Source organism: Dyadobacter luticola (assembly GCF_005860805.1).
GTDB lineage: Bacteria > Bacteroidota > Bacteroidia > Cytophagales > Spirosomataceae > Dyadobacter > Dyadobacter luticola.
The window spans coordinates 807,401-1,038,086 of the sequence record NZ_VCEJ01000005.1 but is presented as its reverse complement, the minus strand read 5'-3'; the positions used below and the strand labels follow the sequence as shown (position 1 = coordinate 1,038,086).

The following is a 230,686-nucleotide window of genomic DNA, read 5'->3' as shown; positions in this document are numbered from 1 at the left end:
CGATGCCATAACCGGCATTGTTGACCACCACGTCGATCCGGCCGAAATGTTGATCCGTCTGCCCAATGGCTGTCGCGACGCTTTCGTCGCTATCCAGTTCCACTCGTAATCGTAAAAATGCATCTCCCTGAAAGCCGACTGCCTCAGCAAGGCTGGCCGTGTTGCGGGAAGTAGCCGCTACCCGGTGGCCTGCCTGCAATAACTGCTTCACTAATGTCAATCCCAGGCCCTTTGAAGCGCCTGTGACAAACCATGTTTTTCTGTTTTCCATATCCGGTATTTTGATATGGCAAAAGTAGGATGGCCATCCAGTCCGGGCATTACCGCGATCAAACGGATGCTATCGAAATTCAAACATCCCGCACGGCTGTCCCGATCTGCCCGCACGTTTGTCTTGTATCCCCTACCCTTGTCAATGAAGCAGACATTAGCTTTGTGAATCACAGATACTAAAAACCAATGAACAAGAAAAACCTGGCCATTAATACAGAGGTAACCCAGTTTCTGGATGAACTTGCTCATCCGCTCAGGAGCGAAATTGATGCGCTGCGCTCGATCATATTATCAGCGGACACCCGGCTTAACGAAAACATCAAATGGAATGGACCCAACTATTCGATTGGCGGCGGGGACAGGATCACGATGAAAATCTTGCCTCCGACAAAAATTCAACTCATCTTTCACCGGGGGGCAAAGGTCAAAGAACAACCAAATGCCAGGTTAATCGAAGATGAAAATCACCTTCTGCTTTGGAAGGAAAATGATCGGGCTATCGCAACCTTTAACACGCTCGAATCGATTGAGACTAGTAAGGATGCCTTAATCAAGATTATTCATGATTGGATTTTGAAGAGTGTTTCCTGAACCTCACTGTAATACGTGGGGCTTGTTTCCAACACGATCGCCCAGTTTCATACATTGCGATCCCTACGCGGGCCGCCCGTAAGATATTCAGGCACTTCCCGGGAGATTTATATAAATTGCCTTTTTTAACCAAACACCCTTTCCACATGGCACATACTACCTCCAATCCGAAGATCCACGAAGGCCGTAACTTAAAGAGGTTCAGGGAGTTATTTAGCCTCAAACAGGAAGCGCTTGCGTTTGAGCTTGGCGAAGACTGGAACCAGCAAAAAGTCTCACTTCTCGAACAGAGGGAAAAGATTGATAATGATATTTTGGAGCAAGTTGCGGCTATTTTGAGAATTCCGGCTGATGCAATTCGGAATTTCGATGAACAGCAGGCTATCAACATTATATCAAATAACACTTTCGACAATTGTGCTCAACCCGCCTCGGTTTTCAATAATTCCACAATCCATCCAATTGATAAAATGATTCAGCTCCATGAGGAGAAGATTGCTTTGTATGAGCGGATGTTGAAGGAGAAGGATGAGATGATGGAGCGGTTGGAGCGGTTGATTGGGGGGAATAAATAGTTGAAAAACAAAGCTCCGGGGGAGCTCCCTGTTTATAGAAATATCATCGAACATAAATTTTTTCGGCCCCAGCGGGGCCTCCTGTAAATCCGCCGTTAACTAGGAGACCCCTCTGGGGCCTTTGCTGTAAATTAAAACCCATTTTCTATAAACAGGAAGCCGCTCTGCGGCTGATAATGCGATATATTATACGTTGATTATAAAAGTTAACATTAGATAGAAGCAATAATATGGCTTTATTTGATCCAACTCATCCGGGCGAACTTATCCGAGAAACGCCTGACGGGATTTATGAGGAAACTGGACAAAAACTTAATGTTGAGCAGGTTGCTGCAGTATTGGAGACAACTCGCAAAACGCTGTCTGCGATTATCAATGGAAAATCTGCGATGTCACCTGAAATGGCAATCCGTTTAGGTGCTGCATTCCCTAACACAGATGCCGAGTTTTGGTTATCCGTACAGAAAAATTATGATCTTGCACAGGCCAGGAAGCGTGTGGATGCTTCTAAAATCCGGGCAATTTGGGAGCCGAGGGCTTTGCAGCCTGCCTGAACATCGCAAATTATGATACCTCAGAGATTAGCGAGATTGTCGAATTTTGATTATTTAAATGCAGGATGTTAAAGGATACGGATGAGATTATGAGACAGTTGGAGCGGTTGATTGGGTGAGCTGGTAGAAAAGTTTACTATTGATTGCCTCCGGCCCTAAAAGGATCCAATCGCAACTTAATTGTGGAAAAAACGCAGATTGTCATTGTAATCCAGGCAATTGATTCATTTTCCTTTTCATTAAAACTATCTCTCTGTTTCCGACTACTTTTAAAATAATAATGAGACAAATTCCCTCTAATACATATTATTGCTTTGATAATACCAAGATTGTCGTATTTCCAACCCTTTTCTTGTAGGAAATTCACCATCCAGGATTTGTGAGTATTTTTCTCCGTATCATTATCGAGGTATAGAACTGTTTCTGATATAGCGTGCATTAGAGTTGGTGCGTTTTCAAAGGCGTTTTCGACCTTGTGGTTTTTTGATTGTCCATTTCCAAATAAGCCTTCAAGCATTAGGTAAAAATTTAAAAATGCTTCGCTATACCCGAAATTATGAAAATGATTAGATCCTATTCGGAAAAATGACAGTGGAGATACGAGGTGCATAACTCTATCCCGATGAACTACTGTTTCCTGCAACCAAGTTAATGTAATTTCTGACTTAGGTAAATTGTACTGAAAGGATCGCTTATAGGTTGGCATTGTTATTTTGACTTTCTCATCCTCTGTCTCAGGAACCCAGGTTATTCTTGGGGTCTGCCAGTAAATTTTTCGTAAACCAAAGTCCAGAGCAGCAAAAGATTCTATGTGCTGCATCAACATTTCCTCTTCTGAAAAATTTTGCATTGGAATGTACATTTCTGGATTCCTGTCTTTCTTAAATATAATTTGAGGCAATAAATGGTCATAGTCTTTGATTTCCCTTTCAATAGAAACTTTTTCTAAACTATTTTCATCGTTTGGAACAAAGCGTATTACTCGCGGATATAATTTCATTTCAAGGGTTTTCTTTAGTGGAACTAGTCCCTCGGCTTCCGCCTCAAATATTATTTTCATACTTCTCTATTTAAGCTTCAAATGAAAAAGATAAGTAAAAAAGCGTCTTTCCTACTCACTGGCCTCGTTCACTAAAATGATGTTTAAATATGAGGTTCATAACTCTGTTTGTTGCTTTTCGTACTAAGATAAAGTCTCCCTATCTTCGTGTACACAAATTCGTAAAGACATGAGAATCATAACAGCTAGGGAATTTCGGGGAAAGTAGAAGGATTATCTGGATCTTGCCGAGAAGGAACGGGTGATCATTCACCGGGGAAAGAATAAGAAGTCAGTTTTACTCACGCCAATTGATGAAAGTACTGAAACTGATGTCTTTTTTTTGGCCTGCAAGTATTAAATGCAATTTAAGAAGGCATTAAGTACGTGAAGGCTGGAAGAGTGACTTCCATTCGCGACCTTAAAAATATATGGGGAGATATTCTGTAAACTCACAATGATCATCCCACCCTAACCCCAATCAACTCCACCCCCAACACCTCCTCAATCCGCACAATCGTCTCAATGGTAAAATTGCTATTTCCTTTCACCCAGGAATTCACAGTCTGAGGTGTTACCTGCAACTTCTCCGCCAAATCCTTTTGGCTCATTCCAAGTTTGCGCAACTGAGCCAGGATATTAATCGCAATAATCCTTGACTTTTCAAGCGCTTTCGGATTTTCGGCTTTGCGGGCTGCGCGCTCTTTCCATTTGCTGGATTCAGCGGCTGCGACTGACTCCAATTTTTGTAATATATCTTCTCTCGTTTGCATATTCATTTAAAATCAATGTATCCCCAATCTTCTACGGTTTCGGTATTTAGTTTTTTCAAAAATCTCACGAGCACATTCAGCTTTTCGAGTTCTTCTTTCAAATGCTCGCGCTCATTCATTGTCTTAGTTAATTTGATTGCGCTACCGAGATTATAAAAAGGTCGAGATTTAGTCTGACAGCATAAACCCTGAGCCATGATTTTGCGCCCATTCCATAAGCTTTACTCTTTTCATTTACGATTTTGATTCTTTCAGTTTTGTCCAGTGCTTTAAAAATATCTCCGAGCCTTTTTCCAAATCCTGCCCTTGTGCTACGCTCAATAACTGTTTTTCAAATGCATCCGCTTCTGACAATGTAATCGAAACAGCTTGGCTTACTGAGCAATAGCCGTAAAAATCTTTGACAAGATCCTGCTCATGCTCGGTGAAAAATGCATCCAAATATTCCGAATTTTCCCACCGATTGAATGTGCGGTCAAATTCGTTTTCATTATTTCCTTCAAATCGGGCCGCCCAAAGCGTCTCGGGCACAATGCGTGTAAGCTCAACAATCTTCATGGATACAACCGCACTTTTGCGGCTTGATAATGTGTGTAGATATGAAAAACTACTAGATTTCAAAGGTAGCAAAACTTCAACAAATCAGATTATAACCTTATTTTTCATGGCACTGGTCAAGCAAGTAGTGGACATCATCGATACAAGAAAGGCTGATTGTCATTGCATTGTCCTTTACCATTCATACATTGATATGTACTTGACGTTTGTTTTTTAATGAAAACTTTCAATCAGAAACTTAGCTATGTCTTCCTCCTCGCTGTTCCCGTCATCGTAACCGTGATGGCTTTTGTTTTGGGGCACCAATCCCATTGGGTTTACCTGCCGGGCTGGTTCCTGAACATGCTGCTCATGTTCCTGGCTGTGAAGACGCTGGGAGATGCAAAAAGTGAGACTGTTCGCGGCATCGCATGGCCCCTAATCATGTCCTGGGCGCCTGTTTCTGTTTTTGCCGGAATGGGCCCGCCGCCTGAAACTGCCGAGGGATGGGCAGCGCTAGCATGGGAGCAGCAATTGCGATACTGCATTCTAATCGTGAGCGGTACGTTCACCGCGATTGGTTTTTTTAGAATGTATGATATGCTTAAGAGCGGCCCGGGTGTGCGTTTCGCAAAGGTCGGCAAGATGATGTTTGTAATAGCGCTTCCACTTTTCATCGCAAACATGATCTACTGGGGATTTTTTCTGACGAATGTATTTGTGAAATATTCTCAACCCGGGGCGCCTGCCGAGCCCGACTGGCTTCAAACACTATCCACCGCCTTCACTGTTGTAAGAATGGCAGAAGTAACACTGATCTACTTAGGCACAGCTATGTTCGCTTATGCGCTAAGCAGATCTGGCCATCTCAGTCGGCTTGCCAGCTCTATCTACATTTTCTTCTGTTGCCTGGGCGCACTATTAAACCTGCTGCCCGCCAACCTCCCCGCGCCGCTTGTCATTGCCAACTATGTGTCCTATATCCCGGCTATCACCCTGCTAATGCCGTATGTGATTGGGGTGAATTTGCTAAGGAAAACAAAAAAGTCTGCAAATCAATGATTTGCAGACTTTTACGTGGAGATGGAGGGATTCGAACCCTCGTCCAGAACAGGGAAACCCTGCGCCTTCTACATGCTTATCCTCGATTAGGTTGTCGGGCCAGACAAGGTTCGCGGCGGACCCGCGTCTAAGCCTTAGATACTAGGGTCTCGTTGGTTTTACGCATCAATATACCAACCAGCGCTGCGGTTCGACACCTCGGGACCCACCCGGCAGCACGTGGGGTGGAGAGATGATGGCATTTGGTTAATCCTCCGGATTAAGCAGCCATGGCGTAGTTATATTCGCCAGTTATTGTTTGAGAACATTATTTACGGGAGGTATCCTCAACTCCCGACATGCTTACACACAGACTTCCAACCCGCTGTCAATTCCAGTCACCCCCGGGTTTTTGATCGTAATGTTAGTTACAATTTCGTGGAAAGAAAAGTTTCGTTGGGGGGAAATGAATTTTGAATGACTGAATGACTGAATGATTGAATGATTGAATGACTGAATGACTGAATGATAGAATGAGTGAATGAGTGAATGAGTGAATGAGTGAATGAAAAATATACTTATTCAATCATTCAATCATTCAATCATTCAATCATTCAAAATTAAAACTCCACCCGATAACTCAACACTGGTATCAACCCCAGCTGATTCTGTGTCACAATGCTTCTTTTTACCGAATCGTAATATCGGTACGCCTGGTTTTTGATGCCCGCTACGTTTTGGAGATCGAGGGCGAGGGTGGTGCTGTATTTTGCTTTGCTTTTTTTGCGGTAGATGCGCAGGTCGGGGCGGAAGTAGTCTTTTAGTTTGACGGTGTAGCTGCTTTGTGCTTCATATATCGTGTATCCCAATTTTTGCGAATATTCGGCGTCGATGGGTTTTTCGCGGAAACCTCCAATCCATAAAGCCTTCACATTCACGCCCCACATGGTTTGGTTGAAAGTTTTGAATTCCTTGCCGCTGGTCAGACTGAATGTATGTTTGCCATCAAACCGACTGGCGTGGCGCTGACCCAGATAGTCCACATAAGTAGCGTCATACAGCGAGCCGGAAACCAGCATGTAAAAATTGTTGGTCAAAAACTTTTGATAACTCACTTCTACCCCATAATTCCTTGCCGTGCCCTGGTTTTTCAGAAACTCGCCGACGGGCTCTTCAATGATGTTTACCGCCGAATAATTGTCCCGCAAACCTGCTCCTACCGGCACATCAAACAAATGCTGCCAGTACGCTTCGATTTTCAAACTGTTACTCTTGTTGAAAAATTTTTGAAATCCTACAACCACCTGACTCGATCGGGTGGGTGTCAGGCCTGAGTTGCTGTAAGGCTCAATGTCGTAAAGCCGGGTAGTATATAAGCTGCTGTTTTGCAATTGACTATGAAGACCGTATGACGCACTGATTTGTGTGGTCGGATTAAGTTGCCATTTAACAGAAGCACGCGGCTCAGGCAAAATATTCGTTTTCGCTGCCGGTGCCTGCAACTTACTGATCATGGCATGAAGACCCGCCTCCGCGATCACATTCGGCGCGATTTGGTATGTCCAGGCAACAAATGGCTGTACCACCCAGCTTTTTAAAGGATCACGCGCAGAATACGAAGGCGTTTCATATTTATTATAGGTCAAAAACGTACCGATTTTCAATTTGTGCCGCACATTAAAGCGATAGTTCAATGTGGTGTTAAAAGAGATTTTACCATTGATCAAATCGCTGTTACTGAGCAACTCTGACCTGTCAAATGTGGTTTTATCCACCAGGTAGGCAACCCTTGAAGCGTTTAATACAGAGCCTGCCACCACCGTCCTGATCGATGCTTTGCTGCTGAGCGGCTGCTCGTAAGTAAAGCCGCTGGCCATCATTTTGTTTTTATATAAAATATTCTGACGGTCCTTTTCAACCTCCCACGTAAGCGTATCTTTCTCAGGCTCAAAGGTGTTGCTGCTGACTCCCCCCATCCCGAAAACAGTGAACTTCCCTCCTTTCGCGGTTGGAAAATTGAGATTGAAAGAAAGATCCTGAAACCGGATATCCTCCCCGCCAAACTTCACGCCCAAAACACCCAGCAGTCCAGTGAAAGAGTAGCGATAATTGATGAGATATGATGCTTTTGATTTTTTGGAAAACGGCCCTTCCACCGCCAGATCGAGGCCGAGCAAGCTGGCCTGTGCGGTGTATTCGGTCTTTTCATCATTGCCTTTACGCAAATTCATATCCAGCACCGCGCCGGTCACATTGCCGTATTGTGCCGGGAACGGACCGGCCAGAAAATTGGAAGTAGCGAGCAACTGCGTGCTGAGAATGTTCACGCCGCCGCCGGTGGAAGTAGGCTGGTCGCTGAATGTTCCTGCATTGGATAAATGGTTTGGATTGACGATTTCCACACCTTCGAGCCGCCACTGCAAAGTGTTTGGCGAGTTTCCGCGCACGACGAGACTATTCGCCTGATCATTCGCCGCAGCCACGCCCGGAAAGGAAGTGGCAACACGTGCCGGGTCCATGTAAGTAGCTGCATACCTGTAAGTTTGCTCGATGGTGATCGGCTGCACGCTGTTTACCGCCACGGATTGAGCGCCCGAAACCGTTGCTTCCTGCAAGTCGGTGCCTGAAGGTGCGAGGCGAACCTGGTTGATACTTTCCTTGCCCGATTCGAGCAGGATTTCGGGGATATGCACCGTTTTGAAGCCGACGTAGGAAATCGTGAGCTGGTAGCGCCCCGGTTCCAGGCTTACAAACCGGAATGTGCCGTCAGGGCCGGTAATATTCCCTTCGTTCCCGGGCGTGATCCGCACTGTCGCACCGACGAGCGGAGAGCCGGTATCCGCATCCCGGACGGTACCACGGATGGTGGAGGAAAGGTTTTGGGCAAAACTGGAAGTAAAGAGTAGCAGCAGAAACGGTAATATTCTCAGCATTTCAAACAAGTCAGGTATAGGCTGCAAAAATAGTCGCCAGGCGGATACTAACTGTCCTGCAATGTTGATTTCCCTCGCCACAAGCACCTAATTATATTTTTTTAACAAAAAGTTGATTTATAAAATTATTGATCTACATTTGTAGAGTATAAATTACAAATGTAGATCAAATGAGCCTGAGCAAAGCGGAAGAACAAATTATGGAGCAGGTCTGGAAGCATGAGAAGGTGTTTCTGAAAGATCTGATCGACTCGCTGCCCGACCCAAAACCTGCGTCGACGACGGTGATTACCTTGCTGAAAAGAATGCAGGACAAAGGATTTATCGCCTATAACCTTTTTGGGAATTCGCGGCAGTACTACCCCCTCGTGCCCAAGACGGAATATTTCTCCAATCATGTAAACGGGTTGATCAAAAATTTCTTCAACAATTCCGCGGCGCAGTTCGGCTCCTTTTTTGCGAAAGACGCAAATCTCTCGACGGAGGAACTGGAACAGCTCAGGGAAATCATCAATGAAGAACTAAACCGCAAGAAAAATGACTAGCTATCTCATCAAATCCATCCTCTGTTCGGGCATCCTGATCGTGGTTTACCACCTTTTTCTGGAACGCGAGAAAATGCTGTGGTTTAACCGGTTCTATCTTTTGTCGGCGCTCGTTTTTTCGCTGGTCGTCCCGCTGATATCTTTTGAAATAAAACCTGAAAATGTACTTAAACCCGTCATTACCGCCGTGCCACAGATCATGGAGGAAATGCAAAAAACCGGGGTTATAAATTCGATGATAGCCACGGCAGAAAGTAACTCCCCGCCGGATACAATGCAGCTTTTGCTTTTCGTATTTGACGGTATTTGCCTGCTCCTGCTGATCCGGTTTTTGGTCAATGTAAGTTCCGTGCTGCGGCTGAAATCGCGGTGCAGAAATGTGAAAATAGCTAGCGCGAAATTGATCCTGGTACCCGAAAACATTGTCACCTATACATTCCTAAACAACATTTTTATTCCTGAAAAAACATTTGAAAACGCGCAGGTAAGAGACGAGATACTCGCGCATGAACTTGCCCACGCCCGACAAATGCATTCGCTGGATGTCATTTTCATCGAACTCATCCACGTGTTTCTCTGGGTCAATCCATTTTTATTCTGGTATAAAAAAGCGATCCGGCTCAACCACGAATTTCTTGCCGATGAGGCGGTTTTGAAAGAATATACCAATGTAAAAAGCTATCAGTTACTTCTGCTCGACACGGTTTTGCAGGGGAGGCAAATGGCGCTTACCAGCAGTTTCAATTATTCTATCACCAAAAAACGATTAGCCATGATGACGAAAATCAAAAACCTGAACAGACAGTATATCAAACAAGGCGCTATTGCCGTGCTGGCGTTTGTGCTGACATTGACATTCTCCGAGAAAATCTACGCGCAGATCGAATTCAAGAGTAAAGAAGTGGCGGCGACATTCCCGGAGATCAGCATCGTCAGGTTTGAAGCGGTAGCGGATAAACCAGCAAAAAAGCCCGATCAGAAAGGAAAATCCGGCCCCGGCATTTCCAAAGCTGAAATCGACGAGTTTTACAAGACCATCGAGCGGAATACGACTTATGTGAAAAATAAAAAAGGCCGCACAGACCCGATGGTGAGAATGGAGCCGAAAATGGAAGACCGGATGTATGAACTGTTCTCGCAAATGGATACCGACCAGCTGCAAATGGCGGCAGACTCCGGGATTATGGTTTTTCAAATGCCGATCCCGGTGAAAAAAGCACCTACGCCGGAAATGTTCGAAAACTGGAAGAAGCCTGAGATTTTCGGGATCTGGATCAACGAGAAACACGTACCGAACTCGGAACTAAATAAATATAAGTATAGCGACATCGCGGAATACAGCCTCAGCAAATTATACGGCGGCGCCTTAAAAGGCCGGATTTACAAATACCAGCTCGACATTCTGACTAATGAGGAATTTGACCGGACCTACGATCGCCGCGCGAATGATCGGGTTATCATCACACGGGTTGGCTGGGTTGGCGAAAACCGGCCGAAATCATTTGCTGGCAGAAGAATTTGAGTTGAACATTGAAAGTAAGTCATAGAAATTTAACGTAAAAAAGCGGAGCGGGGCCTTCGCTTTTTTGCTTTTGTAGTAGTTTTGCCCGCATTACAGCGCAAATATGACAGCCGAACAAATAGAAGATTTTTTCAAAAATTTACAGGATAACATTTGTCAGGCTATTGAAGCAGAGGATGGTAGCGGCAAATTTGTGGAAGATCCCTGGGAGCATCACTCGGGCGGCGGCGGCAGGACGCGGCTGATCCAGAATGGTAATGTGATCGAGAAAGGTGGCGTAAATTTTTCGCGGGTGACCGGGGAAGTGCACCCGCGGCTACGGGCGCAGATGAATTTGTCGGAAGGCGCAGATTACCGTTTTACGGCGATGGGGGTTTCGATCGTCATGCACCCGCAAAACCCGAATGTGCCGATCATCCACATGAATGTCCGCTATTTTGAGTTGAGCGACGGCACTTGCTGGTTTGGCGGCGGGATTGACTTGACGCCGCATTATGTGGTGGAGGAGGACGCCCGAAATTTTCACCAGACATTAAAAAGCGCCTGCGACGAGCATCACGCGGCTTTTTACCCGAAATTCAAGGAGTGGGCAGACGAGTATTTTTACATTCCGCATAGAAATGAAACACGTGGTGTGGGCGGGATTTTCTTCGATTATTTGAAACCAGATATGCCTGGAAATGGGCAAAATTTATCCAAAGAGCAGCTTTTTGAATTCGTCAAAGAGGTAGGTGAAAGCTTCGCGCCGATTTACACGAAACTGATGCATTTGCATAAGGATGAGCCTTTTACCGAAACCCAAAAACAATGGCAGTACCTCCGCCGGGGACGATATGTAGAGTTTAACCTGGTGTGGGACCGGGGTACGAAATTCGGGCTGGAAACCAACGGGCGTACCGAATCCATTTTGATGAGCTTGCCGCCCCAGGCTAATTGGGTTTACAATTTTATCCCGGAAGATGGCTCAAAAGAGGCGGAGACGCTGTTTTTTTTGAGAAAAGGCGTTGAGTGGGTTTAAAAATGGGGTAACTCCCAGTTTTTGTCAAAACGATAATGCAGCTCCCCTTTTTCCACTGTCAGCGGCGACTCGAAATTGTTGGTATATAGCTGCCCGGTGCCCAGACCTTGCGGCAGCGGGTTATTTTTCGAAGCGGTATATTGGGCGATCGCATTCAGGCCAATGTTGGATTCGAGGGCGGAGGTAATCCACCAGTCGATTTTCAGGCGATTGGCGATTTCGATCCACTCGTCGGTGTGCCGGAAGCCGCCTAACAAGGTGGGCTTTAGAATGATAAAAGGCGGGGCGAGTTTTTTGAGCAAAGCGAATTTTTCGCGGTAATCGAAATGTCCGATTAGTTCTTCGTCCAGCGCCACCGGGATCGGCGAAGTAGCGCAGATCTCCGACATTAATTCCGGCTGGCCGGCTTTAATTGGCTGCTCGATCGAATGCAGGTCGAATTTCGCCAGTTCTTCTAGCTTGTAGTTGACATTATCCTGCGTAAATGCACCATTTGCATCGACCCGCAAAGTAATTTCGGTTTTGTCGAACCTTTCTCGGATTTTGGAAAGAATGTGACATTCATTTTCAAAATCGATCGCGCCGACTTTCATTTTCAACGTTGTAAAACCCAGCGCCAGTTTATCCGAAACCTGTTCCAGCATGTTTTCATAAGAACCCATCCAGATCAATCCGTTCATCAGGATCCCGCGCTCGCCCTGCGAAAAGTCGTTTTTAAACAAAATCCGCTCGCCGCCATTTATCACATCCAGCAAGGCCATCTCAATCCCAAACCTGATCGAAGGCAAATGTTGCGGGACGAGCTGATCGAGAATGATGCCGAGGTTGAAAGGAAAAACTTCCAGATCGAGCTCATTGAACAAGTTGCAAACCGACGCCAGCTGCGCTTCAAAATCAGGAATATCATCGACACTGAGGCCAGGAAGCGGGCCGCATTCTCCGTAACCAGTAACGTCAGGATGCTCGCTATCAGTTACTTGAAGAATCCAGGATGTTTTTTGTGTAAGAACGCCACGCGATGTGCCAGCTTCTTTACGAAAGTGCAGCGTGTACGGCTGATACACAATTTTTAGGGGCATAACGAGGTGGCGTCAGTATTTTGGGGGGCACAATATTAGGCAAAAAATACGTAATTATGTACCCGGTATGCACGAACATCGCTTGATAAAAATACTCTTACTGCCGCTGTCCTGGCTTTACGGATCGATCACGGGCATCCGCAATTTTCTGTATGACCAGCGTATTTTTTCTTCCAGAAAAGTCCCGCAATTTGTCATTTCCGTCGGGAACCTCACCGTAGGCGGCACCGGAAAAACACCTGTCATTGAATACCTCGCTAACTTGCTGCTGCCTGTTTCGTCCGTCGCAATTTTGAGCAGAGGATATGGTCGAAAAACCGCAGGGTATGTGCTCGCAAATGACGCTTCCACTGCCGAAATGATCGGCGACGAGCCTTTGCAGTTTTATAGTAAATTCAGAAACAAAGCATTAGTCGCTGTTTGTGAAAAGCGCGTGACCGGTGCTTTGAACATTTACCAGTCAAATACCGGAATCAAAACACTCTTACTGGACGATGCTTACCAGCACCGGGCGATTGCCAGGAACGTTAATTTGCTGCTCAATGATTACAACCGGCCTTTTTACCAGGACATACCATTGCCCGCGGGCAGGCTCCGTGAATGGCGTTCAGGTGCGAAGCGGGCGGATGCGGTGATTGTTACCAAATGTCCTGAAAACCTTTCCGACAATGATCAGCAACAGATTAGGGCCAACATTGAAGAATATACCAAACCGGGCACGCCGGTTTTTTTCTGCTTTACGGATTACGCCGCGCCGGTAGGTTTTGACAACCGGCCTATCCAGTTAAAGAATGTTAAAATGGTGGCCGGAATCGCAAATCCGGGGCCATTCGCTGCATATCTTCGCAGCCACTTCAACGTTGTAGACGAGGTAGTTTTTCCGGACCACCATAATTACACCGGCGCCGACCTGGAAGAACTGATTAAGTACTTAAAAAGCGATACTTTTGCGGTAACAACCGAAAAGGATATGGTCAAATTGAAACCACTGGCGGAGCAGGCAGGATGTGCGGACAGGTTCGCCTATATCCCAGTGACCATCAACTTTGAAACTCAGACGGAGGCCTTTACAAAATGGCTGACCGGACAAATGACTGAGCCGTTTAATCCGGCAGAACGATAGTTTCCTCTATGAGATTTGTTTTCTATACCACACTGTGGGTGATATGTGTGCTTTTTCTGACGAACCAAACGGCTTTTGCCCAGGTAAGGATGCCTGGGGGCATGCAGATGCCGCGCGGCGGCGGTTCAGGCAGTGGCGGTAATCAGCAGGGCGGCGGGGCGATTCTCGACGATAGCACCAAAAGTATTTACGGCCCCACTACCACCCGGCATTTCTTCGAAGCCGACATTCTCAACAACCGCGATTCTGCGCGATATAATGTAGATACCAGCCTGACCAACTTTCACCGGTGGACGCCCATGGACCGCTCTTGGGGAAAACTGGTCGATCTAGGAAACACGGTTACTGCTACCCGCAGCCTGTTTTTTCAGCCGCGCGAAGACATCGGGGCGCAGCTCGGGATGCGTGCCTACGACGAATATGCGATCAAAGCGAACGAAGTGAAATACATGGATACCCGCTCGCAGCATACGGAGCTGGATTTCATTTCGGGGGGGCGGAAAACTTCGGTGGGCCGATTTGCTTACACGCAGAATGTGCATTCCCGCTTCAATTTCGGGCTCCGGGCGCAGCGGCTGACCTCCAACAAGCAGTACGGTTTTGTCAATAATTTAAATTCCGGCGCTTTTCTCGGGCAAAACTGGACGCTGCTGGCGCACGTCAGCTTTTTTTCCAAAAACAAAAAATATGCGCTCCTCACCCATTTCCGGCACATGAACCAGAAAGTGCGCGAGCAGGGCGGCGTGATACCCAATGATGTGAATGGTACGATCGAGGAATTTTCTTACGACGGTGCCGCCAAAATCAGCGACGACGCCAATTCCTGGGAGCGGCGCAACACGCTCCACATTTACCAGCAGTACCGGCTCGTCAACGGTTTTCAGGTTTTCCAGCAGGCTGATTATTCTACGACGATCGATCGCTACACCGATCTTGACATTACCCGCGGCCTGGAACGTGGCGCTTATCCCCGTTATCGGTTTGACTCGGTAAAAACGCGTCAGGACATTTATTACAAGCTTTTTGATAACAAAATCGGGATCAAAGGTTTCTATTCGGGCTTCAATTACCGGGTTTATCTGCGTCAAAGATTTTATGGTATGCGCGGCACAAGCCAGCTGGGAAATTCCGAAGGTGAAGCCTACACGACTTACCGCACGGGTTTGAAATTCGACAACATTGCGGGCGCCTGGCTGGGATATTATCTCAAAGATTCTGTGAACTACCTCACCGCGGAGGCGGATCTGAACCTGGCGGCGAATGTAGAATACCGCTTGAAAGGCGAGCTGAATACCAAATGGGGAAAGGCGGGTTTCCAAAGCATTCAAACCGCTCCTGACCTGCTTGCGCAACGTTACCTGAGTAATCATTTCTGGTGGAAAAACAATTTCGACCCAACCAAAGTACAGACCATTTACGCGTCGCTGCCGCTGAAAACCAAGCGAATCGATTTCGTCCCTGAGATTCAGATCCACCAGGTCAACGATTACATTTACTATGATACCGCCGCCATTCCGCGACAGCTTAATGGTGGTTTTCGTTTGCTGAGGATCGGCTTTACTTCCGAAATCAGACTCAATAAGTGGAACTTCGCGGCGATGGGTTACCTCACTGCGAATGATGGTAATGATGTGCTGCGGGTACCGACCTTGTTTGGCAGCGGGCAGGCTTCCTATGATTTCGTGTATGCCAAAGTTCTGTTTATTCAGATCGGTTTGGCGGCGCGCTACCGCTCTGGGTATCTGGCGGATGCTTATATGCCTGTTACCCAGCAATTTCATTTACAAAATGACACCCGTCTTCCCCAGAATATGGTCGTGGATGCATTTGCCAATGTGCGTTTGAAAAGGGTGAGATTCTTTTTCAAAATGTCTTACCTGAACCAGGGCGGCTCGCTGGGGCTTTTCCCGAAAGGTTATTACGTCACGCCCGGCTACCTGGGGCTGGCCCGCGCTTTTTCATTCGGGATCAACTGGCCCATGTTTGACTAAACCGTTCTTATGCAATCATTTCTGAATCTTGTCGCCAGGCACATTCTGGGCAACCACGCGTCGCTGGAACGGATTCAGATCATTGTTCCTACCCGCCGCGCAGCGTTTTTCCTGATGCAGGAACTAGCGAAGGAAACCACCCGCCCGATGATGAGCCCGCTGGTGATGGCGGTGGACGATTTTGTGGAAAGCCTCTGTACGCTCGAAATCGAAGACCCGGTACATCTCCTTTTTGACCTCTACGAAACCTTCCGCGAGATCGACCCGAACATTCAGTTTGACCGGTTTATGGGCTGGGCGTCGGTTTTGCTGAGTGATCTGGATAAAATCGACCAGTACCTTGTCAAGACCGATTATTTATTCGATTATTTGTCTGAGGCGCAGGCGATCAGCCGCTGGCAGGAAACATTGCCGGAAGGCCGCACGTTGCCGGGCGAAAACGGGCAGCGGCAATATTTCTCTCTTTTTGAAAACATTAAAAGGGTTTATAACACTTTTAGAAGCAGGCTGCAAGAAAAAGGTAATGCCTATCGCGGGATGGCGTACCGTGAGCTGGCAGAGAATGTAGAACATTTACTTGCGCGGCGGGGAGACTACGAATTTACTTATTTCGCTGGTTTTAATGCATTTACAGAGTCGGAGCGGGTGATTGTGACGGCTTTGATCAAAGTAAAAAAAGCGGAGGTATTGTGGGACAGCGACCGGTACTATATGTCGGAAAACGCGGCAGTGGAAGCTGGTATCAGTCTCAGAAATTACCAAAAGAGCCAGCAGTTCGGCAAGTGGAACTGGACTACCGATCATTTACTGACTTCCGCGAAGAATATTACGATTTACGGCGTGCCCAATGCTACACTGCAAACCAAGGTCGCCGGGCAGCTTTACCAGCTGATGAAAAGCGCCGAAGATGCCGAAAATCCGGTACAGACCGCCATTGTACTCGCGGATGAAAACCTGCTCCTTCCGATGCTGTACTCGCTGGACAATCAGGTGAAGGATTTGAATGTGACGATGGGGCTTTCGATGCGTAACTCACTGTTGTACACTTTGGTTGACGGCATCTTTGAATTGCAGCAGAATGTGGTGGAGTTTAAAAACAAGAGCGGCAAAACCATCCGCATCCCGAAATTCAGCCATAAATCCATCGACAAAATCCTGAACCACCCTTTCATCCGGCATTACGAATATGTGGCGCTGCCCACCATGCTCGACGGCCAGACGATCATCCAGCGAACATTATGGGCAATCACGAAGGATAACCAGGTTTTTCTGAGTTCCGAAGAATTGATGCGGCTGGGAGACAGCCACCCGCTTTTTCAGATCCTTTTTACACATTGGCAAAAAAACAATTCCCGCCAGGTTATCCAGACTTTTTACCGGCTGATCGAGCTGCTGCGGGAGGTTTATAAGGATTACAAAAATGCCCTTGAAACAGAATACCTATACCTGTTTTATACCCTTTTAAAACAATTCGAGCAGACGATCGATGAACGCGAGGAGCTGATCACGCACCGGACATTGCGCTCGTTTATGTTTGAGCTGATCAGGCAGACCAAAATCCCTTTCAGCGGCGAGCCGGTGAGTAACCTGCAAATCATGGGAATGCTGGAAACCAGGGCATTGGACTTCGAGCGGATCATTATTCTTTCCTTAAATGAAGGAATGTTGCCTACTGCGAAAAGGCAAAACTCGCTGATCCCTTTTGACGCTGCGCAGGCTGTGGGACTGCCTACGCACCAGCACCAGGAGGCGGTCATGTCGTATCATTTTTACCGGTTGTTGCAGCGCGCCAGGGAAGTGCACATTCTGTACACGAGTACCAATGATGCGCCGGGCGGAGGCGAGAAAAGCCGGTTCATCCGCCAGCTGGAATTTGAACTTTCCTTGTATAATCCGCAGATCAACATTCAGAATAAGACGGTGGTTTTCGAGGGGCGTCAGACGGAGGAACTGGAAGAAATTGTCCGGAAAGACGAGGCGATGATCAGTGTGATCCGGGGTTACCTGGCCAACAAAGGTATCTATCCCACGCATTTGAACGAGTTTATCCGCTGCTCGATGCAGTTTTATCTCAAACACATTGTGGGGGTGAAAGAGAAAGAAGAAGTGGAAGAAGAACTCGGGATGGACAAGATTGGGACGTGGCTGCATGCCTCGCTGGAAAGACTGGATATTGAATTTTTCCTGCAAAATATCGATCCCACGCAGGAGCAGATTGTGTTCATTTTACGTGCTGAATTTGACCGGCTTTTCAAAGGGTATGTAACAGACCTGGGCCTCAACCGGATCTACTACCAAATCGGCGAGCAGCAGATATTGGTTTTCCTGAAACATCAGATGGCGCAGCAGCCGAGACGTAAAATCCTGGCCGCCGAGCAGCCGCTCAATACCCACATTAATCTGGTTCTCCAAGGCGCGCATACGCCTGTGAAACTCGGTGGAAAAATTGACCGGATCGAGCAAGGCGAAGATCAGACGCTTTTTGTGATGGATTATAAAACCGGCAGCGTAGAACTTACCGGCAAACAAAAACTGGCCGACCCTACCCTGCGCGACGAAATCCTCCGCGTCGATGCCGACCGGAAAATGGGCTATGTCCGCCAGCTTTGGATGTATGAATACCTGATGTACCGGAAAATGCTGGACGAGCAGGGCCTTAAAATTGGCAGCCAGACATTTAATTTTGGAGATTATGCCGTAAAATCGGGTTTTTACTCTTTCCGCGACCCGAAGAATCTGATCGCCAATCCGCTGGAACTGACGGAGGGACTTGCGCCTTCGGAATTCATCAAAAAATCAGAGGAAATATTGACTGACATCCTCAATGTCATGCTTGACCCGGATATCCCTTTCCGCAAAACCGACGACCTGAATACCTGCACGTACTGTGATTTCAAAGGCATTTGCGGCCGGTAGCAAATAAAAAAAGGCGGCTGAATGTTCAGCCGCCTCACGATATTTCCGAAAAACTTATTTCTTCTTAAATTCCAGATACTCCTCGGTGGAGCTTCCTGTGCTGCTATCCGTCAGTTTTACAGTAATGTTGATCTGCGGCTTTCCATCAGAGTTGACCACTTTGGTACCGATCCCCTGTACTTTTTGCTGCAGTGGCAAGCCGTTACTTTGTTTTACAGAAACCGTTTCATTGATTTCCATAATATCCTTGCTGCTTGTTTTTACATCAACCAGGTCATATTCCTGAGTCAATGTCACTTTGGTACCAGCTACGGTCACTTCGGTATTTTTGATATACACGATCGCGAGCTTATTCTTTTCTGAAACCGTCGCCTCCCAGGATTGCTTGAACACCGTATTTGGCACTACCGTTGTGGTTTCATAATTGCCGGCAAATTCGGGGGCATAATCTTGTTCTGGCTCGACGGTCTTATCATCATCCTTGCAAGAACCCATCAAAACAACCAGACAACAAAAGATCAGTTTTTTCATATTTCAATTTAATAATAAAAATGTTAGGCAATAGAATTTAAGAAACGTTGAAATTTTTACTATAACGGCAATTTGCCCGAATGCGCGTATTTACTGTAATGAAAATTCGACAATGTGCCGTTTCTACTTGTGTTTAGGCTATTTCAAAAAGGCAGCTTCCCCAGGTCCACATTCCCGCCGGTGATAATAATCCCGATTTTCTGACCTTGAAACTGCTCCTTGTTTTTTAAAATCGCCGCCAGCGAAACGGCTCCTGAAGGTTCCACCACGAGCTTCATTCTTTCCCATAAATATCTCATCGCTGCGATAATCTCTTCATCGGAAACGGTCAGGATATCAGTCACATACGTTTTGATAATCGGAAAAGTCTTATCGCCCAGGTAAGTCAGCAGGCCATCGGCAATGGTGTTCACGTAGGGCGCTTTCTCTATTTTGTCGCTTCTAAACGACAACACCGCATCCGCCGCACCTTCCGGCTCGCCGGCATACACTTTGGTACCGGGTGAAAAATAGTGTGCCGACAATGCTGTCCCGCTCAGCAAGCCACCGCCTCCCACCGGAGCAATGATCGCGTCCAGTGGTTCGGCCACGTCTTCAATCAGTTCCTTGGCGGCCGTCGCCTGGCCGGTTATTACCTCATAATTATTGAATGGATGAATGAATGTTGCGCCGGTTTCCCGAATGATTTCCTGCACTGTCCTTTCGCGTTCCTCAGGCGTATTTTTGCAAAAAGTAATCTCCGCGCCATAACCTTTCACCGCATTGATTTTCACCAGCGGCGAGTTCTCCGGCATCACAATGTACGCTTTGGCCCCCACCATCGCCGCCGCGAAAGCCACCGCCTGCGCATGATTACCCGAAGAATGTGTCGTGATTCCGTTTTTCAGCTGCTCCTCCGAAAGTGAAAGTATCGCATTCAATCCGCCGCGGGCTTTGAATGCGCCGATCTTTTGCAAGTTCTCACATTTAAAAAAAAGCTTCGCGCTGCAGAGGTTATCCAGAAATTGGGAGGTCATCACCGGCGTGCGGTGAATGTAGGGCATCACCAATTTGTGGGCCGCTTCGATGGATTCTTTGGTCGGTATTCCTGCTGACATTGGCGGATATTTTGAGATGGTGCAAATATAATGTGTATCCTCTCCGGCGCAAAAAAACGGGTGCCCCGATTAGGAACACCCGTTTTTCACTTGATGTATCTAAACCTTATTTACCTGCGTTAGGCGTGTAAAGGTTGAAGAACTGATCCAATTTCGGCGTAATGATGATCTCGGTACGACGGTTCAGGCTGCGGTTAGGTGCCGAATCGTTTGCCACTTTGGGTAGATATTCGCCACGGCCACCAGCAATCATACGAACCGGCTCAACACCATATTTCTTTTGAAGGGTACGCGCAACAGATGTCGCACGCAATACGCTCAGGTCCCAGTTATCCGTAATTTTATCTGTCGCGATAGGTACATTATCCGTGTGACCTTCGATCAAAATTTCAATTTCTTTGTAATCATTCAGGATCTTAGCCACTTTGCTCAATACAGTTTCAGCAGCAGAGTTGATCATAGAACTACCTGATTTGAAGAGCATTTTGTCAGACAGGGATACATATACCACGCCTTTTTTCACTTCAATCTGAACATCTTCATCACTAACGTCAGCCAGCGAACGTTTCAGGTTGAGAACCAGCGCCATATTCAAAGAATCCTTTTTCTGGATACTGGAATTCAGGTCGCGGATCTGCGTACCCTGGGCGTCCATCATAGCCAATGATTTTTTAATGCTTTCAGAACCTTCCTTGCTGATCACCGAAAGGTCAGACATTCTGTCCAGCAGGTTGTTGTTGTTCTTTTTCAGAAACTCGATCTGATCTTCCAGCTCTTTCATTTTGCTGTTTTTGCTGGTCAGCTCGTCATTTTTTGCTTTCAGATCATTATTTAAACTAGCAGTTCTGCTATCACAATCGTTCAAATCGGCTCTTGCTTTATCCAACTGGATCTGGATTTCGTTCGCCTGTTTCTGAGCAGTCAGCAATTTCTTCTTGCTTGCGCAGGAACCCAACACAAAAAGCATTGCAACGGCTAAAATGGTATTTTTCATAATTACAAAAGGGTTATTTAAAATAGTTAAACACTGTTAAGTTAATAATGGAACAATTACATGAGTAGTAAAAATATCTTGCCAACTGACTAAAAATAGTCCAAAAGGCTGTTCAAGTCGCAAAGGTACAAAAAAAGGGAAACTGTCGATGACAATTTCCCTTTTTGCGGATAATAGAAGGATTCGCTTCTGCTTACCTTTAATTCTAATACGGCAGCGCCCAGAATGGGTTTCGGTGGGCTTTGATACTGTCCCGGATATGCGCCGTCACCAAAGTTGCATATTGCTTGTTATCGATTTTTTTACCTTTAACTTTTTTGGGAAGCTCCAATTCGGCGGCAGCTACCGGCCTCATTTTCACCTCCTGCGCAGTCACCGTGATCTCCCCATCATTCACTTCCAGTTCGAGGATCATCCCCGGCAAGCCTGAGTACAATTCCGGACCGGCAGACAGCGCAATGTCATTGGCAAACCAGGCCGTGATCTTCTGGCCTTTGATCGTGTCCTCGGTCACCGCCATCATGCACATATGCCCCGCCACTTCCTTGATTTTGTTCATCACCTTCCAGTTGGGCGCTTTCAGCGAATCTTCTACAATGTGTACCTTTCCGAGCATTTCCATAATGTCGGTTTTTGTTTCCTTTTCCAGGTTCCGGTAAATTTTATACTCCTCCCGGTTCCAGGAATATCCGCCTTCGTTCTCTTCCTTCTTTTTATAAGTGTAAAAAGTTTGCTTTTCGTTGAAGAGCAAGACCATTTTTTCCTTGTACTCATCATCATTGCCCCAGGTCTGCTTGATGCGGTCCTTTTCCTCGTTGCTCAGGTAGGTCAGCCGGGAATAAATTTTAGCCCAGTGAAAAACCCGCTCGTATGTCACCTCCCCTTCCAGCTGCTGCGCCATCGACGGCAGGCTGGCTATGCAGATCAATATGAATATCTTGATAATTCTCATTTGAATGTGATTTATAATTGATTAAAAACCGCCTGGACGTTTTACTGAGGCCGACATTCCCCGCATATTGTAAGTAAACGTCAGCATGAAATATCGCGCTAATGTGGCTACGCGCCGCTCGGTATAAAAGTTTTGGCTGACAAATTGAGAAACCCCCAGGTTTTTCTTGAATACATCGTAAGCCGTCACGCGGATTTCTCCTTTTTTGTTTTTCAGGATCAGCTTATAAAGCGACAGGTTCAAAATCGGCTGCTTCTGGTTAAAGCCAAACTGGTCGTTTTTATAACCGCGGTAATTCAGGCGTGCATTGAAAAACACCTCTTTCGGGCCTTTAATGTTCATATCCGCCGAATAGTTGGTGTTTATGATCTTCTGGTTTTGGCTCGTATTGATAGAGTATTTCGTATCGCTAATGTTCCAGTTGGCTGATGCGTAGAGGGTAAATACATCGCTAGGCGTAAAGTCGAGCCGCGGCCCGAAGTTGTAGCCTTTGGTATCCGTTTCGTTTTTGACCTCATTCACATAGGCAATGCTGTTGCTGAAATTCAGGCCCACATTACCGCCGACTGTCAGCTTCGTTTTCACAATCGGAAACCCGAAACCTATATAGGTACCATAACTGTTACTGCCCGAAACATTCATCGGCTTGGTGGTAGTAATCAGCGTTTCCGTGTTGATCGACCGGTTGTAAACGATCTGATTTACGTTGTAATTGTAATAAATATTACCGTAAATGCTTGTAAATGAAGCCGGATTGAACATTTGATAACCTGCATAGAAATTGTGCGTAGAGGCAGGCAGTAAATCCGGATTTCCTTCGGTAATGTAAAGCGGGTTACTGTTGTCCACAATCGGCTGCAAGTCGGTAATCGATGGCTCGCGCACCGACAGGCCATATTCTGCATACAGATAGCGGTTGTTTTTCAGGCTGTAATTCAAACTAACATTAGGCACCAGGCTGAAAAACGTGCGGTTGATATTCGTGAATTTACTATTGGTCGGATCTGTTGCAAACTTTCCTTTCAGGTCAAACTGCATTCCCGCCACCCCGACTGACAGGTTCAAACCGTTGGCTGAGTAGCGGACACTTGTCCCCAGACGGTTGTAGGTGAAATCATTGGAATAGTAGCGTGTCAGAAAAGTGTTTACTTTCTGCACATTATCTTCGAGGTCGAACACATCGCGGTCCACCTTGTCCTTGCGAAGACTGTAATTATAGAAAGTTTCCCAGGTGAATTTTTTCGCAATCGGTTCCACAAATGACAAGCTGCCCTTGAAGTTGCCGCGCGTACTTTCGGTTTGGTTGAGCTGGTTGATCACGCTGTTCCGGGCCGAATCCTGCGAAAACACGTTGATGGAATTCAAATGTTTGTCCTCGTCCGCATTGTTAATGTTGTAGCTCACACTCGCCGCGAAGTTCCGTCCCTTCTTTTTGCCTGATTTGTGCCGGTACATCAGCAGATTAGCCATTGCAAAGGAATTGTAATCGCTCACATTGTTCACCGTCGACTGGTTGGTAGGCTGGCTTTCATCCCGGAACGAGGCCTGCTGACTTTCATACTTGGTATCGCCCAGATTGATCCTTGTGTTACTGATAAGCACAATGCTGTTCAGCGAATCGATTTCCTTCTCAAAACGCAGTGCTGGGCGGTGGTTGCCGGTGAAGCCATGGGTATTATTGTTGTCGCGCGTCTGGTAAGATTCGTTGGAAAGGAAATTTTGCGTGCTCGACTTGACATCCAGCCGGGAGTCGGTCTGGCTGTAAAAATAGCTGGTGCTGAGTTTCGTTTTTTTCGTATCGTAGTTGTAATTGGCGCCGCCAGCCCAGTTTTTGGTAAACCCTTCTGCGCCCCCGCCGCCCCAGTTCGGCTGGATCGTAAGTTCATCGCCGCCATAGTACCGGCCGCTGTTAAACCCAAAATCGCCGTCGTCCCAGTTGAAAGACTGGCTGCCTTTGAAATCCTGATAATCATTTCTGGCAATCCCCGACTGGTTGGTATTGTTTCCAAAACCGAGTAACGCAAACTGCTGCTTGTCATTAAAACGGTTGTAGCTCACCTTTCCTTCCAGCCGCGAGTCGGTACCTACCCCTGCGACTGCTTTTCCAAAACCACCTTTTTTATGGCTGTCTTTCAATTCCAGGTTCAAGGTTTTTTCACGCTTGCCGTCGTCGATACCGGTGGCCTTGGCCTGCTCGGTTTTACCATTAAAAACCTGCACTTTATTGATTGCTTCGGCAGGAAGATTTTTGGTGGCCATTTTCGGATCGTCGCCAAAAAACCGCTTACCGTCGACGGTTACACGTTTGATCTCTTCGCCTTGCGCCCGAATGTTGCCGTCGCCATCCACCTGCACACCTGGCAGCTTGCGCAGCAAATCCTCCACGGTTGATCCTGGCGGTACTTTAAATGCTTTTGCATCAAACTCCACCGTATCGCCACGAATGCTCAGGGGCGCCCGCGCCGTTTTGATGACCACCTCATACAACTCCTTTTGAAGCACTTTCATCTGGATTTTCCCTAAATCCACCACGTCCTGGTCTTTCGAAGTCACGATTTCCTGGTAGGGAATAAATCCCACGTAAGAAATTTTGAAAATGTAGGTGCCTCTTTTCAAACTTTTTAGTTCAAATGCGCCGTCCTTCCCGGCCCTGCCAAAGTTTACGAGGGACGAATCTTTGGGCAACAGCAACATGACGGTCGCCTCGGGCAGAATCGTTCCGGACGAGTCGCCCACGATACCTTTTAACGTAAATCTCCCGCTGGTCTGCGCCTTGGCAGCCAAAACAGAAAGACATAAAAAGAACAGAAGTAAGATTTTTTTCAAGGCTAACAGAAGATTTAGGTGAGAGGTTTGTAACTGTTGAAATACTCTTTGCAATTATATCAAAACCAAAACAACTTTACAACTAAAATTTTAGTTAAAAGGCAGTTTTAGACGCTTGCCAGAAAAATTTAACTTTAATTAAGAGGACAACTGCAAAGATGAAAGTTTATTATATATAAGTTACTTTTAGTAGCATAAAATTTTTATTATTTATTTTGCGGTAAAATAATAGTTTAGTGAAGCCAAAAAGGCCCGAATAAAATTGCATTGATGAAGACAATTGGATTGATATCAGACACACACGGATATTTGGACGAGCGGACATTTAACCATTTCGCAAATTGTGACGAAGTGTGGCACGCGGGTGACTTGGGCTCCATTAAAATTGTTGAGCAGCTCGAAAGTTTTAAACCAACTCGGATCGTTTTCGGGAATATTGATAATGCCGAAATCCGGGCGCGAACGCAGGAAAATCTGCACTTCGAAATTGAAGGATTTCAGGTATGGATGACGCACATTGGTGGTGCGCCGCCGCGGTATAATCCGCAAGTAATGCCGGGCCTGCGTGCCGGTGCACCCGATTTATTTATCTGCGGACATTCTCATATCCTGAGGGTTATCCGCGATCCGGCACTGAATAATATGCTCTATATTAACCCCGGCGCGGCTGGCCGGGAAGGATTTCACAAATTCCGCACATTGCTGCGGTTCAATCTCCACGAAGGCATTATCAGCCAGATGGAAGTGATCGAGCTCGGTAAAAGAGGGGCGATCAGCTAAGATCAGAATGTGACTTTTACTTTTTTGACTTCTTTCCCGCGCAGCAGCACTGCCTCCACTTCCTGCCCTTTTTCGTGCTTGCTCAGAATGTCCATATAATCGTAAATCGTGCCGATTTCGGCGCCGCCCAGTTTGGTGATAATATCACCCACCAGGATACCAGCCTTATCTGCCGGCCGCGCTTTCGACACGCCGTCAATCCTCAATCCTTTTCCTGAATAGCTGTAATCGGGCATCACACCCAGGGTTACCTTGAAATTACTGGTCGTGGTGCCATCATGCGGGTTGCTGGTCGTGGCAATAAATTCGGGGTCGGATTTTTCTTTGTCCAGGTTTTGCAAAAGTCCCGCAATCACATTCAAAATCCGCGCTTCGCCATCCACATTGATCTTGTCGGCATCGTCGGAAATTTTATGATAATCGCTGTGGGTACCTGTAAAAAACTGCACGACCGGAATGTTCTTTAAATAAAACGAAGTATGGTCCGAAGCGCCGGTACCGGACGAATCGACGGTATATTTCAGGTTTTGCGACTTCGCCAGCGCGGGTATCAGCTTCCCCCAAGCCGGGCTTGTCCCCCACCCCGACACGATAATCCCCTTGTTATCATCCAGCCTGCCGATCATATCCATGTTGACCATCGCGGCAATGTTGGTCAGCGGTAATGTTGGTTTTTCGGTAAAATGTTTGGAGCCGATCAAACCCAGCTCTTCGCCTGAGAATGTGATAAAGAGGTAGTTATGCTTTTCCTTTACGTCATTTTCCACAAAATATTTCGCCAGTTCCAGTACGCCGGTGGTACCCGAAGCATTGTCGTCAGCACCGTTGTGGATTTTACCCTTACTATCCGGAGAAAGCGAGCTACCCTGAAAACCGCGGCCCAAATGGTCATAATGTGCGCCCACCACGATCGTCTTCGCCGCGCCATTATCCAGAAAACCAATCACATTCCTGCCTGTCAGCTCATGCGCCTTGCCCTCGATGGCGATGGACGTTTCAAAAGGCTGAAAATAGCTGCCGCCTGTGCCATAGGGCTTTAAACCCAGCTTCTGGAAAATATCGGCAATGTAGTTGGCCGCCCTGATCTCACCGAGACTTGCGGTACCGCGCCCCTCCAATTCATCAGAAGCCAGAAATTCAATGTGCTGGCGAATTAGCGGCGGCTGGAAATTCTGAGAAAAGGCAGACACAGAAGTTGCTACCAGGGTAGCGGCTAAAAATATTTTTTTCATGATTTGAAATTTGGAGGGATACTACAATTTTTCCTGGATCTCAACCAGAAATTTTCGGACGCGAAGTAGCCGCTGGATCAGCAGCTGCGCTTCTTCCTTCCGTCGGAGCTGCTCGCGCGTACCTTTGAGTGTACGCCCCTGTTTATCACGCTGGTGCATGATTTTCTTGACAATTTCAATGTCTCTTTCGGTATATCTTCTGCGGTTGCGCGCGTCCCGCTTCGGGCTTAGCTGCGGAAATTTCTTTTCCCAAAAACGCAGCGCGGATGGCTCACAGCCAACCAGTTCGGCAACTTCGTTGGTGTCGTAATAAAGTTTCGTTTTGGATTCCATATTATTCAGAAGCGTTCTTACAAAGATAGTCAGCACTTCCGTTAAAGTCCGTCCTCCGCCGAATTTTTGATTCCTTGCACCAAAACGGGCAGAATCGACATTCCGGTGGTTCAGGTGGTAAGACAAAAAATAACCCCGGACTCATTTTTTCGATGTCCGGGGCGGATACTTTTTTAGCTGATTCTTCGTGATTCCAGGTCGTCGATCAGCAGATTAAAAAACACAAAAACGGTGATACCAGTGATGACGCCTATTGCAATGATTTTTTTCATGATCCTTTGGATTGAAAGTGATTGCCCGAACGAAAACGGGTTTAATCCAAAATCACAAAAACGATACCAGCGGAGACGCAGCAACTTTACAAGTACTGAATCAGCACTTCTGGTACGATTTTATTAAAACCGGATGAACACACCAATATTTAATGTTATGGATGTCATCATTTTCTTAAAAGCCATTAGCAACCTGCTCTTCGCAGCGATACTGTTCCTGGCGGTCGCAATTACCTCGGCATTTTCAATTGTACTTTACCTGGTAAAAGGTGTTGCTCCCACAATTGGGCAGCGTACATTGATGCTTTTCAGACGGAGGTAACAACTTCTAAGACAGCAGGTTCTGTCTCAACAAAAATTCAAGCTGACCATTCACGTCCATCAGCTTTTCGATCAGCTCCCGGTTTTCCTCGCGGAGATGAAAAATCTCGTAAGCATTTTTAATAATGATCCGCAGCTGCGCCTCGTCCCATGGCTTGTTGAGGTAGTAGTAGATATGACCTTTGTTGACGGCGTCAATTACCGCAGTAATGTCGGTATAGCCGGTTAGCAGAATACGCACAGGGTCTGTGTATTCCTTCAAAACTTCAATCAGAAAATCAACGCCCGTCATTTCGGGCATTCTTTGATCTGTTATAATTACGTGCACCACATTGTGCTTCAGGAGTTCCAGTCCTTCCCGCCCGGAGGTGGCGATCAAAATGTTAAAATCTCTCCGGAAAGCGGCCTTGAATGAGTTAAGATTGTTGATTTCGTCATCCACATACAGCACGCTAATTTTCCCTTTACTTTCCATTTTCTAAAAAAATCTTATACCAGGAGGCGGTATCCAAGTTATGATATTATCCGAACTAATTGATAATATTATAATAATAATTCTATATTCACACCAACAACGAGTAACCTTTTTACAAATTGACAGAGGCTCAATCGCAACTGTCTGCTAATAAGTAAAATTTCCCCGGAATCGTCCAAATATTTTGTCCGCCAATTAACCAGTGGTTAGTTTTACAAAAATAAATTCAGCAATTTGTGTAATTATTCAGTGAAGTATCATCTGTGAATATACGACATTCAAAATATGCAATCGCCGGTCGGAGGTAAATTTATTCATTGATCCGGGGCGCAGGTTGAAAAGGCCTTATATTCCACTAAGAACCGGACCCACAATAATTTGAAAATGTATCAGGAGGCAAGCATTAGCAACAGTTACAAACCAGTTTTTATCCAAAAAGATCAGTACACGAACAAGCAAAACTTCGATTCATTTATTGAGAAATACCGGGATAAAATTGTCCTCGATCTGTTCGCTTCGCAGAAAAAAGAGCTGATCCGGATACGGAACCCTAAGAAACGTCTGAAAAACGACGAGATTGAAAATCGCTATCAACAATGGCTCGGCGACCGCTCTCCGGAGACCGAGGGCACCTGGATTTACTACCCCTGGTCGGGCCGGCTGATCCACATGATAGACGAAGAGGAGTTCATCGAGCTCCGGACCAGTCGCAATCAGTACAAGATCACGCCCACAGAACAAAAAACTTTACAACAAAGAAAAATAGGCATTATCGGCCTTTCGGTCGGCCATGCCGTAGCGGTCAGTCTGGCGACAGAAAGGACCTGCGGAAAGCTCAAACTGGCCGATTTCGATACCATTGAGCTCAGCAACCTGAACCGGATTAAAACCGGCATACATAATATTGGCGTCAATAAATGCATTGTCACTGCCCGGGAGATTGCCGAGATCGATCCTTTCATTGACATTGAATGCTATACCGACGGCATTACAAAGGAAAACATGTCCCAGTTCCTCCTTGAAGGCGGAAAGCTTGACATTCTGATTGACGAGTGTGATGAAATTGGGATCAAAATCGGCTGCCGGATTATGGCGGCGAGCTATCAGATACCGGTGGTGATGGAAACAAGCGACAGGGGCATGCTGGATGTGGAGCGGTTCGATATCGAGCACGAAAGACCGATTTTGCACGGGCTGCTGAAAGGCATCCCCGTAGAACAGTTTGAGGGGCTGAACGACCAACAGAAATTGTCGATGGTGATGAAAATCATTGATACCAAAAATGTTTCCCGGCGGGGAAAAGTATCGCTGGTGGAAATTGGGCAGACCATCAGTACCTGGCCGCAACTGGCGAGCGCGGTGACATTGGGTGGCGGCGTGGTCACGGATGTTTGCCGCAGGATGCTGCTGGGACAGTTTACAGGGTCGGGCCGGTATTATGTTGATCTTGAAACCATTGTAGGAAATAATGCTCCCCCGGCGGCTTCCAATGTACCCGAAAATCCCTACCTGCCTTTTGATTTTGAAGAAGCAAAACAAATCGCTGCCACGCTTCCTTCCAATCACGACTTCCACATTGACCCGGCAACATTACAGGATATTATCACTGCCGCCAACCTCGCCCCTTCCACCGGAAATGACCAACCCTGGAAGTGGCTTTATCAGAATAATACATTATATCTTTTTCACGACCGGTTCCGCTCCTACTCTTTCGGCGACTTTGACCAGATCGCCTCAAATCTTTCTTTCGGGGCGGCGTATGAAAACCTCGTGCTGAAAAGCCGCGAGGCAGGATTCTCGGTCAAAGCCGATTTCTTTCCGCTGGGCACCGATTCTATCCTCATTGCCAGCATTGCATTTTTCCCCCATGAATCAGGGATTGATACCGAAGAAGTACACGATCCGGGACTGGTAGCCCACATTGCAGAGCGCTGCACAAACCGCGAACCCTCACAGGCTGTACATATTCCTGCAGAGGAAATCGAAAGTCTGAGAATAGCGGCCGAAAGTGTCGAGGGTGCACAGTTTTATTTTTTTGAAAAAGAAAAAATGCTGGACATTGCCGAGATCATCGGGGAATGTGACCGCGTAAGGCTGCTGAACCCCATCGGCCACCACGACTTTGTATATCGGGAAATGAAATGGACGCCGGCTCAGGCGGAGCAGGATAAAGACGGGATCGACGTCCGCACGCTCGGCATGGACGGCTCGCAGATGGCGGCGCTATCTATCATTAAGGACGAAGAAATAATCAATGCACTGAGAAGTATTGACGGGGCCAGCGCGCTGGTGGAAGTTTCCCGGAAATCCATGGAAGCGGCATCTGGCATTGGAATGATCACCATGCCGAAATATTCTTACCTCGATTTTTTCAGGGGCGGTATGTCCATGGAACGTCTCTGGCTGAAAGCGGAAGCACTCGGGTACGCTGTTCATCCGCAAATCTCCCCGTTTTACCTTTTTCCAAGAATTACCCACGGCCATAATGCTGGCCTGGACGATACCGAAGTAACCAGGCTGGAAGCATTGCGGAAAAGATTTCTCGGGATTGTTCCTTTTGAAGATGATATGGCAGAAGTGTTCCTTTTTAAAATCGCCCGCGCGCCGAAGCCTGAAATTAAGAGCTACCGGTTGCCGCTGGAAGAAACACTTTGTATAGTAAACCCCAAAATATAAATGGTAGCTCGTATTAAAGGATACCGCGCGTCGGATGACATTGAGACTAGTCTGAGATATGCCGAAGGTCACCGGAAAGTGTTGGAAGCTTATGGGATCAAACAAGTTACCTCGACAAAACACAACTGGCTTGAAGACCCTAACACATACGTGCTGATCGTAGAGTCGGAGGATGGCAGTAAAATTTACGGAGGTACCCGCGTGCAAGTGCGCTCCCCGAACCTGAAAATGCCGATGGAAGACGCCATCGCCAAGATCGACAAGAAGATTTACAGTTACGTGGATGCGATCGGCGATTATAATGTGGCAGAATTTTGCGGACTCTTTAATTCAAAGGAAGTAGCCGGATACGGCATCGGAAGCCTGTACTTATGTCGGATCGCGATGGCTGTGTCGGGCTTGGTTGGGATCAAATACCTGATGGCACTCTGCTCCCCGATCACACTTTTGATGAGTGAGCGCATTGGTTTTGAGATTCTCCGCGACCTGGGCAACAACGGAACATTTTATTATCCAAAAGAAGGATTGATAGCTACTTCACTTATTGCCAGGGATTTGGTAAACCTGCCTGTCGCAACAGATGAAGAAAGGGCCAAAATATTCAGCCTGAGAGAGAATCCAAGTCAAACGGTGATTGAAAACGGGCGAAGGGGGGAGTTAACAATCATTTATGATATTGCCAGATGGTTATAAAATTCTACAGACTACTTTTTCTGCTTTTAACTTGCCTGATTTCGGGAATAACTGCCGAGGCGAGCGAAGTTGTTTTTCGGGGTGGCGACATTTCGATCGGGCAGTATGTGGAAATCCTGGAAGATTCGGCCAAAACGATGACTTATCAGCAAGTCAAAGCTTCACGCAGCTTTGTCCCCAACCATGAGCCAACACCCAATTTCGGTCTGAGCAATTCAGCATTCTGGATCAAATTTACCCTCAAAAATGAATTCCGCGATCCGATAATCTTCCTGGAACTCGCCAATGCACGCATCGATTCCTGCACCATTTACAGTGACGAAAACGGAAAGGTCTGGCAAAAATCCGTTTTTCTGACACAACCCTTTTCCGTCCGCGAAGTACAGCACCAGAACACGGTTTTCAAGCTGGAAATCGAGCCTGGCCAATCCAGAACTTTTTACCTGAAAATCCTGGGCAGCGAGCAAATGGTGCTGCCGCTGATCGTCCGCAGCGAAATGGCGTTTTTCCAGTTCGCTACCACCAACGAAGTCATCGCCGGGATCCAGATGGGCATTCTGACGGTGATGATGCTTTACAATTTCTTTCTGTACTTCTCGATCCGGGAAAAAAGTTATCTCTACTACGTTCTCTACATTTTATTTATCGGGCTGACCCAGACCACCATCATGGGTTACACATTTAAATACCTCTGGCCCGACGTGCCGGGATTCAATGTTTACGCGATCCGGATTTTCCCCTGCTTCGCAGGCAGCTTTGCCGTACTTTTTATGCAGAATTTCCTGCACAGCAAGGTCAATTCGCCAGCGATTCATAAAATTCTAAACCTGATTTTCATTTCATACGGATTTGCCATCCTTTTTACGGTACTGGGTATGCTCCGTCTCAGCTACCGCATCATCGACGTGACGGGCGTTTCGGCTTCCCTGCTTGTTCTGGTGGTCGCGATACAGCTTTCTTTGCAAGATTACCGCCCGGCCAAATTCTATCTCGTCGCCTGGACAATGTTCCTGATCGGGATCGTACTTTACACACTCCGCAACCTTAACATTCTGCCTTACAACACATTCACGAATTACACCCAGCAGGTAGGCGCCACCATCGAAGTGATCCTGCTGTCATTTGCACTGGCCGATAAGATTAATATTTTAAAGAAAGAAAAAGAAGTTTCCCAGGCGCAGGCACTGCGTGTATCGCTGGAAAACGAGAAAATGATCCTGGAACAAAATGCCTTCCTGGAAAAAAGTGTCAACGAAAGAACTGCCGAGCTCCAATTTGCCAATACCGAGCTCAATCAGGCAATGATACAGCTGAAAGATGCCCAAACCCAGCTGCTCGACTCGGAGAAAATGGCCTCGCTGGGTCAGCTGACGGCCGGTATCGCGCACGAAATCAATAACCCGATCAACTTTGTAAGCTCCAACATCAGGCCGCTGAGACGGGATATCGACGATGTGCTGGAAATCCTGGACAGCTATGGTGAGATCCAGGAAGTGACTTCGGTGGAAACGGTCCAGAAAAAAATCAGCGAGGTAGAAGCTTTAAAAGAAGAGCTCGACCTGGACTACATTAAAACCGAGCTCGATACTTTATTAAAAGGGATCGAAGACGGCGCCCAGCGTACTGTGGAGATTGTGAAGGGTCTCAAAATCTTCTCCCGCGTGGATGAAACCGACCTGAACCTGGTCAATATCAATGAGGGTATCGAGTCAACATTGATCATCCTCAACTACCAGATGGGGAATGCGATCAGGCTGGTGAAAGACCTTGGGAACATTCCGAGCATTGAATGTTACGCCGGAAAGCTCAATCAGGTATTCATGAACATTCTTACAAATGCAATTTATGCACTGTTAAAAGAAAAATTTGAAACAAAAGAACCTACGATTTGGGTGAAGACCTGGTTGAAAGATCCGGAGCATATCGCCATTTCCATGCGCGACAACGGTCCTGGGATGCCTCCGGAGGTCCGGGCTAAGATTTTCGAACCGTTTTTTACCACCAAGCAGGTTGGGGATGGTACCGGGCTGGGTCTTTCAATTGTCTTCAAAATTATCGAAGTTCACAGCGGAAATATTCAGGTAAATACGGAAGTTGGGCAGGGTACAGAATTTTTAATTACGCTGCCGGTCAAGAAAAAAGTACGCCCTATCCCTAATTTCAATGAGTGATAAAGCAATAACCATTCTATATATCGACGACGAGGAGCATAACCTACATTCGTTTAAGGCCTCTTTTCGGAAACAGTACGATATTACGATCACCTCTTCTGTCGTGGAAGCGGAGCTCATCATGGAAACGAAGGATTTCTGCATCATTCTGGCAGACCAGCGAATGCCTATCATGACAGGCGTGCAGTTTTTTGAAAAAATCAGGACCAAGCATCCCAAACCAATCCGTATACTCATTACAGGGCACACCGACATCGGCGCCGCCATCGATGCGATCAACAAAGGTGAAGTTTTCAGGTTCATTGACAAACCCTGGGATTACAAGTACGTCGAGACTGCCATCGCACATGCTTACGAGATTTACAAAACCCGCGAAGACCTGAAAATGCGGAACATTGAGCTGCAAAAGGCCAATGAAGAACTGGACAAATTTGTTTACAGCGCATCCCACGATTTGCGGGCGCCCTTGATGTCGGTGCTGGGCATTGTAAACCTGGCCTTGCTGGAAGAGGATGTAAAATCGCAGAATGAATACCTGGAACTGATCCGGCAGTCGGTGAAGAAGCTGGATACATTCATCATCAACATTATTGATTATTATAAAAATGCGCGGGGCGTACCGGTAGTGACGGAGATCAGTTTTGAAGAATTGGTCACCGAAGTTCAGGCTACGATCCAGTACCTACCGGAGTATGGTAACCTTAAAATGACGACGGATATCGACCAGGCAGGTGTTTTTCACTCCGACGTGATGAAGCTGCGCATTATCTTCAATAACCTGATCAATAATGCGATCAAATTCCAGGATAAATCCAAACCCGAACCGTTTGTGCACCTTACTGTGAAGTCTACACCTTCACACGCACGCATCACCATTGCCGATAACGGGTCGGGTATCAAGGAATCCGATCTGGATAAAATATTCAAGATGTTTTATCGTGCAGGCGCCACCAACAGCGGCTCTGGTATTGGCTTGTACATTGTTCATGAAGCTATCTCGAAGCTGGGCGGCGAAATCAGCGTCACTTCGAAGATTGGACAGGGAAGCACTTTCGAAATCAACATCCCTTCCATAGCTAAATAACGTCATGAAGCCTCTCCTCAACTTCTACCTGATTGACGATAGCACATTTGATCTTTTCATTTACGAAAAGCTCTTGATAAAGAGTGGTATTACAGAAAACGTAAAAACATTCAACTCCGCCAGAGAAGCCTTGAAGCACATTCTCAGCGCCGGTACCGACCTGCCTGAAGTCATTATTTTACTCGACCTGCAGATGCCGGATATGAATGGTTTTGATTTTATTGAAGAGTACGATCACCTGCCCGAATATCTGAGAGACAAGATCCGGATCTTCATGCTCTCCTCCACGATCGACACCCGCGACATTGAAAAGGCCAAGGCCAGCCCCCACATTATCGACCTCCTTCCCAAGCCTCTGGAAGTCAACTTTCTGCGTAAAAAGCTTTCTATTTAACTTCACTTCCCGGCGCATTTCAGGCGTCAGAGTCCCACTCCCACAGTTTGCCCTATTTTGTAACACTTGGATTAGTCCAAATCCGGTAACGTACCTCAGGGTATAGATATTTCCCCTATTTTGTATTAAATAAGCGTTTTTAAATATAATTTTTTTAATATATAAAAAACTAAACGGTGTTTGGGTACAGGTTTGTTTTGGTTTCGCGTACTAATCATTGTAAACCTTAACAATTAAAATTTAATGAAAACTGATAGCAAGACCCTGTCCGAGATTTTAAAATTGCACGCAGAGTACGTGAGAGAAGTGGAGTTCAGTGGAATTAAACCTTTATCTATGGAGATTTACAAAACTAACTCACACAACTTTGTTCGCTGGATCAAAGATGAATTCAATCCGGGAAGCAAGCTGCGCAAAGAAGTGCTGGGATAGCTAAAAGACATTTAATGCTCAACGTTTGACAAAATACAAAACTGCCGGAGTTAACCTTCCGGCAGTTTTTTTATAGCTCGTTCTTTGTTAAGTTTGGGTATCGCAGCGGAAGTTATCCGCGCCATTTCCAATTTGTTATGATCTTCACCCTTTTTAATCTTTTGAAAGGCCGGTTCTCGAAAGAATCCATCAACGAGGCCAAGTCCAACGAAAAAAAGATGTCCCGCCAGGAAGCACTGCAGCAAATGCGCAACATTGCCAGCAAAAGAGTTGACAAGAAAAGCTGATCAGCAGCCCTGCCCGTAATAGGCATCCTTACCGTGTTTGCGGTAATAATGTTTGTCACAAAGAGACTGCTTGATGGCGGTAGCGTTCGGATTGATCTGCAATGTCAGGAAAGCCATTTTCGCGATTTCCTCCAATACAATTGAATTATAAACTGCCTTCGCCGGATCTACTCCCCAGGTAAAAGGCCCGTGGCAGGCCACCAGCACCATTTCAATTTCCTCATAACTCAGTCCCTGCTTTGAAAAGAGGTCCAGTATCTGATTACCGGTTTCGTGCTCGTAGTCGCGCTGGATCATTTCGTCGCTCATCACTTCGGTCACCGGAATTGAAGGTATCAAATGATCGGCGTGGGTAGTACCCAGGTTCGGGATCGGCTTGATTGCCTGCGCCCAGGCCACCGCGTAGGTGGAATGCGTGTGGCAAACCCCTCCTACCGATGGAAAATTCCGGTAAAGTAAGGTATGCGTTTTGGTATCTGAAGACGGTCGCATATTGCCTTCTACCAGCACATTATCCAGATCCACAATTACAATGTCCTCGATTTTCAGCCGGTGATACGGTACGCCGCTGGGCTTGATGGCGATCACACCCTCGGCCCGGTCAACGCCGCTGACATTCCCGAATGTGACAATCGCCAGCTCTTCTTTCGGGATCTCCATATTGGCCTCGTAGACCTGTTCTTTCAGATATTGGTATTTCGACATAGTCTACTTGTAGGCGGCTTCACTCCACCGCAGTTCGTTTTTCAGTTGACGCAATGTTGTGTTTTTATCAATCACCACCAGCTCGACGCCCGCCATTTCCGCAAAACTTTCAATATGATGGGTTTTCAAATTCTGGCTGTAAGCGGTATGGTGCGCGCCTCCGGCATAGATCCAGGCCGCGCAGCCGGTTTGCATATCCGGAGCCGGTTTCCATAATGCTCTGGCTACCGGTAACTTAGGTAACTGTTCCGTCACTTCCACCGCCTCTACTTCATTGACCAGGATCCTGAAACGGTTTCCCAGATCAATCAAAGAAACATTAATGGCCGGACCTGCGGGCGCGTCAAAAACCAGACGTACCGGATCCTCTTTGCCGCCGATGCCCAGCGGGTGAATTTCACAGGAAGGCTTGTTTTTGGCAATGCTCGGGCAGATTTCCAGCATGTGCGAGCCAAGCACCAATTTATTGAAAGGATCGAAATGGTAGGTATAGTCTTCCATAAAGGAATTTCCGCCTTCCAGCCCCAACGCCATCACTTTCAATGCACGGACGATCGCCGAAGTTTTCCAGTCGCCCTCGCCGGCATAGCCGTAACCCGCCGCCATCATCCGCTGGGAGCCGATGCCGGGCAGTTGCTTCATGCCGTACAAGTCTTCGAATGTATTGGTATATCCTTTAAAATTGCCTGCTTCCAAAAAGTACTTCATACCCAACTCAATACGCGCCGCGTCTCTAAGCGACTGATGCCGCTCCGCTCCTTTTCTGAGTGCATCAGCGAGTGTATAAACCGAATCATATTCCTCGACCAGCTTGTCCACATCTTCATCCAAAACTTCATTGATCACCTCTACCAGATCACCGACTGCGTGGGTATTTACAGAAAAACCAAATGTCATTTCAGCGGAAACCTTGTCCCCGTCTGTCACAGCCACTTGCCGCATATTATCACCAAAACGCACGAATTTCGCGCCCTGCATGTCGTGCCGCGCGGCGGCTACTCTTGCCCACTGTCCGATATCTTCCAAAATTTCGTCCTGCTGCCAGTGACCTACAATCACCTTTCGGTTCAACCGCATCCGCGTCATCATAAACCCAAACTCCCGGTCGCCGTGCGCGGACTGGTTCAGGTTCATGAAATCCATGTCAATGTCGGCCCAGGGAATATCGCGATTGTATTGGGTATGTAAATGCAGCAGTGGTTTTTGCAAAATCTGCAAGCCCCTGATCCACATTTTGGCAGGCGAAAAAGTATGCATCCAGGCTATGATACCGATGCAATTTTGGGTACTGTTGGCTTCCTGGATAATGTGGTAAATCTCGTCGGGCGTTTTTACCACCGGCTTGAAAATCACTCTGACGGGGATTTTCGGTGCGTGGTTCAGGTGCCGTGCGATGATTTCGGAATGTTCATCAACTTGCCGGAGGGTTTCCTCCCCGTATAAATGCTGACTGCCTGTGACAAACCAAATTTCAAACTGTTTTAAATCTAACATTAGCTGCGGAGATGCTATTGTGGTGGTAAATGTGATTAAACCGGATCGGCAAATACCAGATCGGGATTTTGTAAAAACCGGTTTTCGATAAACGTACCGGCTTGCAGGTATTTCTGATAAAGTGTCTGGTAAATGGCAGCCTGCTCTTCACGGGGATAATACGTAGTGTCAAACCCGGAACTCATGGCCTCCTGCGCGTCCTGCAACGTTTCATGGATACCCGACGCAACCGCCGCAAACATACCCGCACCCAGCGCGCAAGCTTGTTCTGAGGAGGCAACTTTAATCGGCATATTGAGGACATCAGCCAGGGTTTGCATCACAAACGAAGACTTTTTAGCCACGCCGCCGATCGCAATCACCTGGTTGATCGGCACGCCTTCGCTCCTGAACCTTTCTACAATACTCTTCGAGCCAAATGAAGTCGCTTCGACCAGCGCCTTGAAAATCCGTGCATTATCGCTTGCGAGGTTCAGTCCCAGTAAGGCACCTTTTAAGGTATGTTTCGCGTCTGGTGTCCGGCGACCATTCAGCCAGTCTATCGCAATAATATCTTTTTCTGTAACAGGCAATTTGGCTGCTTCTTCTGCGAGATATGGAATCAGTTTGCGCGACATTTCGTCCGCAGCTTCCTTGCCCAGCAATGCACTCACAGGCGCGATGATCAGTTTTGCGAACCAGGCATAAATATCGCCAAATGCAGATTGCCCGGCTTCCATCCCCAGCATGCCAGGAATGATCGAACCGTCGACTTGTCCGCAAATTCCTTTAATTAATAAATGGCCGACTTCATCATTCGGCGCGACGAGCATATCGCAAGTCGAGGTACCGATTACTTTACAAAGCGAATATGGTTCGATCAACGCACCCACGGCACCCATGTGCGCGTCAAATGCACCCACGCCTATTACGACATCGGCTGGTATCCCCAGTTTCTCGGCCCATTTTGCCGAAATGATACCCATCGGTTTTTCGGAAGTTTCGGTTTTGCTGAAAAGCTGGTCGCGCAGACCATTCAACAGCGGATCGAGGGCATTGAAAAAATCATTGGCAGGCAGGCCGTCGAAATCCTGGTGCCACAATGCTTTGTGGCCCGCCGCACAGCGGGATCGTTTTAATGTCAGAGGATCGGTATTTCCGGTCAGCTCCGCAGAAATCCAGTCGCAATGTTCCACCCAGGAAAACGCTTTTTCACGGATTTGCGCGTCTGTGCGGAGCGTGTGAAGGATTTTAGCCCAAAACCATTCGGAGGAATAGATACCACCCACATATTTGGTGTAATCGATAGACCAGCTATGTGCCAACTGGTTGATTTCCTCGGCTTCGGCGTTTGCGGTATGGTCCTTCCAAAGAATGAACATTCCATTCGGATTCTCGGCAAATTCTTCCTGCAGCGCCAGCGGCGTGCCATTTTTATCCACCGCTACCGGTGTGGAACCCGTGGTATCTACTGAAATCCCGCGAACATGCTGGCGAACTTCTGCTGGCGCCTGGTCTAATGCGCTTGTCACCGCAGCTTCCAGACTTTCCAGATAGTCCAGCGGATGCTGACGAAACATCGAAACCGCTGCATTGCAATACTTACCTTGCTTCCATCGCGGATATTCTTGTACAGCAGTACCTACCTGCTCGCCCGTCTGCGCATTGACCACCAGTGCCCGCACAGAATCAGTCCCAAAATCAATTCCAATTACGTAATTCTCTGTCATGTGAAGGTCCAGGATAAAGCCCGCGGCTTTTATTTCATTTATCAATTAACAAATATAAATAAATTTGCTTCTAGTGTAGGATTGACACAATCTTTAATTAATGTTGAATGATTGAATGAGTGAATGAGTGAATAGAAAAATAGGATACTCAGTCATTCAATCATTCACTCATTCGAAACTCACTCATTCACTCATTACTCCTCATCGAGTCCGGCATGAAATTCCAAAACGAGTGGAATTTGGCTTTGTATTTGTCTTCGTCGAGGCGGTATAGGGTGGCTTTCTTGGTGGCGCTGTTGGTATTTTTGTGGCCGGTGTCGATGAGCAGCCCGGTGGAAAGCAGTTTCCGGCTGAAATTCCGGCGGTCGATTGGGATGCTGTAAATGGCTTCGTAGAGTTTTTGCAACTGCGGGATCGTGAAACGCTCGGGTAATAACTCGAAGCCGATCGGGTGCAGAGCGGCTTTATACCTTAAATGTTCACAGGCGCGGACGACCATTTGTTCGTGGTCAAAAATCAGCTGCGGCCTGGCTTCGAGTGTGATCCAGGAAGCATTATGGCTCCGCACCGCCTCCGAATCGTGGTCATCAATTTTGATCAAAGCAAAAAATACCACCGATACCGTCCGCTCTGCCGGGTCGCGGCTGGCCTTCCCGAAAGTTTCCAGCTGCTCAACATAGATGTTTTTCAGGCCGGTCAGATTATACAAGATGCGGGCGGCGCCGTCGGAAAGATCTTCGTCTTTATTCACGAAGCCACCCATCAGGGACCATTTCCCTTTTTCGGGTTCGAAGTTTCTTTTAACCAGCAGCAGCTTGATATCCTTCCCGTCAAATCCGAAGATAATGCAGTCTATCGCCACGAGAATTCGCGTGGCCTGGGGATAATTCGTCATTCAGGTCAAGTTATGGAGGTACACGCCGGTTACGTTCCCGGCATATGTTAATTTTTTATTAAGAAAGTAAAAAAAAGAAAGAGATTACTTAATCTGGTCAAATACCGGGCGATTAATTTAATTGCGAATTTTGGGAGCCTTCTCAATGCAGGCAAATCAGTTTTTTACTGGCCAACTTCATTATGAACTACATATATACTGAATGTTCCGATGAAAATCTCCTGGCACTGATCGGCGGGCAACAGGACGAGCAGGCTTTTGAGGCGCTTTACAACCGCTACTTCAAGGTACTTTTCAATTTCGCTTACAGCAAAGTCAATGACCGTTTTCCGGCCCAGGAAATTGTTCAGGAGGTGTTTGTAAGTCTCTGGCAGCAGCGTGACGGCCAGCAGATCGAATGTTGCAGGTCTTTCCTTTTCACCATTATCAAAAGAAAGATCATTTCCTTTTACCGCAAAGAATACACCCGCCAGCATCATTACGACCAGTGGGGAACCGAACAGCATGTTGTTTCCGACCCGGCCGACCAGGTAACATTGACTGCCGATCTGCAAAGCCGCTACGAGCAGGGACTCGACCTGCTGTCCCCGAAATGCCAGGAAGTTTTTGTGATGAGCCGCCAGGGTTTTTCCAATAAGCAAATCGGCGTGGAACTTGCTATTTCCGAAAAAACCGTCGAGCAGCACATTACCAAGGCGCTGCGCATTCTCCGCGCGCATTTGAAGGAACATTTGATCTCCGCAGTCCTTCTTTTTCCATTTTTATAAAAATTTTCTTTCGGGCTAAGGGTTACCCTTCCGGCGCGCGACTTCTGATTTGTCATCCCCCACAGATCCATGAAGCCTAAACCCATATCGCCGGTTCTTTTAGAAAAATATTTGTCAGGTCAATGCACCGACCAGGAAAAAGAGCTGGTTGAAAACTGGTATGCGTCGATCGAGGGTGAGACTGACTATCTGGACACATTGCCGGAAGACGAGCAGACTTCTATCCAAAATGAAACATTCGGGCAGATCCGGGGCGCATTAAATTTTGAACCGGAAAAAACAGGCCGGACTATTCCTTGGCGGATGCTTGTCGGGATTGCTGCCTCCTTGTTGCTGATTGTCGGTATCTATTTCAGTTATTCCAACAATTCTACCCCACCGACAATAGCGGAAAAGCTGAAAGCGATGGACGAATCGAGCCTCGCCAGCTTTGAAAATAAAGAATCCAGGATCATCATATTCCAGCTTCCGGATAGCAGTTCGGTGGCCCTGCGTCCGGGCGCGGTGATTACTTATCCGAAAGCATTTGAGGCGGATCAGCGGCTGGTGACTTTTTCGGGTGAAGGTTTTTTCAATGTTAAAAAAGATAAAACGCGGCCCTTTTTTATCCAGAGCGGTGAAATGGTGATCCGGGTTTTGGGTACGAGCTTCAATGTAAAAGCGCCGGTTGCCGAGAAACTTTTTCAGGTGGATGTGGTGACCGGCAGAGTGCAGGTGACAGCGCCTAACAAAGAGCGCAAGTCGCAGCAGGTGGTACTAAAACCGCAGGAACAGGCACTTTTTGAGCTGGATTCGCGGAAACTGATCTCGAAAACAAATGCGCCGCAGATGCGGAAAGCGATTTATGAACCGGTCACGATCGTGTTTGAAGAAACCCCGCTCGACCAGGTGACGAAGCAGCTTGAAAAGAAATTCAATGTAAAAATCAATCTCTCGGAGCCGCGCATGTCCACCTGTTCGGTCACCGCCAACTTCGAATCCCAACCTTTAGCCAGCATCCTTGAAATGCTTTGTACCACCCTGGACGCCAGCTACATTTTGAATGATAATACCATCACCGTAAACGGACTACCATGCGAATAAACCACTAAAAACAAATGATTAACCCGTCTATGCCCCCATGAAAAAACCGGGAGTGTACCACCACCCCCGGTTCAGAATGCCATCCTAAGAACGTCGTACCACCGACCAAAAAGGATGTTTTATCCAACAGTGCCTAACCATCAGACAATCAAAATTATGCAAAAATCAGTACGTAACAAGCCGGTAAACTGGCAGAAGATTATGCGCATTGGACTGCTTCAATGGATTATCGCCGCCGCACTTGCGGGCGCCAGCTATGCGAAGGAAACTTCTGCCCAATCTGTTTTGAGCAAAGACATGTCGCTCAACCTGCGGAATGTGACGCTTAAAGAAGCGCTGAATGAAATTCAGGCGAAGGTGAATACCCGTTTCGTGTACAGCAGCCGCGTGTCGGTGCGGGAGAATGTGAGCATTGAAGTTAAAAATCAAAAATTATCGCAGGTGCTGGATCAGCTCCTGGCGCCGCGGGGGATCAAATACCGGGTGATCAACAACCAGATCGTGCTCGCAAAAAGCAAGGTCGCCAAGGAAGAAACGATCATTCCCGAGCTGGAAGAAAAGTTGCAGAATTACCTTTTTCCGGTGGATATCAATGTAAAAGGCACGGTTACTTCATCCGACGGCCAGGGCACGCTACCGGGTGTCAGCGTGGTTTTGAAAGGAACATCGCAGGGTACCACCACCGATGCCAACGGTAAATATTCACTGGTGGTGCCCAACGGGGAAGCGGTGCTGGTTTTCAGTTTTGTGGGTTATACCTCGCAGGAAGTGATCGTAGGCAGCCGTACCAACATTGACCTGACCTTAGCGGCCGACAACAAGGCATTATCGGAAGTAGTTGTGGTGGGTTATGGTACTCAAAAAAGGGTAAACCTGACCGGCGCGGTAAGCCAGGTGCAGGCCAAAGATCTGGAAAACAGGCCTTTGAACAACATGTCGCAGATCTTGCAAGGCATGATCCCCAACCTGAACATTACATTCAGCACCGGCCAGCCCGGAAAAGGCGGTAACCTCAATGTCCGTGGGGAAACTTCCGTAAATGGCGGCGGCCCGCTGGTGCTGATCGACGGTATCCCCGGCGACATTAACCGGATCAACCCGAATGACGTGGAGTCGGTTTCGGTTTTGAAAGATGCGGCAGCTTCGGCGATATATGGTGCGCGTGGCGCATTCGGGGTGATTTTGGTGACTACCAAAACCGCGAAGAATGGCAAGACGACGGTTTCTTACAGCAACAATTTCGGCTGGGGAAAACCGACGGTGAGCACCGATTTCATGACCAATGGTTATGAGTATGTCAAGATCAACGACGAGGCATTTACCCGCGCGACCGGAAACAGCTATACCCGCTACTCGGAGGAAGATTACAAGGAAATAGAGGCGCGGAGATATGATAAAACGGAAAATCCAGCACGTCCATGGACGGTTGTTAAAAATGTAAATGGCAAAGACATTTACAATTACTACGGAAATTACGACTGGTGGAATACGGTTTTCAACATGAGCCAGCCGTCGAAGCAACATAATGTGAGCCTTTCGGGTGGTACCGATAAGGTTAACTATTTTCTTTCCGGCTCTGTCTTCGAAAAAGACGGGATCATGAAGCTCAATACCGATAAGTTCACGTCCTACACATTGCGCAGCAAGATCAACGCACAGCTGACGCCCTGGCTGAAAGTGAGCAACAATACCCAGTATTTCGATTCGAAATACAAATATCCGGGTCTGGAAGGTGGCGCGAATGCCAACTTTGTTGCGATCACGGTGCACGCTTTACCGATCTACGCTCCGCGCAATCCCGACGGCACGCCGACTTATAATACATTGAAAAACAACTACTCAATCGGTGACGGTTTGTTTGCCAATTTATTAAAAGGCGTCGCGGGTGGCGAGCAAAAAGTGCACGAGCTGACGACGATCAACACGGTGACGATGGATTTTACCAAAAACTGGAACCTGACCGCCAACCACTCCTACTCTTTCTACATTACCGACGACTGGTACCGCTCGGCCGTGGCGACTTATTCAGTACAGCCGGGTATCCTGACGACCGTACCGAACTACAATACCGACCAGCTGAAAAAGACTTTCTGGTTTGATCCTCAGAATGTTGTGAATGTGTTCTCGTCATTTAATCACACATTCGGCAAACATTATTTCAGTGCGACCGCCGGTATCAACTACGAAACCAGGAAACACCAGGTGTTGGCCGGCTCGCGTAAAAACCTGCTTTCGGAGAGCATTAACGACTTGAACCTGGGCACCGGTGAGCAGCTTTCCGGCGGCGGATCTTATCAATACGAGCTTTTCGGCGCATTTTTCCGCGCGAATTATGACTATATGGGCAAGTACCTGCTGGAAGTAAATGGTCGCTACGACGGTACTTCCCGCTTTGGTGAAAGCAAACGTTACGGTTTCTTCCCCTCAGTTTCGGCGGGTTGGCGGATTAGCGAAGAGGCATTTTTTGAACCGATCCGTAATTCATTTAATAACCTGAAAATCCGTGCGTCTTACGGAACATTGGGTAACCAGCTACCGCCGAATTTTAACAATAACCCAAGCTCGGCGAGCTTCTACCCGTACATTCCGATGATGCCGACGGCGCAGTCGAGCTGGATTACGAATGGACAGAAGTTGCAATATGTAAGCAGCCCTAACCCGATATCGGCGGGTCTAACCTGGGAATCGGCGACGACTTCTAACATTGGTCTGGACGCGACTTTGCTGAAAAATCGTTTGAACATCTCATTTGACGGATACATCCGGAATACTACGGATATGTTGATCCCGGGCCAGGTTTTGCCCTCGGTTTACGGCGCGACTGTTCCGACGCAGAACGCAGGTGATTTGCAGACCAAAGGTTTTGAGCTGTCGATCGGCTGGGCGGATAACTTCAAGGTAGCCGACAAGCCTTTCAATTACAATGTGTCCTTCATTGTTTCCGATTCCAAATCCAAAATCACGAAATACGATAACCCGAACAAGGTTTTGTCCGCGCCATACGTAGGCCAGACGATCGGGGAAATGTGGGGTTACTCGATTGAGGGAATGTTTAAAACCAACGAGGAAGCGCAGGCTTACAAAGTGGACCAGACGATCGTGAACAAGCAGCGCCTGAGCGCGCCGGGCGATTGGAGTAAATTGCAGGCGGGTGATCTGAAATTCATCGATACCAATAATGATGGCAAGATCGACCAGGGCGCCAACACGGTGGCGGATCATGGCGATATGAAAATCATTGGTAACAACCGCGCGAGATACCGCTATGGAATTAATCTGGGCGCTTCGTGGAATGGTTTCGATTTCTCGGCGCTGGCGCAGGGAATCCTCCGCAGGAACTGGTATCCGGGCAATAATGCCGACAAATTCTGGGGGCCGTACTCGCGGCCGTATTATTCTTTTATTCCTGAAAAATTCGGCGACGATATCTGGACGCCTGAAAATCAGAATGCTTACTTCCCGGTGCTGAGAGGTTATACGGCATTAAATGGCGGCGGGGACCTGAACTCGCCGAATGACCGGTACATTCAGAATGTGGGTTACCTGCGTCTGAAAAATGTCGTGATCGGGTATACGGTTCCTGAAAAAATCAGCAAGCTGGTACGCATTCCCCGGGCAAGAATTTATGTCAGCGGCGAGAACTTGCTCACCTACACGCCTTTGCGCTCCAAATACATCGACCCCGAGCAATTCGACGGCGACGCCACCAACGGACGGACTTATCCTTTGTCTAAAACCATTTCAGCAGGACTTAACATCACTTTCTAAAAGCGATATAAAGCATTCATCCCATGAAGAAATTACTGAGTATCATTGCCTTGTCGCTTGGGCTGGTAGCCTGCGACCTGGACCAGCTCCCGACGGACGCGATTTCGCCGGAGACGTTTTTCAATTCCGAAAATGACCTTTTGTTGTATACCAATTCATTTTACAATGCACTACCCTCGGCGGAAGATGTGTATAATGAAGACGTGGATAATGTAGTAAAAAACAGCTTGCGCGACGAGTTGCAGGGCACCCGCGTGGTACCGACGAGCGGCGGCGGATGGAGCTGGGGTAACTTGCGGAACATTAATTATTTTTTGGCAAATTCAGATAAATGTCCTGATAAAAAGGCAGTTGCGAAGTACAATGGTCTGGCCCGCTTCTTCCGCGCCTACTTTTATTTTGGTATGGTCAAAAGGTTCGGCGACGTGCCCTGGTACTCGACGACGATCGAGCTGGAAGACCAGGAATTGCTGACCAAAGCCCGCGATCCACGCACTCTGGTGATGGATTCCGTGATGGCCGACATTGATTACGCGATCGCCAACCTGGATGCGAGCCGCCAGGTTACTACCGTTACAAAATGGACTGCGCTGGCTTTAAAATCCCGCATTGGGTTGTATGAAGGCACATTCAGGAAATATCATACGGAATTCAATCTGCCCGAATCGGACAAATTTTTGGATGCGTGTATCTCCGCTTCGGAAGATCTGATGAAAAACAGCGGCTACACCATTTACAAAGCCACACCGGCGACGGCCTACATGAAACTGTTTTCGGCGGACAATGCAATCCCCGACGAAGTGATCCTGGCGCGTGATTTCAGCGATGAATTGCAGGTTTATCATAACCTGAATTATTACACGATGACGGCTTCTTACGGGAAACCGGGTTTGGAAAAGAAACTGGTAAACAGCTACTTAATGGCCGATGGGACCCGTTTCACCGACAAAAAGGGTTACGAAACATTGCAGTTTTACGACGAAGTTCAGAACCGTGACCCGCGTCTTTCGCAGACGATCCGCACCCCAGGCTATACCAGAATTGGCGAAAACGCGCCGCTGGTTCCGGAATTTGGCGCGACGGTGACGGGTTACCAGCTGATCAAATTTGTGTCTGCTCCAAAATGGGATACATTCAGCAAGGACATTACGGATATGCCGATCTTCCGGTTAGGTGAAGTGCTGGTCAACTATGCCGAAGCAAAAGCGGAAAAAGGCACATTGACGCAAGCCGATCTGGACATTTCGACAAAACTGACCCGTGATCGTGTAGGCATGCCGAACATTAATATGGCCGACGCAAATGCAAAACCGGATCCCTACCAGGCGGCGCAGTACACGCATATTTCGGGTAAAAATGTGGGTGTAATCCTTGAAATCCGTCGCGAGCGGCGCGTGGAACTGGTGATGGAAAATTTCCTTCGCTGGGATGACATCATCCGCTGGAAAGAGGGCCAGCTTTTGACCAAGACGTTTAAAGGCATGTATTTTCCTGGCCCGGGCGAATATGATCTGGACAAAAACGGCAAGGTGGATCTCGTGATTTATGAAGGCACCAAACCTACCGTGACCGGCGCGCAGCTTCTGAAACTCGGCAGCGAAATCCTGCTCGAAAACGGCAGTAAAGGCGGCAACATTGTTGTTAACGGACACATTACCAAGAAGTTCGACGAAAACAAGGATTATCTTTATCCAATCCCAAAACAAGAACGACTACTCAATACCAACCTGACTCAAAATCCAAACTGGGAATAATCCAGCGCAAACCTAAACCCTTAATTTTTTCTTATGCTTTCTGACAGGAGGTCTTTTTTGGAGAAAATGTCCCGGATCGGGGCGCTGAGTTTGATGCCCGCTACTGCCGCGCAAGCCGCTGAGAATGTGGCTCCCAGGGCGGAAGAAGCCAATCATTTCGTGGTCGGGCCGTATCTGCAAAACATGCAGCCCGATGAGGTGACGATTATGTGGATCACGAGTAAAAATTGTTTCAGCTGGGTCGAATATGGTCCGGGCACTTACACCAGCGAGCGTGCGGTTGGCTATGTCAATGGTCTGATCGAAGCCAATAACCGGATCAACAAGATCACATTGACGAACCTGAAACCGGGTACGGAGCATAAGTATAAGATCGTGTCGACGGAAATCACGGGTTATAAAGGTTCGAAAGTGGAATTTGGCGAGACGATTTCCAGTGCATTGTTAGGTTTCAAAACACCTGCTCAAAATGAAGATGAATTTAAAACTGTCATTTTCAACGACATTCACGACCGCCCGCAGATCATTCCGCAACTGCTGTACCGCCACGGCTACACCGGCAATGTCCGCGATTACGATTTCGTGATTTTCAATGGTGATTGTTTCGACTGGGTGACGGAAGAATCGCAGATGATTGACCATTTGATCAAGCCCTGCATTGACATTTTCGCGACGGAACTACCCTTTATTCTGACCCAGGGAAACCATGAATGCCGTGGCAGCTTTTCCCGCCATATTCCTTCGTACTATGCTTATCCGGATGACAAATTTTACTATGCCTTCACAAGAGGTCCGGTGCGATTTGTGGTTTTGGATTCGGGTGAAGATAAAGCCGACGAGGCAGTGGATTACGGCGGGCTGATTGCATTTGACCAATACCGGGAAAAGCAGGCGAAATGGCTGGCGAAGGAAGTGGAAACACCGGAGTTCAAGAATGCGGATTTCCGGATCGTGATCATCCACATTTCACCTTATCATTCAGGCGATTGGCATGGAACATTACATTGCCGCAAAGTTTTTGGACCGATTTTAAACAAGGCGAAAATCGACTTGCAAATTTCCGGTCACACCCATCGCTACATGACCCACGAGCCGGATGCCGACCATAACTACCCGATCGTGATCGGCGGCGGGCCGCTGGAAGGAAAGCGCACATTGACCAAGCTGCACGCAACCCGCAAGCAGCTAGATCTTAAAATGATCCGCGACGATGGCGAGGTGGTGGGTAAGTTTTTGATCCAGAAAAAGAAATAGAAAGTCCCTCCGGGGTCTTTTATATATTTCGACAGTTTTTTAATTAAGCTCAAAACCAATGAAAAAAATTACCTTCTGGCTGCTGTGCCTCGTCGCAGTCTCCAACATTTCGATTGCCCAGAAAAATACGATCAATGTTGCGACCTATAACCTGCGCTACAACACGAAAAACGACGGTATCAACGCCTGGCCAAACCGCAAGGAGAATGTAAAAGCCTTGATCCAGTTCCATGAATTCGACATTTTCGGCGTGCAGGAAGCATTGATCGACCAGATAAAAGATGTAGCCGAGCTGACGGAATTCGCCTACATCGGTAAAGGCCGCGATGATGGAAAAGAAGGAGGTGAACATTCGGCTATTTTTTACAAAAAAGACCGGTTTAAACTGCTCAAATCAGGTGATTTCTGGCTGAGCGAAACGCCCGACAAACCGGGTAAAGGCTGGGACGCGACCTGCTGCAACCGAATCAGTTCGTGGGGAGAGTTTCAGGACCTGGCTACCAGAAAGAAGTTCTTCTTTTTCAACGTACACTTTGATCATCAGGGTGTTGAAGCGCGCAGACAGTCGGGACATTTGATGGTAAAAAAGATCAAGGAAATTGCAGGAGACGCTACAACTATTCTCACTGGCGATTTCAATTCGACACCCGACACAGAACAGATCAAAACCATCAGCGGCGTTTTGAATGATAGCCATAACGTTACCAAACAAAAACCTTATGGCCCGGAAGGAACATTCAACAGCTTCAAATTCGACGCGCCGATGCAGAATCGGATCGATTATATTTTTGTGAGCAAGAACATTGATGTGCTGAAATATGGCGTGCTGACGGATGCGAAAGAGCAGAGATATCCGTCGGATCACCAGCCGGTGGTGGCGAAGGTGGAGATGAAGTAGGACACTTTTTGTTATATTCGACGACGAAAAATCCGAGCCGGTTCGTTAGCGATTTATGACAAAAGTCTTCTTGCCTTTCCTGCTGGTCCTGATTTTCGCAAGCAGCGTATTTTCCCAAAAAGTTACCATAAGCATTGCAGCCCCGAGATCACTCAATGATCGGAGGGCTATTTTATTGACCCGTGAAAAAGGTTTTGCGGCCGTCGTGCATTCGATCCAGCTCGGTTTTGATACCACGCATTTACAAATGGATAAAAACCTCCTGCCCGATTTGTACCAGTTTCAAATATCGCAGATGAAAGGCTCACTGACATTTTTCTTCGAGTCTGGGACGCAGATCAGGCTGGATACAGCCAACCTGTCCAGTTCGCTGGTAACACATTCAAAAAGCAACGTCGAGTGGCGCATGTTCCAGGACAACATTCAGCTGCCATCGGAAAAGCGCTCAAATAGTTACTTGCTCGCAGAAGGGCGGGCGCGCAAGAAAAACCAAATCGACAGCGCTGCATATTGGCTAAATCTGCAAAATATTGAAAATCAGGATTTAATAGAAAAAACAAGCGCATTCATCGCGGCTAACCCACGGTCTTATGTGAGTTTGTATCTGCTTAAAAACAACTGGTTTGCTTTGAAAAATCTGGGGTTATTTGAAAAGTTGGACCCGATGCTGGCGCATCATCGGAATTATAGGTTTTTGAAGGAGCGGAGCAAGGGGTTGGCTAGGAATTAGGCGAGCGTTATTTTTTGATATCTTTAATTTCTATACAAGAATTTATATTTGATAATCAAGTAATTGAGACTCTTAGGGGGGTCGAATTCGCCCCCCCTTTTACTTCAAAATCCAAACCTTTGCCATGAAAATCTCCGCCAACATTCATAGTGCCTACAACCAGCACGAAGTTCAAGTTGAAACAAATGGAGCGAGCAAGTCGGTAACCATAGCGCCCAAAGCTACCGGGTATGGGTCTTCTGTAAATGGGGGTGAAATGCTGTTGCTGGCGCTCGCGACTTGTTTTTGTAATGACATTTACCGGGAAGCGGCGAAACGTAATATGGCGGTGACAGGCGTGGAAGTTGAGTGTACGGCGGATTTTGGGGCGGATGGGGAGCCGGGAAAGAACTTTCAATACAAGGCGAAAATTACCTCCGATGCACCGGAAGCCGACATTGCAGCCCTGCTCCGGCATACCGATCAGATCGCTGAAATTCATACAACATTACGGCAGGGAGCCACGGTAACTTTGGTGTGACATTGGTTAAAAAAGGCTTTTTCGAGCTGCGGTAGAGTTAAATAGAGTGAAAAATAAGTCAGATTTTTACATCAACTCGTAGTCCGGCTATTCTCTGTTTAAAAGTATTTCCCTACCTTGCCGACGCTTAACGTTATGACATATCCTCTATCCTTCGTGATTGCCGCAATGCTCCTTGTGGCAAGGCTGCCCGCGCTAGCGCAGTCTGAATCTGAAAAGCTGGATCTCCCCGGCGATAATCTCAATCTTTACGCAGTAATGAAGCTTTTCCAGGAATCAAAAACGCTGGAAGGTTTGGAAAAAGCTTTGAATTCTGGCGGTTGCGAGATCAATAACCTCGACCTCGACGGCGACAAGCGTGTAGATTATATTCGGGTAGCGGACAATTTCAATAACAACATTCACACGATCACGCTGGATGTCCCGCTGAATGATTATGAGGAGCAGGATGTCGCGGTTTTCTTTGTTGAAAAAAGAACTAACGGGCAGATTCTCATCCAGTTGATGGGTGACGAAGATCTATATGGAAGGGATTATTTTCTCGAACCCACCGACCAAACCTTTCGCGAAACGCCGCACGCCGGGTATGGCCCCGAGAAAGTAGCTGCTGCCGCGAAATTTACTGGCCCGAATGAAGTCGCCTCCTGGCCGATCATTAAATATATTTTTGCGCCTGGCTACGTAACCTGGTCTTCTCCAATGCGTTGGGGAAATTACCCAGCTTACTGGAAACCCCAACCGCCGCAGTACTGGCATTTCTATTACGCCTATCATTATCATTGGCGCTCCTATTACAACAAACATTACCGGCGTTGGGCACATTTCCGGAATCCTGCTTGGTTTTCACAGTTTTATGGTGGCAATTTTCGCTCCCGGTCGGTGACGGTCAAGACCAGGGTGGCGCGGGGAGATTATAAGTCTTCTTATTCCAAACCTGCCTCTGCCGCCGAGGGATCGGCGCTTTTTGCTAAGAAATTCCCCACTTTACCTGCCTCCCACGAAAGCCCGCCATCCTTTGACAGCAGCGGAAAACCTCGTGCACCAAAAGCAGCACCTGCCGCGGCGACAGAGAGCAGGCCTGAGAAAAAGTCGGCTGCACCGACAAAGTCGTCAGCCAAAAAGAAAAGATCGACGGCTTCAAAAAGCTCGAAATCAAAGTCAAAACGCAAATCTACACCGACGAAAAAGTCGGCGCGCGGCGAAGGGAAGTCTTAGAAATAAGCTTCAAATCTGAATTTAACTACCTCTTAAACTCAGAGGTCGGCAATGTATTTTTGGCCGCCGAGGTAGCGCATTTGTCTCACAATCTGGCCGGTACGTTTGTTGACGTAGCCCGACGGATTTTTGATTGAGAAACGGATCGGGTTGGGAAGTACGGCTGCGATGCGCGCCGCTTCGTACCGGGAAAGTTTTTTCGCTGATTTGTTATAATACCGCAAAGACGCAGCCTCCACGCCAAAAGTCATATCCCCCATTTCGGCCACATTGAGGTACACTTCCAAAATCCGCTCTTTGTCCCAGATCACTTCGATCAAAATGGTAAAGTAAGCTTCCAGACCTTTCCGGATAAAACTCCTGCCGTGCCATAAAAAAACATTTTTGGCCACCTGCTGGGAAATGGTACTGGCGCCACGGGCACGTTTGCGCTTTTCAGTTACTGCATTATAGATCTGGTCAAAATCAAAACCCCAGTGCTTTGGGAAATTCTGGTCTTCGGAAGCTACGACGGCTAGGGCCACTTCTTTCGAGATATTTTCATAGGGCTCCCAGTCGTGAAAAATCTCGGTATCGTCGTCATTTCTAAATGCTTCAATTTTTCTGGAAATCATATAAGGCGTAACCCAAACTGGTAAAAACCTCAGAATGACCACCCAAACAATTGAAACAACCAAAAAAACGATGAGGACACGGAGCGCAATAAATTGCAGACGGCGGAGCATAAAAATTTTTTACTACAAAAAAGAGAAACCAAACCAGATAACCAGCGTACAAAGAACAGAAACTAATCAGGTTTAGACAAAGAAATCGAAGACCATATTTATCAATTTTCAACCCCCTTGTTTCTGTTTTCTATGAATGAAGATATCCTGAGTTTTATCTGGCGGTACCAGTATTTTGAAACCGCAAACCTGCAAACCGATGAAAATCTGCACATTTCGGTCATCCGCACGGGTTATAAGAATGTGAATTCCGGGCCGGATTTTTCGCAGGCTTCGGTGATTATTGACGAAGTACATTGGCACGGCAGCGTAGAAATCCATGTCAAATCGTCGGACTGGTTTGTGCATACGCATGAGAAAGACCGGGCGTACGAAAATGTGATCCTGCATGTGGTTTGGGAAAATGATAAACCGGTGGTCCGGAACGACGGCACATTGATACCCACATTAACATTGAAGGGTTTGGTAAAAATGGCAGTTTTGGAAAAGTATGCAGCTTTGCAGGACGTCAAGACAGGCATTCCCTGCGCCGGTAGCTTTGCTGAAATTGCTGAGATTCACAAATACGCCATGCTCGACCGCGTGCTGCTGGAAAGATTGGAGCGCAAAGCCGGCGAAGTACTGCATTTGCTGGAAATCAATCAAAATGACTGGGAGAAAACGACTTACCAGTGGCTTGGCCGGCATTATGGTTTTAAATTGAATGACCATGCTTTCGCAAGACTAACCCGCATCACGCCCTGGAAAATCATTCAGAAACACCGCGACCGGCTGGTTCAGGTGGAAGCATTGCTTTTTGGCATGGCAGGCATGATACCCGACGATTCAGATGAAAACTATGTGCGGCAGTTGCGGAAAGAATTTCAGTTTTTGAGCGCCAAATTTAGGTTAAGCGAAGAAACCATGCAGCCGCATGAGTGGAAATTTGCGAAACTCAGGCCGGCTGGTTTCCCGACTGTCCGCCTCGCCCAGCTTGCCAGGTTACTGAGCAAAACCGGCAATCTGTTTTTAATGCTGACTACCGCAGAACCCATCGCCGATTTGCAGGAAATCTTTCACGCACCGCAGTCCGAATATTGGACGGAACATTATGTTTTTGGTAAAAAATCAAAAAACAAAGTGCCGGCGATGGGCAAGGATGCCTCTGCCCTGCTCGTGATCAATGTGGTTGCGCCGCTGCTCGTGGCCTTTTCAAAACAAAAACAGCAGCCGGAAATGCTGGACAAGGCGATTTACTGGCTTTCGCAAGTGCCTGCCGAAAACAACCATATCCTGCGCGAGTGGGCGAATTTAGGCATGCGCGTCAAAACAGCCGCGGATTCGCAGGCTTTGATTGAATGGTATAATAACTTTTGTGTCCCGCGAAAGTGCCTGGAATGTACAGTAGGGGGAATTCTGGTGCGCTCGACTTAGCCTTTGACGAGGTTCACGCCTGTCAAAAGAAATACGGTGCCTACCAGAAAAGGCACGATCGATTCCCATTTAGAAACCGTTAGGCCAAGTACGGGTTTGTCGGAAAGGAATGCTACGCAAGCGAAAAGAAGGACTACGATGCCTAAAATGGTCAGGAGAGCGCCAAAGAAACGTTTAAACTGGGTATTGTTTTCCATGCTGAAATGGGAGGTCAAATGTTGGCTGCAAAAATAGAAATAAGTGGATGCGGTTTAAAAATTATATGCCAGTTTGCTGCGCTTTCAGCCCGAGTTTTTCGCCTTCCCTGAGCATGTAGGCAAATGCTGGCTCATATTCATTGGGTATGATGCCTTCCAGAATCGCCTCGCGGACGGTTTCTTTAATGATACCGACTTCTTTGGCAGGCTTCAATCCGAAGGCTTCCATGATCATCTCACCCGTAATTACCGGCTGGAAATTACGCAGCTTGTCGCGCTCTTCCAGGTCTTTCAATTTTTGCTCGACGAGATCGAAATTTTGCAGGTAGCGTTTTACTTTTTCGGGATTTTTGGAGGTAATGTCGGCGCGGCAGAGTTTCATTAAAGCTTCAATGTCCTCGCCAGCTTCCACGAGCAGCCTGCGCATCGCGGAGTCCGTAATCTGGTCCTTGGACAAAACTATTGGTCGTAAATGCAGCCTGACGAGTTTTTTCACAAACCGCATTTTTTCATTCAGAGGCAGTTTCATCCGCCTGAAAATGACCGGCACCATGCGCGCGCCTACTTCCTCGTGGTTATGAAAAGACCAACCTATTTTTTTGTCAAATTTCTTGGTAGCAGGTTTGGCAATGTCGTGCAAAATCGCAGCCCAGCGCAGCCAGAGGTCGTTGGTATGTTGGGAAACATTATCGAGGACCTGTAAGGTGTGATAAAAATTATCCTTGTGACCTTTGCCTTCAATGTTTTCAACGCCTTGCAGTTCAATCATTTCCGGGAAAATGATCGCGAGTAAACCGGCATGGAAAAGTAATTTGAAACCGTAAGAAGGGGTCGGGGAAAGAATGATTTTATTCAGCTCGTCAGAAATCCGTTCAGCGGAAACGATGGAAACGCGGTCTTTCATTTTGATGATCGCATCGAAAGTATCCGGCTCAATGTCAAAATTCAGCTGACTCGCAAACCGGATCGCACGCATCATTCTCAGTGGATCGTCTGAGAAGGTAATTTCAGGTTCCAGCGGGGTGCGGATGATCTTTTTGCGCAGGTCTTTCATCCCGTCAAAGGGATCGATCAGCTCGCCGAACATCTTATTATCCAGACTGATACCCATCGCATTAATGGTAAAATCGCGTCTGTTCTGGTCGTCGGCCAATGTACCATCTTCTACGGCCGGCTTACGGGAGTCACTTCTGTAAGATTCTTTTCTCGCGCCGACAAATTCAATTTCCAGGTCGCCTTGACGGATTTGGGCAGTACCAAAAGTCTTAAAAACACTCACAAAAACATCCGGCCCCAGCCTGCTGGCAACCAATTCTGCCAGTTCGATACCGCTGCCTATGGAAACAACATCAATATCCTTACTATTCCTTTTGAGTATCAGGTCCCTGACAAAACCTCCGATCACATACGCCTCCACACCAAGCTCCTTCGCCGCTCCCGCCACGATCTCCAAAACCGGATACCCCGCTAATTGCTCTTTAAAATTCATGAGGCAAAGGTATGGAATTCTTGTTCCAGGAAATCAGGACGCATATTTTACCTGCTTAATTGGTAATCTCCGATCAAACTATTTACTGATAAGTGAAGCCGCGAGGACAAATTTCTGATCATTTCAACTGTCAACTTTCGCTTCTTACTCAATATTTCCGAAACCCTACTTTTTCCGCCAATCTCATCAATAAGATCAGCCTGCCGGAGATTCAACTCTTCCATTCTGATCTTTATCGCCTCAATTGGGTCCGGCGCTTCGATAGGATAATGCTCATTTTCATAAGCGTCAATAATCAATGCCAGCACATCTGCTTCATCGCTCTCCGGAGTTCCTTCCTCAGCATCAAAAAGCAATTCCATTCGCTTTAATGCTGTCCTGTAATCTTGTTCTGTTTTTATTAATCTCATAGCTTAAATTAAATTAGCGTCAATACGATCATATTCCTGATGTGTACCAATAAACCTGATAAAAACCCATTGCTTCGAGAAATTGAATTTAGCTACAAGTCTGAATGCGTTACCTTTAACATTAAATACGATCCTGCCGTCTTTCAAAATACTCGCGTTCGCGTAGGTTTGTTTAACATCAGCTGGCGATCTCCACTCCGAATTTATTACGGTATCATACCAGATTTTTAAATACTGCTCGGTTTCCGGATACCTGTTCCAAAAATCGCGCAACGCGCTTTTAACAAAGATTCTCTTCATTGAGAAAAGTTTTATGGTGACAAAAATAGTAAAGTTCCCAAATATAGAACTACTATTTAGACGTCAACATTTTCATTTGGTAACGCGAAAATCTGAAATATTTTTTTTACTCACTCAATAAGCTATTGATCCTCAGCTATTCACCATAAAAAATGCCGTCCTCGGAAACCGATCAAACAATTCATCCTTCAACTCTCTGCTAATCGGCAACTGCCCGACGGCTTCGGACATGCATTGGAGCCAGGCAATGGCGTCGTCCTCGGTGATGGTATGGGGCATGTGGCGGGCGCGCATCATGGGGTGGCCGTAGACTTCGGAGTAGAGCTGCGGGCCGCCTAGGAATTGGGTCAGGAAGAGTCTTTGCTTTTCCTTGATGAGGTCTTTGTCGGTTTTGAAGAGTCTGGAAATCAGCTCGTGATTGAAAACCAGGTCGTAAAAAGTATTTGTCAATTGCCGCAGCGCCTCGTCACCGCCGATGCGCTCGTATAATGTTTCATTTTCCATTTCAATCAAATTTTTCGCAGAGAGCCTATACGCATAACCAGTAGAGCACAGTAGTCTTGACGGTTTCGCGCTTTTAAAAATATTAACCTACCCATTTCGAAACTCCGATTCAGATGAAACAGTTTCTTGCCCTGCTTTTCCTCCTGATTTCAACCTGCAACCTGCACGCGCAGAATAAATTACCTGAACTGAAAGTCAAAAAAGGCGACCGATACATTTCAGACCAAAATGGCAAACCGTTTTTCTGGCTGGGCGATACGGCTTGGGAGCTGCTGCACCGGCTGAGCTTTGAGGAAGCGAAAATGTACCTGAAAAACCGGGCAGATAAAGGATTCAATGTAGTGCTGGCCGTGATTGGCGCTGATTTTGAAGGATCGAATGTTCCTAACAAATACGGCGACATTGTTTTTGAAAACAATGATCCGACCAAACCTGTCGAAAAGTATTTCAAACATGTCGACCGGGTTGTGGAAGAGGCTAATAAGCTGGGTATTTACATGGGCCTGCTGCCAACCTGGGGTGATAAATTCAGTAAAAAGTGGGATTACGGGCCGGAAATCCTGACACCGGAAAACGCGAAAGTGTACGGAGACTTTTTGGCAAAAAGATATAAGAGCAAAGGCGTGATCTGGGTATTGGGCGGGGACCGCGACCCTGAAAACGAGAAACATACCGCGATTATTAATGCGATGGCGACGAGTATCCGGAAAGTGGCAGGCGGCTCGCAACTGATTACTTACCACCCGACCGGTGCGAGTTATTCTTCCAAACATTTTCATAATTCAGATTGGCTTGATCTGAACCTGGTACAGTCTGGTCACAATTTCCGGAACTTGAAAAATTACACGATGATCCGCAAGGATTACGCGAAGACGCCGCCGAAACCAACCATTGACGCGGAGCCCCGATACGAAGATCACGCCATCAACTGGAAGCCCGAAAATGGTTATTTCAATGATTTCGATGTGCGGCAGGCGGCGTGGTGGTCATTTTTATCCGGTGCGGCCGGGCATACTTACGGTTGTCACCCGGTTTGGCAAATGTTTAATAATGCGCTGCACAAGCCGATGTCGTTCGCGAAAACCAACTGGCAGCAAGCGATTGACCTACCCGGCGCTTTCGATATGGGGTACGTGAGAAAACTGGCGGATTCTCATCCCTGGGAAACGTTGGTACCCAACCAGGAAATCATTAAAAATGAAAATCCTGAAAACGGCGGATATCAGATCGGTGCGCTTTCAGCAGCAAAAGATTTCGCATTTATTTACTCCCCGCTCGGACTGCCGCTCAGCATTAACCTGACCAAATTCAGCGCTAAGACATTGCTGGTGTACTGGTTCAACCCGCGCGACGGGTCTAGCCTGAAAATCGGGGAATACGGAAATAATAAAACGGAAGAATTCAAACCTTACGCTGCCGGGCCGGATACCGACTGGGTTCTGGTGATCGACGATGCGACCAAACCTTGGGCAGGATACAATTTGAAAAAGCAATAAAAATCAGTTTTCAAAACGCAAATGTTTGACAGAAGCACCTGAGCGGGCCAGTTCTGTCAGAGCTTCGATGCCGATATCCAGGTGTTTTTTGACAAAATTGGTCGTCACTTTTTTATCACTTTCCTCTGTTTTCACACCTTCCGGCACCAGCGGATTGTCGGATACCAGCAGCAGCGCGCCATGGGGGATGGAGTTGGCAAAACCAACAATAAAAATCGTAGCGGTTTCCATATCGATCGCCATCGCACGGATTTCACGGAGGTATTCTTTGAACTCGTTATCATGCTCCCAGATGCGGCGGTTGGTGGTGTAAACCGTGCCGGTCCAGTAATCCATTTTATGTTTGGCAATGCTGGCCGAAACCGTGCTTTGAAGGCGGAATGAAGGTAATGCAGGAATCTCAGGCGGCATGTAATCGTCACCGGTACCTTCGCCGCGGATCGCTGCAATCGGCAGAATCAGGTCACCTACCTGCGTTTTTTTGAGGCCGCCGCATTTACCTAAAAACAAGACGGCTTTGGGGCTGATCGCTGATAAAAGGTCCATGACCGTGGCCGCCATCGGGCTGCCCATACCGAAGTTGATGATGGTAATGTCCTTGGCAGTAGCAGTTTGCATCGCCCGGTCCTTTCCTTTGACCGGCACATCGAATTTTTCCGCAAACATGGTCACATAATTGCCAAAATTGGTCAGTAAAATATAGCTCCCAAATTCCTCCACAGGCGTCCCGGTATAGCGCGGAAGCCAGTTTTCGACGATTTGTTCCTTGGTAGTCATGCGATGCGTATCTTCGTTTATGGAATCATTAAACCTCCCAGAGTTCGCTTATAAAGTTAAGCAGGTAAATGGGAAACCGTATATTTTCGACATCATCCGCAGAAAATTCGTGTCGCTGACGCCCGAAGAATGGGTGCGCCAGCATTTTATACATTTACTGATCACACATTATGGCTATCCAAAATCCTTGTTCGCCGTCGAAACCGGCATGGTTTACAACACCCTAGCGAAACGGACCGACATTATGATCCTCTCTTCCAGTTCGCTGCCATTTTTGCTGGTGGAATGTAAGGCTCCCTTCATTTCCGTAAACGACGCCACTTTCGCGCAGATCAGCCGGTATAATTTTACGCTCCAACCGCAATTTCTGGCGGTTACAAATGGCATGAGCCACTATTGTTTCCAGGCGGTAAATGGCCAGGTCAGGTTTATGGACGATTTTCCCAAATACCGCGAAAACAATCTCTAACCGACATTTTAGGGCAAAAAAATAAAGCCTGCCACATCCGGACAGGCTTTAATGCACTCTAAGTCATTCAGAATAAACATCTGAACCGGGCCAAACTGCCCGGCCAGAGGTTATCTTTATTTACTAGCAACCAGTTTCACGTCAATCGTGAAATCGTCATTGATCATTTTGTCACCAAGATTTTCGAAGAACGATTTCGAGTTGTATTTGATGTCATATTTCGAGCGGTCAACTACCAAAGTACCAGTCGCTTCCGCACCAGCAGGAGTTGTTTTTACGGTCACCGGGAATGTAACCGGTTTTGTTATGCCTTTGATCGTCAAATCACCGGTTACATCGTACACACCAGCAGATTTCGGCGTAGCTTTTGTTACCACGAAAGTTGCAGTAGGGTGTTTTTCAACAGAGAAAAAGTCGTCCGATTTCAAGTGGCCGATCAGTTTGCCGTTGTATTCTTTGTCAGTCAAATCGGTGTTGGTAATGCTGGTCAGGTCGGCAACGAATTTACCGCCAGTCAGTTTCGAGCCATCCATAATGATATTTCCTTCTTTCAGCGCGATTTTGCCGGTATGCTCGCCAGTCACTTTTTTACCTACCCAGGTAAGCTCACTTTTCGCAGGGTTCACTTTCAGCGTAGTTACTTTTTTGTCAGCCGAAACATTGGAAGAAACAAAAAGCGCCACAGCCAGAGATGCCACAAAAAGTTTAACAGATTTCATTGTAGTTTTCATTTTAAATTGAATTGATTGATTTACTGATTATTGTGATTGGTTTAATTCTTGAAAATTGGTGAAACTTGGATTACTGATCCGATTCCCTCAGCTTATCCAGCAGCCCACTGATCGTATCCGCTTCCTCCGGTGTAATAATGTTGAAACGCTCCTCCCAGGCATTCACAAAAGGATCGATTTCAGTAAGTAATTGCAGCCCCTCTTCCGTGATCACGACGTCCACCGCGCGGCGGTCATTCGGACAAGACGTCCTTTTCGCCAGGTTTTTTGCCAACAGCTTGTCTACCAGCCTCGAAGTGTTGGAATTTCTGTCCAGCATTCTCTCCGTGATATCGCTCACCTTGATCGGGTTCATCTGCTGACCACGCAAAATCCGCAGCACATTGTATTGCTGTGAGGTAATGTCGTAGTGCTTGAAAATTTCAAGCTGCTTGTATTCTAGCCAGTTGGACGTATAAACCAGATTTAACGCCAGCCGCTGATAAGCACTTCGAAATTTATTTTGCTTGATATCAGTTTCAATAGACATAGCTGATAGTTTTAAATGTAAATAATGTTACTACATTTAATGTCATAACATCTATTAATCTTCCGATAGTTCCGGCAATAAGATTTTATTTAAAAAAAACAGAAATGCCCCAACTTACCAGACCTCTCACCCTCGCCTCCAACTCCCCACGAAGAAAGCAGCTGCTCACTGACGCAGGATTTGAATTCAATGTCGAGGTGCTCCCAACCGACGAAACTTTTCCCGCTGATCTTTCTACCAAAGAAGTAGCAGGTTACATATCCAGGGAAAAAGCCGAAATGTTCCGTGGCGCACGTCCTGGAAATCTGATTTTAACGGCTGATACCGTGGTGGTTGCAAATGAAAAAATCCTGAATAAGCCTGCCGGACCGGAAGAAGCATTTGAAATGCTGAAAATGCTGTCAGGGACAAGTCATGAAGTGATCACAGCAGTGAGCTTGCTGGACGGTGATTCGCTGCTGACGATCTCGGACCAGGCAAAAGTTTACTTCCGGGAGTTAGAGGATTCAGAAATAACCTGGTATATTGAGAAGTACAAACCCTTCGACAAAGCGGGTTCCTATGGGATCCAGGAGTGGATCGGGATGGTGGGTATTGAGAAAATCGAGGGGTCGTTTTACACCATCATGGGGCTGCCCGTCCAGGTTGTTTATCAAATGTTAAAGCCTTATTTCAGGCAGGAATAGCTCGTAATGATTGCCGACAAGTCCAGATTCATCCCGCGCATTTGCTATGAAATTTTCGTCCGCTCGTTTTGTGATTCAAACGGGGACGGGATCGGCGATTTGCAGGGGATTATTTCAAAACTGGATTACCTGGCCGAGCTGGGTATCGAAGCGATCTGGCTAACCCCGATACATCCGTCGCCAAGCTATCACAAATACGACGTTACTGATTATTATTCCATTGAACCTGAGTACGGTACGCTGGAAGATTTTAAAACATTGCTGGCCGCGGCGCACGAGCGGAACATTCAGATCTACCTCGATCTGATCATTAACCACACCAGCACATTGCACCCCTGGTTTGCCGAAGCGCGCAAAAGTCACGATAATGTTTTCCGGAATTTTTACTGGTGGATGACGCCGCCGCAGATCGAAGCGTTGGGCATTTCCAAGCGCGAAACCTCGGACGATTCGCAGGTAGTATATCCCTGGCACGACAACCCGGAAGACCAGGAAAAATATTACGGGTTGTTTTTCAAAGGCATGCCTGACCTGAACTACCACTCAGAGGCGCTGCGTGCAGAATTGGAGAAGATCATCCGTTTCTGGCTGGTTGAAATCGGTGTGGACGGTTTCCGGCTGGATGCGGCGCGGCACATTTATCCCGATTGGGAGAAAGAGGAGAGTATCGGTTTCTGGGATTATTTTTCAAAACTCGTTAATAATGTCAAACCGGACGCATTTACGGTGGCCGAGGTTTGGGCTGAAACCGAGGAAGTAGCCCCTTATTTTCGCTATCTAAATGCGACTTTTCATTTTGACCTCAGCTTTGCCTTGCAGCGCATTGTAGTGCAGGAGCACGACGAAGAGATTGTAGAAAAGTTACGGGAGAGTTATAGTCTTTTTGAAAAATATAATCCGCTTTTCATCGACGCCATCATGCTCACCAACCACGACCAAGACCGGATCGGTAGCGTCGTGAGCAATCATAAAGCGAAGATCAAGCTGGCAGCCAGCATTTTACTGACATTGCCCGGCCAGCCTTACTTATATTATGGGGAAGAAATCGGGATGCTGGGCACGAAGCCGGATCCTTACATCCGCGAGCCTTTTTTGTGGTCGGAAAATGAAAGTGAGGTTTCTGAAAATACGCATTGGATCCACGCACAATTTTCTACAAACCAGACGATTACGCCGCTCTTCGAGCAAAAAAGTGACCCTAATTCCATCTACCATCATTATCGCGCACTGATTTCTTTGAGGAAAACGGAGCCTGCATTAAGCCAGATTTTCGCGCCGAATTTGCATCGGGTATGTTTGCATGATGATCAGCTGCTGGCCTACTTCCGGCCGCACGTTGATAAGTCGCTGGTGATTATTCATAATCTGAGTGGGGATATTAAAAATGTGTATCTGCCTGAGGACAAGGCTGATTTTAAAAATATTCTTTACTCTACGGATTCTTCACATTCTGGCGCATTCTCGCACGCTGAGCTAGCCCCTTATTGTAGTTTGATTCTTTCTGTCCAGTAGTTGAGCTACTCTCACTCCTTTTTGTTATTGCCACGAATACACGAATAATTCGTGCTCGATTCGTGTATTCGTGTATTCGTGGCAACAAAAACAAACCGAGAAAAAATGAAATCCACTCTACTTTTCCTCTCCCTAACATTATTCGCCGTCCAGTTCGCAGCTGCGCAAAAAGTCTATCCAACATTAGGAAAAGTAATCTACGAAGATCCTGCATTTGAAAAATTGCTTCCGAAAACTTCCCAGGTAGAAGTCTTGGCCTCAGGCTTTGACTGGTCGGAAGGGCCGGTTTGGAATAAGGATGGCGGGTATCTGCTATTTTCAGATGTGCCGAAAAACAAGGTTTATAAATGGGAAGAAAAAAGCGGTTTATCCGTATTTCTCGAACCATCGGGTTATACCGGCCTCGGCATGTATAGTGATGAAGAAGGCAGCAACGGATTGATCATCGACAGCAAAGGCCGCCTCGTTTCCTGCGAACATGGCGATCGGCGGATTTCGGCCATGCCATTAAAAGGCGGTGGAAAAATCACACTAGCCGACAAATTTGAAGGCAAACGTTTCAACAGCCCGAATGATGTGACCGAACATTCAAATGGCAGCTACTACTTCACCGACCCACCCTACGGTTTGAGCAAAAAACATGAAGATAACAGCCGTGAAATCCAACAATTTGGCGTGTACCGCATCGCCAAAGACGGCAAGGTAACCATGGAAATCACCGACCTGACCCGGCCCAACGGACTCGCATTTTCGCCCGACGGCAAAACATTATACATCGCCCAATCCGATCCTGAAAAAGCAGTGCTCATGTCCTACCCTGTCGATGCAAATGGGAAAATCGGCACCGGAAAATTGCTCTACGACGCTACTCCGATGGTAAAAGCCGAAAAAGCAGGCCTGCCTGACGGCTTGAAAATTGACAAAGATGGTAACATCTGGACTTCCGGCCCAGGCGGATTATTGGTCTTGACGCCCGCAGGAAAACTGCTCGGCCGCATCGAAATGGGCGAGCTGACCTCCAACTGCGCCTGGGGAGACGATGGCAGTACCTTATACCTGACCGTCGACAGCTACATTTGCCGTATCAAAACCGGTACAAAAGGTGCCGGCTGGTAATTATTTTTCCGAAACCCTCCTGACCGACCGCAATGTGTTTTCCACCTCCGGCTTCACCACGAGCCAGTTGGTTTTTCCGTTTTTGTAAATATTGGTGTAGGCTTTATAAAGCACCAGCCGGTCGTCGGTAATCCGGTCTAGCTGGCTTGCAATAGACTCTTTTTCAGAAGAATTTGCGTTTTTATAATCGTCCGTCAGCGCATTCCAGCGGTTTTCGAGAATGTCCAATTCATACAAAACCAACTCCCCCATTTTGTCCATTTCCTCGTATTGCGTCACGAGTTTCTGGTTGTAGTCTGCTTTGGGATAGTTGCTTTTTACATCCTCCTCCATCATTTTATCATAGTCGCGGCGGTAGGCATCTTTGCCGGTTGTGGTAGGCGAAGTCCGGGAGCGGTCGCGGTCGTCATTGCCGTAGCGGTCGCTGGACGAAGTGGTGCCGTGGCGCTGATCGTACCGGCGCTGTAAGGTTTCGGAGCAGGAAAACTGAATGAGCGCCAGAAAAATCAAGCAGTAAGATATAATGTTCGTTTTCAAAATGTTATAGGTTAAAAGTTATGCCTTATCCCGATGCTGAGATTGGGATTGAAATAAAAGAATTTCGGAATCAGTTCGAGGTAGCCGCCACCTTCCACAAAAAACGAGGCCGGGCGCTCGGCGAAGAAAAATTCCAAACCCGCCGTAGCCGATGGCCCCGTGGAAATGTTGGTCGTATGCACCGATTTCACATCCCGGTCGGGGTAATAACGTCTCGAATTCACCTGCACGCCCGGCCCGATGTAGGCCGTCATCCGGTCATTAAAGAAGGTCACATACCACAAATAAGTTGCGTTGAACATCACGCCGACGCCTCCCAGATCATCATTGCTCACTTTGTAATTATCCTTGCTTTTAAAGAGGCCAATATAAGACCCGACGCTGATATCCAGCGCATTGCGGTCGCCATACTTCCTGATACTGACGGCAATAGGCTCGCCTACTTCAAAACCCACAGCCCATTTTTCGGGCTGACCAAATGCGGAGAAAACAGAGATTAATAAGGTGGCTAATAAAAATGCTTTTTTCATAGGAACGTAATTGCGGTTACAACTGACTTTTCTTTCGACCGATGAACGGTAACCGCTATACAGTCAACAAAAACAATGCCACCTCGGCTACCCCGCCAGGGCAGCGATCCATTCGCTCAAATTACGGATACCGCTTTTGTTTCGAGACCATTTTCTTTCTAATATTGGGCCTCAATTGCAATTCACGCCGTTCTTTAACCAACTTTTCACGCACGTGGCCGAATCAAAAAACAGTAAAATTTTTAATGCCAAAGATCTCATTGCTTATTTCATTGTTGCAGGCACCGGCGCAGTTATTCAGTTAGTTTCCAGCAGTTTAATCCAGGATTGGTTCGGCATTTCGTGGAGTGCTTCTATTTTTCCTTCTTACCTCGTCGGTTTCGTCGTAGGTTTTACACTTACCAAATTATTCGCTTTTGACGCCCGTCGCACCAACCAGACGCGCCGCGAAATGGTGAAATTTTTGATGGTTGCCGTGGTGTCTTATCTGGTCACCCAGCTCTTTACAGTAGGTTCTTACTGGCTGGCAGTCGATTTTTTCGGCATGGACATTTATAAGGCAAAGCTGCCTTTTGGAAAAAAGGAAGTGAACATTACTGAAATGGGCTCATACATCTGTGGGATGGGTTTCAGCTTTGTCAGCAACTACATTTTGCATAAAACATTTACTTTCAAAAGCACCGGTTTTTACGACCGCTTGAAAGTGCTGATCAAAGAATCTTAAAGTTTCTCCAAAATAATTGCCGACGCACCGCCACCACCATTACAAATCGCGGCGAGTCCATACCTGCCATTGTTTTTTTCCAAAACAGAAAGTAATGTCGTGATAATGCGTGCGCCCGACGCCCCCAGCGGATGTCCCAGCGAAACTGCCCCGCCGAAAACATTTACTTTATTAATATCCAAGTTCAATTCTTTGATGTAAGCCAGGGCAACAACTGCAAATGCCTCGTTTACTTCAAAATAGTCGATATTAGAAATCGATAGGCCGGCTTTTTTCAAAACTTTTTGCGTGGCAATGATCGGTGTGGTGGTAAACCAGGCTGGCTCCTGCTCGGCGTCTGCATAAGCTACAATGCGCGCTACGGGTTTTAATCCGGAAATGTTGACGACCGATTTTCCTGCGAGTACCAAAGCCGCCGCGCCATCATTGATCGTGGAAGCATTGGCAGCAGTGACTGTTCCGTCTTTGGAAAAAACCGGTTTTAATGTGGGTATCTTTTCGAATTTTACCTTTTTAAACTCTTCGTCTTCTTTTACAAAAACAGATTCCCCGCCTTTGGGCGACGGCACTTCTACCGGCACAATTTCATTGGAGAAAAACCCATTTTCAGTCGCCTCCGCACTTCTTTTATAGGATGAAATCGCAAATGCATCCTGCTCCTCGCGTGAAATGTTGTACTTCGAAGCTGTGCGATCTCCGCACAAGCCCATCGCGCTTTGATCGTAAACGTCTGTCAATCCGTCTTTTACAAGCCCATCGATAATTTCTCCATGACCGTATCCGTAACCATTTCTTGCTTTGGGAAGATAATAAGGGATCTGCGACATATTCTCCATCCCGCCAGCCACTACAATGTCCGCATCGCCGAGTTGGATGGATTGCGCCGCGAAAACCGTCGCTTTCATACCCGAGGCGCATACTTTGTTGACCGTCGTGCAGATAACCTCCGGAGGCAGACCAGCAAAGATCGCCGCTTGTCGCGCCGGTGCCTGACCTAAGTTAGCCGACACCACATTACCCATGAAAACTTCCTGGACTTGTTCAGGCGAAACACCCGATTTGGACAATGCGCCTTGAATCGCCGTGGCGCCCAGCTTGCCTGCCGGCACCGATGAGAGACTTCCGCCAAAACTACCGATCGGCGTGCGGGCCGCAGCTAAAATAAAAACCTCGTCCTTCATAAACTGGCTTGTGGATGGATACAAGCCAAAAATAGAAACTATCCGTTCAAATCCGAAGCGCTTTCCGGCAAATGGTTGTACTCATCCTGCCAGGCATACAAACCGAAAATGACCAGTCCGGCGCAGATCGGGATGAAAATCAGGATGATGATCGACCACTGCAGCGTGGTATTGGTGCGGGCTATGCCTTCTGCCGCAGCCGCGATTTTTTCACTGGCCTGCATGAACAAAAAGATAATAATCACCGGCCCCAGCAGCATCCACAAAATCCCAAGATATTTTTTTAAAGCGCTCATTTTAAATGTTTTAAAAGAAATAAATGATCAATTCTTCGCACTCAAAACCATCAATCCATCACATTATTATCGACCTTGTTATCAATGTAAATCGCCCCGATGATAAAGGACAATGTCGCAATCCCAATCGGATACCAAAGACCGGACAGCGGCGTAGAGCCGGCAAAAGAAGCGACCAAAGTGGCGATAAATGGCACCAGCCCGCCAAATACACCATTTCCAATATGGTAAGGCAGCGACATCGAAGTGTACCGGATTTGCGTCGGGAAAAGCTCTACCAGAAATGCCGCGATCGGCCCATATACCATCGTAACTAACAAAACCTGGAAGAAAACCAGCACGATCACCATAATGTAAGACTGGCCCGTCAATGTCACATCTTTAATAACAGTTTGCACTTCGGGAATAGGTTCCAGCACATCTTCCGGCGTGATCACGATTGTCGATTCCTTGAATGTCATACCATTGTTTAATGTTTTGCTGACCGTCGTAGTGACCAGCGAATCCAGCTTATCTTTTACCAAACCGCGCTCTACGACCGGCTCTGAGGTAGTTTGCAGCATGGTTTTCTGCATTTCCTTCACATTCGTTGCGTCAAGAAAATACTGGTAAATCGGCCGGTAACATACCACGCCGAGCAGCATACCCGTCAGCATAATCCACTTGCGACCCACTCTATCACTCCAAGATCCGAAAACGACAAAAAATGGCGTCGCAAACAGAATTGCCCAGAGCAGAATGTAGCGAGATTCGTTAAAATCCAGCTTGCAGGTATTTTCCAGAAAAGACTGCGCGTAAAACTGGCCGGTGTACCAAATCACCCCCTGCCCCATCGTCGCGCCAAACAAAGCCAGCAGCACCATTTTGAAATTAGCCCGCTTTTGAAAACTCTCTTTCAGAGGGTTAGCAGAAATTTTGCCCTCCGATTTCAGCTTTGTAAAAACCGGCGACTCGTGCATTTTCATCCGGATATAAATCGACACCCCCACCAGCAGGATCGATACCAGAAAAGGAATCCGCCAGCCCCAGTCGGCAAATGCTTTCGCACCTAACAAATTCTTTGTCAACACAATAACGCCCAGCGAGAGAAACAAACCCAATGTTGCGGTAGTCTGGATCCAGCTCGTAAAAAAGCCTCTTCTGCCCACCGGCGCATGCTCGGCCACATAAGTCGCGGCACCGCCATACTCGCCGCCCAGTGCCAGGCCCTGAACAAGTCTCAGTATCAGAACCAAGATCGGTGCGGCGTAACCAATGCTGGAATAAGAAGGTATCAGCCCGATCAGGAATGTCGAGCCGCCCATCAAAACCAATGTGAGCAGGAATGTATATTTTCTCCCTATCAAATCACCCAGCCGACCAAAAACCAGCGCACCGAAAGGCCGCACGATGAAGCCCGCTGCGAAGATCGCGAGGGTGTTGATCAGCGCCGAAGCGCCGGCATCGCTGGGAAATAATTGCTGCCCGATGATGACGGCCAGGCTGCCGAAAATGTAGAAATCATACCATTCAATCAGTGTACCAAGGGAAGAAGCGGCGATTACCTGTGTAATGTTTTGAGTAACATTCTTTTCGGCAGAATTCATTGGGCTAGGAAAAATGAGAACAAAATAATTTAGCTGAATAAGTCAGAAGAACCATTTCATTACTCATTTACCAAAAATAAAGCCCCCCGGATTGTGCTCCGGGAGGCTTTTCAAATTTTAAAACAATGTTTCAGAAATCGTCGTCGTCATCGTCAACCGAATTCAAAATATCATCCGGATCTTCGATAACGATTTTGCTGTCGTCGATCTCGTCGTCAAATTCATCGTCCGTTTCCTTGTCCTCTTCGTCGGTTACATCCACATCCTCATCGTCTTCATCCTCGTCGCCAAGCAAGTCGGGATCTTGCGCAACTGCGCGCGTTTTCTGCGTACTTTCCGGCACGTCCGGGAAAACTGGTGGTTCTATGATCGGCTTGCTGGTATCCGCAATAGCCGGCTCTCCTCTTTCGCGTATCATGATATTAAAAGTTAAAAGGTTGTATTAAATGTAAGCACGGTTTTATAAATAATCATTCCAAAACCAGGACTCTCCTGCTAAGATTTTCCGGCTGTGTTTTTACTTGCAAATAATCATTTGGTAATATGTAAAAACCTAATGAAATTGCCACGCTTCGAAGACGGCAGCTGCTGCTCAAATTGCATTGCAAAGTACCTCATTTTCCTAAAACCTGAAATTATCTTAATTCTAACTTTTCATTAATGTTAAAAAAATTTGCGCTCTCCTGCCTCATCGTGGCAGGTACCCTGCTTTTTCACAGCACTTTCGCTGCTCCCGCCGACTCTGTGCTGACGATAAAAAAAACTACCGATTTTAAAGTAAATGGAGAAGGAACCGCCTCCAACTGGGCCGCGGCACAGTGGCTCGACCTGACCGTCCAGAAAGGTCCCGGACAACCCGGTCCTGGGAAACAATTTCCGACCAAGGTAAAAATCATGTATTCCGAAAAGGGGCTGTATTTCCTCTTCGATTGTACGGACCAAAAGTTGACTTCGACCATCCTGGAAGATTATGGCATGTTGTTCAAGGAAGATGTCGTGGAGGTTTTTCTCTGGCCGGACAATTCTTTCCCGATCTATTTTGAATACGAAGTTTCGCCCCTGAACTACGAGCTGCCGATCCTGGTACCGAACATGAAAGGCGGCGCACAAGGCTGGAAACCATGGGTTTACAACGAGCGGAACAAAGTGCAGCATGAAACGAGCGCTCAGGGTGGCCAAAAGAAAAGTATGGCTTCCGTGGAAGGTTGGAAAGCCGAGTTTTTCATTCCCTATGCATTATTAAAGCCGATTGTTCCGGCTATCCCAAAATCCGGCACGAAGTGGAAAGGCAACTTTTACCGCATTGATTACGACGCCGAAACCGCCTATTATTCCTGGCAAAAAACAGGCGGCAGCTTCCATGAATACCAGAAGTTCGGCACATTACTTTTTGAATAAATTCTTTTACCCAAATTTTCTAAACCGATGAGATTAACCATTTTAACATTCTTCTGCCTCATTTCTGCCGTCATGACATTCGCGCAAAAATCGTCCAAAGAAATTCTGTATGTCGGCACCTATACCCAGAAAGGCGAAGGTATCTATGTCTACGAGCTCGACCGTAAAGACTTTTCTATCAAAGAGTTGCAGGTACTGACCAGCAAAACCAGCCCCTCTTTTCTGGAATTTCATCCCAACAAAAAATACCTCTACGCAGCCAACGAAGGCAATAATACGGTTTCCTCTTTTTCAATCGACCAGTCGACCGGGAAGATGACGAGCGTCAATGCGAAATCTTCACTTGGGAAAGGCCCGTGCCACGTGGCAGTGGATCCGAAAGGCCGGTTTTTATATGTTTCCAACTATGGCAGCGGCCAGCTTGGGGTGTATTTGTTAAATGCGGATGGTACGATCGGCGCGGCGGCAGACAGCATTCAGGATAAAGGCGCGGCAGGCCAAAAGCCTCACATGCATTCGGTTATCCCTTCTGCGGATGGTAAATTTATCTATGCCTCCGATTTGGGTATCGACAAAATCCTTATTTATGCTGTGGATCAAAAAACCGGAAAACTGACGCCGGGTTCAGTACCTTATGCAGAAGTAAAAGCCGGCGACGGTCCGCGACATTTCGCGATCCACCCGAACGGAAACTTTGGCTACTCGGCTTGTGAGCTGGGTTCGGTGGTGAATTCTTTTAAGATTGTGAAAAACTCCGGCGCGCTGGTGCCGATGGAGCGCGTGACGATGTTACCGGGTGATTTTACCGGAAAAAGCTACGCCGCCGACATCCACTTTTCACCCGACGGCAAATTCCTCTACGCCTCCAACCGCGGTCACGAAAGTTTGGCAATCTACGCGGTTGACGCACAAACCGGTAAACTGACCGTAGCCGGACATGCCGATACGCATGGCAAGCATCCCCGGAATTTTCTGATCGACCAAAAAGGTGATTTTTCCATCGTGACCAACCGGGATAATGACAATGTGGTGTTTTTCACGCGCGATGCCAAAACCGGTCAATTGACTTATACCGGGAAAGAAATTTCCGTACCTACTCCGGTTTGCGTAAAGCAGCTCTTTTTGAACTGACGCGTCCGACATACCCTATTTTAGTTTAAACTGCCAGAACCGCTGAAAACTCGCTCGCAAGAATATTTTCAGCGGTTCTTCATTTATTTTTGTAAACTTTCTTAATTTTAAAAATTATTCAACGATTCTTTGTTCGAATTCAAAATCTGCCAAATAAAATATTACTATTTTTATCCGGCAGCTAAATAACCCACTTCCATGAACCACGCCCAGGACGACTTGTTGCTCGTGTCACTCATCAAGCAGGGAGACAGCCGTGGCCTGGATAGCCTCTTCCGGAAATACTATAATTCCCTCTGCCGCTTCGCCACTTACCTCAGCAACCGCAGCGACCTCGCCGAAGAAATCGTCGCCGATGTTTTTTTCAGGATCTGGGAAAAAAGGGATACGCTCACCGTCGAAAAGAACGTCCGCTCCTACCTTTTCACGGCGACGCGCCACACCTGCATCAATTACATGAAGCAGGAAAAACGCATCATGGAAGATCTCAGCGAGGATTTAATCGAAGTCAATGCGGGCCCGGAAGACGAGCTGATGTACCGCGAGCTTGAATCGCGGGTTTCTGATATGGTGGACCACCTGCCACTCAAAAGAAAAGCCATTTTTCAGCTCAACCGTTTCGAAGGTTTCTCCTACAATGAAATTGCTGAAATTCTCTCTCTCTCCGCCAAAACCGTTGAAAATCAGATGGGTAAGGCCATCAAACAATTGAAGCTCCTGCAAAAAACCTATCGGTTGTAAAAAATTTCCTCCCCGGATGGGGGTTACTTCTTTTTTTCCTTGTCCTGACATTGAAAGCACCTAATTCAATGTCAGATCAAACGCCATGGCCCCTGATCGCCAAGTACTTGGCAGGCGAATGTAGCCCGGAAGAAAAACTGGCTATGGAATGGTGGCTGGACGATTACAGTAACAGCCAGCTGTTTGAGCAGATCAAAGAAGCATGGCAGCAGGAAAAACAGCCCGACGACTTATCGGAATTTGATGCGGAACGTGGGCTGCGAAGACTGCACGCATTGATTTCAAGCCAGTCGGATATTTCTTTGGAAAGTGAAGAAAGCAGGAAGAAAGTTTTCAGGCTGCCAAAAATCAATTCCTGGCTGGCAGCGGCGAGTGTGCTCATTCTGATCGGGTTAGGTTATTTATTTGTTAATAAAAACACCACCAGAAACCCGGTCGCCAGCGTAAAACTGGCCCGGCAGGTCAGCGGGAATGCAGGAATTATCAACTTCCAGTTGCCCGACGGCTCCAAAGTTTGGTTGAACAAAAACAGCAAAATCGATTTTCCGGAAGCCTTTGTTGCGGATAAAAGAGTAATTTATCTGGAAGGAGAAGCATTTTTTGAAGTGGTCCATAATCCCGAAAAACCTTTTATCGTGCGCAGCGAAAAGGTATCGACGCAGGTACTGGGCACCTCATTCAATGTGAAAGCTTATAAAGGTGAAGAAATCGCCTCGGTATCGGTAGCGACAGGAAAAGTGGAGGTAAGCAAAGAGATTGAAAGCGGCTCGCCGATCCGGATCACGCAGCTTACCCCGCAGCAGGAACTGGTCATCAACACCAAAAAAGACGAGACGTATATAGACATCGTTAGCCTGGCTGACATTGGTGCATGGCGAAATGAGCCGCTGGTTTTCAGAAACAATACTTATGCAGAGGTAATCAGCAAGTTAGAAGAACATTACGCCATTAAAATAAATGTAAAAGATAAAAACCTGGCCAACTGCCGGGTGATGGCCAGCTTCAACGAAGACGCCACTTTGAACGATGTTTTGAAATTGCTGAGTTTGTCAAATGCTTTCCAGTATACCATTGACGGTAAGAATGTTACCATCAAAGGCGGAGAGTGCCGGTAGTGATTATTCCTAAACCCTATATTTTGCATTGCTGTATTCCTAATCTCTTAACCATTTCTAAAACCTGAACCTATGATGAGAGCATTACCGGAACGGTCGTCACATTGTTTTAACCGGCATTGGGAGCGGCTTGTTCTGGTAGTGTTCCTGTTTTTTCAAGCGGGTTTTTGCATGGCCTGGCCAGGTTCGGGGTGCAGTATCGAGGAGGTCAGGATTACGATTTATCTCAAAGACGTATCCCTGCAAAAAGCATTTATCGCGATCGAGAAAAAGAGCGATTTCAGGTTTATTACCAGCATTGAACGCATTAATACCAAGAAAAAAGTGTCTGTCTCCCTGCAAAATACATCGGTAAAGGATGTGCTGGAAAATATTCTGGCAGGCACCGGACTGGGCTATACACAGATCAACAACAACATTATTATTAACAACAAAACCGCGGTAGTGAGACAGGCGGCGGCGAGTGTTATGCCTGCCCAGGTAACTACCGAAACTGCTCCGCTGGAAGTGAAAGGATCCGTGAAAGACGCCAAAGGCAGCGGGGTCCCGGGCACGAACATTTCAATAAAAGGCACTTCCCAGGGCACCACCACGGATCTGGAAGGTCGGTTTGCCCTTAATGTGCCGGACGAAAATGCAGTGCTGATTTTTTCTTCTATCGGCTATATCACGCAGGAAGTTACCGTCAACGGCCGGTCGGCGATCGACCTGATGCTGCTGGACGATGTGAAGCAGCTCAGTGAAGTAGTCGTGACGGCGCTCGGTATTGAAAAAGATGCGAAGAGTGTCACTTACGCCCAGCAAAATGTGGGCGGCGAGGAGCTGATCCGCGTGAAAGACCCGAATATGATCAACTCGCTAGCAGGAAAAGCGGCGGGCGTGGTGATCACAAAAGGTACCGGCGGGCCGGGATCGTCTTCCCGGATTTTGCTGCGCGGGAATAAATCCATCACCGGCAACAACCAGCCGCTGTACGTCATCGACGGCATCCCGATGAACAATGCAAACGGCACGCAGGGCAATTCTTTGTTCGATACGCGCGACGCCGGGGACGCTATTTCCAACCTCAATCCCGAGGACATTGAAAACCTGAGCATTCTAAAAGGCGCCTCAGCCGCAGCATTATACGGTAGCCAGGCCGCAAACGGCGTGATTTTGATCACCACTAAAAAAGGCCGCAAGGGTTTCGCCTCGGTCAATTTTTCTTCCAATGCCAGTTTCGAAAACCCGATCGCGCTGCCGCATGTCCAGACCAAGTATGGGCAAGGTTATGGCGGTGTTTCCAATACGGCGGTGAATGATAGCTGGGGACCGGCGATCACGAATGGCAGCGACAAACATTTGAAATCGTTTTTTGATACGGGGCGGACATTTGTCAACAGCATTTCGGTCACGAACGGGAATGATATCGGGCAGTTTTATTTGTCTTATGCCAATACCAAAGCAAATGGAATCGTGCCGCAGAACGATTATAAAAGGCATAACATTAACCTGCGGGGCACCACGACGCTTTTTAAAAACAAACTTTCGCTGGACGCTTCGGTGAATTATGTGGAGCAGAAAGTGTACAACCGGCCGATGGCGGGGTTTTATTTCAGCCCGATTTTTAGCTTATACCTCTTCCCGACGGGTGATGATTTTTCTAAATATAGCGGCAGCAACTTCGAAAAATGGGACCCCTCGCGGCTGATGAACGTGCAGAACTGGCCTTACATTAAAAACGAAGCCAGCTCGAACCAAAACCCGTACTGGCTCGCCAACCGCAACCAGACCGACCAGTTCCGAAACCGCACGATCTACGCTTTTTCGGCCAAATGGAAACTGACGGATTGGCTTAGTTTGCAGGGCCGCGCCACGTATGATAAAGTGCAGGACAGTTACGAGCTCCGGCAGTATGCATCCTCCGACCCGACGCTGGTCGGCATCAACGGCGGCTACCGAAAGAACCTGACCAACACCGACCAACTTTATTCCGACATCCTTCTAAGTGGTACCAAAACCCTCGGGAAGGATTTTTTCGCTTCGGCCACATTGGGTTTCAGCAATACGCAGAATACTTTTTATGACCTGAATGTGGGTAACAGCGGCGCCACGAATACCTTGTCTTTTCCCAACTTTTTCTCGGCTTATGCCCTGCAAAGCCTGAATGGTCAGGGATTTTTTAATGCAACCGAAAGCCTGCAAAAACGTTTATCACAAGCATTATTTGCCACGGCGACAGTGGGTTATAAAGAAACTTATTTCCTCGATTTGACTGCCCGGAAGGAATGGTCTTCGACGGTGAACCAGTCGTTTTTTTATCCGTCCGTGGGGTTATCCTATGTTTTGACGGAACATTTGAATCCCAATGAAATCCTTTCTTTTGCCAAACTGAGAGGTTCGTACGCCGAGGTAGGCAATGCGCTGCCTTTTGGCGTTTCCAACTGGTCGCCGCCTTATGCGCTTTCGAATGATGAAAATGTGATCGGGCGCGGCACATTGCCGTTTTTTAGCGGCAGTGATACCACGAGTTTGAAGCCGGAAAGGACGCGCTCCTGGGAATTTGGGACCGAGCTGCGGTTTTTCAAGGATAAATTGAATGTGAACCTGACCTACTACAATGCTACGACCTTCGACCAGGTCTTCCAGATCCAGGCCCCGGCAGGCGCAGGCGCGGCGAATTTCTGGATAAACGGCGGCACGATCCGGAACAAGGGTTTTGAAGGTACAATAAGTTATAAAGCTGATTTTGGTGGAGTTACCTGGACGCCCGGGGTGAATTTTTCAAGAAATGTCAATCAGATCCGTGAACTGAGCAGCTTGTTGAAATCCGACTGGTTTGTGCTGCAGGCCGGCGGCAGTACTAGAATGTTACAGTTGTTTCTGACGCGTCCCGGTATTGCCAATCTCGGGGGCAGGGCTTATGGCTCCTACGGGGATTTGTTTGGAAAAACTTATCAGCGCGACGAAAACGGGCATATTAAGTATAATGAAACCACCGGCCTGCCACTGCTTTCTTCGGGTACGGACCAATATCTGGGTAATGCAAATCCCAAGTTTCTGATGGGTTTCAATAACCAGTTCAAATATAAAAACGCGACATTATCCTTTTTAGTCGACGGCCGGTTTGGTGGAAAAATCGCTTCGATGACCGAGCAGTGGCTGGATTTCAAAGGTTTATCTAAAAGATCAGGGGACGCTCGGGATGCGGGCGGGGTTACGGTGAATGGAAAAACAATCCCGGCAGAGACTTACTACAACTACATTTCAGGAAAAGGCGACGTGGCCGCGGCGGCTGAGGAATATATGTTCAGTGCTACGAATGTGCGGATGCGCGAGCTGGCGCTTAGCTACTCTTTGCCAAAATTCTCAAAAGCCATAAAAGACATCACGGTTTCGTTTATCAGCCGCAACCTGTTTTTCTTTTACAAAGACGCCCCTTTCGACCCGGAAGTAAGCATTACCACCGCCAATGGTATGCAGGGCATCGAAGGTTTCAGCATTCCGGCGACGCGGTCTTATGGTTTCACAGTTAGAGCAACATTCTGATGAGCGAGCCAAAGAACATATCTCCGCGGAATTCCAAATCTGGACTAAACAAGTTTAATTGGCTCGTAATCTGCGGCTTGCTCTGGATTTCTTCCGCCTGCACAGATTATATGCAGACATTGAACCAGGACGGAAAGCTGATCACGGACGAAGACCTGGTGCAGGACGCCAACGAAGGCGGGATTCTATTACCATTAATGATGAACCGCATTGTGGCCACTACGACGGCGGTACAAACGCAGCAGAATTTACAGGCAGAATCGTACGCCGGTTACCTGGAAACTCCGACGCCATTTTTGAATAATGAAAACACCACGACCTATTTTATGGTGGACGGCTGGAACAATGCGGCCTGGAATACTTCCACCCAGAATATCATGGACCAGTGGCTGCAAATGTGGAAAAAGGGTTATGAAACCAAATATCCCGACCTGTACGCGATTTCGCTGATCATTAAAGTCGCGGGTGCGCATCGGTTAGTAGATACATTCGGCCCATATCCTTATACCCAATATGGTACTGCCGCGCAGGTTACATTTGATTCTGAGGAAGAGGCTTATGATGCTTTTTTTGCTGATCTGGATAAAGCGGTAGGTTATTTGAAAGCGGCGGAAAAAGCTAATCCGAATGCAGACAAAACGCGTTTTGCCAAGTGGGACAAATCCTCGCTGAGCGGGGAATATACCAACTGGATCAAACTGGCGAATACCTTAAAACTGCGGCTGGCGATCCGGATTTCAAAAGTAAAACCGGATTTGGCGAAAACAGAGGCCGAAAAAGCAGTTGACCCAGCCAGTGGCGGGTTGCTTTCTGACATCGGATTTTCAGTCACGCCTACTACCACCAATCCTTATTATACCATGGCGAATGCCTGGTCGGATACACGGCTTTCGGCTTCGATCGAGACATTTTTGAAAGGTTTCGCGGACCCGCGCCTGCCGGTGTACGCACTGGCAGCGACTGACAAAGATGCTGCCGGACAGGTGAAAGGCATCCGCGCTGGCTCTGAGCGGCCGGATAAAGCGAGATACCAGTATTATTCCTTGCCGAATGTTTCGACTACGACGGCGGTGAAGCAGATTGATGTGGCGGAAAGTTATTTTCTCAAAGCGGAAGGTGCTTTAAGAGGGTGGAATATGGGAGGTACTGCCAAAGATTTTTACGAAGCGGGCGTCCGGGCATCATTTAAGGCGAATAATGTAAGCGGCGCGGATGAATATCTGGAGGGAAACACGACGCAAATCCCTTATACCGATCCAAAAAATACGGCTAATAACCTGCCGGCGATGACGCAGATCACGGCAAAATGGTACGAGGCGGAAGCTTTTGAAACGAAACTGGAAAAGATCATTACCCAAAAATGGATTGCATTGTACCCCGAAGGAACCGAGGCGTGGTCGGAGTTCAGGCGGACAGGGTATCCGAAATTGTACCCGGTTGCGATCAGCAAAAACCCGGACCTTCCGGCGGGTACTTTTATCCGGCGGCTGACGTATCCCTCAGCCGTCACCAATTCCAGCGGAGAGGCTGTGCGAGCAGCGGTAGCGGCCTATTTGGGAGGAAAAGATAGCGCCGCTACCCCCATCTGGTGGGATGTGGATTGAGCAAAATAAAACAGATTTCAAATCGATAAATAACCAAAGTATATTTTTTGTTTTTGGCAGTTTTGAAAAAATAATCTTACGAAAAGAGTATCAGAACATATTTCCTGCATCCTTATTTTTGTAATGAACAACAATATTTCAACCCATTTTAAGCCCTTTGACCATTATGATAAACCGTAGAGATTTAATCAAACATTTGTCTGCTTTTCCTCTTTTAGGCGGATTTTTAGGCCAGAATTCCCTTACCCCGACGGCGATGGTAGCCAAAGGCGCGGCGCGTAACATTGCCAAAGAACTGGGCATCCGCACATTCATCAATGCAGCGGGTACTTACACGATGATGACCGGCTCGCTGATGCAGGACGAAGTGGTGGAGACGATCCAGGGCGCGGCGAAAGATTTTATGATGCTGGACGAAGTGCAGACGAAAGTGGGCGAGAAAATCGCGGCGATCTGCCACGCGGAAGCGGCTGTGGTGACGGCGGGCTGTTTCTCAGCTCTAACATTGGGACTGGCTGGCGTACTGACCGGCATGGACACGAAAAAAGTGGAAGCGTTGCCGCATCTGGAAGGTACCGGGATGAAGTCGGAAGTGATCATCCAGAAAGGGCATAACATTGGCTACTCGCATGCATTGACTAACGCAGGCTGCAAGATTATCCAGGTGGAAACTGCCGAGGAATTGCAAAAAGCGATCAACGAAAAAACGGCAATGCTTTGGTTTTTGAACATTCAGTCGGATAAAGGTCAGGTGGGGCACAAAGAGTTTCTCGAGATCGCGAAGAAGAATGGTATCCCGACGATGATCGACATGGCTGCGGACGTGCCGCCAGTTGAAAACCTCTGGAAGTTCAATGATATGGGCTTTGACCTGGTGTGTGTATCAGGTGGAAAAGCGATGCGCGGGCCACAGAGCGCGGGTATTCTGATGGGTAAAAAACATCTGATCGAAGCGGCAAGACTGAGCATGCCGCCACGCGGATCGACCATCGGACGCGGGATGAAAGTGAATAAGGAGGAAATCCTGGGTATGTATGTGGCGCTGGATAATTTTGTAAAAATGGACCACAAGAAGGAGTGGAAAACCTGGGAAGACCGCATTACAATGATCAGCAATGCTGCTAAAAGCGTAGCTGGCGTGAAAACGGAAGTAACTGTGCCTGAACTGGGTAACCATACCCCGACATTGAAAGTATCCTGGGACCCGGCGAAAGTAAGCCTCCCTGTGAAGCTTCTACAGGAAAACCTGCGCAAGGGAGATCCTTCTATCGAGATCATGCCTGCTGAGAACAACTCGCTGACGATTACGGCCTGGATGCTAAAAAGCGGTGAGGAAAAAATCGTGGCGAGCCGCTTGAAAGAGGAGCTTTCAAAGGCAGTTGTTTAATTTAGTGCATTGACCTAAACCCATTTTATTTTGAAAATGAAATATAAATACCTGCTGCTGATGATGCTGGTGAGTCTGCAAACTTTCGCGCAGACTTACAGCATCCTGATCAAAGGCGGCACCGTCATCGATCCGAAGAACAACATCAACGCGGTGATGGATGTCGGGATTTTTGAAGGGAAAATTAAAAAAGTAGCTAAGGATATTGACCCGAAAGAAGCCCGCCAAGTGGTGAATGCCAAAGGAATGTATGTGACACCGGGGTTGATCGACATTCACGGCCACGTGTTTTTTGGTACGGAAGTCAATCATTATCTGAGCAATAGCTTCACCGCTTTGCCGCCGGATGGTTTTACATTTCGGGTAGGCGTGACGACGATTGTGGATGCAGGCGGCGCGGGCTGGACGAATTTTGATGATTTTAAAAACAATGTCATTTTTCACTCCAAAACGCGGGTGTTATCCTTCATGAACATTGTCGGAAAAGGCATGAGCGGCGGGCAGATCGAGCAGGACACCAGTGACATGGATCCCGGACTGGCAGCGGCAGTGGCTTTGAAAAACAAAAATGATGTGGTGGGTTTCAAAGTGGCGCACTTCATGGGGCACGACTGGACGCCGGTGGACAATGCGGTAAAAGCGGGCAAGCTGGCGAATATGCCGGTGATGGTCGATTTTGGAGGAAGCACGCCTCCCCTGCCGCTGGAAGATTTATTCATGAAACATTTACGTCCCGGCGACATTTTCACGCATGCTTATACTTTGCTGGAAAACAATGTGCGCGAGACAATCGTGGACGAAGCGACGGGAAAAGTGAAACCGTTTACGCTGGAAGCACGCAAAAAAGGGATCATTTTCGACGTAGGTTACGGCGGCGCAAGCTTCAATTATTCGCAGGCGATACCGGCATTAAAAGCAGGATTTTATCCCAATACCATCAGTACCGACCTGCATACCGGCAGCATGAATGGTTCGATGAAAGATATGCTGAGCATTATGTCCAAGTTTTATAACATGGGGATGGATATGCCGTCAATCATCAAAGCGAGTACCTGGGAACCGGCAAAAGTGATTCACCGCGAGCAGCTCGGCCATATTTCGGAAAATGCGATTGCGGACGTGGCGGTGTTTTCTATGCGGAAGGGCAACTTTGGCTTTTATGACAAAACCGGATATAAGGTGGAAGGCAAGGAAAAGCTGGAATGTGAGCTGACCATCATGGGCGGGAGGATTGTCTATGACTTGAATGGAATTACAACGCCGATTTATTTGAAGTAACTAATGCCCCCTAAACCCATGAACAAAAAAACATTAAAATGGTCCGTGGCGCTTTTGACCCTCTTTGCGCTGGGATTTACGCGATTCGATCAGGATGACAAACCTTTTAATACCAAAAACGGCGGGTTATTCCTGCCCGAGGGCTTTGAGGCTACGGTGGTGGTGGACAGCTTGCCGGGGCGGGCGCGGCATATTGCGGTGAATGATAATGGGGATATTTACGTAAAAGCGCGGTTTGCCGGGAAAGATGAATCGGTGATTGCGCTGCGGGATACCAATGGTGACGGGCGCGCGGACATTATCAAACGTTTTGGCGGGCAGGCACGCGAGCGGGCTTATGGTACTGCGATGCGTATTTACAAGGGTTACCTGTATTTCAGCTCGGAGCTTGTGGTATACCGGTATAAACTGACGCCTGGCGAGCTGGTCCCGACGAGCCAGGAGGAAGTGATTTTGACCGACGACCACCCGCACGGCATGCACGAGCACATTGCCAAGCCAGTAACATTCGACGACAAAGGTTTTATATATGTGCCTTTCGGGGCAAATTCCAACTGCTGCCAGGTGGATAACCGCACGCCGGGCTCGCCGGGGATGAACCCCTGCCCGATCCTGGAAGACCACGGGGGTATCTGGAAGTTTGATGCCAATAAAACAGGCCAGCACCAGAAAGACGGTGTGAAATTTGCTACTGGTTTGCGCAGCATTGTGGGCATGGACTGGAATTTTGCGGATAACAATTTATATGCCTTGCAGCACGGCCGCGACGATCTGTTGCGTCTCTGGCCGCAGCTTTATAATGGCTGGGAAAGTGCCATGCTGCCTTCGGAAGAATTTTTACGGATCAAAGAAGGTACGCACGCCGGGTGGCCGTATTGTTATTACGATCAAATGCAAGGTAAAAAACTCTTGAACCCGGAGTATGGTGGCGATGGTAAAATCGTGGGCGATTGTGGCCAGTATGAAAAACCTTTGATCGGTTTTCCTGGGCACTGGGCGCCTAATGATCTGCTTTTTTACCAGGGCAACCAGTTTCCCGAACATTATAAAAACGGTTCATTCATCGCATTCCACGGATCGACCAACCGCGCGCCTTACCCGCAGTCGAGCTACTTTATTGGGTTTGTACCTTTTAAAGGCGGACAACCCTCAGGGCCTTACGAGATTTTTGCCGATGGTTTTGCCGGCGTAGATCCGATCGTGAATGTGAGCGACGCGGTTTACCGGCCGATGGGCATCGCGATGGGACCGGATGGTTCGATTTACATTGCGGAGACAGAAAAAGGAAAAATCTGGAAAGTGACTTATAAGGGTAATAAAAAGAAATTTGGCAAAGCAGCACTCGCTTCGCAGGAAAAAAGAAAATCGCTGACGCACATTCGCACGCCTGATTTTGTAAAAGATAACCTGGATAAAGACGAGCCGGTGGCGGGTGGAAAAGTGTATGGCGTGTATTGCAGCGCCTGCCACCAGCGCAATGGTATGGGCGACTCGCAACGATTCCCACCCCTGGGTGGCTCCGAGTGGGTTACTGGCGATAAGACCCGACTGATCAATGTTTTGTTGAAAGGTCTGGAAGGTCCGATCGATGTAAAGGGACAATCGTACAATAATGTGATGCCCCAGCACAGTTTTTTAAAGGATGAAGAAATCTCCGAGGTACTGACGCACATCCGGAGCAGCTACGGTAACAATGCCGGTCCGGTAAGTGTCCTGGAAGTGTCCAAGGCGCGGGCTGCTCTCGATAGTTTGAAATAAAGCTTTTCTCCCTCCAACCCTGTTTAAGTGGATATTACTCTCCGGCAATTGAGTATTCCTTTAAAAGGTTGGAGGGAGAATGGCAACTCCCATACATTCACCATTTCTGAAACATTCAATGCGCAGCAATTCAGTTCTAGCCGCGATTACATTCATTATTTCCGGTGCGGGCCTTGCAGGGTTTTCATCTAAAAGTACAAACCATTTTACCACACAAGACCCCTGGAAAGCACCTGCCTGGGCCGATACGCTCAAAAGTCCTTTTCATGAAGAACCCCTCACGCTGGCGCAGGGCGAGGAGCTTTTTACACTATACTGCGCCGCCTGCCATGGTGAAGGCGGCTACGGCGATGGTGCCGCGGGCGGAGCGCTGGGCCAGAAACCTGCCAATTTTCATGATACATTGGTCAAATCACAAAGTGATGGCTCGGTGTTCTGGAAAATAACCACCGGCCGGGGAAACATGCCCGCGTTTAAGGATGTGTTTACCGATGAGCAGCGCTGGCAGCTCGTGGCATACGTTCGCAAGCTGGGCAAAACCGAGTAAATCCTGAACCTGTTTTATAAAAATGCAACATTTTAAAAGCTTACTAAAAACCGGATGTTCCGTGCTGCTGCTCGGGATTTCCATGCATGTCACGGCCCAGAGACAGGAAGTTGTGACGAAAACGCCTGTCGCGCTGCGCGATGACATTGTGATCGAGGAGTACATGAAAGTAGAGCCTGAGGCGGTGCGGATCATCCGGAATCCGGCCACTGGCGATATGTATTACACCACTTTTTTTGGTGATGTGATCAAAATCGAAATGGTGGACGGAAAGCCAACGAGCAAAAAAATCCTCTCTGTGGAAGACCACGGCATCCCGCGCTTGCAGGGGGCGATATTTCATGGTAACACGCTTTTTCTGGCGGGTAATGTGAGTGTGAATAACAACAAAGGCAACAAAGGCCGGATGGTGCGGTATGAATTGAAAAACGGGACCGATAAGCCGGAGATGACAGTAGTATTTAATACCGAGGAATACGGCGCGAACAAAACCACCTTCGACCACGGCTGGAATGCGCTGGAAATCAGTCCTGATGGAAAATATATTTTTGTCAACACCGGCGCAAGGACCGATCACGGCGAAGTGCAGGACAATGGCGGCGAGTATCCCAATGCACGCGATAATGCATTGACTTCTAATATTTTCCGGTTTCCGATCAATTCAAAAGATTTGCTGTTAACGACCGATACCGCCAAGCTGAAAGCCGACGGTTATCTCTATGCCGAAGGTATCCGAAATGCGTATGATATGGCTTTTGACGGTAAAGGAAATTTGTTTGCCGTTTCCAATTCCGGCGATTATGACCATCCTGAGGATATGTTCTGGGTGCGGCAAGGCCATCATTACGGTTTCCCCTGGGTGATGGGCGGCATCGATAACCCGCAGCAATATCCCGACTTTCAGGCCGATCCCGAGAAGGATCCTTTCCTCAGCAAATTTGCTTTCGCGATGCTAATGAAATATTTTCACAATGATCCGGATTTCCCAAAACGGCCCGCAGGCGTTACATTCACGCCCTCGGTGCAGAATATGGGACCTGATGCAAACGAGTATCGCGACAAAGCAACAGGCCAAGTTTTCGACGGAGATTCAACTGGCGTGGCAGTGGGAACATTCAATGCACATGCTTCGCCGCTGGGACTTTTCTTCGATACCAATAATGAATTGGGCAAAGATCTGACCGGCGATGGTTTTGTGATCCGGTACGCCGGCGGCCCGAGAAATGGCGTGGCAAACCCGAGCAGATTGCGGAGAGAAGGCAGGGATATGCTGCACCTGGAAATGACGTACGACAAGGCGTCGGACAATTATAAAATGAAAACCACGCGAATGATCGACAACTTTACGTCGCCGACAGACGCATTACTGGTGGGAAATACCTTGTACGTAATCGAGTACGGCGGCAAGCAGGGCGGGAACAAAGCAGGCGGAAGTATCTGGAAAATCACCCTTCCGGCCAACGAAAAAATGGCGAAGAAGAGCAAAAAAAGAAAATCATAGTGACTATTTAATATCCATCTTAATTAAACCAATATGAAATCCGAAAGAAGATCGATTATCAAAAAACTGTTCGCCTCCGTGGCAGGTATCGCCGGTATCGGTGCAGCTTCCAAAGTCGCAGCCGCTCCTGCTGAGGTAGTTGCCGCACCCGCATCACACGAAAGTGGCAGCGTGGAAATGATTCAGGATATCCCGTTGTTTGCTGGACATACCATTTTTAATAATATGGTTTTTATCGCCGGAAAGGGCGCGCACGTTCCGGGAGACGTGAAATCGCATACCAAAATTGTGTTGGATTCGATTGAAGAAGAATTGAAAAAAGCAGGTTCTTCGATGGATAAAGTATTGAAAGTGAATGTTTATCTTGACAAAATCGAAGACTGGGCGACGATGAACGAAGTGTACAAAGGTCGTTTTGGTAAAAAACCACCGGTACGTACGACGGTTGCCGTAAAAGGCATTCCGGGCGACTCGCTGATCGAAATTGACTGCATCGCTTATATCTAGTATCAAATATCTGTTATTCAAAGCCTTGCCGGTTTCATCACAGGCAAGGCTTTGTTTTTGTCACCTTTCCGATGATTATTTTGCAGTAACTGATTATTCCGGCAGATAATTTTAAATAAAAAAATTAAGTCATTCTTATATTTTAAAATTCAGCGATAAACCCTTACTTTGTTGTCTTACCGTACCAAATTTGAACAAAAGACAACGTATCGCTGAGGAGAACATCGTCCTGCTGGACCTGTGGCATCAGTCGCAGGCAGGGGACAGTCTGGCATTTTGCCAGCTCGCCGACAAGCAATACCGCACGCTTTTCAACTACGCTTCGCAGTTTACTTCGGATCGGGAATTTGTCAAAGATTCTATTCAGGAGCTACTGATCCACATTTGGGAAAAGCGCGAGAGCATTAACATTCAATTTGTTACCATTTATTTCCTCCGCGCGCTGCGTAACCAGCTGATGCAGGAATTTCGCCGGAACAATGCGTCCCAGGCTTTGCTGGACATTGACGATGTAGACCAAATCTCGGACTACCAGACAATCGAAACGGAAATCGAAAGACGGGAAGTTTTTACAGAAAATCAGGTAAAAGTAAGATCGGCGCTGGAAGAACTCCCCCGCCGCCAGAAAGAAGCCATCTTCCTGAAATATTTTGAAGGCATGGACAACGAACAAATCGCAGATCTGATGCAGGTCAACCGGCAGTCGGTGGCGAATTTGTTGTTTAAGGGGATTACGTCTTTGAAGACGCAGATGCATTGGATTAGCATGATTGTCATGACTTTTTTCAATTTCGTCTAAAATTGGTTATACTCAATTTTTCCTCAAGAGTATTAATCATTTGTCTGCTTTCGTCCAAAACAAATAAATTCATCTTCCAAAAGCCATATTCGTGCTTCTTCATAAGAACAACTTTCAAAAACCTTTCTATTTTCTTGCGAAGGATCTGTAATTTCAAATAAATTATTGACAGGCTGCAGAAGCAGGATATAGGGCTTAGTGTGGCTTTCATCAACCCATATTTCGTACCAATTATCCTGTTGTTTTTGATTTAAAATTAAATCGTATCTGCTGGTAAACACCAGGCAAAACTCTAATGTCCGAGTAGAAATCGTAGGGTGGATAGGTGTATTGTCTTCCGAGAGATTTTTCATTAGCTCGGACTTCAAAAAGTTTTGCAAAAATAAATCGAGCGCGTCAAGTGAATTCATCATCACTTCTTCAACTGTCGTTCCCTGAGTTACCACCTCAGCAATTTCCGGAAATGTACCAATTAAAGACTCGTCACCCTGCGATATTTGTAATGTGAAATACATGTTTTAATAATTTTGTTTCTAACTAAAAAATACCTTAAATCACCGTTTCACGAAAGTCCGGCTTTGCTCGGTGCCGTTTTCCAGGCTGACTTTTAACATATAGATGCCAGCTGGCAAATTCTGCACATTCACTTGCTGGTCCTCTCCTTTCGCTTCCAGAACTAAATGCTTCATGAAATGTGTCGTATAAAGTGAAAAGCGGCTCGTGTTTTAGGAATCTCGCACCCTGAACTAATACCATGATACTATCCACCGGCTGCCCATTTTCATCCGTAATCGTCCCGTAAACCGTTGTCGTGCGTTCCAGTTGAAGGGAGCAACTGTGCAGCAGTAATGCCATGATGATGACCAGGGCCAGTTTCCAGGTTTTCAGGAAAACCATTTCAATTTCAAGTAGATGCAGCTGGTGGCTGAATAGGACCAGTGTGACGAGTCTTCTGATGGAGGTGAACATTTACTTCTTTACGGTTTTAGTAATTCTTGATAGCCTGGGAAATTTTACGTCCCCAAACCAACGGAATAGTTTGGTTCAGGAAGAATCCGTTGAACCATCGGCAGTTATGGGTTAACCATCGGCGAAGGTGGCGCGGGGCTGGAAAAAAATTTCGAAAAAATATTTTCGGAAAAAGAGTATTGCCGCAATCAATGTGCATCCTTATAAAAATTAGCCTTCTTTTATTTGCCAGATATGCCGAATTACCGCAATTTTCTTCCGGAGGAGCTCGCTGCTGATACTTCTTTCAGGAAATGGATCTTATTTAATGATCCGGTGCAGGAAGCATTATGGCTCGAATGGCTAGAATTGAATCCGGATAAAACCGATGTAGTCAACAAAGCGAAGGATTTTCTGGCGGTGACCGAGGAGGGTTTCGACCAGATTTCGGATGAGGAAGTGGCCAATGAAATTTACCGGCTTTCGCATGCCATCGGTGAGAAAAAAGCGCAGAAATCGTCGATCTGGATGTGGTTTAAACCAAATTGGTACCACATGGCGGCTTCGGTTTTGCTGCTGATCTTTGCGGGTTGGTGGTTTAACAAGCAAACTACTTCGCAGCAGCAGTCGGACCAGTATAAGGCGATTTTGAGCCAGATCAATGAGCCGCTGGTGGAAGAAAAAAACACGTCGGACAAGGCAAAACTGATCATTCTGGAAGATGGCAGCTCGGTTTTATTACAGCCTGCAAGCCGCATTACCTATCCTAAAAAATTTGAAAGCGGCAAACGCGAGGTGTTTTTAAATGGTGAGGCATTCTTCGAAGTGGCCAAAAATCCTGACAAACCCTTCTATGTATACGCAAGGACTTTGGCGACGAAAGTTTTGGGTACCAGCTTTAAAGTAAGTGCCTTTGACGAGGAGCGCGAGGTGAAGGTGGTGGTGAAAACCGGAAAGGTTTCGGTGTTCCCGATGACCAAAGAAGCGCTGGAAACGCAGCATGCCGACGACAAGCTGGCGGGCATGGTGCTCACGCCAAACCAGCAGATTACCTACGTGGCCGGCGAGCTCCGGCTCACCCGCAGCTTGGTACCCGATCCAAAATTGCTCGAACTGCCCATCCAGCGTCAGTCTTTCGACTTTAAGGGCACGCCGATCACAGAAGTTTTTGAGACGCTTGAAAAGTCCTATGGCGTAAAGATCATTTTTGATGCCGAGGTAATGCAGAATTGCTACCTGACGGCGTCACTGTCTGACGAACCGCTTTTTGAAAAAATAAACCTGATCTGCCGCACGATTGGTGCTGAGTACGAGCAGATGGATGCCAGCATCATTGTGAGCAGCAAAGGTTGCTTTTGAAACGAAATCCTTTCTCCAAAACATAAATAATGTTCCGCTGACGCCTATGATGATATACGATTACTGAATACCTGAAGTGAAAAAGTCGATGATGCTGCAACATCACCGACCCGATTAATCTCCCCCAAGTTTGTTTCGCAACGTGGCGCACTGGGCGCCAAGGGATTTCTTTATGCCAGATTTAAAACCGACAAAATCAAAATTATGTCAAAACCAGTACAATTTCACCATGCTTTACAGAAAATCATGCGCATTACGCTGTATCAAGCCCTGCTCTCCCTCGCCCTCGGCACCATCGTGTATGCCAAAGACGTGCGCGGACAAAGAGTTTTAGAACAAAAAGTGACATTGCGGATTTCCAATGCTGATATCGACAAGGCTTTGGAGAAAATTGAAAGTGCTGCGAAAGTAAAATTCATGTACAACCCGCAGATTTTCAGTAATCAGAAATCAACCTACAAATTCCAGGAAGAGGCGCTCTCGGAGGTTTTGAATAAAATCCTGACTCCTTATAAAGTGACTTACGAAGTGGTGCAGGACCGCATTATCCTCCGCCGCGAGCAGGCACCTGTGCAGGAAGATGCCCCGGCCAGCAAAGTAGCCCCGAAACGTAATGTTACCGGAAAAGTAACTGACGAAACCGGCGCAGGTTTGCCTGGCGTGAGTGTACTTGCAAAAGGTACCCAGCGTGGGACTTCCACTGATACGGATGGAAAATATACACTGGACATCCCGGATGCGGAAGTAGCTACTACCGTATTGGTTTTCAGCTTTGTAGGCTATACTTCTCAGGAAATTACAGTAGGAAATCAAACCGATCTAAGCGTGCAGCTGGCACCGGAAGCGAAAGCTTTGAATGAGGTAGTTGTAACGGCTTTGGGTATTTCCAAAGAGAAAAAAGCACTAGCCTATGCCGTGACGGAAGTAAAAGGGAGCGAGTTTACACAAGCGCGCGAAAACAACGTGGCGAATGCATTGACGGGTAAAATCGCCGGTGTGAATGCGACCGGTATGTCTACCGGACCTGGCGGATCGAGCCGTATCATTATCCGGGGAAATGGATCTTTGGGTGGTAACAACCAGCCTTTGTATGTAATTAATGGTATGCCGATGGATAATAGCGTACCGGGTGGCGGCAATGCTTCGGACGGTAACGGTAACAACACCGACCGCGGTGACGGTATCGGTGGTATCAACCCGGATGACATTGAATCGATCTCTGTTTTGAAAGGCGGCCCGGCTGCGGCGCTTTATGGTGCACGTGCCTCAAACGGTGTGATTTTGATCACGACCAAAAAAGGACGCGCGCAAAAGGGTATTGGTGTGGAGTACAATGGTAACTTCTCGGTCGATAACCTTTCTATCATTCCCGACTGGCAATATGAATTCGGACAAGGTGTGGATGGGGTGAAACCAACTACCCAGACGGAAGCGAAAAGCTCAGGACGTTTGTCTTACGGAGCCAGAATGGACGGCTCGCAGGTGATCCAGTTTGATGGTCAGATGCGTCCCTATTCTCCTCAGAAAGACAATCTGAAAAACTTTTACCGGACTGGTACCAACTACGTCAACTCACTTTCATTTACCGGCGGTACCGAGGTGATCAATTTTCGTTTTGGTTTGAACAATACGAGCTCAAATAGCATTGTGCCTAATTCTTCCTTCAACAGAAGGATCGCCAACCTGAACCTAAATGCGCAGCTGGGTAAAAAGCTGAGCATTGAAACGGTGGTCCAATACAACATTGAAAACGGCCACAACCGTCCGAAAGTAGGTTATGCAGATTACAACCCACACTGGGCTACTTACCTGATCGCCAATACAGTAGATATCAGAAGCCTCTCGCCGGGATACGATGCAACCACCGGAAAAGAAGTAGAATGGAACCCGGTACCCGCTGCGCCGAACCCTTATTTTGTAATTAATAAATTCAAAAACGAGGACCGTAAAAACCGCTTCCTGGGCCAGGCTAACATTAAATACGACATTCTGGAAAACTTCTTTGTCAAAGGAAGCGTGAGCCAGGATTACTACAACTTCAACTATGAATTTATCGTACCGACCAGCAATGCGTATCAGCCGCTGGGCACCTACGAAGCCAAGAAGGTAACTTCTTCGGAAACCAACGGAATGCTCACATTGAACTACTCGAAAGATTTCTCGGATAACTTCAACCTTTCAGCACTGGCAGGTGGTAACATGCAGCGCAGCGTTTACGACCAGACTGCATTCAACGGAGCGGAATTTACGATTCCGGGTTTTTACAGCTTTACCAACCTCGCTACCTCGGCGGTTGTACCTACTTATAATAAGAGCGGCATCAACTCGCTGTTCGGTTCGCTGGATTTGGGTTACAAGGGATTTGCTTACCTGACTGTTTCTGGTCGCCAGGATTGGTTTTCGGTGTTGAACAGCAAGAGCAACAGCATTTTCTATCCTGCTGTGGGTGGTTCTTTCATTCTTTCCGAAGCATTCAGACTGCCTTCTTCTGTAAGTTTTGCAAAAGTCCGCGCTTCCTGGGCGCAGGTGGGTGGTGCCAACGTAGTGCCTTACCAAATCTACCAAAGCTATGCGATGGCCGTGGGTGGTCACAATGGTCGCCCGGTGCAGCAGCTTTCGTCATCAATCATGCCTAACACGGATTTGAAACCGCTTACTTCTACCACTTACGAAGGAGGTATCGAAGCGAAATTCATGCAAAGCCGCCTGGGTATTGACCTGACTTTGTACAACCGGAAGACAACCAATGATATCGTACAAAGCAACATTGCGGTTTCATCGGGTTACACAGCTGCCTTGCTGAACGTGGGTGAGCTGAGCAACAAGGGTGTTGAACTTTTGCTGACTGGCGTGGCGATCAAGGAAAACAATTTTACCTGGGATATCAGCTACAACATGGCTTACAACAAAAGCAAGATCATCAAGCTGGCGGATAACCTGCCTTCTTTGAGCGTGGGAACCGGTGTAGGTGGTGGTTTGATCAACAACGTGGTAGGCGGTACTTATGGTGAGGTTTGGGGTTATAACAAACTGAAAGATGCCAGCGGAAACACTGTTTTCAATACTTCCAGCGGCTATGCAGTGCGCGGTAACCTCGAAAAACTGGGTAATGGTACACCTCCATGGACGATGGGTATCACCAACAATTTTAAATACAAAAACTTCTCGCTGAACATTCTCGTGGATGGTAAGTTCGGAAGCGTGGTGTATTCCAACATGTACCAGTACGCGTATCGTTTTGGTTTGCCAAAAGAAACATTGCCTGGTCGTGAAACCGGCGTAACTGTGACGGGTGTGACGCCTGAGGGTGCTCCTTTTACCAAAACCTGGGCACAGAAAGATGTTGATACCTACTATGACAATGACAAAAACTACACAGGCATTTTCACATTCAACAACGATTTCGTGAAGCTGCGCCAGGTGATCCTGAGCTATAACCTGCCTGTCAACAAAATGTCGATCCTGGGTACCAAGCTGCAATCGGCATCGCTTTCGCTGGTGGGACGTAACCTGCTTTTGCTTTACAAAGACAAGAGAAACAACTATTTCGATCCTGAGTCGAGCTACACCAACGGTAACGCACAAGGTCTGGAAGCGTTCGGTGTGCCCCGTACCCGGAACATTGGTGTGAACCTGTCAGTGAAATTCTAATCATTAACTATCCAGTGAAGATGAAAAAATACTTAAAGCTATTATGCCTGGCCCCGATGGCCTTCTTCATAGCCTCCTGCGACAATGGCTTCGAGGAAATGAATGTGAACCCGAATGCTTCCGTGGAAGTTGTGCCTGGTTTTCTTTTCACCAGGGCCCAGCTGGCCACCGTGAGCAACAATTACACCGGCGCAGCTTACCTGACCATCGGTGGTTCGATGCAGCATTTTGCCACTTATAAAGAGGTACCTGCGGCGGGTGATAAATATTTCAATTACAGCTATTCCAATGCAAGCTGGAACCTGTACGGAGGCACCGATCCTGCTACCCAGGGCGCGGCAATCGATATGGAGCAGATCATTGAAGCGGTAAGTACCAATCCGGCTGACGTGAACAAGCTGTCGGCGGCACGTATCTGGAAAGCTTATATGTATCACCGCCTGACAGACCTTTACGGTGACATTCCTTACTCAGAAGCAGGCAAGGCTTACAGTGAAAAGAACTTTACGCCAAAATACGATACCCAGCAGTCGATCTACGCGGATATGCTGAAAGAGATCGACGAGTCGATTGCAGCTTTTGATGCGACCAAGGCCACATTCGGTAACTCGGACCTGATGTACGGCGGTGATGTGACGAAATGGAAAAAATTCGGTTACTCGCTGATGATGCGTTTGGGTATGCGTTTGACGGAGGTGGATCCTGCTTCGGCTGAAACCTGGGTGAAGAAAGCGATCGCTGGCGGCGTAATCCTGAATGATTCTGACATAGCAACCATCGCTTACGTGGACGGATCGATCACAGCCAGCCGTAACTTCATTGCTGCGGGCTTGATGGGAACGGACTATGTGAACCCGGGCGGCGACAATGTGGAAGGCGGTAAGTTTGCCAAAACATTGATCGACTATCTGAAAACAACCAAAGATCCACGTCTGAATGTGATTTCGATTGTGTGGATACCTTCTGCGGACGGCAAATCTTTCACCGCTGACACGACGACGGCTTTGCAAAAAGGGATGCAGAATGCAGCATTCAACAGTTTGCCGGCCGATTTCAATACGTATTCGGAGCCAAATCCTGCTACGATCCTGAAATACAGCGCACCGCTGCTGGTTTTCACGACGGCTGAAACGCATCTTTTATTGGCAGAAGCCAACCTGAGAGGCTGGTATACTGCCACGACGGCGGAAGCGGAATACAATACCGCGGTAACCTCAGCGATGAAACAGTGGGCTTTGTTCGGTAGTGCAGGATCGATTTCCGACGCGAAAATCGCAGCTTATCTGAAAGCGAACCCATTCAAAACGGCGGGTACATTGGCTGACAAAATGGAGCAGATCGGTACCCAAAAATGGGTAAGTCTTATTTTTGAAGACGAATATGAGATCTTCTCCAACTGGCGTCGCACAGGCTATCCACAACTGACCCCGACGAACTATCCGGGCAACCTGACAGGCGGAAAAATCCCGACGCGTTTTGTGATCCCAGACTCGGAAGAGCAGTATAATCGTGACAATTTTTACGAGGCCCGGACCCGCCAGGGCGGCACCAACACGCTTTCGAGCATGGTTTGGTGGGATAAGTAATTTTTAAAATCTCAGTTCAGGTACGGATTGCGGCGTCAAACCTGCAATCCGTATCTTATTTTTGGGCCTGAAAAAAAATCCTGCACCGGGTGAGGAATTAACCCTCTTTTTTTGTCTTAACACTATAAAACCCCGAATTTTTCATATCCACCCATATCCTGACCGCTAATCATTTTTGTTTTTATGAAAATAAAATTCCTGAATGCCCTCATTATTTCCGCAACGCTTCTGACCGGATTTCACTCGGCCAGTGCGCAAACCATCTCCAAAGAAGAACTAACTTTTCTGACCTCCGAGTGGAAAGGCGAAAGATTTCCGGACGGCCGCCCCAAAATTCCGGACGACCTGGTGCGCCGCGCCAAGGAAATCAACATTGAAGAGGCGTGGGTAGTGATGAAAAACGAAGGTTATAATTCTCAGTTTGAAGGAAACTGGAAAATGGTACACAGCGATGTGGTGATCGCCGGCCGCGCGCTCACCGCGCAGTTTATGCCTTCCCGCCCCGACATTGAAAAGAACATTAAAGACCGCGGCGCCAGAAATGGCCGCATCGGAAATACCAACTCCTGGCCGATCGATATGCTCACAAAAGGCGACGTGTACGTGGCCGATGGTTTTGGGAAAATCGCCGAAGGAACATTGATCGGTGATAATCTCGCGAATTCTATTTATGCCAAATCAGGAAATGGTGTGGTTTTCGACGCCTCTGTGCGTGACCTGGAAGGTTTGTCTAAAATCGAGGGTTTCAATGCATTCGTCCGCGACTTTGATCCTTCTTATCTGAAAGATGAAGTAGTAACCGGTTTAAATGTTCCGATACGTATCGGACGTGCCGTGGTGCTGCCGGGTGATTTGGTTTTGGCTAAAAAAGAGGGCGTCATTTTCGTGCCGGCACATTTGGTAGAGAAAGTGGTAGTGACGGCCGAGTTCATTGCATTGCGTGACAAATTCGGGATTCAAATGCTGAAAGAAGGCAAATACACACCGGGCCAGATCGATAGCCAGTGGTCGGATACATTGAAAAGCGACTTCCTGAAATGGCTCGATAAAAATCCGAACGAGATCCCGATGAAGCGTGCGGACCTGGATGAATATATGAAAAAACGTACCTGGTAATCTTGTAAATCAATTGATTATGAACATTTACAAGATACTTTCCGGCGTGGCAGCATTGTGCCTGCTCGCTGCACTTTTCTTTGCATTGAGTGGAAATTTGCCGGCGGCGGGGCCGTTTTTTATCGGCTTCTTTTTAGCGCTGGCGGTGAGTTTCAGAGGTTATGATAAACTGAAAGGTTTTACCTACACCACCGTCATTTTTGCGGCAGTGACCACCGCATTGTACTATCCTCAATATTTCCTGACCGTCGGCGAATTCAAATTGTCGACATTGATCACGCCGCTGATCCAGATCATCATGTTTGGTATGGGCACGTCCATGAGTTTCGGGGATTTTGTGGGGGTTGTAAAAATGCCCAAAGGTGTGCTGATCGGCGTTTTCAGCCACTTTATCATCATGCCGAGCATTGGGTTTACACTGGCTAACCTGAGTGGGTTTCCACCTGAAATAGCCGCCGGAATTATCCTGATCGGCTGCTCGCCCAATGGTATGGCGTCGAATGTAATTTCTTATTTGGCCAAAGCAAACCTGGCACTTTCGATTACGATCACCGCCATTTCGACCATGCTTGCGCCGCTGGTAACTCCGATATTAATGAGCTTCCTGGCTGGTGCATTTGTGAAAATCGACACGCTGCACATGATGTGGGACATTGTCAAAATGGTAATTATTCCAATCGGCGCGGGGCTCGTTTTCAATAAGTTATTCAGCGGAAAAGTGAAGTGGCTCGACGCTGCGATGCCGCTGATTTCAATGGGCGGGATTGCATTCATTATTGTTATCATCACCGCCGCCGGCCGCGACAGCCTGCTGACGATCGGCCCAACATTGCTGCTGCTGGTTTTGATCCACAATTTATCGGGGTATACCCTCGGCTACTGGTCGGGACGGTTATTCAAAATGAGCGAGCGCGATTGCCGCACGATCGCTATCGAAGTAGGGATGCAAAATGGCGGCCTGGCTTCGGGTATCGCCAAAGAAATGGGAAAAATGGCTACTGTGGGCCTGGCCCCCGCCATCTTCGGCCCGCTGATGAACATTACCGGATCAATCCTCGCCTCGTGGTGGCAAAGCAAGCCGACGGGCGATGAGGAAACTTATGTGGAAACCGGGCGGGCGCATTAGGCCCGCCTCAATCTTCTTCCAGAAGCAACTGCATGAAAACCAGATCAAGCCACTGGTCGAATTTGAAGCCTACTTCTTTGAGGTAGCCTTTTTCAACAAAGCCGTATTTTTTGTGAAACTCGATGCTGCCACGGTTGGCGGCATCGATTCCACCAATCATGGTGTGGATGCCTGATTCCTTGGCACGCTGGATCAAACTTCCCAGCAGCTTCCCGCCCACGCCCATCCCGCGCGATTTTTCGTCGAGATAAATGGAATGTTCGACGCTGAATTTATAACCGATTTTGGGGCGGAAAATGTTGTACGACCCATAACCGATCACAACGCCTTCCAACTCTGCAACGATCACAGGCATACCATCGTTGAACATTTGGGTCAGCCAGGCTTGCTGCTGCTCCAATGTTCGGGGTTCGTAATCGTAAATGGCGGTGGTATTCAGAATGGCATGATTGATAATGTCGAGCAGAGAAGGCAGATCCTTGGGAGCGGCGCTTCTGATAATAAGATCCATCAAAGTAATGCAGGCGTTGTCAGGTTAATAAACAGGGTTAAAGTTACCCGATAATTTAATAGATTCGTCAGGATAACCAAAATCACCATGCTGGAAAAGCAGGAGCGAAAACGATATAGCAGGCAAATTCTTCTTCCGGAAATGGGTTTGTCGGGTCAGGAAAAGTTGAAGGCCGCCAAGGTGCTGGTAGTCGGCGCGGGTGGCCTGGGATGTCCGGTTTTGCAATATCTTGCGGCGGCCGGCGTGGGCGCGATTGGGATCGTAGACGATGACCTCGTTGATATCACCAATCTGCACCGGCAAATTCTTTATACTTCCGGAGATATTGGTCAGAATAAGGCACTTACCGCCGCGGAAAAACTTTCAGCATTAAATCCTTTCGTAAAAATCACTCCCTACCCCGTCAGGTTATCAGAAGAAAATGCAGAAACAATCCTGAAAAATTACGACCTGATCATCGACGGCTCCGATAATTTTATCACCCGCTACCTCGTCAATGATTTTTGTATAAAGCTCGGCAAGCCTTTTGTTTTCGGCTCAATTTTGAGGTTCGAAGGCCAGGTATCCGTATTTAACTTTCAAAACGGCCCGACTTACCGCTGCCTTTTCCCGGATTTCAGCGAAGAAGATAACTGCGCCGAAGCCGGTGTAATCGGAATTCTACCCGGCATGATCGGAACCTACATGGCCAACGAGGCAATTAAAGTCATCACCGGCATCGGCGAGCCACTTTCGGGAAAATTATTAGTGATCAATGCACTGACTAATACAACTTCGATTTTTCAGTTTTCAAGATCTGTAAATGCAGGAGCAGCTGCGAATTTTCAAGTGCAAGAGCCAGAACCAACTCCAAAACCATCGGTATCCGAAATTTCCTGGGAAGCATTTGAATCCCTCCAACAAGCCCACCCCGAAAAAGTCGAGCTCATCGACGTCCGCGAGCCGCACGAATTTGAAGCTGATGGTTTTGGTGGTGTTAACATCCCACTTTCAGAGATTCCGGATCATTTGCATTCTTTCGCTGCTGGTAAGACGGTTATTTTTTATTGCAATACTGGAAAACGAAGTTTGCGAGCTGCGACATTATTGGTGGAAAGCGGTTTTGAGGGGCAAAGTTTTTGGGGGCAGAATTGGTAGGAATCGATTTTGTTGGTCAAATTTTAATAATCTATTAATTACGTAGATTAAATAGTTTTCGTAGTTTTGTCACCTTCGTGATTTAAAACCGGAAACAATGCTTGCTAAGGTCCTTTCCCTCAAATTGCCCGCGTCGCCATTTTGGTATGCTATTCCTGCTGCAATCGTTTTGCTGCTGGGGATATTTATTTTAAATGGTACTATTGCAATTCATAGTGAGGATGTTACCAGCTTTTTGACAGGCGATTTTTTCCTGTATCTTTTGGTAGGCTTAGGCGCTCAGCTCGTTGACGGTGCTTTGGGGATGGCTTATGGCGTCACGTCGAATTCTTTTTTGCTGTCGCTAGGTGTGACTCCGGCCGTCAGCAGTGCGAGTGTCCATTTTGCCGAAATGTTTACCACTGGCGCCTCTGCAATCTCACATTTCCGGTTTAAAAATATCAATAAAAAACTCTTCAAAAGCCTGCTGATACCCGGCGTAATTGGCGCGATTGTCGGTGCATACCTGCTCTCTGACGTGATCGACGGGAATTTCATAAAACCTTTTATCGCATTTTACATGCTGATCCTCGGCGTGATCATCATCCGCAAGGCGCTTCATAAAAACATTACGAAAAACAAGACGAAAAATATCAGCGTGCTGGCCACTGCGGGCGGATTTCTGGATTCGATCGGTGGCGGTGGCTGGGGGCCAATTGTAACTTCTACGCTACTCGGTCAGGGCCGCGACCCGAGGTATACCATCGGCTCGGTGAATGCTGCCGAATTTGCCGTGGCGTTTTCGAGCGGGATTACTTTCATGCTTTTTAATGGTATCAGCAACTGGCAGGTGGTTTTAGGACTGATTGTCGGCGGTGTGATTGCGGCTCCTTTTGGCGCGATGCTAGTTGGGAAGATCAAACGCAAGCCTTTAATGCTGATCGTCGGTGTGCTGGTGATCGGGCTGAGCATTCGCACCATTCTTCTTAGTATCTGATTTTTATCTTATAGCTTCAATACGCCAAATCGAATCTGAATTGTCCACGTGATTTTCCGACTCTTTAAGGCATTTCAACAGACTTAATCCTTAGTTTTGCAGGAAACAAGTCAACCAATGCTCTCAGACTTCGGGTACATTCTGCTTTTCGTTATTGCCGGCCTGGTATTACTTGGCGTGGTGTTAACGGTTGCAAAATTCCTGCGTCCCGACAACCCGAATGAAGAGAAACTCACCACTTACGAGTCCGGTGAAGATCCGCTGGGGAATGCCAACATTCAGTTTAATGTACGCTTTTACGTTGTAGCACTGGTATTTGTGCTGTTTGAGGTGGAGCTGCTGTTTTTGTTTCCCTGGGCGATTGTCTTTGGGAATGAAGAACTAATCGAACAAACCAATGGTCAGTGGGGCTGGTTTGCGATGGCAGAGATGACCGTTTTTATCGGGATCCTTATTTTTGGCCTGGCCTACGCCTGGGCAAAAGGTTACCTTGACTGGGTAATCCCAAAACCACAAATACCGGAAATCAAATCTCCGGTACCTGCCGATTTATATAAAAAAGTGAACGAGCGCTATCAGAAAAAGTAGCGCGAGGGATCAATGCATCCCTCCCCATTTTTTCATTCCCGCTTTTGGAAAAAATACCAGCCCGATCTGCACATAAACCTGGTTTACTTTCAGGTTGCCCAAATCGCTGACAGTCACATTTTCTCCCTTCCATTTTCTTTTTCCCAGCAAAGGCTGGTGGTAGGTAGCTTTGGCGCTCAGGTAAACTTTTTCATTGAATTTTGGCATAAAATTCATTTTGTAATCCACCCCGATACCTCCGTGCAGGTTGACATTCCCGGTATATAACCGCACCGCCTGAAACGCCGACGGATTGCTCACTACCTGCGCCATCGTGGCCGTTCCATTGCTTTTAATGTTGAGCCGGTACAGCATCAAATCGACACCGATGGGAATTGTAACATTCCACCGGTCGCTGTTGACCAGCTTTGGCCCGCCGTCGGTACCGATGCCTATACCATTGAGATAGGCTTTTTTCTCGTCCTTATCCGTGGTATAGTTGGTACTGTTCATCAGGATCAGTCTTCCTTCCGAAAACCATTTTTCCGATTCCGTGCGACGGGCCAGCACGAGCGAGCCCATAAAAGAAGTAAAAGGTTTGATCTGCAATCTCGAAAGTTGCTCCCGGATCACTTTGTTGTTGGGCAGCAACCCAAATTCTGCGTAGAGCCCCATGCCGCTTTTAAAAATCCTGACCGTGCTATCGGCTTGTGCCTGGGCAAATCCAAATGTCAATAAAAGGAATGCGAGGCTGAGAAGTAGCTTATTTTTCATAAAGTAACTGTTAATGAAATTGGTTTGTAATGGTGTGCTGAAACGCTTTCTTGCCAATTATGGTTATTTTTGCAGCAATAGGCGCAGCTATTGCAGGCAATATCTGTACCAATGTTTTCTTCCCGAAAAAATCCATGAGTGAACGAGCAAAGACCGGTGATGGTGGTATTATCCTGACCAACGCGGAAGACCTGATGAACTGGGCGAGGTTATCCTCTTTATGGCCGATGGGCTTCGGTCTGGCATGCTGCGCTATTGAGATGATGGCTACTTACGCTTCCAATTATGACCTGGAACGTTTCGGCATTATGCCACGGCCTTCCCCGCGGCAGTCGGATGTGATGATTGTGGCCGGTACGGTAACATTTAAAATGGCCGACCGGATCAGGAGACTTTACGAACAAATGCCGGAACCAAGATATGTGATCTCGATGGGCAGCTGCTCTAACTGCGGCGGACCTTACTGGGAACACGGTTATCACGTGGTAAAAGGCGTGGACCGGATTATTCCCGTAGATGTATATGTTCCGGGATGCCCGCCACGACCAGAAGCTTTGATCGGTGGGTTTATGAAATTGCAGGAAAAGATCAGGAATAAGAACATTCCGGCACCTGCACTTTTTCTTGAGATGGAAGCCGGGCAGACAAGCGTTAAACAGACAGTAGATGTGGAAAAAGAAGCGGATCAGACTGTAACAGTATAATCTTCAAGAATTTATGAATTTTCAGGAGATCACAGAGCTGGTCGTTCCCCAATTTCCCGATCTGGCGATTGAAACAGATACGAAAAATCCGCAGCCTGCGCTGGTGGTCCCGGTGCAGCAAGTTGCTGTGATTTGCCAGTTCTTATATGAAGATGAAAGGCTTTATTTTGACCACCTCGCCTGCATCACTTCCATTGACAACGGCCCGGCAGCTGCGACGATGGAGCTGATCTACAACCTGACTTCCATCCCCTACCAGGTTGACCTGACATTAAAAACTATTTTCCCAAGAAATCCGGAGGGTGCTCCCCTGCCTGTCGCTCCTACGGTATCACACATCTGGCGCACAGCCGACTGGCACGAGCGTGAGGCATTTGACCTCATGGGCATCCATTTTGAAGGCCACCCCGACCTCCGCCGCATTTTACTGCCCGAGGACTGGGACGGACATCCTTTGCGCAGAGATTTCGTTGTCCAGGACCGGTATCACGGCATTTATGTTCGTTATGAGGATGGTAACTCTGCCCCGCTCAGCACCGACGCCGACAGGATTTAAGCATTTGATTTGGTAAAATTGCACCTGCACGGAAATAAGCAGGACAAATTTGGTAGCGTGAAAAAGGCTCGTTATTTTTCGTTATCATTTTTTAATAGCCAGGTGCATGCGCTTCATCATTTTGACCATCCTTTTATCGGGAATACTTGCTACTTCATACGCTGAGACCGACTCTTTGATCATTAAAGGCCGGATCCAAAATCTTAGCGGAAGGCTTTACAGACAAGCTTCCTTTATAAATTTCTCACGCAACAACATTCTCCAACCGCAATCGGAGCTGAGTAAACAGGCGCCGCTCGAACCGGATGGCAGTTTTCGCCTATCCTTGCCGATGCTTTTTTCGCAGGAAGAAATTTACCTCGATTACGGCGGCAGGGCATTTGCGACTTTTCTTGGATCACCTGGCACTGTGGAAATCACGTTTAATGGTGACTCTATCGGCAAGGCCAAGAAGCTTTTCTTTTTTGCCGGGGTCAATGCAGATGCCAATAACCAGTATCCATTATATGTAGATGCGGAAAATAAAATCGCCGAATCGAACAAAGCCGTTGCTTCTTCCCTGATATCTAACTCCAAAGACCTGCTCGGCCCTAATTTTTTTAAAAGTTTCTGGCAAAGAGGCACGCCTGAGGCGAAGTCGCTGGTGAAATCACGGGAACAATTGCGGCTCTCGGCCTTGCAGAACATTTCCCAAAACGCCATGCTATCGCCGGTTTTATTTCAATGGGTGAAATCCATCACGGATGAGGAAGGCTTGCAGCTGATGTATGAGCATGCCATGGGTACGGATTATGTTGTTCCAAAAGATTTGCTGGATAGTCTGGAAAAACTAAAAAACCCGCCGCTCACCGGCCAGCGCGTGATCTGGGCCAACCGCTTCGGTAACTATGCCGACATCATTGTTGGTAACCGTAAGATATCTAATCCCGCCCGGGTTAATTCCCTGCCAGTAAGGCTTATGTCGACATTAATCCGAAATAATGCCGTCAATCTTACGCCCGACGAGCGCCAGCATCTTGATAACATTACTGCCAATGGCCTGACCGAAAAAGGGGAGCTGGATTTCATGAATAAGCTTTTTGCAAAAAATGAAATGGTGCTCAACCTGCTCTTCAATTTTGAGCGGGAAAACCGGATCTATGGCGAAGTATTCGACAGCACGGCTACCGAATTTTTGAAAGTGCGGTACCTGGCAAAAAACATGTACAAGTTTACTTACCCGCAGCAGTTGGTCCTCAATAAATACATTCAATCCCGGACTGGCCTGCCGCAATTCCGGCAATCACTGGACGAAATTGTGGCGCTGGAAGTTCGTGACAGCGCGGATATCCGGAAGATCATTAATTTCAAAGACGTCCGCACCGATCCCGCGGAAGCATTGCCGGGTTACTGGCTGGCAGCATCGAACGACCGTGGCACTTCGTGGTTTAACCGTGTTTTGGATACATACAAAGGGAAAACGGTGTACCTCGCCAAATGGAACATTGAAGATCCGAAAAGTCGGGAAGAGCTGGATTTTATTCCCGCCTTGCAGGCCAGCCTGCCCGAAGACGTGGTTTTTCTGTACGTGCACCTGGCCGATGAAGAAAATAATACTTCCGAGCAGCTGCTCCGGCAGTACATTGTGCGGCACAAGCTGAAAGGAACCCACTTATTTTTGAACAATGACCAGGTGATGGACATGCTTTTCAGGCTTAATCCGCTGGATACCGGTACTTTTGCGCTGATCAGGCCCAATGGAAAATTTGCCATGAAAAATGCTTCGCCGCCGAGTGCGCGCGAAAAAACAGTCCAGGCGATCCTGCAAGCCGGAAACTAGGCTATATCTGATACTACTCCGTTTACGTTAAGTTTCTTGGTTTGGAATTTGGATGGCCCGATGTGTAAATATTTACTGTTGCTGATGTTGGTTTCCGGTTTTGCTTCGGCTCAAAATCCCGACAGTAAGATCGCATACAGGCGCGACAGTATCCGGTACACCAACCTGAAAGCCCGGATGTCGAAAACCAAATTCTCCCGGGCAGTTTACCGCCTGTTTTTCAGGGATGTGTATAACCAGGGAAAAGTTTCGGAGGTGAAGGCGATTGAGACCAATCCTTTTACGCCCTACGAGGGCATGGTGATCCGCAAGATCTACATCCGCCAGCTCGACATTCTCGGTGAATCGGTATACGATACCACCCGGACCGGCAACCGGCTCCAACGATTTCTTAGTAAAAACCTCCATACCAACACGCGGGAGGGCATTATCCGAAAATCTTTCCTGCTTTTTTCCGAAGGCGACGACATCGAGGCGCGGGTGCTGAAAGATAATGAGCGGCTCTTGCGATCCAACAAAACCATCACCGATGCGAGGATTATTGTAATTCCCCGCAAAGACGTGACCTGGATGGCCGACGTGGTCGTACTCGTGCAGGACGCCTGGTCGATTGTGGTGGGTGGAAGTTTCAGCTCTTTCAACAAGCTGAGCGCCAAGGTGGAAGATATCAATGTTCGTGGTACCACCCATTCTCAGCTGACGGCAGTGCGCTGGGATGCCAAAGATTCGATCCGGAAATTTCAGTTCAGGACCATTTATACGGTGCCTTATATTGGTAAAACCTTCATCACCGGGCAGGCCAGCTTTATTTTTGAAAGAGACATTAAAGATCAATCTGTCCGATTTTACCGGCGGTTTTTAACCAATGAAACCAAATACGCCGGTGCCGTGGATGTTGGGCATACAACCCTGCTGCAAAACAAGCGAAAGATTGACAGTACCGACGTTCAGATACCGCTGTATCCTGCTGAATTTCAATATTATGATGTATGGCTGGGGCGATCATTTAAGTATCCTTTCCCAAACAGCCGACTCGCCCAAAACTCCCGGATCGTCGTCGCGGCGCGACATAACAGGTACCGTTTCCTCGACCGGCCCGCAGTTTCACCGGATATGAATAAGATTTACTGGAACCGCTCCGCGACATTGATCAGTCTTGGCTTTTCAAACCGTAATTACAAGCGCGACGTATTGATCTATGGCTTTGGACGGACGGAGGACGTTCCGGTGGGTAGCTTGTTCGCTTTGACGCTCGGGCAGGAAAATACGGAGTTTGGGCAGCGCGGCTACGGCGGGATCCAGTATGCGGTCGGGAAATATCTCTCTCATAATCTGGGGTATATGTACGGTGTCGCCAATGTGGGATCGTATTCCAAAAACGGGCGCGCGCAGCAGGGTGTGATCAGCAGTCAGCTCAACTACATCAGCAACCTGATCCCTTTCAATTACAGTTTCTTCCGCCAATTCCTCACGATCCGCTACACCCACGGTATCCGGCGTGATTCAGTGGATTATCTCAACATTAGTAATGATCAGGGTATTCGCGGCATTAATAATGACCAGCTGATTGGCACAAAAAGAATTACCGTAGGCACCGAAACCGTCTTTTTCTCTGACAAAAGCTTGCTCGGGTTCCGGATCGCCTATTTTGTTTTTGCAGATATCGGGCTGGTCAATGCGGTAAACTCGATCTGGTCGGGGCCTTTGTACCAGGGATATGGGCTGGGATTGCGGCTTCGAAACGAGAATTTAACATTCAACACCCTGCAACTCAGGATTGGTTATTATCCCAATCTTCCCAACAACTCCTCTCCTTTCCGCTTCGGGGCAAATGGTAATGTTCCGCTGCGCCTGCGTGACTTTGATACCTCGGCCCCGTCGATCGTGCCGCTGCAATAATCGCCGCTTTTTATTTTATATCAATCTGGCAATCAGATCAATGATGTAGTAATTCTAAATTTTTGATGTTATTTCAATCCTCCCGCCCTTCTTTTTCGAAGATGTGGATTAACTTTGTGGAATTTTTGGACGTACCCCTGCTCAAAAACGAGAGGCAACCCAAAAGTTGTTAATAGTTTTTCCTTCATATATCCACAAATACCATTTACTGTGCCCAAAAATACGAATATCAAATCCATTCTAATTATCGGTTCAGGTCCTATCGTTATCGGTCAGGCGTGCGAGTTTGACTATGCGGGTTCTCAGGCAGCACGTTCGCTGCGCGAGGAAGGGATCGAGGTGGTGCTCATTAACTCCAATCCGGCAACCATCATGACGGATCCCATCAGTGCGGATCACGTGTACCTGCTGCCGCTGGAAAAGAAATACATCGTTGAAATCCTGGAAAAGCACAAAGCGCTGGGCAGGCCTATCGACGCGGTACTTCCGACCATGGGCGGACAAACTGCGCTAAACCTGGCAATCGACTGCGATAAAGCCGGGATTTGGAAAAAATATGAAGTTGATATCATTGGTGTTGACATTAAAGCCATCGAAACCACGGAGGACAGGGAGAAATTCCGTCTGAAAATGCTGGAACTGGGCGTGAATGTCTGCGAAGGCCGCACTGCACGCTCGTTTTTGGAAGGTAAAGAAATTGCCCAGGAAATCGGCTTTCCGCTGGTGATCCGTCCTTCATTTACGTTGGGTGGTACCGGTGGCGGATTTGTGGAAAAGGAAGAGGATTTTGATAAAGCACTAAATAATGGTCTGCACGCATCGCCGGTACATGAAGTACTGGTAGAACAAAGCGTGATGGGCTGGAAAGAATACGAGCTGGAACTGCTCCGCGACGGAAACGGTAACTTCATCATTATCTGTTCCATCGAGAATTTCGACCCGATGGGCGTGCATACCGGCGACAGCATCACTGTGGCCCCGGCCATGACATTACCTGATACTTTGTACCAGCAAATGCGCGACCTGGCCATCAAAATGATGGACGGGATCGGCAAGTTTGCGGGTGGATGTAATGTACAGTTTTCAGTGAACCCGGCTGACGATAAAATCATTGCGATTGAAATTAACCCGCGGGTTTCTCGCTCTTCGGCCCTGGCTTCAAAAGCAACCGGCTATCCGATCGCGAAAATTGCTGCGAAAATGGCAATTGGCTACAATCTTGATGAGCTGATTAACCCGATCACCGGCAGTACTTCTGCATTCTTCGAGCCTTCTATCGACTACGTGATCGTGAAGGTACCGCGCTGGAATTTTGATAAATTCAAAGGCGCCGATCGCTCGCTGGGCTTGCAGATGAAATCGGTTGGTGAAGCGATGGGGATCGGCCGTAACTTCCAGGAAGCATTGCAAAAAGCTTGTCAATCGCTGGAAATTCGCAGAAACGGATTGGGAGCAGACGGACGCGAGCTGCGCGACCAGGAGGCGATCAAACATAGTTTGAAACACCCTAGCTGGGACAGACTTTTCCACATTTACGACGCCTTCAAAATCGGCTTGTCTTTCAAAACCATTCAGAACCTGACCAAAATCGACTCGTGGTTCCTGCGCCAGATTGAGGAAATGATCGAAATGGAGCATGAAATCGAGAAATTTGATCTCGAAGACCTGCCGCGCGAGTTGTTGCTGACTGCCAAACAAAAAGGCTACGCCGACCGTCAGATCGCACATTTGCTGAATACCAAAGAAAGCAAGGTTTACGACAAGCGTATCAGCCTGGGAATCAACCGGGTTTACAAATGTGTAGATACCTGTGCTGCTGAATTTGAAGCAAAAACGCCTTATTACTACTCGACATTTAATTCCTCACAGGAATTTCCGGATAACGAATCGATTGTAAGCGACCGCAAAAAAGTGGTGGTGCTGGGTTCCGGGCCAAACCGGATCGGACAGGGAATCGAGTTCGACTACTCTTGCGTACATGGTGTACTCGCAGCCAAAGAAGCTGGCTACGAGACCATTATGATTAACTGCAACCCTGAAACGGTTTCGACGGATCCGGATATTTCGGATAAGCTATACTTCGAGCCTGTTTTCTGGGAGCACGTTTTCGACATTATCCAGCACGAAAAACCGGAAGGTGTAATCGTGCAGCTGGGCGGGCAAACTGCCTTGAAAATGGCTGAAAAACTGGACAAATATGGTATCAAAATTATCGGTACCAGCTATCATTCACTTGACTGGGCTGAGGACCGCGGCCGCTTCTCTTCACTTCTGGAAGAACTCGGAATTCCTTTCCCGAAATTCGGTACCGTCCGCACTTCTGATGCTGCCGTAGAACTTTCGCGCAAGCTGGGCTTCCCGCTGCTGGTTCGTCCAAGCTACGTTTTGGGTGGACAGAGCATGAAAATTGTGATCAACGAAAAGGAAATGGAGCAGCACGTGGTGAAAATCCTGCACGACATTCCCGATAACAACATTCTCCTCGACCACTTCCTCGAAGGCGCGCTCGAAGCCGAAGCCGATGCAATCTGCGACGGCGAAGACGCTTACATTATTGGTGTGATGGAGCACATTGAGCCAGCAGGTATCCACTCCGGCGACTCACACGCAGCATTGCCGCCTTTCGACCTGACAGAAGATGAAATTCGCCAGATTGAAGAACATACCCGCAAAATTGCCCTGGCAATGAATGTTCGCGGTTTGATCAATGTGCAGTTTGCGGTAAAAAATGGCGTGGTATATGTGATCGAGGCAAACCCGAGAGCTTCACGTACCGTACCATTTATCTGCAAAGCCTACCAGGAACCTTATGTTAATTATGCGACGAAGCTGATGCTGGGTGACAAAAAGGTGAAAGATTTTGATTTCAAGCCGGTGAAAAAAGGCTGGGCGATCAAGATCCCGGTTTTCTCTTTCAGCAAATTCCCGAATGTGAACAAAGAACTGGGACCTGAAATGAAATCGACGGGTGAAGCAATTTACTTCATCGACGATTTACAGGACGATTTCTTCCAGCGGATTTACGGCGAAAGAAACATGTACATGAGCAGATAATCAGCAGGTCAATAAAGAAAAAGCAGCCGGCACCCAAAAGGTGCCGGCTGCTCTGTTTATAATCAAAAAAACTAAATCTTTTTATTTCACTTCCTCATAATCCACATACTCCCCACCGCGGAACTGCGATGACTGGTTGGCGCCAGGCGGAACATTGTCAACACGGACACCACCTCTCATGTTTTGTTTATCCTGCTGCTTCTGCGTTTTATACTGCCGCTCCTGCTGTTTTATCAGCTGCCGTCCCACAAGCAGATGGAAAATAAATCTCCTGAAAAGCGGAACAAACGCGATCAGAATAAAAAATATGAGGATTATGTTGAATAGCAGTTTCATTTTTCAAATGTTTTTACTCTCTCAATAACGTAAACCTTGGAAAAATAACACACGAATATAACTTAAATCTCAATCGCCCGGCTGCTTTCCACCACTCTTTCATAGTAGGCTTCGTAGTGAGGCAATATTTTCGCTACGTCAAATTCCTTGGCGCGGGCCAGCGCATTGGCCTTGAAAGTTGGCAGATGATCGTCATCCAAAACGTATGCCGCGTGTTTCACCATATCATCTACATCACCCACATTACTCATAAAGCCGGTCACGCCCTGCACGTTCAGCTCGGGTAGGCCGCCTGCGTTGGAGGTAATGATAGGAACCTCGCAAGCCAGTGCTTCCAGGGCTGCCAGACCAAAACTTTCTGATTCGGACGGCATTAAAAACAGATCGGCAACAGACAACACCTCCTCGATCGCATCCAGCTTGCCTAAAAAGCGTACGTCGGAAAGCATATCCAGCTCCCGGCACAAGCGCTCGATACGCGCGCGATCGGGGCCGTCGCCTACCAGCAGCAATTTGCTTGGTAGCAGTTTTCGGAGCTTTTCAAAGATCATCACCACATCGTCGATCCGCTTCACCTTCCTGAAATTGGAAGTGTGCACGACCAGTTTCTCGTTATTTGGACAGATCGCCAGCTTGAAGTGGTCTTTTTTCTGACGGCTGAAACGGTCCAGATCAATAAAGTTGGGGATCACTTCAATGTCTTTTGTCACATTAAAATGACTGTAAGTATCTTTTTTCAGTGAATCTGAAACAGCCGTCACACCGTCGGACTGATTAATGCTGAATGTTACCACCGGTTCATAAGAAGCATCTTTTCCAACCAGGGTAATGTCGGTACCATGCAAAGTGGTGATCACCGGAATGTGAATTCCCTGCTGTGCCAGTATTTGTTTGGCCAGGTAAGCCGAAGAAGCGTGCGGAATGGCATAATGTACATGCAAAAGATCCAGTCCGTACTGGGTAACCACATGCACCATCTCGCTGGAAAGTGCCGATTCGTAAGGCGGATATTGAAATAATGGATAAGCGGGGATATTTACTTCGTGGTAGTAAAGATTTTCATTAAAAAAATCGAGACGCTGAGGTTGTGAATATGTTATAAAATGAACCTGGTGACCGGCTTTTGCCAAAGCTTTTCCCAGTTCAGTTGCTACTACGCCGCTTCCTCCGAATGTGGGATAGCATACGATACCAATTTTCATACAGTTAGTAAAATAGTTGAAGACCCGGTGGTTGGACCTGCCTAAATAACAGATCTTGAAAACCTAACAACAAATGCCTCTTTTTTATCCCACAAATGGATAAAGATGTCCGCAATTCTCGTTAATGCTATAAAATGAATAATTTTAGTGCCTAAACCTTCTATTTTCCAGCGTTAACCTGCATGAATGTGTCTGCCAGGCAAAAAGTCAGCTTATGGGATTTCATTACGGGCAGCGTACGCCTCGTCAGGATGACCAATCTGATCATTGTCGTTCTTACTCAATATCTTACACGCATTTTACTGATCGGCCCCAGGCATGAGTGGCGCGCCATCCTCGGCGACGTGAATATGTTCGTCCTTTCCCTTTCTACTGTCTTTATTGCCGCAGCAGGGTACATTATCAATGATTATTTTGATGTAAAAATCGATATCGTAAACAAGCCTGAGCGGGTGGTAGTGGGGCGGTATCTCAAAAGGCGGTGGGCTATGGGTGCGCACCAGGTTTTGAATGTGCTCGGCGCGGTGCTTGGTTTATTTGTAAGTCCTTATATCTTCCTGGTCAATGTATTTTCCATCACGCTGCTCTGGTTTTACTCCGAGCGATTCAAGCGCAAACCTTTCATCGGCAACTTCATTGTTTCCCTGCTGACCGGACTTACCCTGCTCATTTTAACATTACCCTACCCCGCCAACCGGCGTCTGGTGTTCATTTACGCGGTTTTTTCCTTTTTTATCTCGCTGGTAAGGGAAATTGTAAAGGATATGGAAGACATTAAAGGTGACGAAGCTCACGGCTGCCGGACTTTACCGATCATCTGGGGAATCCGCAAGGCCAAAAATTTCGTTTACGGCGTGCTTTTCCTTTTTGTAATCACCTTGTTTATGATGGCTCATGCGCTTGACAATCAGATTCTTGTAGTACTTTTCGTCTTACTCCTCATTCCGCTTTTTTTACTCGCCTACCAACTTTACCGTGCCGATACGCGCCGGGATTTCAAGGCGAGCAGTAACCTTTGCAAGATTATCATGCTGCTGGGTTTGATGACCATGTTATGGGCCTAAATCCCCTTAATCAATTTAAATGTTAGGCGGTATCAAAACCGAAGGGAAAAAGTATCTTTACAGCTGCCAAAAACCAAATCAATCAACACTTATTATCTTATGAAAACACTTCTTAAATGGGCTGTGCTGTGCCTCTCATTACTGAGCCTGCCCACACTGGCGCAGGATTGTGCCGGATTTAATATGAAAGAAGGCTCCGGTTTTGAAATGAATAATTTTAATGCAAAAGGAAAGCCGACCGGCAAGCTGAATTACAAGATTTCGAAAGTCGCCAGGGAAGGCGGCAACATGATCCTCACGGTGGATATGGAAATGTTCGATGAAAAAGACAAGTCGATCTTGAAAAACAATTATACGCTGACCTGCAATGGCAATGTACTTACCATGGACGCCCGCTCGCTGATCAGCGAGGAGCAGCTGAGGTCTTTTAAGGATATGGAAATGAAATATACTTACGAGAACATTGAATATCCGATGAAGTATTCGGTCGGCGAAACCCTGAAAGATGCTTCCGTGAAAGGAAACGGTCAGTCGGGACCAATGCCGATTGCCTTTAATTTGCAAATCAAAAACCGCAAAGTGGAAAGCCAGGAAAAGCTGACGGTACCCGCCGGGACTTTTGACGCCTATAAGATCAACTCCGATATGAATATGGAAATGAAGATGGGCTTTCCGATAAAAATGGATATGCAGAGCATTTCGTACCGCACCCCAGGCGTAATCTGGGACCTTAAAACCGAAACTTACAGAAAAGGAAAGCTGATGGGTTACAGCGAGTTGAACAAGATTTATTAAAATTGGTCTACCCGATTCTCCTAGTACCCCCACATTCTCATCGATAGAATTTAATTATTTAAAATGAAACGTATTGCCATTTTCGCCTCTGGATCAGGGTCGAATGCTGAAAAAATTTGTGAATATTTTGCTGACCGGAAGGATGTAGATGTATCGCTGATATTTACCAATAACCCGATGGCCGGCGTAATCCGGCGCGCATTGAGATTGCAGGTACCTGTGGTTTTCTTTGATAAAAAGACTTTGTACGAAACCGGAAAAATCCCGCAAATCCTGCAAAATGAGGGCATTGACCTGATCGTGCTGGCTGGATTTATGCTGCTGGTACCGCCGATCCTGGTCAGGACTTTTCCTGATAAAATGGTCAACATTCACCCGGCGCTTTTACCCAAATATGGTGGAAAAGGCATGTACGGCCACCACGTCCACGAAGCGGTAATCAATGCGAGGGAAACCCAGTCGGGGATTACGATCCATTATGTGAACGAACATTACGACGAGGGAAATGTCATTTTCCAGGCTACCTGCGACATTGCGCCGACCGATACCGCGGAAGATCTGGAACAAAAAATCCACCTTCTGGAACACGAACATTATCCCCGCGTCATCGACGAGATTTTATCCAGACAATAACCCGGAATGCTGTACTTTCTGCTGGCTGTCATTTTCACTGTTGCGCTCTACCTGATCATGCGGGCTTATCCGCGTTATCAGGTAGATTCGTTTCACGCCGTTGTGTTCAACTATTACTCCTGCGTTTTGACCGGCTTGCTCCTCACCCCGAACCTGGCGGTTTTCAAAGAAGTGAACTGGTTTTCTACCGGTACTATCCTCACGATCGCTTTGGGCGGGATGTTTGTCACCGCATTTATGCTCATCGGGCAGACCGCGCAAAAAGTGAGTATCACCGCCACTTCGCTGGCCGGGAATATGTCGCTGGTGATCCCCGTCTTGTTTGGTCTTTTTGTATTTCAAAATAATAATAAGGTTTTCACGCCGCTGAACTATGCCGGTCTGGTCGTAGCGTTGGCCGCGCTCGCGCTGGGTGCGATCCAAAAATCCGCCAAACCTTCCGGCGAAAGTAAGGCAACAGCTTCGCCGGCTTCCGGCCTCTGGGTTTATCCGGTCCTGACATTCCTGGCAGCGGGGACCAACAATACCTTGATCAATTATATATCCGTCAAATATTACGCGCCCGGTCAGACCACGGTTTTCATGATCATTGCCTGCGCCGGCGCGGTGATTATTGGCACCAATTCTTTGATTTTCCGAATCATAACTCGAAATCAAACATTGAAACTTCGCAGTGTCATCGGCGGGTTAATTCTGGGGGTACCTAATTTTCTCTCGCTTTACTTTCTACTGCTGGCGCTTAAATCCTTTGGAAACAGTGCGGCTTACGTGTTTCCGATCTACAACATTCTCACCATGCTGGCGTCCTCCGTCGCGGCCTGGCTCATTTACAAAGAACGACTCAATATTTACAACCAGTTGGGGCTGATCCTGGCAGTATTGGCTATCTTACTGATCTCCTACCAGGAACTTGGCTTCTTTACAAACAATGCTTAACCCGAATGCCCGAACCTTCCGATAAGATCCGTCCGCAAATTGGCCCGTTTGATTTGGGCATGATCGTCATAAGTCTGGTAATCGGAATCGGTATCTTCCGCACGCCCGCCATCGTAGCGAAGCAGGCCGGAAGCCCGGAAATTTTCTTTTCAGCCTGGATTGCAGGCGGGATTGTAAGTTTGATCGGTGCATTTGTTTTTGCAGAAATCGGCAGCCGCCACCATTTTCCCGGCGGGTTTTACAAACTAATTTCCACCGCATTCCACCCGCTTTATTCCTTTATGATCAACTGGGTGATCGTGCTCACTTACGGCGCCGGCATGGCCGGGGTGGCGTTGATCGGCTCGGAATACATTAACCCGCTCATGCCGGATTTCGCCCACGGGCCGGCCGGCATCAGAGGTACCGCGATTATCACGCTGCTCTTTTTCTATACAGTTAATATGCTGGGTATCAAGTCCGGAGCGCGGACACAGAACATTCTGAGCAGCCTGAAAATATTGATGATGCTGGCACTTTGCATCGGGATTTTCTATTCCGGCTCGCCCGCTGGTCAGGCAAGTGATCTCAATGTGACACGTCAGGGAGGCTGGCTGAGTGCATTCGGTGCCAGTCTGATCGCCGTTTTCTACACATTCGGCGGCTACCAGCAAACATTGAATTTTGGTGCAGACATTAAAGATCCGGTAAGAAATACGCCCCGCGGGATTTTTCTGGGCATTTTCCTGATACTAGGACTTTACCTTGCATTGAACTACACCTATTATAATGTGCTCGGCTTCGAAGCATTAACCAAATCGAACCTCATCGCTGCCGACGTGGCGCGGGCTTTGTTTGGGCCGTGGGGTGAAATGTTCTTTTCCGTCGCCATTTTTCTTTCGGTTTTAGGGTTTATCAATGCCAACATGCTGTCGCTGCCGCGGGTGTACTATGCGCTGGCCGATGACAACATTCTCCCGCCGATTTTCAAGAAAGTCAATACTAAAACCCAGGTACAGGAATTCACGCTGACATTCCTGATCGTCACCACATTGTTGTCACTTTGGGTTCTCGACACTTTTGAGCAGATCGTGAATTATGTAATGTCGGTGGATGGGATCGCGCTGGCAAGTGCGGCAGCTACGCTTTTTGTTTTCCGGAAGCAGGCGGGTTCAGACGAGAATTACAAAGGCTTCAAAATCGGCGGTTATCCACTTATCCCCGCACTTTTTGTGCTTTTCCTTCTTGTGGTTGCCGGTAATGTTATCTTTACCGACCCTCATTCTGCCCTGGTCGGTTGGAGCTTGTTCCTCGGCGGCGCACCGCTGTACTACATTTTACAAAAGTTCAGAAAGTGAAGTTTTAAGGAAAACGTATACACTTTCTGGGTACTAAATTCTACGATTTACCACCTTTTCGAAATATATAAATATACGAATAGAAGGGTAAAGTGCTGGTAAACATCATAAACCCCGAAATCTAGCTCTCCCGGCCATACTGGCATACGGTTTGTTGAAGGCGGATAACGTTCACCAAATTATACTTCATGAAAAATTGTATTATTTTACTACTTGCGGTTACATTGTTTGTGTCGCAGGCAGAAGCACAGGAAAATGTTTCCATAGGACCGAAAGTGGGTGTTTCCATTGCAAACTTCCGCGGAGATGTTAACAATACGGATTGGAAAGCGGGCTTAACCGTCGGAGGTTTTTACAATTACAGCTCTGAGTCGGGTTTCGGTTTTAGCGGCGAGTTGTTATTTACGCAGTTGGGCGCTCAGGTTAACAACAAGTCTAATAATGTAAATCTTAATTACATTCAGGCTCCTTTGCTCGCAACATTCTTTTTCGGAAAATATGGCCAGTCAGTACGGCCGAAAATTTTTCTGGGACCTAATCTGAACTTCCTGGTAGGTGCCCGCGACAAAGACGGCAACAACATTAATGGTAATTCTAATAATCGGATTTACAGCCCTTTCGACCTGGGTTTGACATTCGGAGCAGGGATAAACTTCCGCCTGCATGACAAAGTCTGGCTGAATTTCGATGCAAGATATGGTCTGGGATTGCTGGACGTGACGCGTGTTGACAACTCCAACATTAAAAACAATAACTGGGGTATCAATGCCGGTGTCAGCTTTCCGCTTGGTACATACAATAAGAACACGGGGCGACTCCGTACGAGATAACACACTATTTATTTGAAAAAGAAGGGCATCCAAACGGAATGCCCTTCTTCACTTTAGTGTTCATGGTCATAAACATTTGCGCGTGTTACCGAAAGACTTTTCCAGGATCATCACCTGGGGCCTGATCGGCTCCTTTTTGGTTTATTTCACAGGCTGGCTCGTTGCCCTCCGCGATGAACATGCCGCCCGATATGCTACCATGGCGCTCGATATGGCCCGGTCGGGCAATTTCTTTCAGTTTGATGACCCCTTGTTATTTTTTCAAAAAGCCAATCTTCCGCTCTGGTTATCAGCCATTTCGATCCAGATTTTCGGTCCCAATCACCTGGCTTACCGCCTGCCCGGACTGCTTCCCGCAATTCTTTCGCTTTACGCGGTGTACCGGTTTTCCAAACTTTACTATAATACTGAAACCAGTCTGCTCGCAGTTTTAATTCTTGCTACTGCGGAATCTTCATTTATGCTGAACCACGACCTGTCGGTGGAAACCTATCAGGCAGCATTTTATATGTTCATGATCTGGCAGCAGGCGGAATATTTACATCATAAAAAATGGCAAAATCTGCTTCTCTGCATCATGGGAGGCATTTTACTGATTTTCAGCCGGGGCACATTGCCCGGCCCGCAAAGCCAGTTTGCACCATTGGAACCGCTGATCCAGACATTATGGACATTTGCACCCTGGACAATCTTTCTCTTCGCGGGATTATGGAGCAGGATCAGGGAGGTGCTTGTTTCCGGAAAAATGGACCGCAAACCGGAGCAAATGAGCCTGTTTGGGTTTCTGGTCCCTTTTATTTTGCTTTCGCTAAGCCCTTATCATTCCGACCATGATGTGTTTGTAGCTTTTCCACTGGCTGCTGTGGTCGCGTCGGAATTTATATTTACTAGAATATATCAAGCGCAGCGAAATGGTAACAAAATGCTCTCAAACATTCAGATCGCCTTTTTATATCTCATGCTGGCCGTACTTTTCTGCCTGGTCTGGTTTCCTTTTCCTGACAATAATTATTATGGCATGCTACATTATATGGCACTTTTTGGAATTGTTTCCTGGCTGATATTTTTCTCCGGACCAAAATTCCGACTGCTGCTGGCCAGTGTGATTGTCGCCATCGGTGCTAACCTGATACTGAATATTTTCTTCTATTCTAATCTGGCCGATTACCAGGCTGGCTCAAAACTCGGAGCTTTGGCACGAACCGATGGCGTGAAAGCAGGCCGGCTATTCAGTTACCACGCGCCGGAAACCACATTGCTGCATTTTTATTCGGGCACGAAGGTTCAGACTAACAGTGATTTTGAAAATTTAGCGGCCCTGAAAAATTGCTGGATTTACACGAATCAAGCCTACCTGGAACAATTCAGGGCCGTCCGCCCCGATTTGAAAATCATTGGCCGAAGTGCGGAATACGATCATTCCAAGCCGCTGATCCGGTTTTTGAATCCTGAAACCAGGGAAAAAGCCGTTTCCAAAATGGTGTTGATCCGTTTATAGCATCCCTGCGTATTTACCTGAAACGCGAACGACAGATGAAGGAAATTGGAATGTATGTCATGGCGCTGACTTACCTTACAGCCGGCATTATGCATTTTGTCAGGCCGGGCGTATTCGTGAAGATTGTGCCGCATAACTTACCCTCTCCGCTCCTTCTTGTCTATCTGAGCGGCATTTGCGAAATGATTTTTTCTCTGATGCTGGTTATTCCGCAAACCCGTCACCTCGGTGCCTGGCTGATCATTTTGCTACTCATCGCAGTTTTTCCGGCGAACATTCAAATGGCGATGGATTTTTACCATCAGAAAAATCCCTATCTCTGGGTTAGCATTTTACGGCTGCCGCTGCAATTCGTTTTGATCGGCTGGGCGTGGTTATATACACGCTGAGGCGGCTACTGTGAAAGAATAGAGGTACCTTTGCGGATTATTTTGAATCCCAGGTTATGACTTTCGAAGAATTAAATCTTACAAAACCGCTGCTGAGGGCACTTTCAGAGGCCGGATATACTACGCCAACCACTATCCAGGAAAAAGTTTTTTCGGTCATGATGTCCGGAAAAGATGTTTGCGGCATTGCCCAGACCGGCACCGGAAAAACATTTGCATACCTGCTCCCGACCCTGCGCCAGCTTGAATATTCCAAAGATAAATTGCCTCAACTGTTAATTCTGGTACCTACCCGCGAGCTGGTCACGCAGGTAGTAGAAGAGGTGCGGAAACTGGCATTATATATGTCGGTAAATGTCGTGGGCGCTTATGGCGGCGGCAACATTAAGGTGCAGATGGCCGAGTTGAAAGAAGGCGCGGATGTAGTGGTAGCCACGCCGGGAAGGTTATTCGACCTTGCAAGTAATGGTTCGCTAAAAACGAAGAACATTAAAAAGCTGGTGATCGACGAAGTAGACGAAATGCTGAACCTGGGATTTCGGACGCAGTTAAAGAACATTCTGGATTTATTACCCCAGAAACGTCAGAACCTGCTTTTCTCCGCTACACTGACTAGCGAGGTTGAGACATTGATGCAGACTTACTTCAATAATCCGGTACGCATTGAGGCCGCGCCTGCTGGCTCTCCGCTGGAAAACATTGAGCAGAAAGCTTACTATATCCCCAATTTTTATACAAAAGTTAACCTGCTTGACTTGCTGCTGGAACAAAATCCGGATATGACCAAGGTGCTGATTTTTGTTGCAACCAAGAAACTGGCGGACCTGCTCTATGGACAAATGGAGCTTGGTTTTTTGAATAAAATCGGCGTGATACATTCGAATAAAGAACAAAATCACCGCTTCAATACGATCAGGCAATTTCATGACGGGACATTCCGGGTGCTGATCGCGACCGACATTATTGCGCGCGGGCTGGATGTGGCGGAGGTATCCCACGTTTTTAATTTTGACATTCCTGAAACACCGGAAAACTACATTCACCGCATCGGCAGGACGGGCCGGGCTGATAAAAAGGGAATCGCGATTTCATTTATCACGGAAAAAGAAAAAGAATTTCAGACGCAGATCGAAGAATTGATGGACTACCAGATTCCTATAATTCCGCTGCCGGAAGATCTGAAAATCTCGGAAATCCTCATTCCGGACGAGGAACCGAAGATTTTTATGAAAACAATTGATGTGAAACTGCCTAAGCGAGAAGCGGGCGGCGGCGCATTTCATGAGAAAATTGCGAAGAACAAAAAAGTAAATGTGCGGCGGGATATTGCGAAAGAAAAAATGGCAAAATATGGTCGTCCGATCAAGCGCTCGGGTAAGAAGTAGGGGGAGTTTTAGTCAAAAGCGCCTCCTAATCTGACATTAAAAATGAATTAAATTAGCCGGAATTTACATTAAAAATATATTAAAGAGATCGATCTAACCTTGTGGTTTGAACGTATGTGAGTCGGTTAATACATCTCACAAATTCAATTTGACAGGTTATGAAAATTTCTAAAACATTGGGGTTCAGCCTTTCATGCTGCCTCACACTTGCGCTGGCGGCTTCCATCCAGTCGTGCAGCGAACAAAGCCAGACGGAGGAGCAGCTCTCGCCAGCAAACGGACACTCCGCGCTTCGCACCGATGCCGACCAGACATTCTACGCATTAAGGGACAACAACACGATCTATGAATTAAATGTACAAAACCCTGGCAGCCCTGTCCGGACATTGACAATCCAGGGACTTGATGCCGGAGAAAAATTACTGGGTATCGACTTCCGCCCTGCCACCGGCCAGCTTTACGCAGTCGGTAACAAAAACCACCTTTATACTATCAATCTGCGGTCGGATATTAACCCCGGCATGGCGACAATCATCAGCGCAGTTCCTTTTAATCCAGGCATTTCCGGTCCGGAGGTGGTTGGATTTGATTTTAATCCGACTGTGGATAAGATCAGGCTTGTAAGTAATACCACCCAAAATTACCGCCTGAACCCGGAGACCGGCGCGATCGTTTCCATCGACGGTTATCTGAAAGGTTACAGCAATGTTATGATCGGCGCGGCGGCGTATACCAACAACTTTTCCGGCGCTACTACTACCCAGCTTTTTGACATTGATCCGGGTACAGACAAATTATATCTTCAAATGCCTCCAAATGATGGCGTTTTGCAGGAAGTTGGCCCGCTGGGCATGAATATCAGCGAAGTTGGCGGTTTTGATATCGCAGCAGGTTCCGGCATGGCGATCGCTTCTGTGCTGGAAGGTGGCGTGTGGCATTTGGTGGAAGTGAACCTGACCAATGGTGGTTTGACTAAAATAGGCACATTGCCTGCCGGCAAGATCATCGGCATCGCAATTCAGACTAATCCGGTAGCTTATGCGGTAGATGCCAGCAACAAGCTGATCATTTTCAATCCAATGAATGTAAGCGGCTCACGTGTGGAAAAAGCAATTACCGGACTTCCCGGCGGTGTAATGATCGAAGGTATCGACATTCGCCCGGTTGACGGACGGTTATATGCATTTGGTTCTGATACAAAACTTTACACCGTCGATCTGGGCAGCGGCGCGGCAAGATTCCAGGCGGAATTACGGAATATGGACGATCCGACATTTAAAGTATCTGGTACGAGCTTCGGCGTCGATTTCAACCCGGTGGCAGACAGACTGCGCATCGTGACCAACACCGGCCAGAACCTGCGCATTAATACAAGTAATGGTGTGACGATCGTTGATGGCGCGCTGAACCTGATTCCGGGACCGGGATCGCCGCATATCAACGGTGCTGCGTACACCAATAGTTTTGCCGGAACGAATGCTACGGTACTGTACGACATTGACAGTGAATCGAATACCTTGTTCAAACAAAATCCGCCAAATAATGGTGGATTAGAGAAGATAGGCGCGCTGGGCGTAGACATTGACGCGGCCAACGGTTTTGATATCGGTAATAAAACAGGTACTGCCTACGCTCTGCTCACGGTGGGCGGCTCGACGGGACTTTATTCTATCAATCTTTCGACGGGAGCTGCTTCCAAAATGTCAGATTTTGCAGGCAATGTGAAAGGTTTTGCATTGGGCTCAGGGCTATAATATTCAGGTAACCTCTCCCCGGGCGGCGCGTCATTGATGCGCCGCTTTTTTTGTTTTTCAGCAGGTTTTTTAAAGAATTTTCAGGCATAAAAAAAATAATTTTAAATACCCTGTACTTGAATAAGACAATGTTTCTGCGAGAAAAAATTTCCTTTTACTGGTTTAGTACAAAATAAAAGATTGCTGCGCCTGATGCCTGCAAAATTATTTCTCTCAACTGAAATCCAAGAATGATCTGCCGTCGTAAGTCTTCGTGAATGCACTTCTTCATAAGGTTCATTTGCACACAATCTAAAACAAATCATTATGAAAAAAACCTTAACGCAAATCTCTGATTCCTCAGACAGCTTAATGCTTTCGAAAGTGAACAGACGCTATTTTTTGAGATCGGCAGGAGTAGCTGCGACAACAGGTGCCTTTCTCCTCGGTGCTTGTACTGAACAAGATCTGATGTCTGATGATACTGTGGACCTTGGTTCAGGAGACATTGGAATTTTGAACTACGCTTACGCTCTGGAACAACTGGAAGCGGCCTTCTACACACAGGTGATGATGACACCTTATCTGAACATGACAGATATGGAAAAATGGATCCTGACTGACATTCGTGACCACGAAATCGTTCACAGAGAGTTTTTCAAAAAAGCACTTGGTGACAAAGCGATTAAAGGTCTTATGCCTAACTTCTCGCAGATCGATTTCCAAAGCCGCACAAGCGTATTGGGAGCAGCGAAATTGTTTGAAGATACAGGTGTTGCTGCCTACAACGGCGCAGGAAAGCTGATTAAAGATGTCAACTATCTTTTGGTTGCAGGTAAAATCGTTTCGGTTGAAGCACGTCACGCATCAGCAATCGCTGACTTGATCAACCCAAATGCATTGGAATTCGCAAATGGTCAGATTAACGAAATGGGCCTTGAACATGCCTATTCTCCATCTGTTATCCTCGGTGGAGTAGCGCCATTTATTATGGACAAAGTGAGTGGTAAAAATCTGCCAATGTAATTCTAAAAAAACACAGACATGGATATTTTTAAAATATTTGATAGCATTCAACAAGTTGACGGTGACGCAGCAGGACGCCTTGCTCACACTACCCGTCGTATGTTTATGAACCGCGTAAGCAGCAAAGTGGCAGCCGCAGCAGTTCCGACCGTTTTCGCATCGATTGTGAACAAAGCTTATGCAGCGACCCCTTCGGTAACTGACATTTTGAACTTCGCATTAACACTTGAATATCTAGAAGAAACATTTTACTTCCAGGCTAATAAGATCCCTGGTTTGATCCCGGGAGAATATTCGCTCGTTTTTCAACAAATTGAAAAACACGAAACACAGCACGTTTATTTCCTGCAATCGGCACTGGGTGCAGCAGCGATCAAACGTCCTACTTTTGACTTCACTTACGGTGGTGCTTTCGCTGATATCTGGCACAACTTCAAAACTTTCATCGCAGTTTCGGCAGCTTTGGAAGACACAGGGGTACGTGCTTACAAAGGCCAGGCAGGTAACCTGATCGGTGCTCCTCAGATCCTTGAATATGCATTGCAGGTTCACTCTGTTGAGGCACGTCACGCTTCATTGGTAAGAAGAATTATCGGTCACATGAACAATGATCCTATGATGAAAGGCTGGATCACACAAGCCAAAGGTTTCCCTGAGGCTGTATACTGGGGTGCAACACCTGAGTCGAATGTAGTTCACGCGACTATCGACGCTACCAAGCTTCCAGAAGTGATGGGCAAAATTTCTCAAGACGCAGTAACAGAAGCTTTCGATGAGCCATTAACAATGGAAGAGGTACTGAAAATCGCAGGACCTTTCATCGCGAAGTCGATGTAGAAGATACAATTAATTATTGTGGAGGGTAAGGTAATACATAGAGAGGGTGGTCAATTCCGCCCTCTCTTTTTTGTTTTATATAAAATAAAAAACCCGCCGAATGTGATTTCAGCGGGCTCGTCCATGGTGAATTTACTCTGTATTAATGATCTGCTTTTTCTTTTTCCAGGTTGAAAAGATCGTTCAGTACGTCGATCAATGTTTCTGCTTCTCCTCTTTTACAAGCTGCTTTTAATTGAAGTACAGGCAGTTTCAAAATCTTCTGCATCATACTGGTGGTGATCTTCTCTACTTTTTCCAGCTCCGAATCCGTCAGGCCTTTTGTAAAGCGAGTGAGTTCTTCTTTACGGATCTGCTCTAATGCGCCTTTCAGTTTTTGAATCGTCGGAGAAACGATCATTTCCCTTGACCAGTCATTGAATTCAACCACGGCTTCGTCGATGATCTCACGTACCCGAGGTACTGCGTCGAGGCGCTGCTGCAATGCTGCATCCGCTTTGGAACGGATAGAATCGATGGTGTATAGCATAACCCCCGGAATTTCCTCCACTTCGGGAGATACACTGCGGGGTACAGAAAGATCAATGAAATATTTGAAAGACATTCCGCGGAGACGCACCATCATTTCTTTTGTAAAAAATGGCTCGTCCCTTCTCATGGAAGAAACAATAATGTCGGCGCGGGAAATTTCAGATTCAATGTCGTAAAAATCAGCTACGCGGAAACCGAGCTCCTGGCCCAGATCTTCGGCGCGGCTGCTGGTACGGTTTACCAATGTTACCTCAATCCCCGGTTTTTCGGCCAGATTCCGGCATACATCGGCCCCGATTTCGCCCAAACCTACTACCAATACTTTTGGGTTCGGCATCAGCCCTTCCAGCAAATCGACCGCGGCATATGAAACCGATGCGGCGCCATCGCGAAAGAATGTTTCCTGGGCAACTCTTTTATTGGCAAAAAATATGGTGTGGAGTAATCTGTGTAAAAAAGGTCCCGCAAGATTCAGATCGGCCGACCATTGATAGGCATGTTTGATCTGATTGGGGATCTGCATGTCCCCTACTACCTGCGATTGCAGCCCGGTAGCAACCTGGAACAAATGTTGTACTGCTGCTTCACCATCCGTGAATCTTTCAAAAAATGCCTGAAAAGCATCAATGTCCGAAACACCCTTTTCGATAAGCAAAAGCTTGATAATGTCTTCGTTAAGGTCGGTAGCGGCGGAGTAATATATTTCTGTACGGTTGCAGGTAGAAACCGCGAGGACGTCGGAAATGTCAAAGAAATCTTTAAGACGAAGCATAATGCCCTTCGCTTCCGCCTCATTCAATGCAAGCTGTTCCCTGATAGCAAGAGGAGCATTCCGATGTGATAAACTTACTGATTTGAACTGATTATACATCACTTGGTCTGATTCGATTCGCAAAAATACGGCACAAAATTCCAATTGAAAAGTGAAAGAAGAACCGCTTGATTATTTAGAAGTCGTATAAATAGTTTAGTCACAATAAATACGATAATTCGGCCTCAAAGGTTGCTAAAACTACTAAGCACAAATATTTTACGTTATTTGTAGAGGATAACATTAACCCGGCTCGTTGGGTGCCCGGACAACTGAATGATAAGCGAAACTTCCAAGAAAAAACCAAAATTTCGTCTGCATCCGACCGCTATCTTAAATAGCCAGCGGCTCCGTAGTTCCCTGATGGATACCTACGATCAGAAGAGCGTGTACAAGTACATTATCGGCGTTATCTTGCTGGGATTGAGCATCGGATCTTTGTTTTATACCGATAAACTGGTGGAAGAACTGGAACAGCGCGAGGAGCGTGAAGTACAGCTTTACGCCGAAGGTTTGCGCTATGTTGTAAATAGTCCTTTCGATGAAAACTTTAATGTGGTGTACCAGGTGATCCAGGATGCAGTGAATTTTTACCAGATACCGGCGATCTACGTGGACGAAAACAACCAGGCAAATCCCAACCTGAACATTAAATTCCCGAAAAAGGTCAAGCCGCAGGAACGTGAGCGGATTATTGCCGAGAAGCTGGCGGAAATGAAGCTGGAACACCCGCCGATCACGGTGGATATCGGAAAAGGACGCACAGGATACATTTATTATAGTAACTCATTTTTGCTGACGCAGCTCCGGTACTATCCGTTTTTACAACTTTCGGTGATGTTGCTGATCGGGTATCTGGCTTATCTGGCATTCAGCTCGGCGCGGAAAGCGGAGCAAAACAGGGTTTGGGTGGGCCTGGCCAAAGAAACTGCGCACCAGCTCGGCACGCCGCTGTCGTCTCTGATGGCGTGGGTGGAATATTTCCGCAGCGATCCGGCGATTGATCCTTCCATCGCAGAAGAAATTGAAAAGGATGTGATCCGGCTGGAAATGATCACGACGCGCTTCTCGAACATTGGGTCGGTACCCACATTAAGACAGGAACCGGTGGCCGAAATTGTTTCCGATTTTATTCATTATCTCGAAAAACGCGTTTCGTCCAAAGTGAAATTCGGGGTACATAATGAGTTGGCGGTGGAGCAGACGGCTTTGATCAATAAAAACCTGTTTGAATGGGTGATCGAAAACATTTGCAAAAATGCGGTGGATGCGATGGGTGGGATTGGGGAGATCAATGTAACCTTGCAGGCGCCGCCCAATACCAAGGAAATTTGGATTGACATTTCGGACACCGGAAAAGGTATGACGAAGGCAAATATGAATAAAATCTTCAATCCGGGATTCAGCACGAAGAAACGCGGCTGGGGATTGGGGTTAACACTTGCGAAAAGAATTATCGAGAACTACCATTCGGGAAAACTTTTTGTAAAAAGCTCGGAGGTAGGAAAAGGCACCACGTTCCGGATCTCGCTGGGCGCGAACATTATTGAATAAAATCCGAAACGTGGCTGAATGTTAGCGGTATCCTGGTACCAGGATACTGTCGGTCTCGATCTGGTTGCTGACGTGCAACGCCCTGTCACGGATCCGGACTTTGAACTTCACGGTAATAGGCACTGTACTGTTACCATATAAAAAGCTGGTGTTCAGATCGAGTTTCCCTTTGATAGGTCCCGGTTTTCCATCCGGTTTCAAAATCGGCATCCATTTATATTGGTCTTCTGCCAGAATTGACTCTGTCCACTTGCCGTCCGCGCCTTTTCTGGCGGTAACCAGCTCGTAATTTCCCCAGGTGCCGTAAGGTCTGATAAAAGAGGAATCCGAACGTTCGTCTGCACTGGCACCCAAATCGCCGTCACCATCTTCAAAATCAACCGTAATCACCACATTCTCACGAACATTCTTGCCGGTTGAATCATTTACTTCTGTAAATTGGTCAATACCATTATAGTAAATCTTGGGAGTATCATCGAAATCGGGAATGTCCACGCAACTTGCCAAAGCCACACCACACATCAGGAACAGGGAAACTTTCAGCTTCATATTACTTCAATTTTTAACTTTGCACTTATTTATACGAAAGTAACAGTATTGGCACTTCAAAACAACAGCCCGGAAACCGCAATCAGGGATAGTCTCAGAGACCGGATTATCACATTCAAACCGGAAAATTTCGACGATCTCGCACTGGATGTTTTCAGGTACCAGGCTGCTTTTAACCCGGTTTACAGTCAGTTTATTGGTGCCCTGAATGTTGATCCAAATAAAATAACCCGACTGACCGACATTCCCTTTCTTCCGATACAATTCTTCAAAACCCACACTATCCGCACCGGCAACGTGGCGGTAACTGCTGATACGATCTTCGAAAGCAGCGGTACTACCGGACTCAACACCAGCCGCCATCATTTGTACGATCCCGAACTTTATAAATTGGTTTCGGAAAGAATTTTTCAGCTGAACTACGGCGATTTAAACCGCTTTCATATCCTGGCTCTGCTACCGTCTTACCTTGAACGAAACAACTCTTCACTGGTGTATATGGTGCAACATTTTATTGCCCGGAGCGGCTCGGAGCACAGCGGATTTTATCTAAATAACCCGCAGGAGCTGCTCGAAAAGCTGAAATTTCTTTCCCAAAATCCTGACGGAAAATCCGTTTTGCTGCTTGGCGTAACATTCGCCTTGCTGGATCTGGCTGACAGCGGTGAAAATATGTCGTTCCTCCAAAATCTGGACAAGCTGATCGTCATGGATACCGGTGGCATGAAGGGGCGGCGCAGGGAAATGCTGCGGGAAGAAGTGCATGACATTCTCACGCAGGAGCTGCATGTGCCGGTGATACATTCGGAATATGGCATGACCGAGCTGATTTCCCAGGGTTACTCGCATGGAAATGGCTTATTTGAACCAGGTAACACCTTGCGGATTTTGATCCGGGATGTCAACGATCCGCTGACGATTTCGGACCATAACCCCGACAAAACGAAGACCGGCGGCATCAATGTGATCGACCTGGCCAATCTGGACAGTTGTGCTTTTATTGAAACCCAGGACCTGGGACGCTTTGGTGACGCGCCGGGCACATTTTACGTCATGGGAAGATTTGATAATTCTGATATCCGCGGCTGCAATTTAATGGTTTTGTAGGTCGTTGGAAGTCAAGCTTATTTTGTCGGCTTTCATAATATAGAATTATTCTAACAAGTCGCGAGGCGGAATATTTTATAAATTAGCCTGCCTTTTCAAAATTGCATTAATCGAATGTATTATTACACTTTGGATTGTTAACCTCTTACTTATATTATAACAAATGAAAAGACGTGATGCCCTTGGTCGTGTGGCGCTTTTAATGGGTGGCACACTCTCGGCCCCTACGCTGCTGGCTTTTCTGGAAGGTTGCAAGTCAACCACTGAAACTTCGTCCGCGATTACGTTCCCTTTTTCTCCTGAAAGAAAAGCGCTGGTTTCAGAGATTGCGGAAATTATTATTCCAAAAACCGACACACCCGGCGCCAAGGAGGCAAAGGTTGGGGAGTTTATCGAGCTGATGATCAAAGATTGCTACACCGGCAAGGATCAGGAAAGCTTTGAAAAAGGGTTGAAAGAGCTTGAAAAAAAGGATTTCATGAAAGCAGATGCCGCCAAGCAAACGGCTATGCTCAAAGAATCCGAAGCAGAATCGACCAAAGAGCTGACCAAAGAAACCGAGGAAAAAAAGAAATACACCGAAGCCGGCAAAGAATATACCGATGCACCGGTACCGTTTTTCCGCCTCTTCAAAGAACTCACATTGCTGGGATATTTTACATCGGAGCAGGGTGCAACATTGGCGCTGGATTACGTGCCGGTGCCGGGCCGCTACGACGGCTGCATTGATTTGAAACCGGATCAGAAAGCCTGGGCAATGTAAAAAGTTATGGCCTCTGGCCGCATTTTAAAAAATCTGACGATCATTCATCATGAATTTAAATATAAAAGCAGCAAAACAAGCCACATTCGACGCGATCGTGGTGGGTTCAGGAATCAGTGGCGGCTGGGCAGCGAAAGAGCTGACAGAAAAGGGATTAAAAGTGGTCATGCTGGAACGCGGCCGCGACATTAAACACATTACCGATTATAAAACAGCGACGCTGGCTCCCTGGGAATTTGAGCACCGCGGCCGGATTACCACCATTGCCAAGGAGCAATATTGGGCTGGTATCCGCACAGGATATACGCCGAATGAAGAGTGGCGGTACCTTTTCGAAAACGATAAAGAAAATCCGTACGAAGAAACAAGGAAGTTTGACTGGGTGCGCGCATACCATGTTGGCGGACGCTCTTTGTTGTGGGGACGCCAAAGCTACCGCCTCAACCCGGTTGATTTTGAAGCAAATGCAAAAGAAGGCATCGGCGTTGACTGGCCGATCCGCTACTCCGATATCGCTCCCTGGTATGATTACGTAGAGCGGTTTGCAGGTATCTCTGGCGCAAAAGATGGCCTGGACGTACTGCCGGACGGCAATTACCTTCCGCCGATGCAGATGAACTGCGTTGAAAAGGATATTAAGACGAAAGTGGAAAGTAAATTCGCAGGCCGCCACATCATTATGGGCCGCGCCGCGCATTTGACCCAGCCGCAGGCATTCCATACTGAGTTGGGACGTGCAGCCTGCCAGTTCCGTAACATGTGTATGAGAGGCTGCCCGTACGGTGCATATTTCAGCACGCAGGCAGCCACATTACCGGCTGCGCAAAGAACCGGAAACCTGACATTGGTGCCGGATTCGATCGTTTCGGAAGTGATTTATGATGATAAGGCTGGCAAAGTGACCGGCGTGCGGGTGATCAATCAGAACACGCTGGAAACCAAAGAATACTACGCGAAGATCATTTTTATGAATGCGTCTGCGATTGCGTCTGCGTCGATTATGATGAACTCCAAATCCAAACGTTTCCCGAACGGACTTGGTAATGACAGCGACCAGCTGGGCCGCAACATTATGGACCACCATTTGGCGGTAGGCGCAAGAGGTGACGTGGAAGGATATACTGACAAATATTACTTTGGCCGTCGTGCAAACGGTATTTACATTCCACGCTACCGTAACTGGGGCAATGATAAGCGCGACTATGTTCGTGGCTTCGGATACCAGGGTGGCGCGAGCCGCGAGAGCTGGGGACGTGGTGTATCGACCGAAGGTTTCGGTGCCGATTTCAAGAAAAGCCTCTCAGAACCAGGCGGCTGGAATATGAACATTCAGGGCTTTGGAGAAATGATCGCGGATGAGAAAAACCGGTTTACCCTGCACCCGACGAAAAAAGACAAGTGGGGCCTGCCAGTGATTGTTTTCGATGCAGCCTACGGCGAAAATGAAAGAAAAATGCGCATCGATATGATGAATGATGCAGCCGAAATGCTGGAAGCCGCTGGCGTAAAAAATGTAGAACCTTACATCGACGACTCGAAGCACCCGGGCATCGGAATCCATGAAATGGGTACGGCAAGGATGGGTAACGATCCAAAAACTTCGGTTTTGAACAAACACAACCAGGTTTGGGGCGCTACGAATGTATACATGACCGACGGCGCATTCATGACTTCCGCTTCCTGCGTCAACCCGTCATTAACCTACATGGCCATGACAGCCCGTGCTGCGGATCATGCGGTGAAGGAGTTGAAGAGGATGAATGTTTAAATGACCACGAATAACATAGTCAATTTTCTGTTCCTACAAAGAAACCTCGCTGGGTAAATCCAGTGAGGTTTTTTCTTTATTAACCACTCCCACTCTTTAAATTATTAAAGTTGAAAGATCTTGCTCCTACCCCTCCTATTCAGCGTGTTTCTTCTGTTGATGCCTACCGTGGATTTGTGATGTTCCTGATGATGGCCGAAGTTTTGCGGTTTGGAAATGTCGCGGAAGCATTTCCAGAAAGCGCTTTCTGGGCATTTATGGAATTTCAGCAAAGTCACGTGCCATGGGTAGGATGCTCGCTGCATGATTTGATCCAGCCTTCTTTTTCATTTCTGGTAGGAGTTGCCCTGCCCTATTCGCTGGCGAGCCGCGCAAGCAAGCAGCAAACTACGCCCGAAATGTGGTTCCATACCATCCGCCGCTCGCTGATACTGATTTTGCTGGGGATTTTTCTGAGATCCATGCATGCTTCTCAAACCAACTTTACATTTGAAGATACCCTGACGCAAATTGGTTTGGGATACCCTTTCCTATTTGCATTAGCATTTGCCAGTGAAAAAATCCGTTGGAGTGCGCTGGCTGTGATATTGGTAGCCTATGCAGTTGTTTTCGCAATTTACCCACTTCCCGGGCCATTTTTTGACTGGACTGAAACCGGCACTACCGCCGACTGGGAGCATAACCTTTCCGGCTTTGCGGCACATTGGAATAAGAATACAAACGCCGCCTGGGCATTCGACCGCTGGTTTATGAACCTTTTCCCACGCGAAAAAGCATTTCATTTTAACGGAGGCGGATATAGTACATTGAGCTTTATCCCAACATTAGGTACCATGATCCTGGGCCTGATTGCTGGCAGCTGGCTCAAATCTGCACCTTCCAGTTCCTGGCTGATCCGCCGGTTTGCAATCACGGCCGCCATCCTGTTTGTAGTCGCAATTTTGCTCAATATCACCGGTATCAACCCGATTGTCAAAAGAATCTGGACACCTGCCTGGACGCTTTTCAGTGGTGGCTGGTGCTTCGTTTTGCTGGCAGCTTTCTATTTTATTGTTGATGTAAAAAACAAAAGGTCCTGGTTTGTGCCGCTGATCGTGATCGGTACCAACTCCATAGCTGCCTACATTTTCGCGCATACGATTGACAGTTTTATTGACCAGTCTTTCCGGATCAACATCAGTCAAAACTATGACCTGATCTTTGGCGAAGGATTCAAAACATTGGTGAGCGGGGCCGTGATATTGCTGATCGAGTGGTGGATTCTCTATTGGATGTACAAGAAAAAGCTGTTTATCAGGATCTGATACACTTATATTTGCTTTCAAACATTGACATTATGCTGAACCTGCAAGCGATACACCATATCGCCATTATCTGCTCCGACTACGAAAAGTCGAAACATTTTTATATAGAAATTCTGGGATTTACAATTAATCAGGAAGTATACCGGTCTGAAAGACAGTCTTATAAGCTAGACTTAGCATTGAACGGGCACTACTGCATTGAGTTGTTTTCTTTTCCAAACCCACCTGCGCGGCCGTCGCGACCGGAGGCTTGCGGCATGCGTCACCTGGCGTTTCAGGTGAGTGATATCGAGGCTGCTATAAGAGTCCTGGGAGAAAAAAACGTCAACCCGGAGCCAGTCCGGGTTGACGAATTTACAGGAAAGAAATTTACATTTTTCGCAGATCCAGATGACCTGCCTATTGAGCTTTACGAAGTCTGAAATCAGGCAGCTACTACGTAAACCATCTTTTTTCTGTCGCCTACTTCCAGATTTTTGCGGTTGCTCACTTCCATTTTACAAAGTGCATCGTAGAATTCCGAAATACGGATCAAATGCTCATCGAGCATACGTTTGATCTCATATTCGCGATCCATGTAAGTGCACAATGCTTTGTAGAGCTGTAAGGTAGCGGCTTCCAATTTTTTAAGACAGCTGGCGATATCTTCTTTTTCAGTCAGATTTTCCAGCATTTGCAAAGATGCCATGCTTGAAATCTGGTTATCGGCCAGTTCTTTATCTTCTAAAAAACATTTGAAGTAATCATATATCCACCGGATCTCTTTCTGAAACAAGACCGCGCTTACGTGGCCCTGGCTCAAAATCCTGCGAAATGAACCCATACTATCCTTTTTCAAGGCTTCCAGATAAAGGAGTTCCCTATTTTTCTGTTCATTCCATAATGCTCTGATCATCGGAATGAAATCATTTTCCATTACTCTTTCCATATACCTGAATTTTATAGCGTTGCCGGTTTCTCAAAAAAATCATACCTGTTGAGGTTGTCAGACATTGTTTTCGACCAATGCAAAAACTTATTCATCGTTAAGTACCATAAAGTGACAAATAAACATTCCGGGTAAAATCAGCTACATAATTCCCGCTATGGTGAGTGTGGCAAATTTGCCATACCTGCCGGGCTGCATTTGGGGAATCAGCAGGTCGCAAATCACATACCGTGCTTTAATTTTTGTCCTGAACTGAAAGCGTCTAACTTTGCCAGCTTTACAATATTTGAGGGTGATCCGGGTTAAATAAATCGTGCCCGCGTTGTCAATACGAATTCAAAAAATATGTTTAAAGCTTCTCTTCGTTACTATTTCATCGCTTTTTTAATAGTTAGCTCCTGTAAAACCGCCACGCCGCCCAAGCAGGTGGTTGCAGAAACCCCGCCCCTGCTCGAAATCGGGAATGAGCAGTTTTCTATCTCGGATTTTCAGGACGCTTATAACAGGAATAAATTCGCTACCGATTCTACCAAAGAGCTCTCTCCACAGGAATACCTGCCGCTCTATACGGATTTAAAAATCAAGGTTTTACAAGCAAAAAATGAAGGAAAAGACACCACGGTGGATTACCGGGAAGAGATCAATTCTTATCGTGATCAGCTCGCGAAAAATCAGCTTGTAGATAAAGCTTTGGTCGAAAAGCTTACCAACGAAGCTTACAACCGCTTAAAACAGGAAGTAAAAGCTTCGCACATTTTGATCGGTGTCTCGGAGGATGCTTCCCCGGCCGACACATTGGAAGCGTACCGCGCGGCGATTGCTTTGAGAGGAAGGCTGGAAGAAGGCTCCGATTTCGGCGACATGGCTGCCCGGTTTTCCAGAGATCCCGCTGCAAAAAAGACGAAAGGTGACCTGGGGTATTTTACAGCATTTCAGACATTATATCCCATCGAAACTGCGGCTTACGCACTGCCTGTGGGGAAAATTTCGCAGCCGGTGAGGACCCGCGCAGGGTACCATTTAATCAAGGTAACCGACCGCCGGACCAATCGCGGAATGGTACAAATTGCGCATATCATGGTGCAGATTGATTCTGCTGCGTCTCCTGCTCAAAAAGAAGCCGCCAAAGCGCGTATTGACGAGGCTTACAATCATTTGCAAAATGGCGAGGACTGGGCCGAGGTGACGGAAAGTTATTCTGACGATAAACAGTCCCGGAAAAACAAGGGTGTACTACCGATGTTTGGTATAGGTCAAATGGTGCCTGAAATCGAGGAAGCGGCTTTTAGCCAGCGGGTCAATACCTTTTCCAAACCGATTCTGACGATTTACGGCTGGCATATCATCAAGGTGCTCGAAAAACGGAGCATTGAAACATTGGCCGTGATGGCGCCTTCACTCCGCAAAAAGGTTGTGACTGACTCCCGCGCCAAGCTGATCGAGCAGGCCAATTTTAAAAGATTAAGAGAAAAATATGTAGTCCAGGAATTTGAAGAACCCTGGAAAACCGCAGCTGCACTTGCAGACAGCACATTAAGGACCGGCAAGTGGGATTATATGCGGGCAGTTTCGGCCGACTGGTCGAATATGACCTTGTTCCGGATCGAGCAAAAACCTTTTGATGCTTTGTCTTTTCTGGATTATGTCAAACGACGTCAGCAGCCTAAACCGAAAGATGCTTCTCCGGCGATTATTTTCAGGAAATATTATCAGGAATATCTGGCGGAAAGTCTTTCTGATTATGAGAAAGAACATTTGGAAGAAGCGAACCCGGAATTCAAAAGTCAGATGGACGAGATCCGTGACGGTGTTTTGCTGGCCCAGCTCATGGAAGAACAGGTTTGGCAGCGCTCACTTTCTGATTCTACCGGTCAGATGGCATTTTACCAAAAAAATAAGCAGCGCTACAATTACCCGGAACGTGCATTTGCAACGATAGTTACCGCAAAAGACACGCAGACTGTGAATGCAATTAGGAAGACGCTTGCAGTGAGTCCGTATAAACTGGAAAGGAAATCGCAGGAAATACTTTTCGCCGCAAATGCTACCAACATTGATGCAGGTCAGCAGGAAGCATTAAACGATCTGAACATTATCATGCGTAAAAACCCGGAGTACGTGGTGGAAATCGCTGGTTATCGGTCGGCTGATGAGACTGAGATTACTTCTGCAAACAGGATCCGTAATGTTGTCAAATACCTCACGGCACAAAACATCCCGATCCTGCGTATTATAGAAAAGGACTATGGCTCTTTTCGGCAAACCACTGATCCTGAGCGTAATCGGCGCGTGGGTTTCCAGTTTTTTACGCAATCCAAAAAAGATGTGGAAAAAGCGTTTGCTGAAAACAATGCATCAGTGTCTATTCAGGAAGGTTATTTTATGAAAGATAATGCTGCATTTACCAAGTTGCAGTGGAAAGTAGGCGACCAGACAATTACAGATAACGGGCTGATTATCTCGGCAAATGTCGTCCGGATCGAGCAACCGAGGGGAAAAACATTTGCAGAAGCGCGGGGCGGCGTGATCAATGATTATCAAAAGGAATTGGAAAAGCAGCTGGTTGCACGTTTGCAACAAAAATTCCCGGTGAAAGTCAATGCACAAGAATTAGAAAAGATTAAGCGTTAGCTGTATTTTAGCGTTTTATATATCAAATCGTTTCTTGTAAAATAAGAAACAAGATTTCCGGAGGTTCAATTGGAACAAAACAATTCTATGAAAATAAATAAAATGATCGCAGTTCAGTGCCTGATCGCATGTTCGATGCTTTTCAGTCTGGCTGTGAAGGGGCAGGGACAGCAGGGAGTGAGCCTGGATAAGATTATCGCGAGGGTTGATAATCACTACATTCTGAATTCGGAGCTGGAAGATATGTACAACCAGTACAAGGCCGAGGGCCGGACCGCTCCCGAAAGATGTCAGCTGCTGGAATCGCTGATTATCAACAAAATGCTGCTCGCCAAAGCGGAAATCGACTCCGTGACCGTGGAGGATAAGCAAGTAGATGGTGAGCTGGATGCGAAAATGGGTTATATGATCCAGCGTTTCGGTTCTGAAAAGAACATTGTGGAAGCTTACGGAAAGAGCATTGATAACCTGAAAAGCGAGCTCCGCCAGCAGGTGAAAGAGCAAAAGATCGTTGAAAAAATGCAGCAAACGATCTCCGGAAATGTGAAGATCACGCCGAGCGAAGTCCGGAAGTTTTTTAGTTCTATTCCAAAAGACAGCTTGCCTTACATTCCTTCCGAGGTGGAAATTGGCCACATTGTAAAGAAAGGGACTGTTACCCGCGAGCAAAAAGACAAGCTGAGACAACAACTGCTTGACTTAAAACAACGCGCAGAAAAAGGCGAAGACTTTGCGACACTGGCGCAGATTTATTCCGAGGATTTGGGTTCAGCGAAAAATGGCGGTGACCTGAATTTTGCTAAAAGAGGCGCGATGGTACCGGAATTTGAAGGTGCGGCGCTGGCTTTGAAACCAGGTGAAATGTCGGATGTGATCGAATCGCAATTTGGTTTTCACTTAATTAAATTGATCGAAACGCGTGGTGCAGAGTACCATGCAAGGCACATTCTGCTGCGTCCGGATTATAATAAAGGTACCGATATGACGCAGGCTATCCGCTCGCTGGACAGCCTTCGCCAACTAATCAAAATTGATACATTGAAGTTTGCGAAAGCGGCTTTGGACAATTCAGAAGACAAAGAAACGGCCGAATCCGGCGGTTTGATCCAGGACAGGAGCAACGGTTTGGCGCGTTTGACATTGGATGCTTCGATGGATCCAGCCTTGTATTTCGCGATCGACACGATGAAAGTGGGCGATCTGAGCATGCCGGTTTCGTATCGGATGGAAGATGGTAGCAGCGCGATGCGTATTATCTGGTACAAAAGCAAATCGGAGCCGCATACTGCAAACCTCCGCGACGATTATGAAAAGCTGGCGCAGATCGTTTTAAGCAATAAAAGGAATAATGCCCTGGAAGAATGGTTTAAGAAAGCGCAGGGCGACGTTTTCATCAGCATTGAACCTGAGTATAAAAATTGTAAGGTTCTGGGGCTCGCCACCGGGGATGAGATGTAGCGACTGAAACCGCCGCATCTGCCCCAAACACATTAAAAATCCTAAACTGACCTATTTGTGAAGTATTCATCGGACGTAGAGGCTGCCGAAGCTATGAAAGTAGCTTATGAGAAAATCCGCAGTGAAATTGGTAATGTGATCGTCGGGCAGGACGAGGTTGTGAAAGGACTTTTGACCGCGATTTTTTGTCAGGGACATTGTTTATTGGTGGGTGTGCCTGGTTTGGCAAAAACACTTTTGATCCAGACCATCGCTTCTTCGCTGGACCTGAATTTCAACCGGATACAATTCACACCCGATTTGATGCCTTCCGACATTCTAGGTTCGGAAACCCTGGATCAGAACCGCAATTTCAAATTTATTAAAGGCCCGGTTTTCGCCAACATTATCCTCGCCGATGAGATCAACCGGACGCCGCCTAAAACGCAATCCGCATTACTGGAAGCGATGCAGGAATATTCGGTGACTATCGCCGGTGCCAAACATTCGCTTGACCGTCCCTTTTTTGTACTTGCTACGCAAAACCCGATCGAGCAGGAAGGTACCTATCCCCTACCCGAGGCGCAGCTGGACCGGTTTATGTTTATGATCCAGCTCGACTACCCGTCTTACGCAGAGGAAGTTAGCATTGTAAAAAATACCACGACCGACAAGCGTCACCAGGTAGAGAAAGTGATCTCGGCAGAAGAAATCATGGATTTCCAGCATTTGGTAAGAAAGGTGCCGGTGACCGATCATGTGATAGAATATGCCGTGAAACTAGTACATAAAACGCGTCCGTCAACCGGCCTTTCGGTGAAAGAAACCAACGATTATCTGGAATGGGGTGCCGGGCCGCGTGCTTCACAAGCTTTGATCCTGGCCGCGAAATGTAATGCATTACTATCCGGAAAATATTCGCCTGATATTGAAGATGTTAAAGCCGTAGCATTGCCGGTTTTGCGTCACCGCATTATCCGCAATTTCAAGGCAGAAGCAGAAGGTATATCAGTGGCCGAAATTATCGGGCGACTGGTTTAAGCCACATTCAGGCAGTAAATTTTCAGATCTTAGCATTTATAAGTTTGTACCCCACGGTACAAACTTTTGTTTTTTCAGTACTATATCCACATTCCTATTCATTTATGTCAATTCAAGGTAAAAACTATATCGGCTACGCGATGTCGGCCGAAGGCGATCGGATATTCCAATCCTATGTTCCGGCGCAGGACAATTTTCTTCCCGAGCAATTTTATTCCGCGACGATTGAAGAAACAAACCGTGCGATGGAGCTGGCGGACAAAGCATTTGAACAATACGCAGCTGTCCCGGCAGATAAACGTGCGAAATTTTTGATAGCGATTACGGAGGAAATCATGGCGCTCGGCGACGAACTTTTGGAAAGGGCAAATCTGGAAACAGGCCTGCCGCTAGCCAGGCTGCAGGGCGAGCGCGCGAGGACGATTAACCAGCTTACCCAATTTGCGGAAATGCTTTGGGAAGGTTCCTGGGTAGAAGCGACGATCGACACGGCGATTCCTGATCGTGCACCGATGCCTAAACCGGACATCCGCAAAATGTTGGTACCGATCGGGCCTGTGATTGTTTTTGGTTCAAGTAACTTTCCTTTTGCCTACTCCGTGGCGGGGGTGGATACCGGGCCGGCGCTTGCGGCTGGGAATCCGGTGATTGTGAAGGCTCACGCAGCACATCCCGGCACCAGTGACCTCACTGCGCAGGCCGTAGTGAAAGCTGCACAGCGGACCGGGATGCCAGAGGGAACATTTTCCATGCTATATGATGATGGCTTTGACGTTGGCGCGGCACTGGTTAAGCATCCGGCAAGTAAGGCGGTAGGATTTACCGGCTCTTACAAGGGCGGGATGGCGCTTTATAAACTGGCGCAGGAGCGTGAAGAGCCTATTTCTGTTTTCGCAGAAATGGGAAGCGTAAACCCGATCGTGATCTTACCTGACTATTTGAAGAACAATGCTGCTGCATTTGGCAAAACATTGGCTGGGTCTGTCAGCCTGGGCGCTGGACAGTTTTGCACCAATCCCGGATTAGTATTTGTAACAGAAACTGAGGGTTTGGATGATTTTGAAAATTCGTATAAAACTGAAATTGAAAGCACTGCCTCCGCGACTATGCTTACAGCCGGTATTTGCAAAAATTACAATAGGTTGAAAGGCGAGGTTTTTGAGCAGGAAAATGTGACCGCGCTGGCCGTCGCTGACAAGGTATCTCCCGCAGAAAACCAGGCGCAGGCTACCATCGCGAGGGTTTCAGCGAAAAGCTTTATTGCCCATCCAAAACTGCACGAGGAAGTTTTCGGCCCGTTTTCTCTTTTGATTGTTTGTGAAAATACAGACGAGTTACTGAATGCGGTTTCGCATTTGAAAGGACAACTTACGGCAACATTGATGGCGGAAGAGAAAGAGGTAGAAGGCTACCCTGAAATTGTGAAGAAACTTTCGAAAATCTCGGGCAGGTTTATTTTAAATGGTGTACCTACGGGCGTAGAAGTTTGTCCGTCCATGCATCATGGAGGCCCTTTTCCGGCAACTGCCGATGCCCGGTTTACCTCCGTCGGACGACATTCGATCCTGCGTTTTGTGCGTCCGCAATCTTACCAGGGCTGGCCTAATGCACTTTTGCCGGTTGAGTTAAAAGACTCGAACCCGCTGGGTATTTATCGGTTGATCAACAATACATTAACGCGGAACCAGGTCTAGCGGATAACCTACTTCCACCAGGAATAAACCTTCGGCCGGGGCTTGTGCTCCGGCTTTTTTTCTATCACCCGCCAGGATAATTTCTTCAAAATCCTGAACCGAAATTTTCCCGCGCCCTACTTCCAGCATCGTACCCACCAGCGCCCGCACCATGCCGCGCAAAAAGCGATTGGCCTGAATGTGAAAAATGATTTTCTCGCCCCGATCTTCCCAGCGCGCCTCCGTGATCGTGCAGTGGAAATTGTTCACATTGGTGTGGATCTTACTAAAACTTTCGAAATCAATGTGTTTCAGTAAAAGTGCCGCGGCTTCATTCATGCGGGGAATGTTGATTTCTCCTTTTAACAAATAGGAAAGGTCTATCAGAAATGGATTCTTACGTCGGGTTATGCGGTACTCGTATTTCCGGTAAGTCGCTGCAAATCTTGAATTTACATCATCCGGCACAGGAAAAATCTGATGAACCGCAATGTCTCTCGGGACGATCCCATTGAGCTTGTACAGTACCACTTCCGGATTTTCAATGTTGTCAAAATCAAAATGCGCGAACTGTTGCTCGGCATGGACGCCGGTATCGGTGCGGCTGCTTCCTGTCAGTTCAATGTTCATTCGCAACACTTTCGCTAATGCTTCTTCCAATACCTGCTGAACCCCCAGGGCATTGTTTTGTTTTTGCCAGCCATTGTAGGCAGTTCCCCGGTAAGAGAATTCCAGAAAATAACGCATGCCGCAAAAATAAGGCAAAGCATGCAGATTTACGATTTACAGAATTTGATTGCTGATTTTGTGGCGAAGAAGGTTAACTTTGAAATTGTAAAATTTCATTTTAGTATGATTACGGAAGATAAAAAGGAAGAGAAAAGCCTGAATTTTATTGAGGAGATTGTGGAAGGAGATTTGCAATCAGGAAAATATACTCAGATCATTACCCGCTTTCCGCCTGAGCCAAACGGTTATCTGCACATCGGTCATGCGTCCAGCATTTGCCTGAATTTTGGTTTGACCAATAAATTTCAGGGCTATACCAACCTGCGTTTTGACGATACAAATCCTGTAACTGAGGATACTGAATATGTCGAAAGCATTAAGAATGACATACGTTGGATGGGTTTTGAGTGGCAAAACGAACTTTACGCTTCCGACTATTTTGATACACTTTATGAGTTCGCGATAACCCTAATTTCGAAGGGTCTGGCGTATGTTGACGACTCGACTTCTGAGGAGATCGCGGCACAGAAAGGTACGCCTACCGAGCCTGGAAAAGACAACATTTACCGCAGCCGGTCGGTGGAAGAGAATCTTGCACTTTTTGAAGAGATGAAAAGCGGCAAGTTTCCTGACGGCAGCCGGACATTGCGCGCAAAAATAGATATGGCGCACATCAATATGCTGATGCGTGACCCAATTTTATACCGAATCAAACACGCCCATCACCACCGCACCGGAAACAAATGGTGCATTTACCCGATGTACGATTTCGCGCACGGACAAAGCGACGCGATTGAGCATGTGACGCATTCGATCTGTACCCTGGAATTTGCCCCGCACCGCGAGCTTTACGACTGGCTGATCGAAAAATTGGGAATTTATCCGTCGCATCAATACGAATTCGCCCGCCGAAATCTGAATTATACGGTAACCAGCAAAAGAAAACTGCTGCGGTTGGTGCAGGAAGGCTATGTTAGTGGCTGGAACGATCCCCGGATGCCGACAATCTCCGGTCTGCGCCGCAGGGGCTATACGCCCGAAAGTATCCGTGATTTTTGCGACCGCATCGGTGTGGCGAAACGCGAAAATATGATCGATGTAGGATTGCTGGAATTTTGCGTGCGGGAAGATCTGAACAAGAAAGCGCTGCGCAGAATGGTCGTGCTGGATCCGCTTAAACTGGTTATCACCAACTTCCCCGAAGGTGTCACCGAAATGTGCCACAGCGAAAACAACCCCGAAGACATTGCCGCCGGGATGCGTGAAATTCCTTTTTCAAGGGAGATTTTGATTGAAAAGGAGGATTTCATGGAGGTACCAACCAAGAAATATTTCCGTCTGGCGCCTGGCAAAATGGTGCGGTTGAAAGGCGCTTACATTATTCAATGTGATGATTTTGTAAAAGACGAAAACGGAGAGATCACCGAGGTGCGCTGCACTTACATTGAAAACAGTAAAAGCGGTCAGGATACAACCGGCATCAATGTAAAGGGAACATTGCACTGGGTTTCTGCCGCGCACGCCGCCGAAGTAGAAGTCAGACTTTACGACCGCCTTTTTTCCGTCGAAAATGTGGCTTCCGAAGAAGGTGATTTCAAAGATTACATCAATCCTGAATCGCTGCATATTATTACGGGCTACGCCGAACCCGCATTGCTGGAAGCTCAGGAAGGAGAGTCATTTCAGTTTTTAAGAAAGGGCTATTTTGCCAAAGATCCAGACAGTACTGAGAACAAACTGGTCTTTAACAGGACAGTAACTTTGCGTGATAACTGGGCGAAGGCGGCGGAGAAGTAACGAATACTTTTTAAACACACACTAAAGAATGATTGCGTCTATACGGCACAAAGGTTTATTGTCATATTATGAGGATGGAAAGCCTGCTGGTTTGCCTACTGCCTATTTGAAGAAGATAAACCGGATTCTGGATCAGCTGGATGCGATTTCAAGTGTAGACGATATCCGGCAGCTTGGTTCGGGCATTCATAAGCTTACGGGAGATTTGAATGAATTTTGGTCGATTAAAGTTTCACCAAACTTCCGAATCATTTTTAGGTTTGCCGATGGTGAAATTCATGACGTGGACTATTTGGATTATCATTAATTACTATGAAAAACAGAACATTAGCACCAGTTCACCCGGGAGAAATCCTTAAAGAAGAATACATTGTGGAACGTGGGCTAACAATCACTGAGGTTGCGAAAGGATTAGGTGTAAGTCGTAATGTGTTGTCTAACATTGTAAATGAACATATTGGCATAACTCCTGAGTTGGCAGTGAAGCTTTCGGAGGCATTTGGCAATAGTGCACAATTTTGGATCAATCTTCAAAACAACTATAATATGTGGCATGCTGAGAAAAATGTCGACCGCTCTACGATACAGCATTTTTGGAATGATAGGGATCGACAATCAGCTTGATTAAGTGTTTTAATTAGATCGTTTACAAATAACTTGCATGCAAACCTGACGGCAACTATCTTTGTGTAACAATTTCCACGATTCAACTAGTTGCTGTCAGTGAATACCCCGAATGAATTATTCAGTACCGCGAAAGGATACAGTCTGCAATGTGATGTGACTTCCAAAGTTATTCTCCATTTTGGCGATCTTACAGCTTCCTTCAAAATCCGGGATTTCCTCAATTTTCGCCGGGCGGTTAATCAAATTGACATTCAAAGCAAACTTTTCGATCTCTCGGACGAGTCTGATTACGAGTTTGTTGAGGCGCCGCAACTCAATCTTTCCCACAAACTTACGCTTTGCGAAACCATCCAGTTCCGTGAGCTGGTAAACGGGACTTTCTTCGCGATTGAATTAAATTCCCTTCTTCACGAATTGCTTTACACAGAGCAAGAATTAGTCTAAATAGCTCATTTAGATCATCTTAGACCAATTCCAAATTTCCTTTCAAATTTGGATTGCTGAACTTTCGCATGATATTTGCAATTGCTAACTCAAATAATCGCAAGTATCATGAAAGACTTACTGAGACAAAGAACTTCCCTCAAAGAGGAGATAGAAATACTCCTGAACAACCAGGTTAAAATGGAAGCTGAGGCTTCTTCCAAATATATGGCGATGGCATCTTGGTGTGATCGCAACGGATTCCGTAATTCTGCCAAGTACTTCATGAAGCAGTCGGATGAAGAGCGAGAGCACATGGTAAAAATCTTCAATTACCTGATGTACGTGGGTGGCACTGCCATTTCTCCCGAAATCGGAGCGGTGAGACAGGAATATGCCACATTTAGAAGTGTATTCGAAGCAGCCTTGCAAGGTGAGATCGCAGTAACACAATCGATCAACCGCATTGTAACCCAGGCACGCAAGGAAGAGGACTATGCAACCGAAAATTTCTTGCAATGGTTTGTAAAAGAGCAAACAGAAGAAGAAGACAACGCCCGCCACGCACTTGAACTATTTGATATGATCGGTGAAGATGGTACTGGGTTGTATATGATAGATAAGGCGATCTTGAAAATCGGATCTGATAATTAAGAAACTAGAATATTGAATTTTAGGCCGCTCCTGCATAGGGGCGGCCTTTTTTGTGTCTTGATAGTTTAAGTAGAAAAATATAGAATGCGTGAAAATGCTCAACTACCCAAACATTTCCATTAGCTAAAAACGTTAAAGTACTTCTCCGATGCGTATAATAAGTTTTACAAATTAACAATACAGTTATATTGAATGTGACTCTTAGATGAATTACATTCAACCTTTGCTAAGTGAAAAACGTTTATAAAGATCAAATCATGACGAAAGCTCTATTTACACTCATTCAGGTTGTTTTACTCAACGCTGCTACCCTGACCATTGCCGATGCCGGAACGTGTACGTTCACGAATCTACGTCTGACAACACAATCAGAGGTCAATTCTTTCAGCTCTTCCTGCACTGCGGTTCAAGGTAATGTAACTGTTATTGGAACAGGCATTACGGACCTAAGCCCACTAGGGAACATTATTACTTTTGACGGTAATTTCACTATCCAAAATAGTCCAAGCCTTCCCAGTTTGAAAGGTCTGGAAAAACTGACCAGTGTAAAAAATTTATTGATAATCAATAATAGCTTATTAACAGACCTTTCGGGTTTGGAGGGGCTTACCAATATTTCGACTACTCTGAGCATCGGGTCCAACAACAGTCTTATTAGTCTTAAAGGACTTGATAATTTAACATCTGCCAGAAGCATATCAATATCCGATAATATTTTATTGCCAGATCTCACCGGTTTAGGAAAGCTGGACCACGTGTCCGACCTTCTTTCCATCACATTAAATGATGCGCTTACCAGCTTAAATGGATTGACCAGCTTAACCAGCGTCGCCCGAATAAATATCGGAGAGAACGACCTTTTACCAGATCTTTCTGGGCTTGGGGCGCTACAATCGGTGTCGTGGCAAATAAATGTCAGTTATAATAAGAGTCTGGTCAGTTTTAACGGCTTAGACAATCTGACAAGCCTGAGCGAGCTTTATATTGGTAGTAACGATTTGATAACAGACTTATCCGGCCTGGAAATTCTAAGGAATGTAAATTGGCTTGTAGTCGGTGAAAGCCCCGCCTTGACGAGTTTAAACGGATTGAATAATCTGCAGTCTGTAACCAACCTGATCATAAGGAGTAACCCTTTGCTGACGAATCTATCCGGATTGGAAGGGGCAACAAGCATAGGCTCATTGCTAATCACACAAAATCCCATATTGAATAGTCTGGACGGTCTTGGCGGCACTGAAAGCGGTGGTCGAAAGGGTGCAAATGAGAGAGTTGCTGCATTGACAATCCAGTCGTTGACGATAACCAGCAACCCTCAATTAACTACCTGCGCGATCGCTCCTGTCTGTGCTTATGTAAGTAACAATACAGCGACTGTCAGCGGCAATGGATCAGGATGTCAAAGCCAAGCTGCGATAGAAACAGCATGTAGTTCACTTCCGGTTACGCTTACCCAATTTACGGCCTCTGCTGAAAATCATACTGCGCTACTGAAATGGGGAACATCGCAAGAAAGCAATAGCTTTTCATTTGAAATAGAGCACAGTACCGACGCAAAAACCTGGAAAAAGGTGGGTGACCAAGCAGCTAAAAACGAAAGCAACTCGCTTGTAAATTATCAATGGATACACGCAACACCGAACAATGACTTAAATTATTACAGGCTTAAAATGATCGATTTGGATGGAAGTTTTGCGTACAGCAAAGTTGAGCATGTAATGTTTAAAGGCCTAGATCCGGCTGCTGCCCTTATTTACCCGAATCCTGTTTCGGACATATTATCTGTAGAAAATAAAGATGATGTGGTTTTGCTTAAAATTATTGACTTACAGGGAAAGATGATTTATGAAACCACTAACCTACGCAAGGAGGATCTTTCAGTCAAAAAATTTGTAAAAGGATTATATCTTATGCAGCTCACCCGGAAAAGCGGTGTAGTACAAACCCAACGGTTTGCCGTGAATTAACCTGAGAAAATCAATATCTTTTTTGCCACTTTGTGCCTGATGGAACACGTTTTTACTTATCATTGAAGTAAACCGATCTGTCAATGCTTGATAATGAAATCGCGGCGAATGATTTATCAGGAAACAATAGTGTATGAATTACCTCGACGAGTTTAAGAAATTTATATCAAGTCACTACCTTTCAACGGGGGTTCGCTTGACCCTCGGGGCGATTGTACCCAGTTTGATTTTCCAGCATTATGGGGTTTTGAGTGAGATGATCGCGTTTCCGCTGGGTACGTTGCTCATTGGTGGTACTGACAATCCCGGGCCTTATCACCGCCGCCGCAATTCGCTGCTTATTGCTATTGCTACTTGTTTTGTCGTGGCCTGCATTACCGGTTTTCTGCGACATATACACTTTATCGTATTTATTGAGATCATCGTTTTCGGGATGTTTTTCTCGCTTGTCGGGGTTTATGGCAATCGCGTTAACAGCATTGGGTTGATTTGTCTGCTGGTTTTTGTCTTCAATATCGACGACCATCTGAGCGGAAATATGGTTCTGCGGACGGCTGCGATTTTTTCGGCGGGAGGCATCTGGTATTTTGTCCTTTTTATGGTTTTGCAAAAACTGCTTCCCTACAAGCTGATACAGCAATTGCTGGGAGAAAATTTTGTGCAACTCGGCAAGCTGCTTTCCATCAAAGCGGACTATTATTTCGCCAATCCGGACTATGATGAGCTCTTCAACCGCATGATCCACCAGCAGGTGATACTTCGCGAAAACCACGAAAATCTGCGGGAGATACTATTTAAAACCCGCGAATTTGTTACAGAATCGACGAATAAGAGCCGCATTCTGATGTTGATGTTTCTGGATAGCATCGACCTTTTTGAAAGGATCCTTAACTCCCAGCAAAACTACGCCAACCTGCACCGGGCTTTTGACCACACCAAAGTGCTGCGGCTTTTTGGTACTTATATTACCTGGCTGGCCGCCGAAATCCAGCAGATCGGACTGGCGATTCAGAGTGGCTTTTCTTCCCATCCCCGACATGACCTGGATGAGGCTTTCAATAAATGTCAGAGTGCCTTCGAGCGGATGCGGGAGTATAAAATGAACCATGATAATATGGAGGATTTTATCATGCTTCGTCAGATTCTTAATAGTTTACAGGACGTAACCGAGCGGGTGAAAAAGCTGCATCGCGCCACGACCTACGATGCGGAAGTGAGCGAAGGCTTTACATTGAATGTGGAGGCCGAAAATTTCGTCCCGAAACAGGAGTATCACCCGAGGATTCTACTAGATAACATTTCGTTGAAATCCAGCCACTTCCGTCATGCTGTGCGTGTTACTTTGGGCCTTCTGGTGGGTTACATTGCTTCGTTATTTTTCGAACTTGGACATGGTTACTGGATCTTACTAACCATCGCCGTGATTTTGAAACCCGCATTCAGCATTACCAAGCAGCGCAATGTTCACCGGATCGGCGGAACATTCCTGGGCGTGATTACCGGTTTTTTATTCCTATACCTGATCCACGACAATACGGTACTTTTCATCCTGATGATGGTCACGATGATACTGGCTTACAGCTTCTTAAAAACCAATTACTTTATCGCTTCCACCAGCATTACCCTGTACGTGATCCTTTCTTTCAATTTTCTGAACCCGCAGCACGTTACGGCGGTTTTACAGGACAGGATTGTCGATACCGTCATCGGTTCCGCGATTGCATATGTGATTTCTTCATTTGTGCTGCCAGTTTGGGAACATTCGCAGATTAACCAGTACATGAAAGAAGCATTGAATGCAAATCGCAGATATTTTGACATTGTTGCCGCCAAGTTTACTGGTAAACAACTCAATATCAACGATCTGAAAATGTTGCGAAAAGATGCGATCATTGCGATGGCCAACCTTTCTGATAATTTCCAGAAGATGCTGTCCGAGCCGAAACGCCAGCAGATGAATATGGAAGAGTACCACCAGTTTGTTGCGACGAGCCACATGCTGACGTCCTATATCGCCTCGCTGTCGACTTATGCGCAAACATTGGAATATTCTGAATTTTCGGTCGAGTTTGAGATAATGATCCGGCAGATTGACAGGCAGTTACAGGCGGCGACTGACATTATTGAAGGTAAAGTCGGAAACAGTATGGAAATTTCCAGAGAATCGCTGCCGCAAAATCAGAAACTCGTAGAGCTCCTGGCGAAGCGAAAAAAGGAGATCAAGGAATTGGGGATCGAAAAGGCAGACCAGTCGCCGGCGCGGAAAATGTTATCGGATCTTAAAACCATTAATGGCCTTTTTGAATTGATCAGCACCATCACAATCGACGAAATAAAAATTTTACAAAAAATAAAAGCAGTCAGCATTCAACATTAAATGACCTCATTATCAGGCACCGAAAGAAAAAATATAGCGCCCGGACTGTCGGTATCCATCGTTCTTAAAAAAGACCAGCGCAGCGGCACATTAACCCACGGCATTGTAAAAGATATCCTCACCAAGGCCCCTGTACATACCCACGGCATCAAAGTCCGGCTGGAAAACGGCGAGATCGGCCGGGTTAAAGTCATCAATACTTCATTATAAATTCAATTTGCATTATGTCCTCTCAGCTTTTCACTCCCCTTCAATTACATAACATTACATTAAAAAACCGCATCGTCGTATCCCCCATGTGCCAGTACTCGGCTGTGGACGGCTTTGCCAATGATTGGCACCTGGTCCATCTGGGGAGCCGGGCCGTAGGGGGCGCGGGTTTGATCATCGCCGAAGCGACGGCAGTATCCCCGGAAGGCCGCATTTCCCCGGAAGATTTGGGCATCTGGAAAGACGAGCACATTGAAAAACTGAAACAGATCACCGATTTTATTTCTGCACAAGGAACCGTAGCAGGCATACAACTAGCACACGCCGGTAGAAAAGCCAGCACATTTCCCGCCTGGAAAGGCCGGGGTCAAGTTCCTCTAGATCAGGGTGGCTGGAAAACTGTGAGCGCGTCTTCGGTGCCGTTTCATGAAAAAGAAGATGCGCCGCTCGAATTGGATCAGGATGGAGTCGACAAAGTAATTTCAGATTTTGCTGAAGCTGCCACACGTGCATTGGCCGCTGGTTTTCAGGTAATTGAAATCCACGCCGCGCATGGTTACCTGATACATCAGTTTCTGTCGCCGCTCAGTAACAAACGTACCGATTCCTACGGTGGGAGCTTTGAAAACCGCATCCGGATTTTCGTCCAAATTATTGAAGCAATCAAAAAAGTTTGGCCGGAGGAATTACCAATTTTTGTCCGGATCTCCGCAACTGACTGGGCTGACGGCGGCTGGAATGCAGATGAAGCGACCAGGTTGGCTCAAATCCTGACGGACCTTAAGGTATCTCTAATCGATGTTTCGTCCGGTGGGTTAGCTGCCCATCAGAAAATCCCGGTTGGCCCCTCTTACCAGGTGCCTTTTTCTGCGCGGATAAAAAAGGAGACCAACGCACTTACCGGCGCGGTGGGCCTGATTACGGAAGCGAAGCAGGCAGAAGATATCCTGCAAAATGGCGAGGCTGACCTGATCGTCATGGCGCGTGAATTGTTGCGCGACCCGTATTTTCCGCTGCATGCAGCACATCAGCTCGGTGACGACATTACCTGGCCGGTTCAATACGACCGCGCAAAACCAGCGCATTAAAGTCACTATGCTGAATCCCCGCCTCTGTCTGGTTATTGGAATTTTCAGTATCAGTATTTTCCCGGTTTTGGTCAAATGGGCGCCTGTTTCCGGCATTACCTCCGCTTTTTACCGGATGTTTTTTGGCTTTCTGCTGATCCTGCCCTATGTTTTGATCACCAGAAAATTTACCTGGCCGGAGAAATCTTTGTGGCTGCCGATTAGTCTTTGCGGGCTCATTTTTGCTACGGACATCGCCGTCTGGAATTTGTCGATACATTATTCCAATGCTACCCAGGCCACATTGCTGACCAACTTATCGCCGGTTTGGGTCGGCATCGGCACTTTTCTTTTTTTGCCTGACAAACCTGCTGCCCGGTTCTGGCTGGGAACATTGGTCGCCCTGGCTGGGATGGTGATTTTGATAGGCTGGGAAGCATTTTCGGAAATGCAGCTGGATAAAGGATTCGGACTCGCAATTTTGTCGGGAATGCTTTACGCCACCTACATGCTGATCAGCAAAACGGTCCTGAACCGAATTGATATTGTGAGTTTCATGACGATCAATATGGCCGTCGCCAGCATTTATCTCTTTGCAATTTGCCTGTTTTTCGATCAACCCGTAGCGGGATTTGATCTTTCTATCTGGTTTGTCTTTTTGGTACAGGGACTTATATGTCAGCTACTTGGCTGGCTGACAATTAATTATGCTGTTAAACAAATGGATGCGAAACGCGTTTCGCTGAGCTTGCTCAGTCAGGCGATTGTGACGGGGTTATTTGCCTGGGCATTTATCCATGAGCAGGTTACCCTGCAAATGATCGTCGGCGGACTGATCATTCTCATTGGAATTGCCATCACATTCAGGAAACCCGCTAGTCGACAGGCAGATAGATGATAAATGTAGCGCCGATCCCTGGCTTGCCCACAGCGTCGATCAGCCCTTTGTGGTTGTCCACAATTTTTTTACAAATCGCCAGACCAATCCCTGTTCCTTCAAATGCGCTGCGACTGTGAAGCCGCTGAAAAACCTGGAAAATCCGGTCTTTGAACTGCGGTTCGAAGCCGATACCATTATCCGTAAACGAAATAAATTCGTACGTTTTATTGTGATCAGCCTCCGGTAGCAAAACCAGCTGCCCATCCACACGCCCCGACCGAATGTTGATCACCGGCGCGATACCCGGCTTTGTGAATTTAAGCGCATTGGCAATCAAATTCATAAAAAGCTGCTCAAACTGGTAGACGATCACACTTTTGACTGGCAATGTTTCGCTGACTATCACCGCACTTTTTTGCAGAATCAACTCATTCAGTTGCTCCTTCACATTTTTGAGTACTACATTCAGATCTGTTTCTTCAAAAAGCTTTTCCACCGCATTGGCCCGTGAAAATGCCAGCAGATCAATGATCAGCTGCTGCATCCGGGTGGACGAAGCCTGCATCCGGTTGAAATAATCCTTCCCGCGATCAGATAAATTGGCGCTTTCGGTTTCCAGTATACGAGTCGCGAAAGTTTGGATTTTGCGCAGTGGCTCCTGCAAATCGTGGCTCGCTACGTACGCAAATTGCGCCAGTTCCATATTGGTGCGGATCAGCTCATTGTTGGCAATCGTCAGCTCATTGGTCCTCACCTGAACTTTGGCCTCCAACTGGTCGATGAACATCTTGCTGTCGTGAATGTCGGTACTCGTGCCCACCCACATCTGAATCGCAGCATCCGCATTTTTTTGAGGGATTGCCCTGCTCAAATGCCACCGGTATTCTCCGTCAAAACGCCGGAGACGGTGCTCTACCAGAAAATCCACCCCATTTTCGACAGAATGGTGCCAAAGCCTCCGGTGTTCCGGCCGGTCGTCGGGATGTATGATTTGCAGCCAGCCTTCGCCATGAATTTTCTCCGAGGAAAGCCCCGAATAATCGTAAACCGATTGATTGAAATAATTAAGATGACCTTCCGTATCGCCTGTCCAGACAAACTGCGGCATAGAATCCGCCAGCGTCCTGAACTTCCCTTCGCTGGTTTTCAATGCCAGCTCCGCCTGCTTCCGGTCGGTAATGTCCATCATCGTGCCCAGCATCCGGTGCGGCACGTGGTCATCATTATATAACACTTTCCCCTGCGTCCTCACCCAATGCACCGATTTGTCGGGGTGAATGATCCGGGCGTCGTAGTAGTAGGTACCGTTTTCGAGGGCAAACTTAAATGCAGGCTCCACAATGTCCCGGCGGTCGTCGGGATGCACCCGGTCACGCAGTTCAAAATGCGTGAAGACTGTACTTTCGGGATAACCAAAAATAGACGCCAGCCTTCCCGAATGTATCAGATCAAATGTTTGGAGGTTCAAATCCCAGGTTGCCAGCTTGGTACCGTCCGTCGCGAGTGAGAGCCTGTCGGCCGCCTCGGCAATCTGCTGCCGGAAACGCACTTTTTCAGTTACATCATTGACAGACACCATAATACCCGACACGCTTCCATCCACTTCGAACATCGGCGCATACTGATAATCCAGGTAGAACTTTTTGATCCCGTCAGGCCCATCGACATACGCCAGGGCCTCATTTTCACGGTAGATTTTACCTTTTTGGTAGACGTCTTTCAGGATTTTCACAAACTTCTGGTCGCTCAGCTCCGGAAAAACATCCAGCAGCTTCCGTCCGACCACCTCGTGCAACTCCCTGCGCCACAAGTCTTTCAGCATTGTTTCGTTGGCAATGCTGATAATAAAATCTTCTCCTTTGAAAATGGCCTTGGCAAATTGCGACTGGGTCACCAGGTTACGAAACTGGTTTTCACTTCGCACAAGTCCCTGCTTGGAAAGTACCTGCTCGGTCACCTCCGTAGCGACGACGATGATACCCGTTACCTCGCCGGTTTCTTCATGCAGGGGTTGATATACAAAATTAAAATAACATTGCTGGGGCTGCCCAAAGCGGCGAAGCGTTACCTCAAACTCATTTCCATGATAGGGTATGCCAGTTTTGAGAACATTATTCAGGATAGGTTCGACATATTCCCTGACCTCAGGCAGCACGTCGAAAAGTAACCTTCCGACCAACTCTTCTTCGGTCCGGTCGACAACATTCAGGTACGAATCGTTGGCCATTTCAACAGTGAAATCGTCACCCCGAAGGATGGCGATTCCTACCGGAGCCTGCTTCATGACATTTCTGAACCTGCTTTCTTTGTCGTCAGCCGGGTAGTGCCCCGAACCTTCTTTCGGAGCGGGCTGGTCGAACTCGGGTATTTTGTTCACTTATCTGATTTGAAAATGGTATCTGCCTTTTGCAAATTTAATTAAGTGAACAAATCCGGGATTAATATTGATAATAAAAGTTTTCGGCGGCTGGTTTCCAGGAATGCTTGGCCCAATCGGTATCCAGCACCTGCTTGATGGCCTGCTTCAATTTAGGAAAAGAGCCCGGTTTGCGGATAAAGAAATTGGCGCCGTGCGCATGCACTTTTTTCACCATTTCTTCCTGGCTGGTTGTAGAAAAAATCACTACCGGAATACTTTCCCAGGCCTTGGTATTTCTGATTTGTTCCAGACATTCAAAACCATTTTTACGTGGCATATTCAGGTCCAGAAAAATGACATCCGGCGGCGGTGGGACGGTAGTTTCCATAAGGTTCATCAGCTCGACGCCATCATTTGCCGTCAACAGTTCAGTAGAATTACTGACTTCCCTCAGTGCGTCCTCGAACAACATGCAGTCATCTGCATCATCATCCGCTAGAAATATCGATTTATTTGGTTTTTGACTCATGATCCAAAATTAAGAAAGATGTAGACAACTCGAACGTGATCAAGACATTCCCTAAGCCCTAAATTCGGTTTAATGAGCTAACAATCTCAAAATCATACATGAAGATATATAAATATAACCGTTAAATAAAATTTCAAACCTTATAAATCACCTTCCAATCCTTCCTTCGGCTTCTTCTTGGCCTGGTGCAAGCGGTAGTTCAATGTGAGGTTGATCTGTCTCAAACGCCCCTGAGACCGATTATTTGCGTAAAAATTGTCACCGACGGTGATTGAGCGAAACTTCCGCGAGTTGAAAACGTCCACGACGGTCAATGTTAAGGTTCCGTTACCTTTCAGGATATCGCGGGTGGCGGCCAGATCCAGCGTTGCCAAAGCCTTCCTTCTTCCCTGGGGCGTCTGCTGCGGCGCCTCGTAATTTCCACGAAACTGTACATCGGTCGATTTCCAAAGCGTGAACCGCGACATTGCCCGTACAAACCAGCTGTACGTATCGCTCTGAAACTGCTCGTCCAGCCCGGTACCATCCGTAATCGCGCGGAAAAAGTTGAAGCTGCCATCCATTTTCCACCATGAAAACGGCACAAATGAGCTGGTGAATTCTATGCCATAAGCATCTTCCGTCCCCAGATTTTCCGGACGTGTGTATGAGCTTCCATCCTCTTGCACCCGGCGGATGCTCGTGATTTTTCCGTTGGTGTGCCGGTAGTAAATCGAGGACGTCAGCGATCCTTTCGCCATGTATTTTATGTGACCGAATTCAAATGCATTCGTGAATTCCGGGTTCAGGTCGGGGTTGCCGCTCCAATAATTCCGGTTGTCACTGTAAGTCGCGAAGGGGCTCAGATCGTTGTACTGGGGCCTGCGCACGCGGCGGCTGTAACTCAGCTGAAATGCATTTTGTTTCGCAAAATCATAAGTCACGTGCGCGCTCGGAAACAGGTTGGCATACTTACGCGCATTCACTTCATTGGTTTGTTTCAATGTGGTAGTCACGCCCGTCCACTCCGTGCGCAAGCCGCCCTGATAGGAAAATTTGCCCGTTTTGTTTCCTACAATTCCATAAACCGCATTGATATTTTCCTCGTATAAAAAATCGTTGGTCAGCCCTGGCAAAGTGATCCAGCCGCCGTCGCTGTTTTGCTGCGTTACGGTATAATCGTTGGTCATATCCCGCGAGCTGCTCCGCGCACCCGCCTCAAATTTTCCGTCTTTGCCAAAAGGATGCACATAATCCACCTGAAAAAGCAGTTGTTTCTCCGTCTCATAATTCACCGCCCGCTGCAAAAGCGGCACTCCAATCTCGGTACCGTCCGGTTTGTATACATTTTCGTGATAATACTGGTCCGAATCCTCCCAGTTATCCAGGTACCGCACATCAGCCGTAAATTCCTGACCTTTCTTTTTAAATGTTTTCTTATAAGTTAATGCATACTCTGAGTTGGGCTCGGTTTCGGTTTCATCCTGCGTACGGTATGTGTAGCTGGTCATGTTGCTCACGCTCGACAGGTAATCACGGTAATTCAATGTGGAGAAGCGCTTTCCTTTGCTGGTCCGCCAGGTGTAGGAAGCTGTCAGAATGTTTTGTGTGTTAAAATAATAATCCAGACCGCCCCGCGCGCTGTTGGCCATCCCTTTCAGATTACTCCGCATATCCCGCTCCATGATGAAAGTAGAATCATTGCGGTACAGCTCCTGGTACAGATAATTTTTTCCTGGCGTATTCCGGTAAGACATGGTGTAGTTGACGAAGAAATTCAGGTTTTTGCGCCGGTAGTTCACATTCGCCGCCGCGCCATAGTTGGTCGGGTGGCCCGTAATAATGTCGAATGATCCGTTAATCCCCTCTTTTCTTTCCTTTTTCAAAACAATGTTGATCACCCCGCCCATGCCCTCCGCCTCATACCGAGCCGAAGGATTAGTAATGATTTCCACCCGCTCGATCATGCTGCCCTGCAACTGCGCCAACCCGCTCGCGCCTTTAATACTGACCAAACCCGAAGGCTTACCGTCGATCAGTATACGCACATTACCGCTGCCTCTCAGGCTCACATTTCCTTCCACGTCCACTGCTACCGAGGGTACATTAGTGAGGATATCCACGGCAGTTCCGCCGGCATTCGCGAGGTCTTTTCCAACATTAAAAATCTTTTTATCCAGCGACAATTCCATCGTACTTTTCTCCGCCTGCACGGTTACTTCATCCAATGTTCTGGCAGATGCAGCTACTTTGATTGACCCAAGATTCAGCGGGGAATTCGTGGCAGAAAGTTTGATTCCGGACGTAAAATGCGGTTTATAACCAATAAATTCAGATAATGCATAGTAAGATCCCGCTACGATTTCGACGATAAAACCGCCGGTTTCATCCGTGATCGCGCCGGCCACGAAGGAGCTGTCTGTTGTTTTAAAAAGCCGGATACTCGCATAAGCCAGCGGAGCATTACTAGCCCCATCCACGATCTTGCCCGTCACTTTCAGCTTGCCCGTATTTTGCGCCAGCGTCATGTTGGGAAATGTGATTCCTGCCATCAGCATTAAACCAAAAATTGCCAGACTTCGCCTTACCGACCAGGAAAGTCTCCCTGTCGTCCTTTTCAAACTGCTTTTAATTATCATTATTCCTTGTAAAGTTTTCCCGATGTTCGTTAAGCGTTGTTACCCATAGAAACCCGCGCATTCTTCGGTTTTACTCTACCTTAATGATATATTAAAATCAGGATTCTCTCCCTGTGCCCGATTTGCCTAACTTTGCAAACTTTTTGAGCACATCCATGAAAAACGAAGCATCACAAACTTTAAAATTAGCCTTCCCGATCATCATCGGCGAGCTGGCGCAAATGGCACTTCACCTCATCGACAGCGCGATGGTTGGCGCGATCAGCTACAAGCAACTGGCGGCTGCGGCCCTGGTAATCAACGCAATGAACATTCCTTTCGTGATCGGGATCGGCATGACAATCTCGGTTTCACAGATGGTTTCCCTGGCAAATGGCCGCCGCGATGCCCAGCAGGTTTCACATTATTTGTTCAATGGTTTCCTCCTCTGCACACTCACGGCACTAGCGATTTCACTCACATTGGTCTTTGGAAAAGATGTTTTACACCACCTCGGCCAGGATCCCGAAGTAGTAGAATTGGCAATTCCTTTCATGAAGTTGATGGGACTCTCAATCATCCCGATGCTGCTTTTCATGACCTTAAAACAGTTTGCAGACGGGTTGGAACAAACCAAAACCGCCATGATTTTTTCCCTCGGCGGGATGCCCCTTAACATTCTCCTCAACTGGCTGCTGATTTATGGTAACTGGGGGTTTCCGAGACTGGAATTACAGGGCGCAGGCTGGGCCACACTGATCACCCGGAGTTTGATGTTCCTGGCGCTGGCTTATGTGATTTTGAGACACAAAACTTTTGATAAATACATTGCCGTGCGCGGTAATCAATGGTACTATAAAGCGCAAACCTGGCGGGAGCTGCTGCACATTGGTGTGCCCAGCAGTTTGCAAATCGGTATGGAAGCTGGCGCATTTGCGGTTTCCGGGATCATTATCGGCACACTGGGTGCTGTTTCGCAGGCTTCGCACCAAATCGCGCTGAGCTGCGCTTCGTTTACATTCATGGTTTCCATGGGTTTGGCGCAGGCTGGCTCGATCCGCGTCAGCAATGCTTTGGGTAGAAATGACTGGCCGAAAATTATCCTGATCGGTAAAAGCACAATCATTACCGCGCTGATTTACGGCACATTCTGCGCATTATCCTTTGTGGTTTTCCGAAATCAGCTGCCGTTTGCATTTAACAATAATATGGAAGTTGTCGAGCTGGCTTCGCTCCTGCTCCTTTTCGCCGCATTGTTCCAGATTTCCGACAGTACCCAGGCCATCGGAGCAGGCTTACTGCGCGGCATCAAAGATGTCAAAACACCGACGATCCTGATCGGCGTGGCTTACTGGGTGATCGGGATTCCTTTCGGATATGTGCTGGCATTTCGTTTCGGAATGGGCGCGTCGGGTATGTGGCTGGGGCTGATCCTTGGATTGACGATGGCTTCGGCTTTTCTGATCACAAGATTTTTGAAGATGGGTAAGAGAAATACCGTGGTAACCTCGTCCTTTTAAAGGAACCAAAAAGCCGGAAAAGAAGTAATTTCTTTGACAGGTTTCCTGCCTATTATTCACCTAGTCAAATATCCACAATGGACTTCGATGCTGCATTAAAGAACATTTTCCCCGAACAAAAAGACATTCCGGCAGAATTCAGCCTGCCCAGCCTGATCCACCAGCGCGAGTACCTCAGCAATGGTGAAATGAAACCCTGGAATGGCCAGGTACATGAGGTATATTCGCCGATTTCTATCAAGACGGAAACCGGTTTGGAGCGCGTACTGATCGGAAGTTACCCGATCTGCACCGCCGCCGAAGCTTCCGAATCGCTGGACGCTGCCGTAGCTGCGTATAATAATGGCCGTGGCGAGTGGCCGACCATGGGCGTAGCGGAAAGAATTCATTGCGTAGAGCAGTTTACCGGTAAGATGATCGAGCAAAAAGACATTATCGTGAAGCTCATCATGTGGGAAATCGGCAAGTCATTTGCCGACTCGGTGAAAGAGTTCGACCGTACCGTTGAATACATTTATGCGACGATTGATTCGCTCAAAAACCTCGACCGCGATTCATCCGGCTTCGACATTGTGGACGGCATCGCCGCACAGGTACGCCGCTCGCCTTTGGGTGTGGTACTCTGCATGGGACCATTTAATTACCCTTTGAATGAGACCTTTACCACATTGATCCCAGCGCTGATCATGGGTAACACAATTCTATTCAAGCCGCCAAAATTCGGTACACTTTTACATTACCCTTTACAGGAAGCATTCCGGGATAGTTTTCCAAAAGGCGTGGTGAATGTGATTTACGGACGCGGAAATGCGATTGTACCTGGCTTGATGCAATCCGGAAAAATCAATGTGCTGACGTTGATCGGTTCAAGCAAAGTTGCCAACGAACTGAAAAAGTCCCACCCGAAAGTGAATAGGCTGAGAGCTGTACTGGGACTAGATGCCAAAAATGCTGCCATCATTACGCCAAATGCGGACATCGATCTGGCTGTAAAAGAGATTATTACCGGCTCGCTTTCATTTAATGGTCAGCGCTGTACCGCATTAAAAATCGTCTGGGCGCACCGCAGTATTGCCGATGAGTTTTTGCAAAAATTCAGCGCAGCGGTCGGTCAGTTGAAGTTTGGTATGCCCTGGGAAAAAGGCGTCTCACTCACCCCACTGCCCGAAACCAACAAGATCGAATACCTTAACGATTGTATCACCGACGCCATCGAAAACGGCGCGCATGTGGTTAATGAAAATGGTGGAAAATCAGAAGGTTCGTTCTTTTATCCGGCAGTTGTATACCCTGTAAATGATAAAATGAAGTTGTATCACGAAGAACAATTCGGCCCAATCGTACCGGTTGTACCTTTCGACGACCTCGAAGAAACCATCGAATTCCTGATCGAATCTACTCACGGACAACAAGTTAGTATTTTCAGCACCGATGCCGACGAAGTGGCATCATTGATCGATCCGCTGGTTAATCAGGTGAGCCGCGTGAACATTAACACCCAATGTCAGCGAGGCCCAGATGTTTTCCCATTTACCGGCCGCAAAGACAGCGCCGAAGGTACACTATCCGTCCCCGATGCCATCCGCGCCTTCTCAATCCGCTCCCTAGTCGCCTTCAAAATGAACGAAGCCAACAAGCAGCTGATCAACGAAATCGTACACGATGACAACTCGAATTTTTTAAGCACGAAGTTTATTTTTTAGAAGATTTTATTGGATTGTGACAGAGCCCTTTCCGGATTTTCGGATAGGGCTTTTTGTTTGGCGGGTGAGTCGCGGTTTGGAAGTTGGCAAGAAAATTAAAATATTGCTTTACTAATTATTACACACACTGATTAACGAATGAATAGGCCTACTTACGAATTTGAACAACAAGCCAACCCGAATGTTTATACTTTCACTAGCGTTGGAGTAAATGGAGAAATAAAGAAAGCTGTAATTATATCAAGGATAGAGTCCATATCTGATGATCCAAACGCCCAATTCTATAACCTGGCATTCGGCGATTTGGCGGATGCAACTGATTATTCGACATGCAATGATGACGTCAGATCTAATAATGGTGATATGCCAAAGATTCTTGCTACTGTTGTCAAGGTTACCATGGAATTTCTTACAAAGAATCGAACTGCCACGCTGATGTTTAGCGGTTTAATCGATGAAAAGTCCCGCTTACTAGGTCGAAATCAACGTAATATTCTATATCATCGTGCTATCGATTCAAATTGGTTTGAGTTGTCTTTATTATTGGAAGTATACGGCATCAACGGAATGGATGTTGAAGAATATCGACCAGGTGTCCAATATGAGACTGTTTTGCTCCGACGTAAATAAAAGTTAAATTCGTAAAAACGACACATTATGCCTAAGACAAAAGAAAAGCGGTCACAGGATGCATCAAAGAAAAACTTGGATGACAAAACATCACCTTTGATACTTACAAAGGAGCAAATCGATAGCATTTTAGAATCTCCTTTTATCAAAGAAAAAAACAGACAGGCGGAGGAAGCCCTGAGACGAGTCAAAAATTGGCCGGCTAATTGGTAGCCTGCCCAAACCGCTCCACCAGCACTTTCGCCGCCCTGATATCATAATCAAACATCTCCGCCTTCTGCGCGGCAATACTTTTCGCCAGCTCGATAGCTGGCGCGGCGTCCTTTCCAGTCAGGTCCAGAATGTTTAGCGCCTGCAATCTGGCGTAGGGATTTTCACTTTTCAGTACTTCGGTTAATGTTGCAATTGAAGCCGATTTGTTGGCGCCGGTAATATATAGTGCCTCTGCTGCCGCGACGCGTACTGCTGGTTCCGGGTCACTTAAAGCTTTTTCCAATGCCACTTTTGCGGATTTTTCTTTGAGGATCGTCATCCCAGTCGCAGCCCAGTACCGCACAACCGGATCTGGGTCGCTTAATCTTTTAATTAGCTCTTTTGCATGCGCCGGGTTTCTCGACGAGGCCATATCTGCGGTAGCCATCACCTTTTCCAAATCATACTTTCCGCTTCTTGCATAATCATACAAAGGCGTTGTTTTTGCAATGTCGTACAGCATGGCCTCCGGGATGAACCCGACATCCTTGTAGCTCCGCAAGTAATCCACATTTGCTTTCCGCAGTCTCAGCAGCTCTTTCTTATACTTCGGATCGGCCGCCAGGTTGTGAATGTTGTGCGGATCGGCGTCCACGTCGAATAATTCTTCCGCGGGTTTCGGCTCCCAAAATCTGGATTGGTCCGCATTCAGCTTACCGGCTTTGTACAAGTCTTCCCACGATTTTACTGATGGCGCGCGCCACAGATATTCCAGGTATTGCCCGTAAATTTTATTTGGCAGGTAATTCCGGATGTACCGAAATTTCTTGTCCCGCACTGACCGCGACATATCGATTCGCTCGTCCATCCTGCCGCGAAAACCGTAGGCATAGGCCGGTTCCGATTCTTGTTGTTTACCTAAAAACGCCCCGCCCTGCATGTAATCAGGCACTTTGAGATCAACCAGGCTGAGAACAGTTGGTGCGAAGTCCAGAAATGTAACCAGCCTATCCGAAACGGATCCCTGCTTTTCCTTGGCTAAATGTGCATATTTTGGTGGAAGGTGAATGATCAGCGGCACGTGCAGCCCCGACTCATACATAAACCGCTTGCTCCGGGCCAAAACGCCACCATTATCGGCATAATAAAACACAATCGTATTTTCTGCCAAACCCTCATCCTGCATTTCTTTCAGCAGCCGCGCAAACTGTCGGTCCATTTCTTCCACCTTATCATAGTACTGCGCCCAATCATGTTTGAGCTCGGGCGTGGCAGGGTGGTAAGGCGGCAGCGGGACTTTTTCCGGATCGTGGTGCAGCAATGAGACGGGCTCGTGCAGCGAACTTTCGTGGGAAACATTCAGATTGAAAACAGCAAAAAACGGCTGGCCGGGTTTCCGGTTCTTGTAAGTTGCCTTATCGCTCGATTCATCCCAGGCGTCTTTTTGATCGGTGGTATTGTAATCCTTTTTGGCACTATTGGTGGTGTAATAGCCGGCTTCCCGCAAGTATTTCGGAAAGAATTTTACAAAATCCGGCACCGGGTACACACTCCGCATGTGCTCCGTACCCAGCGACGGCGGATACATTCCGGTAATCAATGTGTTGCGTGAAGGTGCACAAACCGGCGCAGTCGAAAAGGCGTTTTTATAGCGGATACTTTCTTTCGCAAACTTGTCCAGATTGGGGGTTGTGGCAAACGTATCTCCATAACTACCTAGTAATGTGGTATTATCCTCACTGACAATCCATAAAATGTTCGGACGGTCCTGCGACTTGACCTGATAAAAACCCAACATCGCTGCCAACAGCCACATCCATTTTTTAACATTCACTTTACTTATCAAAGAAGTATTGACCCGCATGTACCAGTTTGGTTTGTCTACTAATTCTGTCAAGTTAATAGGTGATTCTTAAAAATGCAATTCTTACTTGAAAGAGGAAAAGATAGTTTGTACATTGACTTAACTGCCCGAAGACCCAAACGATCACAACCGTTTAATAAAAATTTGAGAAAAACATTTCCCTGATCTGATTAAGGAAATACAGGGCACGGCTTTTGTCTTTAGTGTGAGATTCGAACTAATACTACCCTATCATCATGGCAACCAAATTCAAACCCGAGGCACTGGAAATGGTGATTGCAGGCGTTGGCTCGGGGATTTGGGATTGGAATTTTGAAACCGGCGAACAAGTTTGGTCGGACCGGATCTTTGAAATGCTGGGATATGCGCCCGATGAATTTCCCGCAACTTTTGAAAATTTCATGGACGCACTCGTTCATCCTGATGATAAAGCGCTGATTGCCATAGCCGTGCGCGACCGCCTCGAAAACAACATTCCTTACAACATTCAAATCAGGTTAAAAACGAAGGACGAAGGATACCGCGAATTTACCAGCCGGGGCAATGTCCGGTTTGAAAATGGCAAGCCGAAAAGAATGGTCGGTTTCCTGGATCAGGTGGTGGGCAAAGAGCTCGCGATCGGGCCCGGGCAGGCTTTGCAGGACAGAGCGGAGAAGCAACTTTTGGAAGAAAAACTCAGCGTGATTTTCCAATATTCCACCGACGCACACCTACTTTTTGATGAAACCGGCATTATCGACTGTAACCAGGCGGCGGTGAATATGCTGAGATGCAGGAACAAAAGCGAGCTGCTATCCATCCACCCCGCACATTTCTCCCCGGAGTACCAGCCCGACGGTCGAAAGTCTTCTGAAAAATCTGCGGAGATGGACAGGATCGCGTACGAAACCGGGTACAACCGTTTTGAATGGGTACATAGAAAAATGGACGGCGAGGAATTTCCGGTCGAAGTGACATTGAATCCCGTCGTCATTGATAAGAAAAAAGTTTTGCTGGTGGTTTGGCATGATATCTCGCACCGCAAGCGTGCGGAGGAGGCTGTCAGACGAAGCGAGGCGATGCTCTCGGAATCGCAGCAACTGACACATAGCGGAAGCTGGGAGGCCGATCTGGTTACCGGAAAAAATTACTGGTCCGACGAAACATTCAGGATATTTGGACTTGAACCTGATAGCGTTGGCCCGGAGACGGAGCTTTTCTCGTCGATGATCCATCCGGACGACATCGGACGTTACCGCTCGTCGATCAAAGAAGCGATCAACAATTTGTCGCCTGCGAGTTTCGACCTGCGCATTGTTCTGCCCGACGGCATGATCAAGTACATTCATGCGATCGGAAAACCATTTCAGGATAAAACCGGTGCGGTGACCAAGCTCTACGGCGCGATCATGGACATTAATGATCAGAAAAGAACGGAGCAGGAACTGATCAAGGCCAAGGAAGAGGCGGAAATGGCTGCCGTGGCGAAATCACAATTCCTTTCCACGATGAGCCACGAAATCCGGACGCCGATGAATGCGGTAATCGGTTTCACACATTTGCTTTTGCAGCAGGATCCGAAGCCGGAGCAGATGGAATATCTGAATATCCTGAAATTTTCGGCCGAGAATCTGCTTGTTTTGATCAACGACATTCTGGATTTCAGCAAGATAGAGGCTGGTAAAATTCAGTTTGAAGAGGTAGACTTTAATTTGCTTTCATTGCTGGAAAATATCCGCTCCGGCATTTTGAACAAGGCCAATGAAAAAGGGATCCTGCTCAAACTTTCAGTCAAAAATGATGTGAATGTGACAGTGGTCGGCGATCCGGTTCGGCTGGGCCAGATATTGACAAACCTAGTTAGCAATGCGGTTAAGTTTACCGAACAAGGAAAAGTAACCATCGCCGCAGAAGTTTCACACCGCGGCGAGGACGACGTGACCATTGATTTCAGAGTGGAGGATACGGGTATAGGTATCCCGAAAGATAAAATCGAGCACATTTTCGATATGTTCACCCAGGCTACTTCCGACACTACCCGAAAATACGGCGGCTCAGGATTGGGACTTACCATCACGAAAAAGCTGCTTGAATTACAACAAAGCCAGATACACGTTGACAGCGAGCCGGGCCAGGGATCGGTTTTCTATTTTAGCCTAACCCTGAAACTGAGCGAAAAACACCTGGCCGAGCAGGCAAATGGCGTGATTGTTAATACTTTCAGTTTAGAAGGTTTGCGGCTGCTGATCGTGGAGGACAATGTAATCAATGTGCTGCTGATGAAGAATTTTATGAAACAGTGGGAGGTTGATTACGACGTGGCCGAAAATGGTTTGATAGCCGTTGAAAAAGTGCAGGCCAGCGACTACGACCTGGTTTTGATGGATTTGCAAATGCCTGAAATGGACGGATATGAGGCGACCGCAAAAATCAGAGAGCTGCCCGACCCGAAATTTGCAAAGCTACCCATCATTGCACTCACCGCCTCTGCCATGATGGACATCAAGCATCTGGCATTTACGGTCGGGATGAATGATTATATCAGCAAACCTTTCAGTCCTGCCGAGCTTTACTCCAAAATTGCCTCGTACCACCGGAACAAATAAGGTTCTAATTCTGCCTGCTGGCAGCCGGGCAAATTTTCCACAGTAGTGTTGTATCATTCGCCAATCCATAAAAACATGCACTGGCACAGGCACAGAACAATTGGCTCCAACCCTTTGATTGTGCTTGTAGAACGTATAGGGACCCGCCTCTCCGAATCGTACCAATCTATTTTTAACTGGATTTCGGCCTAAAACCCTGCTGACAGGCTGCTACGCCGTTTCTGCCTATTTGCATTGCAGTATGATGGACTTAACGCGCCAAACAAAAATTAATTTTTCAAACCTAACCTATTGAAGATGAACAAAAAGCAAAAAACAATTGGCTGGTTTTGGTAAGCATATGTAAACGCGGTTACATTTTGACAGTCGACGGTTTTGAAGATTTTTTGAAAGCATTCCATCCGTTATAAGAACGATTCCATAAAATTTTGTACTCTCCTGATAGCGATTGCTACTGGTAAACAAAATGAGCTGCTTTTTGTAAATGCTAAATCACGTTTTTGTTTATAAATATTGAACAATCGCGCATTAACATCCTTTCTTTAAAATTTTTAAAATTGAAAAATTTCTATAATTCGACTTAGCACTAGCTACGTTTTCCAACGGTTTTGGCGGCTAAATTCGCCCTACAATGCTTAAAAGAGGGCGAAACTTTATTTTGTAGAATAAATTAAATAACCTCTCCAATATTGGTAAAACATAAAAAATCGGCATGCTTGTTGCTTTTCCTCGCCAAACCCGTGGTAAAAAGATTTTCTAACCATTAAATGCAAAGGCCAACACTTAAAGCAGATGAAAACTAACTATTTCTTTCCCGAATTCGATTATTGTATTGTTCAACTTAAAAGGTTTATACATGCCTACAAAGTCTTCACCATTCTGTTAACAGACGGACGTATTGTGCATCACCAGCCCCAGAATGTCTCCGACTTTCATAAGTGGCTGGTGCAGCATGGAATTGAAGACCTGAGAGCCCCGGCTATGAACTAGGTTCTCAGCCGACAGAAATGTCTGATATGGATCCCTGCAATGTGAAACACATATTAATAGTTGAAGATCACGCAATTGTAAGACTTGCAAGCCGGTCGGTGCTGGAAGAACTGGTGACGACGGTGAACATTTATGAAGCCGCTGATTTCAAGGAAGCCATATATGTTGCCTCGGAGCATGAACTCGATTTGGTTCTCCTGGACATTGATATTCCTGGCGGCGAAGGCACGCAAATGATCGGAAAAATCCGGAATCTCCAACCCAAGGTGCCTATACTCATGTTTTCCGGAATCGACGAAACCTTGTACCCGCTGCATTATCTCAAAGCCGGAGCAAATGGTTTTGTCTCCAAAAATGCTTCGATCGAGGACCTCAAACGTGCCATTCTTTCGGTCCTGGCTGGCGGCCGCTACCTCAGCCAGCGGGTGCAGCACCAGCTTTTCAAAAGCACTTTTGACGATGGCAGCAAGCCGACAAACCCGCTGGAAAGCCTCTCACAGCGCGAACTGGAAGTGATGGACCTCCTTCTCGAAGGCCGGTGGACCAAAGAAATCGCAACCGCGCTGAACATTACCGGTAGTTCTGTGAGCACCTACAAATTCCGGATTTTCGAAAAGCTGGAAGTGACCACCATCATTGAGCTTTACCAGAAGGTCGAATTCCTGAAAAGCCTCAGCGGAAGCTAGTTGGCCTGTTTCAATCTGACTTATTCCTCCTACATTAGATCATTCAAATGTTATTTCAACTTTTTGGTGATCATGGACAAAATTTTCAGCCTCGACTGGTCAAGTTTACTCGTACCTCAGGTTTCACTCCTCGAAATCTTCATTCGCGGCACACTCACATACTGGTCAATTTTTATATTACTTCGATTCTTTCGCCGCGGTACCGGGCAATTTAGCGTGAGCGACATTCTACTGATCATCCTCATCGGCGACGCTGCGCAAAATGCGATGGCCGGTAATTATCAGACAATTACAGAAGGTGTGGTGCTGCTGGCAACGCTGGTACTCTGGGACGTCGCGATTGACTACGCAGGATTTAAATCAAAGCGTTTCGCACTTTTTTCCCAGGCCGAGCCGAAGCTGCTGATCAAGGACGGTGAATTTCAGCACATGAATATGAGAAAGGAGTTTATCACAGAAGACGACCTGCATGGTTACCTGCGAGAAAAAGGTATTGAGAATATAAAAAAAGTACACGCCTGCTACCTGGAAGGCAGCGGGAATTTGAGTGTTCTTGAAAAAAAATAGAGGTTTAATTTCAAGTGGTTACATCGTTTTGGCACAACATTTACTGGGGAAAACCACATTCTCTGAGTTTATAATGTTTACTCCGCCACGTTAAAAAACCAGCATCATGCTACAAACAGTCATCGGAATCTTTGAAAATAGCGACGTTGCGCAGATCGCCAAAGAAGCGCTCATCGAAAACGGTTTCAATAACCAACGCATTGAAATCAATGATCACCTAGATACGACCGACGAACTTGTCACGGACGGTCAAATGACGGATACATCTAAAAGCCCGCAAAACGAGTCGGAAGCTGAGGAACACGTTGCGATGGTGACGGTACACACCGAATTTACAGGCGAAAATTTACTGGCGACCGGTATTTTAGGAGACTTTGGCGCAGTAGATGTCAACGAATTTACTGAACCGCAGGCAGATAGTTAGGCGGTTTCAAAACCAGAATCCCACCTGGAATGCAATCCGGGGCTTTTCTTCTTTCTTTTCTTTTGGGATAAATGCGCCTACTGCGAAGGTCAAAATGTCGACCGGCGCGAGCCAGATACCGCCTCCGTAACTGTAATGCCAGTTTTCGGAAGGATCGTGGTTAAGCCAGACGCGTCCGTAATCGAAGCTTCCGAAGAGGCCGTAGGTTAATGGTAAGGTAGGATTGTAGCTGCTACCGATCCGCGCGCGCAAATCCGTGGCGTGCCAGAGGGTATTTTTCCCGTAAAATCTTTCGGTACGATAACCGCGCAGACCTTGCTTTCCGCCGATGGTCGGCATTTGGAAAAATTCATAGGCATGGCCGAAGTTAAGCCCCGTGCCGATTTGCGACGCTATGACGAAGTTTTCAGCCTGATCTAAACTTTTGTAGAAAGAAAATTGCGCCCGCAAACCGGCAAAATTCCTGTCATTTTTCAGGTTCGACGTCCAGTTAGCCTGCGTATGAAAGCGTATGCCCGAATGCGGCGCGAAAATGTTGTCGACACTGTTGAAGTCAAACAGGAATTTCGCGCCGCCAAAGTATTTGGTGTCGAAAATATCATTCGGCAACCCATTTTCTATACTCGTAATGTATCGCCCGGCGGTTGCCTGAATGTCGGAAGCTTCGAAAAACGGCCCCAATGCAATAAAAGCGCTGTTTCCCGCAAACCGCTTTTTAAGCGCCGGATAAACGTGTAAAACGCTCTGCCTCACCCGGTAAAAATTCGCATCTTTCACGATCCGCTCGGAGGTATTACCGATTCCGGCAAAGTTAAAGGCATAGGTCGGGCCGCGGTAATAGGTATCCAGGTAAAAATCGAAATTTCGAAAGGTGTTGATAAAATCGCCGGTGTAATTTAGCCTGAAACCTTTGGTATGAAATGCATAGCTGCCGCCAAAGCTCTGCACAGATTTGTAAGGTTCTTTTTTAAAACCATATTTGGTCATGCTCACATTAGCACCGATAAAAAATCCGTCGTCCGGGTTCGCGCCCAGTATCGGGAAGGGCATCGTAATGTTGTAGTTACTTTCTGCGCCGCGCCGGTCGTAAACATTATAGCGGTACAGATCCGTGGTGTTGATCTTGGTATCTCTGCCGGGGTTGATCGTATTTTTTCCTAAATCATCATAGATAAATGTCCGTTTCCCGCCGGAAGCTACGCGTGCACTGTCTGTGAAAACATCCTTCCCAAGCCCGCCGATCAGCCGCAACTTGATGCCTTTGTCCACATCACCCTTGACAATAAACTCGTCGCCGTCGCCATTTCCGTAAATGTTGATGTACTTCGTCACATGACCATCAAAAACGCGCTTGTAGTTCTGGTGTTTGATCCGGCCGTCTTTTCCGGTTTCGTAAACCGTCACGCTGGTTCGGTTACCATCAAGCCTTTCAATTTCAAACCGTTCTTCCTCCTCCGTCCCGATCACATTCACCGACTGACTGAGGAATTCGTAATGTGCCCGCGCTATTTTCATCAGGTTATCCCGCCGCGATTTGATGCCGGCGATCAATGCCGGCGCAGCCATTTCCCGCGCCTTATCCGGCCAGCCGTTGAATGATTTGACAATAATATCATCCGTCAGGTTTTGCTGGATCATTTTCACCTGCGCCTCCCACTGCTCCCAACTCAGGGCATTCAGGAAAGTGCGGTCATAAAGTCGTGCGCTCCATGTCGTCCACTTAATGCTTTGAATTTCAGGATTAAAGGATTGCAGCTGGCGTAAAAATGGCAGGGTAAGTCTGGCAATGCCGGTTACCAGGCCGTCATATTTTGAAAAAGCCTGGTCACGGTCGCGGGGGATCGGGCGGTAGAGAATGCTCCCGTCTTTTTGCTTTACCGAGCTCCACGCCCACTGGTCGTCATGGCGGTCCCAGTCGCCGATCAGAAAATCGAACAGTCGCGTGCGCAGCGCCCAGTCTTCGTCAATGCGGTGCTTACTGCTTTCGAGCATATCTTCCACCAGCTCGGGCGTACTGACGATTTTATCAGGGTTTCCAAAGAAATCAGCCTGCTTCCATTTTTTTCCATCGGGCCGCTCTTCCAGGAGGTTCATCGTCCCGCCAAAAAGGGCATTATAAGTGGCAAGTCCCGGCTGGGCAGGCACGTAATAGAGTTTCGGATTGGTATGGTACACTTTCACCGCATCAGCCAGCGTCGGCATGGAAAGCGGGGCGAAAGGATTGGTAGAAAGAAAGTTATCCTCCACCAGGTATTTAGCGGCCACCATTTGATTAAACGGAAATGGCAAAAACCGGCTCACATCCTTGGTCAGGCCGCGCAGTGCATATTCCCTGCCATCATTTCCGCGGAGGCGCAGCGAGTTGGTCTGGTTACCCCCACCCTGCTTCACCGGCACCACGCCGCCGCGGTAAGTCGCCATGTCGAGCACCGGGAAAGGATATTTTTGAAGATAGAGCGGCCGGTGATGTTCACCAAACAAAAATTTATGCAGCCCGCCGATTGGCTTCACCACATTACTCGTCACAAACCGGCTGGCTGAGTCGGCGTGGGCGTTGTATTCTGTAAAAGAAGTTGAATCGGGGATTTCAGGAAGCTGCTGGTCTTTGATTTTCTTTTGAAAACTGAGGGTCGCATTCTTCCCGTCGGGACTTACCTGCCAGTATTGCACCCAGGTTTCGCCGCCTTCGTAGAAACTTAATGTTGAAAAACCGAGTGTGGAAGAGGCATAAAGCGACCCTTTTCCTAAACCGACCGGACTGTTTTTGGAGCCGCTGCCGCTCACAATGTATTCCTGTCCATCATTCTCGATAAATTCCAGGGCATGCTCATGCCCGCTGGCGAAAATGAATTTACCGTTCTTTTTCGCGCCGGCGAGCAATCCGGCTTTCAGGTCTTTATAATGTTTATTGGCCACATCCTGCCGCGAGCCAAGCGTCCCGCGGAACAAGGCGCTCAGGCTTCCGATCACCGGCAGCGGAATGTATAATTTCGGGTTGATTTCTGTCAGAGGAAACAAATGCTGCTTCCAGGTAAACCGCCCGCCGTGCGGCCCGTAAGTATAAGGCGGGTGGTGCATGGCAATCACCACATTTTTGTTGCGGTACTTCCTGACGACATTCTCAAAGACGAACTTGAACTGGTCACGGTTTTTGATCTCGCAGCCATCATTGATCCGCGCATCCCGGTCCCAATCTGTCAGCCACCATTGCGAATCTACCACGATCACCACCACATTATCATTCAGCTCCAACACTTCGGGGCCGGAGCAGCCGTCGGGCGGGAGAAAATAGTTTTCCCAGTCATCTTTATCCTGTTTGCCGCGGCGCTCGTTGAGATACTTATTAATGTATTTTTCCTGCCTCTTCAAACCTTTCACACCCCAGCCGCGCCAGTCGTGGTTACCCGGCACAAAAACCGGACGGCCTTTGAACTCGTCCAGCGTTTCGAGCTGGGAATTAATGCGGTACTCGGCTACGCCCCTGTCCGTCGAGTCTTCCGATGGCGGCATGCCATATTCGTAAATGTTGTCTCCGAGGAATATCGCCGAACTGTTTTTCGATTCGGTCGCGAGTTTCGTTTTAAGGTATTCGAGTACCGGGGCGCGGTGTTCGGGAGAATCATTTCCGGCATCGCCGATGAGGTACATGGTATGTTTGATTTCCAGCTTCGGGTCGGGAGCAGCGGCATTCCACTGGACACCATCTTTGGAATACTGCGTTTTGTAGCTGGCGCAGGCAGACATCCCGATGATCAGCAGCCCAATAAACAGGAATCGTAAACGTGCAAGCATATTTTCTTAATGTTAGCCCAAAATCAACGGCGTAACCTTTTAAATTTCAGAATGTTTCCGGCGAAAAGGTCGTCGCCCTCGCTGGAAATGTACAGGCTTCCCTCCTTGTCGAATGCGATTCCTTCGGGCTGGATAAACAGGTTTCCGTTGAGCGTAAATGCACTTTTTACCTTCCAGTTTTTGTCCGTGACAATCAGCAGCTTGTTGACCGCCGAAATCATATACCACTCACCGGTCAAAGGATTTTTGGCAATTCCCGACGGACGAAAACCGCGTGAAACTTTTCCGGTAATCGCTTTGATCTCATCCACATCAATCGCAAATGTGCTGACAGCTTTGGTCGTATCGGAGGGATTGAGCACATAGCCGGTTACACTTTTTTTGGAATCGTCGGAGGGGCAATTTTTACAGAGCACATATAAATCGCCGGTGGCTTCCTCGCCGTACATGCCTTCATACTCACCTTTCGGGAGCCATTTTTTAAGCTCGATGACATTCTCGGCTTCCTCAAAAACCGCCTCAGAAAGCGGGAATGTAAAGATCACCCCGTTGCTTTTGAGGACATATACTTTGTCCCGCACAATGCAGAGGTCTTCATAATCGCCTTTTTTTGAAAACTTGGTATGATACTGCTTGATCACATGCCAGGCCAGGCGGAACAATTTTCCGTCCTCATCTTCGATGGCATACACGGTATCATTTTTTCCCTGGTTAAAAGTAATGCCCGAAATCTCGAACAGACTTTCGGGCATGTTGAATTTCTCAGGCTTTTCCAGGTCATACTCCTGGTTTACAGTGTCTTTCTTCTCCGTGGCATTGCAGCCCGTGAGCAGAAAAATAGCCAGAAAGATGTTGAGTAAAATTTTAATTTTCACGTAGAGAGTGCTCAATGTTCAAAAATCAATGAGGCAAAAACGAATGCGAGAACGGATGCTACGATGCCAAACATGAACACATTATAGGCGATCCGGAGCAGCCGGTATTTCCTTCCCAAAACCACCCCTTGCGAATACACGTCTTTGGTCAAGCTGCCATAAAGAAACTCCCGGTCGTTCATCATGCGCTGCATTCCGTTGAAATAATCGGTATACGACATTCTGTAAAAATTGCCGAAGAAAAGCAGGTTAACATTCTTGGTATCAATGTCTTCCTGGGTAAATGTGCCGTGTGGGATCGTAGGCCGGGTCGAGAGGATAGAGAAAACCATCGTGATCATGCAAATCGTCAGCAGCATTGTTGTCGGCACGATCAAATAAGTATTGTCTTCGAGGCGGCGGATCAGTACGCTAAGTAAAACCGAAATGATGATCGACGTGGTCGTGATCATGATATGTGCCTTGTTATCAGCCATATCGCTCAGTCTCTGGTGGTTATTGGAACTGATCCTGAACATGGTTTCAATCCCTTTGTCCGGACGGTCACCTTTCGACTTTTTCCCCTCGGTAATTTCGGGCAGAAAATTCTCTTCTTGTTCGCCTGCATGTTGCTCCTCTTCCTTCTCCGCAACCGCTTCCTGATCCTTTTCTTTCAGCTTGTCGAGGTTCTTCTTTTTCTGCTTATCCAGCAGCTCCCGGCAATAATCGGTCTGGTAAGTATGGGCTTCCAGCAGCTTAATGGTGCTTTTCCGCCATTCCGACTTATCTATCTTATGACCAGCCCGCTGCTCTGCTTCTTTCCGCACCAGCTTGTTCCAGTCGCCAAACTCCGCCGTACCCAAATGAAAAAGGTCGGCGTCACAGACGATTTGCTGCAAAAGACTCTGGGGGTTCTGCGGCCAGACGGTCGCTTTGATACAACCCATCACTTCTGCCACCACACTCTCGTCGATTTCTTCTTCGCGCAGAAATTCCGCTGCCATTTCGGCGCCGCGTACTTCGTGGCCTGTGGCTTCGCCCGTGCAGTAACCAATGTCATGAAACCACGCCGAGGTGACCACGATAAAAGTATCGCGGTCATCCAGCTGGTAATGATTGGCTATTTTTACGGCGCTTGCCACCACCGACTCGGTATGTACCAGGTTGTGGTAACTCAGCTGGGACAATGCTTTTGTCCCAAAGAAATGTTGAACGTGATGTTTAACCTTATCAAGCCGGTGGTGATAATTCATAGAGCGAAACGTTTATTGAATGTCTGTCGGCAAGGCGGCTAGTCCCAGTCCGCATGAAGGTTCACTCCGATGCGCAAGGCTTTCAAGCCGGTTACTCCCTGCAATTCTTCCAGGTCCAGAAATTCCAGATCATTCAATAAAGTATTTTTTTCCTGTAAATACCGGATGTAACCCACATATTCTTCGGCAGATTTATTATTAAAGTAAACCAGTGCAATTTTGCCAGGTTGGGTAAGCCGCTCACCGGTACCTTTTACATGCACTTTGTCAATGCGCTTCTTGATTACCTGGTACCGAATGTTGTACGCACCCTCCACATCAAACCGGCGCTCGTCGTCACGGAAACTAATGTCAATGCTGGTTGAATGTATGAAAATCAGCTGCGTGGTTTCCAGCGGCTTCTCCATTTGCGGCAGCAGCGAATTTGTGATCCGGGCGATAGCCGCCATGGAAGTCAGTTGCCACAACCTGATATTTTTCAGGTATAGCTCACTAAATTTCTTCTCCGGCTCAATAGATTGCCCGATGTAAATGTCGTACTCGATCCCGTCGGTGCGGAATTTCTCGAAATACGTCGGGTAAGATTGCTGGATTTCCGTACGGAAAAGATCCAGGTACAAGTTCACCGACGTATTGATCTTTTGCATCGAAGTTTCCAGCGCCTTCCGGTTAGTATTGGCCTCGCCATTTTCTTCGTCGACTATTTCAAAATACTTGTCAATTTTCTTCCTCAGCAACTCTTCACCTTCATTTACCTCACTTCCCGAACGCCGCAGGCTATCCTCTTTAAAATGCATCAAAAACGGATGCGCCTCATGTTCCAGAAAATCACGGACCTTCATTTCATCATTGTCGGTGCTTTCGTCGTCGATCTCTTCCAGCCATTTTTTGCATTTGAAGATCATCTCGTCCGCCAGACCGAATCCGAGGTTTTGTTTCAGGATCGTAAAGGTTTCTATCAATAAGTTGAATTGCAGGGTTAAGTCTTGTCTTAAAGCAATGTTTCTTTCCAATGTCGAATTCCGGATGTCGACTGCGCCGTAAAGCGGGTATACATTCTTGAAATGAATGTTCTCGATCACAGCACTTTGTGGATGCAAGGCTTTGTCCCGCATATAATGCCAGGCCGTTTCCCGGAATTTCCACTGTACCGCAGGCTGCAAAGAAGTAAACTTCTCACGGATCACATTATCGACGCCTGCATTAAACTCATCGATATAATTTTTGAAGATCTGCGCCAGCAAAGGTATCGCCACGTCCAGCTTGGTAAGCGCCAGCTCGGTCACCGCATTGGCTTCTTTGGAAAATACTTCCAGTAAGCCTACTACCTTTTTATCATAAAAAATCGGCACGAGGGCGTAGGAGCGCACACCTTCCTGATAAAGAATTTTTGCAAATTCCTTCTTCGGCGACTCTTCCGGTTTGATTTCCCGGATTACCATCTGTTTGGGCGCCTGCAAATATTCGTCGGCCATTTTCAGGTACATCTGCTCTGCCATGCCGTTCGCGGTGGCCGCATTCATCAGCTTGCTGTACAGCATGGTACCTTTGTTGAAAATCAGCTTATTATTCACCCGAAGGATCGCCATCGTACCAAATTCAAACTTGGGACTTCCCATCAGCATGCTCAGCGAATGTGTCACGTGGTTGAAATAAGTACCTGCATCGTAAGAAGCCCGATCGAGGATGGTGTTTTTGATATTTTCCACCGCATGCTCGCCAGTAACATCCGCCAGCGTGATCACCGAGAAACCTTCGAATTTGAACAAAGTCAGCGGCAGCTGTCTCATGATATCCTCTATATCGAAAGACTCCCTGATCTCGTCCAGGTCCAGCTGTGGCAGCGCATCTTTGGGAATTACGTCGCAGAAACGCGTATCAATGTTGAGCTTGTAAAATTTCGGCAGACCGGTTTTTTCGTCGTGCAGCGTGATCACCATTTCGTGCTTGTGCATCGGCGGCAAATGATAGATCCTTTCAAGAATGAAAGAATACAGCATCTGCATTTTCTTCTTCTTGCTCTCAACATCGTCCATCGCGATGTCGCAGCGGATTTCGCCCGTCCTGGAATCCATCAGCAGATCATAAAATCCGGAGGTACCATAAAAAACGACGGGGTTCACAGGTGAGCTCATTGCCCAGCACACATCGCGTTCGTCCACGATGGGCGGCATCAGCATGCCGTAAATAAGGCTGAGTTCTTCTTTGTATTTGCCAATGTTCCGGAGGGGAATGTTGGCGCTGAAATCCGGGTCCGCTTTCAACCTGGCCAGGACCATTTCGAAAAATGCTCTCTTGACCGTTTGTTCTTCGTCTGTCTTTTTTTCAAGAAAATCTATGAAAGTCCTGAAAGAGATGGAAGTGTCTATTTGCTTTGGACCGAGGGGTTGATAATCTTTTGTTACGTCAATAGTAATCGGTTCCATTTTTTGTAGAGTGAGTTGTGTACTGTTTAAACAGGTTCCACTTTTTCTTCCTTCACGGCGGGTTTAATGATCATCCGCAGCGATTGGTCTTTGGTAAAGTACGCGACCATCCAGTTGTACAGGGTTTTCATCCGGTTTCTGTGGTTAATTAATGAAACCAGGTGAATGAAAAGCCACGCCAGCCAGGCTATCACGCCTTTGAAATGCAGCTTGGGCGCCGGCAGGTCCACCACCGCTTTGGCCCGTCCGATGATCGCCATCGAACCTTTGTCGTGGTAGGCAAATGCTTTCAGCGGCTGCTGCTCGGCGATACGCCCGAAATTGGCTGCCAGGTTTTTACCCTGCTGAATAGCTACCTGCGCCACCTGCGGGTGTCCGTTCGGCCAGTTTTTATCTGTCTGCTGCAGGCAGGCATCGCCAATCGCGTATACATTGTAAGATCCTGAGACTTTATTATGCTCGTCAACCAGCAATCTTCTTCCACGGCCGTACCATTCAGGTGGCACGCCCTCGAAAACTTTGCCGGTGACGCCGGCTGCCCATATCAGCGTTTTCGCATCGATGGTATCACCTTCGGTGAAATACACTTTATCGTCAACAAAATCGGAGACGTGGGTATTCAGTTTTATTTTCACGCCGAGCTTGCGCAGCGCCTCGTAAGTATCTTCCTGCGATTTTTTGCTCATGGGCGAAAGCAGGGCGTCGCCGCCGTCCACGAGGTAAATTTCACTGCCTTTGCCGGCCAGCTCAGGATATTCCTTGCGCAGGATACCATTCCGCATTTCTGCAAATATCCCCGATATCTCTACGCCAGTCGGCCCGCCGCCGGCTACCACCACCGTCAGCAGTTTTTTAATTTCCTCCGGATCGTCGATAATCGATGCTTTTTCCATTTGCGAAAGCAGCTTGTTCCGCATCCCGATCGCATCTTCCAGCGTTTTCATCGGCGTAGCATTGCGCTTCACATTCTCCATGCCGAAGAAGTTGGTTTCGGCGCCGGTCGCGAAAACCAGGAAATCATATTCCAGCTCACCATTGGAAAGAACGATCTTGTTTTCAGCAGGAACCACCTTCAAAAGTTCTCCCAGGCGGAAATGCACTTTTCCTCTCCCCAAAAACAGTTTCCGGAAAGGGTAGCTGATGCTGGAAGGTTCCAGGAACGCAGTCGCCACCTGATAGATCAGCGGCGGGAAAAAATTATAGTTGTTCTTGTCTACAAGCGTAACTTCAAATTGCTTGCGTTTCGCAAGGTCCAGAGCGAGATTGACACCTGCAAACCCTCCTCCAATGATTACAATGTTCATGATTTCCTGTTATGTATGTCGGGTCGCTGAGTATGGTAATACGGTATTTACATTCAGGAAGTCCCCGATGGTTGCTTCTGGCGTCTTATACAATTACGTGCCAGGGTTGCTGCTAACCGGTTACTGAAAAAATAATCTTTAAGAAAAAGGAATTAAAGGGATCAGGCTACGCTATCGGTCATTTTGCCGGATTTTTTCAAATACCTGACGTAACCATAAACGGCACCCAATAAGACAACAATAATACTGAACAAAATGATCCTTGAATTGCTATCAGGAATGAGTTGGGGATATTTAAATATCAACAATGCGAAAATCCCGATCAACCAGACAAGCAGTGTGTTATACTCTTTCAGAATCCAGCGCTTATAATTAAAGTGCATTCCGTTCAATGTTTCCGAAAAACCGCTGAAATTGATCAGCCACCGGTTTACCCTGCTGCAATATGCGTCAAACTGTGCACCGAACTTGTTCCTCAGAAAATTCTCTTCGGCCAAAACGATCGCCTGATAAATAAACAGGAACAAAGGCATTACGATACCTACGTAAATGAGCGAATTGGCGAGTATTCCCACACCGAGCAGCATCAATATGTTACCCACATACAGCGGGTTACGGCAATGTCTGAAAATCCCTTCCGTCACCAGCTTCTCGGCGTACACTTTTTTGTCCCTTCCCCCCCGGATAATGTAAGCCAGCCCGATGGTGATGCCCCTGGTGATCTCACCGGCAAAAGTCACCAGCAAACCGAGGATGATCGGATATAAATAATACTTCTCACCAAACTGCTCCGGTGCAAAAAGCGGCGGCGAGGGTACAAAAAGAAGCAGATAAAGAAAAATAAACAGATTGTTCCTGTACTTGAAAAAGAAATTACCGATTGAAATCATGATTTTTTGAAAGCTATCATTCCCGAAAAATTATACCACTTGAAAAACACTTCACAGTCTGTGAAACCCGCTTCTTTGAGCAGCAGGGTGTTTTCCGATAATTTGTAAGGAATCAAAACATTCTCCAAAGCCTCACGTTTCTGCGAAATTTCAAGTTCGCTGTAATGGTTACGACGTTTATAATCGTAATAATACTTTATGAAATCGCGGTTAAACTGAGAATTTTCTGTTAAAACTTTTTCCGCCAGCAAAAGCACGCCGCCGGGGTTCAGACCTTTGTAAATATTGCGCAGTAATCTTTCGCGGTAAAGCGGGCGGACAAACTGCAATGTCAGGCAAAGAATGACGACGGAAGCATTTTTGATCGGTAACTCCTCCTGCTGCAAGTCGGCGACCGTCAGCTCGTAGGGACGGACAAAACCGGCTTCCTTCAATTTCAGGTCACATTTATCCAGCATTTCGGGCGATTCGTCAATACCGACAAACCGGACATCCGAGGGGATCAGCTTATCGATTTCAATGAGGGTTGTGCCCGTGGAGCAGCCCAGATCATAAACCGAAGATCCTTCCTTGGCGTGATCGGCGGCAATTTCGCCCAGCATCCGCTGGATTTCACCATAAAAAGGCACCGATCTGCTAACCATGTCGTCAAAGACTTTCACTACTGTTGTCCCAAACTTGAAGTCGGAGGCCTTCGTAATTTCATCTTTAAAGACCTGGTCTTTAATGTTGTTTCCCGTATTATCCATTATTTAAGAGTTAAGATGAGCCAGTATTTGCAGGACGTTTTTCATTTGAACCGAAAATCCTGTCCCAAATATCCGAACTTACGCCGTAACCTTTGCTAGCATCTGAATAATGATGTTGCATATGATGTTTTTTTAATCTCTTCCAGAAAGCGGATTTAAAATGGGCATGATGCAGCGCATAGTGGCTCATGTCGTAAAACAGGTAGCCTGTCATAAACCCCGAGAAGAAAGCCGCGACCTGGTATTCGCCCATAAAAAGCGTAAAAAGAAAGTAAAAAGCAGCCGAAAGCGGGATACTTACCGACGGCGGCATTACCAGCCTTTTGGCATCATTGGGATAGTCGTGGTGCACGCCGTGGAAGATAAAATGGATACGCTCCATGAACTTTCCGCGCGGGTTGAAATGAAAAACAAAACGGTGCATGAAGTACTCGGTGAATGTCCAAATAAAAAGACCGCCGAGCACGGTCAGGACGAATTCGTACCAGGACAAAACGCCCAGGGCTTTCCAGGAAAAATAAAAAATCACTGGTACGAAAATGAAGAGCGGTACACTATAATGTACTTTGGAAAGTGATTCAAGGACACGGTTGTTGAACATCCTCGAAGATTCCGTGGAGTTGGAGACATATTTTTTAGGCATGTCAGGATGGTTTTATTCTCTGTACTACGGTTTTTCCGGTTGCGGTGTCAGTCCCTTTTAATTCAATGTAGAGCACATTGGGGGACCAGAAAGTACCTCCATCGATGCGGATGAAGACCCTTGTGAGGACACATTCCTTCTTATCGATGTTGGCGTAAACGTGGTATTCGTTCTTGCTGTCGCGGCGGAGATAAAGCGGCAGCTTGGAGTAGGCTACTGAACGGAGCTCGTAAGCAGCATTGCCGGTGGGTTTGAAATTGATCCCGTAGGCAAATTTGCGCTGTAAATAATTGAGGTCCCTTCTTTCGCCACCGTCAGTATAGCGGATCCAGAAAGTGTGAACGGGGTCTTTTTCTTTCAGGCGACCCTGATCGTCCACATTGAGCTGATAACAAATCGTATTCGCATTCGGGTCGCGCTGGATGTAAAACAGCAGCCCGGGGATATTCTTGGGAACCGGGAAATCGTCGGGATCAGCCGCAGCATTCACCGGTTTTTTCTCCGCAGAATAGCTTCCTGAATACGAAACAAGCGTCAGGCAAAGCGCCATCAGCATGCTAAGCACGTATTTCATAACTATTTAAAATCTATCAATAAATTGCCTGGGCAATTATTTCTCTATCACATTCACCAAACTGTAATACTTCATTCACCATTTCCTGGTTCCCCGAAAATGGTCCCGAAGACTGGATCTTCAATGTTGCCATCGCAGCACCGAACTCTCCTGCCTCCTGCACGTCCGCGCCGCTCACTTTTTTGCTCAGGTAACCGGCCATGTAAGTATCGCCGCAGCCTGTCGCATCCACCACCGAAGCCGGTTTATAAGCTGGTATCTGGAAAAAATGATTGTCTTTATAAACCAGCGAGCCTTTGCTGCCTAGCGTAATAATCACTTCCTTCACACCCATATCCGCCAGGTACTGCGCGCCTTCGCGGACATCGCTGGTACCTGTCACGGTTTCCATTTCAAATTCATTGGCTTTCAGGATCGATACGTAGGGCAATGCTTCTTTTTTATCGGCCCAGTCGGTGTAATACACTTTCTGGTTTTCCACGTAGCGGAGGTAACCCTGGATATCCAGTGAAACCATTCCTTTGGAAGCCAGTGATTTCAGCAAATCCACCGAAATGTCATCGGAAAGCAACGGGCCGAGGTGGAAAATTTTGGCCTCGATGGACGGCATTTGTTCTACCGTGAAAGGGGCCGCCTTGTGCAGCACATTCTGCTCCCGGTAATCCTGGTTGGCACTGTAAATGTTCTCGAAATAAACGGTATAGGGACTGTTTTGGGAGAAAACCTCAATTTGTTCTTCACGCAGACCGGCAACAATGTGGCTTTCCTCTTCCGCCAGGGCGGTCACCAGCATATAGTTGAGGTCGAACTGCCGGAGCGCCTTCGAAAAATAGAAAGACGTACCGCCAGGCATGTATTTGGTCGAATGCGGCGTCACTACCTTATCCAGTGTAATGTGGCCGATGGTACATATATCGTACATGTTTTTAAAAATTTAATTTTATCACGGCACTTCACATGTCCTGATAAAAGTTGACAACTAGCCCAGACCGGCTATGACTTCGTTGATCCGGGTAAAATCTGTAATCTCAACATCCGCTTCCCATTCTCTCTGTTTTTGCGCAGTGCCTTCTTCCCAGCCAGATACATTCAGCCAAACTGCCTTGCAACCAAGTTGTTTGGCGGGACTAATGTCTTTGGAATAAGAATCACCCACTACGGCACATTCTGCGGGCAGGTAACCAAGCAGATTAATCCCGAGCTGGTAAATTTGCGGATCGGGCTTCCGGACGCCGACCACAGCAGATTCGACCACAGCCTGGAAATAGTCCAGTATGCCAAAATCCCGCAGTACGTTTTGAATGTTTCCATAAAAATTGGAAACCATCACAATCGGGTATTGTTGCGCCAGATTCGCCAAGGCGGGCGTGGCATTTTTCACGGTAGTGTGCGCGAAATGGTTGCAATCACGGGCAATCGCTTCAATCGCCGCATCATTTACTTCAAAGCCCTGCTCTTTCAAAAAGTGAAACTGCTGCCCTACTTTCAGAAAAAGCACATCGTAAAATACATGCTGCGGCTGAATAATCGGATTCAAAGCCAAAGCTCTTTCACCGAATGTGTACGCTTTTGCAAAACTCTCTCTATCAATACTCACCTGATGACGCTGGTAGCTGTCCCACAGCACATTAGCCCAATGCAGGCCGTTTGTGTCAATGGTGCCACCGTAGTCGAGGAGGATTCCTTTTATCATTATTCTTTTTTATTCACTAACAACTAAAACCTCTTTTTCTCTTGTTTTGCTCTTCTTATTAATCAGCGCAAGCCCGATCATGATCCAGACGATCTCTCGGATGCGCATCACGACCCCGATAAAAATGCCTGGTGCGGAGGATAAGCCGATACTTTTTAATGCCAGTACCAAACCGCCTTCCCGCGTTCCCAGCTGCATCGGGAAGAAGAAAATCAAATTTGCAAAGAGCGATGAGCCCGAACTGACGATCAGCGACTGCGCCAATGTCATTTCCATGCCGATGGCGTGCGCCGTGAAATAAATTTCAAGACAGCCGATCACCCGCGCGAAAAACTCGAAGAATAGTGCGTAGTAAAAAACACCCTGCCGCTCGGCGTACAAAATCCGGATCTGCTCATCGACTTCGTACAATGTTTCGGCATTCTTTAAAGCAAACTCGCGCGCTTTGTTTTTTATAAAAGGCACTTTTTCCAGCAGCCTGAATGTGCTGACGGTGAAGCCTTTTTTATAAACATTAATAAACCAGTAACCCAGCACCAGCCCTACGATCAGCATGATCCCGCAGCCCACCAGCATGGTATCACTCAGCGGCACCACCGCCACGATCAGTACGATCGACGCCAGCCAGAAAAGCACGTGCGAAAACATGTGCATCAAGCTATATAACAACACCGAAGAAGTGGCTTTCTGAATTCCCAGCGCGGGTTTCAGCTCCAAAATCCGGTAAGGTTCGCCACCCAATGCTACAAAAGGCGTAATGTAATTGATGGCATATCCCGAGATCGTCAGCCGCAAAACTGCCCAGAAAGACAAATTCGTCTCCGGCAACTGCGGCTCGCGGATGATCGCGCGGAAGGCAAAAGCATTCAAAACATAAATCAGCAGCCAGCTTCCAATCACCGGCACAAACCAGATTCCCGTACGCTGAATGTCTTCCCAGATCTCGTCCACACCCGTCTCGTAGACCATATAGCCCAGCGTGACAATGCCGATCACCATGAAAAGTGCCTTATACGCTTTGGAATTCATTCGCTTCCTTTTTCAGGATTTTCTCGTAAAAATATTTGCTCACTTTCTCCTGGTTCACGATCATGTAAATCAGTATCGGGTTGAGTACGAACATATCGAAGAAGAAATAAATCCACGATTGATCTAAAAACAACCATAAAAACAGAAAAAGCACGCGGGTATTGAACTGCACAATGTTGGTATACTTCATCAAAGGCTTGTTGTGCGCCCTAAAATCTGCCACCAGATCAGCCGGTAAACCCAGCTTGTAATGTTGCCGTACAGCGCCCAGCAATTTTTGCAGGTTGGGCGAGAAGCTCTCCTGTAACTTGGTATAATTGAGATAAGTACGCGCTACAAACTTCATCCCGAAATTCTTCGACCAGCTCAGCTCGTCATATTCTCTCTGTAAATCGCGGCTGTTGTCGAGCTCGCTTCCGGAGGTTCCTTTAATAAAAAACAAATGCACATTCCGGTAATAATCTGCCATCGCCGACTGCACTACGTGGGAAGCGCCCGCCAGCACACCGGGAACCCAGATCAATGCGCTCCAACCTTCATTCATGCTGCGGAGGCAAATCGCAATGTGGATCGAGATAAACCAGAAATCTCCCGCCGCACCGTCGAGAATACGTCCCAGACGGCTCTTATCATTTGTCATCCGCGCCAGCTGGCCGTCGGCACTATCCAGTGAATTGGCAAAAACCAGCGACAACATGCCGATCACGTTCACCCACAAATCCTGGGAATAAAACAGGATACCGGCCGCCACACCGAAGAAAATGCTGATGATGGTCACCGGATTAGGCCTCAACCCCACTTTCGCACAAAAAAGCGCGATCTGGTAACCAATCGGGCGGTAAAACCAGATATCGATCTGCTCCTCGGTATCATTGGATTTTAGAGAATTCTCAAATGCTGACGTCGTATTATCCATGAACTGGTACGCTGAATTTTTGATAAATCGTTTGTGCAATGTGCACCGAAGCCTCATCCCGGCAAGGCGCAAAGCTCGGCCAGTCGTTCAGATCAATGATGCGGAAACTGCCGTCTTTGCTCACAATCGCGTCGCCGCCGTAAATATCTATGCCTACCACACGCGCCGCTTTGGTTGCAACTTCGTGCAGATTATGGGCATCGAATTCATAATAAGCCGAGCTTCCGTTGATCTGTTCGTAGTCTGCGTACTTGTGGTGGTTGTTATCATAAGGATAAAACCAGAAGAAAAAGTCGGTACCGCGGACGCCGTAAAATTTCACCAGGTCACCCACTAAATGCTGTGAGATCACCGCGTCGGGAATGTCGCGCAGGGCGTATTCACGTAAAATTTCCTTCGCCTCCTGTTTCGACCTTGCGAAGGAAACATCTTCTTTATGGATCGCGTGAAAATCGCCTCTTTTGATCCAGTAACCTTTGCCGGTGATTTTGTTAAATACCTCGTCACCCTGGTAGCTTGTCGGTACAATGTAGCTGTCGGCCACCGGAACATCGTTTTGGTTCAATGCATTTGTCAGGTTGGTGCGGAAGCAGTTTTCGATGCCAAAAGCAGAGTTAACCACCTGTTTTCCTGCACTTTCCAGTTCCTGCAATTTCGCTACAACCTGTTTTTGGCGCGCCATCGTAAAAATCTGCTGCTGCGGTACCGATTCCATCGCGAGAAAATCGTCCTCGCAGCAAATCGTCACTTTGCAGCCCAGTTTTTCAAGCTCCCGGGCGGTCAGTTGAAAAATAGCATCATCATTCCCAATGTGATTGGGTGAAAATTTCTTGTTACGGTGTACGCCGAGTATTTCTAGTTCATCCATTTACTCCCCGGCCGGCGGCTCTTCCGGCCTTTATATGATTGGTGTCAGTTTGTTCTCCTTTGTTTTCTACGCCACTTCTTCCGGCCTCAAAAACAGTTCTGCGGTGCGGATATCACTCACATGGTCCACATCCACGATTTTTGAAAAAGGATAAGCCCGCAGCTTCACCCCATTTTCGATCAGTTGTCTTTGAAAATTACGCATCCGGCTCAGTCCGCTTTTTACCGCCAGGTCCACATTGTCGATTGCCTTTTTGCGAAAACAATAAATGCCGCCGGAGATAAATTCGGTCTGCGTCGTGTTTTTATCGGTAAATGCTGTGATAACATTTTCCTCATTTACAGTCACATACAGTGGACTTTCATCATCCACAAAAGTGGTCACCGCCATCAACCCATCGATTTCAACATGGCTTTCAAATGCTGAAATGTATCCGCCGAACTCCTCTTCCTTGAAAACCGTATCCGTCGTCGTAATGCAAACCGCGTCGAGTTCAGGATCTGTGCCCAACAATTCGTACACACTGTGCAGCGAGCTGGGGGTTGATTTTTTCAAAACAGAAAGCGGTAATGTCAAACTCAGCTCCGCCAAATGTGCTTCCAGTGCAGGCGATTCTTCATTAATGATCACCAGGATTTTCTCCGCATCATTCCGCATGAAAATCCCGATCAGCCGGTCGATCAGCATTTCACCATGCAGGCTTACCATTGGCTTTGGAAGTTTGAAACCCTCCTTCGCCAACCGTGAACCTTCTCCCGCAGCTATGATCGCGTAATTCATATTTTATTTAACTCTTTAAAAATCAAGCTTAAACCTCGCCCGCACACCCCACTCCGAAACGTTCGGATTGTTTAGATAAGAAAACCGTTTTACCAGATCCACGCGGAGCAGCTTGAAAATGTTGGCTATACCTACGCTGCCCTCAATGTAAGGCTCGCGAGACAGCGTGTAACTGATCGGCTTGCCATTTTCATCCACAGGAAACCGGAACAAGGAATTGTTGTAAGCCGGATTGTTTTCATTCCGCAAACCGCCCATTAAACCTTTGAAACTGAATACTTCACGCAATTTCAATTTTTTCAAAAGCGGGATTTTGTTGAACAAAAACCCATTCATATAATACTGCACATCCACACTCGCATAATGATCACTGACGAATTCCAGGAAGTTCATCAGGTTATAAGAGTTGAGCTGGTAGGCATAAGTCTGGTTGGCGCGGTGTACGGTCAGCAGCGGGAAAAGGATTTTGCTGCCAAATGTATAGCCGCCCTCCGCAGTCACGTCCGCATAACCAAACTGCGAGAGGTATACCCTTTTGTTAATGTTCGCGGCAAGGTTATGGTATCTGTTTTGACCTTCAAAAACTCCCTTCAAACCTGCATTATAGCGTAGTGTGAAAATCGGATATTTGTTGATAATCGGCGTCCGGTAAAGTTTTCCCTGGTAAAACTGCTCATTCGGAGCATAGCGCAATTCGAAGTTTGCCTCGGTATTGCTCAGAGATCCCGCATTTTTCAGCTGGCCGTCCTCTTCCAAGGTTTCGTAGCGCAGGATACCCGCAGCAGTTTGCCGCCACTGGGTAAACCCGATTTTGTAGGAAAGGTGGTTTTCGAACTCCCGCACATATTCCAGCTTGTAAATATCATTGTAGAGCCAGCGATTATTATCCCCTCTTTTGAATGACAAAAGGAAGTTATCTTCCTGCACAAATTGCAGCTCCTGACCCGGAATTTTGGTATCTCGCTGGTAACTCGCGCGGATGTAGTTCAGCGGGAAATGATAGACCGATTTGTTGTTGAACGAATAGGTACCGCTCAGGAAATATTTCCACTTCTGGTCCTTGAAACCATAAGCTGCATAAGTCTCAAAATAAACCCGCTTGCTCAGCTCCGTAGTAGTCCTACCTCCGAAACGTAACCTGAAACCTTCGATCGGGTTGAAGCTGTAAAAGGTATTGAAAGGCCCTACTTCCACTTTTCCGAAAGATTTGTAACCTGCCAGGAATACCGTGGCAATGTCCATCGTGCGGCGGAAAGACGGGATCGTTTGCAGGGTATCAATGTTTCTGTAAATATCCAGCTCGGTCCTCTCCAAGGGAATGTGACGTGCGCTGTTCCAGAAAGATTCGCCTGTTTTGACTTCGGGATTGTAAGCAACTTCTACGGCCGGGCCACGGTACACACTGTCGGGCTGGCTTTCATTAATTTTGTAATCTTTAAAATCCACAACCCTCTTTCCGTACAAACCACCGCCTTTTTCACCCAGCGCAAATTCCATCGCCAGGGTAGTTCTGCTTGGATGGTAGCGGCCGTCATCCCCTTTTTCAAATTCGAGACTTGCTTCCAAATCCCGCATGAAATTGAGGTTAATGTCTTTGTTTACAGTCAAATACGCATTCTGCACCCCATAGTTTCCGTCCAGCGTCACATACAGCTTGCCTTCGAAAAGCATATCTGTCTTATTTCTAGGCACGAAACCTAGTTCTACCAGCCACGGCGTGCTTGTTTTGATGGTATCGCGGATAAAGAATTTGTAGAACGTCGGAGCCGAGTTGGCAATCGGGCTCAGCAGCAGGTTGGTCGCTACCGAAACATCATTATTATAAAGATTGATGTCTTCATAAAGCCGGTTGAAATATTTACTCAAACCATCATTATCCACAAATTTCGAGTCAAACTCCGCGCGACGACCGGCCAACACCTTTTGCTTTTTGGTATATGGATTTTTCCGGAAATAAACCTGTGAGAGCTTTTCTTCAATGTAAGCAGGCAGCATGTTTTTGCCGCCCATCGCAGTAGAATCCTGCTGTTTGAACAAAAACTGGTAGTTCTTGAAAATGCGGCGGTCCTTGAAATTGTCCGACAGGTTGCTTAGCGCCATGGATATTTTCTCGTACTGCTCGTACTGGACATATTCATTGGCTGCCATTTTGTTCTGGTCCTTGTGCGCAATTACTTCGCGGATCAGCTGCACGGCCGGATTATCCTTATTGCGGTACCTGCCTTTTCCTTTCACCGTCACCTCTTTCAGCATCGAAGCATCCACCGCCATTTTAATGTCGATGACCTGGTCTATACCCTGTGTAATCGGCTTTTCGACGGTGACGTATCCTACATAGGAGAATTTGATAGAAGTATAATTCTCTTTTAATGTCATCGCATATTTTCCGTCGATATCCGACACAGTACCCATCGTGGTACCGGGAATGATGATGGACACGTAAGGCAATGTTTCACCCGACCTTGCGTCGGTAATCTTTCCTCTGATGGTAGTCGTAACCTCCTGCGATATAGCTGCTGCCGAGATCATCTGTAACAGAATGAAGGTCAGTAGTATGCGTGGCCATATCGTTTTATATATTGTTTTCATTGGGTGAGTTCAAATCTGCTTTCATAGCCACTTATTCGTCTTATACCACATTAAAGTTTCCGTAAGACCTTGCCGCAGATCATATTGCGGCTGATAATGCAGATTGTTCCGTGCGGCATCGATACTGCAGATCCAGTTTGGCGCTGTCAGTTCTTTTAATTTTTCCCTGTTCAAAACCGGTGTACGAGATGAAAATGCGTAGAGCAGATCCATAAAACCGGCCATGATTTTTACCAGGAACAAGGGAAGGTGTGTCCTGATGATATGCTTGCCGCTAATCTCCCTGAAACGGTCCGCGAGGGCATAGCGGTCGTAGGAGTGGCCGTCGGAAATGTTGTAAATGGTGGTTTCGAGCTTGTTTTCACTCAGGGCCGACATGGTCGCTGCCACGAGGTCTTTTACATAAACAAAACTCAGCCGCTGAGGTCTTTTGCCGATGTAGGCATCCAGCCCTTTGCTCAATGTCCGGAATAAAACAAACAGATCTTTCTCCCCGGGTCCGTACACAGCGGTAGGGCGGATGATACTCAACGGCAGGCCATTTACTTGTTCCAGGTATTGTTCGGCGAGCAGCTTGCTTCTGCCATAATCCGTTACCGGCACAGGCGAAGTTCTTTCTGTAATAGGCTGCTCTTCCGAATATGCCAACGGACCGATGGCGGCAAGACTGCTCAGGAAAACAAAGCGTCGCAGTGGGATATCCGACGACATTGCTGCCTGAGCCAAATTCAATGTATATCCGGCATTAACCAGATTGTAAGCTTCGGCACTCTTTGCCTTTGTAACCCCCGCTGCGTGAATGATGGAAGTATATTGTCCCTCTTCCAGCAAGGTTTTCAAAGAAAGTTTTGAACTAAAATCAGCATTGACAAACACCAGCGCGTCCGGTTTTCCCGATTGCTCTTGGGCTACCTGCAACTCCTTGAGAGAAGTCAGGTCACTGGTAGGGCGCACCATCGCATGTACTTCCATGCCCGCTTCGAGCGCCGCTTCCGCCAGGTGATAGCCTATAAATCCGCTCGCACCGGTGATCAATACTTTTTCTTTCATATCGGTTTTTCGTACAGGCGGTACCGCTTGTACAGTCGTCCGTTAATCTGCTCGATGGCGTGGTTCATCAGGTAGTTTCCTTCGAGCATCCAGGAACATTCGCCCCCGGTGACCTTGGTACCTCCTGTGTTTTTCAAAATTCGCCCATACAAGCACGCTTCAATTCCCATTTTCCGGTAACCCTCTACCACACCCAATGTCAGCACGCGGATCCTGGTGATATTGCTTTTGCCAAACAGCAGCTTGAAAATCCCTGTCGGCAACAATCTTCCCCTTTTTATTTTTATCAAAATCTGGTTGATATCCGGGATACCGAGTATAAATCCGACCAGCTTGTTATCTTTTTCGGCCACCAGACAGAACCTTGGATCAAGGACCATTTTCAAATCTTTGGCCAGATAATCAAACTCCTTTTCGGTCATCGGAACAAAACCCAGGTTCTTGTCCCAAGCCGAATTGTACACTTCCCTGATCTTTACCACCTCATTCTTGAAATCTTTCAGGTTCACCTGACGGATCACGATACCGTTCTTTTTGAGCCTGCCTTCCAGCGCGTCAATCATCCGGATCGACCGGTCACTGGCGGTGTCCATATTAATTTCGTACGCCAGCAAATCTGTCTTCTTTTCCAGACCCGCATTTTCCAGCAAGGCCGGGTAGTACGGCGCGTTGTAAGCCATCATCGCCATAGGCGGGCGGTCAAAGCCCTCTATCAATGTGCCGCAAGTTTCGTTTGTCGAAAGATTGACGGGTCCTACGATCGTTTTGGCACCTTTTTGTTTCAGCCATTTTTCGCTTTCTTTCAAAAGCAAGTCCACGGTTTCCTGATCATCGATCGTATCAAAAAACCCAAAAAAACCATCCTGCTGCCCTGTAAATGCAATATGATTGGTATTATAAATCGCCGCTACCCTTCCGGTAATCTTGTCACCCTCGTAGGCCAGGAAAAGCTGGATCTGCGAATGTTCGTGGAAAGGATGCTTTCCCGGCGTTAGCATATCCTTTTGGGCTATGAAGAGTTCGGGCACATAATTCGGATCGTGCTGATACAAATCATGCGGGAAATCGATAAACGATTTGAGTTCTTTAGGAGAGTTTACGTGGACTATTCGCTTCATAGCTGTTGTCTTTCTCTGATCGCTTCCGGACAAACCTCGCGGTACACGCGGGCCATTTTGTCAACTGCTTCTTCTATCTGACTGAATGTGTGTGTAGCCATTAAAGAAAAGCGTATCAAAGACTGCTCGGGACGAACACCCGGAGAAACCACCGGATTCACAAAAATCCCGTCGTCCTGCAAACGTTTCGTCATGATGAAAGTCTTCTCATTGTCGCGGATATAAAGCGGCAGAATCGGACTTTCGGTGCGGCCCAAATCAAAACCGTTGACCAGCAAAAGCTCTTTGGCATATCTTGTATTTGCCCAGAGACGCTCCATGTGATATGGCTCAGACTCAATGATATCCAGTGCCGCTAATGTACTTCCGACGGATGCCGGTGTCATACTTGCGCTGAACATCAGCGAGCGTGCGCGGTGTTTCATATAATCGATCACATCGGCGTCGCCAGCGATAAATCCGCCCAGGGAAGCCAGCGACTTGCTAAATGTTCCCATGATCAGGTCCGTCGAGTCGGTTAACCCAAAATAGGAAGCAGTTCCTGCACCTTTTTCACCGATCACGCCAAGACTATGCGCATCGTCCACCAAAACAGTAGCATCATATTCTGCTGCGATTGCATTCAGTTCGGGCAAATTCACGATATCCCCTTCCATGCTGAAAATACCGTCGGTAGCGATCAGCTTGTCCGCATCGGCCGGCAACATGCTCAGCTTTTTGCGAAGGTCGTTCATATCATTGTGCGCGTACTTGATCACTTTGGAAAATGAAAGACGGCTGCCATCGATGATCGAAGCGTGGTCGCTTTCGTCGAGGATCAGGTAATCGTTACGGCCTGTCAGACAAGACAATGCACCCAAGTTAGCCTGGTATCCTGTGCTGTAAAGGATCGCATCCTGCTTGCCGACAAACTTGGCGAGCCGTGCTTCCAGCTCTTCGTGAATGTCCAGCGTTCCGTTCAGAAAACGGGAGCCGGCGCATCCTGTGCCGTATTTTTGGACCGCCCTTTGGGAAGCCTCGATAATGTAAGGATGAGAAGTGAGTCCCAGATAGGAATTGGATCCGAACATCAGGACCGGCTTCCCGTTAATAATGACCTCGGTATCCTGTCCGGATTCGATTGGTCTGAAGAATGGATAGACTCCTTTCGCTCTTGCCTCATCGGGGTCTCTGAACTCCGCGACGCGTTTTTTTAATTTTTTACCCATAATTAATTAATGTCAGAATCAACAGCTTCTTTATTGGGGTGCCGGGTGGCATCAGGCTGCGGCCTGATCAGAAGATATCAGGCTTATTAATTGGTATTGAAGTAGTTATTTTTCATGTTAAATACTTTTAGGATCGTGAGTGTAAATGAAACCGCATTCAAGTTCCACTAGTTCAAAAAATCGTGCAATCGTTTTGTATTTTACCGTTAAAAAGCCATTAAAATCTCAGCTTCTTTTTTCGGCCTGCAACTGTAAAAAATCACTTTGCCTTTTGTAATCATATTGTGTTCGAACTTCCTGCCCTGAAATGTGACCATCGCCCAAAACGGCCACCTGCAAAACGTAATTCAAAACAAATTGAATGACAAGCGATTGTAAAGTAAATTCTGCGAGGTCTGATCTATATAGAGGCAGTTACTTGCAGTTCAAAATAGTATGCCACCTGCTTAAATTCTGGCCTTCTTTACGCAATCAACATTCAGCCTGATTTTGTATTAAACATTGATGAATATCGACCGGCAGACATTGTATTCCAATTTCATTTTTTACTGACGGTTGTCATCCGTGATGAATGACGGTCGGCTCAAATAAATGTTTATTTTAAATGTTTGATTAACACTTTTTGAAAAAAAATCAGTCCGCAAGGATCAGGTAATTACAAATCATCGCCTTCACATGCTCTTTATGACTTTCCGCGAATTCCTGAAAATCCGTATCCGACATATTGAACACCTGTTGATGAATACCTTTTCCAAGGAAAAGAAATTCAATACAGCTGGTCATTAAGGGTAAGATACTTTCTATCCGGATAGGACGCAACGTACCTTTTTTGATCCCGGCTTCGAGCTGCTGGCTAAACAATGTTGACTTAAATTGTTGGTAGAGAGGTATTTTCAACAAAAGCCTCTCCGGCACTTTGTGTATTTCGTTCATGATGAAAATCACCAGGTCCGGCTCCTGTTTCATCATCTGATAATTATTTTCGATTACCTCAGAAATCTTGGTTTTAATATCCACCGGCTTATTCAGGATATCGATTACGCTCTGGAAATAAAGGCCCATCAAATCTTTAAAAATCTCGATGAACAACTTTTCCTTACTTCTGAAATAATAATTCGTCAGGGCAATGTTCATGTCGGCTTCGTTCGCAATGTCGCGTGACGTGGTGCCATCATACCCCTTTTTAAGAAAAACCCGCTTGGCCGCCTCTCTGATCTTGTCTTCGCTTTTTTCTGAAACGCACTTCACTTCTCTGACTGTTAGGTTAAGTACTTGAACGACAACGGCAGGTTCGATTTATTACCCAAAGATTATCATTCTTACAGAGACGAACAAACGTTTTAAATGATTAGTTTAAACGAATGTTTAAAATGTTCGTTTGATTGAATTTTATAAAAAAATTATCCTATTCAATGTATTGTGCCTAGCAATCAGGGGTTATTCGAGCATGTTCCACTCGGCGATTTTCTCGCCTTGCTTCTCCACCAGCCAGACCCTACTTTTAGGGAACGAATGAAGATAGATTTTACTCTTTTTTATTCCAGCCACACTGAAAGCAGTGGCCAGCGCGTCGGCTACGGTGCCGTCGGGGGAGATGACAGTGGTGCGGACGTGAAAGAGCAGGCCGATGCCGGTTTTTGGATCAACAATGTGGGAATAGCGGACACCTTTGTACTCCATGAAGCGGTAAGTCGGGCCGGAGGTAGCGAGGCCAACATTATGCAACTTCATGGTTTTCAACGAATCGCTGCCATTTGATACCGTTATATTCCAGCCTTCCTCGCCCGGCGGCGGGTTAAGGAGCACGATTTTTCCGCCAGCGTCCATCATGGCAGAAGTGATGCCCATTTTTTTCAATTCTTTGAGCGATTCTTCGGCAGCATAACCTTTGCCGAGACCGCCGATATCCAGCCGCATTCCCTTTTGAGTAAGTAAGATTGACTGCGTCGATTTATCCATTTTCAGCTTGGTGTAGCCGGTTTTACTTTTCGCTTCGCGGATTTCAGTTTCAGTAGGAAAAATGCCTTTGCGGGTTGCATGCCGCCACATTTGCACAAGCGGACCCATGGTTGCGTCAAAAGCACCATCGGTTTTAGCACTGATATCCTGAGAAACCGCCAGAATATCGAAGAGATCTTTGCTCACTTTGATCCACTTTCCACTACCCGACTGCGCCGAAGCCCGGTTGATTTCACTACCGTCGCGATAATCGCTCATGATCTCATTGAGCTCAGCCACCCGGTCAAAAGCTTTTTTTGCGGCTAGATCGGCGATGGAATCACTGGAAGTATAAAAAATCAGTTTGAACGGCGAGCCCATCATGCCCTTCTCATATACATAGCGTTTGTCCTGTGCAGTAACGTAGTTTACAAAGCCACTGATAAACAATAGGAAAGCAATTTTGACTGGGGCAGGCACTTGAATCATGAAGGTATTTTATTGAATCCGGGGCGAAAATTACGCCATTTCAACGAATTGACCTTGGTTAAAAGGATACGGATAAAAAGTTGACCGCCTGAAAATAAAAAAAGGTGCTAACCTCCCGGCTGGCACCCTTTATCCTCCCTGCGTTCTTTCACATTAGCTATAATGTTCAAAAGAAGTATTCTGATCAGTTGGTTCAAGATGCAATGTCATCGCATCCTTGATCAATCCCACACCTATAAAAGGAAGTGAAATGATTGTCGAAATTATCATCGCAACGAAAAGGATCATTGCAAAGAAAAACTTCCCGCAGTAGTACACCATTTTTGGTAGGAAGCTCATATGTGAATTATTTAGGTTATAATTTTCATTGGCAAAGTTAAATAAATAATCATGCCACCAAAATAAATAGTACAATTTAATTATTTATTTGTCTGATTTATAGATAAATAACTACACGGTTGTCAGATTTTGTCGTAGGCATTCTATTATCTTGACATAAATGTTGCATTTCTTAGCATGAAATGGTTGTAGCGGATACAAAACCTGTCGTCCAACCAGTGCAAATGTTGCTTATATTGCATCTGCACCGCATTTAGCCCTTATCATGAAAAGAAGAAATTTTATCCAGCTAGCTTCTGCTACGAGCCTCTCTTACGTCGCATTTTCAAATTTTTCCTGCAAGCCCGGCGCGGGCAACAAGGCTGCCAGCGAAGGATCGGACTTACTGGAAATATCGGTTGCCGAGATACAGAAAAGAATGAAAAGCGGCTCGCTGACCTCCAAACAACTGACACAATTTTACCTCGACCAAATTGAGACGTTGGATAAAAACGGCCCGCAGCTGCACGCGATCATCGAAACTAACCCCGACGCCATCAGCATTGCCGAAACGCTCGATCAGGAAAGAAAAAACGGTAAGGTGCACGGCCCGATGCACGGCATCCCAATCATCATTAAAGACAACATTGACACCGCCGACAAGATGCAAACTACGGCCGGCTCAATTGCGCTGGCGGGCAACATTGCTTCCAAAGATGCATTTGTTGTGCAAAAAATGCGGGACGCAGGTGCAGTTATCATTGGAAAAGCTAATCTGAGCGAGTGGGCCAACTTTCGCTCGACGAGATCATCCAGCGGGTGGAGCAGCCGTGGCGGACAAACGAAAAATCCGTATGTGCTTGATCGTTCCCCCTGCGGATCGAGTTCCGGCTCGGCGGTAGCGGTGGCGGCCAACTTATGTGCCGTCGCGGTGGGTACGGAAACAAATGGTTCGATTGCCTGCCCGGCTTCTATGAATGGTGTCGTAGGCATTAAGCCGACGGTGGGCCTCGTGAGCCGGTCGGGGATTATACCGATTTCAAAAACCCAGGATACGGCAGGACCTTTTGGCAGGACGGTTGCAGATGCAGCGGCATTGCTAGGGATTATGACGGGCACCGATCCTGCTGATCCTGCGAGACATACCAGCAAAGAACCGACCCCAACAGATTTCACAAAATTCCTGGATACTAATGCTTTAAAAGGAAAGCGCATCGGTATTGACCCGAAATTTCTCAAAGACCACGAGGGCATCGACGCGCTACTCAAAAAGGCGCTCGACCAGCTGCGCAGCCAGGGCGCGACCATCGTGGAAGTAGATTATATGAAAACCCAGCAAACCGACGGTGCGGAATCAGCATTATTGGAGTTCGAGTTTAAAGATGGCGTCAACCAATATTTGTCCAAATCCAATGCAAAGATCAAGTCGCTGGAAGGTCTGATTGCATTCAATTCCAGCAATGAGGCGAAGGCGATGCCGGATTTCAAGCAGGAGTTATTTGAAACTTCCCAGGCCAGAAAAGACCTGGAAAGTGCTGATTATAAAGCGGCTTTGGGAAAAATAACCCATGTAGAAGAGCTACTCAATACGCTTTTTGAAAAAGAAAAACTGGACGCACTTTGCGGCCCGGCTACCGGCGCACCCTGGTGCATTGACCCGATAAATGGCGATTTCTGGACAGGCTACGGCGCTTACGGCCCCGCTGCCGTGTCGGGTTTTCCGTCAATCACACTACCCATGGGAAACCTGAGCGAGCTGCCCGTCGGGATTTCATTTTTGGGAAAAGCATACAGCGAACCGGCGCTGATCGGCATAGCTTACGCCTACGAGCAAGTTTCGAAAAACCGGGTAGCACCGAAATTCCTTAAAACGATCGAGCGAAAAGAAGAATAACGAAGTAGTTACCTCGATAAATAAAGCTCATAAAACGAACCCTGCTCGCCGAGAAACTGGTTGGCTTCTTGTTCGGAATAAATGGATTTGCCCATTTGATAAAAGTCTTCAAACTTATTATAAGGATAGGGGACAAAATCCACAATGTCCGGAAAAAGCAATTCCGTAATCAGGTTTTGCTGCATAGCCCTGGTAATGTGTGAGATAGGCACGACTGAACCCATGAAAAGAAAAATCAGGATCGGATAGGCCATTTTCATCTTATACCAATCGGGCCGCTCCTTCGCCCAGGCCGAAAAACGGTGCAGGATAAATAGGGATAACAAGGTCAGGATCGGTGTACTGCCACGTAAAAACCAATCATTCCACTTACCCATCCGCACCAGAGAGATCAAAATCAGCAGCGTAAAAAGGATATATATAATGTTGCGATAGCGGCTTTTGTGCAAGTCCAAAATCAGGACAAGACCTACCAAAACGATCAGATCCACTACCACGCCAAAGAAATAGTGAAATGCGATTTCATTCAGCGGATCGAACTGCCAGATAAAACCCATAATAACGGAACTTTTGCCCGCCAGAAAATAAAAAAACGTCGGGATAAAAATCAGCGCGGGCACCAGTACATTCATCATGGCTTGGGCAGAAAGTAAGGCCTTGGGATTTTTCACATACCGCATCAGCACCAGGATGGAGAAGATAAATACGAACACGATCGATGGAAAAATCCCCCAGATGAAAATCGCGATCACGGCCAGGAAGCTGCGCTCCGGTCGCTGCATGTAGGCAAAGTCGTAAAACAAAATGCAGGACACGATAATGATGGGAATTAGCTGGTTAGGCGCCCACTGGGTCTGGTACATGACCGGCCATATCTCGGTAAAAAATGGTGGGACGTGATAATTCAGATCAATCGCTTGCAGCAGCAGCACCTTGCATAAATGTCCGATCCCACCCAGAGAAAGAAACAGGACGAAGGAAATATAGGATTTGTTGGTAAAAATAAAAACCCAGCAGACGCCCAGAAACAGGCCGATCGAAGCCCAGAGGTACAATGCTATCCCCGACAATTCCCCCAAGATTTTGGAAATAAGCGCCGGAACGAGAAAAAATCCGAAATAGTGGCAGGCGTAGCGGCTGTTTTCTTTGAACTGCACCGGCCACGAATGATTGTAAAGCGTGTAATATTTGGAATTGTGCGCCCAGTAGTCAAATGCCTGGAAACAAAAGCCGCCGATGCCCGAGAAAGCTACCAGCAAAAGTGAGATGACTGCGAATTTGAGCAGGTCTTTCGCTTTGAGTACCGGTTGCAGGTTCTTGCCACGCTCATAGCCCTGCACATACATGAAAATCAGCCCAATAACTAGACAAACAGATACGGGGACCCTGAACCATGCGATTGAAAAAATAACATTGGGCAGTAGCAGATACCCCAGACTGAGGTTGCGCAGTAAAGTCGTTTTCATGACAAAAAATTAAGTGGTGGGTAGTGTTTAATACATGAACTTAAATAATATCCAGCGATCAGGTAAAGTATTCTTATCCTACGGCATTCTTTCTATCCTAGTAAGTAACCGCAATTTCATGGACAGAAGAGAGTTTGTTTCCGCCAGTGCCCTTGCCCTTTGCAGCATTCCAGCCGTTTCATTTTCAGCTATTTTACCTAAGTTTTATGTCGACCCGATGCCCGATTGGTTGGTTGCACTCGTCGCACAAAATGATCTGGGAATCGCTTCGCTCAGATCGTATCAGGTTAAAAACCAGGGTGATCAGGCGCTGGGCGGATTGAAAGATGGTTACGACATTCTGAACCCGCATAGTACTGCAGCATTGATCCAGTGGGGCGCCTGCGGGCTTTTTTCTCCGACATCTAAATTTTACAAATCGACTGATTTGCTGGCAGATATGGATTTGGCGGCAAAGTACCTCGTCAAAACCCAGCATGCTGACGGTACAATAGACCTGCTATCAACCAATTTTCACTCGACGCCTGATACCGGTTTCTTGGTAAAAAGGCTTGCGATGGCTTATACATTGATTGAAAAATCAGGTACACCAGGCGCGGACAAGATGCTGCTAAACCTGAAAACATTCCTCCTGCGCGCCGGAGATGCATTGAGCGTTGGGGGAATCCATACGCCCAATCACCGCTGGGTGGTTTCTGCGGCACTGACCAAATTGAACGAGCTTTGGCCAAACCCGAAATATGTGGCCCGCATTGAGCAGTGGCTCGGCGAGCACATTGATATGGATAAGGATGGACAGTTCAATGAAAAAAGCACATTCATCTATTCGTCGCTGACAGACCGGCTGCTGATCACCATTTCAAAGGGAGTGAAAAAACCGGAACTGTTGGATTACGTCCGGAAAAACCTGGATATGACCATGTTCTATGTGCATCCGAATGGTGAAGTGGTGACCGATGCGTCGGGCAGGCAGGATAAAGCGGTGATCGGAACGCTTGAAAATTACTATTATCCCTACCGCTATCTCGCCATCAAAGATCAGAATGGGGAGTACGCGGCCATGTGCAAGCTCATTGAAAAAACGGCTGGCCTGAAAACGGGCGGATTCCTGGATTATCTTCTGACAGACAATACATTATGGCAAAACCTGCCGGGTGAGAAGCCGCTGCTATTAAATTATGTGAAAACATTTCCTAATTCGGGACTGGTGCGGATCAGGCGGAATAATTGGGACAGCACATTGATCGCTAACAATCCGGTTTGGTTTACATTCATGAAAGGCTCGGCGGTTTTGCAGGGCGTGCGGTTTGCGTCTTCGTTTTTTGGGAAAGGTCAGTTTCAGTTTGAAAAGTTAAATCAAAATGGTAATGTCTGGGAGCTGATCCAAAAGCTGGATGGGCCTTACTATCAACCAATTGCCAAAGATAAAATTTCAGCCGACGGTGACTGGGAGAAAATGCCGCGTACCGATCGTCCGCAAAGTGAAGTGCAGCATCTGGAAACCAAAGTTATGATAAAAGAGACGTCCGATGGGATGGAAATTGAGATCACGACAAATGGCACCGAGCGTGTCCCGGCGGCGCTGGAACTGATTTTTCGACCCGGCGGCGAGTTAAAAGGCGTCACTAAAATTGAGAACACCAAAGATTCGTGGCTTTTGAAAGAAGGTACCGGCAGCTACAATTTTGGAGGCGGTACCATTTCCTTCGGGCCGGGACTTGGGCTGCATAAGAATGTTGCATTGAGAGGCGCCCTGCCCGCGATGGAAGCTCCAACAGTTTTTCTGACGGGTTTCACACCATTTAAACATACGATCCGGTTCAGCTAGGTGTTCTTGGGCAACATTCAGAACCGGATTTCAGCATGAGCAAAAACCTGAGGGTCAGCGCACAAAAGTGATTTTATTTCGTTAAATTTGATCACCTCCCCTACCCTAAGCTCCCTGAATTCCTAATCCTGTTCTGTATGCTGAAAAAGACGCTCATCTTCTTTCTGTTCCTGATTTCGGGTGCCTGCATGGGAAATCAGATCCTGATCCCAATGGATCAGGCGCAAACCAATCATTTGAAAGCATACGGCCTCGCTTATTTTTTATTAAAAGGCGACATTGAAGTGGAGTGGCTGCTCAATTACCGGGGTGGAAGTTTCAAAGTGCAGTATAGCAAGTCCATCGAAAATGAATGTAAAGTTCGGGCGATATCTTATGAAGTTTTATCCGAAGCTTCCAGTGCGCAGATCGTGGCCCAGATTAGTGATCCGAATGTGAACATGGATGTGGTAAAGCTTTTTAAGGCGGCTAAAATTGCGGTTTATTCTCCTATCAAGATCAGCCCGGCAGAATTTGAAAATACCGATGCTGTTTTGTTGGTTTTGAAATATGCCGAAATTCCTTTTGAGGTCATTTACGATGAAGAAATCCTCAAGGGTGATCTTCCGAAGTATGACTGGCTGCATTTGCATCATGAAGATTTTACCGGTCAGTTTGGCAAAAACCTGCGCAGGACAACGCAGCAGGACATTAAGGCGCAGGAAGCGATCGCAAATCGTTTTGGTTATGCCAAAGTTTCTAAAATGAAATTGGCTGTTGCGAAGGCGATTAAAGAATTTTGCGCGGGCGGCGGCTTCCTCTTCGCGATGTGCTCCGGCGCTGAAACATTTGACATTGCACTCGCCGCAGAAGGTACAGACATTGTGGATAATCTCGACGGCGACGGCATCGACCCGGATGCGCAGTCGAAGCTGGACTTTGAGAAAACATTTGCTTTCCAGAATTTCAAGCTGGTGCTGGATGAATACGAAGGAATGAATTTCTCGGACATTAACTCTGCCGCGGGCAGATACCGCGGATGGGGCGAAAATGACGCTTATTTTTCCGTGTTCGATTTTTCTGCAAAATGGGACGTAATACCGGCGATGCTGGTACAAAACCACGAACATTTAATCCGCGAATTTTTCGGGCAAACCACCGCGTTTTCCAAATATACCGTCAAGCCAAATGTGCTCGTGATGGGCACCAGCAGCGCCTCCGACCGTTACATTTACGGCGAAATGGGCCGCGGCCAGTGGACATTCTACGGCGGCCACGACCCGGAAGGTCGCGGCGGCGGCGGTCGAAGAATGCCGACCGATCTGAATTTGTACCCCAACTCGCCCGGGTACCGGTTGATTTTAAATAATGTGTTGTTTCCCTCGGCGCGAAAGAAAAAGCGGAAGACTTGATGTAGCTGAAATTTCTGTCTTTTCTTGATTTTAGGTAGCTTTACCTGAAACGAATATGCTATGCAGGGTATCATCACAAACATCAATCAACTCGATTTAAGCGGCACTTATACTTACGCGGACTATTTGCTCTGGCAATTCGAGGAGCGCCTGGAACTGATTAAAGGTAAGATTTTCAAAATGTCCCCGGCGTCTTCGCGGAGGCACCAGACTATTTTGGGACATCTGCATTTGGAGGTTGGTACTTTCTTCAAAGGACATTATTGCAATGTTTTTTTAGCGCCATTTGATGTTCGTTTACCCAAGAAAAATCAGGACGTTTCGGACGGGAAAATCTATACTGTCGTTCAGCCTGACTTGTGCATTATCTGCGATGAATCGAAACTGGATGACAGGGGTTGCCTCGGTGCGCCTGACCTGATCATTGAAATATTATCTCCCGGAAATTCCCGCAAGGAAATGGATAATAAGTTTACGCTTTATGAAGAATGCGGTGTGCGGGAGTATTGGCTGGTAGAGCCTGCCGAGGATGCCGTTTTCGTGTATGTTTTGAATGAGGAAGGAAGATATGTAGGCATGAGGCCTGCGATCCACAAATTGCGGTCGAATATTTTTCCGGAGATGGAAATTAATTTGGAAACTATTTTCAAATAGGCGACTTGCTCTAATCCAGCACAATCTCCATTTCAATGTCGGCCAGCTATTCGGGTTTGTTGTCAACAATCGAGATTGCAGTATCCATTCATTTAAAAGTTTATCATTTTAAATATCCAACAATCAATCGTCCGGCCCGCTCAGAAGCCCCCGGCCCGCCGACCAATTCTTTCAACGCCTGATAATCAGCCAATTGTTTTTCATACTTCGCACCACCAGGCAAAATGCTTCCCAGTTCTTCGACCAGCAATGTTTCATTCAGCTCATCCTGAATCAATTCCCTTACAACTTCCCGTTCCATAATCAGATTTACCAAGGAAATAAATGGGATCCGGATCAGCCGCTTTGCGACGGCGTAGGAAAAACCGCTCGTTTTATAGCAAACTACCTCTGGCACGCCGAATAAAGCAGTTTCCAATGTTGCCGTGCCGGAAGTAACCAATGCGGCTTGTGCGATTTTCAGCAGATCATAGGTCTTTTCGTAAACAATCACAGCATTGTGCGAGGCAATGTATTTCTGGTACAAACTTGCTGGAAGGTTACTCACGCCAGCGATGACAAATTGATAATCAGGAAAATGTGGTTGGACGGTCAGCATTAAATCCAGCATGCCGATGATTTCCTGCTGGCGGCTGCCCGGAAGCAGCGCAATGATGGGCTTGTCGGCACGAAGGTTGTTTTTGGCGTGAAAATCAGTATCGGGCTGGAAATTTGCGATGGCATCCATCAGCGGATTGCCCACATAATCAACCTTATAGTCGAATTTTTTGTAGAAATCCACTTCAAAGGAGAAGATCACAAACATGTGATCGACGTTCTTTTTGATCTTCCAGGCGCGCTTCTGGTTCCATGCCCAGACTTTCGGGGAAATGTAATAAAAGACTTTCAGGCCTTTGGATTTGGCAAATGCCGCAATGCGCAAATTGAAGCCCGGATAGTCAATCAAAACCAATGCATCGGGCTGATATTCAAGGATATCGGCTTTACATTTTTTCAGAAATCCGGAAATCTTGTGCAGATTCAGCATTACTTCCAGGAAACCCATGAAAGCGGTATCCTTGTAATGCGTGACAAGTTCCATGCCTTCCGTTTGCATCATTTCACCACCCCAGCCACGAAAAGTTGCATTAGGGTCATTTTCCCTGATGCCTTTGATCAAGTTGGAGCCGTGAAGGTCTCCCGAACGCTCGCCGGCAACCAGGTAGTATTTCATGTAGCCTTTTTGTTGCTATTCTCCGTAATACTCTACGAAGTTTTTGGGAGTTTCTATGAGCTTAATGTAGTGAAGACGGGCATCATCAGCAGCTTCATTTACCGCTGGCGCGAGGATTTTCCAGATTTCCATCACAAAAATTTCGCACGAAGCCATTTTATCTTTCATAAAATCCACATCGAGATTGAGGTTTTTATGATCGACTTTATCAATAATTTTTTCTTTAATGATATCTCCTAAAACCTTTAAATCGATGACAAAACCGGTATCCGGGTTCGGTTTGCCTTTCACCGTAACAATCAGCTCAAAGTTATGCCCATGCCAGTTGTTATTGGCGCAAGGGCCAAAAACCTCCTGGTTTTTCTCATCAGACCACGCCGGATTAAAAAGCCGGTGGGCCGCATTAAAATGCTCTTTCCTTGTTACGTAAATCATAAAACTTTTTCACTCGTATTAAATCGGGTACAAAATTACAGCTTGTATCCGTAGTTTTGCCTTTTAACAAGGGTATACCGGAAAAAATCCCATTAACCAGACTTTATCTCCAATGATTATTGTAACAGGTGCCGCCGGTTTCATCGGTAGCGGATTAATCAGCCGTCTCAATGCAGATGGTTTCAAAAATATAATTGCCGTCGATGATTTCTCTAAAATCGAAAAGGCGGAAAACCTTGAAGGTAAGACAATTAAGGAAAAAGTTGAACGCAGCGAACTATTTGACTGGATCGATGCAAACAGCCGCGACATTGAGTTCATATTTCACATTGGCGCCCGCACAGATACTACTGAATTTGATAAAGAAATCTTCGATGAATTGAATGTCAACTATTCCAAATCGATCTGGCAGAAATGTGTGGCGTACCAGGTTCCGTTGGTATATGCCTCTTCCGCAGCGACTTACGGGCTGGGTGAAAATGGGTATGATGACGATGAAACTACCTTATCCCAACTGAAACCGCTGAATCCTTACGGTGATTCTAAAAATGAGTTTGATATCTGGGCTTTGGAGCAGGAAGAAAAACCGTTTTTCTGGGTAGGATTGAAGTTTTTCAATGTTTACGGCCCCAACGAATACCACAAAGGACGAATGGCATCCGTCATTTTCCACGCCTACAACCAGATCAAGGCGACGGAGAAAATGAAGCTTTTCCGCTCTCACAACCCGGAATACAAAGATGGTGAGCAGATGCGCGATTTTATTTACGTCAAAGATCTGATCGACGTCTGTATTTTCTTCATGCACCACCGGAAAAATTCGGGTATCTATAATCTGGGAACCGGCGAAGCGAGAACATTTAAAGACCTCGTGATCAGTACATTCAATGCGATGGACAAGACGCCGGACATATCTTACATTGATACGCCGGCAGATATCCGCGATAAATACCAGTATTTCACCGAGGCCAATATGAGCAAAATTCGTTCGATCGGTTACGACAAACCTTTTACTTCGCTGGAAGCGGGTGTGAAGGATTATGTACAGAACTATTTGGCTTCCCATAGTTATCTTTAACCGGGCAGTTCTCGCCAAAATTCCCTATTTTTGATCCCCCGATTAAACTCAATCCCGTTTCTCTGTGTTACCATATTACCAAACACAGTGTGATCATTTAAGACTATGAGCAAAGAAGAAGAATTGTTGGAGGAAATCACCAGTTCGGAATACAAATATGGCTTTGTAACTGATATTGAGGCAGATGAGGCCCCTGCGGGGCTCAGTGACGATATTGTCAGGTTTATTTCTGCAAAAAAAAATGAGCCGGAATGGATGCTGGAATGGCGCCTGAAAGCTTATCATTTGTGGCTGAGCATGGCTGAGCCTAAATGGCCAAATGTACACTATCCTAAAATCGATTTTCAGGCTATCAAATATTACTCGGCGCCTAAGAAAAAGAAAGCTGTCGAGAGCATTGATGACATTGATCCTGAGTTGCGTAACACATTTGAGAGGCTTGGAATTTCACTGAATGAACAGAAAAGGATTTCGGGTATTGCGGTAGATGCCGTGATGGATTCGGAGTCGGTTTTTACGACGTTCAAGGGCGCGCTGAAAGAGAAAGGCATCATTTTCTGCTCTATCAGCGAGGCGATCCGTGAGCATCCTGACCTTGTTAAAAAATACCTTGGATCGGTTGTTCCGCCAAAAGATAACTATTACGCTGCGCTGAATTCGGCCGTATTTTCAGATGGTTCGTTTGTATACATTCCAAAAGGCGTCCGCTGCCCGATGGAGCTTTCGACCTATTTCCGGATCAATGCTGCCGGTACAGGTCAGTTTGAGCGCACATTGATTGTGGGCGATGCCGACAGTCAGGTAAGTTACCTCGAAGGTTGTACTGCGCCGATGCGTGATGAGAACCAGTTGCACGCTGCGGTAGTGGAAATTTTCGCCCATGACAATGCAAATGTGAAATATTCGACTGTACAAAACTGGTATCCTGGCGATAAAGACGGAAAAGGCGGTATCTACAATTTCGTGACAAAACGCGGATTGTGTGATGGGCCGGGCTCTAAAATATCCTGGACCCAGGTTGAAACTGGTTCCGCAATTACCTGGAAATATCCGTCTGTGATCTTGAAAGGCGATAATTCGATCGGTGAGTTTTATTCCGTTGCAGTAACAAACAACATGCAGCAGGCTGATACGGGTACCAAAATGATCCACATCGGGAAAAATACCAAAAGCCGCATCGTTTCAAAAGGTATCTCGGCAGGCAAAAGCCAGAATTCGTACCGCGGTTTAGTACAGGTTTTCAAGAGAGCCGAAAAAGCGCGTAACTTCTCGCAATGCGACTCTTTGTTGCTGGGCGATAAGTGCGGTGCGCATACATTTCCATACATTGAAGTAAGCAACCCATCCGCTACGGTGGAGCACGAAGCGACAACTTCTAAAATTGGAGAAGATATCCTTTTTTACTGCAACCAGCGCGGAATTCCTACTGAACAAGCTGTGGCGCTGATCGTAAATGGTTATGCAAAAGAGGTTCTAAATCAGCTCCCGATGGAGTTTGCGGTAGAGGCGCAGAAACTATTGGAAATCAGTTTGGAAGGCAGCGTAGGTTAAGTCGTACAAGCCCCATTTTACGGTTTTATATCAGAAAAGCCTTTGACTAGTCAAAGGCTTTTTGTATTTTATTGATCCATCAACTTATACCCTTCATGACTCATGTTCCACAACTTATTGTTGACCTATCTCTCATCCTGACGATGGCGGGGGTGATCACCCTCATATTTAAAAAATTAAAACAGCCGATCGTACTCGGCTATATTTTGGCCGGACTGCTCGTGGGCCCCAATTTTCACCTATTCCCTACCATAACCGACATTAAAACCATCGAGATCTGGGCGGAGATCGGTGTCATCTTTTTGCTTTTTAACCTGGGACTTGAATTCAGTTTTAAAAAACTCGTCAAAGTAGGTAATACTGCCGCTATCACGGGCCTCTTCGAAGTTTCTATGATGCTGGCGACTGGCTTCATCACCGGCCAGCTTCTCGGATGGAGCAAAACTGACAGTCTTTTCCTGGGAGGTATCATTGCCATATCCTCCACCACGATCATTTTCCGTGCATTCGATGAACTGGGCATGAAAACGCAGCAGTTTACCAGGGTTGTACTGGGCATTCTGGTGATAGAAGATCTTGCCGCCGTTTTGTTAATGGTCTTATTGTCAACATTATCGATCAGTCAGCAATTTGCAGGGATCGAAATGCTGCAATCCATTTGTAAACTATTCTTTTTCCTGACAATCTGGTTTCTGGGCGGCATATTCGTGTTTCCCACGCTTTTGCGCCGCTACCGCCAGTTGATGAATGATGAAAGTGTGTTGATCACTTCCGTTGCACTTTGTTTTGGAATGGTGTTTCTGGTGACGCAGGCCGGCTTTTCCGCGGCGCTCGGTGCATTTATTATGGGATCAATCCTGGCTGAAACTACGCATGCCGAGAAAATCGAACATTTACTAAAACCCTTGAAAGATCTTTTTGGAGCGGTATTCTTCATTTCGGTGGGCATGCTGATCAATCCTACATTATTGATCCAATATGCAGTACCAACTGCCATCCTGGTGCTGGTTGTTGTTTTTGGAAAAACCTTTTTTGTAACGTTAGGTGCAGTCATTTCCGGTCAGCCTTTGAAAAAATCACTGCAATCAGGCATGAGCTTGTCACAGATCGGTGAGTTTTCCTTTATCATCGCTAACCTGGGTTTGGCCCTAAAAGTGACGAGCAATTTTCTCTATCCAATCGCCGTCGGTGTGTCCGTGATTACCACATTTACAACACCTTACATGATGAAGGCATCGGAGCCTTTGTACGAGTGGCTGGAAAAAGTGCTGCCCGAAAAATGGCGTCTATACCTGAACCGTTACAGCACAAGTACCGAAACCATCGGCCAGACAACACATTGGAACAGTATCTTAAAATCTTACGCGCAGACCATCATACTCAACTCGGTGGTCGTGATCGGCATCGTTCTGGCAGCTTCCCGCCAGCTGGCAGACGAGCTTCATGCCTTTATCCCTGAGACATTTATCACGAATTCTGTACTTTTTGTAATCACTTTTTTACTGGTGTCCCCGTTTTTGTGGGCGCTGGTTTTTAAAAGGTCCAATCGGAAAGCGTACTCGGCCATTTGGCTGAGTCGGAAATACAGCCGTGGCCCTTTGCTGCTCCTCGAACTTTCAAGGGTACTCATTGCCATTATTCTGATGGGATTTTTACTGAATTCCTTTTTTGCTACGCCCACTGCCCTGAGCGTCGCAGGCGGCATTATGGTGTTGGGTTTTGCCATATTTTACCAGAGACTACAACAATTTTATAGCAAGATTGAAGACCGTTTTTTACAAAATCTCAATGCCAGACAACTGGAAGGCAGCGGCAAATCGAAGCGGATCTTACTGCCTTGGGACGCACACTTCGCGTTTCTGGAAGTAAGCGCGGATTCCAATTTGATTGGCAAAACCTTGCAGGAACTGAAAATCAGGGAACATTTTGGGATCAACGTTGTGCTCATCGAAAGGGGAAGCAGCACCATCCACCTGCCCCGCCCTACCGAAGTCCTCTATCCCTGCGACCGCATCGAAGTGATCGGTACCGACGATCAGTTAGATGACTTCCGGGTTCATGTCGAGGTAAGTACCAACGGGGACATTTACATGGCCCATGAAGACAGCATCGTATTAGAAAGGATAGAAGTCAGAAATGAATACAACATTCGCGGCAAGTCGATCAGAAACAGTGGGATACGAGAAAAAACTCAGGGTATGATCGTCGGTTTGGAAAGAAATGGCGAACGCATTCTCAATCCTGATTCATCCATGATCATTGAAAACCTGGACGTGCTCTGGATCGCCGGAGACCGAGACCTGATCAAGGAATTTATCAAACACAAAACCGCCGACAGCAGCGAGGAAGTTGCCACGGAAATCGGTTAGAGCAAGCCTTGGAGGCCGCCGGTATGTACGGCTACAATCGTAGTTCCTTTTGGAAAATAGTCTTTCCTGATCTGGTCGAAAAGGCCGAAGAACATTTTGCCGGTGTAGACCTGTTCAAGCTGGATATCAAAATCGCTGTTGAAGCGGTTCATAAAATCGAGCAGCTCGCTGTTGTATTTGGCATAACCGCCGAAATGATATTCTGTAAAAAGTTTCAGCTTACCCCGATGCTCGAAGCTGCTGAGCAGTTCATTGATATCCGCTTCAAGAAATTCACCGCCTTTCAATGCTGAAAACGCAAGCACATTTTCGCCCGCCGAAAGTATGCCGGCCGTAGTACCGCCCGTACCCGCCGAAACTGCGTAATAGTCGGGCTGGTTGCCAAGCTGCTCGCCTACTTCGGTCACCATTTCGGTTACACCTTTTAGTCCGTGGCTGGACGTGCCACCTTCATTGATCAAAAATGGGTAGTTAAATTTTTTAACGATTTCGTGCAGATAAGACAATGTATTTCGCTTGCGGTACTCTTCCCTGGAAACAAAATGCAGTTTCATGCCCTGCTCTTTACAGAATTTCAGGGTATCAGTCTGATTTAACTCATTATCTTCGCCACGCACGATCCCGATCGTTTCAAAACCCATTGCTTTTCCGGCAGCGGAAGTGGCGTAAAGGTGGTTTGAATAAGGCCCGCCGAATGTCAATATCGCTTTTTGTTTCGTTTCTTCTGCTTCGATCAGGTTGTATTTTAGCTTTCTCCACTTGTTTCCCGACACGATAGGATGGATCAGGTCGTCTCTTTTGATGAGTAGTTTAACCTCGGCACGGTCCAGGATTTCATGCGAAAGTTCCTGAAGGGGCGTTGGCAGTGAGGGGTTAAGTAAATCCATCAATTTATTATTTTTGTTGAGTATATCCCGATTTGAAATGTCCGAAGACCATATTGAAATTACCTCCGAAGAAGATGATTTATTTGAACATTACCGAATAGTTGCGGATAAAGGTCAGGGACCTATCAGACTGGACAAATATCTCAACCTGCACGTCGCAAACGCCTCCCGGACAAAAATACAAAACGGAATTGAAGCTGAGGCAGTAAAAGTTAACGGCCAGGCATCAAAGGCCAGCTACAAGGTAAAACCCAATGACATTATAACGCTGTCGTTACCTCAGCCACCACGAGATACCGAAATAATTCCTGAAAATCTAACCCTCGACATTATTTACGAAGACGATGTGCTGCTGATGGTCAACAAGCCGGTAGGCATGGTGGTACACCCCGCTTACGGCAACTGGACCGGGACATTGATCAACGGTTTGGTCTATCATTTTCAGCAACTACCTACCGGAAGAAACGGTGAAGGCCGGCCCGGACTTGTGCACCGCATTGATAAAGATACTTCGGGCTTACTGGTGATTGCAAAGACCGAGTTTGCCATGACTTACCTGGCAAAACAATTTTCCGATCACACCATCGAGCGAACTTATTATGCCCTGATCTGGGGCGAACCAAAGCTGGAAAAAGGTATCATTACCGGCAACATTGGCAGAAGTGCGCGAGACCGGCGCGTGATGGATATCTTTGAAGACGGCAGCCAGGGAAAACATGCAGTGACGCACTATGAAGTTATTAAATCGTGGCGATATGTATCGCTCGTAAAATGTAACTTGGAAACTGGCCGTACGCATCAGATACGCGCCCACATGCAGCACATCGGGCACCCCATCTTTAATGATAATGTGTATGGCGGGGATAAAATCCTGCGGAGCGTGTCCAGCAACCAATACAAAATCATGGTCGAGCAATGTTTCAACTTGCTGCCCGGACAGGCGCTGCATGCGAAATCACTGGGGTTTAATCACCCGAAAACCAAAGAATGGATACAATTTGAGACCGAACTGCCGGAGAATTTCCAGGCAATTTTAGAAAAATGGGAAAACTACATGAACTCTCGGCAGTAAGTAGTATATTTTAATTCCTGTTGCGTTTTTAACGATAAAAATAAGATATGACAGTTTCCACCAGGCAAGGTACAGTAGCGGATATTCCGGCGATTTTTGAGTTGGTTAAAGAGCTTGCGGTTTACGAAAGAGCATTGAACCAGGTCAGCAATAATGTTGAAAAAATGACCCGCGATTACAATGAGAAATTGTATGATTTCTTTGTCGCAGAGTCCGATTCAAAGATCATTGGTTTGTCGCTGTACTACTTTCGGTATTCTACCTGGAAAGGAAAAAGATTGTATATGGAAGACATTATCGTGACCGAATCGATGCGGGGAAATGGTATCGGAAAGATCCTTTTCGACGCAACCGTAGCGGCGGCGAAGCAAACCGGCTGTACCGGCATGCTATGGCAGGTACTCGATTGGAATACGTCAGCGGTAGGTTTTTACCGGAAATACGGCACCAATTTCGACAATGAGTGGATTAACTGCAGTCTGGATTTTTAGGATTGCAGCAAGTCGGGCCGCCGCTCCCTGGTTCTCTTCAAAGATTGTTCATAGCGCCACTCTTCAATCTTTGCTTCATGGCCGGACATTAAAATTTCCGGCACCTTGCTACCCTCGTAATCGGCTGGCCGGGTATATACTGGGGGCGCTAGCAGGTTATCCTGAAATGAATCCGTCAGCGCGGAAGTTTCATCATTCAACACACCTGGAAGGAGGCGGATAATCGCGTCGGATAGCACGGCCGCGGCCAGTTCGCCGCCAGAAAGCACATAGTCCCCAATGCTTATTTCTTTGGTTATAAAAAGATCCCGCACGCGCTGGTCCACGCCTTTGTAATGTCCGCAAAGCATGATCAGATTCCCTTTCAATGAAAGCTGGTTGACCATTCGCTGCTGCATCAGTTCACCATCAGGCGTGAGGTAAATGACTTCATCGTAGTTCCGCTCACTTTGAAGCGTGCGGATACATTTAGCTATCGGCTCAATTTGCAACACCATTCCGGCTCCGCCGCCAAATGCGTAATCATCAATCGTGCGGTGTTTGTTGGTAGAATAGTCGCGGATGTCATGGATTTTCACCTCCACGAAACCACCCTGCTGGGCACGCTTTAAAATGGAATGTGCGAAGAAGCTGTCCAGCAAGTTCGGGACGCAGGTAAGAATGTCAATCCGCATCGTCTGGTGCATTTTCCGGGTCCGTCTCGCTGCTCAGATACACTTCCAACAAACCCTCTGGTAGATTTACCATCAGTTTCTTATTTTCCTTATCTGCTTTTAAAACAATGTCCACCGCGGTAGGAATCAGCACTTCCGCACCTTCATATTCCATCGCGATCAAATCCTGACCATTTAAAGAATACACTTCCTGCACAATGCCCAACTCTCCTTTTACCTCGTCAACAACTGTAAAACCTTTGATATCATGATAGTAAAACTCATGCTCATCCAGCTCTGCCAGTTCTTCCAGCGGCAGATACAAAGAGTTTCCTACCAGCGGCTGCGCTTTTGCAATCGTGTCCACATCTTCAAAGCGCACAATCGCATTATTCTGTTTCTGCAGGTTAATGTCCTCCACAAAGTAAGGCACCAGTTCTCCCTTCACTTCCACAAAAATCGATTCCAGATCTTCATAATCATCCGGATAATCCACGTCGAGATAAATAACCACATTACCGGCCGTACCGTGCGTCCTGACAATGTAACCCAACAAAAAGCAATTATCTTGTGTCACCTTGGTAAGATATAAGTTTGTTATAAAACAGTATGAGTCTGTACGGAAAACCGACAGACCCATAAATTTCTGTTAAACGCTTAAATTATTCAGCAGATTCTTCTGCTGGTGCGTCGGCTGCTGCATCCGTTTCAGCTGCATCGATAACTTCTTCCGAAACTTCCGGTTCTGCAACTTCCTCCGCAGGAGGCGTATTTTTCTTCGCGATTGCGTCTGCACGATCCTGGTTCACTTTACGTTCAGCATCCAGTTTCGCTTGTTTCTCAGCATCTTTTTTCTGAGACAAGTTGTCCGCAGCGTTTGCTTTACGTCCTTCTTTCGAACCTTTCCAGTCTTCAAAACGTGCATCAGCTACTTCCTGCGTGATTGCGCCTTTGTTGACACCAACCTGCAAGTGTTTTTTCAACATTACACCTTCGTGTTGCAAGATAGAACGTGCTGTATCTGTTGGCTGCGCTCCTTTCAAAAGCCAGTCAACAGCTTTGTCTGATTCCAAAACGATGGAAGCAGGATTTGAACCTGGATTATAGATACCCAGTTTTTCGATGAAGCGACCATCACGTGGTGCTCTGGCATCAGCGACTACGATATCGTAAATCGCTTTCTTTTTGCGTCCGCGACGCGCTAATCTAATTTTAACTGCCATTGTAGAATTGTTGGTGGGAACTCGTCCCTTGATTAAACAGGGTGCAAATGTACTAAATTCCTCTTTGACACCCATCATTCGGACATAAAAAAAGGGAGGTAATTGCTTACCTCCCTTTTGATATATTTTACTAATCGTCTGTTATCTGCGGAAACCGGCTGGATAGGTAGAGCGGATCGTGTTATTTGGAAGAATCTTGATCTCAACGCGACGGTTAGATTGCAGACCTTCAACTGTTGTATTTTCTGCAATCGGACGATATTCACCATAGTATTCAGCGATGATACGGCTAGGATCTGTCAGACCTGCACGAACCAGGAATCTTTTTGCTGCATCAACCCGGCGGCGGGACAGCGCTACGTTATATGCGTCGGAAGCGCGGGCATCCGTGTGACCTACCAGAACAATGCGGCAGTTGGTACGCATGTTCAGCAGTTCAACCACTTTCGCCAATGTTTCTTTCGATGCGTTGCGGATGATCGCTTTATCTGTATCGAATTCAATGTTACTGAATAAGGCTTCGCATTCGTCTTTTGGAAGGTTATTTTTGATTGCGTCTCTGATGATTTTATCAAGGTCAAGAGCAACACCACCACCTGATACAATGCTACCGATTGGTGTGTTAGGTTCTTTGTCGAACAAATCTGCCACACCGTCACCGTCTGAATCTGTGTAAAGACGTGGATCAACTGGCTTAGGCATGTTTGCTTTTGCAATAGAATCCGCATCGTTCATCGTTGGGTTGTAAGGCACAGGAATCAAAGATTGTGGATTTGCCCAACGCAAGTGGTAACGTCCTTTCGAAGCATCGTATTTACCATCTTTCGACATTACTGCATTTTTACCCAGCTTGTAAGTCAACGCGATGGAAGCCATTCCCCAGCCATCGTTTTTAGACTCGCCTCTTGCGAATGTCCAGATGCCTTGTTGTGTACGGTAGTCGCTCAAATCGCCAACCGTCGCATCCATTTTCTCGGTATTTACGTAGTTGTAAGTAAAATCTACACCTAAGTCAAAACGTGGAGTCAATTCGTAGTGGATTGCAAGACCAGTCGGTACTACCCATTCACGGGTGTATGTAGAACCATTGCGTTCCCATTTACCAGCTGTTTTAGAACTTCCGTCCGTGTTGGTCGAAACTTCCCAGGTTGTACCGAAGTAAGGACTGTTTGCGTTAGTATTGATCGCTTTCAAATCTGTGTGGTAGTAAATGATACCCGCACCCAAATGCGCATCTACTTTCCATCTTCTCAATTTTTTATAACCAAAAAGAAGACGGTTCACATTCAATGTACCGTCGATGGTAGCCTGTACGAAAGAGGGGCTGTTGAATGTAACATTGTAAGTTTCGCCGGTCAGCGTGCTGAACTGGTTTTTCTTAGATCCCTGAAGTTGGCCGTTAAAACCGGTAAGTTGGATACCAAAAATAGGCGACAGCTGTTTGTTGATAGAAAGTCCCCAGCCACCTGTAAGCTTTTCGTCATCACCAAGTTTAAAGTCGTACTCTTTAATATCACCGAAGAATTTTGTTATCCCTCCGTAACCTGTGATAGACCAGGTGTTCATTTTGTTAGGTCCGTCATACGTTCTGTTTTGCGCGAACGTATTAAAACTTAGCAGGGAGAAAAAAATCAAAGCAACGTAAAGGTTCTTTTTCTTCATGGGAAACACGCGTTATGTGATTCAATATTGCACTTATTGGTTAATTCTAATATCAGAAAGAAGGAGTAAGCCTGTAAGCCGGGTTCTGTTTTCTCACCAGATGGCGAGAACTCCTACCATTTATCCAGGATTCCGGTCACCCGAAACCTCTAACGATCTACCCGTGTTAATGCTCGTGAGAACGGGGGACGAGTAGCCCCACAAATTAACACCTATTTGATCTTTCAGCCCGTAAGGTTTACCGTGCCCCTCAGGTTGCCCGGAGAGCGGTGGTCTCTTACTCCACCATTTCACCCTTACCTTGGTATATAAAAAACATGCCAAGGCGGTATCATTTCTGTGGCACTGGCTGTCAACAAATCGTCACCAATTTATTGCCTTCCCGTTAGGAAGTACGGTACTCTGTGCTGCCCGGACTTTCCTCCCCGGTAAAACCGCGGCGGTAGGACAGCTTAATCCTTTCCTCTGTGCACAAAGCTAAGAAATACTTTCTTTCCAACAGCAGTCAATATACTATAAAAACCAAAAAATTATAGTAACTGCACTGATTATTATGCAAATTTTATTTCAGATTCCCTTCAATCCGTCGACCCTTAAATTTACCTTTCCATTCGCAAATACAACAGAATAGAGGTGTTTTGGAGTGAGGTAAACTTTGTCAGGGACAATGTCCGAGAGGGTTCCTTTGAGCGTGACGCCCTCGGTAATTTTATAATTTGCCAGTGCTTTCTGGATTGTCTTTTTTGCCTCGGTAATTTGCTCCCCAACCGGAAATACCATGCGCTTTTCCATCATCCTGCTGAACTGTCCTTGCAAAAGCCAGCCCGCTGTTTTTACAATCGTGTTCCGGGTATCGAGGTCATAGTCAAGCCCTTTCAACGACAGCTGCTGCGTCACCGGATCATAATACGGGACACCTTTCAGATAGATATCCCCGGTAATGTTACCCTTCAACCCGGCCTTGATCACCAGCTTGTCATTTTGTCCGTACATTTCCACCGACGACACCTCCACATTATACTTGCCACCCAGAAAAGAAAATTTCTCTCCCGCAAACTTGGCGGTAGCAAGCCGCGCCGCATCTTCGTAAGAAACCAGGCTGATCAACCCGATTTTAAACTCCTCAAAAACCTTGTCCACGATCTGTAAATCAGGTAACTTCTGGACACCTGTTACCGCCGGTTTTGTCGCGGAGGTAATGGTTTGCGTATAGCCTTTGATGCCGATCACCGAGCGCAGTACATTATTCTTTGCAAGCAGCGGCGTCATCACTACGCCCGTCGGCACGATGCTAAGCCAGGTATCATACTCCGGCGCAAGCATAACTGGCTGACGCGCAATGTTCCAGGCCAGCTCCGCATTCTTTTTTAATTCCAGGTTACCGGCCACTTCCTGGTCGATCGCTTCGAGGATTTTGTCAAAATTTTTGTTCAAAAGCCGGCTCGCCATGCTCTTGATCGGAATGCTGATCCCGGCCACTTTTACACTCGGCTCCGTAATCCAGTCATAGCCGTCCACGTATGTTTCCGACTTGATCTGCCAGTTTTTAGCAATGCCGATTTTTGAAATCAGCCTTATCCGGATCGAAAACTCCGTATCCTTATAACCCGACATCGAGATGCCCAGCGGTGCAATTTTGTAACCCGCGCTCACCCAGATTTTCAGCGGTACCTCAAATAAAAATGACGAATCGATGGCCACAACCTTGATCGGGCTGATTTTCCAGACCTTCGCTTTCAGGTTATCATTGTTATCGTCCTCATAACTGTTATCCTCGTAAATCAACCCTTTGATCTTCGCATTAATCTGATTCTCAATCTCAGAGACCGGAATTTCGACGGGAACATTGAGCACAGAAAGATGCCTTTCATTCTGAATTTCTTTGTCCGAATATTGATATTCTTCCATAGGTGCTTTTGGAGAGCTACTTTTTGAGCGGCACTGCCACTGCGTGAGAAGTAATGCTAGCAAAATAAAGCCCAGCAAACACCGGGCAAGGGGATTATTTGATTTTGACGAGGGTAGCACCGTATCCGAATTTTTCCTTTAAAGCGTCCTTAAAATATTGTACATGCTGGTTTTTCCCCAGCCGCCGGTGCAGCTCATTTTTGAGTGCCCCGCTACCAGCCCCGTGGATAAACGTAATCTCCTCCATCCCATTCGCAATCGCCAGTTCAAGGTTACTTTCAAAAGCGTCGAGCTGCGCTTTCAAAATGTTGTCTTTGGAGATATTTCCCGGGGTGTCTTTCAACTTTTCAATGTGCAGATCCACGACTTGCTCAGGCTTTGCAATTTTCGCTGGCTCTGGCGTCGCACCTCCCAGCATGCTGGTTTTTAATGTATTAGATAGATTTTCAATATGTCGCAAATCGTCAGTTTTCAGATTTTCCTCATCCAGCTGGTACACAAAAGCGTCCCGGTCGAGGATTGGCGCCTTCTTTTTGTTTTTGTAAAAAGACTGCGCCCTGCATTTGATCCTTCTCGAAAGCGCCTGCGGCAAATTGTGATTTCCCTCCCTGTAATACAGCGCTTTAAACTCAAATGTCGGCCAGCTTTCAAAATCTTTCATCAGGATTTCCGTCAGCTTTTGCGACGACCTGGGAAGCAACATTCCGGCACCTAAACCGGTACTTACCTGCTCATTCAAAGCCGCCGCGGTGAAAGGCAATGTCCAGTCCGAATTATTGATCACGTGAACTGTGAGCGCCCGGTCATTTACCGATACGAATGCGAGATAAATTCCTTTTTCAGCAAACGGTAAGTTTCTAGGAACAATGATATCCCGCTGAGCACCAATCTTTTTAGCATCCGGCTCTTTCACCATCCGCTGCGTTTCCACCGGCGAAATGGTCACAATCTCATTTTTCATGACAGGGATCCGGAACCCGTCCTCGATCTCAATTTCCACCACATTATTAGGCAGAAATGCATAAATGATCCCCTCTTCGCGTCCGTGTACCAGCCTTACCTTATCTCCGATATTCATATTTTGTGTCAAAAACTTTTAAAAATAAAATGGCTTGAAGTCGATCCCCTTCCGGCTAAGAACCAGGGCAGGCGCCGGTATTTTCAGGGAATTGGCCAGAAACCCAATAGTACGAACAAATTTACTGCGTGATTTGATCTTCGTCAGGTCGATATCCAAGGATAAATAAAACTGCCGGTAGGGCCGGTACCCCATTTCAATGCTCTTGTCCCGCTCCGCCGAAACCATATCCTGGATACCATATCCTACTGAAAAACAGAGCCAGGCGGGCCAGTTACTTCCTCTAAAAAATGATTTCGGACTGGCTGAAAACCAGTAAGTCTGACCATTATAATCTTTCAGCCAGCTTTCATAGCGATTACTGCCAAGCAGTTCCGGGCGTACTTTCGAGAGCGGCGTATAATGAAACGACCATTTCGGCTGGATCCTGATCTCGTCCCAAAGCGCGATCTGCCCCAGAAATATTACCGAGCCGGCAATGTTACCAATCATGTCCCCCGGCGAAAAACCGTAATCCGGTGAAAAGCCGTCCAGTATCTCAATTGGGGTTTGAAAAATCACACCCGAAATTGCCCCGTAAACCAGCATTTGTCGCTTCGAAATCCCGGTTTGTTTGTAAAGTGCGGCGGTGTGACGGGCAATCTGGTACGATGTGTAAACGTGCCCCATTTTGTCCATTTGCAGCCACTCACGAGAATCATCCTGGATTTTGAAGTGCGTGAGCTTGTTCTTGTACCATGATTTACTCAACCCGTAAATCGTCCCCAAATACAACCCCGACTGCGCCGCGAAAATCCCGCGAAGCATAGCATAGTTAGGATGGACCTGGGTTTTGACAGAATCCTGTCTGATAGAATCGGCAGGTGCGGAAACTTCCTGCGAAACAGATTGATGATTTAAAAAAAGAAGAAAAAAAATAGTTAGCAGCCCGAAAAAAGCCGGCTGCCTGGCCTTACTAATATCCGCCATGGTACTTTCTTAAACCCCACTCGGCTCCAAGCAAAAGGACCAGCAGGAAGAATAACCATTTCATATAAATCAGTTCTACCATTTCTTCACTGCTGTCCAGCCGGTCGGCGGGGCGGTCACTTTTAAGTTTTGCCAAAAACTGGCTCAATGTCGACGGCGCCAGGAATTCTCCCCCGGAGCGGCCCGCCAGTTCTCTCAACATGCCAAAATCGGCCGTCGTATTATTCGCTTCCAGATCCATATTCCGTATCACAAACTGGCCCGTCACCCGCTCCTGGCCGCCACGCAATGTGGCCGACGCCGCGTAGCGATACACGCCCTCGGCAAGTCCGCTCACATTAAACCGCGGCGATTCCTTGGAATGGGTGTAAGTAAACTGCCTCGATTTTCCTTTTTCATCAATCAAATTCAATGTTACCTCCTGGCCGAAAATCGGCTCGTAAATGTCATTGTAAATTTCAGTCTGAAAAGCCACCTGCTCGCCGGCTTCGAACTCATTTCTGACAGGATAAACACGGAATTTCCGCTTGTCTTCCCGGACCGAAAGTACCTGTATCAGCTTTTGAAAAAGGTTATCAACCACTTCCTGCTTACTGGTTTGCGCAAATTCTTCCTGCCGCCACTGCCAGATCCCCTCTCCTGCCAGCACTGCTACTTTCTGCTCATTATTGGTATTCAAAACCAGCAGCGGCTTGTTGGTATTCAATGTTCCAACTTTCTGGTACAAAATCGTCTCCGTGCCCGACGACAAATTATATTCTCCAAAAGGCACCGAAAGTGGCGGAAGCCGCTCCAATAATTTCAAACTTTCGGGATCAAAATTCAGCTGCTGAAATGCGGGGTTAAATCGCGCAGTCACCTTATCTATCTGATTATTAGAAGTGTTGATGAGCAAAGACTTGTTCAGCGAACTCGCCAGCGGCACCGCCGATTGGTTTCCAAGAATAAAAAACAAAGGAATTTTCGAATCCAGAAACTTGCGGACCTGCGCATTTCCTAAACCCAGCACATTCGGTATCTGATGCAAAATCACCAGATCGTAAGGTTTCGTGCTGGCCGGCGGATTGTTTGCGATGGATAAAATGTTGATATCCAGCTCGTAATTATCATTTGCCTCCACAATGCTGCGGATACTTTTAATGTCAGGGTGCGGCGCGAGCGCCATCAGCAAGATCTTTTGTCGACCGTCGATAATGTCAATATAAACATCCTTGCGGTTGTTGCGGCTGGAAGTTTCGCCCGAAACATTGCCCAGTTCCAATGTATAATGTTGTACGCCTTTTTGGGTAGAAGTTGCTTTAAAATCAAATGCTTTGAAGAAATCCGGCCGGTCAATTTGAACCGTCTGGGTCTGGATGATCTTTCCGTTTTGTTTGAGGGAAATGGTCGTCGACTTTCCTGTCAATCCGTTTGCCACGATTTCTGCCCGGATCGGGAATTCATTTTCCAGGTATGCAATGCGGTTACTGACAATGTCTTTGATCCGAATGTCAAGGTCCGGCACCGAATCTCCCACCGCCAAGGTGTTGACTTTGAAGGGAAAGCGATTATATGTCGGAGAAATACCTTGGTTGACAATACCATCAGAAAGCAGAATCACATCCGTCAGGTTCCTGCCTTCGAAGCTGCTTTTGATCCTTTGAAGCATGCCCGACAGGTCTGTTTTATTCTGATTAAAAGCAATCGAATCCGGCTGCTTCGCGCCACCGTCCAGCGTTTCGACACTCACTTCAAAACCCGATTCATTCAGCTGCGCAGTTGCGTCCGAAATTTGTTTAAGAACTTGCTTGCCATAATTCCCTACCGATTCAGAGTTATCAATCGCAAAGACAATTTTGGCCTTGTCCACCGAAGTTTCGGTTTTACGCACCAGCGGACTTAGCAGCAAAAAACAGATCAGCGCGACGGTTATTCCGCGAAATGCAGCCAGCAGATAGTTTAATTTTTTATTCCAGGAAGGCTCCGGCTGATAAAGTAGGAATGCGTAAATGGCCCCTGCGAGAACGCAGAATATGAGAAACCAGTAAGGAGTTTGAAATATTAGTTCGGACCGCATGTGGTTAGTAATAGCTAGCTGGCAGCGTTACAATATACAAGGAAACTGCCAGCTATTCTATAAACGAACAAAGTCACTAGGTTAACATGCCGCCGTCAACTTGTAATACTTGTCCGGTAATGTATCGGGATAGATCGGACGCCAGAAAAACGCAGGCATCAGCCACTTCTTCGGGCTGCCCGCCACGTTTCATAGGGATCGATTGCTTCCATTCTTCCACCGCTTTCGACTCCACAGCACCCGTCATCTCGGTTTCGATAAAGCCCGGCGCCACGGCATTCGAGCGGATATTTCTTGAACCCAGTTCCAGCGCGATGGATTTTGTAAAACCAATAATACCGGCTTTGGAAGCAGCATAGTTGGATTGTCCCGCATTTCCACTGATCCCCACCACCGAGGTAATGTTGATGATCGATCCGCTTTTGGCGCGGATCATGGTTTTGGTAGCCGCTTTTGTCAGATTGAAAACCGATTTCAGGTTGATATTGATAACAGTATCCCATTGTTCCTCGCTCATGCGCATCAGCAGGCCGTCGCGGGTGACGCCGGCATTGTTGATAAGAATGTCCAGCTTTCCAAAGTCAGCCACCACGTCGGTTACCAGCTGATCGGCCGCCTGAAAATCAGAAGCATCTGAGCGATAGCCTTTTGCCTTGATACCGAATGCTTCCAGTTCTTTTGTAAGCGCTTCGCCTTTTTCAACACTGGACAGGTACGTAAATGCTACGTTGGCACCCTCCTCGGCAAGCCTGAGCGCGATAGCCCGGCCGATTCCGCGGGAAGCTCCCGTAACAAGCGCTACCTTGTTTTCTACTATTTTCATAAATGAGGTTTAATCTGTCAAAATGAATTACCAGGGCCAAAAATAGAATATTGCCAAGAGACCGTCAAAAAATGCGTCTTTTAAAACCTTCTCTCTGGCGCGACTGTTTTGGGGAGACAGTTGTTTCACTAAACCAAAAACTGAATGTCAGAATCAATCAAAACCGCTCTGATTACCGGCGGCTCAAAAGGAATAGGTTACGGGATCGCCGAAGTATTGATCCAGGAAGGCATTTATGTTGCCATCACCAGCCGCTCCCAGTCCAGCGCCGACGAGGCTGCGGCATCACTCAACAAAATCCGGGAAGGTTATGCGCTCGGCATTGAATCGGACGTAAGAAATTTGCAGTCTCAGGAAAAAGCCGTGCAAACCGTGCTCGACAAATGGGGCCGCCTCGATTATTTTATCGCCAATGCTGGCGTCGGTCACTTCGCCCCCATCCAGGAATTATCCGCAGAACTTTGGCAGGAAACCATCGACATTAACCTGACCGGCGTATTTTTCAGCGCAAAAGCTTCGATTCCGGCCCTGACAGAATCAAAAGGTTATTTCATCAACATTGCCAGCCTCGCCGGTACCAACTTTTTTGTCAACGGAACTGCCTATAATGCCAGCAAATTCGGTCTGGTCGGTTTTTCACAGGCGATGATGCTGGACGTCCGCAATGCCGGGATCAAGGTCACGACCATTATGCCTGGCTCCGTCGCCACGGAATTCGCAGATCACAAACCTTCGGATAAGGATGCCTGGAAAATTCAGCCGGAAGATATCGGGCAAATTGTTTCTGACTTAATCAAATTGCCAGCCCGGACATTGCCGAGTAAAATTGAAGTAAGGCCCTCAATGCCGCCGAAATAGCATTGATTTTACAATAAAGATTGATAAAAGCCAGGCCGGAATGTTCGTCTGGCTTTTATACTTTATACCATTTTGGAAAAATAAAATAGGAGTAAATAAGTGCAGCGCCAGCGAGTAGCAGTAACGGAATTTTGTATAAAATCAAAAGGGTAAGTCCTACAAATCCGAAAAGGAAAACATTCATAGAATCCTCCTGTAAGCCATTTTTTTTGTAAAAAAATAAATGAGATAATACGAGGAGCGCGAATCCCAGAAGATAAAGCTGGATGATCTCCGAGAATGTCAGTGACACATTGCGCATCGCCGCCAATGTTTCGGGCAAGATCAAAATCGCGTGCAGAGCCACTATTTTACCAAATCTTCTTGCATTTGAAACCGGCATCGAGCGTCCCCACAACCAGATATCGCTTTCCCATTTAAAAAATTCATAGGAAATGCCCAAATTCAGCAGGTAAGCCAGCGAAAGTCCGACCGCGGGCAGCCGGATATCGTAAGTATCGGTGTTGTAATAAAGCATTGTTCCGACCGAAACCAGCACGGCGCCCACTTTTCCAGCCAGTAAGGTGATCCCACGTTCGCGCAAAAGCCACTCGAATGTCCAGTAAAGCCAGGAAGTCGGCCGCGGGAAAGGCCATTTTGCAATCGCGCTGCTGGTTTTAGCAACATACAAAGCCGGATTCCGGATACGCCACTCGGCGATGAATGCAATGCAAAATGTGAGAATGGTATAGAAAGGAAAAATCGGCCAGAGCCGGTCGGTTACTTTCTCTTGTATTGAAATAGAAAAGAGGTAGACACCATAATAAAGTATTGGCTGTAAGAAGCTTAGTCCCAACAAAAAGAAACGCACGAATCTGCGTGCTGGCGACCAAATTCTCGCATAGTAGATGAATGTGTATTCCGGCAGTTTCCAGGTTTGGGCTAAATATTGGGAACAGAATAAAGTATATACTGCCCAGATCGCAAAGAGATAAAACATTCCGAAAGAACCTGTCAGGAAAAAAACTGCAAAAGCGTGATGCTCCCGCCCGCTCAAAAACCCGAAGAGAATTCCTAGCAAAACCAGGAACATGCCTGCCCGCTGTCTGAAAAATGCAGAAACCGTCGAGATCAGGACCGTTTTCATGCCGCGGTTATTTCTTGTAATATCTTGTTTTTAAGCGCAAAAGTTTTGCTGACCGTCAAGCCGCCTTGCTGAAAAAGCTGGTGAGAAGAAAGCAGAAATGTGACGCCAACCGCGTGATAAGATCTAATCAGCTCAAACAAAGCTTTCTGCGCTTCGAAATCAATGGTAATCAGCGGCTCGTCGAGAATAATGACCGTCGGCGCGCCGAGAAAAGCCACCGCCAGAGAAACCTTTTTAACCATCCCGCTGGAACAACTGCCGAATGTATTTTTAAGATAATTTATCCCGAGCGCTTCGATGAGTTTTTCGACTTGTCCTTCCGGCGCTTTTTTAGCTTCGGCAACAAAACTTATAAGATCAGAAGGAGTTAAAAATGAGGGATATAATGGTTCAGCTTCACCTAAATTCAGCCGCAGCCGGTAATCGACAGGCTGCTTTTTCAGATCATATTGATCATTTAAAATAACATTGCCCTGATAAGGCAGCATGCCCGATAATGTTCGGAAAAGTGTGGACTTACCTGCGCCGTTTTCGCCCTGGATCCAGTAAATGCCGTGCCCGATTTGAAATGAAGGAATTGCCAGGATTTCCTGGTCGCCATATTTCTGGTGGAGGTCCCTGATTTCCAAAACCATTTGCAGCGGAGGTATTGATTGAAGCGGGTTATTTCGCGGGCTGGTAGCCGAACTCCTCTTTTAAGACTTTCAGAGCCACTTCCTCCTCGTATTTGTATAAATCCTTATTAAAAAGTGCCTCGTGACCCGCATTTTTCAAACTCACCCAGCTGTGCGTCACATAAGGATCATAATCAAAATTAGCGAAAGTATGTCCTTCATTATTAAGTTGGTGAAACCACGCCACACCCACATCGATCACATTGATAATCCCAAAAGGCGTCGCTTTTCCGTACGGAACCGTATCCGGTTTTGCTTTTTCAAGGTTCACCAGGGCAACATATTCATTCAGCCTGCACTCGGGCAGCGGCCAGGGCCGGTCTTTTTCAATGTATTCCGCATAAAATTTACTTCTCGGCGGACCCGGATATTGCTCATTCAGGCGCATGATCTCTTCATAGCTCGGCCGGTAATTTAGGTAGCGGTCGCCATCGCACAACCCAGCCGAATGTGCCGGACAATTCCAGCACTGCCCGATCTTCCCGATACCCGTGTGGTCACCGATATTTTTAAGATACTCACCTACCAGATCCCCGGAAAAATACAAGTCGTTATGGATGATGAGCAGGAATTTTTTATCCGTTTTCTCCCAAGCATACTGATACCTGATCGCTCTCCGGTACAGTCCAAACTTTTGCAAAAACTGGTTAACCTGCTTGTACCAAAACCAGAAAAGCGGCCGGTAGTAAATAATCTTACCTTGACCCAGCATTTTAAAAATAAACTTAAAATCAACAGGCTCAGGCTGTTTGCGTTCTTCGACGAAATAAATTTTATCGATCCACTGACCTGAGTGTTTCAACAAAGTTAAAAGTGTGATGGCGGTCTGGTAGGGTTTGCCGTAAGCATTAATCGCTACATCGACACTGGCTGGTTGCGGTTGCATCAACAAAGTGTGTTTCATTATTTTAAACCAGTTACAAAAAAAATATAAATTTTTCAGAGTGAAGCCACTCCGCAATGTTACTTGACAAAATTTTGTATTTTGATTGACGTTCGAATGATTCCATCCTATATTTGAAAAAATTTCGTATTCCCTTCGGTATTTTTAAAATATTTACAAATCTATTATTCTGGCACTCACCCCAAATCCAGCATTATGAAATCCAACCGCCGGTCTTTTCTGCGTTTTTCTGCCCTTGCGTTGCCCTTAACCCGTATTAATCAGGTCTTTGCAAAAAGCAAGGCTGTGAACAAGCCGCTGGTCGTTTCAACCTGGAATAGCGGGCAAATTTCAAACGCAGCCGCCTGGCCAGTGCTGGAAAAAGGCGGAAAAGCGCTCGATGCCGTCGAACAAGCAGCGATTGCCATTGAAAATGACATTAACTGCTGCGTTGGCCTCGGCGGTAACCCCGACCGCGACGGCCACGTAACATTGGACGCCTGTTTGATGGATGACAAGTTTAACTGCGGTTCCGTTGCCTTTGTGGAAAAAGTAAAGCACCCGATTTCACTTGCGAGGAAATTGATGGAGACGACGCCGCACGTTTTTCTGGCGGGAGAAGGCGCACAACAGTTTGCGATAGCGAGCGGATTTAAACTGGAATCCGGCAAACTTTCGCCTGATGCGGAAAAGGCTTATAAAGAGTGGCTTAAAAAGGCCGATTACAAGCCGGTGATCAACATTGAGCGCCAGCAAGCCCATCCAAAAGGCCACGGACCATTTGCACCCGAGCGTTTTGAAGACGGTTCATTCAACCATGATACGATGGGTACGATCGCTCTGGACGCGTCGGGAAATTTGTCCGGAATGTGTACCACAAGCGGCATGGGCTTCAAAATGCGCGGCCGCATCGGCGACTCTCCGATCATTGGTTCGGGCCTATATGTTGATAATGAGGTGGGTGCAGCAACCGGCTCCGGCCAGGGCGAAGAAGTGATACGCATTTGTGGCACACATACCATCGTAGAATTGATGCGGAATGGTGCGACCCCTGCCGAAGCTTGCAAAAAAGCGATCGAGCGCATCATCAAAATCAATCCCGAGAAAGCCAAAACATTCCAGGTCGGTTTTATTGCGATCAATAAACAAGGCGAAATCGGTGCGTATTCGATCCAGAAAGGCTTTAACTATACGGTTACCGAGCAAGGCGGAAAAGGAAAAGTGATCAATTCGGAAAGCTACTTCTCATAAAATATCAGTCTGTATACATTCAATATTTTTTCAAATGAAATTAAAATCTGCGGCGATCCTGCTTTCGGGGTTGCTTTTGGGAAACCTGTCGCTGGCCCAGCAACATTCGGAGCAAAACCACTCAAAATATGTAGCCCCTACCGACCCGCTGGTGCAGCAAAAGCTGGCTAAATGGCAGGATGTCAAGTTTGGCCTACTGATGCATTGGGGAACGTATAGCCAGTGGGGGATCGTAGAATCATGGTCGCTTTGCCCGGAAGACGAAGGCTGGTGTGAGCGGAAAGGACCGCATTCGCATGATTGGTATGAGTACAAAAAAGCTTATGAGGACATTCCGAAAACATTCAACCCTGTAAAATTCAATCCTGAAAGATGGGCCACTGCCGCGAAGAATGCAGGGATGAAATATGTGGTTTTTATAACCAAGCACCACGACGGCTTTGCGATGTTTGATTCAAAGTACACTGATTATAAGATTACAAACACGCCATTTAAGTCTAACCCAAAAGCAAATGTAACCAAAGAAGTGCTGGCCGCATTTCGTAACCAGGGCTTCATGACGGGTACCTATTTTTCCAAACCTGACTGGAATAATGAATTTTATTGGTGGAAATATTTCCCGCCTAAGGATCGCAATGTTTCTTATGATCCTAAAAAGCGTCCGGAACTTTGGAATAAGTTCAAAGACTTCACTTACAACCAGATAGAAGAGTTAATGTCGGATTATGGCAGCGTGGACATTCTCTGGCTGGACGGCGGCTGGGTGCGTCCGTTCAGTACCATCGACCCAAATATCAGCTGGCAGAAATCCATCCCGTACGACCAGGATATTGACATGGCAAAAATCGCCAAAATGGCCCGCTCGCACCAGCCAGGCCTGCTTGTCGTAGACCGGACTGTGACTGGCGAATTTGAAAATTACGTTACGCCCGAGCAATCCATCCCAGATCATTATATGTCAATCCCCTGGGAATCGTGCATGACGATGGGCGATTCCTGGTCTTACATTCCAAAAGAAAATTTCAAATCGACGCAGAAGCTGGTGCATACCTTGGTCGACATTGTTGCCAAAGGCGGAAACCTGCTGCTGAATGTCGCCCCCGGCCCCGATGGCGAGTGGCACGAAGAAGCCTACCAGCGCCTGGAGGAAATGGGTAAATGGATGAATGTCAACAGTGTAGGGATCTACGAAACCAAGCCACTAGCACCATACCGTCAGGGTAAATGGGCTTACACCAAAAAAGGAAATACGACCTACGCCTTTTACCTGGCCGACGCTGGCGAGAAGCTGCCTGCAACTTTGAAACCCGAAGGTTTAACATTGGCTCCGAAAGCTAAAATCACATTTGCGGGCAACAAAAAGGCATTGAAAGTGAAAGATGGAGCAATTGAAATCCCGGCAAAATCTGCGGGTGAGATAGGCTTGCAGCCGGCTTATTTGTTTGTGATTGATTAGGGAAATGATTTGTACACATTGCCGCGAGCTAAAACTCGAAGCAATGTAACATCGGGGTGAATGTATTCAATGCCGATACGCCAGTCACCCACCCGAATCCTATGATACTGACCCTCCTGACCCGCCATTTTCTTGTAGTCTACGCCGGAAACTTCGAGATTTTCAGCTTCCTTTAATTTAAGAATAACTTCAAATACCCGCTTCTGAATGTCTTTGGGAGCTTTTTTGAGGTCTTTTTCAAATCTCTTGACATATTCAACTACCATCCCATTTTCTTTATGAGATCGTCTATCGGATACCGCGGCTCGTTGCTCTCGGCACGCGTGAGTTCCAGTAAAAACATATCTTCAAGCCGCTCGCTTTCGATAATGTCCAGTATCTTCTTCATCTCATCAGGCGTCCAGTTTCCGCGTTGTTTTTTAACACTAAATGTTGGAGCCGGCATTCCGATCTGCTCTGCCAAATAGGTATTCTTAAACCCTGATTTGTTAATCAAAAGGCTCATATTTTTCCTTAATTCCATATAGTCATCAATAATATTGAACATAGCATGAATGATTTGGAACGTTGAAGAGTATTCAAATTTATAAATAAAAATTAAGGTTTTTGTTAGGAATACTGGCTTTCAAACGGGTAAAGAAATTATCCCGTCAACATACTCGACAAAAATCGACGAAGTGTTTTCAAAAAAACCGATCTTCACTTTTCAATACTACTTGACACTTACTACCTAATTTTCATAAAGAAATGATCAGACCTGTAGCCGCTCTTCTTTTACTTACTGCACTGAATTCCTTCGCGCAAACTCCACCGAAACCATATGGCGCATTACCCGCTCCACGGCAGGTAGCCTGGCACGAAACGGAAGTTTACGGCATCATGCACTTTACGCCGACGACATTCGAAAATAAGGAGTGGGGTTTTGGCGACGCCGATCCGAAGACATTCAATCCCAGTGATTTCAATGCGGAGCAGATTATTTTGGCTGCGAAGGCAGGTGGCTTAAAAGGTATCGTGTTGGTCGCTAAACATCATGATGGATTTGCGCTCTGGCCCACAAAAACCACGGATTATAACATTTCCAAAAGCCCTTTCCGCGGTGGAAAAGGTGATTTGGTAAAAGAAGTCGCAGACGCTGCAAGAAAACACGGACTGAAATTCGGGGTTTACTGCTCTCCCTGGGACCGGAATAATGCCAAATACGGTACACCGGAATATCTGCAAATTTACCGCGAGCAGCTGAAAGAACTTTATACCAACTATGGCGAGCTTTTCATGTCGTGGCATGACGGCGCGAATGGTGGCGATGGCTACTACGGCGGCGCGAAAGAAAAACGCTCGATTGACAACACCACTTATTACCAGTGGGATTCGACCTGGACGAACCTGACCCGCAAACTGCAACCTTCGGCCAACATTTTCAGTGACATCGGCTGGGACGTGCGGTGGGCTGGGAATGAAGACGGCAGTGTAAACGAAACTTCCTGGGCCACATTGACCCCAAAACCATCCGAAGGCAAAAACGTCGCCGTGCCAGGACAAGCGAATGCTACCGAAAATCCAGGCGGCACAAGAAACGGAAAGTTCTGGATACCAGCAGAATGTGATGTCCCGCTGCGCAAAGGTTGGTTTTATCACCCGACAGAAAAACCTAAAACACCTGAAAAATTATTTGATCTCTATCTCAAAAGTGTAGGCCGCGGTGCCGCATTGGATCTGGGTCTTGCACCGGACACGCGCGGGCAGCTGCACGACGATGATGTTGCCGCACTAAAATCCTTCGGCGACCACTTAAAACAAACATTTGCAACCAACCTGGCTGCACGGGCCTCATCCAAAGCCGTGAATGTACGCGGTTACAACTCCATTTACAGCGCCAAAAACTTGCTCGACAGCAAACCGGAAACCTACTGGGCCACCGACGACGATTTCAAAACCCCGGAAGTGATCATCGACCTCGGCCAACCAGCGGTTTTCGACATGATCAGCATTCAGGAATACATTAAGCTGGGTCAGCGCATCGAAGAATTCGCTGTGGATGCCTGGCAGGGCGACCAGTGGAAAGAAATTTGTAAAGGCACCAGCATCGGCGCCAAAAGACTCGTCAAGCTCGAAATCCCGGTCACTTCTTCGAAGTTGAGACTAAGAATCACCAAATCGCCTGTGAGCGTGGCGATTAGTGAATTTGGGGTTTACAAGGATTCGGAGTAATTATTGGTGGCTCAACCCCTCCAACCTCCCATACATTTCCAGCATCGCCGCCTGATCGATCAATGATTTGACCGGTTTGCTTCCCAGCAGGCCGGTCGCGTCTTTTTCTTCCTTCCAGATCCGCTCGGCGTCGTCTTTGAACATTTGGAAATCGCCGGCGGTTTTGTCCACTTTATACAGTTCTTCGAAACCGCGCAGCAGGACTACATTGAACCAGTAGTTATCGGGCAGGCGGTTTTTCTTGTAAAAATAGGCTTTTGAGCCTGCTGCCAGCGCTTTTGCCTCGTCGAGGTATTTGCCTTCGCCGGTGAGTGAATAGAGTAAAACACTGGCTTGCAGCATCGTGCCCGTATTATAAGTATACCGCGCGGAGTCTATTTTCAGGTCCGGAATTTTGATTGCGTCGTAATAAACACCCTCCGGCGCGCGCAGGGTTTCCTTCGTCCAGTCGTACAATTTTACGGCAGTGGTGAGGTACTCTTTGATTTGGGTAATCTTGTAAAGCTGCAACGCAACCAGGATTCCTGGACCATTTGAGCAGGTATTTTTCGTATTTTTTTCATCCTCCCGCCAGTATAGTCCCCCACCCGATTTGTCATCATAACCCGTCATTTGAAAACGGTAAATTTCATCCGCGATCTTCATGTAAGCCGCATCCTTCGTACGGTTGTACGCATCCAGACAGGCAATCGCAATCCACTGATTATCGTCATAAAAACGGGCGTCTTTTTGCTCTTTGGTCACGTAAGCCTGGTAACCCGGCGCGGGTGCTTCTGTGTTGTAATATTGCCCTATTGCTTCCAAAACCGGTTTCATATATTGTTTGCCCGGCAAAACCGTCTCCACTTCGTCGGCTGCCTGGACTAATGCACAGAGCGGCCAGAGGTAGGAATGCGGCTTTTCATTTTTACCGGTTGTCTCGAAAAATAATCCGGTGGAAGGTTCGTAAAAATGCTTCTGGATATTCCACATAATCTGCCCCATCCTGGCTTTGTAATCGGGTTCCGACTGGGCGCGGGCTATTTGATGAAGCGATAAAACAAATAAAAAAATGAGGACTCTGCGGACCATGGCGTGGATAAGGTTAAGAAAAGTGGCGGGTGAGAAAATTTACTGGTACATACATACCTGCCATTTTGTAAAATAAAATAATAAAATTTTGTTATTTCAATATAATGCAAAATAGTATTTCAAATAGTCGGCTGGTTGCTTATTTTTGGAATACATCCTAAATCTTTACTCCCAGATTGGACAGGCCAGCCACACTTCATGACGACAATATTTTATGGAACCTGTTCCGCGATGGGGACGAACACGCATATACCGAACTCGCCCGGCGATACTACCGTACTTTGCTGACTTACGGGCACCGGTTTACCCCTAACCAGCAGGTCGTCGAAGATACGTTGCAGGATTTACTGATCCATCTCTGGCTGCACCGGGAGTCTATCAATGATACCCCGCACGTCCGGTTCTACCTGCTCAAAGCGTTTCGTCACCGCATGTTAAAAACGATCAGGCCGCTCGCCGACGTGGTCGAGTTTACGGATGAATTTGACGAGCATTATGCCGAATTTTCCAAAGAAGACTTGCTGATCCAGCACGAAAACAGCGAGGCGCTTACTATGCAGGTCCGCAATGTGATGGAGCAACTACCTGTGCGCCAGCAAGAAGTCATTTACCTCCGTTTTTTTCAAAATCTTCGTACCGAAGAAATCGCCAGTCTGCTTTCTATCAACCCGCAGTCGGTGAGCAACATTACCCAGCGGGCGCTCTCGAATCTGCGTAAATTCTGGCCTTCCACTTCTTCCATTTCTATTTGTTTTTGCTGGTTTTCCCAAATTTTCGCCTGAAACAAAAAATATTTTCAAAATAATATTATCCAGGTGAGTATCCCGACAGATTTCAGGGATAATGTAAACAGTTGACCCTGGCAAGCATGAATTCCCGGTTTTCCCAAACATTAGAACATTTACTTCAAGACCCCGCTTTCATCAGCTGGACCAAGGGAGAGAAACCGCAGGACGATTTACTGTGGGAACATTGGGCGGCCGAAGCGCCTGACCGTCAGGAAATTCTTGAAAAAGCGAAAGAGTTTGTTCATGCCGTAGAGTGGGAAAACCGGCTGGTTTCCGACAAGCACATTGAGCGGAAAATTGCGCAGGCGCTGAAAACCGCGAAACAAATTGAGATCATCAACCGAAAAAACGCTGTAAGCCGGTTCCCGATGTCGGTGTGGAGCATGGCGGCATCGCTCTTGATCGCTTTGGGGATCGGGTTTACGGTTTTACGGATTTATAAAAATCACACAGTCAGCACTCAGAACCAGCCAGTTGCAGCGGATACCAAAAGCATTTTCAAAACTGTGACGAATGAAAGTGCCGCCGTCAAATACGTGCGGTTACCTGACGGCAGCTCGATTGTTTTGCAGAA

The 230,686-nt window shown here is 47.0% G+C and carries 205 protein-coding genes and 2 other RNA genes (2 of these 207 cut by a window edge); 117 read left to right on the top strand and 90 right to left on the bottom strand.

The genetic code is table 11. From position 1 onward, the window contains the following. A protein-coding gene (locus FEN17_RS27870) for an SDR family NAD(P)-dependent oxidoreductase (protein WP_310589781.1) crosses the window boundary here: on the bottom strand, positions 1 to 271 show its 5' portion. Its footprint begins 191 nt before the window's first position; only the first 271 of its 462 coding nucleotides appear in the window; the start codon lies at positions 269 to 271; the stop codon falls past the left edge of the window. A 188-nt stretch (positions 272 to 459) separates the two neighbouring features. Between FEN17_RS27870 and FEN17_RS23485 the strand changes: the two genes are divergently transcribed. From FEN17_RS23485 to FEN17_RS23475, 3 genes are all read left to right on the top strand, one after another. After that, entirely contained in the window at positions 460 to 864 is a 405-nt protein-coding gene (locus FEN17_RS23485) for a DUF1801 domain-containing protein (RefSeq protein ID WP_138367809.1), read from the top strand. A 146-nt stretch (positions 865 to 1,010) separates the two neighbouring features. Continuing rightward, positions 1,011 to 1,439: a helix-turn-helix domain-containing protein gene (locus FEN17_RS23480; protein ID WP_138367808.1), complete on the top strand. Its 429-nt coding sequence runs from the start codon at positions 1,011 to 1,013 to the stop codon at positions 1,437 to 1,439. A gap of 230 nt (positions 1,440 to 1,669) precedes the next feature. Further along, positions 1,670 to 1,993: a HigA family addiction module antitoxin gene (locus FEN17_RS23475; protein ID WP_138367807.1), complete on the top strand. Its 324-nt coding sequence runs from the start codon at positions 1,670 to 1,672 to the stop codon at positions 1,991 to 1,993. Between the two features lie 136 nt (positions 1,994 to 2,129). Here the strand turns inward: FEN17_RS23475 and FEN17_RS23470 are convergent, their stop codons facing one another. The 3 genes from FEN17_RS23470 to FEN17_RS23460 form a co-directional block, all read right to left on the bottom strand. Next, entirely contained in the window at positions 2,130 to 3,053 is a 924-nt protein-coding gene (locus FEN17_RS23470; protein ID WP_138367806.1) for a hypothetical protein, read from the bottom strand. Positions 3,054 to 3,493: 440 nt separating this feature from the next. Then, complete coding sequence (locus FEN17_RS23465; protein ID WP_171037984.1) at positions 3,494 to 3,805, bottom strand: helix-turn-helix transcriptional regulator; 312 nt, start codon at positions 3,803 to 3,805, stop codon at positions 3,494 to 3,496. Between the two features lie 234 nt (positions 3,806 to 4,039). Then, the gene (locus FEN17_RS23460; protein WP_138367804.1) at positions 4,040 to 4,363 is read right to left on the bottom strand and encodes a hypothetical protein; all 324 of its coding nucleotides are present in this window, start codon (positions 4,361 to 4,363) and stop codon (positions 4,040 to 4,042) included. Between the two features lie 216 nt (positions 4,364 to 4,579). Here FEN17_RS23460 and FEN17_RS23455 point away from each other — a divergent pair, with 216 nt between their 5' ends. Continuing rightward, positions 4,580 to 5,404, top strand: coding sequence for a hypothetical protein (locus FEN17_RS23455; RefSeq protein WP_138367803.1), 825 nt, complete (start codon positions 4,580 to 4,582; stop codon positions 5,402 to 5,404). A gap of 13 nt (positions 5,405 to 5,417) precedes the next feature. Here the strand turns inward: FEN17_RS23455 and ssrA are convergent. Then, positions 5,418 to 5,789, bottom strand: a transfer-messenger RNA (tmRNA) gene (gene ssrA, locus FEN17_RS23450). A 214-nt stretch (positions 5,790 to 6,003) separates the two neighbouring features. After that, positions 6,004 to 8,316, bottom strand: coding sequence for a TonB-dependent receptor (locus tag FEN17_RS23445; RefSeq protein ID WP_138367925.1), 2,313 nt, complete (start codon positions 8,314 to 8,316; stop codon positions 6,004 to 6,006). A 170-nt stretch (positions 8,317 to 8,486) separates the two neighbouring features. On the opposite strand from FEN17_RS23445, the gene FEN17_RS23440 reads away from it, so the two are divergent. The 3 genes from FEN17_RS23440 to hemF all read left to right on the top strand — a co-directional run bounded on the left by FEN17_RS23440 (position 8,487) and on the right by hemF (position 11,401). Next, positions 8,487 to 8,861, top strand: coding sequence for a BlaI/MecI/CopY family transcriptional regulator (locus FEN17_RS23440; RefSeq protein ID WP_138367802.1), 375 nt, complete (start codon positions 8,487 to 8,489; stop codon positions 8,859 to 8,861). Continuing rightward, on the top strand, positions 8,854 to 10,383 hold the full coding sequence (locus FEN17_RS23435; protein WP_138367801.1) for a M56 family metallopeptidase: 1,530 nt from the start codon (positions 8,854 to 8,856) through the stop codon (positions 10,381 to 10,383). The genes FEN17_RS23440 and FEN17_RS23435 overlap by 8 nt, the downstream gene beginning before the upstream one ends. 103 nt (positions 10,384 to 10,486) lie before the next feature. Beyond that, entirely contained in the window at positions 10,487 to 11,401 is a 915-nt protein-coding gene (gene hemF / locus FEN17_RS23430; RefSeq protein WP_138367800.1) for an oxygen-dependent coproporphyrinogen oxidase, read from the top strand. Here the strand turns inward: hemF and FEN17_RS23425 are convergent. Then, a complete protein-coding gene (locus FEN17_RS23425) occupies positions 11,398 to 12,480 on the bottom strand; it encodes an o-succinylbenzoate synthase (protein ID WP_138367799.1) in 1,083 nt (360 codons plus the stop codon). The genes hemF and FEN17_RS23425 overlap by 4 nt on opposite strands. Before the next feature lie 67 nt (positions 12,481 to 12,547). On the opposite strand from FEN17_RS23425, the gene lpxK reads away from it, so the two are divergent. The 3 genes from lpxK to FEN17_RS23410 are packed head-to-tail and all read left to right on the top strand — an operon-like array spanning position 12,548 to position 18,510. Beyond that, positions 12,548 to 13,603 (top strand): tetraacyldisaccharide 4'-kinase, encoded by a 1,056-nt coding sequence (gene lpxK, locus FEN17_RS23420; RefSeq protein WP_138367798.1) that lies wholly within the window; start codon positions 12,548 to 12,550, stop codon positions 13,601 to 13,603. Between the two features lie 8 nt (positions 13,604 to 13,611). Beyond that, the gene (locus tag FEN17_RS23415) at positions 13,612 to 15,594 is read left to right on the top strand and encodes a putative porin (protein ID WP_138367797.1); all 1,983 of its coding nucleotides are present in this window, start codon (positions 13,612 to 13,614) and stop codon (positions 15,592 to 15,594) included. A 9-nt stretch (positions 15,595 to 15,603) separates the two neighbouring features. Continuing rightward, the gene (locus FEN17_RS23410) at positions 15,604 to 18,510 is read left to right on the top strand and encodes a PD-(D/E)XK nuclease family protein (RefSeq protein WP_138367796.1); all 2,907 of its coding nucleotides are present in this window, start codon (positions 15,604 to 15,606) and stop codon (positions 18,508 to 18,510) included. 54 nt (positions 18,511 to 18,564) lie between these two features. On the opposite strand, the gene FEN17_RS23405 is transcribed toward FEN17_RS23410, so the two are convergent. From FEN17_RS23405 to FEN17_RS23385, 5 genes are all read right to left on the bottom strand, one after another. Further along, entirely contained in the window at positions 18,565 to 19,041 is a 477-nt protein-coding gene (locus FEN17_RS23405; protein WP_138367795.1) for a hypothetical protein, read from the bottom strand. Positions 19,042 to 19,184: 143 nt separating this feature from the next. Next, a complete protein-coding gene (locus FEN17_RS23400; RefSeq protein WP_138367794.1) occupies positions 19,185 to 20,138 on the bottom strand; it encodes a threonine ammonia-lyase in 954 nt (317 codons plus the stop codon). A 106-nt stretch (positions 20,139 to 20,244) separates the two neighbouring features. Next, positions 20,245 to 21,132: an OmpA family protein gene (locus FEN17_RS23395; RefSeq protein ID WP_138367793.1), complete on the bottom strand. Its 888-nt coding sequence runs from the start codon at positions 21,130 to 21,132 to the stop codon at positions 20,245 to 20,247. A gap of 205 nt (positions 21,133 to 21,337) precedes the next feature. Beyond that, entirely contained in the window at positions 21,338 to 22,084 is a 747-nt protein-coding gene (locus FEN17_RS23390) for a GLPGLI family protein (protein ID WP_171037983.1), read from the bottom strand. A gap of 21 nt (positions 22,085 to 22,105) precedes the next feature. Continuing rightward, positions 22,106 to 24,910 (bottom strand): outer membrane beta-barrel family protein, encoded by a 2,805-nt coding sequence (locus FEN17_RS23385; RefSeq protein WP_138367792.1) that lies wholly within the window; start codon positions 24,908 to 24,910, stop codon positions 22,106 to 22,108. Between the two features lie 270 nt (positions 24,911 to 25,180). On the opposite strand from FEN17_RS23385, the gene FEN17_RS23380 reads away from it, so the two are divergent. Further along, positions 25,181 to 25,690 carry a metallophosphoesterase family protein gene (locus FEN17_RS23380; RefSeq protein WP_138367791.1) on the top strand — a complete coding sequence of 170 codons (510 nt, stop codon included), beginning with the start codon at positions 25,181 to 25,183 and terminating at the stop codon, positions 25,688 to 25,690. A 2-nt stretch (positions 25,691 to 25,692) separates the two neighbouring features. On the opposite strand, the gene FEN17_RS23375 is transcribed toward FEN17_RS23380, so the two are convergent. Together FEN17_RS23375 and FEN17_RS23370 are read right to left on the bottom strand one after the other, a co-directional pair. Beyond that, positions 25,693 to 26,922, bottom strand: a complete 1,230-nt coding sequence (locus FEN17_RS23375; protein WP_138367790.1) for a M20/M25/M40 family metallo-hydrolase — start codon at positions 26,920 to 26,922, stop codon at positions 25,693 to 25,695. A gap of 21 nt (positions 26,923 to 26,943) precedes the next feature. Next, the gene (locus FEN17_RS23370) at positions 26,944 to 27,255 is read right to left on the bottom strand and encodes a MerR family transcriptional regulator (protein WP_138367789.1); all 312 of its coding nucleotides are present in this window, start codon (positions 27,253 to 27,255) and stop codon (positions 26,944 to 26,946) included. Between the two features lie 429 nt (positions 27,256 to 27,684). Here FEN17_RS23370 and FEN17_RS27345 point away from each other — a divergent pair, with 429 nt between their 5' ends. Continuing rightward, positions 27,685 to 27,849 (top strand): hypothetical protein, encoded by a 165-nt coding sequence (locus FEN17_RS27345; RefSeq protein WP_171037982.1) that lies wholly within the window; start codon positions 27,685 to 27,687, stop codon positions 27,847 to 27,849. 6 nt (positions 27,850 to 27,855) lie between these two features. Here the strand turns inward: FEN17_RS27345 and FEN17_RS23365 are convergent, their stop codons facing one another. Then, a complete protein-coding gene (locus FEN17_RS23365) occupies positions 27,856 to 28,323 on the bottom strand; it encodes a response regulator (RefSeq protein WP_138367788.1) in 468 nt (155 codons plus the stop codon). A gap of 384 nt (positions 28,324 to 28,707) precedes the next feature. On the opposite strand from FEN17_RS23365, the gene FEN17_RS23360 reads away from it, so the two are divergent. The 7 genes from FEN17_RS23360 (at position 28,708) to FEN17_RS27340 (ending at position 36,060) form a co-directional block, all read left to right on the top strand. Continuing rightward, a complete protein-coding gene (locus tag FEN17_RS23360) occupies positions 28,708 to 30,999 on the top strand; it encodes an Rv1355c family protein (protein WP_138367787.1) in 2,292 nt (763 codons plus the stop codon). Further along, on the top strand, positions 31,000 to 31,692 hold the full coding sequence (locus tag FEN17_RS23355; protein ID WP_138367786.1) for a hypothetical protein: 693 nt from the start codon (positions 31,000 to 31,002) through the stop codon (positions 31,690 to 31,692). It abuts the gene before it with no gap. Then, positions 31,683 to 33,863 carry a sensor histidine kinase gene (locus FEN17_RS23350; protein ID WP_138367785.1) on the top strand — a complete coding sequence of 727 codons (2,181 nt, stop codon included), beginning with the start codon at positions 31,683 to 31,685 and terminating at the stop codon, positions 33,861 to 33,863. Before FEN17_RS23355 ends, FEN17_RS23350 begins: the two co-directional genes overlap by 10 nt. Continuing rightward, on the top strand, positions 33,856 to 34,947 hold the full coding sequence (locus FEN17_RS23345; RefSeq protein WP_138367784.1) for a sensor histidine kinase: 1,092 nt from the start codon (positions 33,856 to 33,858) through the stop codon (positions 34,945 to 34,947). The genes FEN17_RS23350 and FEN17_RS23345 overlap by 8 nt, the downstream gene beginning before the upstream one ends. 4 nt (positions 34,948 to 34,951) lie before the next feature. After that, entirely contained in the window at positions 34,952 to 35,341 is a 390-nt protein-coding gene (locus tag FEN17_RS23340; protein WP_138367783.1) for a response regulator, read from the top strand. 243 nt (positions 35,342 to 35,584) lie between these two features. After that, the gene (locus tag FEN17_RS23335) at positions 35,585 to 35,773 is read left to right on the top strand and encodes a hypothetical protein (protein WP_138367782.1); all 189 of its coding nucleotides are present in this window, start codon (positions 35,585 to 35,587) and stop codon (positions 35,771 to 35,773) included. A 137-nt stretch (positions 35,774 to 35,910) separates the two neighbouring features. Further along, positions 35,911 to 36,060, top strand: a complete 150-nt coding sequence (locus FEN17_RS27340) for a hypothetical protein (RefSeq protein WP_171037981.1) — start codon at positions 35,911 to 35,913, stop codon at positions 36,058 to 36,060. On the opposite strand, the gene FEN17_RS23330 is transcribed toward FEN17_RS27340, so the two are convergent. The 4 genes from FEN17_RS23330 to FEN17_RS23315 all read right to left on the bottom strand — a co-directional run bounded on the left by FEN17_RS23330 (position 36,061) and on the right by FEN17_RS23315 (position 40,863). Then, positions 36,061 to 36,765, bottom strand: a complete 705-nt coding sequence (locus FEN17_RS23330) for an L-ribulose-5-phosphate 4-epimerase (protein WP_138367781.1) — start codon at positions 36,763 to 36,765, stop codon at positions 36,061 to 36,063. A gap of 3 nt (positions 36,766 to 36,768) precedes the next feature. Further along, a complete protein-coding gene (gene araA, locus FEN17_RS23325) occupies positions 36,769 to 38,259 on the bottom strand; it encodes an L-arabinose isomerase (protein ID WP_138367780.1) in 1,491 nt (496 codons plus the stop codon). A 35-nt stretch (positions 38,260 to 38,294) separates the two neighbouring features. Then, complete coding sequence (locus FEN17_RS23320) at positions 38,295 to 39,968, bottom strand: ribulokinase (RefSeq protein ID WP_138367779.1); 1,674 nt, start codon at positions 39,966 to 39,968, stop codon at positions 38,295 to 38,297. A 187-nt stretch (positions 39,969 to 40,155) separates the two neighbouring features. Beyond that, positions 40,156 to 40,863 (bottom strand): NUDIX hydrolase, encoded by a 708-nt coding sequence (locus FEN17_RS23315; RefSeq protein WP_138367778.1) that lies wholly within the window; start codon positions 40,861 to 40,863, stop codon positions 40,156 to 40,158. Positions 40,864 to 41,045: 182 nt separating this feature from the next. On the opposite strand from FEN17_RS23315, the gene FEN17_RS23310 reads away from it, so the two are divergent. From FEN17_RS23310 to FEN17_RS23270, 9 genes are all read left to right on the top strand, one after another. Beyond that, positions 41,046 to 41,630: an RNA polymerase sigma factor gene (locus FEN17_RS23310; protein WP_229208961.1), complete on the top strand. Its 585-nt coding sequence runs from the start codon at positions 41,046 to 41,048 to the stop codon at positions 41,628 to 41,630. A 69-nt stretch (positions 41,631 to 41,699) separates the two neighbouring features. Beyond that, on the top strand, positions 41,700 to 42,713 hold the full coding sequence (locus FEN17_RS23305; RefSeq protein ID WP_138367776.1) for a FecR family protein: 1,014 nt from the start codon (positions 41,700 to 41,702) through the stop codon (positions 42,711 to 42,713). Positions 42,714 to 42,869: 156 nt separating this feature from the next. After that, entirely contained in the window at positions 42,870 to 46,481 is a 3,612-nt protein-coding gene (locus tag FEN17_RS23300) for a TonB-dependent receptor (protein ID WP_138367775.1), read from the top strand. Positions 46,482 to 46,504: 23 nt separating this feature from the next. Further along, positions 46,505 to 48,235, top strand: a complete 1,731-nt coding sequence (locus tag FEN17_RS23295) for a RagB/SusD family nutrient uptake outer membrane protein (RefSeq protein WP_138367774.1) — start codon at positions 46,505 to 46,507, stop codon at positions 48,233 to 48,235. 33 nt (positions 48,236 to 48,268) lie between these two features. Next, a complete protein-coding gene (locus tag FEN17_RS23290; protein WP_138367773.1) occupies positions 48,269 to 49,489 on the top strand; it encodes a purple acid phosphatase family protein in 1,221 nt (406 codons plus the stop codon). A gap of 58 nt (positions 49,490 to 49,547) precedes the next feature. After that, positions 49,548 to 50,387, top strand: a complete 840-nt coding sequence (locus FEN17_RS23285) for an endonuclease/exonuclease/phosphatase family protein (protein WP_138367772.1) — start codon at positions 49,548 to 49,550, stop codon at positions 50,385 to 50,387. Between the two features lie 55 nt (positions 50,388 to 50,442). Further along, complete coding sequence (locus FEN17_RS23280) at positions 50,443 to 51,117, top strand: hypothetical protein (RefSeq protein ID WP_138367771.1); 675 nt, start codon at positions 50,443 to 50,445, stop codon at positions 51,115 to 51,117. A 124-nt stretch (positions 51,118 to 51,241) separates the two neighbouring features. Then, on the top strand, positions 51,242 to 51,637 hold the full coding sequence (locus FEN17_RS23275) for an OsmC family protein (RefSeq protein ID WP_138367770.1): 396 nt from the start codon (positions 51,242 to 51,244) through the stop codon (positions 51,635 to 51,637). 135 nt (positions 51,638 to 51,772) lie between these two features. After that, the gene (locus tag FEN17_RS23270; RefSeq protein ID WP_138367769.1) at positions 51,773 to 52,852 is read left to right on the top strand and encodes a hypothetical protein; all 1,080 of its coding nucleotides are present in this window, start codon (positions 51,773 to 51,775) and stop codon (positions 52,850 to 52,852) included. 38 nt (positions 52,853 to 52,890) lie between these two features. Here FEN17_RS23270 and mtgA read toward each other — a convergent pair whose 3' ends face one another. Next, a complete protein-coding gene (mtgA, locus tag FEN17_RS23265; protein WP_138367768.1) occupies positions 52,891 to 53,577 on the bottom strand; it encodes a monofunctional biosynthetic peptidoglycan transglycosylase in 687 nt (228 codons plus the stop codon). A 132-nt stretch (positions 53,578 to 53,709) separates the two neighbouring features. On the opposite strand from mtgA, the gene FEN17_RS23260 reads away from it, so the two are divergent. Continuing rightward, complete coding sequence (locus FEN17_RS23260; protein ID WP_138367767.1) at positions 53,710 to 54,990, top strand: DUF2851 family protein; 1,281 nt, start codon at positions 53,710 to 53,712, stop codon at positions 54,988 to 54,990. Here FEN17_RS23260 and FEN17_RS23255 read toward each other — a convergent pair. From FEN17_RS23255 to FEN17_RS23235, 5 genes are all read right to left on the bottom strand, one after another. Next, entirely contained in the window at positions 54,987 to 55,187 is a 201-nt protein-coding gene (locus FEN17_RS23255; protein ID WP_138367766.1) for a hypothetical protein, read from the bottom strand. The two genes, FEN17_RS23260 and FEN17_RS23255, sit on opposite strands and share 4 nt — an antisense overlap. A 61-nt stretch (positions 55,188 to 55,248) precedes the next feature. Further along, positions 55,249 to 56,676: a CCA tRNA nucleotidyltransferase gene (locus tag FEN17_RS23250; RefSeq protein WP_138367765.1), complete on the bottom strand. Its 1,428-nt coding sequence runs from the start codon at positions 56,674 to 56,676 to the stop codon at positions 55,249 to 55,251. 47 nt (positions 56,677 to 56,723) lie between these two features. Beyond that, complete coding sequence (locus tag FEN17_RS23245; protein WP_138367764.1) at positions 56,724 to 57,086, bottom strand: helix-turn-helix domain-containing protein; 363 nt, start codon at positions 57,084 to 57,086, stop codon at positions 56,724 to 56,726. 3 nt (positions 57,087 to 57,089) lie between these two features. Further along, a complete protein-coding gene (locus tag FEN17_RS23240) occupies positions 57,090 to 57,386 on the bottom strand; it encodes a type II toxin-antitoxin system HigB family toxin (RefSeq protein WP_138367763.1) in 297 nt (98 codons plus the stop codon). A gap of 132 nt (positions 57,387 to 57,518) precedes the next feature. Further along, complete coding sequence (locus tag FEN17_RS23235) at positions 57,519 to 57,890, bottom strand: globin domain-containing protein (protein WP_138367762.1); 372 nt, start codon at positions 57,888 to 57,890, stop codon at positions 57,519 to 57,521. Positions 57,891 to 58,003: 113 nt separating this feature from the next. Between FEN17_RS23235 and FEN17_RS23230 the strand changes: the two genes are divergently transcribed. Next, positions 58,004 to 59,386 (top strand): glycoside hydrolase family 140 protein, encoded by a 1,383-nt coding sequence (locus FEN17_RS23230; protein ID WP_138367761.1) that lies wholly within the window; start codon positions 58,004 to 58,006, stop codon positions 59,384 to 59,386. A gap of 3 nt (positions 59,387 to 59,389) precedes the next feature. Here the strand turns inward: FEN17_RS23230 and FEN17_RS23225 are convergent, their stop codons facing one another. Next, positions 59,390 to 60,163: an AMP nucleosidase gene (locus tag FEN17_RS23225; RefSeq protein ID WP_138367760.1), complete on the bottom strand. Its 774-nt coding sequence runs from the start codon at positions 60,161 to 60,163 to the stop codon at positions 59,390 to 59,392. A gap of 19 nt (positions 60,164 to 60,182) precedes the next feature. Here FEN17_RS23225 and FEN17_RS23220 point away from each other — a divergent pair, with 19 nt between their 5' ends. Next, entirely contained in the window at positions 60,183 to 60,632 is a 450-nt protein-coding gene (locus tag FEN17_RS23220; protein WP_138367759.1) for a type I restriction enzyme HsdR N-terminal domain-containing protein, read from the top strand. 116 nt (positions 60,633 to 60,748) lie between these two features. Here the strand turns inward: FEN17_RS23220 and FEN17_RS23215 are convergent, their stop codons facing one another. Further along, positions 60,749 to 61,351 (bottom strand): YceI family protein, encoded by a 603-nt coding sequence (locus FEN17_RS23215; protein ID WP_138367758.1) that lies wholly within the window; start codon positions 61,349 to 61,351, stop codon positions 60,749 to 60,751. 82 nt (positions 61,352 to 61,433) lie between these two features. After that, positions 61,434 to 61,892: a MarR family winged helix-turn-helix transcriptional regulator gene (locus tag FEN17_RS23210; RefSeq protein WP_138367757.1), complete on the bottom strand. Its 459-nt coding sequence runs from the start codon at positions 61,890 to 61,892 to the stop codon at positions 61,434 to 61,436. Between the two features lie 104 nt (positions 61,893 to 61,996). Between FEN17_RS23210 and FEN17_RS23205 the strand changes: the two genes are divergently transcribed. From FEN17_RS23205 to FEN17_RS23195, 3 genes are all read left to right on the top strand, one after another. Continuing rightward, a complete protein-coding gene (locus FEN17_RS23205) occupies positions 61,997 to 62,578 on the top strand; it encodes a Maf family nucleotide pyrophosphatase (protein WP_138367756.1) in 582 nt (193 codons plus the stop codon). A 6-nt stretch (positions 62,579 to 62,584) separates the two neighbouring features. After that, complete coding sequence (locus FEN17_RS23200; RefSeq protein WP_138367755.1) at positions 62,585 to 64,090, top strand: alpha-amylase family glycosyl hydrolase; 1,506 nt, start codon at positions 62,585 to 62,587, stop codon at positions 64,088 to 64,090. 105 nt (positions 64,091 to 64,195) lie between these two features. Then, positions 64,196 to 65,206, top strand: a complete 1,011-nt coding sequence (locus FEN17_RS23195) for an SMP-30/gluconolactonase/LRE family protein (RefSeq protein WP_138367754.1) — start codon at positions 64,196 to 64,198, stop codon at positions 65,204 to 65,206. On the opposite strand, the gene FEN17_RS23190 is transcribed toward FEN17_RS23195, so the two are convergent. Both FEN17_RS23190 and FEN17_RS23185 read right to left on the bottom strand, forming a co-directional pair. Next, positions 65,207 to 65,743, bottom strand: a complete 537-nt coding sequence (locus FEN17_RS23190; RefSeq protein ID WP_138367753.1) for a hypothetical protein — start codon at positions 65,741 to 65,743, stop codon at positions 65,207 to 65,209. It abuts the gene before it with no gap. 11 nt (positions 65,744 to 65,754) lie between these two features. Further along, positions 65,755 to 66,273 carry a hypothetical protein gene (locus FEN17_RS23185; RefSeq protein ID WP_138367752.1) on the bottom strand — a complete coding sequence of 173 codons (519 nt, stop codon included), beginning with the start codon at positions 66,271 to 66,273 and terminating at the stop codon, positions 65,755 to 65,757. A 214-nt stretch (positions 66,274 to 66,487) separates the two neighbouring features. On the opposite strand from FEN17_RS23185, the gene FEN17_RS23180 reads away from it, so the two are divergent. Continuing rightward, entirely contained in the window at positions 66,488 to 66,997 is a 510-nt protein-coding gene (locus tag FEN17_RS23180) for a GtrA family protein (protein ID WP_138367751.1), read from the top strand. On the opposite strand, the gene FEN17_RS23175 is transcribed toward FEN17_RS23180, so the two are convergent. The 4 genes from FEN17_RS23175 to FEN17_RS23160 form a co-directional block, all read right to left on the bottom strand. Continuing rightward, a complete protein-coding gene (locus tag FEN17_RS23175; RefSeq protein ID WP_138367750.1) occupies positions 66,994 to 68,178 on the bottom strand; it encodes an acetyl-CoA C-acyltransferase in 1,185 nt (394 codons plus the stop codon). The two genes, FEN17_RS23180 and FEN17_RS23175, sit on opposite strands and share 4 nt — an antisense overlap. Before the next feature lie 38 nt (positions 68,179 to 68,216). After that, positions 68,217 to 68,474 (bottom strand): DUF6814 family protein, encoded by a 258-nt coding sequence (locus FEN17_RS23170; protein ID WP_138367749.1) that lies wholly within the window; start codon positions 68,472 to 68,474, stop codon positions 68,217 to 68,219. A gap of 50 nt (positions 68,475 to 68,524) precedes the next feature. Beyond that, positions 68,525 to 70,060: an MFS transporter gene (locus FEN17_RS23165; protein WP_138367748.1), complete on the bottom strand. Its 1,536-nt coding sequence runs from the start codon at positions 70,058 to 70,060 to the stop codon at positions 68,525 to 68,527. A gap of 130 nt (positions 70,061 to 70,190) precedes the next feature. Beyond that, complete coding sequence (locus FEN17_RS23160; protein ID WP_138367747.1) at positions 70,191 to 70,478, bottom strand: hypothetical protein; 288 nt, start codon at positions 70,476 to 70,478, stop codon at positions 70,191 to 70,193. A 242-nt stretch (positions 70,479 to 70,720) separates the two neighbouring features. Here FEN17_RS23160 and FEN17_RS23155 point away from each other — a divergent pair, with 242 nt between their 5' ends. The 13 genes from FEN17_RS23155 (at position 70,721) to FEN17_RS23095 (ending at position 87,354) form a co-directional block, all read left to right on the top strand. Then, on the top strand, positions 70,721 to 71,458 hold the full coding sequence (locus FEN17_RS23155) for a carbohydrate-binding family 9-like protein (protein WP_138367746.1): 738 nt from the start codon (positions 70,721 to 70,723) through the stop codon (positions 71,456 to 71,458). A gap of 27 nt (positions 71,459 to 71,485) precedes the next feature. After that, positions 71,486 to 72,589, top strand: a complete 1,104-nt coding sequence (locus FEN17_RS23150) for a lactonase family protein (RefSeq protein WP_138367745.1) — start codon at positions 71,486 to 71,488, stop codon at positions 72,587 to 72,589. Between the two features lie 198 nt (positions 72,590 to 72,787). Then, positions 72,788 to 73,330 carry an RNA polymerase sigma factor gene (locus FEN17_RS23145; RefSeq protein WP_138367744.1) on the top strand — a complete coding sequence of 181 codons (543 nt, stop codon included), beginning with the start codon at positions 72,788 to 72,790 and terminating at the stop codon, positions 73,328 to 73,330. Between the two features lie 68 nt (positions 73,331 to 73,398). Next, positions 73,399 to 74,445: a FecR family protein gene (locus FEN17_RS23140; protein ID WP_138367743.1), complete on the top strand. Its 1,047-nt coding sequence runs from the start codon at positions 73,399 to 73,401 to the stop codon at positions 74,443 to 74,445. A gap of 72 nt (positions 74,446 to 74,517) precedes the next feature. Continuing rightward, on the top strand, positions 74,518 to 77,973 hold the full coding sequence (locus FEN17_RS23135) for a SusC/RagA family TonB-linked outer membrane protein (RefSeq protein WP_138367742.1): 3,456 nt from the start codon (positions 74,518 to 74,520) through the stop codon (positions 77,971 to 77,973). Further along, positions 77,973 to 79,577, top strand: coding sequence for a SusD/RagB family nutrient-binding outer membrane lipoprotein (locus FEN17_RS23130; RefSeq protein WP_138367741.1), 1,605 nt, complete (start codon positions 77,973 to 77,975; stop codon positions 79,575 to 79,577). The genes FEN17_RS23135 and FEN17_RS23130 overlap by 1 nt, the downstream gene beginning before the upstream one ends. Positions 79,578 to 79,743: 166 nt before the next feature. Further along, positions 79,744 to 80,964, top strand: coding sequence for an aminotransferase class V-fold PLP-dependent enzyme (locus FEN17_RS23125; RefSeq protein WP_138367740.1), 1,221 nt, complete (start codon positions 79,744 to 79,746; stop codon positions 80,962 to 80,964). Positions 80,965 to 81,000: 36 nt separating this feature from the next. Continuing rightward, the gene (locus FEN17_RS23120) at positions 81,001 to 82,242 is read left to right on the top strand and encodes an amidohydrolase/deacetylase family metallohydrolase (protein WP_138367739.1); all 1,242 of its coding nucleotides are present in this window, start codon (positions 81,001 to 81,003) and stop codon (positions 82,240 to 82,242) included. 18 nt (positions 82,243 to 82,260) lie between these two features. Beyond that, positions 82,261 to 84,000, top strand: coding sequence for a PQQ-dependent sugar dehydrogenase (locus FEN17_RS23115; protein WP_138367738.1), 1,740 nt, complete (start codon positions 82,261 to 82,263; stop codon positions 83,998 to 84,000). A 118-nt stretch (positions 84,001 to 84,118) separates the two neighbouring features. Next, positions 84,119 to 84,547 (top strand): c-type cytochrome, encoded by a 429-nt coding sequence (locus FEN17_RS23110; protein WP_138367923.1) that lies wholly within the window; start codon positions 84,119 to 84,121, stop codon positions 84,545 to 84,547. Between the two features lie 22 nt (positions 84,548 to 84,569). Next, on the top strand, positions 84,570 to 86,048 hold the full coding sequence (locus FEN17_RS23105; protein WP_138367737.1) for a PQQ-dependent sugar dehydrogenase: 1,479 nt from the start codon (positions 84,570 to 84,572) through the stop codon (positions 86,046 to 86,048). Between the two features lie 33 nt (positions 86,049 to 86,081). Beyond that, entirely contained in the window at positions 86,082 to 86,555 is a 474-nt protein-coding gene (locus FEN17_RS23100; protein WP_138367736.1) for a RidA family protein, read from the top strand. A 190-nt stretch (positions 86,556 to 86,745) separates the two neighbouring features. After that, positions 86,746 to 87,354, top strand: coding sequence for an RNA polymerase sigma factor (locus tag FEN17_RS23095; protein WP_138367735.1), 609 nt, complete (start codon positions 86,746 to 86,748; stop codon positions 87,352 to 87,354). 32 nt (positions 87,355 to 87,386) lie between these two features. Here FEN17_RS23095 and FEN17_RS23090 read toward each other — a convergent pair whose 3' ends face one another. After that, positions 87,387 to 87,869, bottom strand: coding sequence for a type II toxin-antitoxin system HicB family antitoxin (locus FEN17_RS23090; protein ID WP_138367734.1), 483 nt, complete (start codon positions 87,867 to 87,869; stop codon positions 87,387 to 87,389). A 34-nt stretch (positions 87,870 to 87,903) separates the two neighbouring features. After that, entirely contained in the window at positions 87,904 to 88,323 is a 420-nt protein-coding gene (locus FEN17_RS28055) for a hypothetical protein (RefSeq protein WP_229208960.1), read from the bottom strand. Between the two features lie 234 nt (positions 88,324 to 88,557). Here FEN17_RS28055 and FEN17_RS23080 point away from each other — a divergent pair, with 234 nt between their 5' ends. The 5 genes from FEN17_RS23080 to FEN17_RS23060 all read left to right on the top strand — a co-directional run bounded on the left by FEN17_RS23080 (position 88,558) and on the right by FEN17_RS23060 (position 97,140). After that, positions 88,558 to 89,661, top strand: coding sequence for a FecR family protein (locus tag FEN17_RS23080; RefSeq protein WP_138367732.1), 1,104 nt, complete (start codon positions 88,558 to 88,560; stop codon positions 89,659 to 89,661). A 204-nt stretch (positions 89,662 to 89,865) separates the two neighbouring features. After that, entirely contained in the window at positions 89,866 to 93,312 is a 3,447-nt protein-coding gene (locus tag FEN17_RS23075; RefSeq protein ID WP_138367731.1) for a SusC/RagA family TonB-linked outer membrane protein, read from the top strand. Between the two features lie 20 nt (positions 93,313 to 93,332). After that, positions 93,333 to 94,898, top strand: coding sequence for a SusD/RagB family nutrient-binding outer membrane lipoprotein (locus FEN17_RS23070; protein ID WP_138367730.1), 1,566 nt, complete (start codon positions 93,333 to 93,335; stop codon positions 94,896 to 94,898). 183 nt (positions 94,899 to 95,081) lie between these two features. After that, on the top strand, positions 95,082 to 96,014 hold the full coding sequence (locus tag FEN17_RS23065) for an RraA family protein (protein ID WP_138367729.1): 933 nt from the start codon (positions 95,082 to 95,084) through the stop codon (positions 96,012 to 96,014). A 19-nt stretch (positions 96,015 to 96,033) separates the two neighbouring features. Further along, positions 96,034 to 97,140 (top strand): bile acid:sodium symporter family protein, encoded by a 1,107-nt coding sequence (locus FEN17_RS23060; protein ID WP_138367728.1) that lies wholly within the window; start codon positions 96,034 to 96,036, stop codon positions 97,138 to 97,140. 7 nt (positions 97,141 to 97,147) lie between these two features. Here the strand turns inward: FEN17_RS23060 and FEN17_RS23055 are convergent, their stop codons facing one another. Then, positions 97,148 to 97,651 carry a GNAT family N-acetyltransferase gene (locus FEN17_RS23055; RefSeq protein ID WP_138367727.1) on the bottom strand — a complete coding sequence of 168 codons (504 nt, stop codon included), beginning with the start codon at positions 97,649 to 97,651 and terminating at the stop codon, positions 97,148 to 97,150. Positions 97,652 to 97,738: 87 nt separating this feature from the next. Between FEN17_RS23055 and moeB the strand changes: the two genes are divergently transcribed. From moeB to FEN17_RS23040, 3 genes are all read left to right on the top strand, one after another. Further along, positions 97,739 to 98,788: a HesA/MoeB/ThiF family protein gene (moeB, locus tag FEN17_RS23050; RefSeq protein ID WP_138367726.1), complete on the top strand. Its 1,050-nt coding sequence runs from the start codon at positions 97,739 to 97,741 to the stop codon at positions 98,786 to 98,788. 97 nt (positions 98,789 to 98,885) lie between these two features. Further along, entirely contained in the window at positions 98,886 to 99,764 is an 879-nt protein-coding gene (locus FEN17_RS23045) for a sulfite exporter TauE/SafE family protein (RefSeq protein WP_138367725.1), read from the top strand. Between the two features lie 117 nt (positions 99,765 to 99,881). Further along, a complete protein-coding gene (locus FEN17_RS23040) occupies positions 99,882 to 100,352 on the top strand; it encodes an NADH-quinone oxidoreductase subunit A (RefSeq protein WP_138367724.1) in 471 nt (156 codons plus the stop codon). Positions 100,353 to 100,361: 9 nt separating this feature from the next. Here FEN17_RS23040 and FEN17_RS23035 read toward each other — a convergent pair whose 3' ends face one another. Continuing rightward, on the bottom strand, positions 100,362 to 101,105 hold the full coding sequence (locus FEN17_RS23035; RefSeq protein WP_138367723.1) for a hypothetical protein: 744 nt from the start codon (positions 101,103 to 101,105) through the stop codon (positions 100,362 to 100,364). A 134-nt stretch (positions 101,106 to 101,239) separates the two neighbouring features. Here FEN17_RS23035 and nuoB point away from each other — a divergent pair, with 134 nt between their 5' ends. From nuoB to carB, 5 genes are all read left to right on the top strand, one after another. Continuing rightward, on the top strand, positions 101,240 to 101,809 hold the full coding sequence (gene nuoB / locus FEN17_RS23030) for an NADH-quinone oxidoreductase subunit NuoB (RefSeq protein ID WP_262711597.1): 570 nt from the start codon (positions 101,240 to 101,242) through the stop codon (positions 101,807 to 101,809). 13 nt (positions 101,810 to 101,822) lie between these two features. Next, positions 101,823 to 102,365, top strand: a complete 543-nt coding sequence (locus FEN17_RS23025) for an NADH-quinone oxidoreductase subunit C (protein ID WP_138367722.1) — start codon at positions 101,823 to 101,825, stop codon at positions 102,363 to 102,365. Positions 102,366 to 102,471: 106 nt separating this feature from the next. Further along, the gene (locus FEN17_RS23020; RefSeq protein ID WP_138367721.1) at positions 102,472 to 104,184 is read left to right on the top strand and encodes a hypothetical protein; all 1,713 of its coding nucleotides are present in this window, start codon (positions 102,472 to 102,474) and stop codon (positions 104,182 to 104,184) included. A 60-nt stretch (positions 104,185 to 104,244) separates the two neighbouring features. Next, positions 104,245 to 106,083 (top strand): hypothetical protein, encoded by a 1,839-nt coding sequence (locus tag FEN17_RS23015; protein WP_138367720.1) that lies wholly within the window; start codon positions 104,245 to 104,247, stop codon positions 106,081 to 106,083. A gap of 210 nt (positions 106,084 to 106,293) precedes the next feature. Next, entirely contained in the window at positions 106,294 to 109,137 is a 2,844-nt protein-coding gene (gene carB / locus FEN17_RS23010) for a carbamoyl-phosphate synthase large subunit (RefSeq protein WP_138367719.1), read from the top strand. Positions 109,138 to 109,218: 81 nt separating this feature from the next. Here the strand turns inward: carB and FEN17_RS23005 are convergent, their stop codons facing one another. Together FEN17_RS23005 and bshA are read right to left on the bottom strand one after the other, a co-directional pair. Continuing rightward, positions 109,219 to 109,473: a DUF4834 family protein gene (locus FEN17_RS23005; protein WP_138367718.1), complete on the bottom strand. Its 255-nt coding sequence runs from the start codon at positions 109,471 to 109,473 to the stop codon at positions 109,219 to 109,221. 62 nt (positions 109,474 to 109,535) lie between these two features. After that, complete coding sequence (bshA, locus tag FEN17_RS23000; protein WP_138367717.1) at positions 109,536 to 110,675, bottom strand: N-acetyl-alpha-D-glucosaminyl L-malate synthase BshA; 1,140 nt, start codon at positions 110,673 to 110,675, stop codon at positions 109,536 to 109,538. Between the two features lie 182 nt (positions 110,676 to 110,857). Here bshA and FEN17_RS22995 point away from each other — a divergent pair, with 182 nt between their 5' ends. The 12 genes from FEN17_RS22995 (at position 110,858) to FEN17_RS22940 (ending at position 123,138) form a co-directional block, all read left to right on the top strand. Next, complete coding sequence (locus FEN17_RS22995; RefSeq protein WP_138367716.1) at positions 110,858 to 111,739, top strand: geranylgeranylglycerol-phosphate geranylgeranyltransferase; 882 nt, start codon at positions 110,858 to 110,860, stop codon at positions 111,737 to 111,739. Between the two features lie 99 nt (positions 111,740 to 111,838). Beyond that, positions 111,839 to 112,534: a TapB family protein gene (locus FEN17_RS22990; RefSeq protein ID WP_138367715.1), complete on the top strand. Its 696-nt coding sequence runs from the start codon at positions 111,839 to 111,841 to the stop codon at positions 112,532 to 112,534. A 63-nt stretch (positions 112,535 to 112,597) separates the two neighbouring features. Continuing rightward, positions 112,598 to 113,167, top strand: a complete 570-nt coding sequence (purN, locus tag FEN17_RS22985; RefSeq protein ID WP_138367714.1) for a phosphoribosylglycinamide formyltransferase — start codon at positions 112,598 to 112,600, stop codon at positions 113,165 to 113,167. Positions 113,168 to 113,173: 6 nt separating this feature from the next. After that, a complete protein-coding gene (locus FEN17_RS22980; protein WP_138367713.1) occupies positions 113,174 to 114,103 on the top strand; it encodes a hypothetical protein in 930 nt (309 codons plus the stop codon). A 5-nt stretch (positions 114,104 to 114,108) separates the two neighbouring features. After that, positions 114,109 to 115,440, top strand: a complete 1,332-nt coding sequence (locus FEN17_RS22975; RefSeq protein ID WP_138367712.1) for an APC family permease — start codon at positions 114,109 to 114,111, stop codon at positions 115,438 to 115,440. Between the two features lie 188 nt (positions 115,441 to 115,628). Then, positions 115,629 to 116,270: a porin family protein gene (locus tag FEN17_RS22970; protein WP_138367711.1), complete on the top strand. Its 642-nt coding sequence runs from the start codon at positions 115,629 to 115,631 to the stop codon at positions 116,268 to 116,270. 82 nt (positions 116,271 to 116,352) lie between these two features. Continuing rightward, positions 116,353 to 117,768: an ArnT family glycosyltransferase gene (locus FEN17_RS22965; RefSeq protein WP_138367710.1), complete on the top strand. Its 1,416-nt coding sequence runs from the start codon at positions 116,353 to 116,355 to the stop codon at positions 117,766 to 117,768. Positions 117,769 to 117,803: 35 nt separating this feature from the next. Next, a complete protein-coding gene (locus FEN17_RS22960) occupies positions 117,804 to 118,157 on the top strand; it encodes a DoxX family protein (RefSeq protein ID WP_138367709.1) in 354 nt (117 codons plus the stop codon). A gap of 56 nt (positions 118,158 to 118,213) precedes the next feature. Beyond that, the gene (locus FEN17_RS22955; protein ID WP_138367708.1) at positions 118,214 to 119,542 is read left to right on the top strand and encodes a DEAD/DEAH box helicase; all 1,329 of its coding nucleotides are present in this window, start codon (positions 118,214 to 118,216) and stop codon (positions 119,540 to 119,542) included. 158 nt (positions 119,543 to 119,700) lie between these two features. Then, a complete protein-coding gene (locus FEN17_RS22950; protein WP_138367707.1) occupies positions 119,701 to 121,296 on the top strand; it encodes a DUF4394 domain-containing protein in 1,596 nt (531 codons plus the stop codon). A 306-nt stretch (positions 121,297 to 121,602) separates the two neighbouring features. Next, positions 121,603 to 122,301 (top strand): ferritin-like domain-containing protein, encoded by a 699-nt coding sequence (locus tag FEN17_RS22945; RefSeq protein WP_138367706.1) that lies wholly within the window; start codon positions 121,603 to 121,605, stop codon positions 122,299 to 122,301. A gap of 18 nt (positions 122,302 to 122,319) precedes the next feature. Next, positions 122,320 to 123,138, top strand: a complete 819-nt coding sequence (locus tag FEN17_RS22940) for a ferritin-like domain-containing protein (protein WP_138367705.1) — start codon at positions 122,320 to 122,322, stop codon at positions 123,136 to 123,138. A gap of 142 nt (positions 123,139 to 123,280) precedes the next feature. Here FEN17_RS22940 and hemA read toward each other — a convergent pair whose 3' ends face one another. Then, on the bottom strand, positions 123,281 to 124,540 hold the full coding sequence (hemA, locus tag FEN17_RS22935; protein WP_138367704.1) for a glutamyl-tRNA reductase: 1,260 nt from the start codon (positions 124,538 to 124,540) through the stop codon (positions 123,281 to 123,283). Positions 124,541 to 124,756: 216 nt separating this feature from the next. Between hemA and FEN17_RS22930 the strand changes: the two genes are divergently transcribed. After that, positions 124,757 to 126,034 carry a sensor histidine kinase gene (locus FEN17_RS22930; protein WP_138367703.1) on the top strand — a complete coding sequence of 426 codons (1,278 nt, stop codon included), beginning with the start codon at positions 124,757 to 124,759 and terminating at the stop codon, positions 126,032 to 126,034. Between the two features lie 21 nt (positions 126,035 to 126,055). Here the strand turns inward: FEN17_RS22930 and FEN17_RS22925 are convergent, their stop codons facing one another. Further along, positions 126,056 to 126,583, bottom strand: a complete 528-nt coding sequence (locus FEN17_RS22925; RefSeq protein ID WP_138367702.1) for a hypothetical protein — start codon at positions 126,581 to 126,583, stop codon at positions 126,056 to 126,058. A gap of 48 nt (positions 126,584 to 126,631) precedes the next feature. On the opposite strand from FEN17_RS22925, the gene FEN17_RS22920 reads away from it, so the two are divergent. From FEN17_RS22920 to gloA2, 5 genes are all read left to right on the top strand, one after another. Then, a complete protein-coding gene (locus FEN17_RS22920) occupies positions 126,632 to 127,690 on the top strand; it encodes a LuxE/PaaK family acyltransferase (RefSeq protein WP_138367701.1) in 1,059 nt (352 codons plus the stop codon). Between the two features lie 163 nt (positions 127,691 to 127,853). Continuing rightward, on the top strand, positions 127,854 to 128,453 hold the full coding sequence (locus FEN17_RS22915) for a gluconate 2-dehydrogenase subunit 3 family protein (protein WP_138367700.1): 600 nt from the start codon (positions 127,854 to 127,856) through the stop codon (positions 128,451 to 128,453). A gap of 49 nt (positions 128,454 to 128,502) precedes the next feature. Beyond that, positions 128,503 to 130,221: an FAD-dependent oxidoreductase gene (locus FEN17_RS22910; RefSeq protein WP_138367699.1), complete on the top strand. Its 1,719-nt coding sequence runs from the start codon at positions 128,503 to 128,505 to the stop codon at positions 130,219 to 130,221. 110 nt (positions 130,222 to 130,331) lie between these two features. Next, positions 130,332 to 131,525 carry an acyltransferase family protein gene (locus FEN17_RS22905; protein WP_374756675.1) on the top strand — a complete coding sequence of 398 codons (1,194 nt, stop codon included), beginning with the start codon at positions 130,332 to 130,334 and terminating at the stop codon, positions 131,523 to 131,525. A 32-nt stretch (positions 131,526 to 131,557) separates the two neighbouring features. Beyond that, complete coding sequence (gene gloA2, locus FEN17_RS22900; protein ID WP_138367698.1) at positions 131,558 to 131,947, top strand: SMU1112c/YaeR family gloxylase I-like metalloprotein; 390 nt, start codon at positions 131,558 to 131,560, stop codon at positions 131,945 to 131,947. Between the two features lie 2 nt (positions 131,948 to 131,949). Here gloA2 and FEN17_RS22895 read toward each other — a convergent pair whose 3' ends face one another. Beyond that, positions 131,950 to 132,453, bottom strand: coding sequence for a hypothetical protein (locus tag FEN17_RS22895; protein WP_138367697.1), 504 nt, complete (start codon positions 132,451 to 132,453; stop codon positions 131,950 to 131,952). A 345-nt stretch (positions 132,454 to 132,798) separates the two neighbouring features. Between FEN17_RS22895 and FEN17_RS22890 the strand changes: the two genes are divergently transcribed. From FEN17_RS22890 to FEN17_RS22875, 4 genes are all read left to right on the top strand, one after another. Further along, positions 132,799 to 135,084 carry a peptidylprolyl isomerase gene (locus tag FEN17_RS22890; protein WP_138367696.1) on the top strand — a complete coding sequence of 762 codons (2,286 nt, stop codon included), beginning with the start codon at positions 132,799 to 132,801 and terminating at the stop codon, positions 135,082 to 135,084. An 87-nt stretch (positions 135,085 to 135,171) separates the two neighbouring features. Then, a complete protein-coding gene (locus FEN17_RS22885; RefSeq protein ID WP_138367695.1) occupies positions 135,172 to 136,542 on the top strand; it encodes a peptidylprolyl isomerase in 1,371 nt (456 codons plus the stop codon). Between the two features lie 57 nt (positions 136,543 to 136,599). After that, positions 136,600 to 137,562, top strand: a complete 963-nt coding sequence (locus FEN17_RS22880; protein WP_138367694.1) for an AAA family ATPase — start codon at positions 136,600 to 136,602, stop codon at positions 137,560 to 137,562. 104 nt (positions 137,563 to 137,666) lie between these two features. Continuing rightward, positions 137,667 to 139,256 (top strand): aldehyde dehydrogenase (NADP(+)), encoded by a 1,590-nt coding sequence (locus tag FEN17_RS22875; protein ID WP_138367693.1) that lies wholly within the window; start codon positions 137,667 to 137,669, stop codon positions 139,254 to 139,256. Here FEN17_RS22875 and truA read toward each other — a convergent pair. Further along, positions 139,236 to 139,982, bottom strand: a complete 747-nt coding sequence (gene truA, locus FEN17_RS22870; protein ID WP_138367692.1) for a tRNA pseudouridine(38-40) synthase TruA — start codon at positions 139,980 to 139,982, stop codon at positions 139,236 to 139,238. The two genes, FEN17_RS22875 and truA, sit on opposite strands and share 21 nt — an antisense overlap. 105 nt (positions 139,983 to 140,087) lie before the next feature. Here truA and FEN17_RS22865 point away from each other — a divergent pair, with 105 nt between their 5' ends. The 10 genes from FEN17_RS22865 (at position 140,088) to FEN17_RS22820 (ending at position 149,984) form a co-directional block, all read left to right on the top strand. Continuing rightward, on the top strand, positions 140,088 to 141,761 hold the full coding sequence (locus tag FEN17_RS22865; protein WP_138367921.1) for a glutamine--tRNA ligase/YqeY domain fusion protein: 1,674 nt from the start codon (positions 140,088 to 140,090) through the stop codon (positions 141,759 to 141,761). A 28-nt stretch (positions 141,762 to 141,789) separates the two neighbouring features. Then, on the top strand, positions 141,790 to 142,068 hold the full coding sequence (locus FEN17_RS22860; protein WP_138367691.1) for a type II toxin-antitoxin system RelE/ParE family toxin: 279 nt from the start codon (positions 141,790 to 141,792) through the stop codon (positions 142,066 to 142,068). Between the two features lie 5 nt (positions 142,069 to 142,073). Continuing rightward, entirely contained in the window at positions 142,074 to 142,385 is a 312-nt protein-coding gene (locus FEN17_RS22855; RefSeq protein ID WP_138367690.1) for a HigA family addiction module antitoxin, read from the top strand. A gap of 99 nt (positions 142,386 to 142,484) precedes the next feature. Further along, positions 142,485 to 142,832: a hypothetical protein gene (locus FEN17_RS22850; protein ID WP_229208959.1), complete on the top strand. Its 348-nt coding sequence runs from the start codon at positions 142,485 to 142,487 to the stop codon at positions 142,830 to 142,832. Positions 142,833 to 142,940: 108 nt separating this feature from the next. Further along, on the top strand, positions 142,941 to 143,465 hold the full coding sequence (locus FEN17_RS22845) for a ferritin (protein WP_138367688.1): 525 nt from the start codon (positions 142,941 to 142,943) through the stop codon (positions 143,463 to 143,465). 230 nt (positions 143,466 to 143,695) lie between these two features. After that, the gene (locus tag FEN17_RS22840; protein ID WP_229208958.1) at positions 143,696 to 145,432 is read left to right on the top strand and encodes a T9SS type A sorting domain-containing protein; all 1,737 of its coding nucleotides are present in this window, start codon (positions 143,696 to 143,698) and stop codon (positions 145,430 to 145,432) included. A gap of 133 nt (positions 145,433 to 145,565) precedes the next feature. Next, entirely contained in the window at positions 145,566 to 147,809 is a 2,244-nt protein-coding gene (locus FEN17_RS22835; RefSeq protein ID WP_138367687.1) for an FUSC family protein, read from the top strand. Further along, positions 147,810 to 148,019 (top strand): YwbE family protein, encoded by a 210-nt coding sequence (locus FEN17_RS22830; RefSeq protein ID WP_138367686.1) that lies wholly within the window; start codon positions 147,810 to 147,812, stop codon positions 148,017 to 148,019. A gap of 14 nt (positions 148,020 to 148,033) precedes the next feature. Then, the gene (gene namA / locus FEN17_RS22825; protein ID WP_138367685.1) at positions 148,034 to 149,107 is read left to right on the top strand and encodes an NADPH dehydrogenase NamA; all 1,074 of its coding nucleotides are present in this window, start codon (positions 148,034 to 148,036) and stop codon (positions 149,105 to 149,107) included. Next, positions 149,037 to 149,984 (top strand): DMT family transporter, encoded by a 948-nt coding sequence (locus tag FEN17_RS22820; RefSeq protein ID WP_229208957.1) that lies wholly within the window; start codon positions 149,037 to 149,039, stop codon positions 149,982 to 149,984. The genes namA and FEN17_RS22820 overlap by 71 nt, the downstream gene beginning before the upstream one ends. Here FEN17_RS22820 and FEN17_RS22815 read toward each other — a convergent pair. From FEN17_RS22815 to FEN17_RS22805, 3 genes are all read right to left on the bottom strand, one after another. After that, entirely contained in the window at positions 149,962 to 152,343 is a 2,382-nt protein-coding gene (locus FEN17_RS22815) for a PAS domain-containing sensor histidine kinase (protein ID WP_229208956.1), read from the bottom strand. The two genes, FEN17_RS22820 and FEN17_RS22815, sit on opposite strands and share 23 nt — an antisense overlap. A 61-nt stretch (positions 152,344 to 152,404) precedes the next feature. After that, positions 152,405 to 152,854: a response regulator gene (locus FEN17_RS22810; protein ID WP_138367684.1), complete on the bottom strand. Its 450-nt coding sequence runs from the start codon at positions 152,852 to 152,854 to the stop codon at positions 152,405 to 152,407. A gap of 140 nt (positions 152,855 to 152,994) precedes the next feature. Further along, positions 152,995 to 155,391, bottom strand: coding sequence for a TonB-dependent receptor (locus FEN17_RS22805; RefSeq protein WP_138367917.1), 2,397 nt, complete (start codon positions 155,389 to 155,391; stop codon positions 152,995 to 152,997). 236 nt (positions 155,392 to 155,627) lie between these two features. On the opposite strand from FEN17_RS22805, the gene FEN17_RS22800 reads away from it, so the two are divergent. The 4 genes from FEN17_RS22800 to FEN17_RS22785 all read left to right on the top strand — a co-directional run bounded on the left by FEN17_RS22800 (position 155,628) and on the right by FEN17_RS22785 (position 159,517). Beyond that, on the top strand, positions 155,628 to 156,971 hold the full coding sequence (locus FEN17_RS22800; RefSeq protein ID WP_138367683.1) for an MATE family efflux transporter: 1,344 nt from the start codon (positions 155,628 to 155,630) through the stop codon (positions 156,969 to 156,971). A 77-nt stretch (positions 156,972 to 157,048) separates the two neighbouring features. After that, positions 157,049 to 158,674: an NADP-dependent glyceraldehyde-3-phosphate dehydrogenase gene (locus FEN17_RS22795; protein ID WP_138367682.1), complete on the top strand. Its 1,626-nt coding sequence runs from the start codon at positions 157,049 to 157,051 to the stop codon at positions 158,672 to 158,674. A gap of 138 nt (positions 158,675 to 158,812) precedes the next feature. Next, positions 158,813 to 159,304 carry a DUF6934 family protein gene (locus FEN17_RS22790; protein WP_138367681.1) on the top strand — a complete coding sequence of 164 codons (492 nt, stop codon included), beginning with the start codon at positions 158,813 to 158,815 and terminating at the stop codon, positions 159,302 to 159,304. Positions 159,305 to 159,331: 27 nt separating this feature from the next. Further along, positions 159,332 to 159,517 carry a hypothetical protein gene (locus FEN17_RS22785; protein WP_138367680.1) on the top strand — a complete coding sequence of 62 codons (186 nt, stop codon included), beginning with the start codon at positions 159,332 to 159,334 and terminating at the stop codon, positions 159,515 to 159,517. Here the strand turns inward: FEN17_RS22785 and FEN17_RS22780 are convergent. Beyond that, the gene (locus tag FEN17_RS22780) at positions 159,507 to 161,393 is read right to left on the bottom strand and encodes a sulfatase-like hydrolase/transferase (protein WP_229208955.1); all 1,887 of its coding nucleotides are present in this window, start codon (positions 161,391 to 161,393) and stop codon (positions 159,507 to 159,509) included. The genes FEN17_RS22785 and FEN17_RS22780 overlap by 11 nt on opposite strands. A 203-nt stretch (positions 161,394 to 161,596) precedes the next feature. On the opposite strand from FEN17_RS22780, the gene FEN17_RS22775 reads away from it, so the two are divergent. The 5 genes from FEN17_RS22775 to FEN17_RS22755 all read left to right on the top strand — a co-directional run bounded on the left by FEN17_RS22775 (position 161,597) and on the right by FEN17_RS22755 (position 166,612). Continuing rightward, positions 161,597 to 163,945 (top strand): PAS domain-containing protein, encoded by a 2,349-nt coding sequence (locus FEN17_RS22775; RefSeq protein WP_138367679.1) that lies wholly within the window; start codon positions 161,597 to 161,599, stop codon positions 163,943 to 163,945. Positions 163,946 to 164,737: 792 nt separating this feature from the next. Continuing rightward, positions 164,738 to 164,935, top strand: a complete 198-nt coding sequence (locus tag FEN17_RS22770) for a hypothetical protein (RefSeq protein ID WP_138367678.1) — start codon at positions 164,738 to 164,740, stop codon at positions 164,933 to 164,935. Between the two features lie 41 nt (positions 164,936 to 164,976). Beyond that, on the top strand, positions 164,977 to 165,621 hold the full coding sequence (locus FEN17_RS22765; RefSeq protein WP_138367677.1) for a response regulator: 645 nt from the start codon (positions 164,977 to 164,979) through the stop codon (positions 165,619 to 165,621). Positions 165,622 to 165,693: 72 nt separating this feature from the next. Further along, positions 165,694 to 166,188: a DUF421 domain-containing protein gene (locus FEN17_RS22760; RefSeq protein ID WP_138367676.1), complete on the top strand. Its 495-nt coding sequence runs from the start codon at positions 165,694 to 165,696 to the stop codon at positions 166,186 to 166,188. Positions 166,189 to 166,294: 106 nt separating this feature from the next. Further along, a complete protein-coding gene (locus FEN17_RS22755) occupies positions 166,295 to 166,612 on the top strand; it encodes a hypothetical protein (protein ID WP_138367675.1) in 318 nt (105 codons plus the stop codon). 6 nt (positions 166,613 to 166,618) lie between these two features. On the opposite strand, the gene FEN17_RS22750 is transcribed toward FEN17_RS22755, so the two are convergent. The 22 genes from FEN17_RS22750 to FEN17_RS22645 form a co-directional block, all read right to left on the bottom strand. Then, positions 166,619 to 170,404 (bottom strand): metallophosphoesterase, encoded by a 3,786-nt coding sequence (locus FEN17_RS22750; RefSeq protein WP_138367674.1) that lies wholly within the window; start codon positions 170,402 to 170,404, stop codon positions 166,619 to 166,621. 23 nt (positions 170,405 to 170,427) lie between these two features. After that, the gene (locus FEN17_RS22745; RefSeq protein WP_229208954.1) at positions 170,428 to 171,279 is read right to left on the bottom strand and encodes an SdiA-regulated domain-containing protein; all 852 of its coding nucleotides are present in this window, start codon (positions 171,277 to 171,279) and stop codon (positions 170,428 to 170,430) included. Positions 171,280 to 171,290: 11 nt separating this feature from the next. After that, positions 171,291 to 172,511, bottom strand: coding sequence for a Pycsar system effector family protein (locus tag FEN17_RS22740; protein ID WP_138367672.1), 1,221 nt, complete (start codon positions 172,509 to 172,511; stop codon positions 171,291 to 171,293). Between the two features lie 38 nt (positions 172,512 to 172,549). Continuing rightward, a complete protein-coding gene (locus FEN17_RS22735) occupies positions 172,550 to 174,937 on the bottom strand; it encodes a GAF domain-containing protein (RefSeq protein WP_138367671.1) in 2,388 nt (795 codons plus the stop codon). 26 nt (positions 174,938 to 174,963) lie between these two features. Beyond that, on the bottom strand, positions 174,964 to 176,241 hold the full coding sequence (locus FEN17_RS22730) for an NAD(P)/FAD-dependent oxidoreductase (RefSeq protein WP_138367670.1): 1,278 nt from the start codon (positions 176,239 to 176,241) through the stop codon (positions 174,964 to 174,966). A 161-nt stretch (positions 176,242 to 176,402) separates the two neighbouring features. After that, positions 176,403 to 177,131, bottom strand: a complete 729-nt coding sequence (locus FEN17_RS22725) for a methyltransferase family protein (RefSeq protein WP_138367669.1) — start codon at positions 177,129 to 177,131, stop codon at positions 176,403 to 176,405. Next, positions 177,128 to 177,880: a carboxy-S-adenosyl-L-methionine synthase CmoA gene (gene cmoA, locus FEN17_RS22720; RefSeq protein WP_138367668.1), complete on the bottom strand. Its 753-nt coding sequence runs from the start codon at positions 177,878 to 177,880 to the stop codon at positions 177,128 to 177,130. The genes FEN17_RS22725 and cmoA overlap by 4 nt, the downstream gene beginning before the upstream one ends. Positions 177,881 to 177,890: 10 nt before the next feature. After that, on the bottom strand, positions 177,891 to 178,523 hold the full coding sequence (locus FEN17_RS22715; RefSeq protein WP_138367667.1) for a sterol desaturase family protein: 633 nt from the start codon (positions 178,521 to 178,523) through the stop codon (positions 177,891 to 177,893). A 1-nt stretch (position 178,524) separates the two neighbouring features. Continuing rightward, positions 178,525 to 179,097 carry a DUF4833 domain-containing protein gene (locus tag FEN17_RS22710; protein WP_138367666.1) on the bottom strand — a complete coding sequence of 191 codons (573 nt, stop codon included), beginning with the start codon at positions 179,095 to 179,097 and terminating at the stop codon, positions 178,525 to 178,527. A 16-nt stretch (positions 179,098 to 179,113) separates the two neighbouring features. Beyond that, positions 179,114 to 180,019 (bottom strand): PfkB family carbohydrate kinase, encoded by a 906-nt coding sequence (locus tag FEN17_RS22705; protein ID WP_171037980.1) that lies wholly within the window; start codon positions 180,017 to 180,019, stop codon positions 179,114 to 179,116. Positions 180,020 to 180,076: 57 nt separating this feature from the next. Next, positions 180,077 to 180,790 (bottom strand): HAD family hydrolase, encoded by a 714-nt coding sequence (locus FEN17_RS22700; protein WP_138367664.1) that lies wholly within the window; start codon positions 180,788 to 180,790, stop codon positions 180,077 to 180,079. A 9-nt stretch (positions 180,791 to 180,799) separates the two neighbouring features. Beyond that, entirely contained in the window at positions 180,800 to 181,819 is a 1,020-nt protein-coding gene (locus tag FEN17_RS22695; protein WP_138367663.1) for a lysylphosphatidylglycerol synthase transmembrane domain-containing protein, read from the bottom strand. Then, on the bottom strand, positions 181,800 to 182,735 hold the full coding sequence (locus tag FEN17_RS22690; RefSeq protein ID WP_138367662.1) for a CDP-alcohol phosphatidyltransferase family protein: 936 nt from the start codon (positions 182,733 to 182,735) through the stop codon (positions 181,800 to 181,802). Before FEN17_RS22690 ends, FEN17_RS22695 begins: the two co-directional genes overlap by 20 nt. Continuing rightward, on the bottom strand, positions 182,728 to 183,603 hold the full coding sequence (locus tag FEN17_RS22685; protein WP_138367661.1) for an ATP-grasp domain-containing protein: 876 nt from the start codon (positions 183,601 to 183,603) through the stop codon (positions 182,728 to 182,730). The genes FEN17_RS22690 and FEN17_RS22685 overlap by 8 nt, the downstream gene beginning before the upstream one ends. 66 nt (positions 183,604 to 183,669) lie before the next feature. Beyond that, a complete protein-coding gene (locus FEN17_RS22680; protein WP_138367660.1) occupies positions 183,670 to 184,383 on the bottom strand; it encodes a nucleotidyltransferase family protein in 714 nt (237 codons plus the stop codon). A gap of 15 nt (positions 184,384 to 184,398) precedes the next feature. Next, on the bottom strand, positions 184,399 to 186,972 hold the full coding sequence (locus FEN17_RS22675) for a DUF5686 and carboxypeptidase-like regulatory domain-containing protein (RefSeq protein WP_138367659.1): 2,574 nt from the start codon (positions 186,970 to 186,972) through the stop codon (positions 184,399 to 184,401). Between the two features lie 21 nt (positions 186,973 to 186,993). After that, on the bottom strand, positions 186,994 to 188,022 hold the full coding sequence (locus FEN17_RS22670; protein ID WP_138367658.1) for an NAD-dependent epimerase/dehydratase family protein: 1,029 nt from the start codon (positions 188,020 to 188,022) through the stop codon (positions 186,994 to 186,996). Beyond that, on the bottom strand, positions 188,019 to 189,140 hold the full coding sequence (locus tag FEN17_RS22665) for a GNAT family N-acetyltransferase (RefSeq protein ID WP_138367657.1): 1,122 nt from the start codon (positions 189,138 to 189,140) through the stop codon (positions 188,019 to 188,021). Before FEN17_RS22665 ends, FEN17_RS22670 begins: the two co-directional genes overlap by 4 nt. Continuing rightward, positions 189,137 to 190,348 carry a serine palmitoyltransferase gene (gene spt, locus FEN17_RS22660; RefSeq protein ID WP_138367656.1) on the bottom strand — a complete coding sequence of 404 codons (1,212 nt, stop codon included), beginning with the start codon at positions 190,346 to 190,348 and terminating at the stop codon, positions 189,137 to 189,139. Before spt ends, FEN17_RS22665 begins: the two co-directional genes overlap by 4 nt. 633 nt (positions 190,349 to 190,981) lie before the next feature. Next, on the bottom strand, positions 190,982 to 191,596 hold the full coding sequence (locus tag FEN17_RS22655; RefSeq protein ID WP_138367655.1) for a TetR/AcrR family transcriptional regulator: 615 nt from the start codon (positions 191,594 to 191,596) through the stop codon (positions 190,982 to 190,984). Positions 191,597 to 191,785: 189 nt separating this feature from the next. Then, entirely contained in the window at positions 191,786 to 192,775 is a 990-nt protein-coding gene (locus tag FEN17_RS22650) for an FAD:protein FMN transferase (protein WP_138367654.1), read from the bottom strand. A gap of 153 nt (positions 192,776 to 192,928) precedes the next feature. Next, a complete protein-coding gene (locus tag FEN17_RS22645) occupies positions 192,929 to 193,114 on the bottom strand; it encodes a hypothetical protein (protein ID WP_138367653.1) in 186 nt (61 codons plus the stop codon). A gap of 265 nt (positions 193,115 to 193,379) precedes the next feature. Here FEN17_RS22645 and FEN17_RS22640 point away from each other — a divergent pair, with 265 nt between their 5' ends. Beyond that, the gene (locus FEN17_RS22640) at positions 193,380 to 194,987 is read left to right on the top strand and encodes an amidase (RefSeq protein ID WP_138367652.1); all 1,608 of its coding nucleotides are present in this window, start codon (positions 193,380 to 193,382) and stop codon (positions 194,985 to 194,987) included. Positions 194,988 to 194,995: 8 nt separating this feature from the next. Here the strand turns inward: FEN17_RS22640 and FEN17_RS22635 are convergent, their stop codons facing one another. Continuing rightward, entirely contained in the window at positions 194,996 to 196,453 is a 1,458-nt protein-coding gene (locus FEN17_RS22635) for a hypothetical protein (protein WP_138367651.1), read from the bottom strand. 118 nt (positions 196,454 to 196,571) lie between these two features. On the opposite strand from FEN17_RS22635, the gene FEN17_RS22630 reads away from it, so the two are divergent. From FEN17_RS22630 to FEN17_RS22620, 3 genes are all read left to right on the top strand, one after another. Then, positions 196,572 to 198,281 (top strand): hypothetical protein, encoded by a 1,710-nt coding sequence (locus tag FEN17_RS22630; RefSeq protein WP_138367650.1) that lies wholly within the window; start codon positions 196,572 to 196,574, stop codon positions 198,279 to 198,281. Positions 198,282 to 198,418: 137 nt separating this feature from the next. Continuing rightward, entirely contained in the window at positions 198,419 to 199,672 is a 1,254-nt protein-coding gene (locus FEN17_RS22625) for an asparagine synthetase B (RefSeq protein ID WP_138367649.1), read from the top strand. Positions 199,673 to 199,732: 60 nt separating this feature from the next. Beyond that, positions 199,733 to 200,326, top strand: coding sequence for a Uma2 family endonuclease (locus FEN17_RS22620; RefSeq protein ID WP_138367648.1), 594 nt, complete (start codon positions 199,733 to 199,735; stop codon positions 200,324 to 200,326). A gap of 103 nt (positions 200,327 to 200,429) precedes the next feature. Here the strand turns inward: FEN17_RS22620 and lpxB are convergent, their stop codons facing one another. Then, positions 200,430 to 201,539 (bottom strand): lipid-A-disaccharide synthase, encoded by a 1,110-nt coding sequence (gene lpxB / locus FEN17_RS22615; protein WP_138367647.1) that lies wholly within the window; start codon positions 201,537 to 201,539, stop codon positions 200,430 to 200,432. Positions 201,540 to 201,554: 15 nt separating this feature from the next. Continuing rightward, positions 201,555 to 201,974 carry a 6-pyruvoyl trahydropterin synthase family protein gene (locus FEN17_RS22610; RefSeq protein WP_138367646.1) on the bottom strand — a complete coding sequence of 140 codons (420 nt, stop codon included), beginning with the start codon at positions 201,972 to 201,974 and terminating at the stop codon, positions 201,555 to 201,557. 112 nt (positions 201,975 to 202,086) lie between these two features. On the opposite strand from FEN17_RS22610, the gene rfaD reads away from it, so the two are divergent. The 3 genes from rfaD (at position 202,087) to FEN17_RS22595 (ending at position 206,972) form a co-directional block, all read left to right on the top strand. Next, positions 202,087 to 203,052 (top strand): ADP-glyceromanno-heptose 6-epimerase, encoded by a 966-nt coding sequence (gene rfaD, locus FEN17_RS22605; protein ID WP_138367645.1) that lies wholly within the window; start codon positions 202,087 to 202,089, stop codon positions 203,050 to 203,052. A gap of 105 nt (positions 203,053 to 203,157) precedes the next feature. Then, positions 203,158 to 204,603, top strand: a complete 1,446-nt coding sequence (sufB, locus tag FEN17_RS22600) for a Fe-S cluster assembly protein SufB (protein WP_138367644.1) — start codon at positions 203,158 to 203,160, stop codon at positions 204,601 to 204,603. Between the two features lie 95 nt (positions 204,604 to 204,698). Further along, positions 204,699 to 206,972 (top strand): monovalent cation:proton antiporter family protein, encoded by a 2,274-nt coding sequence (locus FEN17_RS22595; RefSeq protein WP_138367643.1) that lies wholly within the window; start codon positions 204,699 to 204,701, stop codon positions 206,970 to 206,972. Here FEN17_RS22595 and FEN17_RS22590 read toward each other — a convergent pair. Then, a complete protein-coding gene (locus FEN17_RS22590) occupies positions 206,969 to 207,859 on the bottom strand; it encodes a 1-aminocyclopropane-1-carboxylate deaminase/D-cysteine desulfhydrase (RefSeq protein WP_138367642.1) in 891 nt (296 codons plus the stop codon). The genes FEN17_RS22595 and FEN17_RS22590 overlap by 4 nt on opposite strands. A gap of 37 nt (positions 207,860 to 207,896) precedes the next feature. Between FEN17_RS22590 and FEN17_RS22585 the strand changes: the two genes are divergently transcribed. Continuing rightward, complete coding sequence (locus tag FEN17_RS22585; protein WP_138367641.1) at positions 207,897 to 208,931, top strand: RluA family pseudouridine synthase; 1,035 nt, start codon at positions 207,897 to 207,899, stop codon at positions 208,929 to 208,931. A gap of 47 nt (positions 208,932 to 208,978) precedes the next feature. Then, entirely contained in the window at positions 208,979 to 209,422 is a 444-nt protein-coding gene (locus FEN17_RS22580; protein WP_138367640.1) for a GNAT family N-acetyltransferase, read from the top strand. Here FEN17_RS22580 and trmD read toward each other — a convergent pair. From trmD to fabG, 10 genes are all read right to left on the bottom strand, one after another. Further along, a complete protein-coding gene (gene trmD, locus FEN17_RS22575; protein WP_138367915.1) occupies positions 209,419 to 210,096 on the bottom strand; it encodes a tRNA (guanosine(37)-N1)-methyltransferase TrmD in 678 nt (225 codons plus the stop codon). The genes FEN17_RS22580 and trmD overlap by 4 nt on opposite strands. Continuing rightward, positions 210,086 to 210,652 carry a ribosome maturation factor RimM gene (gene rimM / locus FEN17_RS22570; RefSeq protein ID WP_138367639.1) on the bottom strand — a complete coding sequence of 189 codons (567 nt, stop codon included), beginning with the start codon at positions 210,650 to 210,652 and terminating at the stop codon, positions 210,086 to 210,088. Before rimM ends, trmD begins: the two co-directional genes overlap by 11 nt. An 85-nt stretch (positions 210,653 to 210,737) precedes the next feature. Beyond that, positions 210,738 to 211,298 carry a 30S ribosomal protein S16 gene (locus FEN17_RS22565; RefSeq protein ID WP_138367638.1) on the bottom strand — a complete coding sequence of 187 codons (561 nt, stop codon included), beginning with the start codon at positions 211,296 to 211,298 and terminating at the stop codon, positions 210,738 to 210,740. Between the two features lie 141 nt (positions 211,299 to 211,439). Continuing rightward, a complete protein-coding gene (locus FEN17_RS22560) occupies positions 211,440 to 212,960 on the bottom strand; it encodes an OmpA family protein (protein ID WP_138367637.1) in 1,521 nt (506 codons plus the stop codon). 58 nt (positions 212,961 to 213,018) lie between these two features. Further along, an RNA gene (gene rnpB, locus FEN17_RS22555) (RNase P RNA component class A) lies at positions 213,019 to 213,419 on the bottom strand. Positions 213,420 to 213,527: 108 nt separating this feature from the next. Then, entirely contained in the window at positions 213,528 to 214,868 is a 1,341-nt protein-coding gene (locus FEN17_RS22550) for a DUF4403 family protein (protein ID WP_138367636.1), read from the bottom strand. A gap of 94 nt (positions 214,869 to 214,962) precedes the next feature. Next, the gene (locus FEN17_RS22545; RefSeq protein WP_138367635.1) at positions 214,963 to 215,946 is read right to left on the bottom strand and encodes a Smr/MutS family protein; all 984 of its coding nucleotides are present in this window, start codon (positions 215,944 to 215,946) and stop codon (positions 214,963 to 214,965) included. Positions 215,947 to 215,964: 18 nt separating this feature from the next. Beyond that, entirely contained in the window at positions 215,965 to 216,915 is a 951-nt protein-coding gene (locus FEN17_RS22540; protein WP_138367634.1) for a DUF2279 domain-containing protein, read from the bottom strand. Then, on the bottom strand, positions 216,902 to 218,971 hold the full coding sequence (locus FEN17_RS22535) for a vWA domain-containing protein (protein WP_138367633.1): 2,070 nt from the start codon (positions 218,969 to 218,971) through the stop codon (positions 216,902 to 216,904). The genes FEN17_RS22540 and FEN17_RS22535 overlap by 14 nt, the downstream gene beginning before the upstream one ends. 76 nt (positions 218,972 to 219,047) lie before the next feature. After that, positions 219,048 to 219,794: a 3-oxoacyl-[acyl-carrier-protein] reductase gene (fabG, locus tag FEN17_RS22530; RefSeq protein WP_138367632.1), complete on the bottom strand. Its 747-nt coding sequence runs from the start codon at positions 219,792 to 219,794 to the stop codon at positions 219,048 to 219,050. A gap of 144 nt (positions 219,795 to 219,938) precedes the next feature. Between fabG and FEN17_RS22525 the strand changes: the two genes are divergently transcribed. Then, on the top strand, positions 219,939 to 220,652 hold the full coding sequence (locus FEN17_RS22525; RefSeq protein WP_138367631.1) for an SDR family oxidoreductase: 714 nt from the start codon (positions 219,939 to 219,941) through the stop codon (positions 220,650 to 220,652). A gap of 55 nt (positions 220,653 to 220,707) precedes the next feature. Here the strand turns inward: FEN17_RS22525 and FEN17_RS22520 are convergent, their stop codons facing one another. From FEN17_RS22520 to FEN17_RS22510, 3 genes are read right to left on the bottom strand one after another with little or no spacing between them, the layout of a single operon-like run. After that, entirely contained in the window at positions 220,708 to 221,778 is a 1,071-nt protein-coding gene (locus tag FEN17_RS22520; RefSeq protein WP_138367630.1) for a hypothetical protein, read from the bottom strand. Next, positions 221,775 to 222,413 (bottom strand): ABC transporter ATP-binding protein, encoded by a 639-nt coding sequence (locus tag FEN17_RS22515; RefSeq protein ID WP_138367629.1) that lies wholly within the window; start codon positions 222,411 to 222,413, stop codon positions 221,775 to 221,777. The genes FEN17_RS22520 and FEN17_RS22515 overlap by 4 nt, the downstream gene beginning before the upstream one ends. Positions 222,414 to 222,441: 28 nt before the next feature. After that, positions 222,442 to 223,338 (bottom strand): hypothetical protein, encoded by an 897-nt coding sequence (locus FEN17_RS22510; protein WP_138367628.1) that lies wholly within the window; start codon positions 223,336 to 223,338, stop codon positions 222,442 to 222,444. Positions 223,339 to 223,551: 213 nt separating this feature from the next. Between FEN17_RS22510 and FEN17_RS22505 the strand changes: the two genes are divergently transcribed. Continuing rightward, on the top strand, positions 223,552 to 224,586 hold the full coding sequence (locus FEN17_RS22505) for an isoaspartyl peptidase/L-asparaginase family protein (RefSeq protein WP_138367627.1): 1,035 nt from the start codon (positions 223,552 to 223,554) through the stop codon (positions 224,584 to 224,586). Positions 224,587 to 224,620: 34 nt separating this feature from the next. Next, the gene (locus FEN17_RS22500) at positions 224,621 to 226,042 is read left to right on the top strand and encodes an alpha-L-fucosidase (RefSeq protein WP_138367626.1); all 1,422 of its coding nucleotides are present in this window, start codon (positions 224,621 to 224,623) and stop codon (positions 226,040 to 226,042) included. Here FEN17_RS22500 and FEN17_RS22495 read toward each other — a convergent pair. Next, positions 226,039 to 226,308 (bottom strand): type II toxin-antitoxin system RelE family toxin, encoded by a 270-nt coding sequence (locus tag FEN17_RS22495; RefSeq protein ID WP_138367625.1) that lies wholly within the window; start codon positions 226,306 to 226,308, stop codon positions 226,039 to 226,041. The two genes, FEN17_RS22500 and FEN17_RS22495, sit on opposite strands and share 4 nt — an antisense overlap. Then, positions 226,302 to 226,589, bottom strand: a complete 288-nt coding sequence (locus FEN17_RS22490; protein ID WP_138367624.1) for a hypothetical protein — start codon at positions 226,587 to 226,589, stop codon at positions 226,302 to 226,304. Before FEN17_RS22490 ends, FEN17_RS22495 begins: the two co-directional genes overlap by 7 nt. A gap of 200 nt (positions 226,590 to 226,789) precedes the next feature. On the opposite strand from FEN17_RS22490, the gene FEN17_RS22485 reads away from it, so the two are divergent. After that, positions 226,790 to 228,253: an alpha-L-fucosidase gene (locus FEN17_RS22485; protein ID WP_138367623.1), complete on the top strand. Its 1,464-nt coding sequence runs from the start codon at positions 226,790 to 226,792 to the stop codon at positions 228,251 to 228,253. Here the strand turns inward: FEN17_RS22485 and FEN17_RS22480 are convergent, their stop codons facing one another. After that, entirely contained in the window at positions 228,254 to 229,324 is a 1,071-nt protein-coding gene (locus FEN17_RS22480; protein ID WP_138367622.1) for a glycoside hydrolase family 76 protein, read from the bottom strand. A gap of 176 nt (positions 229,325 to 229,500) precedes the next feature. On the opposite strand from FEN17_RS22480, the gene FEN17_RS22475 reads away from it, so the two are divergent. Further along, positions 229,501 to 230,106 (top strand): RNA polymerase sigma factor, encoded by a 606-nt coding sequence (locus FEN17_RS22475; RefSeq protein WP_171037979.1) that lies wholly within the window; start codon positions 229,501 to 229,503, stop codon positions 230,104 to 230,106. Between the two features lie 86 nt (positions 230,107 to 230,192). Further along, a protein-coding gene (locus tag FEN17_RS22470; RefSeq protein WP_138367620.1) for a FecR family protein crosses the window boundary here: on the top strand, positions 230,193 to 230,686 show its 5' portion. 613 nt of this gene lie beyond the right edge of the window; the window shows 494 of its 1,107 coding nt (coding positions 1–494); its start codon is at positions 230,193 to 230,195; the stop codon falls past the right edge of the window.

Coding starts and splice junctions, on each gene's coding strand:
- FEN17_RS23330 (WP_138367781.1), bottom strand. CDS start 36,765: ATGTCGAAATACCAATATCTGAAAGAACAGGTCTACGAGGCCAATATG.
- FEN17_RS22580 (WP_138367640.1), top strand. CDS start 208,979: ATGACAGTTTCCACCAGGCAAGGTACAGTAGCGGATATTCCGGCGATT.
- FEN17_RS22915 (WP_138367700.1), top strand. CDS start 127,854: ATGAAAAGACGTGATGCCCTTGGTCGTGTGGCGCTTTTAATGGGTGGC.
- FEN17_RS23350 (WP_138367785.1), top strand. CDS start 31,683: ATGGTTATAAAATTCTACAGACTACTTTTTCTGCTTTTAACTTGCCTG.
- FEN17_RS22760 (WP_138367676.1), top strand. CDS start 165,694: ATGGACAAAATTTTCAGCCTCGACTGGTCAAGTTTACTCGTACCTCAG.
- FEN17_RS22610 (WP_138367646.1), bottom strand. CDS start 201,974: ATGATTTACGTAACAAGGAAAGAGCATTTTAATGCGGCCCACCGGCTT.
- FEN17_RS23400 (WP_138367794.1), bottom strand. CDS start 20,138: ATGTCAGCAGGAATACCGACCAAAGAATCCATCGAAGCGGCCCACAAA.
- truA (WP_138367692.1), bottom strand. CDS start 139,982: ATGCGTTATTTTCTGGAATTCTCTTACCGGGGAACTGCCTACAATGGC.
- FEN17_RS23150 (WP_138367745.1), top strand. CDS start 71,486: ATGAGATTAACCATTTTAACATTCTTCTGCCTCATTTCTGCCGTCATG.
- FEN17_RS22770 (WP_138367678.1), top strand. CDS start 164,738: ATGAAAACTAACTATTTCTTTCCCGAATTCGATTATTGTATTGTTCAA.
- araA (WP_138367780.1), bottom strand. CDS start 38,259: ATGTTAGATTTAAAACAGTTTGAAATTTGGTTTGTCACAGGCAGTCAG.
- FEN17_RS23260 (WP_138367767.1), top strand. CDS start 53,710: ATGAATGAAGATATCCTGAGTTTTATCTGGCGGTACCAGTATTTTGAA.
- FEN17_RS22700 (WP_138367664.1), bottom strand. CDS start 180,790: ATGATAAAAGGAATCCTCCTCGACTACGGTGGCACCATTGACACAAAC.
- FEN17_RS22595 (WP_138367643.1), top strand. CDS start 204,699: ATGACTCATGTTCCACAACTTATTGTTGACCTATCTCTCATCCTGACG.
- FEN17_RS22910 (WP_138367699.1), top strand. CDS start 128,503: ATGAATTTAAATATAAAAGCAGCAAAACAAGCCACATTCGACGCGATC.
- FEN17_RS23425 (WP_138367799.1), bottom strand. CDS start 12,480: ATGCCCCTAAAAATTGTGTATCAGCCGTACACGCTGCACTTTCGTAAA.
- FEN17_RS23440 (WP_138367802.1), top strand. CDS start 8,487: ATGAGCCTGAGCAAAGCGGAAGAACAAATTATGGAGCAGGTCTGGAAG.
- FEN17_RS23195 (WP_138367754.1), top strand. CDS start 64,196: ATGAAATCCACTCTACTTTTCCTCTCCCTAACATTATTCGCCGTCCAG.
- FEN17_RS22950 (WP_138367707.1), top strand. CDS start 119,701: ATGAAAATTTCTAAAACATTGGGGTTCAGCCTTTCATGCTGCCTCACA.
- namA (WP_138367685.1), top strand. CDS start 148,034: ATGTCCTCTCAGCTTTTCACTCCCCTTCAATTACATAACATTACATTA.
- FEN17_RS23040 (WP_138367724.1), top strand. CDS start 99,882: ATGCTCTCAGACTTCGGGTACATTCTGCTTTTCGTTATTGCCGGCCTG.
- FEN17_RS23005 (WP_138367718.1), bottom strand. CDS start 109,473: ATGAAACTGCTATTCAACATAATCCTCATATTTTTTATTCTGATCGCG.
- FEN17_RS22635 (WP_138367651.1), bottom strand. CDS start 196,453: ATGAAAACGACTTTACTGCGCAACCTCAGTCTGGGGTATCTGCTACTG.
- FEN17_RS23290 (WP_138367773.1), top strand. CDS start 48,269: ATGCTTTCTGACAGGAGGTCTTTTTTGGAGAAAATGTCCCGGATCGGG.
- FEN17_RS23215 (WP_138367758.1), bottom strand. CDS start 61,351: ATGAAATCTGTTAAACTTTTTGTGGCATCTCTGGCTGTGGCGCTTTTT.
- FEN17_RS22725 (WP_138367669.1), bottom strand. CDS start 177,131: ATGATTTCAATCGGTAATTTCTTTTTCAAGTACAGGAACAATCTGTTT.
- trmD (WP_138367915.1), bottom strand. CDS start 210,096: ATGCGGATTGACATTCTTACCTGCGTCCCGAACTTGCTGGACAGCTTC.
- purN (WP_138367714.1), top strand. CDS start 112,598: ATGAAACGTATTGCCATTTTCGCCTCTGGATCAGGGTCGAATGCTGAA.
- FEN17_RS23285 (WP_138367772.1), top strand. CDS start 49,548: ATGAAAAAAATTACCTTCTGGCTGCTGTGCCTCGTCGCAGTCTCCAAC.
- FEN17_RS22535 (WP_138367633.1), bottom strand. CDS start 218,971: ATGCGGTCCGAACTAATATTTCAAACTCCTTACTGGTTTCTCATATTC.
- FEN17_RS23380 (WP_138367791.1), top strand. CDS start 25,181: ATGAAGACAATTGGATTGATATCAGACACACACGGATATTTGGACGAG.
- FEN17_RS22890 (WP_138367696.1), top strand. CDS start 132,799: ATGTTTAAAGCTTCTCTTCGTTACTATTTCATCGCTTTTTTAATAGTT.
- FEN17_RS23320 (WP_138367779.1), bottom strand. CDS start 39,968: ATGACAGAGAATTACGTAATTGGAATTGATTTTGGGACTGATTCTGTG.
- FEN17_RS23135 (WP_138367742.1), top strand. CDS start 74,518: ATGATGAGAGCATTACCGGAACGGTCGTCACATTGTTTTAACCGGCAT.
- FEN17_RS22740 (WP_138367672.1), bottom strand. CDS start 172,511: ATGAATTATCACCACCGGCTTGATAAGGTTAAACATCACGTTCAACAT.
- FEN17_RS23060 (WP_138367728.1), top strand. CDS start 96,034: ATGAACATTTACAAGATACTTTCCGGCGTGGCAGCATTGTGCCTGCTC.
- moeB (WP_138367726.1), top strand. CDS start 97,739: ATGCTGGAAAAGCAGGAGCGAAAACGATATAGCAGGCAAATTCTTCTT.
- FEN17_RS22940 (WP_138367705.1), top strand. CDS start 122,320: ATGGATATTTTTAAAATATTTGATAGCATTCAACAAGTTGACGGTGAC.
- FEN17_RS22680 (WP_138367660.1), bottom strand. CDS start 184,383: ATGAATTACGCGATCATAGCTGCGGGAGAAGGTTCACGGTTGGCGAAG.
- FEN17_RS23120 (WP_138367739.1), top strand. CDS start 81,001: ATGAAATATAAATACCTGCTGCTGATGATGCTGGTGAGTCTGCAAACT.
- FEN17_RS22485 (WP_138367623.1), top strand. CDS start 226,790: ATGATCAGACCTGTAGCCGCTCTTCTTTTACTTACTGCACTGAATTCC.
- FEN17_RS23305 (WP_138367776.1), top strand. CDS start 41,700: ATGAAGCCTAAACCCATATCGCCGGTTCTTTTAGAAAAATATTTGTCA.
- FEN17_RS23295 (WP_138367774.1), top strand. CDS start 46,505: ATGAAGAAATTACTGAGTATCATTGCCTTGTCGCTTGGGCTGGTAGCC.
- FEN17_RS23245 (WP_138367764.1), bottom strand. CDS start 57,086: ATGAGATTAATAAAAACAGAACAAGATTACAGGACAGCATTAAAGCGA.
- FEN17_RS22810 (WP_138367684.1), bottom strand. CDS start 152,854: ATGAGTCAAAAACCAAATAAATCGATATTTCTAGCGGATGATGATGCA.
- FEN17_RS22980 (WP_138367713.1), top strand. CDS start 113,174: ATGCTGTACTTTCTGCTGGCTGTCATTTTCACTGTTGCGCTCTACCTG.
- FEN17_RS23020 (WP_138367721.1), top strand. CDS start 102,472: ATGCGCTTCATCATTTTGACCATCCTTTTATCGGGAATACTTGCTACT.
- FEN17_RS23205 (WP_138367756.1), top strand. CDS start 61,997: ATGCCCCAACTTACCAGACCTCTCACCCTCGCCTCCAACTCCCCACGA.
- FEN17_RS23360 (WP_138367787.1), top strand. CDS start 28,708: ATGTATCAGGAGGCAAGCATTAGCAACAGTTACAAACCAGTTTTTATC.
- FEN17_RS22710 (WP_138367666.1), bottom strand. CDS start 179,097: ATGAAATACGTGCTTAGCATGCTGATGGCGCTTTGCCTGACGCTTGTT.
- FEN17_RS22510 (WP_138367628.1), bottom strand. CDS start 223,338: ATGCAACCGCAACCAGCCAGTGTCGATGTAGCGATTAATGCTTACGGC.
- FEN17_RS22495 (WP_138367625.1), bottom strand. CDS start 226,308: ATGGTAGTTGAATATGTCAAGAGATTTGAAAAAGACCTCAAAAAAGCT.
- sufB (WP_138367644.1), top strand. CDS start 203,158: ATGAGCAAAGAAGAAGAATTGTTGGAGGAAATCACCAGTTCGGAATAC.
- FEN17_RS23125 (WP_138367740.1), top strand. CDS start 79,744: ATGATAAACCGTAGAGATTTAATCAAACATTTGTCTGCTTTTCCTCTT.
- FEN17_RS22515 (WP_138367629.1), bottom strand. CDS start 222,413: ATGGTTTTGGAAATCAGGGACCTCCACCAGAAATATGGCGACCAGGAA.
- FEN17_RS22525 (WP_138367631.1), top strand. CDS start 219,939: ATGTCAGAATCAATCAAAACCGCTCTGATTACCGGCGGCTCAAAAGGA.
- FEN17_RS22490 (WP_138367624.1), bottom strand. CDS start 226,589: ATGTTCAATATTATTGATGACTATATGGAATTAAGGAAAAATATGAGC.
- FEN17_RS23185 (WP_138367752.1), bottom strand. CDS start 66,273: ATGAAAAAAGCATTTTTATTAGCCACCTTATTAATCTCTGTTTTCTCC.
- FEN17_RS22715 (WP_138367667.1), bottom strand. CDS start 178,523: ATGCCTAAAAAATATGTCTCCAACTCCACGGAATCTTCGAGGATGTTC.
- FEN17_RS22925 (WP_138367702.1), bottom strand. CDS start 126,583: ATGAAGCTGAAAGTTTCCCTGTTCCTGATGTGTGGTGTGGCTTTGGCA.
- FEN17_RS23075 (WP_138367731.1), top strand. CDS start 89,866: ATGTCAAAACCAGTACAATTTCACCATGCTTTACAGAAAATCATGCGC.
- FEN17_RS23395 (WP_138367793.1), bottom strand. CDS start 21,132: ATGAAAAATACCATTTTAGCCGTTGCAATGCTTTTTGTGTTGGGTTCC.
- FEN17_RS23170 (WP_138367749.1), bottom strand. CDS start 68,474: ATGAGCGCTTTAAAAAAATATCTTGGGATTTTGTGGATGCTGCTGGGG.
- lpxB (WP_138367647.1), bottom strand. CDS start 201,539: ATGAAATACTACCTGGTTGCCGGCGAGCGTTCGGGAGACCTTCACGGC.
- FEN17_RS22970 (WP_138367711.1), top strand. CDS start 115,629: ATGAAAAATTGTATTATTTTACTACTTGCGGTTACATTGTTTGTGTCG.
- FEN17_RS23210 (WP_138367757.1), bottom strand. CDS start 61,892: ATGTCTATTGAAACTGATATCAAGCAAAATAAATTTCGAAGTGCTTAT.
- FEN17_RS22560 (WP_138367637.1), bottom strand. CDS start 212,960: ATGAAGAAAAAGAACCTTTACGTTGCTTTGATTTTTTTCTCCCTGCTA.
- FEN17_RS22960 (WP_138367709.1), top strand. CDS start 117,804: ATGAAGGAAATTGGAATGTATGTCATGGCGCTGACTTACCTTACAGCC.
- FEN17_RS23270 (WP_138367769.1), top strand. CDS start 51,773: ATGACATATCCTCTATCCTTCGTGATTGCCGCAATGCTCCTTGTGGCA.
- gloA2 (WP_138367698.1), top strand. CDS start 131,558: ATGCTGAACCTGCAAGCGATACACCATATCGCCATTATCTGCTCCGAC.
- FEN17_RS23175 (WP_138367750.1), bottom strand. CDS start 68,178: ATGAAGGACGAGGTTTTTATTTTAGCTGCGGCCCGCACGCCGATCGGT.
- FEN17_RS27345 (WP_171037982.1), top strand. CDS start 27,685: ATGGATGTCATCATTTTCTTAAAAGCCATTAGCAACCTGCTCTTCGCA.
- FEN17_RS23340 (WP_138367783.1), top strand. CDS start 34,952: ATGAAGCCTCTCCTCAACTTCTACCTGATTGACGATAGCACATTTGAT.
- FEN17_RS22860 (WP_138367691.1), top strand. CDS start 141,790: ATGATTGCGTCTATACGGCACAAAGGTTTATTGTCATATTATGAGGAT.
- FEN17_RS22835 (WP_138367687.1), top strand. CDS start 145,566: ATGAATTACCTCGACGAGTTTAAGAAATTTATATCAAGTCACTACCTT.
- FEN17_RS23485 (WP_138367809.1), top strand. CDS start 460: ATGAACAAGAAAAACCTGGCCATTAATACAGAGGTAACCCAGTTTCTG.
- FEN17_RS22755 (WP_138367675.1), top strand. CDS start 166,295: ATGCTACAAACAGTCATCGGAATCTTTGAAAATAGCGACGTTGCGCAG.
- FEN17_RS22875 (WP_138367693.1), top strand. CDS start 137,667: ATGTCAATTCAAGGTAAAAACTATATCGGCTACGCGATGTCGGCCGAA.
- FEN17_RS22790 (WP_138367681.1), top strand. CDS start 158,813: ATGAATAGGCCTACTTACGAATTTGAACAACAAGCCAACCCGAATGTT.
- FEN17_RS23250 (WP_138367765.1), bottom strand. CDS start 56,676: ATGAATTTTAAAGAGCAATTAGCGGGGTATCCGGTTTTGGAGATCGTG.
- FEN17_RS23220 (WP_138367759.1), top strand. CDS start 60,183: ATGGAATCATTAAACCTCCCAGAGTTCGCTTATAAAGTTAAGCAGGTA.
- FEN17_RS23235 (WP_138367762.1), bottom strand. CDS start 57,890: ATGGAAAATGAAACATTATACGAGCGCATCGGCGGTGACGAGGCGCTG.
- FEN17_RS23445 (WP_138367925.1), bottom strand. CDS start 8,316: ATGCTGAGAATATTACCGTTTCTGCTGCTACTCTTTACTTCCAGTTTT.
- FEN17_RS23145 (WP_138367744.1), top strand. CDS start 72,788: ATGAACCACGCCCAGGACGACTTGTTGCTCGTGTCACTCATCAAGCAG.
- FEN17_RS23410 (WP_138367796.1), top strand. CDS start 15,604: ATGCAATCATTTCTGAATCTTGTCGCCAGGCACATTCTGGGCAACCAC.
- FEN17_RS23460 (WP_138367804.1), bottom strand. CDS start 4,363: ATGAAGATTGTTGAGCTTACACGCATTGTGCCCGAGACGCTTTGGGCG.
- FEN17_RS22705 (WP_171037980.1), bottom strand. CDS start 180,019: ATGTACGATATATGTACCATCGGCCACATTACACTGGATAAGGTAGTG.
- FEN17_RS23465 (WP_171037984.1), bottom strand. CDS start 3,805: ATGCAAACGAGAGAAGATATATTACAAAAATTGGAGTCAGTCGCAGCC.
- FEN17_RS22995 (WP_138367716.1), top strand. CDS start 110,858: ATGAATGTGTCTGCCAGGCAAAAAGTCAGCTTATGGGATTTCATTACG.
- FEN17_RS22735 (WP_138367671.1), bottom strand. CDS start 174,937: ATGGAACCGATTACTATTGACGTAACAAAAGATTATCAACCCCTCGGT.
- FEN17_RS23315 (WP_138367778.1), bottom strand. CDS start 40,863: ATGACGAATTATCCCCAGGCCACGCGAATTCTCGTGGCGATAGACTGC.
- FEN17_RS22505 (WP_138367627.1), top strand. CDS start 223,552: ATGAAATCCAACCGCCGGTCTTTTCTGCGTTTTTCTGCCCTTGCGTTG.
- FEN17_RS23390 (WP_171037983.1), bottom strand. CDS start 22,084: ATGAGAATTATCAAGATATTCATATTGATCTGCATAGCCAGCCTGCCG.
- FEN17_RS23025 (WP_138367722.1), top strand. CDS start 101,823: ATGAATTTTCAGGAGATCACAGAGCTGGTCGTTCCCCAATTTCCCGAT.
- FEN17_RS22730 (WP_138367670.1), bottom strand. CDS start 176,241: ATGAACATTGTAATCATTGGAGGAGGGTTTGCAGGTGTCAATCTCGCT.
- FEN17_RS23100 (WP_138367736.1), top strand. CDS start 86,082: ATGAAATCCGAAAGAAGATCGATTATCAAAAAACTGTTCGCCTCCGTG.
- FEN17_RS23375 (WP_138367790.1), bottom strand. CDS start 26,922: ATGAAAAAAATATTTTTAGCCGCTACCCTGGTAGCAACTTCTGTGTCT.
- FEN17_RS23110 (WP_138367923.1), top strand. CDS start 84,119: ATGCGCAGCAATTCAGTTCTAGCCGCGATTACATTCATTATTTCCGGT.
- FEN17_RS23480 (WP_138367808.1), top strand. CDS start 1,011: ATGGCACATACTACCTCCAATCCGAAGATCCACGAAGGCCGTAACTTA.
- FEN17_RS22750 (WP_138367674.1), bottom strand. CDS start 170,404: ATGCTTGCACGTTTACGATTCCTGTTTATTGGGCTGCTGATCATCGGG.
- FEN17_RS23130 (WP_138367741.1), top strand. CDS start 77,973: ATGAGCGAGCCAAAGAACATATCTCCGCGGAATTCCAAATCTGGACTA.
- FEN17_RS22865 (WP_138367921.1), top strand. CDS start 140,088: ATGATTACGGAAGATAAAAAGGAAGAGAAAAGCCTGAATTTTATTGAG.
- FEN17_RS22885 (WP_138367695.1), top strand. CDS start 135,172: ATGAAAATAAATAAAATGATCGCAGTTCAGTGCCTGATCGCATGTTCG.
- FEN17_RS23090 (WP_138367734.1), bottom strand. CDS start 87,869: ATGTATTTCACATTACAAATATCGCAGGGTGACGAGTCTTTAATTGGT.
- FEN17_RS23335 (WP_138367782.1), top strand. CDS start 35,585: ATGAAAACTGATAGCAAGACCCTGTCCGAGATTTTAAAATTGCACGCA.
- FEN17_RS23055 (WP_138367727.1), bottom strand. CDS start 97,651: ATGGATCTTATTATCAGAAGCGCCGCTCCCAAGGATCTGCCTTCTCTG.
- FEN17_RS23080 (WP_138367732.1), top strand. CDS start 88,558: ATGCCGAATTACCGCAATTTTCTTCCGGAGGAGCTCGCTGCTGATACT.
- cmoA (WP_138367668.1), bottom strand. CDS start 177,880: ATGGATAATACGGGAAACAACATTAAAGACCAGGTCTTTAAAGATGAA.
- FEN17_RS22675 (WP_138367659.1), bottom strand. CDS start 186,972: ATGAAAACAATATATAAAACGATATGGCCACGCATACTACTGACCTTC.
- FEN17_RS23370 (WP_138367789.1), bottom strand. CDS start 27,255: ATGGAATCCAAAACGAAACTTTATTACGACACCAACGAAGTTGCCGAA.
- FEN17_RS22620 (WP_138367648.1), top strand. CDS start 199,733: ATGCAGGGTATCATCACAAACATCAATCAACTCGATTTAAGCGGCACT.
- FEN17_RS22645 (WP_138367653.1), bottom strand. CDS start 193,114: ATGAGCTTCCTACCAAAAATGGTGTACTACTGCGGGAAGTTTTTCTTT.
- FEN17_RS23310 (WP_229208961.1), top strand. CDS start 41,046: ATGAACTACATATATACTGAATGTTCCGATGAAAATCTCCTGGCACTG.
- FEN17_RS23405 (WP_138367795.1), bottom strand. CDS start 19,041: ATGAAAAAACTGATCTTTTGTTGTCTGGTTGTTTTGATGGGTTCTTGC.
- FEN17_RS23280 (WP_138367771.1), top strand. CDS start 50,443: ATGACAAAAGTCTTCTTGCCTTTCCTGCTGGTCCTGATTTTCGCAAGC.
- FEN17_RS23470 (WP_138367806.1), bottom strand. CDS start 3,053: ATGAAAATAATATTTGAGGCGGAAGCCGAGGGACTAGTTCCACTAAAG.
- FEN17_RS22565 (WP_138367638.1), bottom strand. CDS start 211,298: ATGGCAGTTAAAATTAGATTAGCGCGTCGCGGACGCAAAAAGAAAGCG.
- FEN17_RS27340 (WP_171037981.1), top strand. CDS start 35,911: ATGATCTTCACCCTTTTTAATCTTTTGAAAGGCCGGTTCTCGAAAGAA.
- FEN17_RS22480 (WP_138367622.1), bottom strand. CDS start 229,324: ATGGTCCGCAGAGTCCTCATTTTTTTATTTGTTTTATCGCTTCATCAA.
- FEN17_RS22640 (WP_138367652.1), top strand. CDS start 193,380: ATGAAAAGAAGAAATTTTATCCAGCTAGCTTCTGCTACGAGCCTCTCT.
- FEN17_RS23070 (WP_138367730.1), top strand. CDS start 93,333: ATGAAAAAATACTTAAAGCTATTATGCCTGGCCCCGATGGCCTTCTTC.
- FEN17_RS22630 (WP_138367650.1), top strand. CDS start 196,572: ATGGACAGAAGAGAGTTTGTTTCCGCCAGTGCCCTTGCCCTTTGCAGC.
- rfaD (WP_138367645.1), top strand. CDS start 202,087: ATGATTATTGTAACAGGTGCCGCCGGTTTCATCGGTAGCGGATTAATC.
- FEN17_RS22775 (WP_138367679.1), top strand. CDS start 161,597: ATGGCAACCAAATTCAAACCCGAGGCACTGGAAATGGTGATTGCAGGC.
- FEN17_RS23355 (WP_138367786.1), top strand. CDS start 31,000: ATGGTAGCTCGTATTAAAGGATACCGCGCGTCGGATGACATTGAGACT.
- FEN17_RS22845 (WP_138367688.1), top strand. CDS start 142,941: ATGAAAGACTTACTGAGACAAAGAACTTCCCTCAAAGAGGAGATAGAA.
- FEN17_RS22670 (WP_138367658.1), bottom strand. CDS start 188,022: ATGAAAGAAAAAGTATTGATCACCGGTGCGAGCGGATTTATAGGCTAT.
- FEN17_RS23160 (WP_138367747.1), bottom strand. CDS start 70,478: ATGATACGCGAAAGAGGAGAGCCGGCTATTGCGGATACCAGCAAGCCG.
- FEN17_RS23200 (WP_138367755.1), top strand. CDS start 62,585: ATGATTGCCGACAAGTCCAGATTCATCCCGCGCATTTGCTATGAAATT.
- FEN17_RS23045 (WP_138367725.1), top strand. CDS start 98,886: ATGCTTGCTAAGGTCCTTTCCCTCAAATTGCCCGCGTCGCCATTTTGG.
- FEN17_RS22500 (WP_138367626.1), top strand. CDS start 224,621: ATGAAATTAAAATCTGCGGCGATCCTGCTTTCGGGGTTGCTTTTGGGA.
- FEN17_RS22685 (WP_138367661.1), bottom strand. CDS start 183,603: ATGGATGAACTAGAAATACTCGGCGTACACCGTAACAAGAAATTTTCA.
- FEN17_RS22545 (WP_138367635.1), bottom strand. CDS start 215,946: ATGAATATCGGAGATAAGGTAAGGCTGGTACACGGACGCGAAGAGGGG.
- FEN17_RS23015 (WP_138367720.1), top strand. CDS start 104,245: ATGTGTAAATATTTACTGTTGCTGATGTTGGTTTCCGGTTTTGCTTCG.
- FEN17_RS23415 (WP_138367797.1), top strand. CDS start 13,612: ATGAGATTTGTTTTCTATACCACACTGTGGGTGATATGTGTGCTTTTT.
- FEN17_RS22695 (WP_138367663.1), bottom strand. CDS start 181,819: ATGAATTCCAAAGCGTATAAGGCACTTTTCATGGTGATCGGCATTGTC.
- FEN17_RS22830 (WP_138367686.1), top strand. CDS start 147,810: ATGACCTCATTATCAGGCACCGAAAGAAAAAATATAGCGCCCGGACTG.
- FEN17_RS22665 (WP_138367657.1), bottom strand. CDS start 189,140: ATGAAGCGAATAGTCCACGTAAACTCTCCTAAAGAACTCAAATCGTTT.
- hemF (WP_138367800.1), top strand. CDS start 10,487: ATGACAGCCGAACAAATAGAAGATTTTTTCAAAAATTTACAGGATAAC.
- FEN17_RS22795 (WP_138367682.1), top strand. CDS start 157,049: ATGGACTTCGATGCTGCATTAAAGAACATTTTCCCCGAACAAAAAGAC.
- nuoB (WP_262711597.1), top strand. CDS start 101,240: ATGAGTGAACGAGCAAAGACCGGTGATGGTGGTATTATCCTGACCAAC.
- FEN17_RS22855 (WP_138367690.1), top strand. CDS start 142,074: ATGAAAAACAGAACATTAGCACCAGTTCACCCGGGAGAAATCCTTAAA.
- FEN17_RS23035 (WP_138367723.1), bottom strand. CDS start 101,105: ATGAAAAATAAGCTACTTCTCAGCCTCGCATTCCTTTTATTGACATTT.
- FEN17_RS23065 (WP_138367729.1), top strand. CDS start 95,082: ATGAAAATAAAATTCCTGAATGCCCTCATTATTTCCGCAACGCTTCTG.
- FEN17_RS22805 (WP_138367917.1), bottom strand. CDS start 155,391: ATGCTGATGGCAGGAATCACATTTCCCAACATGACGCTGGCGCAAAAT.
- FEN17_RS22945 (WP_138367706.1), top strand. CDS start 121,603: ATGAAAAAAACCTTAACGCAAATCTCTGATTCCTCAGACAGCTTAATG.
- hemA (WP_138367704.1), bottom strand. CDS start 124,540: ATGTATAATCAGTTCAAATCAGTAAGTTTATCACATCGGAATGCTCCT.
- FEN17_RS23165 (WP_138367748.1), bottom strand. CDS start 70,060: ATGAATTCTGCCGAAAAGAATGTTACTCAAAACATTACACAGGTAATC.
- FEN17_RS23455 (WP_138367803.1), top strand. CDS start 4,580: ATGAAAACTTTCAATCAGAAACTTAGCTATGTCTTCCTCCTCGCTGTT.
- FEN17_RS22990 (WP_138367715.1), top strand. CDS start 111,839: ATGAAAACACTTCTTAAATGGGCTGTGCTGTGCCTCTCATTACTGAGC.
- FEN17_RS22820 (WP_229208957.1), top strand. CDS start 149,037: ATGCAGCACATCAGCTCGGTGACGACATTACCTGGCCGGTTCAATACG.
- FEN17_RS22540 (WP_138367634.1), bottom strand. CDS start 216,915: ATGGCGGATATTAGTAAGGCCAGGCAGCCGGCTTTTTTCGGGCTGCTA.
- FEN17_RS22650 (WP_138367654.1), bottom strand. CDS start 192,775: ATGATTCAAGTGCCTGCCCCAGTCAAAATTGCTTTCCTATTGTTTATC.
- FEN17_RS23230 (WP_138367761.1), top strand. CDS start 58,004: ATGAAACAGTTTCTTGCCCTGCTTTTCCTCCTGATTTCAACCTGCAAC.
- FEN17_RS22930 (WP_138367703.1), top strand. CDS start 124,757: ATGATAAGCGAAACTTCCAAGAAAAAACCAAAATTTCGTCTGCATCCG.
- FEN17_RS28055 (WP_229208960.1), bottom strand. CDS start 88,323: ATGTTCACCTCCATCAGAAGACTCGTCACACTGGTCCTATTCAGCCAC.
- FEN17_RS23240 (WP_138367763.1), bottom strand. CDS start 57,386: ATGAAGAGAATCTTTGTTAAAAGCGCGTTGCGCGATTTTTGGAACAGG.
- FEN17_RS22895 (WP_138367697.1), bottom strand. CDS start 132,453: ATGGAAAGAGTAATGGAAAATGATTTCATTCCGATGATCAGAGCATTA.
- FEN17_RS23345 (WP_138367784.1), top strand. CDS start 33,856: ATGAGTGATAAAGCAATAACCATTCTATATATCGACGACGAGGAGCAT.
- FEN17_RS23115 (WP_138367738.1), top strand. CDS start 82,261: ATGAACAAAAAAACATTAAAATGGTCCGTGGCGCTTTTGACCCTCTTT.
- FEN17_RS22800 (WP_138367683.1), top strand. CDS start 155,628: ATGAAAAACGAAGCATCACAAACTTTAAAATTAGCCTTCCCGATCATC.
- FEN17_RS22690 (WP_138367662.1), bottom strand. CDS start 182,735: ATGGATAATACGACGTCAGCATTTGAGAATTCTCTAAAATCCAATGAT.
- FEN17_RS22550 (WP_138367636.1), bottom strand. CDS start 214,868: ATGGAAGAATATCAATATTCGGACAAAGAAATTCAGAATGAAAGGCAT.
- FEN17_RS23300 (WP_138367775.1), top strand. CDS start 42,870: ATGCAAAAATCAGTACGTAACAAGCCGGTAAACTGGCAGAAGATTATG.
- FEN17_RS22955 (WP_138367708.1), top strand. CDS start 118,214: ATGACTTTCGAAGAATTAAATCTTACAAAACCGCTGCTGAGGGCACTT.
- FEN17_RS22785 (WP_138367680.1), top strand. CDS start 159,332: ATGCCTAAGACAAAAGAAAAGCGGTCACAGGATGCATCAAAGAAAAAC.
- FEN17_RS23105 (WP_138367737.1), top strand. CDS start 84,570: ATGCAACATTTTAAAAGCTTACTAAAAACCGGATGTTCCGTGCTGCTG.
- FEN17_RS22590 (WP_138367642.1), bottom strand. CDS start 207,859: ATGGATTTACTTAACCCCTCACTGCCAACGCCCCTTCAGGAACTTTCG.
- FEN17_RS23155 (WP_138367746.1), top strand. CDS start 70,721: ATGTTAAAAAAATTTGCGCTCTCCTGCCTCATCGTGGCAGGTACCCTG.
- FEN17_RS23140 (WP_138367743.1), top strand. CDS start 73,399: ATGTCAGATCAAACGCCATGGCCCCTGATCGCCAAGTACTTGGCAGGC.
- fabG (WP_138367632.1), bottom strand. CDS start 219,794: ATGAAAATAGTAGAAAACAAGGTAGCGCTTGTTACGGGAGCTTCCCGC.
- FEN17_RS22585 (WP_138367641.1), top strand. CDS start 207,897: ATGTCCGAAGACCATATTGAAATTACCTCCGAAGAAGATGATTTATTT.
- FEN17_RS23475 (WP_138367807.1), top strand. CDS start 1,670: ATGGCTTTATTTGATCCAACTCATCCGGGCGAACTTATCCGAGAAACG.
- lpxK (WP_138367798.1), top strand. CDS start 12,548: ATGCACGAACATCGCTTGATAAAAATACTCTTACTGCCGCTGTCCTGG.
- FEN17_RS23435 (WP_138367801.1), top strand. CDS start 8,854: ATGACTAGCTATCTCATCAAATCCATCCTCTGTTCGGGCATCCTGATC.
- bshA (WP_138367717.1), bottom strand. CDS start 110,675: ATGAAAATTGGTATCGTATGCTATCCCACATTCGGAGGAAGCGGCGTA.
- FEN17_RS22975 (WP_138367712.1), top strand. CDS start 114,109: ATGCCCGAACCTTCCGATAAGATCCGTCCGCAAATTGGCCCGTTTGAT.
- mtgA (WP_138367768.1), bottom strand. CDS start 53,577: ATGCTCCGCCGTCTGCAATTTATTGCGCTCCGTGTCCTCATCGTTTTT.
- spt (WP_138367656.1), bottom strand. CDS start 190,348: ATGGGTAAAAAATTAAAAAAACGCGTCGCGGAGTTCAGAGACCCCGAT.
- FEN17_RS23225 (WP_138367760.1), bottom strand. CDS start 60,163: ATGACTACCAAGGAACAAATCGTCGAAAACTGGCTTCCGCGCTATACC.
- FEN17_RS23255 (WP_138367766.1), bottom strand. CDS start 55,187: ATGGAAAACAATACCCAGTTTAAACGTTTCTTTGGCGCTCTCCTGACC.
- FEN17_RS22520 (WP_138367630.1), bottom strand. CDS start 221,778: ATGAAAACGGTCCTGATCTCGACGGTTTCTGCATTTTTCAGACAGCGG.
- FEN17_RS23365 (WP_138367788.1), bottom strand. CDS start 28,323: ATGGAAAGTAAAGGGAAAATTAGCGTGCTGTATGTGGATGACGAAATC.
- FEN17_RS23275 (WP_138367770.1), top strand. CDS start 51,242: ATGAAAATCTCCGCCAACATTCATAGTGCCTACAACCAGCACGAAGTT.
- FEN17_RS22625 (WP_138367649.1), top strand. CDS start 198,419: ATGCTGAAAAAGACGCTCATCTTCTTTCTGTTCCTGATTTCGGGTGCC.